This is a genomic window from Streptomyces sp. G-G2 (assembly GCF_030063135.1).
Lineage (GTDB): Bacteria > Actinomycetota > Actinomycetes > Streptomycetales > Streptomycetaceae > Streptomyces.
The window spans coordinates 1-223,331 of sequence record NZ_JASISO010000007.1 but is presented as its reverse complement, the minus strand read 5'-3'; the positions used below and the strand labels follow the sequence as shown (position 1 = coordinate 223,331).

Here is a 223,331-nt window from a genome sequence, read left to right as displayed (position 1 = left end):
CCTTCAACTCGTCGTCGATCCGGGCATAGAGTGCTGTGGCGAGGGTGTCCAAGTCGGTCTTCACACACAGACTCTGGATGCCCTCGTCCTATGTCCGCAGGTCATCCCTTGGACTCATTCATCTAGGTGTTGGCCATGTCCACGAACCGCGAATAATGACCTTGGAAGGCCACCGTGATCGTCGCCGTCGGGCCGTTGCGGTGCTTGGCCACGATCAGGTCCGCCTCACCGGCCCGGGGCGACTCCTTCTCGTACGCGTCCTCGCGGTGGAGCAGGATCACCATGTCGGCGTCCTGCTCGATGGAGCCGGATTCTCGCAGGTCGGAGACCATCGGCTTCTTGTCGGTGCGCTGCTCGGGACCACGGTTCAGCTGGGACAGCGCGATCACCGGGACCTCCAGCTCCTTGGCCAGCAGCTTGAGGTTTCGGGACATGTCCGAGACCTCCTGCTGACGGCTCTCGGGGCGTCTGGAGCCGCCGGACTGCATCAGCTGGAGGTAGTCGATGACGACGAGCGACAGATCGTTTCGCTGCTTGAGGCGGCGGCACTTCGCGCGGATCTCCATCATCGACAGGTTCGGGGAGTCGTCGATGTAGAGCGGGGCCGCGGAGACGTCCGGCATCCGGCGCGCCAGCCGGGTCCAGTCGTCGTCGGTCATGGTCCCCGAGCGCATGTGGTGCAGCGCCACCCGGGCCTCGGCCGAGAGCAGGCGCATGGCGATCTCGTTGCGTCCCATTTCCAGGGAGAAGATCACGCTGGGCAGGTTGCTCTTGATGGAGCAGGCCCGGGCGAAGTCCAGGGCCAGCGTCGACTTGCCCATGGCGGGACGGGCCGCGATGACGATCATCTGACCCGGGTGCAGTCCGTTGGTCAGCGAGTCGAGGTCGGTGAAGCCGGTCGGGACACCCGACATCTGGCCGCTGCGCGAGCCGATCGCCTCGATCTCGTCGAGGGCGCCTTCCATGATGTCGCCGAGCGGCAAGTAGTCCTCGGAGGTCCGCTGCTCGGTGACGGCGTAGATCTCGGCCTGGGCGCTGTTGACGATCTCGTCGACATCACCGTCCGCCGCATAGCCCATCTGTGTGATCTTCGTACCCGCCGCGACCAGGCGGCGCAGGACCGCCCGCTCGTGGACGATCTCGGCGTAGTACTCCGCGTTGGCCGCCGTGGGCACCGACTGGACCAGCGTGTGCAGGTACGAGGCCCCGCCGACCTTGCTGATCTCGCCGCGCCGGGTCAGCTCGGCGCCGACCGTGATCGGGTCGGCGGGCTCGCCCTTGGCGTACAGGTCGAGGATCGCCTGGTAGATCGTCTCGTGGGAGGGACGGTAGAAGTCGTGGCCCTTCAGGACCTCGATCACGTCGGCGATGGCGTCCTTGGAGAGCAGCATGCCGCCCAGGACCGACTGCTCGGCGTCCAGGTCCTGGGGCGGGACCCGCTCGAAGCCACCGCCTCCGCCGTCCCAGGAGCCTCCCTCACGGCCTCGATCGTGCTGGTCGTCCCCGCGGCCGCGGCCTTCGCCGTTGCGGCGTGGACGGGCGGGCAGACGGTCACCCGGACCGCTGTCGGCCCAAGGGTCGTCCGTGGGCTCGGGACTGCTCACCGGGCCGCCTCCTCCCGTCCGCAACGCGGACCTTGCCGTGTCAGTCTTTCTACGACACGGCTCTGACATTTGGGACACCCGGACCGGCTCTGGGCGCGTCGGGCAACGCACCACGGTAGAGCCGCGAGCGGCGTCAGCCAATCTGGTTATCCACAGGCTGTGTGGATGAGATGTGGATGACGAGCCGAATGCTGTGGGTAACTCGCCGGAAGCTGTGCACGGACCGGGGGACGGCGCTGTGGACAAAATCACCCGACCCACCCTGTCACCCCTACTGACCTGGCCTTTTGCCGTTCGCAGGCTGTGGGGGAGAAAAAACTTTGCCACTGTCTCAAGATCGCCTCCAAAGGGGTGGGAAGAACGCCCAAGTCAGCGCGTTGGTAATACTCCTAGAGGCCTTGCATCCATTACCTGTGGAAGATTAGATTGAGCACATGACACAGGCCACCGAGACTCCGAAGGCTGCCCCGAGACGGCACGACCGCGAGATCTTCGCACTTGCCGTCCCCGCCTTCGGCGCACTGGTCGCCGAACCGCTCTTCGTCATGGCCGACAGCGCCATCGTGGGGCACCTCGGCACCCCTCAGCTCGCCGGTCTCGGTGTCGCCGCGGCCCTGTTGACGACTGCCGTCAGCGTCTTCGTCTTCCTCGCCTACGCGACCACCGCGGCGGTGGCCAGGCGGATCGGGGCGGGCGACCTCCCGGCGGCCATCCGGCAGGGCATGGACGGCATCTGGCTCGCCCTCCTGCTGGGGGCGGCCGTCGTCGCTGTCGTCCTGCCCACGGCACCCTGGCTGATCTCGCTCTTCGGCGCCTCCGACACCGTGACCCCGTTCGCCGTCACCTATCTGCGGATCTCCGCCTTCGGCATCCCGGCCATGCTCGTCGTCCTGGCCTCCACCGGAGTGATCCGCGGACTCCAGGACACGCGTACCCCGCTGTACGTCGCACTCGGCGGCTTCGCCCTCAACGGCGGCCTGAACGTGGCCCTCGTCTACGGCGCGGGGCTCGGCATCGCCGGTTCCGCCTGGGGCACGGTCATCGCCCAGTGCGCCATGGCCGCCGCCTACCTGGTCGTCGTCGTCCGGGGAGCCCGGCGCCACCGGGCCTCCCTGCGGCCCGATGCCGCAGGCATCCGGGCCTGCGCGCGAGCCGGGGTGCCGCTGCTGGTGCGCACTCTGTCCCTGCGGGCCGTCCTGATGATCGCGACCGCCGTGGCGGCCCGGCTGGGCGACGCCGACATCGCCGCCCACCAGATCCTGCTCTCCCTGTGGAGCCTTCTGGCCTTCGCACTGGACGCCATCGCCATCGCCGGGCAAGCCATCATCGGCCGCTACCTGGGCTCCGGGGACACCGAGGGCGCCAAGGCCGTGTGCCGCCGCATGGTGCAGTGGGGGATCACCTCGGGGGTGGTCCTCGGCATCCTGGTCATCGCGGCCCGGCCGCTGTTCGTACCGCTCTTCACCGGCGACCCCACGGTCAAGGACACCCTGCTGCCCGCCCTGCTCGTGGTGGCCGTCTCCCAGCCGGTCTGCGGGATCGTCTTCGTCCTCGACGGGGTCCTCATGGGCGCGGGCGACGGGCGCTACCTCGCCGGGGCGATGGTCGTGACCCTCGCCGTGTTCACCCCGGCCGCCCTGCTCGTCCCGAGCGTCGGCGGCGGCCTCACCACCCTCTGGTGGGCCATGACGCTGATGATGTTGGTCCGGATGGTCACCCTGCAGCTGCGGGCCCGGTCCGGCCGATGGCTGATCACAGGCGCCACCCGTTGACCCGTGCGCCCCGTCCTAGCCAGACGTTTCACGTGAAACAGGACGTGCTCACGTGAAGCAGCCCTCCGTTTCACGTGAAACATCGGGCCGTTTCACGTGAAACACCATCGCCGCTCCCCTCCGAGAAACACGGGGAACGACTCCGAGAACCACGGGGGGAACGACGAAGGGCCATACCCCGTGGGGTACGGCCCTTCGTGCGCGGCACTTAGGCGGCGACGACCTCGACACCCAGGTTCGCGACGACCTCAGCGTGCAGACGCACGGAGACCTGGTACGAACCGAGGGTCTTGATCGCGGACGCCAGCTCGACGCGGCGCTTGTCGACCTTGGGACCACCGGAAGCCTCGATCGCCGTGGCGATGTCGGCCGGGGTCACGGAGCCGAAGAGGCGGCCGGAGTCACCCGAGCGGGTGGCCAGACGCACCTTCACGCCCTCGAGCTTGGCCTTGAACTCGTTGGCCTGCTCGATGGTCGCGATCTCGTGGATCTTGCGGGCGCGGCGGATCTGCGCCACGTCCTTCTCGCCACCCTTGGTCCAGCGGATCGCGAAACCACGCGGGACCAGGTAGTTGCGAGCGTAGCCGTCCTTGACGTCGACGACGTCGCCGGCAGTTCCGAGGCCAGAGACCTCGTGGGTCAGGATGATCTTCATTATTCGGTCACCCTTTCCTTATCGCGCGGTGGACGTGTAGGGCAGCAGCGCCATCTCACGGCTGTTCTTGACGGCCGTGGCGACGTCACGCTGGTGCTGCGTGCAGTTGCCGGTGACGCGGCGGGCACGGATCTTGCCGCGGTCGGAAATGAACTTCCGCAGCATGTTCGTGTCCTTGTAGTCCACGTACACGGTCTTGTCCTTGCAGAACGCGCAGACCTTCTTCTTAGGCTTGCGCACAGGCGGCTTCGCCATTGTGTCTCTCCTGTGTGATCAAGAAGTGGGGTAGAGCTGCCCTAGAAGGGCGGCTCGTCCGAGTAGCCACCGCCGGAGCCGCCGGAGCTTCCGCCCCAACCGCCCCCGCCGCCGCCCTGCTGCGGCTGCTGGCCGCCGGCCGGTGCGCTGGACGCCCACGGGTCGTCGGAAGGTGCTCCGCCGCCCTGCGGGCTCGCACTGGGGGCTCCGCCCCAGTTGCCACCGCCGCCGCCCTGCTGGCCGCCGCCACCGCCGCCGTAACCACCCTGGCCGCCGCGACCCGTGGTCTTGGTGACCTTGGACGTGGCGTTCTTCAGGCTGGGGCCGACTTCCTCGACGTCCAGCTCGTAGACCGTGCGCTTGACACCCTCACGGTCCTCGTACGACCGCTGCTTCAGCCGGCCCTGCACGATGACGCGCATGCCCCGCTGAAGGGACTCGGCGACGTTCTCAGCCGCCTGGCGCCAGACCGAGCAGGTCAGGAACAGGCTTTCGCCGTCCTTCCACTCATTGGTCTGCTTGTCGAAGGTGCGGGGAGTGGACGCGACACGGAACTTCGCGACCGCCGCACCCGAGGGGGTGAAGCGCAGCTCGGGGTCGTCGACGAGATTGCCGACGACCGTGATGACGGTCTCGCCTGCCATGGGTGAACCTCTCGGCGGGTTTTGCTGCTGGCTGCTTGTGCTACTCGAAATCCCGATTACCGCTGAACTGGGAAGTTCAGTGGGTCTCGGGACGGAGGACCTTGGTCCGGAGGACCGACTCGTTCAGGTTCATCTGTCGGTCGAGCTCCTTGACGACCGCAGGCTCGGCCTGAAGGTCGATGACCGAGTAGATGCCCTCGGGCTTCTTCTTGATCTCGTAAGCGAGACGACGACGGCCCCAGGTGTCGACCTTCTCGACCTTTCCGTTGCCCTCACGGACGACAGAAAGGAAGTTCTCGATCAACGGGGAGACAGCGCGCTCCTCGAGATCGGGGTCGAGGATGACCATCACTTCGTAGTGACGCATGTGGAACCCACCTCCTTTGGACTCAGCGGCCACGGTCGTTCCGTGGCAGGAGGGTCGTGATGCGTAGCGCACCCTGTCCGAGCGAACGGACACAGGTGCAGACCGTACAGAGTACCTGCTCACCTCCTTCCGGTTGAAATCCGGCACCTGGAGGCCACACTCTGTACCCATCGGGTGTGCTCGGTGCTATGCCCTCCGGCCTCTTCGGGCGGCAGCTCCGCGGCACCGCTCCGCGTCAGCCAGGAGGTACTTTCCGATGGCACAGGCAATGCGGCCCCAGTCGTCTATCTCGCTGTTCTCCACCGACGGCAAGCCCCACCCGCTGCAGGACACCCTCGTGGCGATCACTGCGGTCCTGGGCATCGTGGCGTTCGTCACGGCGTTCTTCCACAATCTGCACCTGCTCAGCTCGTGGGCAGGGCTGATCGGCATCCTCACCGGCGCCTACGGGCAGTTCATCTCGGTCACGACACGCGAGCGCTTCGCACTGATCGTCGGCCTGGGAGCGGCCGCGGTCGGGTTCTATCTCGCCATGGCGCACGGCGGCCTCTTCGGGTAGCCGGGGCCCCTCCGCGACAGGGCGCCGGTCGGCCTTCGGCCCGGACCGGGTCCGTCCCCCAGATGGGTGGCGCCCTTGTCGCAGTAGGCTTCGCGCCATAGCCAGCGAAGCCGCCTAGGAGACGCCCCGCATGAGCCTGTCCCTGAGGACCATCAGCCGAGTGCAGCATCTGGCCTACCTCCAGAGCCTGCCCTCGGCGAGCCACTGCCAGGTTCCGGCGTGGGCCGACGTGAAGAACGAGTGGCGTTCGGAGAACCTCGGTTGGTTCGACAACTCCGGTGAACTCGTCGGTGCCGCACTGGTGTTGTACCGGCAGCTGCCCAAGGTGAAGCGGTACCTCGCCTACCTTCCCGAGGGCCCGGTCATCAACTGGTACGCCCCGAATCTGGAGGAATGGCTCCAGCCGATGCTGGCGCACCTGAAGCAGCAGGGTGCCTTCACCGTGAAGATGGGCCCGCCCGTCGTCATCCGCCGCTGGAACGCCACCGCCATCAAGGCCGGTATCCAGGACCCCGAGGTCAAGCGCCTGCGCGACGTGGAGGCTTCGGTCATCGAGCCCCGCGCCTTCGAGGTGTCCGACAAGCTGCGCCGTATGGGCTGGCAGCAGGCCGAGGACGGCGGCGCCGGTTTCGGCGACGTCCAGCCGCGCTACGTCTTCCAGGTACCGCTCGCCGAACGGTCGCTGGACGATGTCCTCAAGGGATTCAACCAGCTGTGGCGCCGCAACATCAAGAAGGCCGAGAAGGCCGGTGTCGAGGTCGTCCAGGGCGGCTACGAGGACCTGCCGACCTGGCAGCACCTCTACGAGATCACCGCCGAGCGCGACAAGTTCCGCCCGCGCCCGCTCAGCTACTTCCAGCGCCAGTGGACGGCCCTCAACTCCGAGGACCCGAACCGGATGCGGCTGTACGTCGCCACGCACGAGGGGGAGCCGCTGGCAGCCGCCACGATGCTCACCGTCGGCCAGCACGTCTGGTACTCCTACGGCGCCTCCGCCAACCACAAGCGCGAGGTCAGGCCGTCGAACGCGATGCAGTGGCGCATGCTGCGCGACTCCTACGCGCTCGGCGCGAGCGTGTACGACCTGCGCGGCATCAGCGACACGCTGGACGAGAACGACCACCTGTTCGGCCTGATCCAGTTCAAGGTCGGCACGGGCGGCGAGGCCGTCGAGTACGTCGGCGAGTGGGACTTTCCGCTCAACAAGGTGCTCCACAAGGCGCTCGACATCTACATGTCGCGCCGCTGATTCCCACCCCACCCCCGCTGCATCGCACAGTTCTTTTCTAGAGAGGTTCCGGACGGGCATGGCGCTCACGCTCTACGTCGACACCGCGCGCTGGCGTGCGCACCAGAAGCAGATTCACGATCAGTTCCCCGGACTGATCCCGGTCTGCAAGGGCAACGGCTACGGCTTCGGCCACGAGCGGCTGTGCGAGGAGGCGACCCGGATGGGCGCCGACATCCTGGCCGTGGGCACGACGTACGAAGCCGCCGCCATAAAGGATCTGTTCGGCGGTGACCTGCTGGTGCTGACCCCGTTCCGGCGGGGCGAGGAGCCGGTGCCGCTTCCCGACCGGGTCATCCGCTCGGTGTCCTCGGTGGACGGGGTGCGCGGCCTGGTCGGCGCGCGTGTCGTGATCGAGTGCATGAGTTCGATGCGCCGCCACGGCATCTCCGAGCAGGACCTGGGGCAACTGCACTCCGCGATCGAGGACGTACGGCTGGAGGGCTTCGCCCTGCACCTGCCGCTGGACCGCCCCGACGGCTCGGACGCCGTCGAAGAGGTCATCGGCTGGATGGACCGGCTGCGCGCGGCCCGGCTGCCGCTGCACACCATGTTCGTCAGCCACCTGCGGGCCGAGGAGCTGGCGCGGCTGCGCCAGCAGTTCCCGCAGACCCACTTCCGGGCCCGGATCGGCACCCGGCTGTGGCTGGGCGACCACGACGCCACCCAGTACCGGGGCGCCGTCCTGGACGTCACGCGGGTCGCCAAGGGCGACCGCTTCGGGTACCGCCAGCAGAAGGCGGCCTCCGACGGCTGGCTGGTCGTCGTCGCGGGCGGCACCTCGCACGGCGTGGGCCTGGAAGCTCCCAAGGCCCTGCACGGTGTGATGCCGCGTGCCAAGGGGGTCGCCCGGGCGGGGCTGGCCACCGTGAACAGGAACCTGTCGCCGTTCGTGTGGGCGGGCAAGCAGCGCTGGTTCGCGGAGCCGCCGCACATGCAGGTGTCGATCCTGTTCGTGCCCTCGGACGCGACGGAGCCGCGTGTGGGCGACGAGCTGGTGGCTCATCTGCGGCACACCACGACCCAGTTCGACCGGGCGCTCGACGCCTGACGTCCGGGTCGGGCGCCGCCGGGATCACTCCCGGGTGACGCCCCACTCGACCAGCGGTCCCTCCGAGGGCGTCGCTTCCTGCGGCGCCCTCGTGGCGTTGGCGAGCACGAACCTGTCCTCGGCCCCGTCCAGGACACCGCCCGAGGGGTCGTCCGAGCCGTCCTGGCGTACGACGTCCCGCTCGGGGAGCAGGATGTCGCGGACCACGACCGCGCACAGGTAGAGCGTGCCGATCAGGTGGGCGGCGATCGCCAGCTGGTAGCCCTCCAGGGGCAGCCCCTGGTGCTTTTCGCCACTGGTCGTGTAGGCGAGGTAATACCAGATCCCGAGGAAGTAGGCGACCTCGCAGGTCTGCCAGATCAGGACGTCGCGCCAGCGCGGGCGCGCGAGGGCGGCCAGCGGGATGAGCCAGAGCACGTACTGCGGCGAGTACACCTTGTTGAGCAGGATGAAGACGGCGACGACCAGGAAGACCAGCTGGGCGAAACGGGGCCGCCGCTGGGCGGTGAGCCCCAGCAGGCCGATGGCCGCGCACAGCAGCAGGGTCAGCCCCGTGGCGTACGTGTTCGCGCCCTCCAGCGGGTTCCCCGAGCGCTGGGAGATCAACAGCCACACCGACCCGAAGTCGATGGGGCGCTCCTGGCTGAAGGTGTAGAACTTCGACCAGCCGTCCCGGGCGTAGAGCATGACGGGCAGGTTCACCACGAGCCAGGACGCGACCGCGCCGAACGTCGCCAGACCGAATTCGCGCCACTTTCCGGCCCGCCAGCACAGCACGAACAGCGGGCCGAGCAGCAGGACGGGGTAGAGCTTGGCGGCGGTGGCCAGGCCGATCAGGATGCCGAAGGCCAGGGCCCGGCCGCGGGACCACATGAGCATCCCGGCGGCGGTCAGGGCGATGGCCAGCAGGTCCCAGTTGATGGTCGCGGTCAGCGCGAAGGCGGGCGCCAGGGCGAAGAGCAGGCCGTCCCAGGGACGGCGGCGGTGGGTACGGGCGACGCAGACCGCGATGACTGCGGCGCAGGCCATCAGCATGCCCGCGTTGACCATCCAGTACATCTGCTCGCGGTGCTGCATGGAGCCGCCGGTGGGCGTGAGCCAGGAGGCGACCTGCATGAAGAGACCGGTGAGCACGGGGTACTCGAGGTACTGCATGTCGCCGGGGAGCCGGTCGAAGTAGGGCGTCAGACCGTCGGCGAAGCCGCGTACGACGTACAGGTGCGGGATGTCCGAGTAGCAGGCGTGGGTGTACTGCGAGCCCGCCCCCCGGAACCACGCCCAGTCGTAGCAGGGCAGCTTCTGCACCATGCCGAGCGCGAACATGCCGATGGCGACCAGGACGATGACGCGGACCGGGGTCAGCCAATGACCGCCGAGCCGCGCGTACCTGCCCATCGGGCCGCCGATCAGCTCACTGCCGGCCGCTGCGACCTCGTCCTGCCGTGTGGGCAGTACGGGGCGGTCCTCCTGCACCTTCGTCATGCGCTCATCCTGCCGTACGGCGCGGTGTGTGCGGCGAGGGCCGCCGCACCGGAGTGCGACGGCCCTCGGAAAACACGGGGGGGGCGGATCAGCCCGTGTCGGCGCCCGTGGGTCCCCAGATGCTGCCACCCGGTCTGCCGGGCTTGGGCGTCTTCGATGGAGTGGGACTCGGAGTCGGACCGTCGGTCGGGTTCGACGGGTCGCAGTAGAGGTTCCACGGCTTGCAGGTGGGCTTGCCGCCCTGGGACGGGGTCGGAGACGGGGTCGGGGACGGCGAGGGCGACGGGGACGGGGACGGCGACGGGGACGGCGAGGGCGACGGGGTGGGCGTGGGGGTGGGAGCACCCGCGGCGTCCGCCGTCACACCGATGTCCTCGGCCTCGGGGAAGTCCTTGGACGCGGTGCCGTTGAGCGCGGCCTTCATGTACTCGGTCCAGATCACCGCGGGGATGTCACCACCGTGGATGGAGTCGACACCGCCCACCTTGTTCATGGACATCAGCTTCTTGTCCGCCGAGTTCGGGTCGTTGCGGAACAGGGTGACGGCGGTCGACAGCTGGGGGGTGTAGCCGACGAACCAGGCCGACTTGTTCTGGTCGGTGGTGCCGGTCTTGCCCGCGGCGGGGCGGCCGAGCTTCTTGGCCTTGGTGCCGGTGCCGTTCTGGATGACGTTGGTGAGGACCTTGGTGACGTTGTCGGCGATGGAGTTGTCCATGGCCCGCTGGGCCTTGGGCTGCTCGAAGCCGGACACTTTCTCACCGTTCTTGAGCACCTCGGTGACGGAGAAGGGCTCGTGATGGGTGCCGGAGGCCGCGAAGGTGGCGTAGGCGTCGGCCATGCGGATGGCCGAAGGGGTCGAGGTGCCGAGCGCGAACGAGGCGTTGTCGGCCGGGTCCATCGAGTCTTCCAGGATGCCGGAGGCCTTGGCCACCCCGCGCACCTTGTCGTGGCCGACGTCGAAGACGAGCTGGGCGAACGGCGAGTTGATGGACTTCTCCATCGCCTCGTTGAGGGTCACGTACCCGTACGGGGTGGTGCTCTCGTTCTTCTGCTTGAACGGCGTGCCGTCGGCGGAGCGCAGCGGCTTGCCCTCGCGGTTGTTGATCACCGTGAGGTCGTTGCCGTTGTACTTGCTGTCGACGGAGAGGCCCTTGCCTTTGGAGTTCTGGGTGCCGTACTCCAGGGCCGCGGCCAGCACGAAGGGCTTCCAGGTCGAGCCGACCGGGACGCCGATGGTGTTCGCGTTGTTGGTGAAGTGCTTCTTGTCCCAGCCGGGGCCGCCGTAGATGGCCACGACGGCTCCGGTGTTCACGTCCACGGAGGCGGCGCCGAACTGGACGAAGGTGTCGTACTCCGGGCGCGCCTTCTCGTCCAGGAAGTCGTTGCGGGTGTCCTCGACGGCCTTGACCAGCGCGTCCACCTTCGGCTTCTGGAAGGTGGTGGTGATCTTGTAGCCACCGAGGGCCATCTGTTCGGCGGTGATCCCCTTGGTTTTCATCACGTACTGCTTGGCCGTCTCCACCAGGTAGCCGGTCTGGCCCCCGAGGGAGCGGGCCTGCGCGGAGTCCACGAGCTTGGGGAACTCCCGGTACTTGTCCCGCTCGGCCTGGTCCATCCGGCCCACGGCGACCTCACGGTCCAGCACCCAGGACCAGCGGCTCATCGCGCGCTTGGTGTTGGCCTCGGGGGTGGCCGCGGATCCGATGCCGCCGTCCGGGTTGTAGAGGTTGGGGCCCTTGAGTACCGAGGCGAGGAACGCGCCTTCGGAGGGGGTCAGCTGGTCGGAGTCCTTGTCGAAGTACGCGCGGGAGGCGGCCTGGATGCCGTAGGCGTCCCGTCCGTAGTAGGCCGTGTTGAGGTAGCCCGCGAGGATCGTGTCCTTCTCCGCGGTGACACCCAGTTTTATCGAGATGAAGAGCTCCGTGACCTTCCGCTTGAGCGTCTGGTCGGAGTCCAGGAAGGTGTTCTTCACGTACTGCTGGGTGATGGTCGAGCCGCCCTGGGTCGAACCGCCCTTGGCCATGTTGACCACGGCACGGGCGATGCCCATGGGGTCGACGCCCTTGTCCGAATCGAAGGACTCGTTCTCCGCCGAGATCACCGCGTTCCGCATGGAGCGCGGGATCCTGTCGATGGGCACGATCTGCCGGTTGATCGAACTGCCGGTCGCGACCATCTGGCTGCCGTCGGCCCAGTAGAAGACGTTGTTCTGGGCCTTGGCGGCCTTGTTCGCGTCGGGGGTGCCCACCATCGCGATACCGATGCCCGTACCGGCCGTGATCACGGCGAAGAAGCCCAGGGTGGTGCCTCCGACGAGCTTCCAGGAGGGCAGGAAGCGCTTCCAGCCGTCCTTGTCGGAACGCGGGTAGTTGATGAACCGCTTGCTCTTGCGGCCGGGCCCCTGGCCCACGCCGCGGCCCGCCCCCGGCCCTCGGGCTCCGTTGCGGGCTCCGGCGCGACCGCCGGGTGCCGACTGGTCTGCGTACGGGCCGCTGGGCGTGGCGGTAGGGGCGTCACGCCCGGGCGTGCTGCCCCTGCCGGGGCGCTGTTGGGCGGCCCGACGGGCCGCAGCACGTCCACCACCTTGCTGCTGCGGCGGTTTGCGGCGGTGCTCGCTCATCGAACGACTACTCCTCGGGCAGGCGAGTGGCCTGGAAGCGGCAGGCGTATTCCGGTTCCCCCGGTGTCATGGCGGACAGACTACGCAGGCTCAAAACCTGATCAGTGCCGAAGTTCACCCCAAATCAGGCAACTCGCCTCCCACGAATTAGTGATGTGACGCCGGTCACCACGTCTCCCCTTGTCGTAACGGGCCGCCCGTTCTATCGTCTGGATGTATCGAGTCGATACATCAGCTCGGCATAAAGACTCAGGGGCGAGGAGGAAGCAGGCAGATGAGTCGGCGCTCAGGCATTCTCGAGTTCGCTGTCCTCGGCCTGCTTCGCGAGTCCCCCATGCACGGCTATGAGCTGCGCAAACGGCTCAATACCTCGCTGGGGGTGTTCCGTGCGTTCAGCTACGGAACGCTCTATCCCTGCCTCAAGACGCTCGTCGCCAACGGGTGGTTGATCGAAGAACCGGGCAACGCCCTGGAAGACGCGCTCGCCGCTTCACTCGCAGGGCGCCGCGCCAAGATCGTCTACCGGTTGACGGCAGCGGGCAAGGAGCACTTCGAGGAGCTGCTCTCCCACACCGGCCCCGATACCTGGGAGGACGAGTCCTTCGCCGCCCGCTTCGCGTTCTTCGGTCAGACCGAACGGGACGTGCGCATGCGGGTGCTGGAGGGCCGCCGCAGCCGGCTGGAGGAGCGCCTGGAGAAGATGCGCACCTCGCTCGCCCGTACGCGGGAGCGCCTCGACGACTACACCCTTGAGCTGCAGCGTCACGGCATGGAATCCGTGGAGCGCGAAGTGCGCTGGCTGAACGAGCTGATCGAGAGCGAGCGGGCGGGACGGGATCGGAGACGACCCGGCTCGTCCGACGAAACTGCAAAATGAGGCCCTGCATTCGCAGGCCTCGTCCGAGAACAAACAGGGAGCAACCGGAATGGGTTCGGTTCGCGTAGCCATCGTCGGCGTGGGCAACTGCGCCGCCTCGCTGGTGCAGGGCGTCGAGTACTACAAGGACGCCGACCCGGCGGCCAAGGTCCCCGGCCTCATGCACGTCCAGTTCGGCGACTACCACGTCCGCGACGTCGAGTTCGTTGCCGCCTTCGACGTCGACGCGAAGAAGGTCGGCCTCGACCTTTCGGACGCCATCGGCGCCAGCGAGAACAACACGATCAAGATCTGCGACGTCCCCAACAAGGGCGTGACCGTTCAGCGCGGCCACACCCTGGACGGCCTGGGCAAGTACTACCGGATGACCATCGAGGAGTCCCCCGAGGCCCCGGTCGACATCGTCAAGGTCCTCAAGGACAAGCAGGTCGACGTTCTGGTCTGCTACCTGCCCGTCGGTTCCGAGGCCGCCGCGAAGTTCTACGCGCAGTGCGCCATCGACGCCAAGGTCGCGTTCGTCAACGCTCTCCCGGTCTTCATCGCCGGTACCAAGGAGTGGGCGGACAAGTTCACCGAGGCGGGCGTCCCGATCATCGGTGACGACATCAAGTCCCAGGTCGGCGCGACCATCACGCACCGCGTGATGGCGAAGCTGTTCGAAGACCGCGGTGTCCGTCTTGAGCGCACCATGCAGCTCAACGTCGGCGGCAACATGGACTTCAAGAACATGCTCGAGCGTGACCGCCTCGAGTCCAAGAAGATCTCGAAGACGCAGGCCGTCACCTCGCAGATCCCGGACCGCGACCTGGGCGAGAAGAACGTCCACATCGGCCCGTCCGACTACGTCGCGTGGCTCGACGACCGCAAGTGGGCGTACGTCCGCCTCGAGGGTCGCGCCTTCGGTGACGTTCCGCTGAACCTCGAGTACAAGCTCGAGGTGTGGGACTCCCCGAACTCCGCCGGTGTCATCATCGACGCCGTCCGCGCCGCGAAGATCGCCAAGGACCGCGGTATCGGTGGCCCGATCCTGTCGGCTTCCAGCTACTTCATGAAGTCCCCGCCGGTGCAGTACTTCGACGACGAGGCCTTCGCGAACGTCGAGAAGTTCATCAAGGGCGAGGTCGAGCGCTAAGCAGGACACAGCGCGATGCCAAGGGTCTCCGGCCACTTGGACGTCGACTGTTCTTCCGCGGAGGGTCCCCAGGCAATGTGCCCGGGGACCCTCCGCGTATGTGACCCTTGCCCACATGCCTGTCGTAGGTGATCTGCGCGTACTCCTGCGCCTGAGGGATTTCCGCAATCTGCTCGGCGTGCGGCTGCTGTCCCAGGCGGCCGACGGCGTCTACCAGGTCGCGCTCGCCACCTATGTGGTGTTCTCCCCCGAGAAGCAGGCTTCGCCCGCGGCCATCGCTTCGGCCATGGCCGTCCTGCTGCTGCCCTATTCGGCGATCGGCCCCTTCGCGGGCGTGCTGCTGGACCGCTGGCCCCGCCGCCAGGTCTTCCTCTACGGCAACCTGCTCCGCGCCTTCCTGGCCTGTGTCACCGGGATGCTGATCGTCGCGCAGGTGCCCGACTGGCTGTTCTACGCCTCCGCGCTCTCCGTGACGGCGGTCAACCGCTTCGTCCTGGCCGGGCTCTCGGCATCGCTGCCCCGTGTGGTCGGCGCGGACCAGCTGGTGACCGCCAACGCCCTCTCACCGACCGCCGGAACGCTCGCGGCGACCTCGGGCGGGGGACTCGCCTTTCTCGTCCGGCTGCTCGCCGCCGAGTCCAATGCCGTCGTCGTCCTGCTCGGCGCGGCCCTCTACCTGTGCGCCGCTCTCGTCTCCCTGCGCCTGGGCATCGGGCTCCTCGGCCCCGACCGCGCACCCGCCCACCGGCATCCCTCGGTGACCGAGGGCATTTCCTCGACCGCGCGGGGGATGGCACAGGGGCTGCGACATCTGTACGAACGCCGGGACGCGGCCCAAGCGCTGACCGCGATGACCGCGATGCGGTTCTGCTACGGGGCGCTGACGGTGACCCTGCTGACCCTGTGCCGCTACGCGTGGACGGACAACGAGTCGGACGGTCTCGCCCTGCTGGGCGTGGCCGTCGGGGTCTCCGGGGCCGGGTTCTTCACGGCCGCCGTCGTCACGCCGTGGCTGGTGGGACGTCTCGGCACCCGGGGCTGGATCACGCTGTGCGCTGCCGCCGCGGCGGTCCTGGTGCCGAGTCTCGGTCTGTTCTTCGCGCCCGGCCCGATGCTGGTCGCCGCGTTCGTGCTGGGTCTCGCCACCCAGGGAGCGAAGATCGCCACTGACACGGTCGTCCAGTCCCGTGTGGACGACGAGTACCGCGGCCGGGTCTTCTCCGTCTACGACGTGCTGTTCAACGTCGCGTTCGTCGGAGCGGCCGCGGCCGCCTCGCTCGTCCTGCCGCTCGACGGGAAATCCGTCCCGCTGATCCTGGGCGTGGCCGCGCTCTACGCGGTGACCGCCGTGATGCTGTTCCGGCGAGGACGACGTTTCACGTGAAACATCGCCCCTGACCGAGCTCCGATCGACATCGGCCCCGCCGTCGATGTTTCACGTGAAACATCGACGGCGGTCACCCGTCGCCTGCGGGCTCAGTTCTCGGCGGCCCACCACTCCTTGAGGGCCGCGACCGCCGCGTCCCGCTCCATGGGGCCGTTCTCCAGGCGCAGCTCCAGCAGGAAGGCGTAGGCCTTGCCGATCACCGGGCCGGGGCCGACGTCAAGGACCCGCATGATCTCGTTGCCGTCCAGGTCGGGCCGGATCGAGTCCAGCTCCTCCTGCTCCTGGAGCTGCGCGATCCGCGTCTCCAGGCCGTCGTAGGCGTGCGAGAGCGCGTTGGCCTTGCGCTTGTTGCGCGTGGTGCAGTCCGAGCGGGTCAGCTTGTGCAGCCGCTCCAGCAGCGGTCCGGCGTCACGGACGTAGCGGCGGACCGCGGAGTCCGTCCATTCGCCCGCTCCGTAACCGTGGAAGCGCAGGTGCAGCTCCACCAGCCGGGAGACGTCCTTGACCATGTCGTTGGAGTACTTCAGCGCCGCCATGCGCTTCTTGGTCATCTTCGCGCCCACCATCTCGTGGTGGTGGAAGGAGACGCGGCCGTCGCTCTCGAAGCGCCGGGTCCGGGGCTTGCCGATGTCATGGAGCAGGGCGGACAGCCGCAGCACGAGGTCGGGGCCGTTCTCCTCCAGGTCGATCGCCTGCTCCAGCACGATCAGCGAGTGGTCGTAGACGTCCTTGTGCCGGTGGTGCTCATCGCTCTCCAGGCGCAGCGCGGGCAGCTCCGGCAGTACCCGGTCGGCCAGGCCCGTGTCGACGAGCAGGCCCAGGCCCAGCCGGGGACGGTCCGAGAGCAGGAGCTTGTTCAGCTCGGCCTGGACCCGCTCGGCCGAGACGATCTCGATCCGCTCGGACATCGCCTTCATCGCGGCGACGACCTCGGGCGCGACCTCGAAGTCCAGCTGCGCGGCGAACCGGGCGGCCCGCATCATGCGCAGCGGGTCGTCGGAGAAGGAGTCCTCGGGGGTTCCCGGGGTCCGCAGGACACGGGCCTCCAGGTCCTCCAGACCGCCGTGCGGGTCGATGAACCGCTGCTGCGGAAGCGCCAGGGCCATGGCGTTGACCGTGAAATCGCGGCGGACCAGGTCCTGCTCGATGGAGTCGCCGTAGGAGACCTCGGGCTTGCGCGAGGTGCGGTCGTAGGCCTCGGACCGGTAGGTGGTCACCTCGATCTGGAAGCCGCCCTTGTGCGCTCCGACCGTGCCGAAGGCGATGCCGACGTCCCAGACGGAGTCCGCCCACGGACGGACGATCTTGAGTACATCCTCGGGGCGGGCGTCGGTGGTGAAGTCGAGGTCGTTGCCGAGGCGCCCGAGCAGCGCGTCGCGAACGGACCCGCCGACCAGCGCGAGGCTGAACCCCGCCTCCTGGAAACGGCGGCCGAGATCATCGGCGACAGGGGCGACCCGCAGCAGTTCACTGACCGCGCGGTGCTGCACCTGACTCAGGGCACTGGGGTTGTCTTCGTTGGCGTTCGGCACAACTGAAAAGGGTACGTGCCCCGCCCGGCATGGGCTTCCTCCTTTATGGGCACCCCGGCACAGCGCGCCCGCCATGCGGACCCGATCATGTGGAGCAAGGCGCGGCACTCGCGCACAGCGGGCCTCGTTACCATGCGTGGACGTACAAACGACGACCACTGACACTTCGAGGACGGGCGGGCGCGTGGCCGAGGCGGCAGACATCCAGGGGACGGCTCCGGCCCCTGTCCGGCGCCGCTGGTTGCGGCGCACGATCGTCATGCTCACCGGGACACCGGTTCTCGCCGCCCTCGTCTACGCCCCAGCCCCGGCGGCGCGAGCCGCCGGGAACGCCTCCTCCGCCTCCAGCGCCGTCGATGTCCAGCTGGACACGCTGACGCCCAGCGCGCCGGTGAAGGGCGACACGCTCACCATCTCGGGCACGGTGACCAACAACAGCCGCGAGACGATCACCGAGGCACACGTGGGTCTGCGGGTCGGCCCGGTACTCAGTGACCGCGAGGCCATCGGTGAGGCCGCCGACCGGGCCGGTTTCCGGCCGGGTGGCGACCCCGCGGAGATCGACGCCGCGTTCTCGGCGAAGATCTCCGCCCTGCCCTCGAAGAACAGCCAGCCGTTCACCCTGAAGGTCCCGGTCGACAAGCTGGGGCTCGACAAGGACGGGGTCTACCAGCTCGGGGTCTCGGTGTCGGGGGAGAGCGAGAACCGTCCCACCGAACAGGTCCTCGGCATTCAGCGGACCCTCCTGCCCTGGCAGCCCGAGACCGCGGCGAGGCGGGCCCAGCTCAGCTACGTGTGGCCGCTGATCTCCCGGGTCCACCTCACGGCCGAGACGGGATCCGACGAGCTGCAGACCCCCGTCTTCGAGGACGACGAACTCGCCGACGAGCTGCGCCCGGGCGGGCGGCTGGAGCAGATGGTCTCCCTCGGCAAGGACCTGCCGATCACCTGGGTGATCGACCCCGACCTGCTCAACACGGTCGACGCGATGACCAAGGGCTACCGGGTCCGGGTTCCCGGAGGGAAGCCGGTACCGGGCCGGAACAAGGCCGTCGCCGAGCGCTGGCTGAGCGCGCTGGAAGCCGCCGTACAGGGCAAGAAGGTCGTCGCGCTGCCCTTCGCCGACCCCGACCTCGCCTCGCTCGCCCACCGCGGCAAGGACGTCTCGGGGACCCTGGGGCAGCTGCGGCCCGCCACCGACAAGGCGAAGCAGGCGGTCGAGACCGTGCTGCACGTCACACCGTCCACCGACTTCTCCTGGCCCGTGGACGGCGCCATCGATCCGTCGATCGTCAACGTGGCGACCTCGGCCGGCGCCCACAACATCCTCACCCGCAGCGACAGCCTCCAGGAGAACACCGCCCTCGGGTACACGCCCTCGGCCGCCCGCCCGATCGGCGCCGGAGCGACCGCCGTGGTCGCCGACGCCCGGCTCTCCACCGCTTTCGAGGGCGACATGCTGAGCGCGGGCAACTCGATCCTCGCCGTCCAGCAGTTCCTCGCGCAGAGCCTCGTGCTGAACCAGCAGGGCACCGAGGAGCAGCGCAGCTTCGTGGTCACCCCGCAGCGGACGCCCACGTCCAGCCAGGTCCAGACGATGGCCGCGGCCCTGCGTGGCCTCCAGGCAGGTCGCTGGGCCCAGCCCGTCGACCTCGATGCCGCCGCCGCCGCGAAGCCCGACCCGGGCGCCGCCACCCAGGTGCCGGGCGCCGGCCAGTACCCCGAGGCGCTGAGCAAGCAGGAACTGCCGCGCTCGGCGTTCGAGGAGATCCGCACCACCCAGACCGCGCTCGACCACTTCAAGGTGATCCTCTCGGCGCCGGACCGGGTCGAGATCCCCTTCGGCAACACGACCAACCGGGAGATGTCCACCTCCTGGCGCGGCCACCCCGAAGAGGCCGGTCTCTACCGCGGCGAGGTCCAGCAGTACCTGATCGGGCTCACCGACCAGGTCCAGCTGATCCCCAAGTCCGACGCCACCCTGTCCGGCCACAGCGCGACGATCCCGGTGACCATCCAGAACAGCCTGGTCCAGGACGTCCGCGGGCTGGTCCTGCGGCTCAAGTCCGCGAACCCCACGCGCCTGATGTTCGACAACGACGGTATGGCCGAGAAGGACGTCAACGTCCAGGCGGAACACAGCCAGAGCCTGAAGTTCAACGCCAACGCCACCGCGAGCGGCCCCGTCGAGGTCACCGCGCAGCTCTACACCAAGGACGGCGTCCCCTACGGCAAGGAACGCAAGTTCACCGTGGAGGCGACGGAGGTCACCCCCACTGTCATGCTCGTCATCGCGGGCGGCGTACTGCTCCTCGTCGTGGCCGGCATCAAGATGTACGCCAGCCGCAAGCGCGTCGCGGCGCGTGCCGTCACCGAGGAGAGCACGCAGCAGAGTGACGAGAGCCCGGACACCGGACCGCAAAGCACGAGCGGGTCCGGCCCGGGTGAGACAGTGGACCGTTGAGCGACGCCGTGGCCGGTCGGCCTGGGGACGATGAGGTGGGGTTTCGATGAACGCGCCGTACGACGGTGACCGCGTGCAGGGCGCTGGCGGTCCCGCGCCCGCCCAGGGCACTGCGCCGGGCACCCCGGTACCGGGGCAGGCTCCTCCGCCTGCCGCCGGGCCGGAACACGACCCGTATGTGCAGGATGCCTACGACTACGATCCGTACCGGTCCCAGGACCTCTCGGCCCAGGACCCGGTCGCCGAGGTCCTCTACGACCGGTCGTCGCACCCGCCGCCGCCCCCGGGCACATACCAGGAGCCCGGGCCGCTGTACGCGGCTCCGGCGGCTCCCGTGTACTCCCCGGACCCCCGGGTGTGGGCGCAGACCCCGCCGCCCGAACCGGACGGTCCCTCCCGCCACCTGCCCTACGGCGACCACGCGACCACCACCCAGTTCGTCGGCGTCGACTCCCTCGTCACCAGGGCCACCGACGAGCAGGCCGAGCCGGACGCCTTCGCACACCTCTACCGGGACCAGCAGGCGGCTCCCCGCACGCTGGCGGAGGACGCCCCCGTCGCCGCGCCCGCGCCCGGCAAGCCCGCCGGGCGCGCTTCGAGCCTGCTCAAGTCCAGCGCGCTCATGGCGGCGGGCACGATCGTCTCGCGGCTGACGGGCTTCCTGCGGACCCTGGTCATCGCCGGTGCGATCGGTGTCGGCACCTTCAACGACACCTACCAGATCGCCAACACCCTGCCGACGATGATCTACGTCCTCGTCGGCGGCGGTGCCCTCAACGCGGTCTTCATCCCGCAGCTGGTCCGGGCCATGAAGAACGACGACGACGGGGGAGAGGCCTACGCCAACCGGCTGCTGACCCTCGTCGTGGTCCTGCTGGCCGGTATCACCACCGTGTGCGTGCTCGCGGCACCGCTGTTCATCACGATGATGTCGCCGAAGATCGCCTCGGATCCCGCGCAGATGGACGTCGCGGTCGCCTTCGCCCGCTACTGCCTGCCCACCATGTTCTTCATGGGCGTGCACGTGGTCCTCGGCCAGATCCTCAACGCCCGCGGCCGGTTCGGCGCGATGATGTGGACCCCCGTCCTCAACAACGTGGTCGTCATCGCCACCTTCGGCGCCTTCATCTGGGCCTTCGGCGGGTTCACCACCTCCGGTGTCAACGCCGCCACCGTCACCGCCGACGGCGTCCGGCTGCTGGGTCTGGGCACCCTGCTGGGTCTCACCGTTCAGGCCCTGGCGATGCTCCCGTACCTGCGGGACGCGGGATTCACCCCGAAGCTGCGCTTCGACTGGAAGGGCCACGGCCTCGGCAAGGCCGCCGGTCTGGCCAAGTGGACGTTCTTCTTCGTCCTGGCCAACCAGGTCGGCCTGGTCGTCGTCACCCAGCTCGCCACCTGGGCCGGATCCGTGGCCGAGAAGCAGGGCCACCCGGGTACCGGCATCACCGCCTACAACTACGCGCTGCTGCTGTGGCAGATGCCGCAGGCCATCATCACTGTCTCCGTCATGACGGCCGTCCTGCCGCGGATCTCCCGCTCGGCCCACGACGGGGACGTCTCCGCGGTCCGCGACGACATCTCCTACGGGCTGCGCACCTCGGCGGTCGCGATCGTGCCCTGCGCCTTCGCGTTCCTCGCGCTCGGTGTCCCAATGGCCACGCTGCTCTACGCGGGCTCCGGCTCCGGCGCCCAGAACATCGGCTACGTGCTGATGGCCTTCGGCCTCGGGCTCATCCCGTACTCGGTGCAGTACGTCGTCCTGCGCGGGTTCTACGCCTACGAGGACACCCGGACCCCCTTCTACAACACCTGCATCGTCGCCGGCGTCAACGCGGCGGTCTCCGTCGCCGCGTTCCTGGTGCTGCCCGCCCGGTGGGCCGTGGTCGGCATGGCCGCCGCCTACGGTCTGGGCTACACGGCGGGCGTGGGCGTCGCCTGGCGCCGCCTGCGCACCAAGCTGGGCGGCGACCTGGACGGCACCCACGTGATGCGGACCTACGCCCGCCTCGCCGGAGCCTGTGTTCCCGCCGCCGTCGTGGGTGGTGGCGTCGCCTTCGGTATCACTCGGCTGCTCGGCAGCGGAGTGACCGGTTCCCTGGCTTCCCTGGTGGCCGGTGGGATCGCTCTGGCGGCGGTATTCCTCATCGCCGCCAAGCGGATGCGGATCGAGGAGCTCAACGCCATGGTCGGAATGGTGCGCGGACGTCTGGGGCGCTGATGCGCACAACCATCGGCCCCCCTAGCGTGTCGTGCATAGCGTCGGACTGTGGGCACAATTGGCACGGCCTCGCGGACCGGCCGACAGCGCGTAACGGATGGGGAGGCAGGAACGACGGTGGCGGAACGTAGCACGGCTGCCGTCGACGTGGCCGACAACAGCGGCGAGGAGCCGCCGGTCGCCGAGGCGGCCAAGGTCACGGCCGACGGGGTGCAGCACCACAACGGACGACCCTCGGACGGACTGATGCCCGCATCGGACGGCGAACCGGAGAACGGCAAGGCGAGCACCAAGAGCACGGCGCCGACCGCCGCTCCCGAACTGCACAGCGGTCACAAGCTCGCCAGACGCTACCGGCTCGAGGAGTGCGTCACCCGTCTGGACGGATTCAGCAGCTGGCGTGCGATGGACGAGAAGCTGCGCCGTGCCGTGGGCGTCCACCTGCTGCCCGCCGACCACCCCCGAGGCCGTTCGGTACTGGCGGCGGCCCGCTCCTCCGCCCTGCTCGGTGACCCCCGGTTCGTCCAGGTCCTCGACGCCGTGGAGGAGAACGACCTCGTCTACGTCGTCCACGAATGGCTGCCCGACGCCACCGAGCTGACGGCCCTGCTAGCCGCGGGCCCGCTGGAGCCGCACGAGGCCTACCAGCTCGTCAGCCAGATCTCCCAGGCCATGACGGCGGCCCACCGCGAGGGCCTGGCCCACCTGCGGCTCACCCCGAGCGCCATACTGCGCACCTCCACGGGCCAGTACCGCATCCGCGGCCTCGCCGTGAACGCCGCGCTGCGCGGCATCACCAGTGAGACCCCGCAGCGCGCGGACACCGAGGCGATCGGCGCGCTCCTGTACGCCTCCCTCACGCAGCGCTGGCCCTACGAGAACGACGCCTACGGCCTCACCGGCCTGCCCAAGGGCGTCGGCCTGATCGCCCCGGACCAGGTCCGTGCGGGCGTGCACCGGGGCCTGGGTGAACTCGCCATGCGCGCGCTCGCCAACGACGGGGCCACCGCCTCCCGTCAGGAACCCGCCTGCACCACCCCCGAAGAGCTGGCCAAGGCCGTCGCCGCGATGCCTCGCATCAAGCCGCCGGAGCCCGTCTTCACCGCCCCGCCCGAGTACCAGCACACGACCTACCAGCAGGGCAGCTACGGCCGTCCCGCGGCGCACAACGGTGCCACCACCGTGACACCGCTGGCCGCCGTCCCGCCGCCGCCCCCGCTCCAGAGCCGCACCGGCCGGGTGCTCAAGTGGGGTGTCGCCGCCCTGCTCATCGCCGCCCTCGGCCTCGGCAGCTGGCAGCTCGCCGACACCCTCCTCCGCAGCAACCAGGGCAGCGGGAACCAGCAGGCCCCTCAGCCCAAGGGCGACGACACCCCGGCGAAGAAGACCCCGGGCCCGTTGGCCATCAAGGCAGCGCGGGAGTACTACCCGGACGGCACGCCCCAGGACCCCACGGGCGTGGCCAGCACCTACGACGGGGACGCCTCCAGCTACTGGCGGACCAAGAGCTTCCACGACGGGCCCGAGATGAAGGCCGACTACAAGGCCGGCGTCGGCATCGTCTACGACCTCGGTTCCGAGCAGGAGGTCTCCGCCGCGTCGATAGCGCTGCGGTTCGCGGGCAAGCACACCACGGCCACCCTGTACGCGGCGGACTCCACGTCGTCGTCGACCCCGGTGGGCTCCATGAAGAAGATCGCCACCGGGACCACCTCGGAGAACGGTCTGAGCCTGACCACGGACAAGCCCGTCAAGACGCGCTACGTCCTCGTCTGGATCACCGCGATGCCCTGGTCCGGCACCGACCAGTACAGCAGCGAGGGGTACAAGCAGGCGATCACGGATGTGAAGTTCTCGGGCTGAGGCCACAGCAGGGGAGGGGCTCACCGTTGGACCACGCCGCACCCGGCGGCAGCAGCGATCAGGAACTCCTGGCCCTGCACGCCGCCGGAGACCCCCACGCCTTCGGTGAGCTCGTACGTCGTCACCGAGACCGGCTGTGGGCCGTGGCCCTGCGCACCCTCGGCGACCGCGAAGAGGCCGCCGACGCCGTCCAGGACGCCCTCGTGTCGGCCTACCGGGCCGCGCACACCTTCCGCGGCGAGTCCGCCGTCACCACCTGGCTGCACCGGATCACGGTCAACGCCTGCCTGGACCGGGCACGCAAGTCAGCCTCGCGCAGGACCACACCGCTCGACGACACCGAGCGCCTGGAACGCCTTCTGGAGCCTCACGAGTCCGCCGAGGCCCCGGCGGAACGCCATGACCTCCACCGGCAGCTCCTGGCCGCTCTGGCCACCCTCCCCGCCGATCAGCGCGCCGCCCTCGTCCTCGTCGACATGCAGGGATACCCCGTCGCCGAGGCCGCCAGGGTCCTCGACGTGCCCACTGGGACCGTCAAGAGCCGGTGCGCCCGCGGCCGGGCGAAACTCGTCCCCCTCCTCACTCATCTGCGCGCCGATACCGGGGATAACACCGCCGCCGAGCGGGGAAGGAACCGGACGCGGGGGACATCCGTCCCACCTGCGGCAGACCCCACGCACACAGACCCAGACGCGGTGAAGGGCGGAGGTGGACGAACATGACCCCCACGACCGGCATGACCGGCGCGACCGGAACGATCCGGCACCCGGAGGTCTCCGAGATCTCCGAACTCTCCGAGGGGCTGCTCTCTCCCTCCCGTACGTCCGAAGTACGGCACCACCTGACCGGCTGCGCGCTGTGCGCCGACGTCCAGGCCTCCCTGGAGGAGATCCGCTCCCTCCTGGGCACCCTCCCGGGGCCGCCCCGGATGCCCGTGGACATCGCGGGCCGGATCGACGCCGCCCTCGCCGCCGAGGCCCTGCTCGACGCCCGGCCCCCCGCTCCACGGCCCCTGTCCGCCCCTGCCCACGACGCGACGCCCAACGTTTCACGTGAAACATCTCCCGCCACGCGCGCTCCCGAGGGCCGCCCCTCGGGTGCCACCGGCCCGGGACGCCGGCGCGCCCGACGGCGCACAGCCGTGCTGACCGCTCTCGCCGGAGCGGCCGCCTGCGCCCTCGGAGTCCTCCTCTTCACCGGCCTGCAGTCCTCGACCTCACCGGACACCTCCGCCCGGAAGGACGCCGCGAGCGCCCTGGCCGAGCCCACGGCCCCCGGGGAGTACTCCGCCCAGAACCTGCCGTCCGCCGTCCAGCAACTGCTCGCCGCAGCGGGTGGCACCGGCCAGAGCTCCGAGCAGCAGCGCACTCCGGGACTTCAGAACACCTCACCGGAGGGCGTCGCGCCCCAGAACCGCCAGGAACCGGACGCGGTCCCGCGCTGCGTCCAGGACGGCACCGGGCGCTCCGAGGCACCGCTCGCCACGGGCCAGGGCACCTACCGGGGGGCTCCCGTCCGCCTGCTCGTCCTCCCGCACCCCGGTGATCCCGGGCGGGTGGATGCCTATCTGGTCGATTCCACTTGCGCGGACAGCCCCGGCGCGGGCGCCGGGAAGGTGCTACTGACCAGCACCTACGCACGCCTCTGACGGCTTCCGGACGCCGTGGGGACAACTCGGGAATGCTCGCGCCGTAGGATCCGTTGGGTGGGGTGAGAGTCCGCACCGGCCCCCCGGTAGGCAACAAGCAGTCCGTAGAGACGAGGAAAGTACCCGTGAGCGACGTACGAAACGTGATCATCATCGGCTCCGGGCCGGCCGGTTACACGGCCGCCCTGTACACCGCACGTGCCTCGCTCAAGCCTCTCGTCTTCGAGGGCGCGGTCACCGCGGGCGGTGCGCTCATGAACACCACCGAGGTCGAGAACTTCCCCGGCTTCCGTGACGGCATCATGGGTCCCGACCTCATGGACAACATGCGCGACCAGGCCGAGCGCTTCGGCGCCGAGCTGATCCCGGACGACATCGTCTCCGTCGACCTCACCGGTGAGATCAAGACCGTCACCGACACCGCGGGGACGGTGCACCGCGCCAAGGCCGTCATCGTCACCACGGGCTCCCAGCACCGCAAGCTGGGCCTGCCCAACGAGGACGCGCTCTCCGGCCGCGGTGTCTCCTGGTGCGCCACCTGCGACGGGTTCTTCTTCAAGGACCAGGACATCGCCGTCGTCGGCGGCGGCGACACCGCGATGGAGGAGGCCACCTTCCTGTCCCGGTTCGCCAAGTCCGTCACGATCATCCACCGCCGTGACAGCCTGCGCGCCTCCAAGACCATGCAGGACCGCGCCTTCGCCGACCCGAAGATCAAGTTCGCCTGGGACAGCGAGGTCGCCGCGATCCACGGTGACCCGAAGCTGGCCGGTCTGACCCTGCGCAACACCAAAACCGGTGAGACCTCCGAGCTGCCCGTGACCGGCCTCTTCATCGCCGTCGGCCACGACCCGCGCACCGAACTCTTCAAGGGCCAGCTGGAGCTGGACGGAGAGGGCTACCTCAAAGTCGACGCCCCCTCCACCCGCACCAACGTGACCGGCGTGTTCGGCGCTGGTGACGTGGTCGACCACACCTACCGTCAGGCCATCACCGCCGCAGGCACGGGCTGCTCCGCCGCCCTCGACGCCGAGCGTTTCCTGGCCGCCCTCGCGGACGCCGAGCACGCTTCCGCGGCCGTCTGACCCCCTTACAGCACCACCCCACACCCCACACCCCGCAGAGATGAAGGAGGCCGCTGTGGCCGGCACCTTGAAGACCGTGACCGACGCGAGCTTCGACGCAGACGTCCTCGCCAGCGACAAGCCCGTCCTGGTCGACTTCTGGGCCGAATGGTGCGGCCCGTGCCGCCAGATCGCCCCGTCCCTGGAGGCCATCGCGGCCGAGTACGGCGACGAGATCGAGATCGTCAAGCTCAACATCGACCAGAACCCGGGCACGGCCGCCAAGTACGGCGTCATGTCCATCCCGACGCTGAACGTCTACCAGGGCGGCGAGGTCGTCAAGACCATCGTCGGCGCCAAGCCCAAGGCCGCCATCCTGCGCGACCTCGACGGCTTCGTGACCATCAAGCCGGTCGCCTGAACCGTCTGAACCATCCGGACACGTGAAAGGGGCCGCCCCGGCCGGGGCGGCCCCTTTCACGTTCTCGTGCTCTCAGAGCGGGCGCAGCGCGGGCTCCTTGCGGGCGCCGCCCAACAACCGGTCCAGCGCCAGTTCCACGTCTTCCTTCCACGACAGCGTGGAGCGGAGCTCCAGCCGCAGCCGCGGGTTCACGGGATGCGGGCGCACCGTCTTGAAGCCGACGGCCAGCAGATGATCCGCCGGAAGCAGGCACGCCGGACCCCTCCAACGGGCGTCCCCGAAGGCCTCGATGGCCCGGAAACCCCGACGCAGCAGGTCCTTGGCGACCGTCTGCACCAGCACCCGGCCCAGCCCCTGCCCCTGGTACCCCGGCTCGATCCATGACGTGATCAGCTGCACGGCGTCCGGAGAGACGGGACTGGTGGAGAACGCCATCGCGCGGGGGACGTAGGCGGGCGGCGCGTACATCACGAAACCCACCGGGACCGCGTCCACATAGACCACCCGGCCACAGGACCCCCACTCCAGCAGCACCGCGGAGATCCAGGCTTCCTTCTCCCGCTCCACCGTGCCCGCCTTCGCCGCGGCCCCGGCACTGACGGGATCCAGCTCCCAGAACACACAGGAGCGACAACGTCTGGGCAGGTCCTGGAGGTTGTCCAGCGTGAGCGGTGCGACCCTGCGACCCATGAACGCATCGTATCCACAGCCCCCCACGGAGAACACCGGAGCACGGCAAAAGGGGCGGACCGTACCGGTGGTTCCGACCGGCACGACCCGCCCCCACGGCGGCCCGGGAGTCACTCCCCGGCGATGCCCTGTTCCAGTACCCGGCCCTCGCCCGGTGCCAGCGTCCCCAGGATGCGCTCCAGATCCTCCATCGAGGCGAACTCGACGGTGATCTTGCCCTTCTTCTGGCCGAGGTCCACCTTCACCCGCGTCTCGAAGCGGTCGGAGAGCCGCGAGGCCAGATCAGTCAGCGCCGGGGCCACCCGGGCACCCGCCCGGGGACCCTTCGGCTTCACCGAACTCGTCGGCTGCGAAGCCATCAGCGTGACGATCTCCTCGATCGCGCGCACCGACAGACCCTCCGCCACGATCCGGTGAGCCAGCCGGTCCTGCTCCTCGGAGTCCTCCACCGACAGCAGTGCCCGCGCGTGACCCGCCGACAGCACACCGGCCGCCACCCGGCGCTGTACCGACGGCGACAGCTTCAGCAGTCGCAGCGTGTTGGAGACCTGCGGGCGTGAACGCCCGATCCGGTCCGCCAGCTGGTCATGGGTGCAGTGGAAGTCCTGGAGCAGTTGGTCGTACGCCGCGGCCTCTTCCAGGGGGTTCAGCTGAGCCCGGTGCAGGTTCTCCAGCAAGGCGTCCAGCAGCAGCTTCTCGTCGTCCGTCGCCCGGATGATCGCCGGAATCCGCTCCAGACCCGCCTCCCGGCAGGCCCGCCAGCGCCGCTCGCCCATGATCAGCTCATAGCGGCCGGGAGCCGACTGACGCACCACCACCGGCTGGAGCAGGCCCACCTCCTGGATGGAGGTGACCAGCTCAGCCAGCGCGTCCTCGTCGAACACCTCGCGCGGCTGACGGGGGTTCGGCTTGATCGAGTCCATGGGCAGCTCGGCGAACGTCGCACCGGGCACCGCGGCCGCCTCGGGCAGCCCCGTCGTCTCCGGCTCTGCGGCGACCGACGCCGCTCGCTCCGTTTCACGTGAAACATCGGCCTGCGCGAGCGCGGACAGCTTCGCCGCCGCGATCCCGCGCTCCGATGTCAGCACCGGAACCGCCGACGGTGACGTCGATCCCGCACCCACGGCCGCGGGCGTCCTCTCTTGCGGCGCCGCGGGGATCAGCGCACCGAGCCCCCGCCCCAGACCCCTACGTCGCTCACTCACTGGATCCCCTCCGACATGCTCTGCGTGCTGGCCACACCGGCGCCCAGATGGGCATGCCGGGCTTCGTACTGGATTCCGACCCCACGCAGCGCGATCTCGCGCGCCGCCTCCAAATAGGAGAGGGAGCCGCTGGAACCCGGGTCGTAGGTGAGCACCGTCTGGCCGTAGCTCGGAGCCTCCGAGATACGCACCGACCGCGGGATGCTCGTCCGCAGGACCTCGTTGCCGAAGTGGCTGCGCACCTCCTCGGCGACCTGGGAGGCCAGCCGGGTCCTGCCGTCGTACATCGTCAGCAGGATCGTGGAGACGTGCAGGTTGGGGTTGAGGTGGGCACGCACCAGGTCGACGTTGCGCAGCAGCTGCCCCAGACCCTCCAGCGCGTAGTACTCGCACTGGATCGGGATCAGCACCTCCGCGCCCGCGACCAGGGCGTTGACCGTCAGCAGCCCCAGTGAGGGCGGGCAGTCGATGAGGATGTAGTCCAGCGGCTGCTCGTACGCCTGGATCGCCCGCTGGAGCCTGCTTTCGCGGGCCACCAGGGACACCAGCTCGATCTCGGCACCCGCCAGATCGATAGTGGCGGGGGCGCAGAAGAGACCTTCCACGTCCGCGACCGGCTGGACCACTTCCAGCAGCGGCCTGCCCTCCACGAGTACGTCGTAGATGGACGGCACGTCGGCGTGGTGATCGATGCCCAGGGCCGTGGAGGCGTTCCCCTGCGGGTCGAGGTCGACCACCAGGACCCGCGCTCCGTGCAGCGCCAGCGACGCCGCCAGGTTCACGGTCGACGTGGTCTTGCCCACGCCGCCCTTCTGGTTGGCGACCACCATGATCCGCGTCTGGTCGGGCCGCGGCAGACCTTCACCGGCTCGGCCCAGTGCCTCTACCGCCAACTGGGCGGCACGACCGATGGGGGTGTCATTGTCCACAAGGGGCGGAGACGATGTTTCACGTGAAACATCCTCGCCCGCCGACTCTGAGCGGGGACCGGGGACCGGGTCGGCCATCGGCCCCGCGAGGTTGGCGTCAGACCGCACGGGTTCACTCTCCTCGACTTCAGGCTCGCGATGAACAGAGCCTGCCATGTCATCGGGGTCGCGAACCAGCGGGGCCTGAACTCCTGTGGATGATTCCACCGATGTGGACAACTCGATCACCCCCACATCGTCCTGGCGGTGACGAGAGGAGGTGGCCGCACGACCGCGGCTGATGATTCCCTGCAGCAGAGAGCGACGTTTCACGTGAAACACGATGCCCGGGCGGGGTCATCAGCCCGCTACGACACTCCGAAATCCATACCTATAGGGCGCAATGGAACGCGGCTCACACCCACCGCGTCCCCTATGGCCGTCGTTCAGCGACGGCGGCGCGTGCGGGAGACCCGGGCCGCCTTAGCCCGCTTGGCCGCAAACCTCACCCCGCCGGGGCTCTCCCCGACCTCCACCCGGATCACGGTGGACATCGGGTCCACGATCCCCTCACCCACGTGCAGCACCGAGGTCTTGACCACACCGAGCTTCGCCAACGCGGCCTTCGCCGCCACCAGCTCCTCCTCGGCCGTGTCGCCCTTCAGCGCCAGCATCTCCCCGTACGGACGCAGCAGCGGCACACCCCAGCCGGCCAGGCGGTCCAGCGGTGCCACGGCGCGCGCCGTCACCACGTGCACCGGCTGCACCTTGCCCAGGACCTCTTCGGCCCGGCCGCGCACTACCGTCACGTGATCCAGGCCCAGCAGCTCCACCACTTCCTGAAGGAAGTTCGTCCGCCGCAGCAACGGCTCAAGCAGCGTGATCTTCAGGTCCCGCCGGACCAGGGCCAGCGGGATGCCCGGAAGCCCCGCACCCGAGCCCACGTCGCACACGGTCACGCCCTGGGGGACCACCTCGGACAGCACCGCGCAGTTCAGCAGGTGCCGCTCCCACAGCCGTGGGACCTCGCGGGGGCCGATCAGGCCCCGCTGCACGCCCGCGTCCGCCAGGAGCTCCGCGTAGCGGACAGCTTCCGGGAAATACTCACCGAATACCGCGCGCGCCTCTTCAGGCGCCGGGGGAAGCTCCGCTGCCTCCGTCACGGGGACCGTCCTTCCGTTAAAAGCGTGTGGTGCAACAGTCAGGCTGACAAGCTTCGGCCCCGCCTGCGACACAGGCGGGGCCGAACACTCACGCGTGCGGTCAGGCAGGGAGCACGACGACGAAGCGCTGCGGCTCCTCGCCCTCGGACTCGCTGCGCAGACCGGCCGCCGCGACGGCGTCGTGCACGACCTTGCGTTCGAACGGAGTCATCGGGGCCAGCTTCACCGGCTCGCCCGAGGTCTTCGCGTCCGCCGCGGCCTGCGCGCCCAGAACCGACAGCTCCTCGCGCTTCCTGGCGCGGAACCCGGCGATGTCCAGCATCAGACGGCTGCGGTCCCCGGTCTCGCGGTGCACGGCCAGGCGCGTCAGCTCCTGCAGAGCCTCCAGCACTTCACCGTCACGCCCCACGAGCTTGCTCAGGTCACGGCCGGTCGAGTCGCTGACGATCGACACCGCGGCCCGGTCGGCCTCGACGTCCATGTCGATGTCGCCGTCGAGGTCGGCGATGTCCAGCAGACCCTCAAGGTAGTCAGCCGCGATCTCACCCTCCTGCTCCAGGCGGGTCAGGGTGTCGCCACCCTCGGCAGCGGCAGCGGAGATGGTTCCTTCCGTCACGGGATGGACTCCTTCTTACTTCTTGGTGGACGGCTTGCTGGGGGGCGTCTGGCGCTGCGACTTCGACTGCCGCTTCGGCTGCTGCCGCTTCGCCGCGGCACCGCCGCTGGCCGCGTCCGCGTCCGCCGTGGCCTCGGAACTCGTGATCACAGAACCGTCCGCCTGCGCGGCCAGCCCCTGCTTCGCCAGCGTGGTGATGAACTTCCGCTCGTTGTCGTTGCGGTCCGGGCCCTTGGCCACGATCGCCGCGACGATCTTCTTCTTGCCGCGGCCCTTGACCTCGCCGTGCGAGCCGAGGTGCTTCACCAGGCGGGTCAGGTACTGGTCCTGCGCCTTGCTGCCCGGGGTCGGGTTCTGGTTGATCACGTACATCTGCTGACCCATGGTCCACAGGTTCGTGGTCAGCCAGTAGACGAGAACACCGACGGGGAAGTTGATGCCCATCACCGCGAAGATCAGCGGGAAGATGTACATCAGCATCTTCTGCTGCTGCATGAACGGCGTCTTGACCGAGAGGTCGACGTTCTTCTGCATCAGCTGACGCTGGGTGTAGAACTGCGAGAACGACATCAGGACGATCATGACCGCGGTCACGATGCGCACGTCGGTGATCGAGGCGCTGAGGCTCGCGACCTTGTCGGCGCTGTCCGTGAACTTGGCGGCCAGCGGAGCACCGAAGATGTGCGCCTGGCGGGCGCTCTCCAGCAGCGGCTTGTCGATGACACCCATGGTCTTGCCATTGGCGATGCTCGACAGCACGTGGTAGAGCGCGAAGAAGAACGGCGACTGCGCGAGGATGGGAAGGCACGAGGACAACGGGTTGGTACCCGTCTCCTTGTACAGCTTCATCATCTCTTCGGACTGACGCTGCTTGTCGTTCTTGTAGCGCTCCTGGATGACCTTCATCTTCGGCTGGAGCGCCTGCATGCCCCGCGTCGACTTGATCTGCTTCACGAAGAGCGGGATCAGGCAGATACGGATCAGGATCACCAGGGACACGATGGACAGGCCCCAGGCCCACCCACTGTCCGCACCGAAGACCGCGCCGTAGACCTTGTGGAACTGAACGATGATCCACGAGACGGGATAGGTGAGAAAGCCGAACAGACTGGTAATCGTGTCCACTAATCAGGCTCCTTGAGCATTGCGAGATCGACGCAACGCACTGCGCAGCTGCTCGTGCCAACGCGGGCGTTTACGAGGTGGGACATGGTCCACACCACCAGGGCTCCACGGATTGCACCGCAGGATCCGCCAGGCGGTCAGAACGGTCCCCTTCACCGCACCATGCCGGTCGATGGCCGTGAATCCGTAGCGCGAGCACGACGGGTAATAACGGCACACCGGTCCCAGCAGTGGACTGATCGTCCACTGGTACAGCTTGATCAGGGCGAGCAGCGGGTACTTCATCGAGCCACGCCTCCCAGGAGGCGCGCCAGTGCTGCGTCCAGGTCCCGGGCCAGCTCTTCGTAGGCGGCATCGCCCGCTCCGGGCAAGGCACGAACCACTACCAGGCTACCGGCGGGCAGCTCGGAGAGCCGCTCGCGGACGAGATGGCGCAGTCTGCGCTTGACCCGGTTGCGGACGACGGCGACACCTACCGCTTTGCTGACGACGAAACCCGCACGCGTCGAGGGATCGATCTCCCCCGGCTCGTGCGGGTCCGTGGCACCGCTGGTACGTAGGTGTACGACGAGGAGCGGGCGACCAGCCCGGCGACCTCGGCGTACCGCGCTCGCGAAGTCCTCGCGCCGCCTCAGCCGATTTTCGGGAGACAGCACGACGTCACGACCTGTGTGCGTTGGTTACGCGGAGAGGGCGGAACGGCCCTTGCCACGACGGTTGGCCAGGATCGCGCGACCGGCACGGGTACGCATCCGGAGACGGAAGCCGTGGGTCTTGGCACGACGGCGGTTGTTCGGCTGGAAGGTGCGCTTGCTCACTCGGGGGCTCCAGAGAATGAATCGTTGTGGCGGGACATCGCCTGGCTGTCACCGTGCGCCCACGAAGGAATACTCACGTGTTCGCCCGAGTGGCACCGCTACATGATCACAACTGGTGATCTTCGCCCATCGGTAGGCAGGCGGCAGCAGCCATCGACAACTCGACCTCGTTACGGTACGCGCGGCTACGCCATCCGGTCAAACCGAGGTGGCGACGTGGTCCACTGTGCACAGGCTGTGGACAACGACTTGAACCGTACCCGTCGGCCTGACTACCGTTGCCCGACCCCTGATTTTTTGTCCCGACCGTCCCAAAGAACCACACATTCGTGGGACCCCCGTGAGAGAGCGTGCTCTGTGGCTGATGTACCTGCCGATCTTGCCGCAGTGTGGCCGCGCGTGCTCGAGAAGCTGCTCGGGGAAGGTCAGCAGGGCATCGAGCCCAAGGACAAGCAGTGGGTCGAACGCTGCCAGCCGCTGGCCCTGGTCGCCGACACCGCGCTGCTCGCCGTCCCCAACGAGTGGGGCAAGCGCGTCCTCGAAGGCCGCCTCGCCCCGCTGATCAGTGACGCGCTGAGCCGCGAGTGCGGCCGCCCCATCCGGATCGCCATCACCGTGGACGACTCCGCCGGTGAGCCCGCGCCCCAGGCGCCGCCCGCCGCGCAGCGCGACGCGTACGAGCCGGGGCCCTACCCGGGCCAGCGCTCCGGGGGTCACACCGGCCACTCAGGCCACACCGGCCCCGCCGGCGACCAGCTGCCCACCGGCCGCCCCGCCTACCCGGACTACCAGCAGCAGCGCCCCGAGCCGGGATCCTGGCCCCGCGGCGGCCAGCAGCAGGACGAGTACGGCTGGCAGCAGCCCCGGCTCGGCGGCTACCCGGAGCGCGATCCGTACGCCTCCCCGCAGCCCGGCTACCTCCAGCAGCCGGAGTCCCAGGGTTACGACCCGTCGTACGACCAGCAGCAGCAGTACGAGCAGAGCCGCCAGCAGGGCTACGAGCAGCAGCAGTACGAGCAGCCCGCGCCGCGGCCCGCGCCCGGGCGCACCGGTCCCGGCGGCCCGGGCGGCCAGATCGGAACCGGCAGGCAGTCGGGCGGCGGCTCCGGCGGCGGCTCCGGCGGCTCCTCCTCGGGCCCGCTGGAACCCACGGCCCGGCTGAACCCCAAGTACCTCTTCGACACCTTCGTCATCGGCTCCTCCAACCGCTTCGCGCACGCCGCCGCGGTCGCCGTGGCCGAGGCCCCCGCCAAGGCCTACAACCCCCTCTTCATCTACGGGGAATCGGGGCTCGGCAAGACGCACCTGCTGCACGCCATCGGGCACTACGCGCGCAGCCTCTACCCGGGCACCCGGGTGCGGTACGTCAGCTCCGAGGAGTTCACCAACGAGTTCATCAACTCGATCCGTGACGGCAAGGGCGACGCGTTCCGCAAGCGCTACCGCGAGATGGACATCCTGCTCGTCGACGACATCCAGTTCCTCGCGAGCAAGGAGTCGACGCAGGAGGAGTTCTTCCACACCTTCAATACGCTCCACAACGCCAACAAGCAGATCGTGCTGTCCTCCGACCGGCCGCCCAAGCAGCTCGTCACCCTGGAGGACCGGCTCCGCAACCGCTTCGAGTGGGGCCTGATCACCGACGTCCAGCCGCCCGAGCTGGAGACCCGGATCGCGATCCTGCGCAAGAAGGCCGTCCAGGAGCAGCTCAACGCCCCGCCGGAGGTGCTGGAGTTCATCGCCTCCCGGATCTCGCGCAACATCCGCGAGCTGGAGGGGGCGCTGATCCGGGTGACGGCTTTCGCGAGCCTGAACCGGCAGCCGGTGGACCTCGGGCTGACCGAGGACGTCCTGAAGAACCTCATCCCCGGCGGCGAGGACTCGGCGCCCGAGATCACCGCCGCCGACATCATGGCCGCCACCGCCGTCTACTTCGGGCTCACCGTGGACGACCTGTGCGGCTCCTCGCGCAGCCGGGTGCTGGTGACGGCCCGGCAGATCGCCATGTACCTGTGCCGGGAGCTGACGGACCTCTCACTACCCAAGATCGGGGCGCAGTTCGGCGGCCGCGACCACACGACGGTGATGCACGCGGACCGCAAGATCCGGGCTCTGATGGCCGAACGCAGGTCCATCTACAACCAGGTCACGGAGCTGACGAACCGCATCAAGAACGCCTGATTCCGGGCCTTGGGCCCGCCAGCGAGCACCTTCAAGGGGCGCTTCCGGACCACACCGGGGGCGCCCTTCGTCGTGTGCGCGCCCCCAACTTGTTCGAATACGCCCCCTCCGGGCCAACTCATCCACAGATTGGGGGACTTTCTGTCGTCCACAGCCTGGGGAGGGATTCCGTCGCCCACAATCTGTCCACAGGGGGCTCGACTGATCCATCATCAGCCCAGGTCATCCCCCTGTGGAATTGTGCGCAATCATTATCCACAGCCTGTGGACAACTTTTTGTCCACAGGCTCGTCCACGGCTCTGTCCACCGGCAACCCACAGGTTTGGATCAGTCGTGCACAGGATCCGGACGCTTCTCCACACCCTTGTCCACTGTTCGGCAACACCACGGCCCCAATCACCGTCCCGAGTGAAAGCGGTCACACCGATGGAGACGTTTGGGTTGTGGAGTACCGGGGGAAACCTGGGGACACACCTGTGGACTAGTAGGGGTCATCTGGGGACGGCCTGTGCAGAAGTTTTTGTTCTCCACAGAACCCATGGGTTTTCCACCGGCTCCGCCCACAGGCCCGGTGGACAAAAAACGGGTGCTGACCTGCGAAAAGGCAGTTATCCACTGTATCCACAGGCCCTACTACTACTCCCATAGACAGTTAGGCCTGGTCTGGTTTTCAAGCAGGGCCTGTGCACAACTCGCCGGGTCCGGCCTCCCGACACCTCACACCCGGCTTGACCGCCAGCAGCGACGTCTGTCGGCGCCGTACGTCAGACTGGTCTCCGGCATCGGGGCAGCGAGCCTCCAGCCGACGACGAAGGCCAGCAATCAGCAGGAGGCGGTTTCCGGTGAAGATCCGGGTGGAGCGCGACGTACTCGCGGAGGCGGTGGCCTGGGCGGCCCGTAGCCTCCCGGCCCGGCCGCCGGTGCCCGTTCTCGCGGGCCTGCTGCTCAAGGCCGAGGAAGGCTCCCTGAGCCTTTCCGGCTTCGACTACGAGGTCTCGGCCCGGGTCTCGGTCGAGGCGGACGTCGAGGAGGACGGGACCGTCCTCGTCTCCGGCCGGCTGCTGGCCGACATCTGCCGCGCCCTCCCCAACCGCCCGGTGGAGATTTCCACAGACGGTGTACGGGCGACCGTGGTCTGCGGCTCCTCGCGGTTCACGCTCCACACCCTGCCTGTGGAGGAATACCCGGCGCTGCCGCAGATGCCGACGGCGACCGGCACCGTTCCCGGTGACGTCTTCGCCTCCGCCGCCGCCCAGGTGGCCATCGCCGCGGGCCGTGACGACACGCTGCCCGTGCTGACCGGTGTGCGCATCGAGATCGAGGGCGAGCGCGTCACCCTGGCCTCCACCGACCGCTACCGCTTCGCGGTCCGCGAGTTCACGTGGAAGCCCGAGGACCCCGAGGCCTCGGCCGTGGCCCTGGTGCCCGCCAAGACCCTCCTGGACACCGCCAAGTCGCTCACCAGCGGTGACACGGTCACCCTGGCGCTCTCCGGCTCCGGCAAGGGCGAGGGCCTGATCGGTTTCGAGGGCGCGGGCCGCCGCACCACCACCCGGCTGCTCGAGGGCGACCTGCCGAAGTACCGCACGCTCTTCCCGACCGAGTTCAACTCCATCGCCGTGATCGAGACCGCCCCGTTCGTCGAGGCGGTCAAGCGCGTGGCCCTGGTCGCGGAGCGCAACACCCCGGTCCGCTTGAGCTTCGAGCAGGGCGTGCTGATCCTGGAAGCCGGTTCCAGCGACGACGCACAGGCTGTGGAGCGCGTCGACGCCACGCTGGAGGGCGACGACATCTCGATCGCCTTCAACCCGACCTTCCTGCTCGACGGCCTGAGCGCGATCGACTCGCCCGCCGCCCAGCTCAGCTTCACCACCTCGACGAAACCCGCGCTGCTCAGCGGCCGCCCGGCCGTCGACGCCGAGGCGAACGAGGCGTACAAGTACCTGATCATGCCGGTGCGCCTCTCCGGCTGACCCCGGACTCCCGCCCGCCCCCAGGCACCACCCAGCACGTCCCAGGACGCGCCCAGCAGGCCGCTCAGGCCCGGTCCCGCCGCTCGCGGGTCCGGGCCTGGCGCCGTCCAGGGCGCGGGCCCCAGGGGCACCCGGGGCGCCACCTGCGCCGGGCCACGCGGCCCGGCGTAGGCTCGTACGCGGAGAAAACCCGGGAAAAATCGCCTCGACGCTTAAGGAACCACCTGATGGAGCTCGGTCTCGTCGGTCTCGGCAAGATGGGCGGCAACATGCGCGAGCGCATCCGCCGCGCAGGCCACACCGTCATCGGATTCGACCGCAACCCGGACCTCGCCGATGTCCACAGCCTGTCCGAACTTGTGGACAGCCTGCAGGCCCCCCGCGTGGTGTGGGTGATGGTCCCGGCCGGTGCGGCCACCCAGTCCACCGTCGACGAGCTGGGGGAGCTGCTCTCGCCCGGCGACATCGTCGTCGACGGCGGCAACTCCCGCTGGACCGACGACGAGAAGCACGGCGCCGAGCTGGCCGCCAAGGGCATCGGCTTCGTGGACTGCGGAGTCTCCGGCGGTGTGTGGGGCCTGGAGAACGGCTACGCGCTGATGTACGGCGGCGACCCGGAGCACGTCGCCACCGTCCAGCCGGTCTTCGACGCCCTCAAGCCCGAGGGTGACTTCGGCGCCGTGCACGCGGGCAAGATCGGTGCCGGCCACTTCGCGAAGATGGTCCACAACGGCATCGAGTACGCCATGATGCAGGCCTATGCCGAGGGCTGGGAGCTGCTGGAGAAGGTGGACTCGGTCACCGACGTCCGCGAGGTCTTCCGCTCCTGGCAGGAGGGCACGGTCATCCGTTCCTGGCTGCTGGACCTGGCGGTGAACGCGCTGGACGGCGACGAGCACCTCGAAGGCCTCAAGGGCTACGCCCAGGACTCGGGCGAGGGACGCTGGACCGTCGAGGCCGCGATCGACAACGCGGTGCCGCTGCCCGCGATCACCGCCTCGCTGTTCGCGCGCTTCGCCTCGCGCCAGGACGACTCCCCGCAGATGAAGATGATCGCCGCGCTGCGCAATCAGTTCGGCGGCCACGCGGTCGAGAAGAAGTAGCCGCGGAGAAGCGGCAGCGGCGAGAGAAGCACCACGCAGCAGTACCACGCAGTACCGAGTAGTACCGAGTAGTACCAAGCAGTAGGGCCGGGGGAGGTCGGCGCCGTCATGCACGTATCGCATCTGTCGTTGGCCGACTTCCGCTCGTACGCCCGGGTCGAGGTTCCGCTCGACCCGGGCGTCACCGCTTTCGTGGGCCCCAACGGCCAGGGCAAGACGAACCTGGTCGAGGCGGTCGGCTACCTCGCGACCCTGGGCAGCCACCGCGTCTCCTCGGACGCACCGCTCGTGCGCATGGGCGCCGAGCGCGCGGTGATCCGCGCGGCCGTGACCCAGGGCGAGCGCCGGCAGCTCGTCGAGCTGGAGCTGAACCCGGGCCGCGCGAACCGGGCCCGCATCAACAGGTCCTCGCAGGTCAAGCCCCGTGACGTGCTGGGGATCGTACGGACGGTGCTGTTCGCGCCCGAGGACCTCGCGCTGGTCAAGGGGGACCCGGGGGAGCGCCGCCGGTTCCTCGACGAACTGGTCACCGCGCGCTCGCCCCGGATGGCGGCGGTCCGCTCCGACTACGAGCGGGTGCTCAAGCAGCGCAACACCCTGCTGAAGTCGGCCGCGATGGCCCGCCGGCACGGCGGCCGCTCCCTGGACCTCTCCACCCTGGACGTGTGGGACCAGCACCTGGCCCGCACCGGCGCCGAGCTGCTGGCCCAGCGCCTCGACCTGATCGCGACCCTGCTGCCGCTGGCCGACAAGGCGTACGAGCAGCTCGCGCCCGGCGGTGGCCCGCTCGGGATGGTCTACCGGCCGACCTCGCTGGCCGGGGCGGCGGGCGAGGCGGTGGACTCCGGGGCCGCGCGGACCCGGGAGGCGTTGTACGACGTCCTCTTGGGCGCCCTGGAGGAGGCCCGCAAGCAGGAGATCGAGCGCGGGGTGACCCTGGTGGGCCCGCACCGCGACGACGCGCTCCTGAGCCTCGGGGAGCTGCCCGCCAAGGGGTACGCGAGCCACGGGGAGTCCTGGTCGTACGCCCTGGCGCTGCGGCTGGCCTCCTACGAGCTGCTGCGCTCCGAGGGCAGCGAGCCGGTGCTGGTCCTGGACGACGTCTTCGCGGAGCTGGACGCGCGGCGCCGGGAGCGGCTGGCGGAGCTGGTGGCGGGCGGCGAGCAGGTGCTCGTGACGGCCGCGGTGGACGATGACGTTCCGGGGGTGCTGGCGGGGGCCCGGTACGGGGTGTCCGGCGGCGAGGTGACCCGGTGGTGAGCGGGCCCGACGAGGGCCCCGAGGCGGTGCGCAAGGCGCCCCAGTCCTCGGGCGTGGACCTGGCCCGCCAGGCGCTGGCGGCGGCCCGGGAGCAGGCGCGGGCCCGCGGCCTCGCGGCGGGCGGCAAGAAGTCGCGCCAGGGCCAGCCGGGACTGCGCTCGGGCGCCCGGGCGGACGGCCGGGACCCGATGCCGCTGATGGCGGCGCTGGACCGGCTGCGCACGGAGCGCGGCTGGGAGATGCCGATGGCCGTCGCGGGCGTGATGGAGCGCTGGTCGACGATCGTGGGCCCGGAAGTGGCGGCTCACTGTGAACCCGAGCGCTACGAGGACCGTGTACTGGTCGTGCGCTGTGATTCCTCGGCGTGGGCGGCCCAGCTGAAGCTGCTCGCACCGCAGCTGGTGGCCCGGCTGAACGAAGACCTCGGGCAGGGCACGGTCCGGCTGATCAAGGTCCAGGGTCCGGGCGGGCCGCCACGGCGGTACGGGCCGCTGCGGGCGCCCGGGAGCACGGGTCCGGGGGACACGTACGGCTGAGCGCGCCCGCGCGCCCCGCTCCGCCCGTTCCCCGCTGCCCCCGGTCGCGCCCCGCCCGGCCCTCCCCGCGGACCGCTCCCGCAGTGGTCTCGCTCACGGTGGCGGGAGGTTGACAGCCCGAAGCGCTGGATGCCCGTGTGAGCCTCTTTGAGCCCCTGCCCGGATATGGGGAGTCGGAGAGTGCGGGTTGAGGGCGGCACATGCGGACTCAGGTACCGGCAAACCCCCATTCATGTCCGTGGTACCGGTAGACTGACGGCAATCCCGCCTCATCGCGGGATTCCAGTTCATTACCACTGACAAAAGCTGACAACGCAGATTGACGCAGCCGCTCCTGCTTGCATGCCTGCTGGCCCGGAGTACGGCCTGTGCTGTGCCAGAAAGGGCGCTTCGTGGCCGATTCCGGCAACCCCAACGACAACCAGTCCACCGCTGCCGCCGGGAACGGTGACCCCGTCGAGTACACCGGCAGTCAGATCCAGGTCCTCGAGGGCCTGGACGCGGTCCGCAAGCGCCCCGGCATGTACATCGGCTCGACCGGCGAGCGCGGCCTGCACCACCTGGTGTACGAAGTCGTCGACAACTCGGTCGACGAGGCCCTCGCCGGGCACGCGAACACCATCGACGTGACGATCCTGGCCGACGGCGGCGTACGCGTCATCGACAACGGCCGTGGCATCCCCGTCGACATCGTCCCCTCCGAGGGCAAGCCCGCCGTCGAGGTCGTGCTGACGGTCCTGCACGCGGGCGGCAAGTTCGGCGGCGGCGGCTACGCCGTCTCCGGCGGTCTGCACGGCGTCGGCGTGTCCGTCGTCAACGCCCTGTCGAAGCGGGTCGCGGTCGAGGTGCGGCGTGACGGCTTCCGCTGGACCCAGGACTACAAGCTGGGCGCCCCCACGGCCGCGCTGGCGCAGAACGAGGAGACGTCCGAGACCGGCACGTCCGTGACGTTCTGGGCCGACGCCGACATCTTCGAGACGACCGAGTACTCCTTCGAGACGCTCTCGCGCCGCTTCCAGGAGATGGCCTTCCTCAACAAGGGCCTGACCCTGACGCTGACGGACGAGCGCGAGTCGGCGAAGGCGACGGCGGGCGCCGACGACCCGGACGCGGACGCGGCCGAGCCCCAGGCGCGCACGGTGCAGTACTACTACGAGGGCGGCATCGTCGACTTCGTGAAGTACCTCAACTCGCGCAAGGGCGAGCTGATCCACCCGACCGTCATCGACGTCGAGGCCGAGGACAAGGAGCGCATGCTCTCGGTCGAGATCGCGATGCAGTGGAACTCGCAGTACACGGAGGGGGTCTACTCCTTCGCGAACACGATCCACACGCACGAGGGCGGCGCGCACGAGGAGGGCTTCCGCGCGGCGATGACGGGTCTCGTCAACCGCTACGCGCGCGAGAAGAAGTTCCTGCGCGAGAAGGACGACAACCTCGCCGGCGAGGACATCCGCGAGGGTCTGACCGCGATCATCTCGATCAAGCTGGGCGAGCCCCAGTTCGAGGGCCAGACGAAGACCAAGCTGGGCAACACGGAGGCCAAGACCTTCGTGCAGAAGGTCGTCCACGAGCACCTCAACGACTGGTTCGACCGCAACCCGACCGAGGCCGCGGACATCATCCGCAAGGCGATCCAGGCCGCCACGGCGCGCGTCGCGGCCCGCAAGGCCCGTGACCTGACCCGCCGCAAGGGCCTGCTGGAGTCGGCCTCGCTGCCGGGCAAGCTGTCCGACTGCCAGTCGAACGACCCGGCGAAGTGCGAGATCTTCATCGTCGAGGGCGACTCGGCCGGCGGCTCCGCCAAGTCGGGCCGCAACCCGATGTACCAGGCCATCCTGCCGATCCGCGGCAAGATCCTGAACGTCGAGAAGGCGCGGATCGACAAGATCCTCCAGAACACCGAGGTCCAGGCGCTGATCAGCGCCTTCGGCACCGGTGTGCACGAGGACTTCGACATCGAGAAGCTCCGCTATCACAAGATCATCCTGATGGCGGACGCCGACGTCGACGGCCAGCACATCAACACCCTGCTGCTGACCTTCCTGTTCCGCTTCATGCGGCCGCTGGTCGAGGCCGGGCACGTGTACCTGTCCCGCCCGCCGCTGTACAAGATCAAGTGGGGCCGCGACGACTTCGAGTACGCGTACTCGGACCGCGAGCGCGACGCGCTGGTCGCGCTGGGCAAGAGCGCGGGCAAGCGGATCAGGGAAGACTCGATCCAGCGCTTCAAGGGTCTGGGCGAGATGAACGCCGAGGAACTGCGCATCACCACCATGGACGTCGACCACCGCGTGCTCGGCCAGGTCACCCTGGACGACGCGGCGCAGGCCGACGACCTGTTCTCGGTGCTGATGGGCGAGGACGTCGAAGCCCGGCGCTCGTTCATCCAGCGCAACGCCAAGGACGTTCGGTTCCTCGATATCTGAGTCGGCTCAGCTGACCGCCTGAAAGGATCTCTGACCAGCAATGGCCGACGAAACCACCCCCACCGCGGAGAACCCCGCGGAGGAGCAGCCCGTCATGCGGATCGAGCCCGTCGGGCTCGAGACCGAGATGCAGCGCTCGTACCTCGACTACGCGATGTCCGTCATCGTCTCCCGCGCCCTGCCCGACGTCCGGGACGGCCTCAAGCCCGTCCACCGGCGCGTGCTGTACGCGATGTACGACGGCGGCTACCGGCCCGAAAAGGGCTTCTACAAGTGCGCCCGCGTCGTCGGTGACGTCATGGGTACGTACCACCCGCACGGCGACTCCTCGATCTACGACGCCCTGGTCCGCCTGGCCCAGCCGTGGTCGCTGCGCATGCCGCTGGTGGACTCCAACGGCAACTTCGGCTCCCCGGGCAACGACCCGGCGGCCGCGATGCGCTACACCGAGTGCAAGCTGATGCCGCTGGCCATGGAGATGCTCCGGGACATCGACGAGGACACCGTCGACTTCACGGACAACTACGACGGCCGCAACCAGGAGCCGACGGTCCTCCCGGCGCGCTTCCCGAACCTTCTGGTCAACGGCTCCGCGGGCATCGCGGTCGGCATGGCCACCAACATTCCGCCGCACAACCTGCGCGAGGTCGCGGCCGGTGCCCAGTGGGCGCTGGAGCACCCGCAGGCCTCGCACGAGGAGCTGCAGGACGCGCTCATCGAGCGGATCAAGGGCCCGGACTTCCCCTCCGGCGCGCTGGTCGTGGGCCGCAAGGGCATCGAGGAGGCGTACCGCACCGGTCGCGGCTCCATCACGATGCGCGCCGTGGTCGAGGTCGAGGAGATCCAGAACCGCCAGTGCCTGGTGGTCACGGAACTCCCGTACCAGACAAACCCGGACAACCTCGCGCAGAAGATCGCCGACCTGGTCAAGGACGGCAAGGTCGGCGGCATCGCCGACGTCCGCGACGAGACCTCGTCCCGCACCGGCCAGCGCCTGGTGATCGTGCTCAAGCGCGACGCCGTGGCCAAGGTCGTGCTGAACAACCTCTACAAGCACACCGACCTCCAGACCAACTTCGGCGCGAACATGCTGGCGCTGGTCGACGGGGTCCCGCGCACGCTGTCGATCGACGCGTTCATCCGCCACTGGGTGACGCACCAGATCGAGGTCATCGTCCGGCGCACGCGCTTCCGTCTGCGCAAGGCGGAGGAGCGCGCCCACATCCTGCGCGGTCTGCTCAAGGCGCTGGACGCAATCGACGAGGTCATCGCGCTGATCCGGCGCAGCAACACCGTCGAGATCGCGCGCGAGGGCCTGATGGGCCTGCTGTCGATCGACGAGATCCAGGCGAACGCGATCCTGGAGATGCAGCTGCGCCGCCTGGCGGCCCTGGAGCGGCAGAAGATCGTCGCCGAGCACGACGAGCTCCAGGCCAAGATCAACGAGTACAACGCGATCCTGGCCTCCGAGGAGCGCCAGCGGCAGATCGTCAGCGAGGAACTGGCGGCCATTGTCGAGAAGTTCGGCGACGACCGTCGTTCCAAGCTGATCCCCTTCGACGGCGACATGTCCATGGAGGACCTGATCGCCGAAGAGGACATCGTCGTCACGATCACGCACGGCGGTTACGTCAAGCGCACCAAGACCGAGGACTACCGCTCGCAGAAGCGCGGCGGCAAGGGCGTGCGCGGGACGAAACTGAAGCAGGACGACCTGGTCGACCACTTCTTCGTCTCCACCACCCACCACTGGCTGCTGTTCTTCACGAACAAGGGCCGGGTCTACCGTGCGAAGGCGTACGAACTGCCGGACGCCGGGCGCGACGCCCGCGGGCAGCACGTGGCGAACCTGCTGGCCTTCCAGCCGGACGAGAAGATCGCACAGATCCTCGCGATCCGCGACTACGAGGCCGCGCCCTACCTGATCCTGGCCACCAAGGCCGGTCTGGTGAAGAAGACGGCACTCAAGGACTACGACTCGCCCCGTTCGGGTGGTGTCATCGCCATCAACCTCCGGGAGACGGGCGACGGCAACGACGACGAGCTGATCGGCGCCGAGCTGGTCTCCGCCGAGGACGATCTGCTGCTGATCAGCAAGAAGGCGCAGTCGATCCGCTTCACGGCCACCGACGACGCGCTGCGCCCGATGGGCCGCGCGACCTCGGGTGTGAAGGGGATGAGTTTCCGCGAGGGTGACGAACTGCTTTCCATGAGCGTGGTCCGGCCCGGTACCTTCGTCTTCACCGCGACCGACGGCGGCTACGCCAAGCGGACGCCCGTGGACGAATACCGCGTCCAGGGACGTGGCGGTCTGGGCATCAAGGCTGCCAAGATCGTGGAAGACCGCGGCTCGCTCGTCGGAGCGCTCGTGGTCGACGTCACCGACGAGATCCTCGCCATCACCCTGAGCGGTGGTGTGATCCGTACGCGCGTCAACGAAGTCAGGGAGACCGGCCGTGACACGATGGGCGTCCAGCTGATCAACCTGGGCAAGCGCGATGCCGTGGTCGGTATCGCTCGTAACGCCGAGGCGGGCCAGGAGGCTGACGAGGTCGACGAGACCGAGGAAGCCGAGGGACAGGCCACCGAGGCCGCCGAGGGCACGCAGCCCTCGGCTGGGGAGCACGAGGAGTAAGCGTGAGTGGAGCCACGGGCGCCGGACCGGCCGATACTGGAGCGAACGGTGCCCGTGGCCCCGCCGCGGACTCCCAGGGGGGAACCGTGACGGATACCCGAGGACCAAAGTCCCAAGCCGGCGTGACGGGCGGCCAGAGCCGCCCCGCACAGGCGCAGCAGCCGTCGCAGGCCCACCCGGCGCCCTCGGGCCCGGGGGCGCCCCGCGGCGGCGCGGACGGCGCGGCGCAGCGCAAGCCGCACCCGGGCGTGCGTACGGCGCCCAGGACGCGCAAGGCGCGGCTGCGGGTGGCCAAGGCCGACCCGTGGTCGGTGATGAAGGTCAGTTTCCTGCTGTCGATCGCGCTGGGCATCTGCACCATCGTGGCGTCGGTGGTGCTGTGGATGGTCATGGACGCCATGGGTGTCTTCTCGACCGTCGGCGGCACGATCAGCGAGGCGACGGGCTCGAACGAGAGCAACGGGTTCGACCTCCAGTCGTTCCTGTCGCTGCCGCGGGTCCTGATCTTCACGTCGGTGATCGCGATCATCGACGTGGTGCTCGCGACGGCGCTGGCCACGCTCGGCGCCTTCATCTACAACCTGTCCGCGGGTTTCGTGGGCGGCATCGAGCTGACCCTCGCCGAGGACGAATGAGCCCTGAATGACCTGCGCGGACGCCGTCCGGCAGCGGATTTTGGACTGACCCGGTCTGTGCGCTAATCTTCATCAAGTCAGCGCACAGCGCGGAGGGGCTATAGCTCAGTTGGTTAGAGCGCATCCCTGATAAGGATGAGGCCACAGGTTCAAATCCTGTTAGCCCCACAGTACGGATTCGGTCCGGCGGAGATTCTCCGCCGGACCGTTCTCGTTCCCGGACCGTTCTCGTTCCCGGAACCCGTGTTGCCCGCCCCGTGCTTCTCCCGGACGGGGCCGGGGCGTTGGGCCGGCGGGGGGCTTCCCAGGTAACCGATCGGTATCGGTCGGTGTGTATAGTCGGGCGGCAGTAGTCCCCAACGTCAACGAAGGACGAGGTCGCGCGGTGAAGAAGCTTCTCCTGGTCGCACTGGCCGCCATCGGCGGGCTCCTCGTGTACCGCCAGATCCAGGCGGACCGCGCCGAGCAGGACCTGTGGACGGAGGCAACTGACTCCGTGCCCTCTGGTTCCGGTGTGTGAGACCCACGATTGATCCCATGAAGCCCCGACTGCCGCTGCGGTCGGGGCTTCGTGCTGTTCCGGGGCGGATTGTTCCGGTATGTAAAGACTTTGGTTGCGCTGGCAAACTCGGGGTGGGTGGGCGTGATGGTGAGGGTGTTCTCGGCCGTGCTGCTGGCGGGCGCCGTCCTGGCGGTGGCGCCGGGGGCCGCGTACGCGGTGGCGGAGCCGGGCGCGGATCCGGTGGCGGCCTACCGTCCGGCCGAGGGGGCGCGGCCGGTCACGGGCGCGGCCACCACCGCCGACGCTCCGGCGCTGGTCGCGGGGGCGTCGTACGAGGACACGCTGGCCCCCGGTGAGCGCTACTACCGGGTGGTGCTGGACGCCCGGTCCAGCGCGTACGTCTCGGCCGTGGTGCGGCCGGCCGCGGGGACGAGGGCGGGGTACTCCGACGGCGTCGAGGTCTCGCTGATGACGAACGCGGGGAAGGCCTGCCCCGGCAACCCCGGGCGGGCGGCGTTCGGTTACGAGCCGGGACCGCTCGCGGCCGTCGGCGTACGGCGGCTGGAGGAGGACGCGGACTGCCAGGAGGCGGGCGTGTACTTCGTGAAGCTCACCCGGACCTCCGCCGCCGACGCCGAGCGGGCCCCCTGGCCGGTGGAACTCCGCTTCCTGCGCGAACCCGGCCTCACCACGGGCGGCGCGCCGACCGTCGCTCCCTCGGTGTGGCCGTCGGCCCCGCCCGTACCGCCCGGCACCGAGCCGGTGGCCCGGGCCGGCGGCACCGGCTTCAACGACGCGCGGGCGCTCGGTGCCGGGGTGTGGCGCGACGACCTGCGGCCGGGGCAGACCCGTTGGTACCGGGTGCCGCTGGACTGGGGGCAGCAGCTCGCGGTCGGCGCGGAGCTGGCGGGCGCGCGGATGACGAAGACGTACGGGGCGGCCTCCGACGGGCTCACCGTCAGCCTCTACAGCCCCTACCGCGCGCTGGTCCGGTCCAAGGGGACCGCGTACGACGGCAAGCAGGCGGCGGCCGGGCTGGGGCCGACCGCGCCGGTGGCCTACGCGAACCGGTTCTCCGACGACAGCGCGGTACGGCCGGTCCGGGTGGCGGGCTGGTACTACGTGGCGGTGACGATGGGGTCCAAGGTCGGGGAGTTCACCGAGGACGCCCGGCCGGTCCCGCTGACCCTGCGGCTGAACGTCCAGGGCGCGGCCGTCGCCGGGCCCTCGTACGCGGAGAGCCTCACGAAGGCGGGGTTCGGGGTGCGCGAGGAGGACCGGGCGGCCGCGCGGGCGGGCCTGACGGCCCCGGAGGCGGTGACGGCGGCCGGCGACCGGCGGACGATGCGGGTGGTGGCCACGGGCGGATTCGGTGCGGGGGCCCTGCTGTTGGCGGTGCTCGGCGGGTGGGTGCTGCTGGCGCGGCGGGGAGCCCGCACGGCTCTCTGACGCCGCTTCCTACAGCTGGGTCAGGGCCCAGGCGCCCACGGCGAAGCAGAGCAGGGCGGCGAGGAGCAGCCAGGCGGTGGCCTTCCGGCCGGGCGGGGCGAGGGCGCTCCGGCGGGCGACGGGGGCGACGGCCGTGGTGGGGCCGTGCGGTGGGGCGGCCGGGGGCGGGGCCGCCGGAGGGGGCAGGTGGAAGCTGCCGGTCGCCGAGGGGGCCGGGAGGTGTGCGGGGGCGGGCGCGGGGGGTTCGTACGGCGCTGCGGGGGCCGGGGCGGTCGGGGCGTCGGGGGTGACGGCGGCCGTGGACCGGGGTCCTTGCGGGCCGAACCCGGCGGGCAGCGGGCCGAGTTGGTCGAAGACCTCGACCGGTTCCTCGTCGGGTGCGGGCGCGGGCAGCAGCTCCAGGGCCCCGGCAAGGGCCTTGCGGGCGCCTGTGGCGGTGCGGAAACGGTTCAGGGGATCCGGCTGCAGGAGACTGGCGATGACGTCCCACAGGGCCGCCGGGACCCCTTCCGGGGCCGCCGGGGTGCCATGGGCGAGGAAGTGTTCGACGAGGGCCCGTGCGTCGGGCCGCCGGCCGCGCAGCAGGTAGAGGGCGACCAGTCCGACGGCGAACAGGTCGGCGGAGAAGTCGGGTTCGGCGCCGAGCAGCTGCTCGGGAGCGAAGTAGCCGGGGGTCCCCACCACGTAGTCGGTGGCCGTCAGGCGGGGCTCGCCCTTGCGCATGGAGATGCCGAAGTCGGACAGCCGCAGGTGCGGCCGTCCGGTTCCGGTGGCCGTCATCAGGATGTTGGCCGGTTTGATGTCGCGGTGGACGACACCCTCGGCGTGCACCGCTGCCAGACCCGACAGGAGCTGGTCGAGCAGGGTGCACACGAAGCGGGGCGGCAGGGGCCCGTAGTCGCCTATGACATGACCGAGGGAGCCGCCGCTGACCAGGTCCATGGTGAACAGGACCTTGTCGTCGTCGGCCGCCCAACTGGCCGGGGCCAGCACGTGCGGATGATCGATACGGAGGGCCTGCTCGCGCACGAAGCGGAGCAGGGTGTGGGCATCGCTCTGCTGGAGGACCTTGGCGGCGACGTAACGGCGGCGCCTGTGATCCCAGGCGCGCCATACGGCGCCGACTCCTCCGCGGCCGATCGGGTCGATCAGCTCGTACCGACCGGCGAAGATCTCACCCATCGCTGCGCCTGTCCCCCCGTCGCTTCGTCGGTGCGTCTTTCGGTGCGTGCGGTCAGTACGAGGTCAGTTCTGGTGGGCCTCGTAGTGCGCGACCGCGTCGGCCGTGCGCCCGGCGCCGTAGACCCGGAGGAACTCTGCCAGTTCCGGGTGGCTGGCGGCGAGGGTGTCCGCGGCTTCGATGATGTCTCCCGCCGCGGAGACCGAGCGCAGCAGTGACTGGATCTCGCGGACGACCCGCTTGACGGTCGGTGCGCCCGAACCGGTGCTGGTCTGGCCGCTGTTGCTGAGGACCGAGCCTCCCTGGGTCTTCTTGATCTCGTCCATCCGGTCGGTGGCCTCCGCCGCGCTGACGCTGCCGTCCGCCACCTGGCCGGCGAGATCCTGGAGGGCCTGGACGCGCTGCACCACGGCCGGGTTCCCGATCTTGGCCCGCTGGCCACTCATCAGCTGGGACAGCATGGGCGCCGACAGTCCGAGGACGGCAGCGAGGCGGGCCTGGTTCAAGCCGAGGTCATCTATGAGCCGACGGAAGAGCGCGCCGAGCGGCTCCCCGTACCAACTGCGCTGAAGTTCCCTGGCTCTGGCGGTTGCCTCTTGCTGTACTGCGTCCACTCTTACTACTCCCCTTCGCTGGTGCGAACCTCGCGAGCATCTTACGGAGCGTGGTCGCGGGGCGGGAGTCCCTATCATTTTGCGGGATCGGGCGGTACACCCGGTACTCTGGTCTGCGGAACGGCTGCTCCCTTTGAGGGGACAGTTACGTCCGTTTCCGGGGCCTTAGCTCAGTTGGTAGAGCGCTGCCTTTGCAAGGCAGATGTCAGGAGTTCGAATCTCCTAGGCTCCACATGATCAGAGGGTCCCTGACCTGCGGAAACGCGGGTCAGGGACCCTCTCCGTGTTTATAACGTCAACACCGTGTCAACACCGCCCTGTCGTACGGTCCCCCCATGGCATCAATCAAGACCCGTCCTAAAAGGGACGGAACGGCGAGCTTCACCGTGCTGTGGAGGGCTGGCGGCGCGCGGAGCGCCAAGCAGGAATCGGAGGTCTTCAGTGATGAGAAGGCCGCCGAGCGATTCAGGGATCTGGTGAACGGGCACGGTCAGCAGTGGCCGCCCGGCTGGGTGCGAGGGCAGGGGTTCATCGCTGACCAGCGCCGGCCGGACACGATGTTCGAGGCATTCGCGCTCGCCTACGTCGACCGTCTGACCGGCATCCAGGGCGACACGCGCAGCAAGTACAAGACACGAATACGTGCCAATATGACGCCCTGGTTCGGCCCCTACTCCGTAGAGGACGGTGAGGGCACCATCATCCGAGAGATGGTGCAGGACTGGGTCAACGACCTGGAGGCCGGACGGCTCGCTCCGCTCGACCCTCCAGACCGGAAGCCTCGAACGAAGTACCGGCCTAAGACCATCCAGAACGAGCACGGCTTGCTCTTCTCGATCCTTCAGTCGGCGGTGGACGCGGAGCCGTCGCTGCGGGCCTCGAATCCGTGCGCGAAGACTCGTCTCCCGCGACTCGACGGCGCTGAAGACGAAGAAGAGATGGTCTTCCTCGAACGCGAGGAATGGGCCTGGATCTACGAATGCCTCAGCGACGATGCCAAGGATCTCGGCGAGGCCATCGCGGAGACCGGCTTTCGGTGGGGCGAGGCAACGGCACTTCAGCCCCGTGACCTTCGGCGGCGTAATGGCCGGCCCGCCATCCGTGTTCAGAGGGCCTGGAAGAAGGACGAGGACGGTAAGTCCATCCTCGGCCCCCCGAAGACCCGTAAGGCGCGACGGACCGTCGTCATCACTCACAAGCTTGATCGGATGCTGCGACGCCGAGCCAAGGGTCTGGCTCCCAACGCCCTCATATTCACTGGTCCCGAGGGGGGCAAGTGGGACCCCGGCACGTTCCGGCGCTTGCGCTGGCTGCCCGCGATCGAGCTGGCTGCGGAGAAGTACGGCCTCATCAAGCGACCGCGCATCCACGACCTCCGTCACTCCCACGCATCGTGGCTGATTGCCGCGAAGGTGCCGCTTCCGGCCATCCAAGGACGTCTTGGGCACGAGTCCATCACCACCACCGTCGACAGGTACGGCCACCTCCTGGACGCCTTGGACGACGAGGTCATGGCCGCCATCGAATGGGCCATGGACCCCACCGCTCCGCTGCCCGGCTTCCTGGAAGGCTCCGGCCTGGCCGCCGCTACGGACGGACTCCCCCACGTCCCTCGCCAGCTCTCCGGACTGGCCCAGGAAACCTGGAAGGACGCCAGCGACATGCCGCAGGACGATGCCGAGCACGAGAACGACCCGGTATTCGTCATCACGCTGGGCGGCCGGGAGGTGCCATTTGCGGACCGCGAGCACGCGCAGGACGTCGCCGACCAGTGGAACGACGACCACGAGGAAGAGATCGCGACTATGCGGGCAGACGGTTGGCCAGAGGAGCGGATCGCCCGCCGCGGAGCCCTCGGCCCAGAGGAGCGTGAGCGATGGACCGGCGGCGGCTCCGTCTGGTCCCGGATGCCGGAGCGGCAGTTCGTGCACTACGCCTTGGCCTCGTACGAGGCCGACGGCACCCTGACGTACGAGCCGCTTCCGGTGAGTAGCCGGTGGGCGTGGGAGTTCGAGCACGACGGCTTCACCACGCGGGCCGCCGAGTTCCGGACCGAGTTCCGCCCCCAGGGCAACACGGAGGCGCACGCACGGGGAATCAACAAGTCTGCCGTGTCCCGGGCCTTTGAGCAGGCCCGGGTGGAGGCCCTGGAGGTGTGCGCCAAGCATCCGGACGCCGACCTCACGAGCGCGCAGGCGTAGCCCAGAGCTCCATCCGGTCACTCGAAGGAGTATGTCCTTCATCACGCAAATTCGGCCCGCTCCTCGCGAGGAGCGGGCCGAATTTGCGTGTGCTCCGCAGCGCGAAACCGTCCGTGGCTTCAGCCCACGGCTTCCGAGGTCGGGTAGCAGACCGTCTGCCACCGGTCGGGGTCGTCGGTCCGCGACCAGCCGTTGACGGTGCCCGGCTTGGCCCGTTCGGACGGGTCGATGATGAACCCGTTCTCGATCAGGCGATGTCCGAACGACGCGGGGGCGAAGCCCGAGTCCGCCGGCCCCAGATCACGGACGACGAGTTGCCGCACAGGGTCGGGGTCCTCGACACGGACCTCCCGTTCCTCAGAGGCAAGCGGTGCCACGATCAGGCGCCAGCGCCCGTTCAGTACGTACACGAGGGCGCGGTGCGGTCCAGCGGGTGTCACGTTCTCTCCCAAGGTGGATCGGTCTGGTGGCGGTCGGTCGTCACCAGAGGCTGAGGGGGCGGCCCGCCGCAACCGCTACACGGACGCGTGCCGCGATCTCTGCCTTGGACTCCCCACCGTTCTTGCCGGCCCGGATAGCGGCACCAATGGCACGGGAGCGTCCGGCCGGGCCGCGAAGGTCGGCGAGGGGACTTCCCGGGTCTCTGCGGCGGGCCAGCCATTCGGCTCGGTTCTCCGCCGCCGTGCCCATCCGCAGGTGAGTCGGCTGCTGACAGGAGTGGTTGTCACAGGTGTGGCAGACGGTCGGGCTGTCGGTTCCCCAGCCGAGTCGAGGGATGACACCGTGCGCGAGCTGGTACCCGTAGAGGTGGCCCGGCACCGTGCCGCGTCGCGTCCTGCCCGGCCGCGAGGCGGCCCTGAAGCTGGCGTGGCCGGTGCTTGAGATCCCGCCGAAGAAGAACCAGCAGTCCTCGGTTGACCTTGTTCGGTAGACCTTTGCCCAGTACCGGGCTTGAACGGACTCGTTGGCAAGCCAGACCGACCACTCAACAGCCGGTATGCGCACGGGCGTTGGCTCACCGATGAGGGCAAGTTGCTCATCAACGTGAACGGGCCCGGACTCGTTCACCGCCGCGAGCGGGAAGAGTCCGGGCCCGAGGTCGTTCTCAGGAGGCATCAGCCCGGCTACCGTCCGCTGTGCCGACCGGGGCCGGGATGCCCGAGGCCGAAGAAGCCGCTTCCGCCGCATCGGCCCGAGGCTTCCGGGCCCGGGTGGGGCGGGGGCGCTCGGCACGGGCCCGCAGCGATTCGATGATCTCCTTCGCACGAGCCGCGGTAACAGGCTTCGCCTCGCGTTCCAGCTCCTCCGCCGGCACGCCCAGCAGTTCCGAGACCAACTCGGCATCGTTGCCGAACAGCCGCAGAACTACAGCAGTAGCTTCCCGAGCCGTGGCGTCGGCCTCCTCCTTCGCCTTGGCTGCGTTCACCGCGGCCTCACGCGCGCTCAGCGCGTTCGTAGCTGCCATCTCCCGCGTCTTCGCCTTCAGCGCTTCAGCAGCGCGAACCCGTCGCCGCAAGTCCGCCGCGCTCACCGGTCCTGCCGAAGTGGTGCTCACCCGTGCCCCCAGTCCTGTTCGAAATCAGTGCTCGTCGCGCGCACCGTAGGCACAGGTCCGCGGACATCTCGAACCACGGGTTGGTTGGGTGCCGGCCAGAGCGAAAGGCTGCCTCCGGCGGGTCCTCCTCGGAGGGGGTGGGGGCTGGTCGGTCGGGTGCGGGAGCGTTGTGGTGCGGGTGGTGAAGGCGGGGTTCCCTCCTCGGCCGGACACCCAGGGGGCGTATCAGGAACCCGGGCGCGGCGTCCAGGCCGAGCCGCTGCGCGGTCGCTACGCGAGCCAGGACACCGCGCCCGGAACCCTGATACGGCGGAGCTGTCCGACCGAGGAGGGAACCCCGCCCAGGCCCGTTGTGGCCGGGCCCGGCCGAGCGGGTGCGGGTCGGCGGAACGGGAAAAGGGCAGGTCAGGGCCTGTGTCCGGGTTGACCCAATCCCTAGAACGTGGTTTAATTAGTGATGTCGGAAGGGGAGGGCAACCCCCGACCGGCACACGGCAGGCCGACCGGCCGCCGACAACCTCTCTCACCAGGAGAACGAACGTGAGCACCACGAAGGCCCCGGGAAAGCTCGACACCATCCGCGCTCTGCTCGCTACGGCGGAGGACCCCCGTACGCCCGAGTCTGAGGCCGATCTTGCCCGGAAGAGGGCGTTCGAGATGATGGCGAAGTACGGCGTCGAAGAGGCCATGCTGAGCGACGGGCAGCCGTCGCGGGACGCGGTCACCGCGAAGTACGTCGACCTCCCCAACCCGTGGTCCATGTCCCGCGTCCGCCTCATCTGCTTCATCGCTCAGAACGTCGGCTGCAAGGCCGTGCACATGGGTGTGCGGGGAAACGTGCGCCGGGTTCACATCGTCGGCCACGAGTCCGACATCCAGCGCGCCGAGGTCCTTTACACCTCTCTCTTGATTCAGATGCTCGGCGGGCTCAACGCGCAGGTTGTCCCGTACGGCGTCCGGAGTGCGCGAGCCTGGCGCAACTCGTGGACCATCGGGTTCATCGAGCGCGTCATAGAACGGCTCAAGGCGATCGAGCAGGCAGCCCGCGCCGCCGCCAGTGGTGAGACGTCGGCCACGGGCCGCAGCGGTGAACTCGTGCTGGCCGACCGCGACGCGATGGTGGAGGCCGCCTACCACAAGGAGCACCCGCACGTCCGGACTTCGCGCGGCTCGTACAGCGGCAGTGGGTACGGCGACGGGGCCGCCGCAGGCAACCGCGCCGACATCGGAGGCACCCGCCGCATCGGTGCCCAGACCGCCGGAGCGCTCGCAGCCTGACCGCCCATCCCGGCCGGGGCGGCAGCCCGCCGCCCCGGCCCCCCGCTCGAAGCGTCGAGGAGCCACGCATGTACATGGAATGGGCCCGATTCCACAAGGTCGACGAGAACGGCCGCCACTACTTCCAGACCTACAGCTTCCCCTACACGTGGGCCGCCGCGACGCCGAAGGAGCCCGGCACCGGCCGGATCAGCGAAGCCGCCGCCCTCGCCTACTCGATCATCTGCGCGGCCGGGTGGCAGTGGCAGACGCCGTGTCACTGCGTCGAGTGCACCATCACGGCCAAGTCCACCCAGCACGCCACCACTTGACCACCACCGACCACCGCCAGGAGGACACGATGCCGTCCCGGAAGCCGCACGCCACCCCCGCCCGCATCCTCACGGCCGCCGCCGAACACATCGAACGCGTCGGGCTCTACCAGGGTGACCACCTCTGGCAGCCCGGCCGAATGGGCGACACCGCCCCGTGCACCGTGCTGCACGCGTGGGAGCGCGGCGTACGCTCCGCCCGGCCCCGCTGGTCCGTACGCGGTGAGCCGTGGCACGTCTTCCAACGCGCCCTGTTCGACTCCCTTGTGGTGCTCAGCAACCACATCAACGGCCGCCCCGTGTCCGGCGTCCGGTGGCGAAAGCTGAAGCTCGCGGAGGACGCCTACCGGCGCACCCTGCTGTGGTGCTGGGGGGACGAGCCCGAGCGAACCACCGCCGAGGCCGCCGCGATGATCCGCGCCGCCGCAGCCCTGCACGCGAGTGACGGCGATCACAGCATCCCTGGTTGCCCCACTCTTAAGAACGTGGTTTAATTAATGGTGTCGGAAGGGGGAGGGCAACCCTCCGGCCGACACCGTCACCGGGCCGAACGGCCCGAAGAACTCTCACCAGGAAGAAGAAGGACCGATGACGAACACCAAGACCCAGGCCGGCGTCCAGGCTGCCCCTGCCCCGTGGCCGACCCTCACGGTCGCCGAACTTGCCGCGCACCCCGGCAACGTCCGCGACATCGAGGCCCCGGCTGAACTGCTGGCCGACGTGAAGGACAACGGCGTCGTGGAGCCGCTGTACGTCGTCCGCACCCACGGCGACGTGCCGCAGATCATCGACGGGTTCCAGCGACTGGCCGCCGCCGTCGCCGCAGGGCTGGAGACCGTGCCGGTCACCCCCCGCCCCGTCATCCGGATCGACGCGCTCACCCCGCACCCGAAGAACGCCCGCGAAGACCTCGACCTGAACGCGCCGTTCGTGGAATCGCTCCGCGCCGAGGGGTGCCGCATCCCCGTCAAGATCCAGCGGCTCGACGGCGGAGTCCTCCAGGTCAACGACGGAAACCGCCGCTACCACGCAGCGACGGACGCGGGTCTCACCCACCTGCCGTACGAGTGGGAGGACGACGACCGCGACGCGGCCGGGCAGTTCCTCGACATGATCACGACCGCCCAGCACCGTAAGAGCCTCAGCCCGTCCGAGATGAACCAGGCCATGTTCAGCGCCGCCGAGGCGGGCGCACAGGTCGGCCGCATCGCCAAGGCCGCAGGTGTTCGGCAGAAGGACGTCAAGACGCTGGTCAAGGTCAGGTCTGACGAGAAGTTGAGCGCCGCCGTCAGCGGCGCGGGCAGCTACGAGTGGACTTTCGAGCACCTGGCCGCGCTCTCGGAGTTCGCCGACGACGCCGAAGCACTCGCCGCGATCACCGAGGCCGCCGCCGAGGATGACGCCGACGAGGGAGACGTTGACTGGGCCATCGCTATCGAGCGGACCAAGCGCGACAAGCGGGTCAAGGCGGAGGCGCACCGCGCGGAGCTGGAGACGGCCGGGCACAAGATCAGGGACGCCGAGGAGCTGTCCGAGCGGGCCACGCCCGTGTGGCGACTGCGCGGCATCAGCACCGAGGAGCACGCCGAGTGCAAGGGGCTTGTGTGGGTGTTCGATGAGCGGCGGGGGGACCGGTACGAGCCTTACTGCTCCGCCCCCGGTCTGTACGGGCACACGGTGCCCGAGGGGGCCAGCGCCAGCGGCGGCACGATGACCGCCGCCGACAAGGAGGCCGAGCGCGCCGCCCGCGCCGCCGTCAAGAAGGGGAACATCGATTGGGACGCGGCCGAGGCCCTGCGCCGGAAGTGGATCACGGACCTGATCAAGCGGCGGAACCTCCCGAAGAACACCACCAACACCCTGATCGGTCACGTCAATAACGCTCTTTTGAACGGCAGTTGGGGAATCTCCGACGATCTGAACAAGGAGGGCACCACCGAGATCCTGGCCGGATTCCTGGGCCTGAACACCGAGCAGGCCAAGGATCGGGGCAGTTTCGCCGGGCACGTCGCCAAGGACCCGCGCCGGGCCCCTCAGCTCCAGTTCGCCGCCATCGCGGCCGTCCGGGAGAAGTGCGCGAACCGGTCGGCGTGGCGGACGGACAGCCAGCACGCCCCGTGGACGCGGAAGCCCACCGGTCGGTGGTTCCAGGTGCTCGCGTCCCTCGGGTACCCGCTCACGCCCATTGAGCAGTCGGTCGTGGACGAGGAGCCTTACGACCCGTCGAAGAAGAAGGCCCGCGCCGCGATCACGTCGGGCAGTGAGCCGGAGACCGAGCAGGAGCCCGGCACCGACGAGGAGGCGAGCGAGCCGGAGGCCGAGGAAGGCGACGAACCGGCCAGCGACGACGAAGCCGCCGCCTAATCACCTCAGCAGCCCGATGCCGGGGGCGGGAACCCGCCCGCCCCCGGCCACTCCAGGAGCCCCACAGTGACCCGTACAGCTCTGTTCGAGACCCACGCCGACGACCACGGTTGCGGATGCGTCCCCGCCCCCGCCGAGCCCGACCCCGGCACCACCGCCGACATCATGCAGGCCCGCGCCATCGCGTCCGGTCTCGCGGAGTTCGGTATCGGGCCCGCCCGCTGGTCTGTCGCCTACGACCACCAGGCCGCCGCCGTCGTCCTGCGCGTGGACACTCCGCGCGGACTGTACGCGCTCGCCATCCCGGCCCCCGGCCAGCCGTTCCCGGTCCGCCATCGGGGCGAGCGCATCGGAGCGCTGGACTGCCGCCGTACGTACGGCACCGCCGACAGCTACACCGCCGCCCTGTTCGCCGCGTTCCTGCGCGACCGCGCCGCACTCGACATCCCCGGCCGGGATGCTTGCCCCACACCCAAAAACATGGTTTAATTAATGGTGTCGGAGGGGGAGGGCAACACCCCCTCCGACACCACGGGCCGCCATCCGGCCCGACCCCGGCCGCACGCGGAGGGCAACCCGCCCGGCCGGGCCCGCGATTCCTCTCTCACCAGCAGGAGCACCCCCGATGACCAGCGCAGCCATGCGGTTTTCCATCCCCGCCACGGCCCAGTCCCGCGTCCGTCAGCTTGTCGAGGCGACCAATGCCCGCGCCGCCGTCCACCACCTCAGCGCGTACACGCTCGACATCTCCGCGCCGTTCCTGGCCGACTACCACGACATCGACGGCCGTCTGATCGGTAAGCGCCCCACCGTCACCGTGACGATCTCCGGTGACATCCCCCGTCACCAGGGCTGGACCGTCATTGCCCGCCTGGACCACGACGCGGAGGGCGAGACGATCACCAGCCTGTTCCCCGGTCTGCCCGAGCAGGACGCCGAGGCCGCCCGCCAGTACCGCGCCATCGAGAACTTCTGCCACGGGTGCGCCGTTGCCCGCCACCGCACCGCCACCTATCTCGCCCGGCACGAGAACGGCGAGATGCGGCAGTTGGGCACCACATGCGTCGAGCCGTACACCGGTCTGCCGATCAAGGGCCTGGAGGCCCTGTGGAGGTTCGGCACGCTGAAGGACTCCGACTGGGACGGCGAAGAGGGCGGCATCCCGGCCGATCTCCGCGTCCCGGTGATCGAGGTCCTGCGGGTGACCGCCGCCATCGTGAAGGCCGAAGGCCGCTTCTACAGCCGGTCCGAGCAGTGGAAGAACACCCAGCCGACCGCCGACGGCGTCGAGGCGTATTTCTTCGACCGCAAGGCCCCGATGGAGTGGCGGGCCGCCATCGACGCCGACCCCGACGCGCCGACCACCGCCGCCGCCGTCCGGGCATGGGCCGCCCAGGGATACGGCAGCCTCTCTGACTACCGCCACAAGGTGGGCCAGTTGGCGAAGGGCGAGACCGTTGACCCGCGTCACCTGCCGACGCTCGTTTCCTCCATCGCGGGTTGGTACCGCGACCAGGAGAAGGAGGCCACCGAGCGGGCCGCCCAGAACAGCAAGCCGCAGGGCACCGTGGGCGAGCGCATCACCACGAACGCCACCGTCACCACCGTGATCGAGCTGGAGGGCCGGACGTACGGCTACCAGACCCAGCGCCGCCGACTGGTGAAGTTCCAGGACCCGAGCGGCAACGTGTTCGTCTGGTTCAGCTCCGCCGCCGACGTTCCCGACCAGGGCGACGAGGTCGAGCTGACCGGCACGGTCAAGGACCACAGCATCTACGGCGAGACCGCACAGACCGTACTCACCCGGTGCCGCGTCGCCGCACGCGAACCGGTCGCCGCGTAGCAGGACCCGGCAGGGCGGGAGGCACCGCCCGGCCGGGCCCCGGCCGCCGGGCCGTGGGGTGGACGGCATCGAGCCGCCCACCCCACGCTCCGCCCACCACCGTCCGGGCCCGCCCGCGTCGGCGGCCGGCCCCGCTCACCGGCCCCGTACGAAGGGCGTCCCTCCGGGACGGCTCAGCCTGGCCCGGCTCGCAGCCGGCCGAGCCGTCCGGGCCGCGGGCGGCCCTCCCGGCCCGTCCGGACGCCGGGCCGAAACGGGCGTGCCCTGCGGGCACGACAGCACTTCCGTCGCGCTCCGCGCGACCACGGGCGGCACCTCCCCGACGGAGGCACCGTCCGCTGCCGACTGCACCACCGAGACCCCGAGGAACACCCCATGCCCGAGACCGCGTGCGCCATCCAACGTCAGGTCGCCCCGGTAGGAGACCCGTCTCCGCAGACCTGTCTCCAGGTCGCCCGGCAGGCCGCGCTCCTCGCCGTCACGGCAGCCGACGAGGCCATGATCGCTGTGTGCCGCAGCCGAGCCGGTGCCGCCGCCCGTCTGGAGGCGGTCATGCACGCGGCCCACAAAGAAGCCGTCGCGGCCGAGAAGTGGGCTGACCGCGCCGAGGAGTACGCCGACGACCCCACCATGCCGAACAGTGCTCTGCTGTACTGCGCCCGTGAAGCCGTCGACCATGCCGTTCGGGCCCAGTCGGCTGTCGGAGTCGAGACGACGGGAACCGACCTGCGGGCCGAGCTTGAGCGGAAGTTGACGGCGACCGAGTATGCCGAGCGGGAGACCGAACGCCGCCGGGAGGAAGCCGAGCGGGAGGCCGAGGAACGCGCGGTCACCGGCATGGACCAGGAGAACCGCGACCAGGCGGCGAGGAACCGGTATCTCGCGGAGGGCCACGTCGCCGAACTCGGATGGACGGCCGGACACGTCCGGGTGCTGGAGGCCGCCGAGTCCGGACGCTTGTACTGGCGAGACGGGCAAGCCCGGCAGGCAGCACGGCACGGCGTGTGGAACGGTGGCCGGCGGATCAGTCGCGAGCGGACCGAGGCCCTGTTCGCCGCGCGCTACCTTGTCGTCGTCCCCCAGGAGGACGGCACCCGCGTACTGACACCGACTCCGATGGGTCAAGCCGCCCTTGCACTGGCTCGCCTCCATCCGGCCGGGCTCCACAACAGCGATCGAGCCGCCTACGAGTCACGGTTCGCCCGAGTCCGGCGACGCCACAAGCGCCGAGACGACCAGAAGTCCGCCGCCCGCGTACTCCCGCCCCTCGATTCCAGCGCGCGGAAGCTATACCGGAAGCCGCTCCTGCTCACCGAACAGCAGGCCCGCGCCGAGCGCGACGCCGTCGATGGCTGGGAGGACGAGGGCGGCTACTGCCCCGGCACGGACACCCCGCGCCCGGCAGCCGGCCCCGCCGCGCGCCCGGCCGTCCGGATCGTCCTGTCCCTGCACCGGCACACCGCCGTGCAGGGCGCCTTGTGGTGACCGCGGAGGGCGCCGGTCGGCAAGCCGACCGGGTGCCGCTCAACCTTGTCCTCTGCCAGGTGTTCTTGACCGTTTGCCAGGTGGGTTTGACCGGCCGGGGGGTGCGCCTACAGGTCGGCGTCTGCTTGGCGGGCCCGCGCTCACTGTTCTTCGAGGTCTCCCCGGCCGATCTCCTGGCCTGTTAAGCGATCCCGGTTTCGAGAGCGGTGAACTTACCGTCGGGGTGCTCCAAGGGAGGAGTCGACGGTGCACACATCGTTGAGCCAGGCCAGGATGGCCCTCTCAACGTCCACCGCCGACGGGTTGGCCAGGTTCGGACTGAGGTCAGGCACGGTAGTGCCTGTTCCCACCTGGCACCCAAGCGGGTCAGCCTCGGCCTGGGCGCTGGCGACACCTACGGTCAGCATTCCGACGGCCAGAGCGCCAGCGGCTGCGGCCCGTGCAGCAAACCGCCAGGTGGTGCGGTTGATCATCATGAGATCCCCCATCTTGTCATTCCGTTGAACGGCGTCGGCTCCTGCTCGGCCTGCTAACAGCGCAAGATCGCAAAAGGTCACCGCAGTCACTGTTGATCACCACGCGACGTCGCCTTCTGGCTCTCAAAGAGCGCAGCCCAGCGGGCGCGACGCAAGTGCTGCCGCCCCCGTCGAACTCACCTGGCAAACGGTCAAGAGCACCTGACAGAGGACAAGCCTTCCGGATGTGCGTCTCTCGAAGATCGAGGTGACTGTAAAATCGAACACATGATTGAATTTGGATATGCGACGGACGACTCCCCCCGATCTCGACCGAGCCCAGGACGAGTGGCGCGCCACCTATCAGCAGCTCGCCGTGCGCCCGTGCACAGCGCTGCGCAGAAGGCTGATCCACCTGTCAGCGACCGTGCTGTTCCATCCGCACTGGCAAGGGCGGCGGTCGGCAGGGTGGGCGGCACTGCATGGCGCACGCCACGACCGATCCACCCCCTGAACTGCCCCGACTCCGGAACACCTGCGACGGGTTGGTTGGGTGCCGGCCAGAGCGAAAGGCTGCCTCCGGCGGGTCCTCCTCGGAGGGGGTGGGGGCTGGTCGGTCGGGTGCGGGAGCGTTGTGGTGCGGGTGGTGAAGGCGGGGTTCCCTCCTCGGCCGGACACCCAGGGGGCGTATCAGGAACCCGGGCGCGGCGTCCAGGCCGAGCCGCTGCGCGGTCGCTACGCGAGCCAGGACACCGCGCCCGGAACCCTGATACGGCGGAGCTGTCCGACCGAGGAGGGAACCCCGCCCAGGCCCGTTGTGGCCGGGCCCGGCCGAGCGGGTGCGGGTCGGCGGAACGGGAAAAGGGCAGGTCAGGGCCTATGTCTGGGTTGACCCAACCCTAAGAACGTGGTTTAATTAGTGATGTCGGAAGGGGAGGGCAACCCCCGACCGGCACGCGGCAGGCCGACCGGCCGCCGACAACCTCTCTCACCAGGAGACAAGGGATGAACATGCCGCTGACCGTCGCGGAGCTGGCCCACCCGATCGCGCTCGAACTCGGCGGGAACTGGCGACCGCAGCCCGCACGCCACGGCGTCAAGGAGCTGGACCACGCCGCCACCTTCACCCACCTGGACGGCCGACAGCTCCACCTCTCCGAGCGGTTCGATGACCCTGGCCACCTGCACATCCGAGGCGCGTTCCCCGCCACCGACTACCCGTTCCGCAGGGGCGAGCGCGACACCGTCCGAGTCGCCATGACCGAGGACCCGGCGGACATCGCGGCCCGGATCGCCGCCGACCTCATCCCCGCGCACCGTGACGTTCACGAGCGAGTGAAGGAGCACAACCGCGCACAGGCCGAGATGCGCCGGGACGTCGAGGAAGCCGCACGCGACCTCTCCGAGCGACTTCCCGGAGCGCGAACCCGCATCGACGGTACAACGGCCTTTGTCTACATGAATCTTGAGCCAGGAGAAGTCCGTATCGGGCTCGACGGCGATGCGGTGAGCCTTGTACTCAACGATGTGCCCCGGACTATCGCCGACGCCGTTGTATTCGCGGTGAGTCGCTTTCTCCCCAGCGTCCAGACCTCCGAAGACGAGTACGGCGAATACGTCGACGGATACGCCCTCTAAGCGCCCCCATGAATCCCGGCGGCGCGCTCCCGTAGCGCGCCCCCCCCACAGGAAAAAGGCCCCGTGATGAGCGCCGACATATTCACCATCGAACCGCAATGGATCGTCCAGGCCCCGCACCTTCGGTGCACCCTCAAGCGCGCCCTTGCTCTCCAAGCCGCACATAATGTTTGGTCCGGTACCGAGCACATCAACAACGCTGTAGCAATGGCCTACGGCGATCAACTCCCGGATTCCGGCCGATGGGAACTGACCCGCTCCCAACTCCGCACACTCAAAATTGCCATTGAATGGCGCAGGGCCACGCGCGCGGCCAGCGACAAGAAGACCGCCCCCGATATCCTCGACCGCTGGACGCGAATAGAGGACGAGGTCATAGCCGCATACCGCGCCGTGAGCAACGAAGCAGGGTTGTACTGGATTTAAGGGGTTGCCGATCACCCAAGAACATGGTTTAATTAGTGGTGTCGGAAGGGGGAGGGCAACCCCCCGGCCGACACCCCCGAGGGTCAGCCGGCCCCGGACGCCGATCTCTCACCAGGAGGACCGCGACATGCCCCGTAAGCCGAAGATGACCGACGAAGAGCGCCGGGCCTACTCCGCCAAGATGCGCGGCGAACTCGAAGCCGTCATGGACCGCGCGTACGGCGCGATGGTCGGCAGCGAGGAATTCTGGGCCGCCGTCATGCGCACGGCCGCGAACCTGACCCACCCGGACCGCGACGACCGCAGCCCCACCAACTGCATCGCCATCGCCGCCCAGTGCCCGAACGCGACCCACGTACTCAGCTCCGGAGACTGGCGAAAGGTGGGACGCTTCCCGGCCAAGGGGTCCACCTCCCTCCGTATCTGGACGCCGATCAAGCGCCGGACCGAGGATGCCCAGGAGGCCACGGCCGCAGCCCCTGACGGCGGGCAGCGAGAGGCCGCAGGCGAGGCCGCCGAGAGCCAGGGGCGCAAGGTCTCCGGCTTCAAGGCCGGACCGGTCTTCGACATCAGCCAGACGGACGGCGACGCCTACGAGCCGCCCGCCGCAGCCCCGTTCGCCGCCGAGGTCATCCGCGATGTCCTGGTGAACCAGTACCGCGACCAGTACCACGAGGACCCGGAGCAGGCCGGAGGGTTCGACTTCACCCAGGATGCCCCCGACAACGCCGTCCGCATCCTGCTGTACGGCCACGCGTGGCGACGCATCCCCGAGGTGGACGCCCCCCTTCCCGGCCAGCACGCCGCCGAAGTCGCCTCAGCCGCCCACGTCGCCGCGCTCATCCTCGGAATCGCCCCGGGCCCCGCCGTCATGCCGCCGCTCGCGGGCATCATCACCCAGGACAAGAAGCCCCCGGTGCACGAGTCCGCCGTCCGGGCCATCGAGACCGGCCGCGCCATCGCCCGCGCCGTCACGACGGCCGCCGAGCACCGCCGCGAACTTGCCGTGACGGGTTGACCCAGACCCAAGAACATGGTTTAATTAATGGTGTCGGAAGGGGGAGGGCAACCCCCCGACCGGCACCGCCGCCGGGGCCAAACGGCCCCGGCGGGATCTCTCACCAGACAGGACACGACATGCTCACCACCGCACCGAAGCCGACCGTGCAGGACTTCCCCACCGCGACGCTCGTGATCGGCGGGCCCTGGTTCCGGGGCCACCAGCTCGACACCCGCCCCGCCGTCGTCGTCGGTCCATTCGGCGGGCCGGAGTTCGCCGACGAGGCCACGATGGCGGTCGTCTGGTTCTTCACCCTCGGTGCCCCGCAGCCGGGCGACAGCGTCCAGGCGATGTTCCCCCACGAGCTGACCCCGCTTGACGACACGCTGACCACGATGCACCAGGACACTTTCCGCGACATCGTCCGCAACCTGCGTCGGGGACGGTTCGCTTACGACGACGGGGAGGCGCTCCGCGCCGCCGTCCGCCAGGCATGGCGCGAGCGGACCGGACTGGCCGACGCCGACCCGGCCGCCCGGCACACGCTCCACCGCAGCTGACCAAGGCCCTGCCGGTCCGGGGGAGGGCAACACCCCCGGACCGGCAGGGCCCCAGCACCCCAGCGGACACCCCTTCGGGGCGGCAGGACAGGTCCGGTGCGTTCACCGCCGCCGGCCGACTCCGCCGCCGGCCGACTCCGCCGCCGGCCGACTCCGCCGCAGGCGGCTCCGCCGACCGACGACGGGCACCGGACCGCAGCGGACGCGCCCCGCGGGGGCGCGGCAGCCCCTGTCGCCGCGCAGGCGCGACGACCCGCGAGCCGATCGTCCCTCACGGCCCGCGCCGGTGGTGCAGCGCCGCTGCCAACGCACGGTCCGCCCTGCGGCCGGACCACAAACTCTCACCAGAAAAGACCAGTTCAGTGACTATCGAGATCACCCACACCCGCCGAGCAGGAACCCTGATCGAGGGGACCAGCCGGGGCGACGGATCGGCCGAGATCCTGCGACTCCGCGAGTACGGCCGCACCCAGCGCCAGCCCTTCCGCTGGAGCAGGAACCTTGACTGCTGGTACCTCCCCCACAGCCGCGACCACGCCACCTACACCCCCTCGCTCGAACTCCTCGCGCAGCGACTCCGAGGCGCAGGCTTCGAGGTCACACTGACCATCGACAACGCCGACCGCCGCAGCTTCAGCGAGGCCGAGGAGGAGCGGGAGGAGAAGGCTGAAGGCCGGGCGGAGAGGTTCGGCGGATACGCCGACACTGCCGCCCGGACCTCCGAGGCCGCGTGGAAGTCGAGCCACGAGATATCCGAGCGGTTCGCCTTCGGTCAGCCCACCCTCGTCGGTCACCATTCCGAGGGCCGCGCTCGCCGTGATCACGCACGGATGGACAACGCGATGCGCAAGAGCATCAGCGAGCGCGACCGCGCCCAGCACTGGGCCAACCGCGAGGAAGCCGCCGCCAACTACGAGCGGTTCCGCAAGGACCCCGGTCGTACTCTCCGCCGTCTCGACAAGCTGAGGGCCGATCTCCGTGCGGTCGAGAAGTGGCAGCGGGGTGAGTCCGCCAAGGGGTTCTCCCGCAGCCCGGCGGACCCGGAGCTGGAGATCGAGCACCAGGAGCTAACCGAGGAGATCGAGCACTGGGAGGCGGTCATCAAGGACGCCGAAGCCAGGGGCTTCAAGGTCTGGTCGAAGGCGGACTTCAAGCGTGGGGACTTCGTGCTCTACCGGGGCACCTGGTACGAGGTCCTGCGCGTCAACCCGAAGTCGGTGACGATCCCGCACATCCACAACGGCACCGGCAAGCGCATCGTGCGCGCCACCGGCAACCAGCACGACGACTGGACTTGGACCGCCCCCTACGACGACGTGTCCGGGCGCAAGAGCGCCGACGAGATGCAGCCGCCCCAGGCAGAGGCCGCCGAACAGCAGGAGCAGGCTGAGCAGTCCACGCCGACCGAGGAGCCGGTACCGGCGGAGAAGCCGACCCCGGTGGCGGTGCCCGCCGCAGGTGCGAACTGGCAGGACGGCATGGCGCTGGTGCTGATCGCCTCGAAGAACTCCCGCCGCTCCCGCAAGCGTGCCTTGTGGGCGATGACCCGCCGCGAGGCACAGGCCGTGTGCGGCGACCCCCGTACCTCCGGACGCTCGTACATGCTCACCTGGACCGACCGGCCAGGCGTCGAAGGTGCCGACTGGGAATGGACGCCTGACAACGGAAGTCTCGACCCGGTCCTTTCGGACCTGGGCGTCACCCCGCGCCGTGAATGGACCGCCGCCGCGCAGGCCCCCGCCGAGGCCGCGTAACCACGCCCCCGCCCGCCCCGGCGGCCGAGCGCGCCGGGGCGGGCCCCTCTTTCACCAGAACAGGGCACCACCATGACCACGCAACTCCTCGAACGACCCACGACCGTCACCGTCCCCGACACCGCAGGGGGCAGGTTCATCGTCCCCGCGACCCAGGGCACCACCACCGTCCCGGCGTACCGCGTCGGCGCCCCCGACATCCAATGCCGCTACCCCGTGATCGTTGGCGAAGACCAGGTCATCGGCCGCGCCTACCGGTGGCACCGTGACTGGCTCGTCCTCACCACCGCGGGTGAACACAATCTCCGTCGCCCGCCGAAGGGAACACCGGGCACCGAGATGGCCGCCGCCCATCTCGCCGAGCAGTACGCCGCCGGTCGGATCGGCGCAGTCCCCCTGGACCAGGTGCTCGCCGAGGCCCCCACTCCGCTGTGCGGGCCGGTGTCTCTCCTGCACCCTCGGATGCCGGTCAATGATCGCAACATCGAGGGCGCGCTGATCGCGTTCGCAGGGCTCCGGGCCCACCACTGGCGGGCAGTCCTCACCGGGTTCCCCGGCAGCGATAACCACTGGTACCTCAGCTGCGAATTGTGTGACTGGGAAGGCCCGAAGTTCTGGAGCCACTTGCGCGGGCGCAACGGAGAGCCGCCGAGCGCGCGCCGTCACAAGGGCGGGTGCATCGGAGAGGACAAGGTCCGCCGGTTGATCCCCGCCTACCAGTAGCAGCGCCACCGGGGGCGGCGGCGGTGCGCCGCCGCCCCCGCCCTCCCGAAGGACACCGCCGTGCCGATCCGTCACACCCCCGAAAGCATCGTCATCGTGGACACCCCGGCCGCGATCCTGGAATGGGCCGCCCGCCACATCGAACACGTCGGCATCCACCAGGGCCCGCACCTGTTCGCCGGTCCCGGCCGTACGGCCACCCTGCCGTGCTGGCCGCGCGGCGCCCTCCAAGTCGCCGCCGGCCACGGGCGAGGAGCCGCCGGCCGAACGTACGACTGGGACCGCATCAACCGCGCCCGCGACCAGGCGTTCGGCATCCTCGCGGAAACCCTCACCGGTCACCCTGTCGACGCCGATATCCCGCAACCGCCAACGCCCGGCACCGCGAGGCCATCGACCGGTGGAGCGCCGATCCCGGCCGCACCGCCGCCGACGCCGCCCACGCGTTCCGCACCGCCGCCGCCCGCGCCGAACACGCCCTGTTCTGACAGACCCCCGCCAGCATCCCGAGTCATCGAAGGCCAGCACGATGGACGAGACGACAGCTTCCCGCAGCACCACCAGGACGCCGACCCGCCGAGGAGCCGCCACCCCCAGCCGGGACGGTGTCCACCGGCTCAGCGTCCCCCTCCACCCCCGGCTCAGCGCAACCGAGTTGATCCGCGTCCTCCTCGCGGCCCCGGGGGAAAACGACCTCACCGCCCTTGACCCGGTACAGGTCCGGTCGCTCATCGCCGATGTGCTCACCCAGCACGGCTATGACGTGCTCGACCGATCGCCGTACTACCCGGAACTCGACCGCCACCAGGATGCCCGCCGTGCCGTGCGCCGTGCGTACGGGCCGCGGTTCCTCGATGCCCCCGACGAACAGGCCATGCTCGCTGACCCACTCCGCGAAGTGCTCGCCGCCGGAAGCAGGAAGTCGTGACCGTTCCCGCCGCCGAGCCGACTGGAGCACGGGCACGGCAGACGTACTACTGGCGGGTGCGCAATGCACGGACGCGTCACCGCCCCGAGAGCGCGGAACAGGTGTGGCACATCCAGCCCGGACACCCCGGCGGCGCGTACTGCGACATCGGCCACGACCTGGACCCGCCCGCACACCACACCCCAACCCTTCTCTCCCGCAGCCGGCCGACCGGCCGCCGGGGAGACGGGCAGGAATTTCGGGGCGGGTGTCTCGCGTGCGAGTGGGAAGGCCCCGTCCATTGCGGAGACGGGTTCGGGGACGGTGACAACGAGGCCGTGGAGGACGCCCACGACCACGCGTTCCCCGGCTGGCGGACACTGCCTCCGATCACCGCGGTCGAGGACAGATGGGCCGTTCCGCGGAGCCGAAGCCGCTGGGCTCAGCTCACTGCCCCGTACCCGGCGGGATGGGTGAGCCAGGGCGCCCCCGTCGTGGCCTGGAGGCGGTACCGCCGCGAAGCCCACCTTCCGCCACACGCCGGACGCCCCCGCTACGAACTCCGCATCACCCGGCCACCGCGCGACCGGGCCCGACGCTCCGCAGATCAGGACGCCCTCTTCTGATGCCCGCCGTCCTTCGGATCAGGGCCCCACCCACTCAACCTAAAGGTGGTTTAATTACTTCGCCGTCAGCGGAGCGGGCAACCTCCGACCGGCCGCGCGTTCCACAGGACGCCACGCACCCAGACAACAGACGACGGCCAGCGCACAAGGGCAACAAGGCGCTGGCCGTCAGTGTCTCTCACCAGAAAGACCACACCATGCTATGTGACCGGCACCCCGACTGTCCCGAGCCCGGCGACATCGCCCAGCTCACGAGGGGTAACAGCATCGGCGCTGATCCCACCGACAGCTTCGTTATCGTCGAGGACTTCCCCCCGACCGGCCGCCACCTCGTGCTCAACCTGCCCGTCGACCACCCCGGCCGCGCCGACTGGGCCGCCGCCGTCCCCCTGGCCGACATAGCCACCCTCACCCGGCTCGAACCGGCGGGCAGCCGTACGTGGACGCCGGCCCCGGACCCGGACGAGATCCAATGACCGCGCCGAGCGGTCACGACCCCGACCATGAACAGGAGACGACCGTGTCCCCCAAGACCGGCCGCACGCTCTACTCACGCGCAGACCTGCGCAAGGTCCACGGCATCAGCGAACCCACGCTTCAAAACCTCTGGACTGACCGGGAGAACAACGGGCACCCGCCCGCGAAGACCATTGACGGCGTCATGCACTGGGACGGCGACGAATGGGCGACGTGGCACCACGAGGTTCAGCGGCAGCGCGCCGCAGCCAGCACCACCAACCCGCCGAAGCTCGACGGCGACCCCGAAGAGATGGTCGGCCCGGCCGAAGCCGCGAAGGTCTGCGGTTTCGCCGACTCGACCACCGTCTCCCACTACGTCAAGAACCCGCCCGAGGGGTGGCCGGCACCGGACGACTGGGACGAGCTTCCGACCCGGCGCCGCCCGAAGTGGAAGCGCTGGAGGCTGTGGCAGTACCTCGCGGACCGCAAGGGCCGCGGCCACGCCGGCGGACGGCCCACCGGTCGCCGCGGACTGGCCTACCCCTACCAGGGCGACGAGCGGCTGACCCTCGCTCGGCAGGCCATCGCGGCGAACCCCGGCGCGAAGAACGCCGAACTGATCCCCGAACTCCAGAAGCAGACGGAGAAGACCTACTCACGCCCGACCTGGAATCTGATCCTCAAGTCCGCCCGCGAGAACCCCGAGGAGTGACCCGTGCCCGACACCCGCTGTCCGCGCTGCGGCGGCCCGCTCGGTGAACGGCCCGCACGTTCCCGGCTGACCGCCGACCGCGAGGTTCCCATCTGCACCACGTGCGGTACGGAGGAAGCCGTGCGCGAAGCACAAGGTCAGGCACCGGTGCCGTTCGGCGATTGGCCCCTGACTGCATAGCTGTCCGCCGAGAGACCACACGGCGAACACGCGAAGGTCCCCGCTCCACGTCGGAGCGGGGACCTTCGTCATGTCACCAGGTGCTGACGGGTCGGGCAGGGCCCAACCAAGACCGCTCGACCCGACAGCAGGGCGACGGATCAGCGGCTACGAGACCTCCGCCGGTCCGGAGCCCGATCCGCCCTCCGGCCGATCGCCCGGGAGTGGGGCGGAGTCTCACGTCCCGGCTCGAACCGGCCCTCTGCGTCGAGCCCGTACGCCGGGGAGTCCGAGGCCATCCAGTACGGGGCCGACAACTCGGCGAACGGGCGAGGAGCCGCCGGACTCGGGATGTGCTCCATGCGCGGACCAACGACTCAGCGGCGCGTAGGTACCGCAGCGACGTCGGATCGCCGTACCGCCTCAGCGCGTACGGCACTCCATCCCGCGCACCTCCCGCAGAGGTAACAGTCCAACAGGACATCAGGCTCCAGGAGCCTGATCCGCAGGAGGAACGAGGCTGATCCGAGTGCCCGAGATCCCCTCTCGTTGATCATGATCTTGAATTTAGAGGACCAAGGTATCGTCACTTCGTGACGATACAATCAGCCAAGACGACCGAATCTGACCGGATGAGAGCGGGGGGTGAGCGGGCCGGTGGGATGGGTGACCATGATCGGCCCGTCCGACGAGCAGGTTGAGTACCGCCTTACCGGCGGCCACGGATGCGGGAAGTCCGTAGCGGTCGACGCTGCCCCTCTCGTCGCCGCCATCGAGGCCAAGGCCGAAGCCGCTGGTGCCCCCGTCGCCTCCCTGCTCGCCAACCGCGAGGCCAAGCGCGCCTTCTTCCGCGCCCGCGGACTCCTCCGCAGCAAGGGCACGGCGCGGTTCACCGGGTTCGACGCCGTCGAAGTCGCCGCCGCAGCCGGGCTCGACGCCCGCGATCTCTACGGCGAACAGGCCCTTCCTCCACGGCCCGCCGACGGACAGGTGGACTACCACCTGGACGCCAGCGAACGCCCCCTGGTCTGGATCGGAAACGGTCTCACCGAGTTCGACATCACCCCCGGCAGCGTCCTCGCCCCCGAGCAGTTCCCGGCCGCCCGGCGCCTCATGCACGGCGAAGACCCTCGGGCCGGGCAGACCCTCGTGGAACCCAAGCTGGCCATCGCGCCGGCCGCCAAGCTCCCCGCCGCCCCACTGGTCCGCGCCATCCGCCGCGCCGCCGCCGAACGCAGCGTGAACCCCGCCTCGCTGCTGGACTCCAAGCGCAAGCAGGACGCCTTCCGCCGGATGGAGAGCCAGCTCAAGCGGTTCGGGGAGTCGCACCGCGTCCCCGTCTCGACGGTGCTGAAGCTCGCCGACGCCGTCGGCATCGACGCCGTCGACCTCTACGGCGAGGACCTGGTGGAGAAGGCCGTGGCCGCAGAGGCGGGCGGCCACCTGGACGCCCGTGCGCTCCTGCGCGCGGTCGAGGTCCGCGCCACCGAGACCGGACAGCAGCCCGCCGACCTGTTCGCCGCCGCGTCCATGAAGCGCCGGTACGTCCAGACTGAGGGCGAAGGTGCACGTCGTCTTCGGGACCTACCGATGGACGTGCGTGAAGCCGTCGCGATGGCCAAGGCAGCGGGACTCTCGCCCGAGGACGTATGGGACGCCGAGGAGATCGAGGCAGCTCTCCTCGAAGGCCGCGTGCAGGTCGGCAACTTCGGTGCCGACGTCACCTTGGACTTGGCGAAGTCGAAGTCCGCGTTCCTCGCCTACGCGCCCGAGGAGATTGCCGCCCAGGTCGAGGGCATCTACACGGCCGCCGGCCGGGAGTCCATCGGCGCCCTGGAACGGTGGACCGCGTACGCCATGCGCGGCCACCACGGCGACGGCGACGAAGCCGAGACCGTGAAGACGAGCGGGTTCTCCGGCTGGATGATGGTCCACCGCGCCGCCCGCCCTGTGGACGGCGCCCCGTACGGAGACCCTCACTTCCACCTCCACTTCACCCTCGCCAACATGGTCAAGGGCAACGACGGCAAGTGGTCCACGATGGCCAGCGGGGGCCGCGACCTCCACCGGCACACCCGCGCGACCCAGTCCCTCATGAACGCCCGCATCCGCCGCGAGCTGACCGACACGTTCGGCATCAGCTTCCGCCGAGAGGAGCGGACCGGCGCGTGGGAGATCGCAGCGATCCCCGAGTCCACCATCAAGCTCTTCAGCAAGCGCGACAGCCAGGTCCGGGACCTGCTGACGAAACTCGGCATCGACTACGACAGCGCCACAACCCGGGAGCGCACCGCCGCCTCCACCGCGTCCAAGGCCGCGAAGAACGGCGAAGCCGCCGGAGTCGAGGACGACGTGCTGCGCTCCTACTGGCAGGCCGAGGGCCGCGCTGCTGGTGACGACCCTGACGCCATCGCCGCCAGCGCGATGGAACAGGACCGAGCAGACCAGAACCCGGGGCTGGACGAGCTGTGCGCCCAGGTCTTCGACCCGAAGACCGGCCTGACCAGCCACTCTAAGGAGTTCACCCACGCCGCTGCCATCGCCGCCGTGCTGGACGCCCTCCCGTATGGAGTCGCGCACGCCGAGGAAGCCGAACAACTCACCACATCCGTCCTCCGTCACGCCGGGTACGCGGTCCAGCTCAACCCGAAGGGTGCCCAGCACTTCACGCACGCCGACCGGTACACCACGGCGGATGTCGTGGCGGCGGAAGCTCTGATCGTCTCCGAGGCAACGAACCGGCTCGGCACTCAGGCCGCCGTCGTCAGCAACGACACGGTCGACATGACCTTGTCCACCGTCGAGGCCCAGCACGGTGGCACCTTCGCGTTCTCCGACGAACAGCGTGCTGTCCTCGAACGGCTACTTACGGCCGGGCACGGAATCGACGCCGTGGTGGGCATCGCGGGATCGGGCAAGACCACGATCATGGACACCGCCCGGCAGGCGTGGGAGGCCCACGGTCTCGTCATCGCCGGCGCGAGTACAGCCGCCGTCGCCGCCGCGAACCTGAAGGCCGAGGCGGGCATCGAGTCCCGCACCCTCGCATCCTGGCTCACCGGCATCCGCAACGGCGGCACCGGCCTCACCGGCGTGGACGTGTTGGTGGTGGACGAGGCCGCGATGTGCGATGACCGCGATATCGCCGAACTCCTCACCCACGCCGCGGAAACCGGGACGAAGATCGTCGGCATCGGTGACCCCAAGCAGCTCCACTCGCCTGGCATCGGCGGCAGCTTCGCCGCCGTGCACCACATCGTCGGCGGACTCACCCTCAGCCAAAACTTCCGCCAGAAGGACATAGTCGAACGCCGGGCCCTGGAGCTGTGGCGCGACGACAACCGCGTGGAAGCCCTCCGTACCTTCGCCGGAACCGGCCGCGTGCACGCCCTCGCGGACAAGGACGCCACCCTCGCGGCGATGCTCACTATCTGGGCCGACAAGCGCGCCGCGCACACCGACGACCACACCGCCGTGCAGCAGCTCCTCATGCTCGCCGCGACCAACGAGATCGTGGAGGAACTGAACGTCGGGGCCCGCGCCCTGCGGAAGGAGAACGGCGACCTCACCGATCCCGAGCACGTCTACGCGCTGCCCGGCGGCGGCGAGCTGACCCTGTCCGTCGGTGACCAGGTCCTCCTTCGGATCAACGACTACCGGGGGAAGAAGAGCCGAGGCGCGAGCGAAGACGTCCTGAACGGCTACCGCGGAATCGTGCGCGCCGTGGACGAGGAACGCCGGGTGCTGGTCGAGTGGCGCGAGAAGACCGCCGACGGCCACCGGGACGTTGCCGAATGGGTTGACGCCGACTACATCGCGCAGGGCGGACTCAGCCTCGGATACGCGATCACCGGCCACAAGTCGCAGGGCCTCACCGTCCAAGAGGCTCTGGTCTACGGACCCGGCGCTCAGGCGAACGCCCTCTACACGATGATGAGCCGCGACAAGAAGGAGTCCCACCTCTTCCTGCCGCTCTCCGTCTACGAGACCGACGCCGACCGCGCCCGCCACGGCGACGCACTCACCGACCAGGAACAGCTTGACCGCGCCGTCGCGGGCCTCATCCGCGAGATCGAGAGCGGCACCGAGGAACGCATGATCCTCACCGAACTCCCGAAGAACGCGGTCCCTGCCCACGTCCGCCAGGCCGTAGCGGATCTCCCGATCCCGCGCGCCCCTGGCGCCGACGAGCACCACGACGCAGACACTCCCGAAGAGGCTCCGGAGCACGAGGACCGCCCCGGACCGGCGAACGCCGAGCCGACCATGGCGCCGGCCACACCTTCGGGACCCGCGCCGACGGCTGACCGTCCATACGCTCACCTCAGTAGCTCGGCTCTGCGTGACGCCGTGCGCAAGGCCGCCATCGCTGCCCGCGCCACAACGAGGGCGGCCGACAAGACGGAAGCCGCTGCCGATCGTGCCGAACAGGAGGCCGCTGCCGGTGCAGGCCCCAATTCACTCGCGCTCCAACGCCGTCATCAGGACGTTGCCCAACGGGCCGTGGCCATCCGCGAAGTCCGGTTGCTGGACGGCACCATCGCGGAACGCACCGCTCAACTGAACGGCACCGAGGCCCGTATCGAAGGTCTTGAACAGCAGCTGGCCGCGACGGGCCGTTTCGGGCGGGCGGCACTCCGCGGTGACGAGCGTGCTGCGGTCGAGGCGGACCGGGAAGCACTCCTTCGTACCCGTGAGGAGACCGTCCAGGAGCTGGAGCAGATGGACACGCGGCTCCAGGAAGTTACCCGGCAGGCCGGACCCGTCAACGAGCACGAAGCTGTGCTGACGGAAGCGGACATGCCACAGCAGGAGAAGGCCGCGCTGCTTCGGCGGGCCAAGGCCAAGGACAACGAGGCAGCCAAGCAGCTCCGGGCCGAGGCCATCAAGGCCCGCAGCACTGCTCACGGCGCAGACCACCGCGTGTCCGGTCTCCAGAAGGAGACGAGTCTGCGAGCCCAGCACGGACGTCAGCACGTCGATGCCGATGAGTCCGCAGCGCCCTCATCTCCGAAGCCCGACTCCCCGTACGCCAACCGAACCGCGGTGGACCACACACAGCCCGCGTCGCCGGACAGCGCTCACGACGCCCCACCCGTGTAAGAAGGGCCCTACCTTCCTAGGCTGGTGGAGCGAACACCGCGTTGTCCGGCATCCGGTCGCGGAACGCATCCGGGATGGTGCCCATGAGCCAGAGGCGGCGCGTTACGTGCACGGTGCCTTTCGGGTCGTCGAGCAGGACGTAGTGGGACTCCCCGTCCCCTACGTAGCCGATCTCCGGCGGAAACCCCTGCTCCTCGGTCCACGACAGGTAATGGACGCCGTCGATCCGAAGGGCCCGCCGGCCGTCCGGGTCTTGGTCGCCGAGCATCGCGTACCCCAGACACATCAGCCAGAAGTCACACGAGCTGCACACCCGATACGCAGCCATCCGCGCGCCGACACCTCGGATCTCCCGGTCTGTCCCCTTGTTCGGGCACAACTTGCACTGGAACACCGCGCTCTGCGCGGTCACGGGTGCTCGCCTCATGTGCCGGACCTCCGCCGGATGTGCTTGCACCGAACACCGCGCTCGACATCCTGAAGCGAGGGTCTGCGACGTGCCCCGCAGTCGATGCACTCGCTGTCCCAAGGCATCGAGCGTGCGCCGGGGTAGGGCACCTTCGGCCTGTAGCGCGCTTCATGCATCAGCTGCTCGGCGTCCTCTTCAGCGGGTTCACCGACGGGCGGCACGGGGGCACGCGAGACGGAAGCGGGCTGCGGGATCGAGTAGACCGGGGTGTGGCCCCCGAACACCAAACCGAGGCTCACCCATCGTCTCGGCTGCGAAGGGGTGGTCATGGCATGCCCTCTCTCGTACGTCCTAGTCCGATGGCCAGGGGGCGTTAGCGTCGTAGTAGTAGGTCCGGCCGGCACACGGTTTCAGATGTCAACGCGGGGCGGCCGGGTGCTGCCCGGCCGCTCTCACCTGCCTGAGCAATCCATCCCCAGGAAGCCACTGCCGCCGAGGATGAGCGTCGTCATGACCCTTATCTCTCCCCGTGCAGGATGGCTGCCCTGGCTGCCCAGGCGAGGATGCTCTGCCCGCGCATGGACAGGCCGAGCCGGTTCCAGTGGAAGATCACGTGGTAGCTGAGCACCTGCCGCAGCCCGCGGTCGAGCGTCCCGTCCTGTACGGCACGGCGGAGTTCCTGCCCCGTGCTGCGGAAGGCGGCAGCCCACTCGGCGACGGGCTCCAACAGCCCGCCGGGGCGCAGCAGGACATCACTGTCGGCGAAGAGCAGCGGGCGGATCTCCTGTGCACGGCCGTCGAGCCGGTCTGCCGGGACGTCGCTGACGGCCGATCGGTGCTCTTCCGTGATGACGCGGTGCCACACGTCCCCTTGCTCGTACCACTCCAGGCCCGCGGCGCGCATCATGATCGTGCAGAGGAGAACGGACAGCTCGCGCGGTCCCACGGCAAGGTCCCCGCGCTGCCTTAGTTGCTGCGCCTCTCGGCTGTCGGTGACGAACAGCGCGTGCGCGGCCGTCATGCTGACCGCGCCCCCGAAAGCTGCGGTCTCAGGCTCGTAGATCCCGGGCCACCACCGTTGCAGATGCCCGTCGGAGACGAGACGGTCGAAGCCGTCGCCCAGGGTCAGTTTGGTTCCGGCCTCGGGCTGTAGACGGAGGCGCAAGCGCCAGCACGGGTGCTTGCGGGTGTACCACCAGCCGCCCATGAGCCCTGTGGCCTCTGCTTCCCGAAGCACGGGGAGCACGTGCGTGGTGAATGTGGTGTCGGCGTTCGTCCAGTCGGTGAAGTGGAGGTACACCTGCCACCAGTCGGTGGCGGCGGCGTGGCGGGCCAGGGCCTCCCGGCCGGCTTGGTCGTAGACCGCCACGGCGTCGGACAGGATCGTCGGTTCCATCGCGTACTGGGCTGCGACCTCGGGGATCGGCAGGCCGGTGAGGGCAGCGGAGACCGCGCGCTGGATCGCGGTCGGCTCCGTCAAGATCAGTTGATCAAGAGACATGCGTCCCATCCGGAGATCGGGGCCTGCTGTGAGGCGTAGGTAGTGAGGGCGAGCGCGGTACCGGCGGCGCCGTTGATCAGGCCGGACTCGGGAAGGTCCGGCTGGGCGTTCGCTGCGAGGGTGTCGCCGAGGCGCTTCGGGAGGGCCTGAAGGCGGGGGTCGCGGGCATCGGCAGCGGCGCGGGTTGCGGTCTGGTAGATGCCTGCCCAGCCGTGGCACAGACCCGAGTCGGTGACGTGGGCGAGCTGTTCGGGGTCGGTCAGGGCGCGGTACAGGGCGTCCTCGTAGAACGCCTGGACGTCGGGGGCACGCAAGACGAGCCCGGCGAGTTGCCCGGCCCGTGCGATGCCTGTGCTTCCGTAGCACCAGCTCGGCCGGGTGGGAGCGTCGTGGTGCGGGCGCCCGAGGTCGAGATCGCGGCGCGAGATGTGCTCGGGCCACCAGGGACCGGAGGGACTGAGCTGGCACCAGGCGTCAAGGTGTTCGCAGATGCTCCAGATGGCCTCGCGGTGGCCGCTGACGGCGATGCCGCGGCGCATGGCCTGGGCCAGCAAGAGGAGCGGACCGGTGATGCCGTGGGCTGCACCGAAGTTGCCGTGGCCGCCCGGGAAGTGGGGGGACTCGCCACGGGCCGGGTCGTGGCGGACCCACCAGCCCGGCAGGCCGCGGCCGTCGGGGACAAGGGGGCGGGTCAGGGCAACGAGGTACTTCAGGACCCGTTCCAGGGGAAGCCCTTCGGGATCGGTCCGCAGGAGGTACGCCCCGATGCCGGTGAGGCCGTAGAACAGGTCGTACTCGGCGAACGTGGGCAGGTCGCCCTTGCGGATGCGGGTAAGAGCGGCGTCCACGCGGCGGTGGGTCAGGTCGGTGATGTGCTGGTGCAGGGTCCGGTGCGCCGGTTCGTACAGGTGCTGGAAGGACGGCGGGACGGTGGTGAGGACGAAGCCGAGGGCCGGGGCGCCGAGGAAGAGTCCGGCGGTGTCGGCCGCGCTGATGTGCCCGGCCGCTGCGGCGGTGATCCATCGGTGGGCGGGGCGCCAGGAGCCGCCGTGACGGCTGGCCATTTCGATGTGCAGCAGGCTGATTCCGGCGGCGCCGTCGGCGAGGGACTGCACCGCCCAAGGCTTGTCCGGGGGCGGCGGAGCGGGTTGTGCGAGGTGGGCGGTGTACTGCTCCAGGATCGTCGCGGTGGTGGCGGCCGGCGCGGTCATCGGGCGGCCATCCTGTGCTGGAGGGCCGCGGTTCGTACGAGCCGGATCGTGGTCTCCTCGGCGCGCGGGTCGACGCCCAGGGCCCGGACGTGGTGCTGGTGCAGGAGAGACCGGGCGACGCCAAGGGGATCACGCTGGCCGGTCAAGGCGTTCCGGTAGGTGTCCACGGCGGCGGCGCGGGCCCACCATGCTTCAGCGACCGCAGGGCCGCCGGGGAGGGCCGCGAGCGCGGAGGCGCCGTTCGGCGCGGCGAGTTCGAGCACCTGGGTACGCAGGGCCCGGTTCAGTCGCCCCGTGCTCTGGGGGAGTTTGCGCACCAACCACTCCTCGGCCGCCGCGTTGTTCGGCGCCAGGGGGGTGACGAGGTGCAGGGCGCTGGCCGCGGCGAGGGCCTGCGGGGCGAAGGCGTCAGTGCGCTCGGTGAGCTGGATCTGCGCGAGGGCGGCGGCGGAGTCTGCGGCGAACACCTGGTGCGCGGCGTCCATGGCTGCCTCGCTGCCGAAGCGCCCGGTCTGCGGCTGGTAGGGAGCCAGGACGAGCCCGGCCGCCAGACCGGTCCCGTGCAGGTTGTCCGCCCAGGTACGAACGTGTTGGGCGGCGGCCCCGTATGCGTCCGGCGGCAGGTGCAGCGTGAGGTCGAGGTGCTGGTCGGCGTCCGGGCGGGCCATCTCCCGGTGCCGGGTGAACCACCAGACCGGCGGGGTGTCGCCGAACGCGGCGAGGAGGCTGGGCAGGTGGCGGCTCAGGATCTCGTCGTAGCGGCGCGGGTGGGCGTGGAGCTGCGCGAGCAGGACGTCACCGGCGCCCGGAAGGTGCCGCCCGGGGACTACCGGGGCGGCGGGGCGTGGGCGGGGAACATCGGCGGTGTCCGGCTCCAACCGGCGCAGAGAAAGCCAGATCTCGTGTGCCCGTCCGATCCAGCCGTGGGCGTCTCCGTCCGGTACCTCGCGCAGCTCCAGGCGCCGGGCGTTGTCGAGGTGGGCGCGTAGGGCCCGGCGGTGGACTGGGTGGGTTAGGTCGAGAGGGAGGCGCTGGTCGTACTCGATGATGGCGACCTGCATGGGGGCCCGCAGCCGGTCCCGCCAGGCGGTGAAGGCGTTCTCCCACTCCTCGGTCGAGGCTTTGCGGCCGGGCAGGTCGGCGGCCATCAGCAGCCATCGGGCCTGCGTGAGGATGGTGCGGCGGTAGCGCACGCGCGGGAGGAACGGGAGCCGAGCGCCGGCGCCGAAGTCGAACGGCTTGTAGGCGGCGTACCGCCCGTTGGCCACTTCGGCGAGGAACCGGGCCAGTGGTGGTGTCTGTGTCCCGCCTTCCAGGGCGTGCAGAACCCGCACGTCGATGCGCCGGCCGGTGGAGAGTTGCACGAGGTGGAAGCTGCGCGGGTCCGCGGTGACGGCGATGTCAGCGAGAGGGATCGTCGTCTCGTCCGTCTCTTGGTGGCCGGACAGCTCGATGACGTGCGGCAGCAGCCGCGGCGTACGGGTGACGTTCTCGTTGCGGTGGCGGCGCGGCGGGAACACGAGCTGTGCCGTGAGGGCGTCCGGCGCCCCGTGGTACGTGGCGGCGAGCGCGTCCTGATGCTCGGGCGGCAGGACGTGGGCGAACCGGCCGGCCATGCTGCTGCCGGGGCGGGGGACTGCGGTGAGGAGGACATCGAAGGTGCCGCTGGATAGTGCCCGGGTGCTGGGTGAGTGGACTTCGAAGGCGGCCTCCACCCGGGGTACGAACAGCCGCTCGTCCTCTCCGGCGGCCTTCTCCAAGGCGTCGACCATGTCGTCCGTCAGCCGCAGTTCATCGCGGCCGTCCAGGAGGACTTGCTGCATCAGCGCGAGCAGCAATTCATCGCGGTCGGTGCGCACCTTCAGGGCGGCGCCACGTTCGGAGCCGACGTATCCGGCGGGCAGGCCAAGGCCGCTGTCGGCAACCAGGTCCATCACCGGCACCAGGGCCCCGACGCCGTACCGGGCCCGGAAGCGGCGGTGGTAGTCGCGCCAGTGCTGGTAGCCGTAGGGCTGCGGGGTGGTCCGGTAGAGGGCCGACACGGCTGCTTGCACTTCCGCGATCACGGACTGCGGGAGCTGGGTCTCGCAGTCGAGGGCGGTGTCAATGAGCAGCGGGGTCGGGGTGACGGTGGTGAGGGCGCGCATCCGCGCGGCGACGGCGCTCACGCTGGTGTCGGAAAGGGTCGGCTGGTGGGCAGACACGTCGTCGCGCAGCGCGTACAGCGCGTGGACCAGGTCCCGCACCTCGGGGACGTCGTCCGCCTGGTGCCGGTCCAGTTCGCGGCACAGGTGCTGAAAGCCGTCCACGGTGGTCATGGGCGCCCAGAGGCTGGTGATGAGGAACTGCTGCTCGACCAGGCTGGTGAGAAGGGCGTCGATCTTCTCCGGTGTGGCCTGCGGGAAGCGGTCGCGCAGGTGGCCGTGGAGGTCGCCGTAAGGGATGGGGGTGCGGGCCGCGTCCATGGCGGCGGCCACCGGCCGGGCGTTGCGGACGGATATCTCGACCGGGGCCAAGAGGACGGCGTGACCGTCGGAGGGCGGGCCCGGCGCCACGAGCCGGTCACCGCGGGCGCGGGCGGCGTTGTTGGCGACGAGCGGTAACCGCTTCAGCAACGCGGGGGTGCGCTGGAGCCGGAGAACCATGTCGGTGACCCATTCGGCGTCCGGCCGGATCATCGCGCGGTGCTTGTCGCGCCACCGCGCACTCGCCCGGGGCCCGACGGAAACCGGGGCGATGCCGGCGAACAGGCCGAGCGGGGTCGGCCGGTGCTGCCACCGCAGGAGATAGGAAACCGTCGACAGCGCGGTGCGGCGGACGTCACGGGGCTCAGTCTGCCGGCCCCGGACGACGGCCTCGATGGCGTCGGACAGGACGGGGGTGGCCAGCTCCAGTGCGCTGCGGAAGTCCTCGCGCTGCCAGATGCGGTTCAGCCATCCGCGGGTGACGGCCACGTTGTCCAGGTCGAGGGTACGGGGGATGTCTGCCGGCCCGGGGCTGGTGGTGGCGCGCAACATCGCAACGCCTTGCCACTGGTATCCGGCGGCTGCTCGGGAAGCCATGAGGCCCTTCCATGAGGCGGCGCGGGGAGGGGAGAAGGGCCTGTGGGCCGGGCGAAGCGCTTCGCCCGGCCCACAGGTGAGGGGTCGGCCTGGATCAGGCCGGGTCCTCCGTGAAGGAACCGCAGGCGGAGGCACCGGTCGCGCAGGTGGTGCCGCAGCCGTCGCCCGTGGAGCACATGAGATGGCCGTACGAGTGCTCGGCGATGACGACCTTCACGTCCAGGGGCGCGAAGTCGTCGTCGTCCAGGCCCGCCAGCGGGGCGGGCGCGACCGGGGGCGGGGCGAGAGTGGCGCTCGTCATGATGTGCCCTTCTTCTTGTTGGGGTGGTGCGGGACGACCTGGCTCCCGGTGTTACGCCGAGGGCCAGGAGAGTGAGATCCGGCTGTGCACCTTGTCGATGACCCGGTCGGCCGGGATCTGGTCACCGGGGGTGCTGGCCGGATAGACCCGGATGACCGGGCTGGGGCCGCCGCGCCGGTTGGCCTCCCAGTCGCGGAGCACGTCAGCGATCCTGTCGGCGAACTGCTCCGCGTGCGGGCCGAGGGCGTGCACGCCGTACTCCAGGTGCTTGTTGTCCTCGGTGCGGCGGGTGACGAGGTAGGCGAAGGTGTCATCCTCGACGGCCGCGAGGGCGAACCGCTTGTTCACCGGGGCGACCAGGCCCGTGTCCGAGTTCTCATCGACGGCCATCGTGCAGAAGCCCGGCAGGCTGATCGCCATCGCCATCTGGAGGGTGTCGATGAGTTCCTGGATGCGGACGGTGACGCCGGTCCACAGTTCGTGCCGCGGAAACGTGACGGCGTTGTCGAGCCGGTGCGGGTCGGCGGGCAGGCCGTCATCGAACTTGAGCCCGATCTCCGGGGTGCCGTTGACGAGGAGAAGCTCTTCCCGGTGGGCGTTCGAGCCCTGCATCGGGACGAAGCCGCAGATCCGCGCCGACTCGCTCTCCAGGTAGGGGCCGTGCTCGCCCTTGGCCTGGGTAAAGGCGACCGACCGGGTCAAGCCCCGCATCCGCAAAGGGACGACGAGCCGGCCGCCCTGCTTGAGCTGCGCGGTCCAGGCCGGGGAGACGTCCCAGGCCCCGGCTGTCACCATGACGACGTCGACCTCACCGAGATCCGGGATGGGCTCGGCGGCGTCCGCGGTGACGACGTGCACCCGGCCGTAGCCGTGCTTGTCCAGGAGCCGTCGCGCGCGATCGGTGACGACGGGGTCGATGTCCACGGTGACGACTTCACCGTCCTCACCGACGAGTTCGGCGAGGTAGGCCGCGTTCAGCCCGCCCGAGCCGATCTCCAGGACCCGCGTCCCGGGCTTCACCTGGGCCTGCTCCAGCATCATGGCTTGGATCTGGGGCGCGGAGACGGAGCTGAGCTGAACGCCGTGCTCGTCCGTCTTGGTGATCACGGCGGCGTAGGTGTCGTACGCCTTGTCCAGCGAGGTGTCGGGGATGAACTCGTGCCGGGGCACCTTGCGCATCACCGCTTCGATCTCCGGGGAGGAGATGTTGCCGTCTGCGCACAGCTCGTCCACCACCTTGTTCCGCAGGCGGGTCGCCTCGTCAGGCTCGACGGTCGTGTTCGTCATGGACTTCCTTCGGTCGTTCGTGTTCGGGGGTGGGTAGGCCGGCACGCGTGCCGGGGGCCGGGAGGCTATCGGCGAAAGCTCTCCGTTCTCGTCGGACCGCCGAAGGTTGGCGGGTTCGTGCTGGACGGCGCGCGAAGGTCCGGCGCCGGTGGTGAGCCGCCCGGCGGTCCTGTCTGTACCACTCAGGAGAGCCGGGCGGCCGTCTAGGCGGCGGGCACAAGATCGTCCAGGTTGACGACCTTGTACTCCCGCAGTTCCCGTACGAGCTGGGAGGCCAGGAACATGCCGATCTGGGGATGGCGGTAAGGGATGGGGGAGTCCATGTCCGAGAGGGCCTGTAGGCCGTTCGCGCTCCACTGGTACGCGTGGCCGATCACGCCGTACAGCGGGAAACGGGTGGCGAGAAGCGCTACGTGGCCCCTTGCCCTGAGCCGTGGGCACCGGCCTGCCGCCATCCGGGCGTGCTCCAGACAGACCGGCGGCTGCGCGGTCTTCACTGGACCGTCGTAGCCCTCTTCACCCGCCGTTTCCAGGAAGAGGATGCCGTCGGTGCGCTTCAACTGGACGGTGCATACCTGGCACCGCAGCAGCGCCATCGTCACGCGTTGACGGTGCGGGTGAACCATCCGCCACCGTGGTGTCCCGCAGGGCTGCCCAAAGGTGTCGAGCGACATGGAGTAGCGGGCCCAGAGCACGTCCTTGAGGTCCCGGTCCGGCGGCAGCTCATCCACGTATCGGAGACGCGGCCGGCCGTCCGGCCCGCGGCCCATACGCAGGTTGAGGAACGAGTCGGCCTCTTCACCCTCCCGGGCGGTGATGTAGGGCACGACGGCCTCGGGAGCGGTGGTCACGCGGTGCTCCCGGCGGCGAGCGCGACCGGCCGGTGTGGAGCGACGATCTGGCCGTCCGGCAACAGCTCGCCGGTGTCCTCGAAGAGCAGCACCCCGTTGCACAGCAGGCTCCAGCCCTGTTCAGGGTGGGCCGCCGTGGGGCGGGCGGCCTCTCGGTCGGAAGCCTCGGCCGTGGGACACGGCGGGGTGTGCTGGCACATCGTACTCGTCGTCCTCTCAAGGCAGTGCGGGGAAGTCGGGCCCTCTTCGGCGACTACGAGGCCGTGGGGGAACACGGAGTGGAGGTTGCCGAAGAGGGTGTCTGTGGGCGTTCACGTACGAACGAAGTGATGGCGGACTCGCTGTAGCCGTAGAAGCGGCCGAAGACCGTGTCGTCCTCCCACCACTCGGGAGCGGGATCGCCCCATTCGACGGTGTGGCAGGTATCGCGGTACGGCGACCATCGGACGCGGAGGTCCGGAAACCCCCGCCGGTTCGTGAGAAGGTCGCGTGTCCCTATTGCCAGGGACAGCAGATCGAAAGACATGTATCCGCCGCGACGCGGGCCGCCGACCGGCACGGCAAGCAGTGGTGCCCGGAAGACGCGTACCGCGACAGCGTGAGCAAGGACCTCGGGCCGGGCAAGGCGGTCCCGGAAGTGCTCGAAGTCGTACGCCTCCTCGGCAGGGCAGAGGGAAGGGCCGAACGAACGCGCCGAAGCCTTGGTGGTCGTCAGCACTCGACCAGCCCCCTGACGATCCCGGCCTCTTCCAGAAGCTCGGCGAGATCGAGGGTGAGCCGCGCCAGCTTCCGAACGAGTCCGATGGTCTGTCCCGCGTCGCCGGCCACTACCTCGGCACGCAGCGTGCGGGCCTGTCCGATCAGAGCGGCGATGTCCGGGTGCTTCTCGTCGGCTTTGTCTCGCAAGGCGCGAGCTACAAGCAGCTTGAGCGCCATGAGGAAGCGCTGAGTAAGGGCATCGTTGTTGTAGTTGGGTAATGGTGCTCCGCCGGACGGGCCAGCGGCGTGGTGGCTGATCTCTTCCTCGCCGTGTAGGACGGTGTCGAGGTCGTCGTACACCTCGTTCCAATCCACGCTTGCCCACTCGCGCACTGCGCTCAGGTACCGCCGGGCATCCCCCTCACCGTGTGGAGGAGTCCAAGGGTTCGTGGGGACCGTCGGGTCCTTGACGCGGACCGGCATGGTCTCCGGGCTCGTCGTCTCGTCGCGTAATGCGGTGTTCGTCATCAGCACGCCACCAAACTCAGCTCGCACCACGTGGTGGCGCCGTTATCGCTGACACCCCACGCGCCCTGTCTGCTTCGGGCGATCTCCCGCACGAGCACCAGGCCGCGACCGTGCTCGTCGTCGTCTTCGGGGCACTGAGCAGTGGGGCGAGGTCCGGGCACGCCGTCATGGACACGGATGCGCAGGACGCCGTCGCGCACGTCAAGGGTCAGCCGGATTTGCCTGCCACCGCTGTGCACGATGGCGTTAGTGATCAGCTCAGAGACAACGAGTGTCGCGTCGTCGGCGACGCAGGTCAGACCGCGGGAGGTGAGACGTTCGCGGGTCACGAGCCTCATGGCGCGGACGCGGGACTCGTCTACGGGAGGGGGGCGCTCGCCCGGGGAGTGCTTGGTGATGGGAAAGCGTTCCTCCACCAGGCCGCCGGTACGAGTTGCGGTCGGGCGCTGCGACGCCGGGCCGATCACCGCTCCGTCCCGATCTGTGAGGCCCCGTTTTCCGGGGCGGCTCGGTCGTCGAGGGAAGCGAGCGGGCCCGTCCGGCGCTGCTGGCCCGGGACGTGCCGGAGCAGTACGGCAAAGGCGGGCAACGGTGTGTTCGCAGCGTCCGCGAGATTGCGGCGGCGCTCACGATCTGCGGGAGTTCGTGTGGTCATCGGTTGTTCCCCTCCGCGAACGGGAAGAGGGCACCGAGCCTGCCGTGCAGAGCAACCGCTTCATCGGCCGTCAGGACCAGCGGAATGGTCGCGGGCTCCGCGGCCCCCTCGTGCAGGTCGAGGGGGACCGCGAAACGACCGGCCTCCGTGTGCGCGACCTCGGCCTCACGAGCAAGGCGGAGGTGGCGGTTGGCGGGCGGTAAGGGCGCCGCGCCAGCTTCCGTCTGAGCGTGACTTGTCGTCATGACCCGTAAACGTAGGGCCACTTCGGGACCCCACCCCTGAGAAAAAATCAGGGCTGAGTAACGCTCAGGGTTGGCATATGCCTATGCGGCGAGCCCGATGTGCTTCGCTACCGCACGAAGGTCGTCGCGCCACATCGGCTTCTCGCGCTTCAGCAGGTCGGCCACCGCCTCCCTGACCAGGGGAGAGAACACGATCTCCTCCGGAGACTGCTTCAGCAGCTTGCCGAGAATGTGCACCGTCGCGTAGTCGTCTCGCTGGATGCGGTTGAGGTTCATTACCTCGATCAAGTACCGGGTCCGACGTTCGAGCGGGACCTCTTCGTTGACGAGGACGTGATCGGCGGCGCGGAGTGCTTCGCTGGTGTCGCCCTCTTCCGCCTTCAGGTGTACCTCGTGCATGGCGAAGTTGGTCGGGCCGAAGCACGTGTGCCAGTGGTTGAGGTCCGCGCCGACCCGGTCCACGGCCTGCTGTGCGCCGTTGTACAAGTCCCACGCCCTCGGGCCCTTTGTGGCGCGTACCGCGGCGACGGCACCTTGCAGGTGTAGTGCGCCGTACGCGGACCAGTGTTCCGCGTTGGAGTCGTCGTGCGGCCGGCACTGGGCGATGGTCTGCCGGGCAAGTTCGTAACTGTCTTCCACGTCGCCAGCGGAAGTGAGAACGCAGGCCAGGTTCCAGGCCGCAGCTGCGAGGAGGGCCGGGTCACCGGCGTTGTCCGCGAGGGAGAGGCCGCGGTCGGCCGCGATGCGGGCGAGGGTCGGTTCACCGACGCGACGAAGCCAGATCTGGTGCAGGCCGTAGAGGCTGATGAGCTGCCGGAGGACGGTGCCCTCCTGCTCAGGCGAGGCGTCGCGCAGAGCGGCATGTCCCTGCCGCAGCAAGGTGGGCAGCCGCTCGCCGACGTCGCGGTACCGGTCGTCAGCCTGCGTCTCGTAGACCTTCCAGGCGTCCGTAACCGAGGACTCGAAGTCGTCGGAGGTGACCGACCCGATCCGCTGCGGCAGGAGGGAGGCGGGCAGCGACAGGGCCTGTCGGATGAGCGGAACGTGCTCGTGCTCCGTGCCCGCCGTAACGATTCCAGATACGTAGCCGCCCGTCAGGTCCTCCAGGCTGCATCGCAGCTGCTTACTCAGGGCGATCAGGATCGGAAGCCGGTCCAAGGGCATCCGGTCATTCTCGATCTTGTAGACCCAGTTCTCTGACCTGCCGATTAGGTCTCCCAGCATCCTTTGGGACAAGCCCCGGCGCTCACGCCACCACTTGATCCGTTGGCCGATGCTGAACAACTCTCCGTCATACACCATGGGTTGACCGTTCGCCGTAGTGGACAGGGCACTCGTGTCAAGCGTATGCCCACGTGCTTCGGGGAGAGGCGATACTGAGGGCCTCTCCCTCTGGGGAGGGCACTCAACGGTCCCCCTGTCGCCCTGCGGCCGGGGGACCGCGTACACGTATGAAAGATCGGCAAGGAGGCCGCTTTGCCAGCCCCATACCGTGGTCTGATTCTCGACTTCGGTGGTGTGCTCACCACTCGGATGCGACTGAACGGGCAGGCGTTCGAGAGGACGGAGGGATTGACTCCAGGCGCGTATTTCGCGGCGCTGAACGAGCATCCCGACGGCGTCGCGATCTACGCAGCGCTGGAGGTCGGTGAGGCCACCCAGGAGGACTGGAACCGCGTCATCGGCGGCATCCTTGGTATCGACTCCACCGACCTGATGCGGCGCGCTCTGGCCAACCTTCACCCGGAGCCTCAGATCGTCGCCGCCGCGAAGCGCGCTCGCGCGGCAGGGATCAAGGTGGCCATGCTCAGCAACTCGTTCGGGATCGAGCCTTACAACCCGTACGAGGACAAGGGCATGTGGACGGACTTCTTCGATGCCGTGATCTTGTCGGAGCTGGAGGGCGTACGGAAGCCGTCGCCGCTCATCTATCAGCGCGCGCTTGACGCCCTAGACCTGACCGGTCCTGAGTGTGTCTTCGTTGATGACCATGCGGAGAACCTGCCGCCCGCCGAGACCCTGGGCATCCGCACCGTGCACCACACGACCGATCCCACCGGCACAGCTGCCATCCTCGACTCGCTTCTCCTCGACCCCGCTCCCGCCTGAACGAACAGAGCGAAACAGCTCGCTGCGGACGTTACGCCGGCCAACGAACAGCAGCAGCGTTCGAGGACCCCCAGCTGGGGCTCCTCGAACGCTGAAAGACAAGTATGGGCTCTTGCTGGAGCGCGTTCTAGATTGCTGGGGACTCGGGCCCGTCGGGTTCACTCGGCCCTTCCCAAGCGGATGCGCCCCCGTACGTAGGCCGCCTGGTCTCCGCTCTTGCAGGCTGATCATTTTCTTTCGCGCCCGCGTCGGGGGTGACCTCACCAGGTTCCCGAGCGGCGACCTTTGTGAACACCTGCTCCGCGCGATCCAGAGTCAACCGCATCGTGCCGTAAGGCCCCACGGCGTAGCCGGTTCGGTGCCCGTGCAGGTGCAGTTCCTCTACTGCCTGAAGACCGGCGTCGACCTCTGGCACGTCGTCCGGTGGGACGAGGGCGTGCAGTTCCTCCGCCCACTCCCAACCGAGATCACGAAGCACTGTCCGTGCTTCCTCCTGCTCCCATCCGCTTCGCGCCACCAGCCCGTGACGAGGGTCCGTCGAGAAGACCATGCTCGGGTCCGTCATCATCCGGCCATCTCCTCGACCCGTCCCGCAGATTCCGTCTCCTCGGCCTTGGCCGTGGGCCAGGCCGCGAGCTGGAAACGCGCCGGACGCTCGTCGTGTTTGCCGACGCGGCACTCGTCGCCTGCCTTGCCCAACGTCTTGTTCATTCGGGTGAGGAAGCGGTCGTATTGCTCCTGCCAGATCACTGACGAGCCCGCCTCCATATACGCGTCTCCCCTGGCGAAAGCCAGGGCAGCGATCTCGTATGCCAGGCCCTCGTGCTTCGCCCAGCAGGGCGGGATCACGTCCTGTGGCTGCCAGGCGTACGTCCGGTTCAGCCAGCGGCACACAGAATCGAGCCACGCCGGCATCGGCTCGATCAACTCGGCGGACAGGGCGCCGAGGTCCCACGGGGCGGGACCGTCGGCGGCCACGGACTCCTCCGTGCTCCGCTCCGCGATGTACTCCAGGATCAGTGCGGGCGGCTCGGGGAAGGGCTCGAAGCGGGTCAGGGTCTCGGTCATGCGGCAGCCGCTCCTTCACGTCCGGCCCACGCCGCCGCGTGGGCCGTGGCTTGGTTCTTCCTCTCGGCGGCCCGCCGGGTCCGCTCGGCTTCGTTGGCGGCTCGAAGGTCACGGACGTGACCCTCGATCTCGGACCAGGAATCCCAGGTCCACATGCCGTCGAGTCGGGTGACGATCGGCGGGAGGTTGTCCGCGAGGACCAGAGCGTGCCCGGCGGGCAGACCCCTGATCTCGTCTCCTCGAAGGACGGGTTCGAGCGCCATGTGCGTGGCCGTCGAGTGGCCACCGCGGTCCCCACCGGACGTGGTCTTCGTCGTGCGCTCTCGCTCGACCTGACCGCACAGGTCGGACATGTCCTTCAGGAAGTCGGGGTCCTTGTCCCCGGGCAGGACGATGACGTTGTTGGTGAAGGCCGCCAGCTCCTTGGCGGTGTCCTCGCCGAAGCGGGCACGAGCCGACGCCCACGCCTGGAGGCCGTAGATGACCGTGATGCCACGGCCCCGGCCGTCTGCGACGCGTTGGCGGAGGGAGGGAATAGGCGCGATGTTCGGCGCCTCGTCCAAGGCCGCGAGGAGAGCGGGGTCGAGCCGCCCGGCCGGGGACGCGAGGGCGTGCGCCTCCGCGAGATCCAGAAGGTCTTCGGCTATCGCGGTGGTCAGCGGAGCGACGCTGTTCACCTCGCTGTCCTTGCCGAGGAGGTAGAGGGTGCCCCCGGCGTCGAGGAACGCGCCGAAGTCCGTGGGGTCCTCTCCGTCTCCCTGGAGGGCGTTGATCACCGACTGGTGCATGAAGGGTTCGAGGGCCGCGTCCAGGGTCGAGGCGGTGTTGCCGACGGTGCGGCTGTCGCCGGAGGTGGCCGTGCGGAGCATGTCCGCCCAGCCGGGGCCGGCGCCGGGGTGGGCGTTGAGGATGCCGAGGGGCGCCGGGTCGGTCAGCTTGCGGGCCCACCGCAGCACCCAGTCGAGGGACGCGCCGTCGAGGGCGGCGGCGTGGAAGAAGGCGGCGAGGATCTTGGCCGCCTGCCCCTTGTAGAAGGCGCTGCCCTCACTGGATTGTGCCGCGCTGTTGGGGGTGCGCGAGCCCGCGACGAACGCCTTCCCGCGCATCATCGCCACCTCCGTGTCGGCTGCGCCGTTGATCGGCGTCCACCGGAACTTCGGCAGGCTCGGTGCGATGTTCTGCGGGTCGAAGACCGCGACGGGCCGGCTGTCCCGCTGCCGCGCGTCGAGGGTGAGTTCGACCAGATCGGGCTTGGTCGAGGTGGCCAGGACCGGCCCGGCCCAGTTGCGGACGAGCGGGGCGAAGAACCTCATCGTCTTTCCGCTGCCCATCGGACCGATGACCCGGCATGCCTTGTCGGCGCGGGACCAGAGGTCGACGCCCTTCGGGCGCTGCGAGGTACCCAATGAGTAGCCGAAATCGTGAGGATCGAGGGGGTGGGGCATGACGTACTCCGGAGCGAGGTGGGCGACAAGGAGGGAGGGTCAGCGAGCGGCGGCGCGGTCCTTCGCGAAGCTCACCCCAGCTGCGCGGCGGGGGCGGCTGTCGTCGCTGGTGAGGGAGGGCCGGATCTCGGTGGCCTTCAAGACTGCTTTGGCCGACATCTGGCGCTTGAGCTGTCCCTTGCTCGCGAATCCGGCGTTGCGCCGTCCGCGGTTCAGCAGGAACCAGAGCGTCACCAAGGCCACCGCGCACACGGCCGTCACGGCGTACAGGGCCAGGGAGATTCCGCCGGGCAGGATGTCCACTACTCGGCCCTCCGGGCGACGCGGGCCGCCAGGTAGCGCATCCGCCGGCCGCACAGCCGCGACATCGACGCGTCGGGCCCGGCACAGCGCGGGGGCGCGGTGTGGAAAGCGCTGTGCAGGTCCTCGGCGGCTCGCCAGATGTGGGCGACGGCCGTACGTACGCGGCCCCCGGCGGCGGAGTAGTCGCCGTGGTCCAGCACGAGGGCCAGTTCTTTCATGCGCCGGGCGAGGTCGAGTGCTTCGGCGTGCAGCTGGTCGATGTCCTGTCGCACCGCGCGTTCGTCAGCGGGAAGCGTGGTGTGGTCGGTGGTGACGGTCATGGCGAGGGCTCGTTCCGAATCTGCGTGGACGGGGTCGGCGGCGGAGAGGTGGTGGTATCCGCTCATTCGGTGTCCGGGGAGGTGCTGGCCAGGTCGGTCATCGAGCCGGAGGAGAAGCACAAGTGCTGCTCGGCCTCCACCAACAAATGCTGGACGCCCGGGTAGATCACCTCGCCGACCTTCCACAGGGCGATCCCGCGGCGCAGACGCATGATGTGCTCGGCCGTCCAGGACGGCAGACCCAGCCGGGCCACCGTCGCTTCCGCCTCCGCCTTCTTCTGGCTGTAGATCACGATGGTGTCGGCCATCTTCAGCGCCGCTTGGGTCTCCGAGCTGTCGTCGATGTCCGACAAGTGATGAACGATGAAGATGCAGGACAGGCCGTACCCACGCGCGAACTTGAGGAACTTCTCCAGTAGCGAGGCGAGTTGGGGCGTCCCGAGGATGTGCCACGCTTCCTCACAGACGAGGATGCGCTTGCGCTGCGTGTAGCGGCGGCAGCCGGAGCCGGGGTTCGGCCCCAGCTCCCAGGCTCCGGAGTTCGCGTCGACCACGACTCGGTCGTGTTGCCCCGGCTCCGACCCGCATTCGCACAGCGGACGCAGCCACACCTCTTCGAGGAAGACCGAGATCACGGCGACGAGGATGGTCATGGCGACGCCACCGGACGGGACCTTGGTCAGGTCGAAAACGATCATGTCGGCGTCGAGGTCCACGCCCAGGCTGGTCGGGCCGTCGAGCATGCCCGTCAGGTCGCCGGTGGCGTCCTGCTCGCTGCCGCAGAGCCGATCCAGGACGTAGGACGCCTCCAGGCCGTCACCGAGAAGTTCGTCCCGCGTACGCTTCTTGGCCGCCGCGTCGGACTCCTCTGGTGACCGCAACGCGGCGGCGACGTCGGCCAGGACCGGGGTGCGGCCGAGTTCACCCGCCCGCTGGTGGGCCCTGCGGATCGCGATCCGCAGGGCAGAGCCGGCGAACTCGTCCAGGGCCTTACCGAGACCGAGTTCAACGATCGTGCGCACCAGCTCGACTTGCCGCTTGCCCGCGATGGCGGGGTCCATCGGGTTGATGCACGACGCCGCACGGCCGCCGCCGGGGGTGAACTTCACCGGGGCCTTGCCGGTCAGCGAGCGGCCGAGCGCGGCCCACTCGCCTTCTTCGCGCTCCTTCTGCTCCTTGGTGTCGAGGACGACGACCTGACGCCCGAGGCGGATCTGCCGGGCCGCGTACGTCTTGGTCAGGGCCGACTTTCCCCGGCCCGTGTCCCCCATGACGATCATGTTGCCGCCGGGCAGGCCGTCACCGAACGCCGAGAACGGGCAGTAGATGAACGCCTTGCCCGAGTACAGCTCTCGGCCGATGATCGCGCCTGCCGTGCCGAGGGTCGGCGGTGCGATGGGCAGGTACAGGGCTTGGCTGGTGGTCGTCTCGGTGTAGAGGGGACGGCGCACCGTCTCGTGCATCGGCGACAGCGGGGCGAGGTCGAGCAGGTCTGTCACTTGATGCCTCCGGCGAGGGGCAGGGTCGTGGCGAAGGCGCGGGCGTGTTCGAGGTCGAGCCATTCGATCCGCAGGTGCGCGTTGCGGGCACGGGAGGCGGTGGTGCGCTTGGTGCGCTCCAGCTCTTCGGCGCTGCGCGAGGAGATGGTGATGTAGCCGACGACGGCGGAGCCGGCCGCGCCGGAGGAGGCCAGGGTCATGCCGCGCGATCCGGTAGCGCTGGCGGCGATCTGGTCGCGCGGGTCGATGTTCTTGCCGCGCTTACGGTCGCGGTCGATCTCGGCCTGGTTGTTCGTGTCCTCCGCGAGCATTCGCTCCACGGCCTTGTCGTTGGGTTCGAGCTGCTGCGTGATCGAGATGGTGCGGATGACGTCGGGCATCCCGATCAGCAGCGGCGAGAGGAAGTCGGGGCCGACAGGGGTCGTGGGCCATCCGACGACGGCGGCCGTGGCGTGGTACCAGCTGTCCGTGGAACCTGCCGCGCGAGTGGCGACGTGGGCGCCGTCGCGGACGTCGACGTTGCGGGGGAAGGCGTGCGCCTGTCGGAGATCGGTGTCCCAGATGGCGTGATCCGGGTCGTACGAGTTGCGGATGAACGCGGTCATCCGCCCTTCGTCCAGGGGCGCGATTACAGAGAGGTCGGCGTCCTCCGCGCGGGACCACAGCTCATCCAGGTACGCGGCCATGGCGGCGGCGACTCCTTCGTCACCGGTACCGCGGGCGGCACCCTCGGCCGCCAGGTCGCGGGTGAACCGGGCGTGGAGGGTGATGTAGTAGCGGTGCTCCTCAGCAGAAGTCGACACGGCGTTGGCCAGTACGTCGTACGAGTCCTTCAGCCACTGCGGGGCGTCCGTCGTCGCAGCCGACTCGTCGCGCTGCGCGATGTAACGCTGGTGGGCGTAGGGGTCCGACTTCATCTGCCGGGCCAGGACCTGGATGCGCTTCACCGGGTGTTCTTCGACGTTCCCGAAGGCGTCGAGGAGTTCGCCCCAACGCTCTAGGGCGACGATCTGCTCACCGACTTCCTTGCCGCCGAGGCCGGGCGAAGCGATCTCCAGGGTGGCTGTGACGCACCCGGCCTCCGGCTGGAGGACCACGATGGCCTGCTGACCGCGGACCGTGACCGGCACCCACGTCATGCCCGTGACGCCTTCCGGCTCCACAAGAGCGGCGTCCGGCGGTGTGCCGTTGCGGCGCACGCCGGCCTCGACGGCCGGGGACACCCATACGCCGCCGGTACGGCGGAGCGCCTTGCGGTGGTAGCGGTTGATCCGCCACCAGCGGTAGAGGGTGCGCCGCTGGGACGTGCCCTTGGGGCGGTACGGGGCGTACACGATGACCAGGGCGAGCAGGATCGGCAGGACCAGGCACGTTGCGGCGATGGCCGTCACGCCGTTGAAGAGGTAGCCAAAGAGGATGCCGGTGACGGCGCCGCCGCCGAGGACGACCTGTTCGCCGAGGTCTCGGCGGCCGACCAGCCCTGTGGGGCGGTGCTTTCCGAACTGATACGTACGAGTCGACATGGAGGGTCACTGATCCTTGCTGGGGTTCGGTCGTCCGGGTGCCTGGCCGCCCGACGGCCGCGACGGCGGCGGGGGCGTGACGGAGGGCCCGGAGCCCGAGGTGGTTCCTGATGCGGAGGAGGGGGAGGCGGGCGGGGTCGGGCCCGAGGTTCCCGTGCCGGTTGACGGCGGGGAGGGCGGCTGTGCTGTGCTCGGTGCCCCATTGGCTCCCGGTGGGCGCCCCGCCGAGGCGTGCCCACCGGCCGAGGACCAGTCCGGAGAAGAGCCGACGACCGGGTCGGAGGTCGCTCCCTGGGGACTAGCGGCGGCCGGTGCACCGGACGTACCGGCGGTGTCCTCGCCGCCCTGCTGGCTCTCGGGCTGTTCGGCCTTGCCGCCGCCTGCGGCGTCGGTGCCCTGCGCGCCTGGGGAAGTGGTGGCCTTGTTCTTCGCCACGTCGACGCCGGCCTTGGCAATGGCGGCACCGACCGCGACCGGTCCGGCCACAGCAGTTCCGCCGCCCATCTTCGCGCCAGCGGTCTTGGCGCCAGCGGACTTGGAGCCGCCGACCAAGGAGTCCTGGACACGAGCGCCCATCGCCCTGTTGGCGTGCTGGGCGGGGCCGTCGACCGCGGCGGCCGGGCCGGAGGACTGTGCACTCTTCCGGTCGTGGTGGAGACTGGCCATCTCGTCGCCGAAGGCGGGCACCCACTTGTAGAGCGTGGCGGACGCGAAGACGGCAAGCAGGAGGATCAACGCGCCGACCAGGGTCTTGGAGACCGAGTCGGACATGCTCCCCGAGGTGTCGCTGAGGATCGCGCCGCCGAGGCCCAGCAGAGCGAACAAGATCGGCTTACTCAGGCCGATGGCGAAGATGGCCCCGAACCACTTCTTCGACTTGCCCCACAGGTCGCGGTCGACCAGCCCGGCGTTGACGATCGGCCCGAGCGCGACGGCCACGTAGATGGCCGCGCTGCGGATCAGGAGCTCGATCCACATCAGCAGGGCGCCGCACATCATGATGAGGTTGACGACCAGCAGCTGTCCCACGCCCTCGGTGGGGTTGGCTGCCATGACCTTGAGGATGTTCTCCAGGAAGGGCTTGAAGTTTGATGTCGCGTACGGCTCGAAGATGGCCGTGACTTCGTCAATGGCCTTCATCAGCAGTGCGATTGCGCCCGGCGTCATGGCGTTGACCACGAACTGGAGGAGAAGGAAGCCGATCGCCTCGGACACGGCGGTGGTCAGGGCGACTCCGCGGACCGCCCGTTTGGCCACGGCGATCAACCAGAGAGCCACGGTGAGCAGGCTGGAGGCCGCGAAGATGATCGCGTACTGCTTCAGGAAGCCGGTGCTCGTCAGGTCGATCTTCGTGGTGTTCTGGATCAGCTCCAGCATCTTGCGCAAGAACCAGATGTTGGCCTCGGTCAGCTTCTGGAGCAGGAATCCCAACGGGTCCTTGACGAAGTCGATGGCCGCCTTCGCCTCGCAGACCATCGGGATGTAGCAAAAGGGGTTGGCCACCGCCGAGGGCACGAAGACGAACCCGATGATCACGTTGATCATGGCCACCGCCTGGAGACGGCGGCGCCAGCGGCCTGGGGTTCCCCGCTCTATGGTCAGCAGGCCGGGGGCGTCATCACGCAGTCGCAGGCGCATTGCTGGCACCTCCCACGTCCGCGAACCTGTCGGCCGGGTCGGCTTCCTGCATGGCCGGCGGCGACGGAACGAGCGGTTCGGACGGCGTAACGGCCGTCGTCTTCCAGGTGCCGTCCTCCCAGACGAGGTCCACGGTCATTCGCAGGAAGGCGACCTGCGGGCGCTGCGTCTCGTCCTTCCCGGCGACGCCGCCCACGGACGCCGTCCACAGCTCGATGCTCGCGGCCTGGTCGGAGTAGGAGATCGAGCGGGTGGCGAGCGCCGCGGTCCGCGTGATCAGTTCGCTGCCGTCGCCGGTCGTCCCGTCCGCGCCGACCCCGCGGTTCTCCATGACCAGGCGAGCTGTCGAGTCGGTCTCCTCGGTGACCGAGCGCAGCACGCTCGACGCGGCGGTAGCCGCCAGCATCCGGTGCCGCCAGTCCTCATGGGTGAAGAACCGGGGGTCGCCGTAGAGCATGGTGGCGCTGACGGCGGCGGCACGCGCGCCGCGCTCGTCGTGTCCGTACGGGGCCGGGAAACCGCTCGGGCCGTTGGCACCGCTCAGAACGGGGTCTTCTGCAGCGGCCGGAGCGTAGTCGGCGAAGTCGCCCGGCACGTTGGACGCCTGCCGCACGTCGATCGGTGCGACCAGCCCCTTTGAGGTCGAGCTGTCCTTCAGCTTCCAATCGTTGGACTCCCACGTGAGTGTGACCGTCACCGACTGGAAATCCGTCTTCGGCGTCGTGTGTCCGGCCGCGCTGCCGCGAACCGTCGTCGTCCAGAGCCGCACCATCGCCCCGTGAGCATCGAAGCCCAGGACATGAGCCGAGAGGACACCAGTGCGGGCGATGGTCTTCTTGGCGGAGATCTTGGAGGTGTCGCCCCGTAGGGAGCCAACCGCGTCCTCGGCTGCGTGGTCGGCCTTCTTCACCGCCGTTCCGGCCGTGTCCTTAGCCGCCATCACGGCCACGGCGCGGTGTCGCGCGTCCTTGTCCGTGAGGAACTGAGAACTTCCGCTGACCGTCGTGTAGTTGGCCGCCGCTGCTTTGGCGCCGGTGCGAGTGTGCGGGTAGCCGACGGGCACGCCGTGCAGCTCGCGCACGCCTTCGCCGTTCGCCTGCGGAGCCGAGTGGGCCGGTGCTGACGCGGAGGGAGCCGTGGCGGAAGGGGTGCCCGTCGACATGCTGACGACCACCCCGGCCGCGGTGGCCACTGCCGCACCGCCGGCCGCGATGCCCCAGAGCTTGGCCGACGAGCGGCGCGCTCCGCTGCCCTTTGAGGAGGAAACGTTCCTCCGGGATCGTGAAGCCATGGGTCACACACCCATGCCGTACGTGATGGCGAAGATGGTGCCGAAGGAGGCGACGAGGAAGACGCAGGTCAGGCCGCCGACCATCATGCCCTTGCCGCGCGAGCTGTCCATCGTGGAGTGGCCCTCACCGAACCAGCCCTTCGACTTGCCGACACCGGCGAGGAACGCGCCCGCCCCGACGACGAGGACGACGGCAGCGATGACGCCGAGGATCACCTTCGCCGTGCCGCCGAGCTTGCCGAAGGGGCCCCAGTCGGGCTTCACGCCGGACACGACGTCAACTCCGGCAGCGAGGGTGGTGTGCAGGGAGGGATCGGCAGCGGCAGAAAGGAGGTTGTGCATGGTTCAGCCCCTTGGTGCTGTGAGGGATAGTTTGGGATGTTTTGGCATGATTAGCCGACGTGCCGCATCGCGATGATCTGCGGTTTCCAGTAGCTGAGCGGCTTGATCCGCACCTGAGCCCCGGTGTGCGGGGCGTCGATGACCTGGCCGTCGCCGATGTACATGCCGACGTGCTCAGGTCCGGCGCTTCCGGGGACGCTGAACAACAGGTCACCCGGGGCGAGCTGGGAGACGGCCTTGACGGCGGTCCCTGCGTGGACTTGGTCGTACGTGGTGCGCGGCAAGTTCACTCCCGCCGCTGACCAGGCCATCTTGGTGAGCGAGGAGCAGTCGCAGCCGCCCACGCCCTCGTACGGCATGACGCAGCTGCCGCCCCACCGGTACCAGGTGCCCAGAGCTGTCTTCGCGGCGGTGATCGCGCGAGCAGCGCCCTTGCCGGCCGGTGCGTCGGGGCTGACGGCGTCGGCCCATTTCGAGGCCAGTGCACGGATGTTGCGCACGTAGTCGCGGGTCTCGGGGTACGGCGGGATGCCGCCGTACTTGATCACCGCACCGCCGCCCGCGTTGTACGCGGCCAACATGTTGTCCGTCGAGTCGCCCGGCACCTTTTTGACCTCTTTGGCCAAGGTGCAGTCGTACGCGGCCTGCGCGGCGATGGCGTCGGCCGGGTTCCGGATGTCCTTGACCCCGTCGCCGTCGCCGTCCTTGCCGTGCTGAGCCCAGGTCCCCGGCATGAATTGAGCGATGCCGAGGGCGCCGACGGGCGACGTCGCGCCGGAGTTGAAGTTGCTTTCGGTGTAGAGCTGAGCCGCCAGCAGCGAGGCTGTGACCTGCGGGCACTCGCCCGCGTGCTTGTTGATCAGCTCGCGTACCCAGCCCGGTACGGGCGCGTCCGTCTTGATGCCGCCACCAGGGCCGGTTTCCTGCGCGGAGGCGCTGTCGGCCCCTCCGAACGTGGTCAGCATGGCGACACCGGTGATGAGCCCGGCCGTGACAAGTCCCAGGCCAGCTTGTGTGCCCTTGTTCATCGCGGCCCCGTCACGCCCATGGCAAGGCGGTGACGCGCCAGCCCTCGGCGGTGTGCTCCAGTCGGAGTGCGAGCTGTTCGTTACTGCTGCGCGCGTGGCCGGACTCCGGGGTGGTCGTGAGGGTGTAGCTCACGCGGACGAGGGCGGAGGGGACCGTTACGGCAGGTGCACCGTCGGGGACGACAGCTTCCGTGATCTTGACCGTCTGTCGGGCCTTCTCGGCCCGCAGGGCAGCCCATGCGGCGTCCTGGCTCGGTCGCTTCTGGGCGAGGACGCCCGCCAGTTCGCCCGAGGCGAGCCGGGCGGCCCGAGCGCCGGCGTCTGCGTACGAGTGGTCGGCGCCGTCGCGGGCGTCGTGTTCCGCGTAGGCCGTGGCGAAGGCCCGAGCCGTCCGCTCAACGTCTTTCGGGAGGCGGGTTGTTGCCGGGGAGGCGGTGCTGCCGCTGTGCGACGGGGCGGTATCGGGGATGCCCGCCGAGACCGAGTGCGGCTGCGTGGACGCGGTCGAGGCGGCGGACGTGCCGCTGTCCGAGCTGGAGCAGCCGGCCGACAGGAGAACCAGGGAACCAGCTACGCCTATTGCGGCTGATATGGGTATGAAACGGGTGGATCGAGGCATGCGGGAACCACAACCTTGGTGCAGGAGATTTCGGAAGTGCGAGCGGCGCGGCCCCGCGGGGGCTGGAAGCCGCGCCGCTCCTTCGCAGGAAGAGGCGGGATTCCTCCTGCGGGCTTTACCGGCGAATGCCGGAGAAATTGAGAAGCAGGCCGGAGCGTGTAGCTCTATCTGCCTGTCTCATCTGTCGAAGAGTTCGATCGTGTTTCGCGTCTGTGAGACGGTTGAGCTGCCGGGGGCGTCACTCATATCAAGGCCATCAGTCCCTTGCGTGATTCGAAGGAGATCCCAAACGGATCTCTAAGGCCGGAAAAGCCTTGTGGCGTTGGCCGTGCCTGAATCCTTGCAGGGGTTCGCGGACAACTCGAATCAACAAAAAAGCCGGAACTTAATTCCAGGAATTAAGTTCCGGCTTTCGGTGGAGCGGCTTACGGTCCTATGCGGAGCTGTGGTGCAGGTGCTCGACCGCCACGCCGAGCCACGGGGCAGCTGGGCCGCTCAGGAGCAGGGGCGCGCACGTGCTGTACGAGAGCACGACGGCGGGCGGTTCATTGGCGACTCCGGTCAGGAGGACGTGGTCGAACGGCATCCACTCACGAGCCCCCACCGGGAGGAGCCGTACGCCAGCCGACGTGAGCACTACTCGGGCAGCGGTGTGATCGCGCCACTGCGGACGGGCGGCGTCCTCCGCTTCCTGCCGCCGACGGGAGTAGAGACGACCGTTGCTCACCCACCGCCGGCCGAAGGTCGGGTGGTCCTCGAAGTAGCCACTCGCCGGGGTCGGGTAGTCGACCCCTGTTCCGTAGAAGCGGGCGGCGGAGCACGCCACGTCCGCGAAGGCGACCTCACCGACCGCAAGGGCAAGACCGTCCGCCTGGACCGGCACAAGACTGCCCCCGCCCTGGAGGTGAACCGCGAGGGCGGACGCTGCGTGTACGGCATCGGCACGGGCGGCGTCCTCAGCCCGGTCGCGTCGGCGAGACCACATCGTCGTTCCTTCCTGATCAAGCTGACCGGCCGGGGCCTGTACGGCGCGAGCCACACAGGTCCCGAGCCTGTCATGAGATGACATCACCAGAGGGCGCTGGAGGCAGCGGCGGGTGTCCTTGCCCCCTCGTCGTCCTCTTCCTTCAGCCGGGCCAGCAGCACACCAAGCCGGTCGTTGCTGATCGCCTGGTGCTTGCGGACGGCGTCCCCTACAACCTCGCGACTGGTCCGTCCGGCTCGCTCGGTAGCCGATCGCGCAATCGGCAGCAGCTCTGCCAACCAGTCGTCATCCGCCTGCCGGTCCTGTGGGCATTCCGCGTCGTCCGGGACGGACGGTGTTTCTCCGTCCGCCGAGATGCGGACCGCCGTGGGCGCGGAGGGTTCCGTGCCCTCCGGAAGTGCTGTGGTCGGCGCGTTGTCCGTAGGTCCACCGTCCGGTCCGTCCGCGCTCTTGCCCTCCGCGTCTTCTTCGTCCGCTTCGGTGGACGGATGGGCTGCGGTGTCCTCCGTACGTTCTTCTTCTGCGGGCGGGGGCTCGGCTTTCCGCAGGTCAACGGCTGCTGCGGCGGCGTCCTGCGGCGCGGACGGACCGTTTGTCAACGGCAGTGGAGGCATCGGCGCCGGTGCTTCCAGCGGACGAGGACGCTGCTGGACAGCGACACGTTCGAGCGTCGGAGACGTCTCGCGGACCGGTCCGGGACCGGAGTCAGCCCCGTCCGGGACCGCCCGCTCAGCCGTCCGCGCCATCAAAATGTAGAGGTGGACCGATCCCGCCAGCGCGAGGGGCGCGAGCATCGACAGCACACCCACGACGCTGTCCGCGAGGTGCAGCGCGGACCGTCCGGCCTGCGGAGAATCGTTCAGCGTGATGGCGTGCAGAGCGTTCGCGCCGAGGCTCGCCCCGGTCGCCGCGAGGAACAAGAACCAGGCGTAGAGCCGTGCCGCGAACCGCTGGTGCCTAAGAAGCACGATCGCCCGCACGCCGTAGGCAATGAACCCGTCGATGAACACCGGGAACAGGTAGGACAAGGTCTCCCTGGCGTGGATCGCGAGGGCGATCTGACGCAGTGCGTCGTACGAGAAAGCGAAGCCGGCCGCGCCGAGCAGGATGATCGCACTGCGGTCCCAGGCCGTCATTCCGCGCAGACTGTAGCTCTCCTGCCGTTCGTTTCCCGCCGCGGTGTCTATGTGCGCGTGTGACATCAGAGGTTGCCCCCGTCGCGCGGGCTGATGTCCTGCCAGGCCGGGGTCTGCGAGAGGAGCTGTCCGAGCTGTTCCAACGAGGTGACCTCGTGCACGTGCTGACTTGGGCAGCTCACGCACGACACCCGCAGCGAGATTCGTTCTGTGCCGCCCTGGTCGGTGTAGTACAGCTCCAGGTGCTGGCCCCCGGTCGTGTCGAGCGACGCGAAAGCTTGCAGGTGTTCTTCGAAGCTGAGAAGTCCCAGCACCTCCCAGTCGAGCGTGACTGCGGCGGCCCCCAGGAGGGTGCGTGCGTACTTGGACGCTGCGGTGATCGACCTCGGGCCCCAGGTGCGGAACGCGGCCTCCCGAGCGGTCTTGCGCCGCTCCTCTGCGGTCGTGAGGTGTTTGGCCGCAGCGAACATGATCGGGTGACTCATCGGGGGCCTTCCAGAAGATCGGTGGTGCGAGGTGCGGTGCCGTCGCCGGGCTCATTGGCGAGGCGAAGGAGAACGTCCGCGTGGCACGGAGCGTCAAGGGGACATGTGCACATCAGGTCGAGCCCGCGCAGCGCTCGGGCGAAGCGAGCTGCGTAGTGGCGTCCGACCGGGCCCCGGAGCGTGGCTGTGAAGAGGTCTACCGACTCCGCAGCGTCCATCGGGGGACCGAGCGGGGACCGAGCCCCGGCTGTGAACGGGTTCGCGTACCGGCTGCGCGGTCCGACGTATGCACAGGCTGTGGACAGCGTTGCGGCGTCGCGGAACGCTCCGCGAAGGCGGACGGGCATCACGCCGCCCTCCCGCCGCGGCGCCGGTCAGCGCCGATCATCGGCACAAGGGTCGTGACCATCTCGGCCAGACGGCTCGCCACGCGGGCCCCGACGAAGTCGGTCAGGTCAGGCCCGGTCTCATCGCGGGCGGGCAGGTTGGACGTGATGATCGTCGGCAAGCAGTGGTTGTACCTGTAGTTGATCAGTCGGTACGTGACCTCCTCGGTCCATTCCGAGGTCTTCGCCGTACCGAGATCATCGAGGAGCAGATACTGAACCCTGCTGAGCCGTTGCAGCTCGTGTTCAGCGGCGCCCATGACCTGTGACGGGCGCAGGTTGCCGTACATGTCCGCAGAGTTCACGGCGATCAGCTCGAACCGGTCCGGCCCGCCGGCCGCGATCCTCCGCAAGGCCCCGTATGCCTGATGCGTCTTGCCCGTCCCCGTGAGGCCGGTGAGGAGCAGAGCGCCAGCCCCGGCGTTGTTCGTGAGTGCCCGGTCGGCCCAGCCGATGACCTCCGGCAGCGTGGCCTCCGCGTCACGGAACCGGGGAGGGGTGGCCCTCTGCCAGCGGCTCAGGGCGTAGTCGGCCCGAGCCCGGGAGTGCCACTCGCGATCTCCGGGGTTCTCTTCCGATGCTTCGTCGGCGGGGTCGGCATCCGGCACGGCCTGAAGTCCTTTCGCAGCGAGTATTCGTTCCATTGCGCGCATCGACCTGGCGCTGCCCGCGCGTTCTGGCTCTGCCATGATCAAAATCCGTTCTGGTAAGCGCTGGGGGCAGCGGCGTTCTGAAAGGGAACCCAGCCTCCGGACTGCCGACGCAACGGCACGACATTCCCCTGAGAGGCTGCTGCGGGGGGAGCGTGCGAGGGCAGATCCGCCCAGATGCGCAGCAGATAGCGGGCGGACTGTGGCGGGCGGTCGGCGTTCCATCGCCGCGCCACCATCTCGACCAGCCGTTCATTTCCCCAACGTGCTGCGAGAGCTGTTACCCGATCCCATTCCGATTCGGTCAGTCGCCAACCAACGAGCATTCCGGCGCCTGTTATGGCTGTTACCAGGTCTTTGGCTCCGTCAGGAACCGTCACCGAGCCTTGCTCGACAGCGTTGTTCTCTCGGCGCGACCTCGGCAAGCTAGCTTGCTCTTTGGTGGTGGTAATACTCCCGTAGGGAGTATTACCACCACGTACGCGCGAGGAAGAAACTTCCGAATCTCCGTGCCGAAACTTCCCACTTCCGACTTCGCTAGCGAGGTTCTGGGAAGGAACTTCCTGGTCCTTCTCTCCCACTTCTGGGCCGCTAGGGCGGAGAGTAGGAAGTTCCTTCACCGTGCTGGTGGCTTCCTCGGCGGTCCCGCTACACAGCAATATGGAGTAGGAATTCGGGTTGGAGGCGCCGCCTCCGCGTTCGTGGCTCAGTTCTCCGAGCTTCGCCAGCTCTCCGAGGCATTTCGTTATCGAACGAGGCGTAAGGCGGGTAACAGCGGATATCTCATCAAGGGTTAGCGTCGCCTTGCCGTCATCGTCCGCCTCGCGGGCCAGCGCCAGCATGACGAGGCGCGAGCCCCTGCACGACTTAGACTGTGACCAGACCAGTTCAGTTGCTATGGCGCTCATCAGTGGTCACCGTCGCCTATGGCTATGCGACGGCTGAGGGAAAGACCGAAAGACTGGTCGTCCTCCGGGACGTAGCCGTTCTGATACGGCTCCGGGGTGAGATAGAGCGTTTCGGTGGGGAGATAGAAGTCGTGGGCGCGACGCCAGTCGGCAGCCTTTCCGAAACCACGCCTGACCATGCGCGCAACTTCCTCTTCGGTCCTGCGGTCGATAAGCATGCGGTAAAAGTCCGATTCGAAGAGGTGGGTAACAGACCGGCGCACGGGATAGACCCGCACGAGTACTGCCGTAGGTGCAATTTCTCTGATCTCGGCACCGATAGTCCTGCGCCGAAATCCGGAAGGGCTGTTCTGAAGCATGGGGGAACTCCCGTGAACGCAGGGTCCGCCGTGCGGAAGAATCGTTTCCTCGGGGCGGCGTCAGGCGGCGACGACGTGGAGCGAGGGCTTGCCCTGCCCGGCCTGCGACTTTCGGTAGCGACGGGCGAGTTTCAGCAGATACTCGTGCGTCACGCCAAGCCCGCGGGCGACGGCAGCAGCGTCCAGTGATGGATCAGTGGCGAAGCGCGCAATCACGGCGTCCCGGGCGGGCTTGGTCAAGGCTGCGGTGCAACCTCGAAGCGCGCCTTCTACTGCTTTCTCGATGTCCCGGTCTTGCCATGCACGCCGCAGCTCTGCACGCTCGGAAGCCAGAAGGCCGCCCCGGATTCCGTACTCGTCGTCATCCTTCAGGGACTCCACCAGGCACCGGGCAGCGACGGCCAACGGGCATGACGCGCACAGATTGCGAGGACGGTTGAGGGAGACTCCCAGCTTGGCTTTCACGGCGTCGGGTTCTTCCCTGGGGCCGTCTGGGAGAGGGACGAAGATATTGATGTCCTGGTTGGCGCATCGGGCGTATTCGGCCCAGTGCTTACCCGGAGCCTTCTTCGACTCTTCTATGAGGGGCAGCCAATTTCCCCGGTGCGCAGCCTCGATGAGGCCGGATATGTCAGTGCTCATTTGTTTCTCGCGATGTTCGCAGCGCCGCGAATTATTGCAATCGGGCGCGAGAGGAGATCAGGAACGCTTACGAGAGCGCTTGGAAGGCTGAAGCGCCATCAGTACCGACTCGTCATCCCTGTGGGCCTTTTCACCAGGGCTGACGAAGTGCATATCGGAAATCGCGTGGAGGTCATCCTCCGTGAACTGCACGAACTTGCCGAACTTCCGGTGAGGGAGCGTGGATATACGCTCGCGGAGCCACTTTTCCGGAATGTTCAGCCGTTCAGCGGCTTCGCTGTACCCGATGTGCAGACGCTTATCGCGGGAGTCAGTAGCCTGGCTGCCCAACAGGGCGTCCAAGCCGCCGGCCTGAGCCAGGAGGCCGACCACGGCCGCGAGTCCCTGCAAGTCCACGGCCGGGCCCGCGTTCGCCGGTGCCACGGCCGCCATCACGCTTCCAGCCCGCGCAGTTCAGCGGTCCGCAGGTCGAAGGCGTGCCCGCCGGAGGCCGCCCATCCGGCTTGGGGGAATGAGCGGATGATCCACCGGGCGATGGTGACCGCTTTCGCCCGAGGGACACGAAGGGTCCGTCCGCTGGCGTTCACGGCGGTCAGCCCGAGGTGGGGCCACAAGGTCCGAGGCCCCTGAAGGCGCACCTGTACGACGGCGACTTCCGGCAGCATGGACGACAGTTGCGCCGCCAGACGTTCGGCCGGGCCCGAAGGGATCTCCACCTTCGGGTTGCAGTCCGTAGTGGGGGACATGCGACACTCCTTTATGTGGTACGCCGCTCCGTCGTGCCGTGCGAAAGGACACGGAGTGGCCGTGCGAGTGACCAGCGCCCTTGTCGGGGGCCACGGATCACGAGCTGTCTGGCGTCCGAGAGGTGCGAACTCTCGGACGCCGATGGCGTTTTGAGGGGAGGGACCGCGCCCGAGTGCTGCGCGGAATCCCCTCTCCACCAAGTCGGTCCACGATGGGAACCGCAGGTGGGCGAAGGCCGAGAGGGGTGCGAACCCCCTCGTTTTTCGCTAAGATGAAGCTATCTTGCTTCGCATCAAAAGTCAACAGTCCGAGGTTTCCTCGGTTCACCCAAAAAACGAGGTCCGATGCCAGCTCGCCGTTTCGACAGAGAACGTGTGCGCGCGGTACGTCGAGCCGCCGATGTCTCGCAGGCCGACGTGGCGTCCGCCCTCGGTGCTGCGGACTCGACCGTGGCGGGGTGGGAGACGGGAGCGACGACACCCGATCAAGAGAAGCTGCCTGCTCTGGCCAGGGTGCTGAACCGGGATCTGGAAGACCTGTTCCCGCGCGAAGGGTTGCCCGATCTGATTGACCTGCGATGCGACGCCGGCCTCTACCGATACGAGACGCGGACGGTCATCGGTACCAAGAGCGACGGGCCGGTGGCTGGAGCCGAAGGGGGTGTCCGCCGCCTCAAGGACCGGTACATCCCTCTCCTGGCGGCTGCATACGGGGTGACCGAGGACGAGCTGAAGCGCGCCCAGGACCGGTCTTTCGGAGAGTCTGACGAGGAGACCGCCGAGGCCGAGAAGGTGCCGGAGACGCTGGCTGAGAAGATCACTCTCTTGCTGGAACGCTCCTACCCGGGCCGAACCGCTCCGGATGATCAGGAGATCGCGGACTCGGTGAACGCCTACGCGGGCTCCCAGGTCACCTCAGCCGAGGACATCGAGGCCCTGCGGACGGGCGGAGACGACGCACCGCTGCCCGTGGTCCTCGAAGGTCTGGCCAAGTTCTTCGACGTCTCGAAGCTGTACTTCGAGCCGAACGAGTCCGTCGCCCGGCAGGTCTACGAAGGACTCCGCCTCATGTCGGCGGCCAAGCAGGGCAAGGTGGGCCGAGTCCGGGCCCGTGGAATGAGTACCGAGGGCCTGCCGGCCGATGTCCTCTCGATCCTGAACGACCTCGCCAGCGAGCTGGACAAGAAGGCCGGTCCAGGCACCAACAGCTAGTGCCCTGTCCCCCGGACCCGCGAGAGTCAGGAAACAGGGCACCAGTGTGAGGTTCCTACTGCCCCGTGCCGCTCGGCTCGTGGCGCAGACCGGAAGCGAACACGGCCTGGACGCCGCCCAGTGCGGAGAGATCCGCGAGTGGGTCACCGTCCACCAGGAGGAGATCCGCGCGGTAGCCGGGAGCGACCTTCCCCGTGATCTCGCCCAGGCCCAGTGCGGCAGCAGCCTGTGAGGTCGCCATGTCGATGATCGAGGCGTTCGACAAACCCAGGTGCGAGTAGAACGACAGGGCCTGAACAAGTCCGTCGAAGCCAGCGCGCTGCACGCCTGCGTCCGTCCCTGCGATCAGGCGGACTCCGGCGTCGGCCATCTGCCGCACCAGATCGAACATCGCACGGGCGCGTTCCTCGCCGAAGAACTTCGGGAGCATCTGCCAGTGCGGGCTTACCGCCGGGCAGACGGTGATGCCCTTCGTGATGATCTGCTGGACCACATCCGGCCGGAAGTCCAGGCCAGTGCTCGACATCCAGGTGCAGTGCTCGATGGTGTCGACGCCCGCGTCGACGGCTGCGGCGATACCGTCGGCACCGTGGGCATGGGCCGCCACGGGCACGCCCGCCTCGTGGGCTTCCTCCACCAGAGCGGCCAGCTCCTCCGCCGTGAACTGCGACTGGTGGCTCTTGGGACCATCCTTCGTCAGACCGCCGCCGGTCACCATCGCCTTGATGACCCCGGCCCCGGACGCGAGGTTGCGCCGTACGAGCTCGCGGATCTCCGTCTCGCCGGAAACCTCGCCGCCCAGGAAGTGACAGTGCCCGCCCACGGTGGTCGCCGGGGTGCCCGCGGAGACGATCCGCGGCCCCGGTGTACGCCGGTCCTTGATCTCGGCGTCCAGACGAAGGGCCAGTCCGCCCCGGTCACCGAGATCACGCACAGTGGTGACGCCACTCCGCAGGAGCTGTTCGCCGCGACGTCGCATGTCCTCGAACAGGGCTTCATCCGTCGAGCCCTGGAGGGCGGCCACCGGATCAGGGCCCCCGTCGAAGGCCAGGTGAACGTGAGCGTCGATGAGTCCCGGCAAGATGGTTCCGCCGAACTCGAACCGGGGCACATCCGCCCCGGCCCGCTCCTCGATCTCCGTGCGCGGCCCGACGGCCGCGATCGACTCTCCCTCGATGAGAACGGCGCCGTCTTCCAGGTAGGTCCCCGAGTCGACGAGCACTCGTCCACCGGTAATCAGCATCGTGACTCCTTGATCTTGCGAGGTCATGCGGCTGCGCGCAGTGCGTCGGATACCGCAATCAGTTGTTTCACATCCGACTCGCGGTCGCTGCCCAGCGCCATCGCGAGGGGAACCGCGCGGCGGGGCGCGGGGACCCCCTTCTCAACCCGGGTGGAGGCCCTGCGGAGCCGGGCAGCAAGCTCGGCGGAGTCGATGTTGAGGACCGTGCTGTCGTCACCCTCGTCCAGCAGGTAAGGGCTGATGTCCACCAAGCCGTCGCGGCATTCCACGATGCGGCGGTGATAACGCCGGTGCACGCCGCGGGCCCGCCACCGGTCCAGGGCCGCTGCGGACGCCGGCCGCAACACGTTATCCGGGTACGTCTCCGCCAGCAGCTCCCACAGCGGCGCGAGGCGGCGGTGATCGCGTCGGTGCTGGAGCCAGAGGCGGAGGGACGAGATCCGGGCTCGGGCTCCGGAGTACGTGATGCCCGCCGCGAACGTGAGGATGGACGCCACCAGAAGGAAGGCGACGGCGGCCATCAGCGGTTTAGGGACCTCTACGTCGGCCGCGCGAACGGCGACGATGACGGCGCGGATCGCGCAGGCCACGGCCATCGCCCCCAGACCCGCGGCGGCCATCCAGAGCCCGGTGGAGTGGGGGCGTCGGGACATGCGGGCGTAGCGGCGAGTCCACCGGCACGCCATGCCGAGCGCGTACATCAGGTAGAGGCCAGCGCCGCCGTAGAAGAACGAGATCTGCGGAGTCGTCATGTCGGCGGTGCTGAAGGAGCCAGCGAAGACCTCGTGCGGCACAGACTCGGCAGCCACTGTGATCGCCACCGCGACGACCGCGACAACGACGGCTTCCTTCCGGGCCCTGCGTCGGCCCGCGTCCTCGTCAGCGGCGGAGTAGAGGTAGAAGCACATCAGGAAGTACACCGCGAGAAGCAGCAGTACGTTCTGGATCAGCTTCGCCGTCCCATGGCCGGCGACGGTGTCGACGCCGGACGCGCCGCCGGGCATCGCTACGGGGTACGAGAGCGCAGCGCAAAGCAGGCAGAGGGTGACTGAGCGAAGGGGTGCGTCATGCGGGCTTCGCTTCCACTGGTAGAGCTTCCAGACCAGTGCGGCCACGAGCCCCAGGAGCAGGAGTTCCACGTTCTACAGCCATCCTCGCCGGTCGCCGAGAGCTGCCTCGACCCGTCGCAGAGCGGGGTCATCGGCCGGAGGAGTGGAGGATGCGAGCAGGGCCGACCACTCCAGGATGATCGTGGCCACGAGTTCGACGGAGCACTCCTCGCTGTCGTCATACGAGCAACGCTGGGCAACGCGCTTGACCGCCTCGGTCCCGAAGACCGGCAGCAGGGTCGCCCACCCCTCCACATCGACGGCCGCCGCGTCCTCATCCGGGGCTGCATCGGGCGCGTCTGTCTCCACCCCGCGGGCGGAGTCCTCGGCTGCCTTCTCGTTCTCCGCCACGAGGATGTGTCCGACCTCGTGCAGGATGATCCCGTCCTGGTGCAGCTCGGTCGTCTCCTGCTGGTACAGGATCACGTCGTAGGTGTCGTACTCCGCCCACATGCCCGAGGGGCCGGGCTTGGGCAGCGGAGCTGCACGCAGAAACAGAGGGCGTCCGCGCCGTCGGCTCAGCTTCTCGCAGAGGTCGTGAACGTCGAGCGGGGGAGTGACCCCGAGATCTTGCAGCTCACGCCGAATCAGCCGGTGCAGATCCTTCTCCACCGTTCGTGCCGTGGCTGTACGCCAGCGTCCAAGACGTCGGCGGTTGGCTCGGTCTTGAGCGGGAACCTTGGGCTCCGCCGCGTCACGGCCACTCTTATCCGACCACACTGAGTAATCCCTCCAACCGGCTGTGATGGCTCCCCGAGCCGGGCGACATCGCGCCCATGTCGATGACGTCCGGTTCCCGGCGCCGGAAACGACCGCAGTCGGCTGCACCTGCGCCCCCACTGCCCCCCTCACAGGGGGAGGGATGTTAGACATCCAGGGCTCGCCGTCTGCTCGGGTGTCACGTACGCGAACGCGCCCTGACGCCCCGGGCGGGGCTGCCCCGCGGAGCTCTCGGGAACCTCGTTGGACAGTACGTGAAGCATCCGACAAGACATGGCCTGAAAGTCATGATCGATTCGTGTAGATGGCAGGTGACTTCAACCAGTCAAAGCGACCTAAAACAACCTTGTTGAATCTCGTACGAGGCTTTGAGCTGCTGCTTTATGGTTTGGCGTGAACGGATCAACTTTCGCAGCTTGTTAGATGACTCCGTTATCAACCTGAGACTTTCGATGGGTCTGGCGCTCTCGCAAACACCCGCGAAGTGGACAAAGTGGCAGATCGGAAGGGGTGTGGTGACGGTCACTCTGGGGCAGTTCGGGCAACTATGGCGTTTACGCTTTCAGCCATGTCGAACGCGATATCCGCCCAGTCGGGCAACTACCTGGAGTTCTGGAGCGAGTACCACCTGTGCACGCTGACCACGCTGCGGCCCAACGGGCGACCGCATGTTGTGCCGGTCGGTGTGACGGTGGACGCCGCCGCTGGCGTGGCCCGAGTTATCACCCGCAAATCGAGTCGTAAAGTGGCCAACATTCTCGCGAGTGGGGGCGAAGCCCGCGTAGCCGTGTGCCAGGTCGATGGCGGCCGGTGGGCCACGCTCGAAGGGATCGCGGAGGTGTGCACCGACGAGGCTGTGGTCGAAGACGCGGTGGCCCGTTACGGAAAGCGATACGGTCGCACGCCGGCCCCGGACCCCGAGCGGGTGGTCATCCTGATTTCGGTCGAACGGGCACTGGGTCAGACCTTGGGCGCCCGCCCTCAGGCGGGCCAGGCCGCCGCGTAGCGTCAAGCGACCCGAGACATAGGCATATGCAGACCCTGAGCGTTACTCAGCCCTGAGTTTTCCTCAGGGGTGGGCGCCCGAAGTGGCTCTACGTTTGCGGGTCATGACAACAAGTCACGAACAGACGGAGCCCGGCGCGGCACCCTTACCGCCCGCGAAGCCGCACCCCGCGTTGAGCGCGGCTCTGCCCGACGGCACTATCCCTAGCATCGTCGCGCGCCTGGCCGCCCACCTGAAGGAGCAGGGCGGAGGGCCAGTTTCGCCGCCAGCGCTGGCCCTCGGCATCTTCGAGAGGGTCGGATCGAACTGGCTGTCCGACTCGTTGCGCGGGACGATGCCGCAGCACAACGAGCCTTTCCGCCAGCAGCTCGGCCGCGAACACCCGCTGTCGCCTGGTAACCGCGTACCGCCAAGCCTCCAGGGAACCGGACTCACTGGCTTGGGCTGGCACCATCTCCTCGGCGCGCTCAGCGACCTGCACGGGAAACCAAGGCACTTGGTCAAGGAGACGAACCTCTTCTTCGCCACGGACACCGTCTTAGGGATGCTGCCTGATTCGCCGGCCGTCATCCTCACCCGGGCACCCATCGGAATCGCTTCCTCCTTCGCCCGAGGCCGGCTCTGGGACCGATGGCGCTACAGCGACCGCTACGCCCAGGTCGCCGCGACGGCCCGCGCCCCGAGGTGGCGTACGGTCTTCGCGCCGCTCCTCCCGCAGGACGACCCCGATCCGGCCACCGCTTTGGGGCGGCTGATCGTCGTGAACTCCCTGCTGCTCGCCCGCGCCCTCTTCGACGGAGACGAGCCGTCCCGCCGCCCCCGCCTGGTCATCCCGTATGAACAGCACGTCAGCGATCCCGGACGTACAGAAGCGGGTCTCACCCAGTTCCTCGGTATCGAAATGCCGGAACCGGCCGGTGCGTCGCCTAACGCTGCTGGCGCCACAGCTGCGGCGGACACCACCTTCGCCACCATCGGACGCAAGGAGACCTTGGTCGCCGAGTTGGCCCCCGGTGTGGTGGACCTCGTCAGCGCGGCGGTAGAGAAGACCGTTGCGCAGGCCCGCCAGCAGCTCGACCCCGAAGTGACCGAGACCGTCACCCAGTGGCTAGCTGGTGACGATCAGTACGAGCTGCACGAACCCGTGCTCCGGCCCAGCCACCGCGTCCGCGCCCAACCTGCTCCCCAGCGGACGGCCAAACCGGCGTACAGGCCGGTAGGGCGATCCCAGTGGCGCAATCTGCTGGTCACCAACACGGAAATGGCCGAGCTGCTGACCATGCTGCACGCGGGCGGTGCGGTGAACTCCCGGCTCGGCACCAATCTTCTGGTCTGCCCGATGCCCCACGAACGTGGTGGACGACTCCACTACGATCCGGTCGATCGGCGCTGGCGGGTTAGCCGCGGATACGAGTCCCATCCCGCGTACTGGGTCACCTGGATCGGGGCGGCCGTCGCGGCAGCATGGTTCGGAGCGCGGTTGCCCAGCCGGGCCGAAGCCTTGGACGCCACGAAGGGCGCGCGGGCGTACAACAGCGGCTATGTCGTGGGGGACAGCTGTCCTGTGATGGAACCCGGCCTTGTCGACCGGGAGATTCACCACCTGATCGGCAACGTTCAGTTCTGGTGTGGCGATGGCCCTGCGCTGCCTGAAGCCCAGTCCTTGCAGCGGTACTTGTTCGGCGCGGCCTGGAACACTCCGAGCACCGAAGATGCGATTTCAGCCGTCCGTTCGCGCTACCTGCTGGGTTCCTCACGAGGCGTTGGGGTCCGCTTGGTGCGCGACCCCCAAACCACCGATGCCGCCCGGCTCGGAGCTTGGGAGCTCGCGCACCTGCTCAATCAGTGGGTCGACGCCGTCAACGAGTCCGCCCGGACCACGCCAGGCGAACTCGACCGGCTGCTGATCAGTTCGATCGGCTTATAGGCCGATCGCGGACTTCGGCCCCATGTACGAACCCGCGCCCGGGAACCCGTTCCGGCAGAGCTTCACGAACACGTCACTGAAGCCTCGGTCGGGCAGGTCGTCCAGCGCCACGAACTCGACGCCTCGGATCGGCCGCGTGTCCGCACCCTCCTTGACCGCTCCGATCTCCCCGCCCACGATGCGGGCCTCGAAGGTGATGTGAACGACGTGAGCACTCGTGTTGTCGCACAGATACAGCAACCGGCCCACTTCAACCTCGGCGCCGGTTTCCTCCCGCATCTCTCTGATCAGCGCCTCATCCAGAGCCTCGCCGTCCTCGACCTTGCCGCCAGGCAGGGACCAGGTCCTGGGGCCGTCGGTGTCCTGGTTGAGCACCAGGATCTTGTCGTCCTCGATGACGATGCCCGTCACACGTGTATGCATCCGCCGACGCTATCGCTCGGGGGACCGGCCCGAAGGGGACACCGATGAAACGGCCGTCAACCTCCGCCGCGCCACCGGTGGTGATCGCCGCCGGGGGATTGGGCACCCGCGTAGGCAGTTGGTCACCGTACCTGCCCAAGGAGCTGCGGCCTGTCTGTGGCCGGCCGGGCCTCGCGCACATCGTGGATGAGGTCGCTGCCATCGGGAGTGATCGCGCCGTGGTAGTCCACCACCCGTACTACACGCCGCTGATCGACTGGACCCGCCAGGTCCTCGCTCCAGGGGCTTTGGCCCGCTACCGGAGCCTCACGAACCAGCTTCCGGATCAGCCCCGAGCCGCCGACCACCTGCAAGTCGACTTCATCGCCCAACGCGGCCGATACGCCGATGTCACGTCCGTGTTGAACGGTTCCGAACACTTGCGCACCGGGGAGTTCTACGTGGTCTTTGCTGACAACGTGGACCCCACTCATACAGCGCTGTCCGCGCTCGTCACAGCGACCCCGCCAGCGATCCCGGCGGTTCTGGCCGCACCCTTTGACGCCGGCGCGGCAAGCAGCCACGGAGTGATCGTCTGCACCGGCGAGGGCCCAGTGCAGAGGATGGTGGGGCTGGTCGAGAAGCCTGACCGAGACGAGACGATCCGGCTGGAGGCGGAGTGCGGCATCGCCAATCTCCGGCTGCTTCAAGGGAGGATGAGAGTCACGCCGAGACTGCTGCGCTACCTTGCGGCAGTGGCTCAGAGCACGATCAGCGAGCCGAAGTTCTCTTTGGCCTTGGCCTCATACGCGAGATCGCATCGCGTTGACGTGGTAACGAGTACGCAGCCCTTGACGGATCTCGGCGTCCCGAGTCCGACGAGGGAACTGGTGCCGGGCCACTGACCACAGGGCGGGCAAGGGCCCGTGCTGACGCTAACGGGACCGCTTGCGGGCGTTCGGCAGCACTTTGCTGGCGCAAGTAGCGCCGGTCGTTGCGCTTATCGCCTGTGTGGCAGGGTGTGTAAGGGCTTGATCGGAGCTGGAGATTTCCTTCAGCAACGTGTGTCGGTCCCGTGTTGACGCGTCAACACGGGAGCCTGATCGAGGCGGATAGAGCAGGATGCAGGAGGATGGAAACAGGGCCTAATGTCCCGGTTCTCCGGCGTTTCCGCAGGTCAGAGCGATAACGATTTTGGGTTCGAATCTCCTAGGCTCCACATTCCACAAACCCCCTTCGACCTGCGCAAACGCGGGCCGGAGGGGGTTTGTGCGCACCCGGGGCCGGGGCCGTGCCGCCCGTGGCCGTGCCGCTCGTGCCCGTCCGTCCCACCCGGTCCCACGACAGCCGCGACGGCCGGTGTTTCACGTGAAACACCGGCCGTCGTTTCACGTGAAACATCGCGCTCAGGCGCGGCGCCCGCCGCGCAGCAGGGTAGCGGCCAAGCCTGTGGCCAGCAGGAGCAGCCCCGATCCGATCCCGAAGGCCACGTGGTAGCCACCGGTCAGGGCTTCGGCCGCGGTGTGTCCGGAGCGGGTCAGTGACTCGGTGCGGGCGGCCGCCAGGGTGGAGAGGACCGCTACGCCCAGGGCCATGCCGATCTGCTGGGTGGTGTTGAACAGGCCCGAGGCGAGGCCCGCGTCCTCTGAACCCGACCCCGACATGGCCAGTCCGGTCAGGGCGGGCAGGGCCAGGCCGAAGCCCGCCGCGAGGAGCATGACCGGCAGCAGGTCGGTGACGTAGTCGGCGTGCACCGGCAGGCGGGTCAGCAGGAGCTGGCCGCCGAGCAGCAGGACGAGGCCGGCGAGCAGGACCGCGCGGCCGCCGAAGCGGGCGATCAGGCGGGTCGAGACGCCCAGGGAGGTCACGCCGATCACCACGGCCGCCGGAAGCATCGCGAGACCGGTGGCGGCGGCGCCGTAGCCGAGGACCTTCTGGAGGTAGAGGGCGACCAGGATCTGGAAGGAGAAGAGCGCGGCGATCATCAGCATCTGGACCAGGTTGGCGCCGACCACGGTCCGGGACCGGAAGATCCGCAGCGGTACGAGCGGGTTGCGGCCCTTGGCCTGCCGGACGGTGAACGCGGCGAGCAGGGCCAGGGAGAGCGCGCCGAGCCCGAGGGTGCGGGCGGAGGCCCAGCCGTACTGCTCGACCTTGACCACGGTGTAGATGCCGAGCATCAGCCCCGCCGTGACCAGGAGCGCGCCGAGCACATCGGCGCCCGCGGCCAGCCCCAGTCCGCCGCGGCCCGCCGGAAGGGCGGGCAGCGCCAGAAGCAGCGCGGCCAGGCCGATCGGCAGGTTGATGAAGAAGATCCAGTGCCAGTCGAGGGCATCGGTCAGCACCCCGCCGAGCACCTGGCCGAGGGAGGCACCGGCCGCTCCGGTGAAGGAGAAGACCGCGATGGCCCTGGCCCGTTCGCGGGGTTCGGTGAACAGGTTGACCAGGATGCCGAGGCTGACGGCGGAGGCCATCGCGCTGCCGACGCCCTGCAGGAACCGGGCGGCGATCAGCAGCGCCGGGGAGCCCGCGAAGCCCGCCAGCAGTGAGGCGCCGGTGAAGACGGCGGTACCCGCCAGGAACATCCGCTTGTGCCCGATGAGGTCGCCAAGCCGCCCGGCCAGCAGCAGCAGGCTGCCGAAGGCGATCAGGTAGGCGTTGACCACCCAACTGAGCCCGGCGGGGGAGAAGTCGAGGTCGTTCTGGATGGCGGGCATCGCCACGGTGACGATGCTGCCGTCCAGGACGGTCATCAGCATGCCGGTGGAGAGGACGCCGAGGGCGGCCCAGCGGGACCGCAGCCAGGGCGTGCGTCGGGCGGCGGATCCGGTGTCCGGTCCGGCGGCGGAAGGGGCGGAAGGGGCGGAGGAGGTGGGGGAGGTGGGGGAAGCAGCGAGGGAAGGAGCGGGTGCGGCAGGCATCGGGCTCTCCGTTCAGCGGGACCGTTCGGCGGGACGAGCGGTGCGGCGGGGCGATAGGAAGGACCGTAGCAGATGGTTTTGTTGCAGACTATTTATTTCGGACCCAGTTGTTAGAGTGGATCCATGACTGCCATGGCGCCCACCCGGACCCAGCCCGACCTCTCCTTCCTGCTGGACCACACCAGTCACGTCCTGCGCAGCCGGATGGCGTCGGCCCTCGACGAGATCGGGCTGACCGCCCGCATGCACTGCGTCCTGGTGCACGCGCTGGAGGGGGAGCGCACCCAGATCCAGCTCGCGGAGATCGGGGACATGGACAAGACGACGATGGTGGTCACCGTCGACGCCCTGGAGAAGGCCGGTCTGGCCGAGCGCAGGCCCTCCGCCACGGACCGCCGGGCCCGGATCATCGCGGTCACCGAAGCGGGCGCGGCGATGGCCGAACGGAGCACCCGGATCGTGGACCGGGTCCACGCCGAGGCCCTCGCCTCGCTCGCGGACGCTGACCGCGCCGCCCTGCTGCGCGTGCTGAACCTGCTGGTGGACGGCGACCTCGCGACTCCGAGCGAGAGCCCGCGCCTGGCCCGCCGCGCCCGCCAGTAGCCCGCCGCGGACCCCTCGGCAGCACGGCGGCAGACCCCTCAGCAGCAGGGCGGGCAGACCCCTCAGCAGCAGGGCGGGCAGACGCGTCGGCAGCACGGTGGGCGGACCCGCCGGCAGGCCGCCGACCCCGCGCCGCTCCCCCTCCCCCCGTCCCTCGGATGGCTCAGTCACAGGGCCGGGCCGCCCGCCGTGGCCGACAGTGGGGGAAGGCAACGAGCCCAGGGGGACAACCCACGCCGGAGGCGTCACACCATGGGAATCTTCGACTTCCTCAAGTCCGACAAGAAGAAGGCGCACGACGCCGCGGAGAAGGCCAGGGAGCAGGTCCAGCAGCAGACCGCGCCGTCCGCGTCGTCCACCTCGGGCGCGCCCACCGGCACCGCCACCAAATACACGGACACCTCCGCCGCCGCCACCAAGGAGGCCGCGGAGCGGATGGCGGCCCGGGCCCGGTCCGCCGGCCAGGCCGTCTCCCCGCCGAAGCCCGCGCCGGTCGCACCCAAGCCCGCCCCGGCCGCGCCGCACCCCGCCGCGGCCACGCCCGCCCCGGCCCGCCCCGCACCGGCGGCCCCGAAGCCCGCGCCCGTCGCCAAGAAGCGCACCTACACGGTCCGGTCCGGCGACTCCCTCTCCGCCATCGCCCGCCGCGAGCTGGGCAACGAGGCCCGCTGGCGCGAGCTGTACGCGATGAACAAGGGCGTCGTCGGCTCCAATCCCGACCTCATCCGCCCGGGCATGGTCCTCACCCTCCCCAACTGACCGGCCCAGGGCGGGAATCGCCGAAAACGCCGGAGGGGCCCGGATCCACTCACGGATCCGGGCCCCTCCGACGTCGCACGCGCGAGCGCGCGGGTTACGGCTGCTTGCCGTCGGTCTCCTCATCGGCGGCCGACCGCTCCTTCGCGGCCAGCTCGTCGTCGAAGCCGACGCCCGCGCCGTCCCGCGGCAAGTCCGTCGCCGCGGGCGGTTCGACCAGCCAGTCCGGGTTCGACTGCTGGTCCCACCACTTCCACGCGGCGAACGCACCGCCCGCGAGCAGGCCGACCAGCGCCACGCCCTTCAGCGCACGGCCGCAGCGCGCCCGGCGCTCACCGCGCCGGATCAGCCGCTGCACTTCCTTCGCCGACACCTGCCCGCGCAGTGCGGCCAGTGCGGCGGCCGACCGCGAAGCGGCCTCCTCCGCCACCGGCTGCGCCGCCGCGAGCGCGCTCTCGAATCGCGGTGCCGTGTAGTCGGCGGCCTGCCGGGCCGCCTTCCGGGACCGGTGTACGGCGAGGGTCGCCGCCCGGTCGACGTTCGGTGGGACATGGGCGCGCGCCGACACCATCCGCGGATGCAGATGGCTGTCGTACGCGGTCCGGGCCTGGCGCGCGGCCACGTCCGCGGCGTACGAGACCTTCGGTGTCAGCCGTACGTTCGCCTCGTGCGCGTAGTGCGCGGCGGCGTCCTTGGCGGTTCCTGCGTACGGCGCCACCACTTCCGCCGCGTGCCGCACGGTTTCCCTGGCGCTCTCTGCCGCTGCGTGCACGCTGTCCTTGCGGGTCACGGGATCCTCCTCCTCGGTGGCGGACACAGTTCACCTTTCCACCCTTTGTCGGATCATGCCTGTGTTACCGCGCCGAGGCATGGCCGACAGGGCATACGAGTGGCCGATTTCTCCGGCACGGAGCACTCCGTGGGAAGATTTGCCGACCAATGATGACGATGACGATGGAAGGCAGACTCGTGGCCGCGAAGCTTTTCGCCACTCTCCAGACGAACCACGGCGACATCGAGATCGAGCTGCTGGCGAACCACGCGCCGAAGACCGTCCGGAACTTCGTGGAGCTCGCCAAGGGCGACCGCGAGTGGACCCGCCCCTCGGACGGTCAGAAGACCACCGACCCGTTCTACGACGGGACCCTCTTCCACCGTGTGATCAGCGGTTTCATGATCCAGGGCGGCGACCCGCTGGGCAACGGCACCGGTGGCCCCGGCTACCAGTTCGCCGACGAGTTCCACCCCGACCTGGCCTTCACCAAGCCGTTCCTGCTGGCCATGGCGAACTCCGGGCCGGGCACCAACGGCTCGCAGTTCTTCATCACCGTCGCCCCCACCGCCTGGCTGACCCGCAAGCACACGATCTTCGGCGAGATCACCGACAAGGCCAGTCAGGCCGTCGTCACCGCCATCGCGGGCGGCAAGACCAACCCGCGCACCGACCGTCCCGTGGACGACGTGGTGATCAAGTCCGTGCTGATCGAAGAGCGCTGACCCGGAACCAATGCCCCCCGCCCGTCCGTATTCGTTGTGACGACGGCACCGCCACGAGGGAGGGGACCGATGGACACCGACCGGCCGGACACCGGACGCGTACCGGGCTGCTACCGGCACCCGGACCGCGCGACCGGAATCAGCTGCACCCGCTGTGAGCGCCCGATCTGCCCCGACTGCATGATCAGCGCCTCGGTCGGCTTCCAGTGCCCGCAATGCGTACGGTCCGGCTCCGGTACGGGCCACGGCGCCGCCGCCGCCAGTGCGCGCAACATCGCGGGCGGGGTCGTGGTCACGGACACCGCGCTCGCCACCAAGACCCTGATGGGGATCAACGCCGCGGTGTTCCTCGCGGTCCTCGCCGCTCCGGCGCTGCTGACCCCGCTGGAACTCCTCGGGCGCTACGTCGACTACCTCGGCGGCCCGCTCGAAGGCGTCTCCACCGGCCAGTACTACCGGCTGCTGACCTCGGTCTTCCTGCACGAGCAGTGGCTGCACATCATCGGGAACATGACCGCGCTGTGGTTCCTGGGCGCCCCGCTGGAGGCCGCGCTGGGCCGGGCCCGCTACCTCGCGGTGTACCTGCTCTCGGGGCTGGGCGGCAGCGCGCTGGTCTATCTGCTGACCCCGCCGAACATGCCCACGCTGGGGGCCTCCGGCGCGATCTTCGGGCTGCTCGGAGCCACCGTCGTACTGATCCGGCGGATGCGGCACAGCATGCGCCCGATCGCCGTGATGGTCCTGCTGATGCTGGTGCTGACCTTCGTACCGATCGGCGGGAGCGGGGAGATCTCCTGGCAGGCCCACATCGGGGGGCTGGTCACCGGGGCCCTGGTGGGACTGGGCATGCTGGTGCCTTCGGCCGCGGCCGGGAGACGGCGGGCACTGGTCCAGTGGGGCACCTGTGCGGCCGTGTTCCTGCTGGCGGGGGCCGTCGTACTCATCCGGACAGCAGAGCTGGTCTAGTCCTGTCCGGTCATACTGGCGTCAACTCTCCACAGAGTTATCCACAGATCTTCTGCCTTTTTCCTCAGGTGTGGATGACGCTGTGGATAACTCATGGGGAGAGCTTGCTTCCGGCCGTCGTTACTGCCCTGCTACCGCCTGGCCGCCGACCGGTTGCCGCCGCGCCGCGTCGCGGCTACTTCCACTGCGTGGATACGCCGAAGCCTGCCGCGATGAAGCCAAAACCGACCACAATGTTCCAATTGCCGAGAGATTCGATCGGCAGCTGGGTGTCGGTCACATAAAAGACGACGATCCATGCGAGACCAATGAGGAAGAACGCCAGCATCACTGGAGCCACCCAGCTGCGGTTCGTCAACCTGATGGTCTGCGCCTGCCTCGTCGGCGGCGGGGTGTAGTCGTCCTTCTTGCGGATACGTGACTTCGGCACGAGGGTCTCTCCTGTCGATGCGCTGGGGACCTTGCCTCCCCCGGGCGTCCGTTAGCGTAGTGGGTCTAGCGGCGTTGAAGGAGAAGGGTACGTTGAGCAATTCCGACGACTCCTCCGCGGGTCCCCGTCGCCGGGTCAGACCGGCCCGGCTGCTGACGGCCGCCGTGTTCGCCCTGGCAGGCCTCATTTTCGTCACCAGCTTCAACACGTCCAAGGGTACGAACATCCGCACGGACGGTTCGCTGCTGAAGCTGTCGGACCTGATCCACGAGCGCAGCCAGAACAACGCCGAACTGGACGCGAGCACCGCCGAGGTCCGCCGCCAGGTCGACGCGCTCGCCGAGCGCGACGACGGCAGCACCAAGGCCGAGGACGCCAGACTCGCCGCCCTGCGCGGCGCGGCGGGCACCGAGGAGCTGTCCGGAAAGGCCCTCTCGGTGACTCTGAACGACGCTCCGCCGAACGCCACAGCCCGGATCCCCAACGTCCCCGAGCCGCAGCCCAACGACCTGGTGATCCACCAGCAGGACCTCCAGGCGGTGGTGAACGCCCTGTGGCAGGGGGGCGCCCGCGGCATCCAGGTCATGGACCAGCGGCTGATCTCCACCAGCGCCGTGCGCTGCGTGGGCAACACCCTGATCCTCCAGGGCCGGGTGTACTCGCCCCCGTACAAGGTCACGGCGATCGGCGACCCGGGCGCGCTGCGCAAGGCGCTCGGCGCCTCGCCCGCCATCCAGAACTACCAGCTGTACGTCACGGCCTACGGCCTGGGCTGGAAAGTCGAGGAGCAGAAGGCGCTGACACTTCCGGGGTACTCCGGCACAGTGGACCTCCACTATGCGAAGCCCGTGCAGTCCGCGTCCGCGTCCGCGTCGGCGTCCTGAGCCGGGGCGGCGCCCGTCCGCCCAGGCCGTACTGCGCCTGCTGGTGCGGACGTTCAGCGAGGTGTGCCTGACGGCCGGCACGCTGATCGTGCTCTTCGTCGCCTACATCCTGCTCTGGACCGGGGTCAAGGCCGACCAGGCCATGGCGGGGGAGATGGACCGGCTGCACACCGGCTGGTCGGCGGCCGCCCCGGGCCCGGGCCCGTCCGTCCCGCAGTCCCCGCGGACCTCCCAGAGCCCACCGGCCACACCGGCACCGGCCCCGGCGCCCGCCCCCCTCCCCCAGGGCCGGGCCTTCGCCGAGATGTACATCCCGCGCTTCGGCCCGGACTGGAAGAAGCCCGTCCTGGAGGGCACCGGCACCGACGTGCTGAAGAAGGGCCTCGGCCACTACGAGGACACCGCACGCCCCGGAGCCGGGGGGAACTTCTCGGTGGCCGGGCACCGGCGCACGTACGGCGACCCCTTCAAGGACTTCCCCGAGCTGCGCCCCGGCGACCTGGTGATCGTCAAGGACGCCGTCGCCCGGTACACGTACACCGTCCGGAACCGGCCACTGCGGACCCTGCCGACGGACGTCGGCGTGGTCGATCCGGTGCCCCGCGAGTCGCCCTTCACCGGGCCCGGCCGCTATCTCACCCTGACCACCTGCGATCCGGAGTGGGGTCACAGCCACCGACTGATCATTTGGGCGGAACTCACCCAGACCAGGACGGCCGAGCAGGGTGAACCGGGGGGATTGACCGGCTGACCCACCGTGCACGCCCGCTGCCTTTAGGCTGTTGCGGGTACCGCTCCCGCGGTACGTGAAGGGAAAGGGACGCGGACGGCATGTACGGCTGGATCTGGCGGCATCTGCCGGGCAACGCGTGGGTACGCGCGCTGATCTCCCTCGTACTGGTCCTCGCGGTGGTGTTCGTACTGTTCCAGTACGTCTTCCCGTGGGCCGAACCGCTCCTTCCGTTCAACGATGTGACCGTCGACGAAGGTTCGGGAGCCACCCGGTGAACGCGCGCATTCTGGTCGTGGACAACTACGACAGCTTTGTCTTCAACCTGGTCCAGTACCTCTACCAGCTCGGCGCCGAGTGCGAGGTGCTGCGCAACGACGAGGTCGCGCTCGCCCACGCGCAGGACGGCTTCGACGGGGTCCTGCTCTCCCCCGGCCCGGGCACGCCCGAGGAGGCCGGGGTCTGCGTCGAGATGGTCCGCCACTGCGCGCGGACCGGCGTCCCGGTCTTCGGTGTGTGCCTGGGCATGCAGTCGATGGCTGTGGCCTACGGCGGGGTCGTCGGCCGCGCTCCCGAGCTGCTGCACGGCAAGACCTCCCCGGTGGTCCATGAGGGCCAGGGCGTCTTCGCCGGGCTGCCGTCGCCCTTCACCGCGACCCGCTACCACTCCCTCGCCGCCGAGCCGCTGACGCTCCCGGCCGAGCTGGAGGTCACGGCGCGGACCGAGGACGGGATCATCATGGGACTGCGCCACCGGGAGCACGACGTCGAGGGCGTGCAGTTCCACCCCGAGTCGGTGCTGACCGAGTGGGGGCACAAGATGCTCGCCAACTGGCTGGTGCGCTGCGGTGACGCGGACGCCGTGGAACGTTCGGTGGGGCTGGCCCCGGTGGTGGGCAAGGCCTTCGCGTGACCGCCCTCGCGCCGCCCGCCCCTTCCGAGGGCCGGGCCGCGCGGCGCAGGGCCGCTCAGGAGGCCGCCAAGCGGGCCTCCCGGCGGGGCCGCGGACGGCGCGGGGCGGGCGCCGCCCCGCGCGGGGGCGGTACGCGCCGACGGGCGCGGCGGCGCCCCGGCGGCGGCCCGGTGGTGGTCGCGAGCCGACTGGCCGGGGAACTGTTCATCACCCTCGGCCTGGTGATGCTGCTCTTCGTCACCTACCAGCTCTGGTACACCAACGTGCTGGCCGCGCGCGAGGCGAACGGCGCCGCCGGGTCCCTGCGCAGCGACTGGGACACGGAGGGGGCGGCCCCGCCGGTCGCCGCGTTCTCGCCCGGCCAGGGCTTCGCGATCCTCTACATCCCCAAACTGGACGTGAAGGTTCCGGTGGCGGAGGGGATCAGCAAACCGAAGGTGCTGGACCGGGGCATGGTCGGGCACTACGGCGGTGAGGGCTCCCCGCAGTCGGCGATGCCGTCCGACCAGCGGGGCAACTTCGCGGTGGCGGGCCACCGCAACACCCATGGCGAACCGTTCCGCTACATCAACCGCCTGGAGGCGGGGGACAAGGTCGTGGTGGAGACGCGGGACGCGTACTACACGTACGAGATGACCTCGGTGCTCGCGCAGACCCCGCCGACGAACGTCTCGGTCATCAAGCCGGTCCCCGAGGGATCGGGGTTCACCGCGCCCGGCCGGTACATCACGCTGACGACCTGCACCCCCGAATTCACCAGCACGTACCGGCTGATCGTCTGGGGGAAGATGGTCGAGGAACGCCCCCGCGACAAGGGCGCGCCCCCCGCCCTCGCACAGCGGTGACACCCGCTGACGTCCGCCCTCCCGCAGCCCCCTAGCCCCGCAGAGGAACCACCCGCAGTGTCACGTGCCCGCCGCGCCGCTCCCCGCGCCCGTGCCCGCAGCCGCAACCGGCTCGCCGGTTTCCTGAGCCTGCTGGGCGAACTGCTGATCACGGTGGGCCTGGTGCTCGCCCTGTTCGTGGCGTACTCGCTGTGGTGGACGAACGTCCTCGCCGACCGGAACGCCGCGCGGCGCGGGGACACGGTCCGCCAGCAGTGGCAGACGCCGCCGCCCGCGGCGACCCCCGAGGCGGGAGCCCTGGACACCCAGGACGGCATCGGCTTCCTGCACGTACCGGCGATGAAGAACGGCGAGGTCCTCGTCAAGAGCGGGACCTCGGCCGACGTCATCAACGACGGCGTGGCCGGGTACTACACGGAGCCGGTGAAGTCGGCGCTGCCGTGGGACAAGCAGGGCAACTTCACGCTGGCGGCCCACCGGGACGGGCACGGGGCGAAGTTCCACAACATCGACAAGGTGAAGACGGGTGACGCGGTCGTCTTCGAGACCCGTGACACCTGGTACGTCTACAAGGTCTTCGCCGAACTGCGCCAGACCTCGAAGTACAACACCGACGTGATCAACCCGGTCCCGAAGGAGTCGGGGAAGACCGCTCCCGGCCGCTACATCACGCTGACGACCTGCACCCCGGTCTACACCTCGAAGTTCCGGTACGTCGTGTGGGGCGAGCTGGTGCGCACGGAGAAGGTGGACGCGAAGCGCACCCCGCCGGCCGAGCTGCGCTAGCGGCGGCCCCGGGAAGGCCCCTCGGCGGGCCTGTGGCGGACATGACGGAAGCTCTGGCCCAAGGGCCAGAGCTTCCGTCGTTGAGCCGTGTACGGGCCTCAGGCGGCCCGCGGGTTCGTTCCCCGGGTCAGCGACGGTTGCCGATCCCGCCGAGGAGCCCGCCCTGGCCGTTCTGCTGGCCCGGCATGGTGTTGACGTTGACCGCGGTACCCGCGGCGACCGGCTGGCCGAAGCCCGGGTCGGTGCTCAGGATCGTCGCGTTGTCGTCACCGGGACCGGAGAGGATCGCGCCGAGGCTCAGCCCGCGCGCCGTCAGCTCCTGCCGCGCCTGGGCCACCGTCTTTCCGCCCAGGAAGGGCACGGTGGTCGCCTGGGCGGCCTTGGCGATGGTCACGTTCACCGCGGTGCCCACGTCGGTCTGCGAACCCGGGTCCAGCGCCTGCCCGATGATCGTCTTGGGCGCCGCCGAGGAATCGGCCTCCGTGGTGCTGCCGAGCTTCAGCTTCGCCTCGGTCAGGAGCTTGACCGCCTGCTCCCTGGTCTTGCCCGTCAGGTCGGGGACGGTCGCCTTGGAGACCTCCTTGGCCACGGTCAGCGTGACGACCGAGCCCTTGTCGACCGAGGAGCCGCCCTTGGGGTCCTGGGTGAGCACGGTGCCCGGAGTGCTCTCGGACTCCTGGTTCTTGCGCTCGACCTGGAAGCCCTTGCCCTTGAGCGAGGCCTCGGCCTGGTCGAAGGGGAGCCGCATCACGTCGAGGACCTGGACCTTGAGCGGGCCCGTGGACACCTTCACCTTGATGACCGAGTTCTTGTCGGCCTTGGCGTCGGGCGCCGGGCTCTGCGAGCAGATGTTGCCCTTGGGCTGGCCCTCGCAGGGCTCCTCGGCTTCCTTCTCTACCTTCAGCCCGACGTTCGCCGCGTGGCCGCTCGCCTTGTCGAGGGTCTCGCCGATCAGCGAGGGCACGGCCGACCGGTTGTCCGCGGTGTTGTTGACCAGGGAGCGGCCGATCAGGATCGCGCCCACCAGGACCAGGACCCCGGCCGCGACGAGCAGGACGGCGGAGGCCCGGCTCTTCTTCTGGCGGCGGCGCGGGCCCTGGTCGTAACCGCCGTGGCCCTGGTCGCCGTACCCGTAACCGCTGTCGCCGCCGGGCGCCATCGGGGGCATCATCGAGGTCTGGCCGGCGTCGCTGGAGCGCAGGGCGGTGGTCGGCTGGTCGTAGCCGTTGTGGCCCTGGTCCGGGTAGCCGTAGGCGCCGTAGCCCGCGCCCATGGCGGCGGCCGCGGCGACGGGCTGGCCGTCGAGGCACGCCTCGATGTCGGCGCGCATCTCGTCGGCGGACTGGTAGCGGTAGTCGGGGTCCTTGACCAGCGCCTTGAGGACGATGGCGTCCATCTCGGGCGTGATCTCGGGGTCGAAGTTGCTCGGCGGCTGCGGTTCCTCGCGCACGTGCTGGTAGGCCACCGCGACCGGGGAGTCGCCGATGAAGGGCGGCCGGACCGTGAGCAGCTCGTACAGCAGGCAGCCCGCGGAGTAGAGGTCGGAGCGCGCGTCGACCTGCTCGCCCTTGGCCTGCTCGGGCGAGAGGTACTGGGCGGTACCGATGACGGCGGCCGTCTGCGTCATGGTCATGCCGGAGTCGCCCATGGCACGGGCGATGCCGAAGTCCATGACCTTGACCTGCCCGGTGCGCGTCAGCATGACGTTCGCGGGCTTGATGTCACGGTGGACGATCTGGGCGCGGTGCGAGTACTCGAGGGCCTGGAGGATGCCGATGGTCATTTCCAGGGTGCGCTCGGGCAGCAGCTTGCGGCCGGAGTGCAGCAGCTCGCGCAGGGTGGACCCGTCGACGTACTCCATCACGATGTACGGGATGGAGATGTTGTCGACGTAGTCCTCGCCGGTGTCGTACACGGCGACGATGGCGGGGTGGTTGAGCGAGGCCGCCGACTGGGCCTCGCGCCGGAACCGTGCCTGGAAGGACGGGTCGCGGGCCAGGTCGGCGCGCAGTGTCTTGACGGCGACGGTACGGCCGAGCCGGGTGTCGTGGGCGAGGTAGACCTCGGCCATGCCACCGCGGCCGAGCACATGGCTCAGCTCGTACCGACCGCCGAGGCGACGCGGCTCTTCCATAACGTTCCAGCCCTCTCCGTCAGTCCCGACCGCACCCGTGTGTGGTCCGGCGGTGCGCTGTTCGCGCAAAGGCTACCGGCCGCGTGTTCCCCGTCGGCCCGCGACCACAGGCCGATACCGGACCGGTACCGTGCGCTGCGACGTGCACGAGGGGCTCAGCCCTGCCCCTTGAGCACGGCGTTCATGACGGCGAGGGCGACGGGGGCGGCGAGGCCGCCACCGGTGATGTCCTCGCGGTCGGCGGCGCTGTCCTCGATCACGACGGCGACGGCCACGGGGGAGCCCTTGTCGGTCTTGGCGTAGGAGATGAACCAGGCGTAGGGACGCTTGGCGTTCTTCTCGCCGTGCTGCGCGGTGCCGGTCTTGCCGCCGACGGTGACGCCGTTGATCTTGGCGCCGGTTCCGGTGCCGTTCTCGACGACGTCGACCATCATCTGCTGGACCTTCTGCGCGTTCGCGGCGGAGAGCGGGCGGCTCATCTCCTCCGGCTCGTGCTTCTGCAGGACGTCCAGGTTGGGGGCGGTCACCTGGTCGACCATGTACGGCTTCATCAGCTTGCCGTCGTTGGCGATCGCGGCGGTGACCATGGCCATCTGGAGCGGGGTGGCGGCGGTGTTGAACTGGCCGATGGAGCTGAGCGCGTTGCCGGGGCGGTCCATGGTCTTGTCGTAGACGCTTCCGAACGCGCGGACCGGGGTGTCGATCTTGTCGTTGTTGAAGCCGAACTTCTCGGCGGTCTTCACCATGTTGTCCCGCCCCACCTTGTTGCCCATGTTGGCGAAGACGGAGTTGCAGGACACTTCCAGCGCCCTCAGCAGGCTGGCCTTCTCGCACCCGCTGGCGTGGTTGACCATCGGGGTCTTCGTGTCCGGCAGGATGTACGGCTCGGGGGTGTCGGTCGGCGCGTTGATGTCGGTGACGACGTTGTTCTCGAGCGCGGCGGCGGCGGTGACGACCTTGAAGGTGGAGCCGGGCGGATAGGTCTCGCGCAGCGCGCGGTTGACCAGGTTCTTGTCCTCGCTGTCCTTCAGCGTGACCCAGGCCTTCTCGTCGGCCTTGGAGTTCCCCGCGAAGGTGGAGGGGTCGTACGAGGGGGTGCTGGCCAGCGCCAGGATCGCGCCGGTCTGCGGGTCGATGGCCGCGACCGCGCCCTTCTTGGAGCCGAGCGAGGTGAAGGCGGCCTTCTGGGCGGCGGGGTTCAGGGTGGTGACGACGTTGCCGCCCTGCTTCTTCTCGCCCGTGAACATGCCGATGGTGCGGTCGAAGAACAGCCGGTCGTCGTTGCCGGTGAGGATCCCGTCCTCCAGCGATTCGAGCTGGCTGGAGCCGAAGGCCTGCGAGGCGTACCCGGTGACCGGGGCCCACATGGGGCCGTCGAGGTAGGTGCGCTTGAACTTGTAGTCGCTGCCGCTGGTGGTGACCGAGCCGGTGATGGGCTGGCCGCCGACGATGATGTTGCCGCGCTCCGAGGCGTACTGGGCGATCTGGACCCGGCGGTTCTCCTTGCGGGTGCTGAGGTCCTCGGCCTTGACGTACTGGAGCCAGTTGGTCCGCAGCAGCAGGGCGAGGACGAGCAGCCCGCAGAAGATCGAGATGCGGCGCAGGGGCTTGTTCATGAGGGTCGGACCACCTGGGTCATCTCGGAGTCGGGGGACGGAGCCGGGGCCGGAGCGGGGCGGCGTGCGGTGTCGCTGATCCGGATGAGGATCCCGATGAGAGCCCAGTTGGCGAGGACGGAGGAACCGCCGGACGCGAGGAAGGGCATGGTCATGCCGGTGAGGGGGATGAGGCCCATGACACCGCCGGCGACCACGAAGATCTGGATCGCGAAGGCGCCGGAGAGGCCGATCGCGAAGAGCTTGCCGAAGGGGTCGCGGGCGGCGAGGGCGGTGCGGACACCGCGCTCGATGATCAGACCGTAGAGCAGCAGGAAGGCCATGACCCCGGCCAGCCCGAGCTCCTCGCCGACGGTGGCGAAGATGAAGTCGGAGTTGGCGGCGAAGAGGATCAGGTCGGAGTGGCCCTGGCCGAGGCCGGTGCCGAGGACCCCGCCGGAGCCGAAGCTCATCAGGGACTGGCCGACCTGCTCGCAGGCGCCGGAGGTGGCGTAGCAGGCGAAGGGGTCGAGCCAGGCGGTGACGCGGACCTTGACGTGGCTGGCGGTGGTGCCGACCACGACGGCTCCGGCGACGCTCATGAGCATGCCGATGACGATCCAGCTCGTGCGCTCGGTGGCGACGTACAGCATGATCACGAACATGCCGAAGAAGAGGAGCGAGGTGCCGAGGTCGTTCTCGAAGACGAGGACGAGCAGGCTCATGCCCCAGATCATCAGGATGGGACCGAGGTCGCGGCCGCGCGGCAGGTAGAGGCCCATGAAACGGCGGCTGGCCAGGGCCAGCGCGTCCCTCTTGACCATCAGGTACCCGGCGAAGAAGACCGCGATGATGATCTTCGCGAACTCGCCGGGCTGGATGGAGAACCCGGCCAGGCTGATCCAGATCTTGGCGCCGTACACGTCCGCGCCCAGGCCCGGGATGACGGGCAGGATCAGCAGGACGAGCGAGACCGCCATCGAGATGTACGTGAACCGCTGGAGCGTGCGGTGGTCCTTGAGCAGCAGCAGGACACCGGCGAACAGCGCGAGGCCGACCGCCGTGTAGAACATCTGGTTCGGCGCGGAGGGGGAGAACCCGCCGAACTGCCGCTTGGCCAGGTTCTGCAGGCGCTCGGACTGGTCCAGGCGCCAGATGAAGACCAGACCCAGGCCGTTGAGCAGGGTGCCCAGCGGCAGCAGCAGGGGGTCGGCGTACTTGGCGTACCGGCGTACGACGAGATGGGCCAGCCCGGCCAGCAGGCCGAGGCCGAGCCCGTACGCGAGCATGCCCGGAGGCAGCTTGCCGTGGATCGCGAGGCCCACGTTGGCGTAGGCGAAGATCGGGATGACCACGGCGAACGCGAGCAGCAGGAGCTCGGTGTTGCGCCGGCTCGGCAGCTCGATGGCTCCGATGGTGGTCGTGTTCGTGACAACGCTCATGGTGTAGCAGGCCCCCTGCGCCCGCGTCTGTCTACTGCTGCCCGCACAGGCCGACCAGCTTCTGCTCCTCGGGAGTCAGGCTGGGACCGGGCGCGGGCGTCTGGCCGTTCTGCCCCTCGGCGCCTCGCCGCGCTTCGTCCTTCTTGCAGGCGGACACCTGCACGGCGAGTTCGTCGATCTTCTTGCGGGCGTTGTCGAGGCTGCCCTCGCTGATGGTGGCCTCGACCAGCTTCCGCTTGTAGGAAGGCAGGTATTTCAGCTCGATGTCGGGCTGGTCCGTCTCGACCGAGGACAGCTTGATCCACGCGAGATCCTGGCTGATGCCCCGGTAGAGCGCGACGTGCTCGCCCTTGACGCCCACGTAGTACTGCGTCTGCGTCCAGCGGTGCGCCGCGTACAGCCCGCCGCCGAGCACGCCGAGCGCGAGGATCAGGGTGAGGGAGCGGGTGGTCCACTTGCGCCCTTTGCTGCGGCGCCTGCGCGGGTGGTCGTACGTGTCCTCGTAGGCGGAGTCCCCGTCGTACCCGTCGGCTTCGCCGAAGCCGCCGTATCCGCCCGCGGCGGACTTGCCGCCGTACCCGGCGTCGGGCGCGGCGCCGTAGCCCGGGGCCTCGCCGCTGCCGGGGGGACCGAAGGAGCCGGGCGGCGGGGAGCCCTGCCGCCCCAGCCCCGAGGCGCGGCCCGCCGGGGTCTGCATGGCGTTGCCGCCGTCGAAGAGCTGGTGCTGGTTCTCGGCGACCGCGCCCACGACCACCGGGGTGTCGTTGATCTGCGCGGCGAGGGTGTCACCGCTGTCGGTGTCGAGGACGTCCGCGACGATGCAGGTGATGTTGTCCGGGCCGCCGCCGCGCAGGGCGAGCTGGATCAGCGCCTGCACGGTCTCGTGGGGGCCGTGGTAGTCGGCGAGGGTCTCTTCCAGGGTCTGGTGGGAGACCACGCCGGAGAGGCCGTCGGAACAGATCAGGTAGCGGTCGCCCGCCCTGACCTCGCGGATCGAGAGGTCGGGCTCCACGTGCTCACCGCTGCCCAGGGCTCTCATGAGGAGCGAGCGCTGCGGGTGGGTGGTGGCTTCCTCCTCGGTGATCCGGCCCTCGTCCACCAGCCGCTGCACCCAGGTGTGGTCCTGGGTGATCTGGGTGAGGAGATCGTCGCGCAGCAAGTACGCGCGGGAGTCGCCGACGTGGACCAGACCGAGCCGCTGGCCGGTCCAGAGCAGGGCGGTGAGCGTGGTGCCCATGCCCTCCAGCTGGGGGTCCTCCTCGACCATCACGCGCAACTGGTCGTTGGCCCGCTGCACCGAGGTGGCCAGCGAGGTGAGGATGTCGGAGCCCGGGACGTCGTCGTCGAGCTGGACCAGGGTGGAGATCACCTCGGAACTCGCGACCTCGCCCGCGGCCTGGCCGCCCATGCCGTCGGCGATGGCGAGGAGACGGGGACCGGCGTAGCCGGAATCCTCGTTGCCCTCGCGGATCATGCCTTTGTGCGATCCGGCGGCGAACCGCAGGGACAGACTCATGCGCACCTGCCCAGTCGACGAAGGCTCCGGGTACAACCGGTCTCGAGCCACACTGCCCACCCTCCGGTCGGGAGCGCGCGCGGGTCCGTCCCCCAAGGGGGACGCACCGCCGCGGCTCGCTCGCTCCGCTCGCTCATTCTCGTACTACTTCCGCAGCTCGATGACGGTCTTGCCGATGCGGATCGGGGCGCCCGGAGGAATGGGCGTCGGAGTGGTCAGCCGGGTCCGGTCGAGATACGTGCCGTTGGTGGACCCGAGATCCTCGACGATCCACTGGCCGTCACGGTCGGGATAGATCCTGGCATGGCGGCTGGACGCGTAGTCGTCGTCCAGCACGATCGTGGAATCGTGCGCCCGGCCCAGCGTGATGGTCTGGCCCTGGAGGGCGACCGTGGTGCCCGTGAGGGTGCCCTCGGACACGACCAGCTTGGTCGGGGCGCCGCGGCGCTGGCGCTGCTGCGGTGGCGCGGCCTGTCGGCCGCCCGACTGCTGCTGCTGCTGTTGCTGCGGCGCGCGGTTGTCGCCGCCGCGGCGAGAGCCGCGCTGCGTCACTCTCGTTCCGAAGAGGTCGCTGCGGATGACCTGGACGGCCACGATGACGAACAGCCACAGAACGGCCAGGAAACCCAACCGCATGACCGTAAGGGTCAGCTCTGACATTGCCCCCGCTTCACCCTTCGGCTTGCCTGTAAATGATGGTCGTATTGCCCACGACGATCCGCGAGCCGTCGCGGAGCGTAGCGCGGGTGGTGTGCTGCCCGTCCACCACGATGCCGTTGGTGGACCCGAGATCCTGGATCGAGGGAGGCGTTCCGGTCCGGATCTCACAGTGCCGGCGCGAGACGCCGGGGTCGTCGATCCGCACGTCGGCTTCGGTGCTTCGGCCGAGTACGAGCGTGGAGCGCGAGATCTGGTGGCGGGTGCCGTTGATCTCGATCCAGCAGCGCGTGGCGCCGCCGGTGCCCGGCTGGGGAGCGGGGCCCGTGGGAGCCGGGCGCCGCTGGGGGTCGCCCGGCGGGTTGTGGGGCATGGGCGGGGCGGCGACCGGGGGGTACCCGTAGCCGCCGGGTCCGGGGCGCTGGCCCTGCCCGTTGCCCTGCGCCTGGCCCTGGTCGGGCTGCGCCTGGGAGGTGCTGGAGGCGAGGGTGCGACTGCGGACCCGGTACAGACCGGTGTCGAGGTCGTCCGCCTTCTCCAGGTTGACCTTGATCGAGCCCATGAAGCTGTAGCGCTGCTGCTTCGCGTAGTCCCGGACCAGGCCGGCCAGCTCGTCGCCGAGCTGGCCGGAGTAGGGGCTGAGGCGCTCGTAGTCGCCCGCGCTCAGCTCCACGATGAAATCGTTGGGGACGACGGTCCGCTCGCGGTTCCAGATCGTCGCGTTGTTGTCGCACTCGCGCTGAAGCGCGCCCGCGATCTCGACGGGCTGGACCTCGGACTTGAAGACCTTGGCGAAGGTGCCGTTCACCAGACCTTCGAGTCGCTGCTCGAACCGCTTCATGACTCCCATGGGGCACCTCCTCCGTCGTTGTCGCCCTGTACTGCTTACTGATCGTATCCACGCGTGGCGGATTCGGCTGGTTCCCCTCCGGCCCTGTGCCGAAGAGTGTTGGTCCTCACAAGGGATGGTAGGGGCGCCCCTGACACAGTGTCCCGCACCCGGAGCGATGTCCGGGAGTGGCTGGCGGGTCCATGCCGGATGCCCGGGGAAAGCGATGTGAATCCACCCCCTCCGACGTGCTAATGTTCCGATGTCGCCAGGGGAACGGCCCGCAAGGGAAGAGCCACTGGTAGCCGCTCGGGCGAGTGGCGGAACGGCAGACGCGCTGGCTTCAGGTGCCAGTGTCCTTCGGGACGTGGGGGTTCAAATCCCCCCTCGCCCACATGTGAGAAGCCCCGCAGATCAATGATCTGCGGGGCTTCTCTTTTTTTGTTGTGTTCCTACAGTGAACCGGGCTGCGGGCTGTCCGGCTTCCGTCGGCGGAGCACGACGGAAGAGGGGCGGGAGCACGACGAAAGAGGGGCGGGAGCACGACGAAAGAGGGGCCGGGACGCGACGAAAGAGAGCGGCCGACGGGCCGGGGCGGTCCCTAGGGTCGGAACGTGAATGCGAAGGCGTGGGTGCGTGGCGGCCTGGACTGGCTGAGGGGGCCCGAGCCGTGGACCCGGCGGATGGTCGCGGGCGATCTGGCGCTCGTGGCCGTGCTGGTGATGCTCGGTCTGGGGGTCGAGGAGCTGGACAACGGCTCCACCCCGCGGATGGCGGCCGGCGCGGTGACCGTACTGGCGCTCGTCCTGCTGCGACGGCGGCTGCCGGTGGTCACCCTGGTCGTGGGCTCGGCGCTGAGCGCCTACCTGCCCGGGGCGTTCCTCGTGGGGATCCTGCTCGGCTGGTCCGCGGGGCGCCGGATCAGCGGCGTCGTGCGGGCGTTCGGCGCCTTCACCCTGGCCCTCCTCGCCTCGATCGCGCTCAGCGTGGCCAAGGAGCTGCCGCAGGGGCGTCCGGTGCTGGTCGTCGTCTTCGCCACCCTGATCTTCCTCGCGACGACCGTCATGCCGGGTCTCGCCAGCCGCTACTGGTCCCAGCGCCGTACGCTGCTGCGCGCCCTCCAGGAGCGCAACGCGCAGCTCATGCGGGAGCGGGCGATGGTCGCCGGACAGGCGCGGCTGCGGGAGCGGCAGCGGATCGCCCAGGACATGCACGACAGCCTGGGTCACCAACTGGCCCTGATCTCGGTGCACACGGGGGCACTGGAGGTCGATCCGGCGTTGACCGAGCGCCAGCGCGAGGCGGTGGGGGTGCTGCGGCAGGCCTCGGTCTCGGCCATGCACGAGCTGCGCGAGGTGGTCGGGATCCTGCGGGACGGGGTCGAGGCCCCGGCGGCCGTGGAGGAGTCGGCGGGGCCCGCGCCCACGCACCGGACGTGGTGCTGCTGGACATCCAGATGCCGGTCCTGGACGGGCTGAGCGCGCTCGCGGAGCTGGCGCGGGCGACGCCCTCGGTACGGGCGCTGGTCCTGACCACGTTCGGGGAGAAGGAGAACGTCCTGCGGGCGCTGTCCCACGGCAGCGCGGGCTTCCTGCTCAAGGACTCCGCTCCGGCCGAGCTGATCGGGGCGGTCCGGGCGGCCGCGGCGGGGGACGCCTACCTGTCGCCCGCGGCGACCCGGCACGTGGTGGACCAGCTGGCTTCGGGGCAGGCGGCGGGGCGCGGTGCGGAGGCGCGGCGCCGGGTCGCGGAGCTGAGCGACCGGGAGCGCGGGGTGCTGGCGCTGCTGGGCGAGGGGCTGCCGAACGCGGACGCGGGGCGGCGGCTGCACATGAGCGAGGCGACGGTGAAGACCTACGTCAGCCGGATCCTGGCCAAGCTGGAGTGCGACAACCGGGTACAGGCGGCGCTGCTCGCGCGGGACGCCGGGCTGTGACGTACCCCTTGGCCGCCCTTCCCCGGATCTGTCCGGATCGGTACGGTCGTCCGCAGACGTGCAAGTGATCTAGCGGGGGCGGCACACATGGCGGCGGTACCGGTGCGGGGTGCGGCGAAGGCCGGGACGACGACGCGGGCTGGAGCGACGACGCGGGCTGGAGCGACGACGCGGGCTGGAGCGAAGGCGCAGGCTGGAGCGAAGGCGCAGGCTGGAGCGAAGGCGGGGCCGGCGGCCGGGGCCGGGGAGCGGACCGCGGTGAAGGCCGGGGCCGCGGGCGGCCGGATACCCGAGGTCGCCGGATTCGTCCAGCGGGCGGCAGGGCCGGGGAAGGGCTCGCCCAGGGGCGAGGGCAAGGCGCTGCGGGAGCGGGTGCCGCGCGCCGCGCACGCCCACTTCGAGGCGGCGGCCGGGCGGCCGGACGCGGTGCGCGCGGTGGAGGAGTCCAACGTCGGTCGGGTGGCGGAGCTGACGCCGATCCGGGTGGGCCGGATGGCTGCCAACCCGTTCGCGTTCCTGCGCGGGGCCGCCGGGCTGATGGCCCACGACCTGTCCGCGACCCCGGTGACCGGGGTGGGCGCGCAGATCTGCGGGGACGCCCACGCGGCCAACTTCGGTCTGTACGGGGACGCGCGCGGGCGGCTGGTCATCGACCTCAACGACTTCGACGAGACGGTCTTCGGGCCCTGGGAGTGGGACCTCAAGCGGCTGGCGACCTCGCTGGTGCTGGCCGGGCGGGTGGCGGGCGCCGACGAGGACACCTGCCGCGCGGCCGCGCTGGACACGGTCGGCGCCTACCGGCGCACCATGCGGCTGCTGGCCAAGCTGCCCGCGCTGGACGCCTGGAACGCCATCGCGGACGAGGAGCTGGTCTCGCACACCGACGCCCGGGATCTGCTGGGCACCCTGGAGCGGGTGTCGGAGAAGGCCCGCAACAACACCAGCGCGCGCTTCGCCGCCAAGTCGACGGAGGCGGCGCCCGACGGCAGCCGCCGCTTCGTGGACGCGCTGCCGGTGCTCCGCCGGGTCGGGGACGGGGAGGCGGCGGCCGTGGCGGCCTCGCTGGGCCCGTACCTGGAAACCCTCCAGGGGGACCGGCTGCCACTGCTGGCCCGGTACGCGATCCATGATGTGGCCTTCCGGGTGGTGGGCACCGGCAGCGTGGGCACGCGGTCGTACGTGGTGCTGCTGCTGGACCACCGGGGCGAGCCGCTGGTGCTCCAGGTAAAGGAGGCGCGGCCCTCGGCGCTGCTGCCGCACCTGCCCGCGCTGGGCTTCGCCGCCCCGCCCGAGGAGCACGAGGGCCGCCGGGTGGTGGCCGGGCAGAAGCGCATGCAGGTCGTTTCGGACATTCTGCTCGGCTGGACCACGGTCGAGGGCAGGCCGTTCCAGGTGCGGCAGTTCCGTAACCGCAAGGGCAGTGTGGACCCGGCCGCGCTCGCCGTGGACCAGATCGACGACTACGGGCGGATGACCGGCGCGCTGCTGGCGCGGGCGCACGCGCACAGCGCCGATCCGCGGGTGCTGGCCGGCTACTGCGGGAAGAACGACGAGCTGGACGAGGCGATCGCCACGTTCGCCGTGGCCTACGCCGACCGCAGCGAGGCCGATCACGCGCATCTGGTGGCGGCGGTGCGGTCCGGGCGGGTTCCGGCCGAGTCGGGCGTCTGAGACCAGGGGGCGGGGGAGCGGGATGTTTCACGTGAAACACGGTCTTCGGCCGGGCCGTAGGGTGGCCGGGTGAACGAGCAGACTGCCAAAGACCCCTCGGCCCCCCAGGACGACCGACCCGAGGCGCGGCTGGAGCGGGCCGTGCGGGCCGCCGAGCAGGCGCTGATCGAGTTCGAGATCGCGGTGGAGACCTTCCGGGTGGAGGTCGAGAACTTCTCCCGGCTGCACCACCAGAAGCTCGGCCCGATGTATTCGCGGCTCGATGAACTCGACGCGCTGATCGCGGAGGCCACGGCGGCCCGGACGGGGGACCCGGAGGACCTGCGCAAGGCGCGCGACGCGCGGGCGCTCGTCATGCCGATGCCCGGGGTGGACGAGCTGTTCCACGACTGGCTGGACTCGGACGGCATGTCCGACGACGCCGCGGCGATGCTCACCGACCAGCCCGTGCGGCCGCCGGAGCGGGTCCGCCCGTCCGAGGAGGTCCGCCGCCTGTACCGCGAGCTGGTCCGCCAGGCGCACCCCGACCTCGCGCAGGACGACAAGGAGCGGACCCGGCGGGACGAGTTCATCTCCCGGGTGAACGCCGCGTACGGGCGGGGCGACGAGCCGCTGCTGCGCGAGCTGGCCGAGGAGTGGGCGGCGGGCCCCGCGCCGCAGGAGGCCCGGCCGTCGGAGAGCGAGGAGCTGTACGCCCGCCTGGAGTGGCTCTCGCGGCGCAAGGAGCTGCTGGCCGTGGTGGCCCGGGAGCTGGAGGACAGCGCGATCGGGTCGATGCTGCGGATGGCGCCGGAGGACCCGGACCGGCTGCTCGACGAGATCGCCGACCAGCTGCTCGCCCAGGTCTCCGAGCGCGAGGCGGAACTGGCCGCGCTCGCCGAGTAGCCGGGGAGCCGGGGAGTCGAGTGGCCGGGGAGCCGGGGAGTCGGGGAGTTCGGATAGGTTCTGAGCACCCCTGTTACGAGAGAAGGCGACAGCTATGAACTTCGGACCGCTTCCCTCGGTGGACGCCACCGCGGTGCCCTCCGAAGGCTTTGTCCTCGACGTCCGTGAGGACGACGAATGGGCGGCCGGTCATGTCGAGGGTGCGCTGCACATCCCGATGAGCGACTTCGTGGCGCGCTTCGGCGAGCTGACCGAGGCGATGGACTCGATCGAGGGCGCCCCGCGCGTGCACGTGATGTGCCGGGTCGGCGGGCGCTCCGCGCAGGTCACCCAGTACCTGGTGCGGCAGGAGGTCGACGCCGTCAACATCGACGGCGGGATGCAGGCCTGGGACGCCGCCGGGCGCCCGATGGTGACGGACAACGGGAACCCGGCCTTCGTGCTCTAGTGCCGCGGCACGAGGCCGTCCCTTCCGGATCTTTCCTGGCCCGCGGCGCCCGTTTCTCGCGGATCGTGTCGAGACCTGTTCGCGGCTCCGCGGTCAGGCGAGGGGGTGGGCGGCCAGCAGGTCGCCCAGGAACTCCTCGTGGGCCGCGGCCGGGCCGAGCTGGAGCTCCAGCTGCTTGGCCCAGGCGTGGTAGCGGTGCAGCGGGTAGTCGGTGTCGGCGCCGAAGCCGCCGTGCAGGTGCTGGGCGGTCTGCACCACCCGGCGTACTCCTTCGGAGGCCCAGATCTTGGCCACCGCCACGTCCCCGGAGACGGGCAGCGGGCCGCCCGCGCCGTCGGCCGCCCGGTCCAGCCGCCAGGCTGCCTGCCAGAGGGTGACCTCCATGGCGCGCAGGTCGATGTAGCGGTCGGCGGCCTGGACCGCGACCGCCTGGAAGGTGGCGACGGGGAAGCCGAACTGCTCGCGCTTGCTCGTGTACTGGCTGGTCATGGTCAGGACGCTCTCGCCGAGCCCGAGGGCCAGGGCGCAGGTGCCGGTCGCCAGTAGTTGGCGCAGCCGCTCCCAGGCGCCGGGCGCGTCGATCAAGTGGCCGGCGGGGACCCGTACGCCGTCCAGGGTCAGCTCCGCCATCTTCTCCCCGCTGGTGGAGAACTGGTCGCCGAGGGCGAGGCCGTCCGCCGTGGGCGGGACCAGCGCGAGGACCGCGTCCCCTTCGCCGGTGTGCGCGGGGACGGCGATCCAGTCGGCGCTGTGCGCCCACGGCACCGCCGTCTGTACGCCGTCCAGGGTCCAGGTGGCGCTGTCGCCGTCCAGCCGGGCCGTGACGGACAGTTCGGCCGGGTCGTGGCCCGAGCGGCCGTGGGCGGCGACGGTCAGCACGGTCTCGCCCCGGGCGGCGGCGGGCAGCAGGGCGGCCAGTGCCGGGCCGCCGTAGGCCTGGACGGCCATGGCGGTGGCGCAGTGCTCCAGCAGCGGGACCCGGGCCAGCACCCTGGCCGCCTCGCGCAGGACGAGGCACAGGGCGATGGTGTCGAGGCCCGCTCCGCCGTGCGCCGGGTCCAGGACCAGGCCGGTCAGGTCGGAGGCGGCCAGCTTGGCCCAGAGCGGGCGGTCGAACTCCTCGGCCACGGCCCCCGGCGTGAGCGCGGGGCTTCGCACGCTGTCGGGGGCGACGTCCGCGAAGACGGCCTTCGCCGCCTCGACCGCGGCCTGCTGCTCCTCGGTGAAGGTGAAGTCCACTGCCTGTCCTCCCGCGTGCACCGGATGTGTATCTGTCTGACGGTGCGTCAAGATAGAACACGTTCCTGTAAATGCACAGACCGGAGAGGGACAGACCGGAGAGGCACGGACGGGACAGGCACAGGCGGGAGAGGCACCGCCCGCACAAGCACGGCCCGGAGGAGCGCGGCCCGTGGAGGCCACAGGCCCGCCGGGTCAGCGGTCGAAGTCGATCTCCACTTCGTCCGTCACCGGGTGGGACTGGCAGGCCAGCACGAATCCGGCGTCGGTCTCCTCTTCCTCCAGCGCGAAGTTCCGGTCCATCCGGACCTCGCCGGTGACCAGGAACGCGCGGCAGGTGCCGCACACCCCGCCCTTGCAGGCGTACGGCGCGTCCGCGCGGTTGCGGAGCACCGCGTCCAGCAGGGACTCCCCGTCCCGCACCGGCCAGGTGCCGGAGCGGCCGTCGAGCCGGGCGGTGACCCGGCTGCTCGGTCCGGACCCGGCCCGAGCGGCGGAAGCGGTGGCGGAAGCCGTGGCGGCAGCGGTGGCGGACGGCGCGGTCGCGGCGTCCTCGACGTGGAAGACCTCCTCGTGGGTCCGGGTCCGCGGGACCTCCAGCGCGCGCAGCGCCCGTCCGGCGCCCTGCACCAGCCCGTAGGGCCCGCACAGGAACCAGCCCGCCACCTCGGCGACCGGCAGCAGCGCGGGGAGCAGCGCCGTCAGCCGTTCCTCGTCGAGCCGGCCGGACGGCAGCCCGGCCTCCTGCTCCTCCCGGGACAGGACGGTGACCAGCTGGAACCGCTCGGGATAGCGGTCCTTGAGGTCGGCGACCTCCTCCAGGAACATCGTCGAGGCCGCCGTACGGTCGCTGCGCACCAGGCAGAACCGGGCATCGGGGCGCGCGGCGAGCAGGGTCGCGGCGATCGACAGCACCGGGGTGATCCCGCTGCCGCCGACGACGGCCGCGTAGTGCGCGGCGTCCGGGGCGGCGGCGGGGTCGAGCACGAACCGGCCGGCCGGGACCATCACCTCCAGCACGTCACCGGCGGCGATCTCCTTGTGCGCGAAGGTGGAGAACTCGCCGCCCTCGACCAGCCGTACCCCGACCCGCAGCCATTCGGGCCCGGGGCCGTCGGAGGCAGGGGCGGGGGAGCAGATCGAATACGTGCGCCGGACCTCGGTGCCGGTGGCGGAGCCGCGGCGCAGCGTGAGGTGCTGGCCGGGGGCGTGCCGGTACTCCTCGCGCAGCTCCGGCGGCACCCGCAGGGTGAGCGCGACCGAGTCGTCGGTGAGCCTCTCGACCTCCGTCACCGTCAGGGGGTGGAACGCGCCGTGCCGGGCCGCGGTCATCTACAGCTCCTTGAAGTGGTCGAACGGCTCGCGGCACGAGATACAGCGGCGCAGGGCCTTGCACGCGGTGGAGGAGAAACGGCTGAGCAGTTCGGTGTCGGTGGACCCGCACTGCGGGCAGCGCACGGACAGTGCGAGCGGCACCGGTCCGCCCGCCGCGTGCGGCCGGGGCGGGGCGATCCCGAACTCGGCCAGTTTGCGGCGGCCTTCGGCGCTGATGTCGTCGGTGGACCAGGCGGGAGCGAGTACGGTCCGCACGCTGACCTCGGAGATGCCGTGGTCGTGGAGCACCCGCTCGATGTCGGCCGACATGGCCTCGATGGCCGGGCACCCGGTGTACGTGGGGGTCAGGGTGACCTCGGCGCGGCCGTCCTCGTCCATCCTGACCCCGCGCATCACGCCCAGCTCGGCCAGAGTGAGCACGGGCAGTTCGGGGTCGGGGACGGAGCCCGCGAGGGCCGCCAGTTCCTCCTCCAGCCGGGTCATGGTCACCACGAGGCCCCCGGATGGCTGCGGTGCAGGTGCTGCATCTCGGCGAGCATCCGCCCGAACGGCTCGGTGTGCAGGCCCTGGCGTCCGGCTCCGGCGGCCCAGGCCCCGGTGCGCGGCCCCTCGGGCAGCGCGAGGCCCGCCCGGTCCAGGACGTCGCCCAGCGCGGTCAGCCAACGGTCTTCCAGGGCGGTCCAGTCGACCTCTTCGAGGCCGGGCACCGGCTCGAACAGTTCGCCGGTGAACTTCCACAGGGCGTCCAGCGCGGCCCGCGTCCTGAGGGTGCTCTCCTCGGTGCCGTCGCCGAGCCGCAGCGTCCACTGCTCGGCGTGGTCGAGGTGGTAGGCGGTCTCCTTGACGGCCTTGGCCGCGAGCGGCGCGAAGGGTCCGTCCCCGGCGGCCAGTTCGGTGAAGAGCAGCTGCTGGTGGAGGGAGAAGAAGAGCTGGCGGACGATCGTGTGGGCGAAGTCCCCGTTGGGCTGTTCGGCCAGCTGGACGTTGCGGAAGGCGCGCTCCTCCCGCAGGTAGGCCAGCTCGTCCTCGTCCCCGGCCATCGACAGCAGCACCCGGGCCTGGCCGAGCAGGTCGAGCGCGATGTTCGCGAGGGCGACCTCCTCCTCCAGGACGGGCGCGTGTCCGGCCCATTCGCCGAGGCGGTGGGAGAGGAACAGGGCGTCGTCGCCGAGGGCGAGAGCGGCCGCGCGCACCGGGCCGGTGACCGGCGTGCCGGGCATCGGAGCGCTGGTGGTGTCCGCCGGGGCTGTGGCGTCGGTGGTCACAGGTGTCGCACCCCCTCGGGGATCTCGTAGAAGGTGGGGTGGCGGTAGGGCTTGTCCGCGGCGGCGGCGAAGAACGGATCCCGCTCGTCCGGCGAGGACGCGGTGACCGCGGCCGACGGGACCACCCAGATCGAGATGCCCTCGCCCCGCCGGGTGTAGAGGTCGCGGGCATTGCGCAGCGCCATCTCCGCGTCGGGGGCGTGCAGGCTCCCCGCGTGCGTGTGCGAGAGGCCGCGGCGCGAGCGCACGAAGACCTCCCACAGCGGCCAGTCCTGCCTCGAACCGGTGGTCATACCCGTGCCTCCTCGTTCTTCGCGCTGTGCTTCAGCGCGTGCGCCACGGCCGCTTCGCGGACCCAGGCGCCGTCCTCGTGCGCCCGGCGCCGCTGGCTTATGCGCTGTTCGTTGCAGGGCCCGTTGCCCTTGAGCACGTTCCAGAACTCGGCCCAGTCGATGGCGCCGAAGTCGTGGTGGCCGCGCTCCTCGTTCCACTTCAGGTCCGGGTCGGGCAGGGTCAGGCCCAGCGACTCGGCCTGCGGCACGGCGATGTCCACGAACCGCTGGCGCAGCTCGTCATTGGTGTGCCGCTTGATCCGCCAGGCCATCGACTGCGCGGAGTGCGCCGATTCGTCGTCGGGCGGGCCGAACATCATCAGGGAGGGCCACCACCAGCGGTCGACCGCGTCCTGCGCCATGGCGTGCTGGGCCTCGGTGCCCTGCGAGAGGGCGAGCAGCAGCTCGTAGCCCTGGCGCTGGTGGAAGGACTCCTCCTTGCAGATCCGGACCATGGCGCGCGCGTACGGCCCGTACGAGCAGCGGCAGATCGGCACCTGGTTGGTGATCGCCGCGCCGTCCACGAGCCAGCCGATCGCACCGACGTCGGCCCAGGTCAAGGTGGGGTAGTTGAAGATCGACGAGTACTTCTGCTTGCCCGCGTGGAGCTTGTCGAGCAGCTCCTCGCGGCTGGTGCCCAGGGTCTCGGCGGCGCTGTAGAGGTAGAGGCCGTGTCCGGCCTCGTCCTGCACCTTGGCCATGAGGATGGCCTTGCGGCGCAGCGAGGGCGCGCGGGTGATCCAGTTCGCCTCGGGCTGCATGCCGATGATTTCCGAATGGGCGTGCTGGGCCATCTGGCGGACCAGCGAGGCCCGGTACTCGTCGGGCATCCAGTCGCGGGGTTCCACCCGCTCCTCGGCCGCGACGGCCGCCTCGAAGGACGACACGAGCTGCGCCGTCAGGCCTGCGGTACGGGCCACGTCCTGCCCCGTTTCCGGGGTCACTGCCACCATCACGGCCCCCTGCCGATCTCGCCCTGCCGCCCGACCGACCGATCGTTCGGTTCATTCTCTTCAATGGTGAGACGGCGGCCCGTAGGGTGTCAACCTCTGTGGATGGCCGATGATCGGGGCGGGATGGTTTCGAACGAGCACGAAGCCGCGGAAAACCCCGCAGCGCCGCCCTGCGGCCCCCCTCCCCGCGCCCCCGGAATCGCCGGGCTGTCCACCCCGTACCGGGCCCTCGCGGCCCTCGCGCTCGGCGCCGTCGCGGTCACCGCCTGCTGGCACCTGGCGATGGTGTTCCTGCACGTGGCGCCGTCCAACACGGTCAGCAAGCGGCACACGGGCGCGGTGGACTCCTGGATCTATCCCGAGTTCGAACAGAACTGGAAGCTCTTCGCGCCCAACCCGCTCCAGCAGAACATCGCCGTCGAGGCGCGGGCCGAGATCCGCACCGCGGCCGGGCGGCTGACCACCACCGCGTGGCGCGACCTGTCCGCCGAGGACGGCGCGGAGATACGTCACAACCCGCTGCCCAGCCACACCCAGCAGAACGAGCTGCGCCGCGCCTGGGACTTCTTCACCGGCTCGCACGACGACGACAACAAGCCGAGCGGCGACCGGGGCGCGCTCTCCGAGGCCTACCTCCAGCGGATCGCCGTCGGCCGGCTGGCCGCGGACGGGGACCGGATCCTGCGGATCCAGCTGCGCTCGGCGACCACCTCGGTGGCGGCGCCGCCGTGGAGCTCGGAGAAGACCGACACCCAGACCTACTACCGGGAGCTGCCGTGGTGGACCGTGCCGACGACCGCGTGAGCCCCGCGCCCGCGGCCGCCGTACGGGCGGCCCTCGGCCGGTGGCTGGCCAGGATCAGCGGGGAGGCGCTGGGCCCGTACCAGAGCGCCGTGGTCCGGATCGGGTTCTCCGCGACCTGGCTGCTCTTCCTGCTGCGCGAATTCCCGAACCGGCGCGAGCTGTACGGTCCCGACGGGCCCTGGAGCTGGCAGCTGGCCGAGCGGCTGGTCGACTCGAACCACGCCTTCACCGTGCTGATGTGGTCGCACTCGACCCTCTGGTTCGAGAGCGTCTACGCCCTCGCGCTCGGCTCCGCCGCGCTGCTGCTCGTCGGCTGGCGCACCCGGGCGACGTCCGTGCTGTTCATGGTCGGGGTGCTGTCCCTGCAGAACCGCAGCGTCTTCATGGGCGACGGCGGGGACAACGTCATCCACCTGATGGCGATGTACCTGGTGCTCACCCGCTGCGCGCGGGTGTGGTCGCTGGACGCGCGGCGGGCCGCCCGCACCGGATCGGCGGCCACCGGAGCGGCCGGGCCGGTGCTCTGGGCCGTACTGGGCCTGCTCCTGGCGTACGGCGGGCTCACCGGCGGGATCGGCGGCGGCTGGCTCGCCGTCTTCCTGACGCTGTGGGTGGCCCAGGGGCTGTGGTGGACGGCCGACCGGTACGAGCCGGACGGCGAGGGGCGCGCGACCCTGGACGTGATCGCGAACCTGCTGCACAACGCGGGCCTGCTGATCATCATGGTCGAGGTCTGCCTGATCTATGCCACGGCGGGCTGGTACAAGATCCAGGGCTCGCGCTGGCAGGACGGCACCGCCCTGTACTACCCGCTGGGGCTGGACTACTTCTCGCCGTGGCCCGGGCTGTCGGGGCTGCTGGCGGGCAGCGGGACGCTGGTGATGCTGCTGACCTACGGGACCGTGATCGTCCAGGTCGCCTTCCCGTTCACCCTGTTCAACCGGCGGATCAAGAACGTACTGCTGGTCGTGATGATGCTGGAGCACACCGGGATCGCGGTGCTGCTGGGGCTGCCGTTCTTCTCGCTGGCGATGATCGCGGCCGACGCGGTGTTCCTGCCGACGGTGTTCCTGCTGTGGCTGGGCGCGCGGGCCCGCGCCCTGCGGGGACGCGCGGGCGGGCCCCGGGACGCCGCCCGTACCCCCGGGCCGCGGGCACCGGCGCAGGAGTACGCGCCCGCGCCGTAAGGTCGTCCGCATGAGTGGCGAAGAGACGACGACCGGGACGGCGCGGCGCTGGCGGGAGGCCGCCGGGCGGGACGAGCTGGTGCTGCTCGACGGGTTCCACGCGCTCAAGCACGCCCTGCGCTTCGGCGCGGAGGTGGTCCTGGTGGTCGCCGAGGACCGCGCGGCGCTGCTGGCGCTCGCCGCTGAACTGGCCCCGGACGTACGGGCCGCGGTCGACGCCCTCGCGCAGGAGGCACCGCTGCGCGACCTGGTGCCGCGCGTGCACCCCACCGGGGTCGCGGCCCTCGCCGTACGCCCCGGCCGGGACGCCCTGATCGGCGCGCTCGCCCGGACGCCCCGTGACGCCCCCGCGATCGTCCTGGACAACCCCCGCAACCTCGGCAACGTCGGCGCCGTCGTCCGCCTCGCGGCGGGCTTCGGTGCCACCGGGGTGATCACCCGGGGCGACCTGGACCCCTGGCACCCGCACGTGGTCCGGGCGGGCGCCGGGCTGCACTACGCGACCACGGTGGCCCGGCTGGAGCTGGAGGAGCTGCCGCCCGGGCCGCTCTACGCGCTCGACCCGGAAGGTGAGGACATCCGCGCCCTCACCCTCCCGGACGACGCCCTGCTGGCCTTCGGCTCGGAACGCCACGGCATCTCGCCCGAGCTGCGCGCCCGGGCCGATCACCTGGTGTCCCTGCCGATGCGTCCGCAGGTCTCCAGCTACAACCTCGCCACCAGCGTGGCCATGACCCTCTTTCACTGGGGCGGCCCGAAGGCCTGACCAGTGGGCAGCCGCTCAGGCCTGGCGGCGTACCTCCACGACCCGGAAGCGGTTGGCCACGAACGCCCCGTCGCACAGAGCGGCGTTAGCGGCCGGGTTGCCACCCGAACCGTGGAAATCGGAGAAGGCGGAGGTCTGGTTCACGAAGACCCCGCCCGTCAGGTTCAAGGAGAGCTGCGCGGACTCCTCCAGGCAGACCTCCTCGATCGCGCGCTCGGTCTCCGCCGAGGAGGTGTACGCGCCGACCGTCATCGCGCCCTTCTCCCGCACCGTGCGCCGCAGCAGCTCCAGCGCGTCGGCGGTGGAGTCGACGGCCACCGCGAAGGAGACCGGTCCGAAGCACTCGGAGAGGTACGCGGCATCCGGGTCGGCCTTGCCCGCGTCGAGCTTGACCATCACCGGCGTACGGACCACCGCGTCCGGGAACTCCGGGTTGGCCACCTCGCGGGAGGCCAGCGCGACCTCGCCGAGACCGGCAGCCGCCTCCAGCCTGGCCTTCACGTCCGGGTTGACCAGAGCGCCCAGCAGCGCGTTGGCCCGGGCGTCGTCGCCGAGCAGCCCCTCGACCTGGCGCGCCAGATCGGCCACGACCTCGTCGTACGACTTGTGGCCCGCGTCCGTCGCGATGCCGTCGCGCGGGATCAGCAGGTTCTGCGGGGTGGTGCACATCTGCCCGCTGTACAGGGAGAGCGAGAAGGCCAGGTTGGCCAGCATTCCCTTGTAGTTGTCGGTGGAGTCGAGGACGACGGTGTTGACCCCGGCCTTCTCCGTGTACACCTGCGCCTGGCGGGCGTTGGCCTCCAGCCAGTCGCCGAAGGCGGTGGAGCCGGTGTAGTCGATCAGCTTGATCTCGGGCCGCAGCGCGAGGGTCTTGGCGATGCCCTCGCCGGGGTTCTCGACCGCCAGCGCCACCAGGTTGGGGTCGAAGCCCGCCTCGGCGAGCACCTCGCGGGCGACCCGCACGGTCAGCGCGAGCGGCAGCACGGCCCGCGGGTGCGGCTTGACCAGGACGGCGTTGCCGGTGGCGAGGGAGGCGAACAGGCCCGGGTAGCCGTTCCAGGTCGGGAAGGTGTTGCAGCCGATGACCAGCGCGATGCCGCGCGGCACGGCCGTGAACGTCTTGCCCAGCTCCAAGGGGTCCTTCTTGCCCTGCGGCTTGGACCAGTGCGCCCGGCCCGGGACCCGGGTCTGCTCCTCGTACGCGTAGGCCACCGCCTCCAGGCCGCGGTCCTGCGCGTGCGGGCCGCCCGCCTGGAACGCCATCATGAAGGCCTGGCCGCTGGTGTGCATGACCGCGTGCGCGAACTCGTGGGTGCGCGCGCCGATCCGGGCCAGGATCTCGATGCAGACCACCGCCCTGGTCTCGGGTCCCGCGTCCCGCCACGCGCCCATGCCCGCCTTCATGGCCGGGAGCAGCACGTCGGGGTCGACGTGCGGGTACTCGACGCCCAGCTCGGGGCCGTACGGCGAGACCTCGGCCCCCGCCCAGCCGTCGGTGCCGGGCTGCCCCAGGTCGAACCGGGTGCCGCGGACCGCCTCGAAGGCGGCGAGGCCCTCGGCCGGGGCGTTCTCGCCGTACGCCTTGGGGTGCTCGGGGTGCGGGGACCAGTAGGCACGGCTACGGATGGCCGCCAGAGCCTGGTCGAGGGTGGGCCGGTGCTTCTCTGACAGGGTTTTGACGGTGGGCTCGGCGGCCATCTGGGACCAACTCCTCGTTGAGCCGGGCGGGATCGTGCGTGCGATCAGGCAAGCGGTCAGGCAGGCGGACCAGGCAGGCAGATCAGGCAAGGGAGGGCGGGAAAGAGCAGACTGGAGTTAGAGTAACCGAACGATCGGTCGGGACAAGAGGGCCCGGCAGACCTGTGGATAAGTCGGTGCGGGAGGATCGGGTCATGACAGCAATCGAGCGCTCCCGCACCGTGGCGGTCGTCGGGGCGGGCACCATGGGCCAGGGCATTGCCCAGGTCGCCCTTCTCGCAGGTCACCGGGTGCTGATCCACGACATCGACGAAACGGCGGCCCGCGCCGGCCGCGACGCCGTGCGGGACCGGGTCGAGCGGATGGCCGCCAAGGGGCGGCTGGATCGAGCCGAGGCGGACTCCGCGATCGGCCGGATCGACGCGTCCGGGGACCTCGCCGGGCTCGCCGCCGCGGCGCTGGTGATCGAGGCCGTGGTCGAGGACGCGGGCGTCAAGCGCGCGCTCTTCGCCTCCCTGGAGGAGGTGGTGGCGCCGGATACCCTGCTGGCCACCAACACCTCCTCGCTGTCCGTCACCGAACTCGCGGCGGGCCTCGCCCACCCCGGCCGCTTCCTGGGCCTGCACTTCTTCAACCCGGCCCCGCTGCTTCCGCTGGTCGAGGTGGTCAGCGGCTTCGCGACCGACCCCGGCGCCGCCGAGCGCGCGTACGAGACCGTCCTGGGTTGGGGGAAGACCCCGGTCCGCTGCGCGGACACCCCCGGCTTCATCGTCAACCGGATCGCCCGGCCCTTCTACGCCGAGGCCTTCGCGGTGTACGAGGAGCGCGGCGCCGACCCCGCGACGATCGACGCCGTACTGCGCGAGAGCGGCGGCTTCAGGATGGGCCCCTTCGAACTGACCGACCTGATCGGCCAGGACGTCAACGAGGCCGTCACCCGCTCGGTGTGGGAGTCCTTCTTCCGCAGCTCCAAGTTCACGCCCTCGCTGGCCCAGCGCCGACTCGTCCAGTCGGGCAGGCTCGGCCGCAAAACGGGGCAGGGCTGGTTCCCGTACGCCCCGGAGGCGGTCCGCGCCGAGCCGCACACCGCCGGTCCCGGGGCGAGCCCCGACAAGGTGAGCGTGGTGGGCGACCTCGGACCCGCCGCCGTACTGGTCGAGCTGCTGGAGGAGGCCGGGATCGCGGTCACCACCGCCGAGACCGGCGGCCCGTACATCCAGCTGCCCGGCGAGGGCCAGCTGGTCCTGGCCGACGGCAAGACCTCGGTCGAGTTCGCGGACGTCGTCTACTTCGACCTCGCACTCGACTACCGCGGGGCCACCCGGATCGCGCTCTCCGCCAGCGAGGACACCTCCGAGCAGACCCTCGCCGAGGCCGTCGGGCTCTTCCAGAAGCTCGGCAAGAAGGTCTCCGTCATCGGTGACGTACCCGGCATGATCGTCGCCCGTACCGTCGCGATGCTCATCGACCTCACCGCCGACGCGGTCGCCCGCGGCGCGGCCACCGCCGAGGACATCGACACCGCGATGCGCCTGGGCGTCAACTACCCCCTCGGGCCGTCCGAATGGCACGAGAAGCTCGGCCAGGACTGGGCCTACGACCTCCTGCACCACCTCGACGAGCGCTGCCCCGGCGGCCGGTACGCGCCCTCCCTCGCCCTGTACCGGCTGGGCTACGCCACCGAAGGGGAGGACGGGGCATGACCACCGCCAGGCGCGACACGTACACCCCGGAGACCCTGCTGACGGTCGCCGTGCAGGTCTTCAACGAGCGCGGTTACGACGGCACCTCGATGGAGCACCTCTCCAAGGCCGCCGGTATCTCCAAGTCCTCCATCTACCACCACGTCGCGGGGAAGGAAGAGCTGCTCCGGCGGGCCGTCAGCCGCGCCCTCGACGGGCTGTTCGCGGTCCTGGCGGAGCCGGGCGCGGTGCGCGGGCGGGCGGTGGACCGGGTCGAGTACGTCACCCGGCGCACGGTGGAGGTGCTGGTCGGGGAACTGCCCTACGTCACGCTGCTGCTGCGCGTGCGCGGCAACACCCTGACCGAGCGGTGGGCGCTGGAGCGCCGCCGCGAATTCGACCACAGGGTCGCGGACCTGCTGAAGGCCGCCGCGGCCGACGGCGACCTGCGCTCCGACGTCGACACCCGGCTCGCCACCCGGCTGCTGTTCGGCATGGTGAACTCGCTGGTCGAGTGGTACCGGCCGCACTCCGGCGGGGACCGCGACCAGCTCGCGGACGCGGTCGTCCGGATGGCCTTCGGCGGCCTGCGCACCGACCGCTAGGCCGTCTCTTCAGGTTCTTGCCGGTTCGTGACCTGCCCTGCCCTGACCCGACCTGACCCGGCCTGACCTGACCGCGCCCGCGCCGCCGGGAGCCGCACCGTGCCGGTCGGGGCGCGCGCCCGCCAGCCGCTCAGTCCTCGGGCGGCAGCGCCGGGGCGTCCGCGTCCCGGGCCAGCAGGTCCGTCTCCTCGAACACCAGCAGGGTGTGGGTCGAGAGCACCTCCGGGATGGCCTGGAGGCGGGTCAGGACCAGCTCGCGCAGGGTGCGGTTGTCGGGCGTGTGCACCAGCAGGAGTACGTCGAAATCCCCGCTGACCAGCGCGATGTGCGCGGCCCCCGGCAGCTCGCGGAGCTGCTCGCGGACGGTCCGCCAGGAGTTCTGGACGATCTTGAGCGTGATGTAGGCGGATGCGCCCTGGCCCGCGCGCTCGTGGTTCACGCGCGCGGTGAAGCCGCGGATGACCCCGTCGTCGATCAGCCGGTTGATCCGCGCGTAGGCGTTCGCGCGGGACACGTGCACCTGCTCGGCCACCGACCGTATCGACGCCCGGCCGTCCGATTGGAGCAACCGCAGGATCGAACGGTCGATGGGGTCCAGCGAACGGGGCGGCGCCGCGGGCGGCACGGAGCCCCCCGGTGCGGCCGGTGCGGAACCCGCTCCGGCCATTTGTTCATCCGGCATTGCCCGATGCCTCCCTCTCCTGGACGTCCTGCACCCATCCCAGGGCCCCGGCGCCACTTTGTCCACAGCCTGAAGGTGCCTGTAGCCAAAATGCGCGGCAAACCGAACAATCGGTAGGTGAAGCGCCTCACACCCGGGGCCCTCCCTGCCCGCTTCCCACGAGGAGGTGTACGCCGCCATGACGGTCCAAGAGCTGCCCGGTGCCGGTGCGTCCTACCGTCCGACCCCGCCGCCCGCCTGGAGGCCCCGTACGGATGCCGCCCCGCTGCTCCCGGACCCCGAGCCGTACCGGGTGCTGGGCACCCCGGCGGCGGAGAAGCTGGACCCGGAGCTGATGCGCCGCTGCTACACCGAGCTGGTGCGCGGACGCCGCTACAACGCCCAGGCCACCGCGCTGACCCGGCAGGGACGGCTCGCGGTGTACCCGTCCACCGTGGGCCAGGAGGCCTGCGAGATCGCGGCCGCGCTGGTCCTGGAGGACCGTGACTGGCTCTTCCCCAGCTACCGCGACACCCTGGCGGCGGTGGCCCGCGGGCTGGACCCCGTCCAGGCGCTGACCCTGCTGCGCGGCGACTGGCACACCGGTTACGACCCGCGCGAGCACCGGATAGCCCCCCTGAGCACCCCGCTCGCCACCCAGCTGCCGCACGCGGTCGGCCTGGCCCACGCGGCGCGGCTGAGCGGCGACGACGTGGTGGCACTGGCCATGGTCGGCGACGGCGGCACCAGCGAGGGCGACTTCCACGAGGCGCTGAACTTCGCGGCCGTGTGGCGGGCGCCGGTGGTCTTCCTCGTCCAGAACAACGGCTTCGCGATCTCCGTCCCGCTGGCCAAGCAGACCGCCGCCCCGACGCTGGCCCACAAGGCCGTGGGGTACGGCATGCCGGGCCGGCTGGTCGACGGCAATGACATCGCCGCGGTGCACGAGGTGCTGGCCGAGGCGGTCGGCAGGGCGCGTGCGGGCGGTGGTCCGACGCTGATCGAGGCCGTCACCTACCGGATCGACGCGCACACCAACGCCGACGACGCGACCCGCTACCGGGTCGACGCCGAGGTGGAGGCCTGGAAGGCGCACGACCCGGTGGAGCTGCTGGAGCGCGAGCTGACCGCCCGCGGGCTGCTGGACGCCGAGGGCATCCAGCAGGCCAAGGACGCGGCCGAGGTGATGGCGGCGGCCCTGCGCGAGGGAATGAACGCGGACCCGGTCCTCGACCCGATGGACCTGTTCGCGCACGTGTACGCGGAGCAGACGGACCGGCTGCGGGAGCAGGCGGAAATGCTGCGCGCAGAGCTGGAAGCGGGGGCCGAGGGATGACGACGGTGGCGGCGAAGCCGGTGACGAAGGCGGCGGCGAAGCCCGCGACCATGGCGCAGGCCCTGGGCCGGGCGCTGCGCGACGCGATGGCCGAGGACCCGACCGTGCACGTCATGGGCGAGGACGTCGGCACCCTGGGCGGGGTCTTCCGGATCACGGACGGGCTGGCGAAGGAGTTCGGCGAGGACCGCTGTACGGACACCCCGCTCGCGGAGGCCGGGATCCTGGGCGCCGCGGTGGGCATGGCGATGTACGGGCTGCGGCCGGTGGTCGAGATGCAGTTCGACGCCTTCGCGTACCCGGCGTTCGAGCAGTTGATCTCGCACGTGGCCAAGATGCGCAACCGCACGCGGGGCGCGATGCCGATGCCGATCACCATCCGGGTGCCGTACGGCGGCGGGATCGGCGGGGTCGAGCACCACAGCGACTCCTCCGAGGCCTACTACCTGGCCACCCCGGGGCTGCACGTGGTCACCCCGGCGACCGTGGAGGACGCGTACGGGCTGATGCGGGCGGCGATCGCCAGCGACGACCCGGTGGTCTTCCTGGAGCCCAAGCGGCTGTACTGGTCCAAGGCCGACTGGTCGCCGGAGGCGCCCGCGGTGGTTCCGGGCATCGGCAAGGCCCTGGTCCGGCGGGCGGGCACGAGCGCGACCCTGATCACCTACGGGCCCTCGCTGCCGGTGTGCCTGGAGGCGGCCGAGGCGGCCCGCGAGGAGGGCTGGGACCTGGAGGTCGTGGACCTGCGGTCGCTGGTGCCCTTCGACGAGGAGACGGTGGCGGCGTCGGTCCGCCGGACCGGGCGCGCGGTGGTGGTCCACGAGGCGAACGGCTTCGGCGGTCCCGGCGCGGAGATCGCGGCCCGGATCATGGAACGCTGCTTCCACCATCTGGAGGCGCCGGTGCTGCGGGTGACGGGATTCGACATCCCCTATCCGCCGCCGATGCTGGAGAAGCACCATCTGCCCGGGGTGGACCGGATCCTGGACACCGTGGCCCGCCTCCAGTGGGAGAACTGATGCCGCAGGTGATGGAGTTCAAGCTGCCCGACCTCGGTGAGGGACTGACCGAGGCGGAGATCGTGCGCTGGCTGGTCGCGGTGGGCGACGTGGTCGCCATCGACCAGCCGGTGGTCGAGGTCGAGACGGCCAAGGCGATGGTCGAGGTGCCGTGCCCGTACGGCGGTGTGGTCACCGCGCGGTTCGGCGAAGAGGGCACCGAACTGCCCGTCGGCGCGCCGCTGATCACGGTGGCGGTCGGCTCGGGCGCCGCGGCGGAGCCCGGCGCGGAGCCGGTGGCGGAGGGCTCCGAGACCGCTTCCGGCTCGGGCAACGTGCTGGTCGGCTACGGCACGGACCACTCGCGGCCGGCCCGCCGACGGCGGATCCGCCCGGCCTCGTCGCCGGTGACGGCCCCGGCCCCGGTGGTTCCGGTGTCCCCCCTCGTGCCGGTGTCCCCTGTCGTCCGGGTGTCCGTCCCGGTCTCCGGAAGTCCCGCCGCTTCCACCGCGCCGGGCGGTCCGGTCGCGGTGATCTCCCCGCTGGTGCGGAAGCTGGCCCGGGACCACGGGGTCGACCTGCGCGCCCTGCGCGGATCGGGCCCCGAGGGGCTGATCCTGCGGGCGGACGTGGAGGCGGCGCTGCGCGAGCCGGAGCCGTCGGTGTCGGTGTCGCCGGACGTACCGGCCGGTCCGGTGGCCCTCGTCACGGCCGAGCGGATCCCGCTCAAGGGCCTGCGGGGGGTGGTCGCCGAGAAGCTCTCGCGCAGCCGCCGGGAGATCCCGGACGCCACCTGCTGGGTGGACGCGGACGCCACCGAACTGATGGCGGCCCGGGCCGCGATGAACGCCCCGGGCGGACCGAAGATCTCCGTACTGGCGCTGCTGGCCCGGATCTGCACCGCCGCGCTCGCCCGCTACCCGGAGCTGAACTCCCGGGTGGACCTGGAGGCGAACGAGATCGTCCGGCTGACCGCCGTGCACCTGGGCTTCGCGGCCCAGACGGAGCGGGGGTTGATGGTCCCCGTGGTCAAGGACGCGCAGGCGATGAACGCGGAGGCACTGTCGGGGGAGTTCGGGCGGCTGACCGAGCTGGCCCGGACCGGGAAGCTGGCCCCCTCCGACCTCACCGGCGGCACCTTCACGCTCAACAACTACGGCGTGTTCGGGGTGGACGGCTCGACGCCGATCATCAACCACCCGGAGGCGGCCATGCTCGGAGTGGGCCGCATCATTCCGAAGCCGTGGGTGCACGAGGGCGAACTGGCGGTGCGCAAGGTCGTACAGCTCTCGCTCACCTTCGACCACCGGGTCTGTGACGGCGGTACGGCGGGCGGGTTCCTGCGCTATGTCGCCGACTGCGTGGAGTCGCCGTCGGTCCTGCTGCGGTCTTTGTAGAGGAAGGTGACGGTGCCGTCTCCCCGCCCCGGTGCGGGGAGACGGCACCGTCGTGTTTCACGTGAAACGTCCGGGCGCGCGGGCCGCCCTCGGATCAGACCGTCAGCAGCAGTTTGCCCACGTGGGCGCTCGACTCCAGCACCCGATGGGCCTCGGCGGCCTCGCGCATCGGGAAGGCGTGGTGCACCACCGGGCGTACCCGGGAGGCGGAGATCAGCGGCCAGACGTGCTCGCGGACGGCCGCGACGATGGCCGCCTTCTCCGCCAGGGGGCGGGCCCGCAGCGAGGTCGCGGTGATGCTCCCCCGCTTCGACAGCAGGGCGCCCAGATTCAGTTCGGCCTTGGCGCCGCCCTGGAGGCCGATCACCGCGAGCCGGCCGTTCAACGCGAGCGCGTCCACGTTCCGGGCCAGGTACTTCGCCCCGATGATGTCCAGGATCACATCCGCCCCGGCACCACCGGTCGCCTCGCGGACCTCGGCCACGAAGTCCTGCTCGCGGTAGTCGATCAGGATGTCCGCGCCCAGCTCCGCGCAGCGGGCCAGCTTCTCCGGGCCGCCCGCCGTCACCGCGACCCGGGCGCCGATCGCCTTCGCGATCTGGATCGCCATCGTGCCGATCCCGCTGGAACCGCCGTGGACCAGCAGGGTCTCGCCCGCCCGCAGGTGCGCGCCCGGGCCCATGAACACGTTGGACCACACCGTGCACGCGACCTCGGGCAGTGCGGCCGCCGTCACGAGGTCCACGCCCGCCGGGACGGGGAGCAGCTGGCCCGCCGGGACGGCGACCCGCTCGGCATAGCCGCCGCCGGCGAGCAGCGCGCACACCTCGTCGCCCACCGACCAGCCGGAGACCCCCACCCCGAGGGCGACGATCCGGCCGGAGCATTCGAGGCCGGGGTAGTGCGAGGAGCCGGGCGGCGGATCGTAGAAGCCCTGTCGCTGGAGCACATCGGCCCGGTTCACGGCGCCGGCCACGACCTCGACGAGGACCTCGCCGTCGGCCGCCACGGGATCGGGTACATCGGCCCAGACCAGGGCCTCGGGGCCGCCGGGCTGCGGGATGGTGATCGCATGCATGACGGGAGCCTACTCGGCGCGGCCCAGGGTCACCGGAGGCGAAGTGGGCGGTGAGGCGCGGACGATGGAGATCACCCGGTCCGTCGGTTGGAGCGGGCTCGCCTGCGGGTCGTCGTAGGCGAGCAGCCGGTGGCCGCGCAGCACGCTCACCACGAGATCCTCGGTCTCCCGCACCCCCTTGCCCACTTCTGCCTTCTTGACGGGCCGTTCGATCAGGTCCAGGCCGCTGCCCTGCTGGATCAGGTCCTCCATCACGGTGCCCGCGCTGGGGCTGAGAACCGACAGGCCCAGCAGCCGGCCGGCCGCGCTCGCGCTCGTGATGACGGCGTCCGCGCCCGACTGGCGCAGCAGCGGTGCGTTCTCCTCCTCGCGGACGGCGGCCACGATCTTGGCGCCGCGGTTGAGCTGGCGGGCCGTGAGGGTGACCAGGACGGCGGTGTCGTCCCGCTGGGTGGCGATGACCACCTGACGGGCCTTCTGGAGTTCGGCGCGCAGCAGGACGTCCGAGCGGGTAGCGTCCCCGACGACGCCCGTGAACCCCTCCGCGTTGGCCATGTCGATCACCTTCGCGCTGGGGTCGACGATGACCACCTGCTCCTTGGAGAGGCCGGTGGCCAGCAGCGTCTGCAGGGCCGAGCGGCCCTTGGTGCCGAAGCCGACGACGACCGTGTGCTCACGCAAGTTCTTCCTCCAGCGGTTCAGCCGCCACTCTTCCCGGGTCCGTTCGGTGAGGACCTCGAGAGTGGTGCCGACCAGGATGATCAGGAACACCACGCGCAGGGGCGTGATCAGCAGGACGTTGACCAGCCGGGCACCGTCGCTGTAGGGGACGATGTCCCCGTAGCCGGTGGTCGACAGGGTCACCGTCGCGTAGTAGACGGCGTCGAGGAAGTCGACCTTGCCGTTGGCGTTGTCGTGATAGCCGTCGCGGTCGATGTAGACGATCATGACCGTCAGCGAGAGCACGAAGAGGGCCATCAGCAGCCGCCGCGTGACCTGCCGCAGCGGTTTGGTGACCTCGCGCCTGGGGAGCTTGATCCGCCGGGAGACGAGTTTCTCGTCCGCCTGGCGGGCCATCGCGTCCTGGCCGTGGAGTTTCACGTGAAACATCCTCCCGTCGCCCAGGGCAGGTCGAGCACGGCGAGCTCCTGTCCGGCCCGGGCACCGCCCGGGGGTACGACGATCAGCGCGTCCGAGGCGGCGATGCCCCGCAGCATCGCCGGGCCGTTGTAGTGCAGCGGGACCGCGTGCTCGGGGGTGAGCAGGACCGGGACGAGCCGGGTGTCGTACGGGTGGCCGGGCACCTCGTCGCGTACGGGCACGGTGTAGCGGTGCCGGGGCGGCCGTCCCGCGAGGGCGCGCAGCAGCGGTTCGGCGAGGGTGAGCAGCCCGGACACGGCGGCCAGGGGGTTCCCGGGCAGGCCGACCAGGTGCCGGACGGCGTTCTCGCCGGGGGCCCGGTCGCCGAGCCGGGCGAGCAGCATGGGATGGCCGGGGCGGACGGCGACCCCGTCCACCAGCAGCTCGGCGCCCGCCCGTGCCAGGACGGAGTGGACGTGGTCCACGGGGCCGGAGGCGGTGCCACCGGTGGTGACGATCAGGTCGGCGGTGGACCCGGTGACCGCCCGGTGCAGGGCCTCGGCGCCGTCGGGGTCGTCGCCCAGCTTGCGGGTGCCGAGGACACGGGCGCCGAGCTGGGTGAGCCAGGGGCCGAGCATGGGGCTCAGGGCGTCCCGGATCAGCCCGTCGTGCGGGCGGCCTTCGGTGAGCAGCTCGTCGCCGAGCACCAGGATCTCCACCCGGGGGCGGGGCCGGGTGTGGAGCAGGTCGTACCCGGCGGCGGCGGCCAGCCCCAGGACCGCCGGGGTGACCAGGGCTCCGGCCGGCAGCAGCAGGTCGCCGGAGCGGCACTCCTGGGCACGGGGGCGGATGTCCTGGCCGGTGACCACGGGCCGGTCGGCGTGCAGCCGCTCCGGATCGGCTCCGGTGTGGGCGTGCTCGCTGCGGATCACGGCGGTGGTGTCGGCCGGGACCCGGGCGCCGGTGGCGATCCGTACGGCCTCACCGCAGCCGAGGGGCTTCGGCCGGTCGGAGCCCGCCAGGATCCCGCCGCCGAGTCGCACCGTCCAGGGTCCGGGTCCGGAGACGGCCCAGCCGTCCATGGCCGAGGTGTCGAAGGACGGCAGGTCGGTCAGCGCGTCCAGCGGGGTCACCAGGACCTCGCCGAGCGCGTCGGGCAGCGGCGCGTGGTGGGTGCGGACGGGGGCGTGCGATCCCGCGAGCGCGGCGATCTCCCCGGCCCTGGCCCAGCCGGAGGCCCGGTGGCCGCCGGTGCCGGGCGCGGTGGCGGGGCTCCGGCTCACCAGTGCGAGGGCCTCGTCGACATCCCGCTCCAGCCGTCCGTCGCGGCGTTCCCGCCCGGCGGGCTCCGGCTCCGGGCGGGTACCGGGGTGTACCGGGTCCTGCTCGGGCAGGGGGGCGGCGGCAGGCTCCGGCGCCTGGTCCGGGCCGCCGGGTTCTTCGGTCGGGCCGCCCGGGGGAGGCGCGACCGCGGAGGCGGCGGCAGGACGGGAGCTGTGGCGGGTCAGGGCGTCCAGGGCTTCGTCGAGGGCGCGTTCGGCGTCGGTGGCGTCGGAGGGGGTCATCCCGAGCCGGTCTCATGGGCGGAATCGGCTTCGGCTTCGGCCGCCCATCGCAGGGCGAGTTCGGCGGCTTTTCGGGAGGCTTCGGCGACCGCTTCGGCGGGGTCGGCCCCGGTGGCTTCGGCGTGCGCCGCCGCGTAGCCGACCAGGAAGGTGGTCAGCGGAGCGGCGGGCCGGGCGACGCCGTGGGCGGCGTCGCGGGCGAGGTCGAGCAGGGTCTTGGTGTCGACGGCCACGTCGATGCCCAGCTCGTTCTTGACGGCGGTGATCCATTCGTCCAGCACGGTCCCATGCTCCCTGATCCGGGCACGAGCGGCCGCGAGATCGTCCCAGGTGTCGCAGTCGAAGGAGGCGAGCGGCTCGGCGGCGCTCACCCGGGTCAGTTCCAGCTCGGCGGTCAGCGCGCGCAGCGGCAGCCCGGTGAGCCCGCCGTGCTCGGTGGCCAGGAGCGCGAGTTCACGGCGCAGCGACTCGGCCCGGTAGGCGGCCACGAGTGGCTGGTCCCGCCCGTCCGCGTCCCGCAACAGGGCGCCGTCCGCCATCGGACCATCCGTCACCGGACCTTCGGCCGGGGCTCCTTCTCCCGTCGCGGCGCGGCGCAGGGCCCGTACCGTCTCCCGGTCCAGGAAGGGCAGGTCCGCGGAGAGTACGAGGACCAGGTCCGCGGTGGTGTGCCGCAGCCCGGCGGCCAGCGCGGCCAGCGGCCCGCCCCCGGGCGGTTCCTCCCGGGTCCAGCGCACGGGCCGGGCGGTGGGCCTGGGACCACCGACCACCACGGTGTCCGCGGCGTCGGCGCAGGCGTCGAGCACCCGGTCGAGCAGGGCCCGCCCGCCGACGCTCAGGGCGGGCTTGTCGGCCCCGCCGAGCCGTCGTGCGGCGCCTCCGGCCAACACGATCGCGTCGTACGTCATGTCCCGAGTATGCGGGGACGCGGTCCCCGCCGGACGACCTCCCCCAACCGGTACGTACCCGACATTCGGCCGACGGCGATCCGGGAGCGCCGACGCCCGCGCCCCGCCGCCCCCTTGCGGGGAAGGCGGGGCGCGGGCGTCGGCGGTGTCCGGGTCCTACAGGTACGGCCCGGACCGGATGGCACCGTGGCCGCCGTCCTCGTCGTCCTCGTGCCCGGTGCCGGGCGGCAGCGCGCGACGCATCTGTTCCAGCTGCGCCCGGGCCGCCATCTGCTGGGCGAACAGGGCGGTCTGGATGCCGTGGAAGAGGCCTTCCAGCCAGCCGACCAACTGGGCCTGCGCGATCCGCAGTTCCGCCTCGGAGGGAATGGCCTCCTCGGTGAACGGCAGCGAGAGCCGCTCCAGTTCCTCGACCAGCTCGGGAGCCAGTCCGTCTTCCAGCTCCTTGACCGAAGCCGCGTGGATGTCCTTCAGGCGCACGCGGCTGGCCTCGTCGAGAGGAGCGGCGCGGACCTCTTCCAGGAGCTGCTTGATCATGCTGCCGATCCGCATGACCTTGGCGGGTTGTTCGACCATCTCCGTCACCGGGACCTCGCGAGACTCGTCATCGGCGCCGCCGACCGCCGTCCCGTCCTGTCCTAGGATCAGGACGTGCGGGGGGCTGTCCTGCGACCGTTCACTCCTCGGCATCTCCATGCCGCCCATTCTCTCGCACACCTTCGTACTCACACGGTGTGCCCCCGGACGGGCGTGATCCACCCTGTCCGGGGGCGCCGGGATCAGTCCGTGGCCCGGCGGCCCAGCGCACCGCTGGAGCGGGTGACCAGGGCGGCGAGCAGAGCCGCCCCGAGCGGGACCAGGATCAGCAGCCCGGCGAGGGTCTCCCACGGCACGACGATGGGCACCCAGGGCTTGTCGGCCCCGGCGGCCTCGTTTCCGTTGGCGATGGCGTATTCGTAGAGGCGCGTCAGATCGTGCCGTTCGAGGAGCCGGAGCCCGGCCGCGGGCAGGATCCCGGTCAGGGAGCCCAGGACCACCCCCATCAGGGCCACCACCCCGCACTGGAACCCGCTGAGCGTGCGCCGTACCCGAGGGGGCGCGCCGACCGCGGCCAGGGTCTTCAGGTCGGCCTCGGAGTCCGCCTGGGCCAGGCCGGTGGCGATACCGGCCGCGCCGATGGTGACCAGACCCGCGAACAGGGTCAGGGCCAGAAGGGCGAGGTCGGAGGGCGCCTGGTAGCCCTTTTCGACGAACACACTGGCGTCCAGGCCCATCCGGTCGAGATCCCCGGAGAGTTGCTGCACCTGGGTGGAGGTGACCTTTCCGTCGAGGGTGAAGTACGAGCCGGAGGGAGCGGTGGCGATCCCCGCCGTCCTCACGGCGGCGGGCGGCAGGATCAGTTCGATCCCGTAGGACTCGGCCGACTCCGGAGCCTGGTGGACGCGGAACACGCGGTCCTCGCCCGGCAGTTCCTTGTGGGCCGACTGCGCTTCGTTGGCCTTCTCCGGGTCGGTGATCAGCCGGATGGTGACCTTGTCGTCCTTGACGTTGCGCTTGGCGAAGGAGACCGCCCGGCCGCCCTTGAGCGCCGACACCGTGCCCGGGTCGGTGACCGCCAGCGCGGTCAGCAGCTTCTCGTCGGCGACGACCGCGTCGTAGCGGGCGAAGTACTGGCCCCGCACGCAACGCCAGTCGACGCGCAGCTTCTTGCGTTCCTCGAGGCTGAAGGAGGCGGGACCGTTCTTGGCCTCCTCCAGCGGGCAGCGCTGCTCCTTGGGCACGATGACCTCGGCCCGGCCGCACTCCTTCTGGCCCGCCGAGGTGACGCAGCCGGGGTCGCCGACGACGAGCCGGTCCACATCGGCCCGTACACCCAGCGGGTACCGCCGGGCGAGGGCGTCGCGGGCAGCGGGTACGTCGCGGTAGGCCCCCGCCTCGTTGATCCTGATGCTCCCGGAACCGCCGGGCAGGTTGGCGACGTACTCGTGCTGGGCCTGTACGTCCTTGCTGTGCTGGTACGTCGCCACGGCGACGGTGCCCGCCACGGCGGCCAGTACGGCGGCCACGGCGGGGGCCGTGCGGCCGCGGTTGCGTACGGCGTCGCGCAGCGCGAGCCGCGGCGACAGCGGCAGCCACCGCCCGGTCCGTCCGAACAGGCCGACCAGCATCGGGGTCATCGCGACGACGCCGAGTTCGGCGATGGCGCTGCCGCCCGCGACGACCACGGAACTCATTCCGGAGACCGTGCCGTAGAGGGCGATGGCCGCGCCTCCGGCGAGCGCGAGCAGACCGAGGAGGGGCAGGATCCGGTTGGACCTGCGGACTCCGCGGCGGCCGGTGAGCGAGGCGAGGACGCTCTGCCGGGACGCGGTGACGGCCGGGACGATCGCGGCCAGCAGACCGGTCAGCACGGCGAGCAGGGCGATGCCGGCGAGCTCCAGCGGCTTGAGGTTGAACCCGCCGAAGCGGACGCCGAGCTGTTCCTCCAGGACGGGCCGCAGCGCCGCGGTGAGCGCCACCCCGAGGGCGGTGCCGATGACGGCGGCCGTGGCACCGAGGACGAGACCGCCCGAGAGCACGATCGCGCGGATGTGCCGCCGGTCACCGCCGTTGGCGCCGACCAGGCCGAGCTGGCGGCGCGAGCGCCGGGCGCCCACGGCGAAGGCGGGCCCGGCCAGCAGGCAGACCTCCAGCAGGGCGAGGCCGACGACGGTCGCGACGATGGCCATCTCGGTGGCGCTGCCGAACCGGTTCGGCTCGAAGCGGTTCTTCTCCTGCTGGAAGTACGGCACCTCGGAATCGGCCGGCGGGTGCAGGGCCACCGCGCGGGAGTAGACGGCGACGCCCTTGGCGTTGGCCTCCTTGACCATGTTCCACGTGAAACCAGCGCCGCCGACCTTCACGAGGTAGGTGTCGGTGGGCCGGATGCCGTTCAGCCCGGCCTCGGTGAGGGCGCGGTCGAGCGGCGCGATCAGGGTCCCGGGCGGGGCGATGATCTCGGGGACCTTGAGCTGGTCGGGCATCTCGTACGAGCCGACGATCTTGAGCGGGGTCTTCATGCCGCGCGGGGTCACGTCGGAGCCGACGGAGTACCCGGCCTCCGACAGGAACGCGTGGGTGGCGATGACCTCGCCGGGCCGCTTCGGCAGCTGCCCGCCGGTGAGCGTGATCAGGCCCTTGACCAGCGGGCTGGCGGTGTCCAGCTCACGCATTTGCATGTCGAGCAGGCCGTGCGTGGTGCGCATCTTGCCGTAGCCGCGGCTGTCCTTGACGCTCTCGGCGTTGGCCGGCAGCGCGGGCGTGGCGTCGGTGTCCGGCCGCCCGCTCTGGGGCGGTGTGTAGGAGGCGAAGCCCCCGACCGGTGCGTAGTTCTCGGCGTCGGGCTGCTGGTAGACGGGCACGCCCAGGCCAGTGCCGCGCAGCTCGGCGTCGGCGGCGCCCATCCGGCGGTCGAGCTTCTGCTGGGGGGTGAGCTGGGCGCTGCGCAGGGTCAGGTCGGCGGCGCTCACGCCGAGGATCGGCAGGGCGAGCATGGCGAGGACCAGGGCGCTGCGGCCCTTGGCGCGCCAGGCGTCGCGGCGGGCGATCCGCAGGGCGGCGATCCAGGAGTGGTACCAGGTCCTCACTGGGCGTTCCCCTGCCCGGACAGCAGGGAGTCGGCGTGGGAGCGCAGGGTCTCGTCGACGACGTCGCCGTCGCGCAGGAAGACCACCCGGTCCGCCCAGGCGGCGAAGCGCGGTTCGTGGGTGACGAGGATCCCGGCGGCGCCCGCGTCGCAGCGGGAGCGGAGCAGGGCCAGGACGGACTCGCCGGTCTCGGAGTCCAGGGCGCCGGTGGGCTCGTCGGCCAGGACCAGGCGGCGGTCCCCGACCAGGGCGCGGGCGATGGCCACGCGCTGCTGCTGGCCGCCGGACATCTCGTCGGGGAAGCGGTCGGCGAGCTGGGCCAGGCCCATCTCCTCCAGCGCGGCCAGGGCGGAGACCCGGGCCTTGCGGGCGGAGGTGCCGTCCAGCTCGCGGGGCAGGGCCACGTTCTCGGCGGCGGTGAGGGCCGGTATGAGGTTGTAGTCCTGGAAGACGTAGCCGATGCTGCGGCGGCGCAGGGCGGCCAGCTGCTTGCGGCTCATGGTGGTGATGTCGGAGCCCTCGACGACGACCCGGCCGCTGCTGGGGGTGTCGAGGCCGCCCGCCAGGGTCAGCAGGGTGGACTTGCCGGAGCCGGAGGGGCCCATGACGGCCACGAGTTCGCCGGGGTAGACGGAGAGGTTGATGCCGCGCAGGGCGTGGACCTCGGTGGCGCCGCTGCCGTGCGTACGGACGAGCTGGTCGAGCTGGAGCACGGGCTGCTGGCCGGGACCGGGCTGCCGGGGGCCGCCGGCGGGCCGGCCGCCCCCCTGCGGATGCTGGTACGGGTACGGGTACGAGTGCTGGTCAGGCATGCGGGAGTCCCCCCTGGGACGGCTGTGCGGTGGTGGCGGCGACGGCGTCGGGGCCGTCCGCGGTATCGGGTGCGGCCGTGGGCGGTGCGGGCGGCGCGGCTCTCCGTTCGGCCAGGACGGAGAGCCGTACCAGCCGGGATTCGGAGTGGTCGAGCCAGCGCGCCTCGGCCTCGCTCTGGAAGATGAGCTGTTCGAGGACGAGCAGCCAGGCCACGTCGTCCCGTTCGCCGGACCGCCCGCTCTCGACGGCGGCCAGTGCCTGCGCCTTGAGCCGGGTGTAGTCCTGCATCGCTTGGATGGTGGCGTGGCGCTGGGCCTGGATGACGGCGCGGATGTCGACGCCGGGGGCGCCGACGGCCATCGCGAGCTTGATCGACAGCTCGTCGCGGGGCGGGTTGGTGCGGTCGACGGGGCGCTCGTACCAGGCGTGCAGTTCGTGGCGGCCGGTGTCGGTGATGGCGTAGAGCGTGTGCCCGGCGGAGTCCTCGCCGCCGGGGGCGACGAGCCCGTCGCGCTCCAGCCGGGCGAGGGTCGTATAGACCTGGCCGACGTTGAGCGGCCAGGTGGAACCGGTCCGGGATTCGAACTCGGTGCGCAGCTGGGAGCCGTAACGGGGCCCTCGTTCCAGCAGGGCGAGAAGGCCATGGCGGATAGACATACTCAGTATGTATACCGAGTATGTTGATCAACGCAACCGCCTTGAGTCGTAGGCCGTAAGGGGGAGGAGGCCCCGCGGGGGCCGGGATCAGGCCCGGCGCAACCGCACGCCCATGTACCCGAGGCCCAGCCCCATCAGCGCGAATCCGGTGCCCAGGGGCAGGAGGTGCGCGGCCAGATCGGCGGCCCGTTCGTTGGGTCCGGTGCCCATCGCCCGGATCCGGGCGGCGGGCGGGGGGCTCGGTACGGCGCGCGGCGGCGCGACCGGCGCGACCGGGGCGACCGGGGCGACCGGCGCGACCGGCGCGACCGGGGCGACCGGCGCGACCGGCGCGACCGGCGCGACCGTTTCGACGGGGCCCGGCCGCAGGGGCAGCGGCCGGGCGGCCAGTACGGTCTCCGGGTTCGCGGGCTCGGTGGCCGGGCGCCCGGGATGCTCGCGCCCGGCGCCCGCGACGCTGCCCGCCAGCGCGTCGTCCTCGGGCCCCTCGTACTCGGGCAGCGCTCCGGGCCGGGCGCCGGGCAGGGCGTACGGGGCGGCGGGGGTCAGCGGGGCGGCGTACGCGGCTCCGGGGGCGAGTGCGGCGAACGCCAGGGCGGCTCCGGCGAGCCAGTGGAGCGTACGGATGTCCTGAGCCACGGGGAGCCCTCCCGTACCGAGCGACCGAGATGTCAAGCTCAGATTTACACAGGGGGGCAAAAGCGGCATCCCGGACGCCCCATCAGGGGAGCCCGGGATGCCGTGGTCCTGCGGACGCGCGCTACTCCGCGTCGCCGCTGGAGACGACCAGGGTGAACTCGGCGCCGTTCTTGGGCACGTCGGTCGAGGGCGCGGGGACCTGCTCCAGCACCGTGTCCTGCCCGTACACGGCCTCGTCACGGGTCTGGATCTTGTACTTCCAGCCGGCGGCCTGGATGCACTCCTTGACCGAGCGGACGTTGTTGTAGCGGAAGTCGGGAGCGTCGACCTTGGCAGCGTCGTTGAACGACTTGGGCGCGTCCTTGCACTTCGCCGGGTCGATCGTGCGGGAGGTGTCCGGACCCTTGTGGCCCGCCTTCGCCGACGCCGAGGCGGACGCGTTCGGGGAGCCGTTCGCGGTCGGGGTCCGGGCGTCCTTCTCCTTGCCGTTCAACGACAGCGCCGTGATCAGGCCGCCGATCGCGAGCAGGGCCACCACGATCGAGCCGACGATCACCGGCATGTTCCGGTTCCCGCCGTTGCCCCCGCCGTGCCCGGACCCGCTGTGCCCGGACCCGCTGCGGTTCGGGGAGGTGCTGAAAGGCGGCGGGGTCTGCGGCGCGTGCGGGGCGTAGGCCGCGTGCTGCTGGGGAATCGACGGCGGAGTGTGCTGCTGGGGCGGGTACGCGTACCCGTGCGGCGGCGGGGTCTGATGGTGCTGCGGCGCCGGAGTGGGCGCGTACGGCGACGGCTGGTACGGCTGCTGGAGCGACTGCGGCGGAGCCTGGAACCCCGAGTCCACCGGCGGGAACACGGCCGAGGAGACTCCCGCGCCGTGGCTCACGGGCGCGCCCGCGATGATCACGGGGGCCCCGGTCTGCCCGGCCGAGAGCACCCGCAGGACCTCGTCGCGCATGGCGGCGGCCGTGGGGAAGCGCTCGTTCGGGTTCTTCTTCAGCGCGCGGGCGACGAGGGCGTCCATCGCCGGGGTCACCGAGCGGTTGATGGAGGACGGGGTGACCGGCTCCTCCTGCACGTGCGCGTACGCGATCGCCAGCGGGGAGTCCGCCTCGAAGGGCAGTCGGCCGGTCAGCAGCTGGAAGAGCATGATGCCGACCGAGTAGAGGTCGGAGCGCGCGTCCACCGCCCGGCCGAGCGCCTGCTCGGGGGAGAGGTACTGGGGAGTGCCGACGACCATGCCGGTCTGGGTCATGGAGGTGACGCCGGACTGCATGGCACGCGCGATGCCGAAGTCCATCACCTTCACCACGCCGCGCTTGGTCATCATCACGTTGCCCGGCTTGATGTCCCGGTGGACCAGGCCCATCTCGTGGCTGGTCTCCAGCGCGGCCAGGACGTCGGACGTCACCTTGAGGGCCTTGTCGGCGGGCATCGCCCCGTACTGGGATATGTCCCGGTCCAGGGCGGAGCCGAGGGGCTGCCCCTCGACGTACTCCATGACGATGTACGGCATGAGCATGCCGTCGAGATCGCCCTCGCCGGTGTCGAAGACCGAGACGATGTTGGTGTGCGACAGTTTGGCTACAGCCTGTGCCTCACGGCGGAAGCGCTCGCGGAACGACGCCTCGCGGCCCAGCTCGCTGTGCAGGGTCTTGATCGCGACCTGCCGGTCGAGCGCGGAGTCGTAGGCGAGGTAGACGGACGCCATGCCGCCCTCGCCGAGCAAGTCCCGCAGCTGGTAACGGCCACCGGCCAAGGACCCGCCTGCGTACCGGCCCTCAGTGCCGTCCTGGCTCATGGCTGTTGCTTCCCCTCGGGCGTGTCCGTACGCGTCTGACAGAGCGCATATCGAGCCCAGTCTGCCGGAGGGCAAGCCCACGTCAAGCCAGGTGCCCGTTCCGTGACCACACGGGGACGGGCGCTCCGGGCCGGTCGGCGACCGGCGTCGAGGCTGTAGCGTTCATCGGAGCACTCCGAACAAGAGCTACCGCTTGTGCGGCCGAGAGAGACGACGGCGAGGACTGATGGCACCCGAACCCGAGGGAAACGGCGGCGGGATGGCCGATAGTCCGGAGCACTGGGGCGCCGGAGGACTCGTGGGAGACGGCCGTTACCGGCTGACCCACCGGCTGGGCCGCGGCGGTATGGCGGAGGTGTTCGCCGCCGAGGACGTACGGCTGGGACGCACCGTCGCCGTGAAGCTGCTGCGCGCGGACCTCGCCGAGGACCCGGTGTCCAAGGCCCGGTTCACCCGCGAGGCACAGTCGGTCGCGGGCCTCAACCACCACGCCGTCGTGGCCGTCTACGACTCGGGCGAGGACCGGGTCGGCCCGAACGTCGTCCCGTACATCGTGATGGAGCTGGTCGAGGGCCGCACCATCCGCGAACTGCTGCTCAGCGCCGAGGCCCCCGGCCCCGACCAGGCGCTGATCATCGTCTCCGGTGTGCTGGAGGCCCTGGCCTACTCGCACCAGCACGGCATCGTGCACCGGGACATCAAGCCCGCCAACGTCATCATCACGGACACCGGCGCGGTCAAGGTGATGGACTTCGGCATCGCGCGGGCCCTGCACGGCGTGCAGTCCACGATGACCCAGACCGGCATGGTCATGGGCACACCGCAGTACCTCTCCCCGGAGCAGGCCCTCGGCAAGGCCGTCGACCACCGCTCCGACCTGTACGCGACCGGCTGTCTGCTCTACGAACTGCTCGCGCTGCGGCCCCCGTTCACCGGGGAGACCCCGCTGTCGGTGGTCTACCAGCACGTCCAGGACGCGCCGGTGCCGCCCTCGCAGCTGCCCGAGGGACACATGATCCCGCAGGAGCTGGACGGCCTCGTCATGCGCTCCCTGGCCAAGGACCCGGACGACCGGTTCCAGAGCGCCGAGGAGATGCGCGGCCTGGTCGGGTACGCCCTCCAGATGCTCCAGGACCAGGGGCCCAACACGGGCACCTGGAACACCGGCCCGGTCGGCATGGCGCTGCCGAACGGGCGCGGCGGGTCCGCGACCACGGCGATGCCGATGGGGAACACGGGCGGCCGCCAGCAGTACCCCTCCCACGCCACCACCTCGCAGTTCCATCAGCCGATGGTGCCGCCGCTGAACCCGGACGACGGCTCGGCCTTCCCCGGTGGCGGTGGTTACCACGACGGCGGCCAGGGCCACGGGCACGGCCAGGGCGGATCCGGTGGCGGCGGCCGCTGGAAGATGATCCTGTTCGCGGCGCTCGCGGTGATCGCGATCGCGGCGGGCGTGGTCTTCGCGATGGACAAGACGGGCAAATCGGGCAATAAGCCCGACACTCGGCAGAGCAGCCCGCAGAGCACGCCCAGCTCCCAGCCGACCCCGTCGGACAGCCCGGAGGACACGCCGTCGGACTCGCCGGAGTCCACGCGGTCGCGCGAGAGCTACTCGCCGACCCCCAGGAGCTCGCGTCCCACGCCGAGCTCCACCCCGACGCCGACGCCGTCGTCCCCCGATCCGTCGCCGGAGACGTCGGAGCCGGCGAGTCCGACGCCGTCGAAGCCCATCCCATCTAAGACGCAGGTCTCTCCCCCTCCGGACGGCGGGCTTCGGAACAACAGCTTCGACGAGTAGCGGGCGGATGGCGGACGCACACGTTCACGGGCCCGGCGGAATTACTTCCGCCGGGCCCGTAAACATATGTACGGAACGCTGAAATCGCTGGTCAGAGCGCGTGCTGGAACTGCCGGTCGAGATTCCCGGCCAGCGCGTGCACCGTCACGAACTGCGGCTCGATTCGCATGTACACCGGGTCGAAGAGCGCTCCGTCGACGAAATGCGGACCCGGACCGAAGAGTTCCAGTTCGGCGGTGGTCGGCTCGCCGATCTGGGCGGTTCCGGTGAACTGCACCGACCACAGCCGGGGGTCACCGGTATTGAAGTTGTCGGCGCCGTAGGCGACCACGCTGCCGTTGCAGGCGTGGTGGTAGCCGAAGCCCGCGTGCATTCTCAGCACCACCTTGCCGTCGACCACGATGTGGCGGGCCAGGGCGAGGAAGGGCAGCGCGCGCATGCTGGTGGCGACACGGCCGTAGGGCACCTGGCGCAGCAGTTCGATGGCGTGGAGTTCCTCAGTGGGCATGCCGTCCACTGTCCGGCACCGGCACGCCGCCGGGAAAGAGGAACCCGCCCCGGTCATCGGGGACGTTGGTCCCGAATGAAACAGCGCGCCCCGTGGGATCACCCGGCATACGGGTGATCGCGGGGCGTAGCGGTGGCTCACGCGGGGTGCTGCCCGGGGCCGCTGGTGGTGCTGGTGAGGCCGGGGGTGCTGGTGAGGCCGGGCGCGCGGTGGGCTAGCGGCGCTTCTCGGCCTGGAGCCGGGCCACGTAGGCGGCGGCCTGCGAGCGGCGCTCCATGCCCAGCTTCGAGAGCAGGCTGGAGACGTAGTTCTTGATCGTCTTCTCGGCCAGGTGCAGGCGCTCGCCGATCACGCGGTTCGTCAGGCCCTCGCCGATCAGGTCGAGGATCTTGCGTTCCTGCTCGGTGAGGTTCGAGAGCCGGTCGTCGCCCTTGCCGTTCTTGCCGTCGCGCAGCCGCTCCAGCACCCGCGCCGTGGCGACCGGGTCCAGCAGCGACTTGCCCGCCGCCACGTCCCGTACGGCGTGCAGCAGCTCGTTGCCGCGGATGGCCTTCAGCACGTACCCGGAGGCACCGGCCATGATCGCGTCGAACAGCGCCTCGTCATCGGCGAACGACGTCAGCATCAGGCACTTGATGTCCTCGTTCTGGGAGCGCACCTCGCGGCAGACCTCGACGCCGCTGCCGTCCGGCAGGCGCACGTCGAGCACGGCGACGTCCGGACGGGTGGCCGGGATGCGTACCAGAGCGTCGGCCGCGGTGCCCGCCTCGCCGACGATCTCAATGTCGTCTTCGACCGACAACAGCTCATAGACACCACGTCGTACCACTTCGTGGTCGTCCAGGAGGAACACCTTGATTTTCCCGTTTTCGTGCACGGATTCAGTTTCACACACTCACCTCTTCCCTGCCGCAAGAGGCCGGGATAACGTGCCGTTGTTCCGGCCCCCTGCAAGGCTGTGACCAGTGGTTGTTCCCGGATCCTCGGATTTACTTGGAAATCCAAGCAAAATCGCAGGTCAAACGGGGTTTCGCAGTTATGCGACGCACTGGGTAACGTGCATTGCGCAGGGCACTCGCCGGGGCACCTGTCACGCCTGGACCCCACCACGACGCACCCACCCCGTGCGCGGGCGGGACTCTGGGCGAGCCGCACTGGTCCCCGGAGAACCCGGGTGCCGGACCGACGGAGGAGCACACGTGACCGTGGAGAGCACTGCCGCGCGCAAGCCGCGACGCAGCAGCGGCACCAAGCGAGCGGCTGGCGCCGCGAGCGCCGCCAAAGCCGCCGCCGCTGCCGCAGCCGCCGCCGAGCCCCAGCTCGTACAGCTGCTGACGCCCGAGGGGGACCGGGTTTCGGCCGCGGACCATCCTGAGAACGCGGAATTCATGGCCTTCGTCGAGGACATCACGGGGGACGACCTGCGCGGTCTCTACCGCGACATGGTCCTGACCCGCCGTTTCGACGGTGAGGCCACCGCGCTCCAGCGCCAGGGCGAGCTGGGCCTGTGGGCCTCGCTGCTCGGCCAGGAGGCCGCCCAGATCGGCAGCGCGCGTGCGCTGAACGACGAGGACTACGTCTTCCCCACCTACCGTGAGCACGGCGTGGCCTGGTGCCGCGGGGTGGACCCGACGAACCTCCTGGGCATGTTCCGCGGGGTGAACCACGGAGGTTGGGACCCCACCCTCAACAACTTCCACCTGTACACGATCGTCATCGGCTCGCAGACGCTGCACGCGACCGGTTACGCGATGGGTGTGGCCAAGGACGGCGCGGACTCCGCGGTCATCGCCTACTTCGGCGACGGCGCCTCCAGCCAGGGCGACGTGGCCGAGGCCTTCACCTTCGGGGCCGTCTACAACGCCCCCGTGGTGTTCTTCTGCCAGAACAACCAGTGGGCCATCTCGGAGCCCACCGAGCGCCAGATGCGCGTACCGCTCTACCAGCGCGCCCAGGGCTTCGGCTTCCCCGGCGTACGGGTCGACGGCAACGACGTCCTGGCCTGCCTGGCCGTGACCCGCTGGGCCCTGGACCGGGCGCGGCGCGGCGAGGGACCGACGCTGGTCGAGGCCTTCACGTACCGGATGGGCGCCCACACCACCTCGGACGACCCGACGAAGTACCGCCGGGACGAGGAGCGCGAGGCGTGGGAGGCCAAGGACCCGATCCTGCGCCTGAAGACCCACCTGCTCGCGAGCGGGGCCGCCGACGAGGCGTTCTTCGAGGAGCTGGAGACCGAGAGCGAGGCCCTCGGCAAGCACGTCCGCGAGGTCGTGCGGGCCATGCCCGACCCGGACACCATGGCGATCTTCGAGAACGTCTATGCCGACGGGCACGCGCTCGTCGACGAGGAGCGCGCGCAGTTCGCCGCCTACCTCGCGTCCTTCGAAGGCGGGGAGTGACCATGCCGGTGCAGAAGCTGACCATCGCCAAGGCGCTCAACGACTCGCTGCGCAAGGCCCTGGAGACCGACCCCAAGGTCCTCATCATGGGCGAGGACGTCGGCAAGCTCGGCGGCGTCTTCCGGATCACCGACGGCCTGCAGAAGGACTTCGGCGAGGAGCGGGTCATCGACACCCCGCTCGCCGAGTCGGGCATCGTCGGCACCGCGATCGGTCTCGCGCTGCGCGGCTACCGGCCCGTGGTGGAGATCCAGTTCGACGGTTTCGTCTTCCCCGCCTACGACCAGATCGTCACCCAGCTCGCGAAGATGCACGCTCGCTCGCTGGGCACGATCAAGATGCCGATCGTCATCCGGATCCCGTACGCGGGCGGCATCGGCGCAGTCGAGCACCACTCCGAGTCCCCCGAGGCGCTGTTCGCGCACGTCGCGGGCCTCAAGGTGGTCTCGCCGTCCAACGCCGCCGACGCCTACTGGATGCTCCAGCAGGCCATCCAGAGCGACGACCCGGTGATCTTCTTCGAGCCGAAGCGCCGTTACTGGGACAAGGGCGAGGTCGACGTCGAGGCGATCCCCGGCGAATTGCACAAGGCGCGGGTCGCGCGGGAGGGGTCCGACGTGACCCTGGCCGCGTACGGCCCGATGGTCAAGGTGTGCGTGGAGGCGGCCGCGGCCGCCGCCGAGGAGGGCAAGTCCATCGAGGTCCTGGACCTGAGGTCCATGTCCCCGGTGGACTTCGACACCATCCAGGCCTCGGTGGAGAAGACCCGCCGTCTGGTCGTCGTGCACGAGGCCCCGGTGTTCCTGGGCGTCGGCGCGGAGATCGCCGCGCGGATCACGGAGCGGTGCTTCTACCACCTGGAGGCGCCGGTGCTGCGTGTCGGCGGCTTCCACGCGCCGTACCCGCCCGCCCGCCTGGAGGACGAGTACCTGCCCGGCCTGGACCGGGTACTCGACGCCGTCGACCGCTCGCTGGCGTACTGAGGAGATTTTCGTGACGATCAGCGAATTCAAGATGCCCGATGTGGGCGAGGGCCTCACCGAGGCCGAGATCCTCAAGTGGTTCGTGCAGCCCGGGGACACGGTCACGGACGGCCAGGTGGTCTGCGAGGTCGAGACGGCGAAGGCGGCCGTCGAGCTGCCGATCCCGTTCGACGGCGTGGTCCACGAGCTGCGCTTCCCCGAGGGGACGACGGTCGACGTCGGCCAGGTGATCATCTCGGTGCGGACCGGGGCGGACGCCGCGCAGGCTCCGGCCGCGGCTCCGGCCCCGGCTGCCGCCGCAGCTCCCGTCGCCGCGGCCCCCGAGGCCGAGGCGACGCCCGGGGCGCGCCAGCCGGTCCTCGTCGGGTACGGCGTGTCCACGGCTTCCACGAAGCGCCGCCCGCGCAAGGGCGTGCCCGCGGCGTCCTCCGTGCCCGCGGCGTCCTCCGTGGCCGCGGCAACCGCGTCCGCGGCCGTACCGGTCCAGGCTCCGGCGCTGAACGGGAACGGCGGCAACGGCTTCGCCGGGCACGGGCACGGGCAGGCGGTCGCCGAGCGACCGCTGGCCAAGCCGCCCGTGCGCAAGCTCGCCAAGGACCTCGGCATCGACCTGGCGGCGATCGTCCCCACCGGGGACGGCGGCGTCGTGACCCGCGAGGACGTGCACGCGGCGGCCACCGCCGCGCTCGCGCCGCAGCCGGTCGCGCCCGTGGCCGAGACCGTGACGGCCCCCCAGGCCGCGCTCGCCCGGGCCGCGGTGGCCCAGGCGGCTCCGGACGCGCGGGAGACCCGTATCCCGGTCAAGGGCGTCCGCAAGGTCACGGCCCAGGCCATGGTCAGCTCCGCCTTCACCGCCCCGCACGTCACCGAGTTCATCACCCTCGACGTGACGCGCACGATGAAGCTCGTCCAGGAGCTCAAGGACGACCCGGACATGGCGGGGCTGCGGATCAACCCGCTGCTCCTCATCGCCAAGGCGGTCCTCATCGCCATCAGCCGGCACCCGGACGTCAACGCGTCCTGGGACGAGGCGGCCCAGGAGATCGTGCTCAAGCACTACGTGAACCTGGGCATCGCGGCCGCCACCCCGCGCGGTCTGATCGTGCCGAACATCAAGGACGCGCACGCCAAGACCCTGGCGGAGCTGTCGCGGGGCCTGTCCGACCTGGTCGGCACCGCCCGTGACGGCAAGACCTCGCCGTCGGACATGCAGGGCGGCACCGTCACCATCACCAATGTGGGCGTCTTCGGCGTCGACACCGGTACCCCCATCCTGAACCCCGGCGAGGCCGCGATCCTCGCGGTCGGTGCGATCAAGCCCCAGCCGTGGGTGCACAAGGGCAAGGTGAAGGCGCGTCAGGTCACCACCCTGGCGCTGTCGTTCGACCACCGCCTCATCGACGGTGAGCTCGGCTCGCGGTTCCTCGCGGACATCGCGGCCGTCCTGGAGCACCCGAAGCGCCTGGTCACCTGGTCCTGACCGACCGGCGCACGTCACCGATGGCCGGCCACCCCCGCGGGTGGCCGGCCATCGGTGCTGAGTAACGTGTGCGAATCGGGGGCGACCCATGCCTCTGGGAACGGGGCTACGGAACATGGGACTGACCGAGGAAATATCCGCCTTGCGGGGCGGATCCGGGCATTCACACCGTTTGCTCGGTGAATTCCGGCGCACGGTACTGCTCGCTCCCCTCGCCGACGGCGCCCTGATGTCGGGTGAGCGGGGCGGCGTCCGCTGGATCTACGCCTTCACGGACGAGGAGGCCCTGGCGCGCTTCGCGCTCGCCCGGGACGAGGAGGACCGCGAGTGGGAGTACCTCGCGATCCTCGGGGCCCGGCTGGTCGACGCGGTGGTGCCCGGGGCCGAGGGCCCGACAGGTGTCGCCGTCAACGTCGCCGACCCGGAGGGCTCGATGCTCTTTCCGCCGGTCGTGGGGATCGTGCCGGATGCGGTGGCGGTGTCGGTGTGAGCGGGGACAAGGATCTCGCGGTCGCGCCGGAGGCCGTGCAGAAGGTGCAGGACGGTCTGCGGGCCGCTGTGGGTGAGTTGCGGGAGTCGGGTGCGGATGCGGGTGGGGCGTCGATGGGCGCCGGGTTCAGCGCGTTGTCGATGACCGGTATGGAGGCCGGGCATGCGGGGCTGGCGAAGGAATTCGAGGATTTCTGCGAGAGCTGGGAGTGGGGTGTGCGCTCCCTGATCCAGGATGCGAGCTCGCTGGCTCAGGCGTTGGGTATTTCGGCGGGGACGCTGTGGGAGGAGGACCAGTACGTCCAGGGGGCGTTCAAGGTCGCCGCGAACTCGGCGTACGGGAATCCGCATGCCAGTGAGGACGAGATCGAGAACAAGGCCTGGGGGGATATTTTCCGGGCGGACGTGTACCGGCCCGATTTCAGTGCCGAGTCCTTCGCGAAGAGTGGTGAGGACATCAAGAAGACCTGGTCGGAGACCGGGGACAGGTTGGTGACCACGGGGAAGATCGGGTCGCTCAAGGACATGGTGGATCAGGTCACGGGCGACGGGGGCGGTAGGTAATGGGGCTCGGGGACTTCATTCCGGATTCGGTCGAGGACTGGGTCGAGGACCGGACCGAGGACGTCGGCGACGCCATCGAATGGACCGGTGACAAGGTCGCCGGGCTGGCCGACAAGGTCGGTCTGGAGGACGCGGGCGACTGGATCCGTGACAAGAGCCGCTCGGCCGCGAACCAACTGGGCGCGGACGTCGCCGAGATGGAACTCGGGCAGACCGAGGACCCCACCAAGCTGGTCTACGGCAGCGTCTCGAAGATCCGCGCGCAGGCCGCCCATCTGCACGACTTCAAGGCCGCCTTCGACAAGGTCGGCGGCGGGCTCAAGGGCATGGACTCCGACGGGCTCAAGGGCAAGACGGTCGATGCCTTCCGGGAGTCGGTGGCGAAGGAACCGCCGCGCTGGTTCAAGGCGGCCGAGTCCTTCGGCAAGGCCGCCGTCGCGATGGGCGGTTTCGCCGAGACGGTGGAGTGGGCGCAGGGGCGGGCCAAGGAGGCCCTGGCCGACTACAACGCGGCCAAGAAGGCCTCGACCGACGCGCGCGCCGCCTACAACAAGCAGGTCGACACCTACAACGACGCCGTGGACGCGAAGAAGGGGACCCTGCCGCCGAAGCCGGGGGCCTTCACCGATCCGGGTACGGCGCTCGCGAAGGCGGCCCAGGACAAGCTCGACGATGCCCGGCGTCAGCGCAACGAGGTGGCGGAGACCGCGCGCATCGCCGTCGGCGCGGCCCGGGACGCGGCCCCGCCGAAGCCCTCGTACGGTGAGCAGTTCGGCGACGGCATGCAGTACGTGGACATCGCCAAGACGCATCTGACCGGCGGGGTGATCAAGGGCACGGCGGGTCTGGTGAACTTCGTCCGCTCGGTCAACCCGACGGACCCGTACAACCTGACCCATCCCGCCGAGTACGCGACGAGCCTGAACTCGACCGCAGCCGGGCTGGTCACGATGGTCAACGACCCCATGGGCGCGGGCAAGCAGATGCTCGACCAGTTCATGAAGGACCCCTCCGAGGGCGTCGGCAAGCTGCTGCCGGAGCTCATCGGCACCAAGGGCCTGGGGCTGGCGAAGAAGGCCGGAACGGCCGCCAAGCTCGCGGAGGACATACCGACGGGCCCCGGCCGCAAGGCCCTCACGGGGGAAGGCCCGGACCTGCACAAGACACCGGACGGGGAGCGGACCACGGGCGGTACCGACCCGGTGGACCTCGCCACCGGGCGGATGTACCTCCCGCAGACCGACGTGGTGCTCCCGGGCGCGCTCCCGCTGGTCTTCAACCGCCGCGCGGAGTCCGGGTACACGGCGGGCCGCTGGTTCGGGCCCTCCTGGAGCAGTACGGCCGACCAGCACCTGGAGATCGACGCCGAGGGCGTGGTCCTGGTCGCGGAGGACGGCCTCCTCATCGGGTACCCGCACCCGGCGCCGGGTGTTCCGGTGCTGCCGGTCACCGGTCCGCTCCGTCCGCTGGAGCGCACTCCGGACGGTGACTACACGCTGACCGATCCGGTCTCCGGGCAGGTCCGCCGGTTCGTCCAGCCGCTGGACGGCGGCGGGGACGGGCTCGCTCCGATCGTGGAACTCGCCGACCGCAACGGCAACTTCATCACCTTCGAGTACGACGCCCAGGGCGCCCCCCTCGGCATGGCCCACAGCGGGGGCTATCACCTGGCCTTCGAGACGGCCGGGGGCCGGATCACGGCCCTGCACCTGACCGGCGGTCCGCGGATCCTCGGGTACGGCTACACCTCCGGCCACCTGACCGAGGTCACCAACTCCTGCGGCCTGCCCCTGCGGTTCAGCTACGACGAACGCGGCCGGATCACCTCCTGGACCGACACCAACGACAGCCGCTACGACTACGCCTACGACGACCGGGACCGCTGCGTCGCCGAAGGCGGCAGCGAGGGACACCTCGTCCTGACCCTCGACTACGACGGGCTCGACCCGGCGACCGGTCACCGGGTCACCAGCGTGACCACCGCGGCCGGGGCCACCCGCCGCTACCTGATCGACGACCGGCGCCGGGTGGTCGCGGAGATCGACCCGCTCGGCGCCGTCACCCGCTACACCTACGACCGCCACGGGCGTCCGGCCTCCCGCACGGACGCCCTCGGTGCGACCTCCGCGCAGGAGTACGACGCGTCCGGCCGGATCGTCCGGTCGGTCCGCCCGGACGGACGGGCGGCGGGCACCGAGTACGACGCACTGGGCCTGCCGACCCGGGTGGCGAACGCCGACGGCACCGTCGTCCGCCAGACGTACGACGAACGCGGAAACCGCACGTCGCTCATCACCTCGACGGGTGCGGTGACGTCCTTCGCGTACGACGAGCGGGGCCATCTCACTGCGGTCACCAACCCGCTCGGCGCCGTCACCCGCAGCACCTGTGACGCGGCGGGCCTGCCGCTCACCGTCACGGATCCGCTGGGCGCCGTCACCCGCTTCGAGCGGGACGCCTTCGGGCGCCCCGTCCGGGTCACCGATCCGCTCGGCGGGGTGACCGTCATGGAGTGGACCACCGAGGGCAGGCCCGCCCGCCGGGTGGACCCGGACGGCAGCGAGCGGACCTGGCAGTACGACGGTGAGGGCAACTGCACGGTCTTCACCGATCCGTCGGGTGGGGTGACCCGCTTCGAGTACACCCACTTCGACCTCCTCGCCGCCCGGACCGGCCCCGACGGGGTGCGCCACACGTACGCCTACGACGCGGGACTGCGCCTGACAGGCGTACGCAATCCCCAGGGCCTGAGCTGGGAGTACACCTACGACGCGGCGGGCCGGCTGGTCTCCGAGGCGGACTTCGACGGCCGGACCCTGAGCTATGCCTACGACCCGACCGGGCGGCTCTCCTCCCGGGTGAACGCACTCGGTGAGGAGATCGGCTACGAGCGCGACGTGCTCGGCCGGATCGTCCGCAAGACCTCCCCGGACGGTACGGCGACCTTCGAGTACGACGTCTTCGACCTGCCCGCGGCGGCGACCTCGGCCGACGGGACCACGCTGGTCCGCATCCGTGACCGGCACGGCCGGCTGGCCGAGGAGCACGTGGACGGGCGGGTGGTCCGCTACGCGTACGACGAGCTGAGCCGGCCGGTGGCCCGGACGACGCCCGCCGGGGCGGAGACCCGCTGGACCTACGACGCGGCGGGTCACTGCACCGGGCTGACCGCCTCCGGCCGGACCCTCGCCTTCGAGCGGGACGCGGCGGGCCGTGAACTGACCCGGCGCATCGGCGAGAACACCGTCCTGCACCACACCTTCGACCCCGCGGGACGGCTCACCACCCGGCACATCACCGGGTCGGACCAGCGGACCCTCCAGCGCCGCGGCTACACCTACCGGGCCGACGGCAACCTGCTGGGGATCGACGACGAGGCGACGGGCCCGCGCAGCTTCACCCTGGACGCCGCCGCCCGGGTCACCGGGGTGGACGCCGCTTCCTGGTCGGAGCGCTACGCCTACGACGAGGCGGGCAACCAGACGTCCGCCGACTGGCCGCAGGACCACCCGGGCGCCGACGCGGCGGGTGAACGCGAGTACACCGGAACCCGGATCACCCGCGCGGGCCGGGTCCGCTACGAGCACGACGCCCAGGGCCGGGTGGTGCTGCGGCAGCGCACCCGGCTCTCCCGCAAGCCCGACACCTGGCGCTACGTCTGGGACGCGGACGACCGGCTTGCCGAGGTGACCACCCCGGACGGGACGCGCTGGTGCTACCGGTACGACGCGCTGGGGCGGCGTACCGCCAAGCAGCGGCTCGCCGGGGCCGATGTTTCACGTGAAACCGCTGTTTCACGTGAAACACACCCCGTGGTCCTTGAGGAGACCCGCTTCACGTGGGACGGCACCACCCTCGTCGAGCAGACGACTCACGTCCGGGACAGCCCGCACGAGGTCACCCTCAGCTGGACGCACGCCGGTCTGCACCCGCTCACCCAGGTGGAATCCATCCGGCCGGCCGCCGGGACGGGGGAGCCGCAGGCGTGGGAGGAGGTCCCGCAGGCGGAGATCGACAGCCGGTTCTTCGCCATCGTCACGGACCTCGTCGGCACCCCGACGGAGATGATCGACGAGGAGGGCGCCCTCGCGTGGCGCACCCGGTCGACGGTGTGGGGCGCGACGAGCTGGAACCGGGACGCCTCGGCCTACACGCCCCTGCGTTTTCCCGGTCAGTACTACGACCCGGAGACCGGTCTCCACCACAACTACTTCCGGACCTACGACCCGGAGACGGCGCGCTACCTGACGTCGGACCCGCTGGGCCTGACCCCGTCCCCCAACCCGATGGCGTACGTCAGCAACCCGCTGGTGTGGGCCGACCCGCTGGGCCTGAGCGGCTGCAAGGCGGCGCCCAAGGAGCAGTTGGCCCTGCCCAAGGCCGAGCGCGAACCCCCGAACATGTACGGCACTCCGATCACCTCACGGCTGGCGCAACCGGGTGAGGAGTTCAACATGGTGCTCTCCAAGGGCCAGCCCGGCACCAGCCCCGGTGGGTTCGGTACGTTCGAGGACGTGCCCAACCAGCAGTTCGTACGCGATCAGCTGGCCATCCGTACCGACTGGAAGGACGATGTCTCGATGCTCCAGCGGTACCGCTTCCCGGACAGCGGTGATCCCATCCGGATCCAGGAGAGCATCATCGGTCCCCAGACGGACCCCTCGCTCGGGCATCTGCCCGGCGGCGTCAGTCAGCTGGAGATCCTGAACTACGAAGACCGAGCCCGGCTGATCCCAGTCGGCCCTCCCGTGGAGATTCCCAAGTAATGACGCAGGAACCGGAAGTGACGGTCATCTGGACGGCGGGCGAGAGCACGGTCCGCTGGCGCGGGGGCGACGGCGGGGCCGTGGTCGAGAAGCACCACCCGAAGCCGCCGCAGTCCGTGATGACGTGGACGCGGGACGGCGAGACACTGGTGCTGGTGGTCGAGGCACTGGACACCAAGCCCTTCACCCCGAAGGACAACGCCGTCGTCTACCGCGCGGACGGCACCGAGCGGCTCCGGCTGAGCCCGCCGGAGGGTCTGCTGTCGGACCCGAACGCGGTGTTCGGGTTCTACAGCGCCTTCCCGGACTCCGAGGGCCTGCCGCTGCTGGTCATCGCCACGCGGTCGGGGGACTTCCAGAGCCGGCTGGACCTGGAAGCCGGTGTGGTCCGGGACGCGCGGACCTGGAGGTGACGCGGATGCGCACGCGCTCCGCAGCCGACGACCCGGCCGCTCTGGAGCGGGCCGTCGGCTACCCGGCCGGCGGTCCGGCCGAGCCGGTGGCGGCCCTGGACGCCGGACAGGTCCGCGCGGAACTCGCCGAGCACCGGATGCGGCCCGAGTGGACCTGGTACGCCGAGGACGAGGACGGCCGGATCCTGGCCCGCGCCCTGTGGTGGGGGCGGACCGACAGCGAGCGGCCGCTCGCCCTGGACTGCCTCCAGGTGCGGCCCGAGGTTGCCGACCCGACGGCGCTGGCGGCGGAGCTGCTGGCGGCCGGGCACACGGCCTTCGGCAACCGGCCGCTCTACAACGTCTCCCTGCCCCGCGCATGGCGGACCGATCCCGCGCTGATGGCCGCGGTCGACTGGCGCCGGGAGGCCGCCCGGCGCGTGGGCCTGACCAGCGTGGTCGAGCGGCTGCGCTACGAATGGACCCCGGGGGACGCGAGCACCGGGGACGGGCCCGCCGTGGAGGAGCCCGCCGGACCGGCCGCGCCGGCGCCGGGTCGGCTGGTGTTCCGGGAAGGCACGGACGAGGAGTTCCTCGACGCGTTCGCCCGGCTCTCGCAAGGCAGCCTGGACCTGCACACGCAGACCGAACTCCGTTCCCAGGACGCCCTGACCGTGGCCCGGGAGGACCTGGAGTACTACCGGGACTGCCCGGGTGAGCGCTCCTGGTGGCGGCTCGCCCACCTGCCCGGCGGCGAGCTGGCGGGCATGGCGATCCCTTCCCGGACGCCCTACCACCGCAACGTCGGCTACCTGGGCGTCGTACCCGAACGGCGCGGCCAGGGCCTGATCGACGAGATCCTCGGCGAGATCACCCGCTTCCACGCGGGCGAGGGCGCCAACCGGATCACGGCCACCACCGATACCGTCAACTCCCCGATGGCCGCTGCCTTCGACCGGGCCGGGTACCGCGTGACGGAGATCCGGCTGGTGCTGGAGGAACCGGGCGAGGTCTGAGTGCCGCGGGCTGCTGCTGGCGCCGTCACCCTCTTCGACCTGGTCGCCGCCCGGACCGCCCCCGACGGTGCGCGGCGCACCGTCGGCTACGACGGCGAACTGTGTCCGGTCACGTGAAGGAGACGGGCCGACCGGCCGGTGACGCGGTAGCGTGCCGCCGGGGAATGGGGGCCGGGGTGTCGATCGCCGAGTTGCAGGTGTACTCCGTCGAAGAGGCGGACGTGTCCGGTGGAGTGTGCGTCGTACGCTGCATAGGCGGCGTGGCGCGGGCCGGACAGGTCTACGCGGCGGGGGAGTCGAGGCTCGGCCTGCGCCGGATCGAGCGGTACGGGCGCGCCGTGGGCTTCTTCGACGCCGGGCACGTGGCGAAGGTGCACCTGACGGGAGCGGTGGTCGCCCTGCTCACCCGGGGGCAGGTGCTGACCTCGGTGCCGCCCGACGGGCACACGCTCGGTGAACTGGAGGCCTGGCTGGCCACCGGTCCGCCGCTGGACGACGAACCCCGCCCGCTGGAGCTGCGGGCCCTGGCGGTGGGCCGGGCGCAGGCCGACTGGCTGCCGGACGAGGTACGGCTGCGCTGGGGCCGGGTGGCGGTGGCCGCGACCCGGCGCAAGGCCGCGTGGACGGGGGAGGACGCGCTGGTGGCCGCTGCCGAGGAGGCGTCCGTACGGGGTTACCTCATCCAGCAGTTCGGGCCCGGCCCCGGCGGTGATCCGGCGGAGCTGTGCCGGGACCTGCTGGCCCTGATCGACGTGACCCCCGAGGAGGCCGCGCGCGAGGCCCGTTCCTGGCGGGAGCTGCCCAAGTCCCGCATCCTGCACCTGCGCCGGATCAAGAACCTGCTGCCCTGGCTCGCGCTGGCCCGGCGCCACCTGGCGCAGCACGACCCGCTGGGCACGGCCGTGGACGCCTGGGCGGCGGTCCGCCCGCAGCTTCCCTGACCCTGGCGCCCTCGCCGTTCACGAGGGTGCAGCACCTGGCGAGGGTGACGGAATCGATGCTGGTCACGCGGGCGGGTACGCCGGTTGCGCGGCGTGTCCCGACGGGCGGTTCCGGGGCTCGGGTTGCGGGACCTGACGGGGTGTCCGTGAGTGGGTGGCGGCGGCACGTCCCATGCCGTCATCGCGCCCGAACAGGAGAGAACGTTGCGTCGCTTCACCCGCTTCACCGTCCCCGCAGTCCTGTGCGTGTCCCTGCTGGCCGCGTCCCCCGGCCTCGCCGGAGCTGCCTCCCAGGCCCCGGACAAGCCCGTCGCACCGGGGTCGGCCCCGGCCGTCATCCCGGGTACGGACGCCCTGCAGCAGCAGGTCGCGTCCCTCGGGGTGACCGGAGAGATCCTCAAGGCGGTCAGTGACCTGGTCGCCGCCATCCTGAAGGCCCCCGACGGCAAGGTTCCGGAGGCGGACGCGGCCAAGCTGAAGGCGGCGATCGACGGAGCCCTCGCGAAGCTCCCGAAGCCGCCCGCCGACCTCCCCAAGCCGCCCGCCGACCTGCCGAAGCCCCCGGCGGACCTGCCGAAGCCCCCGGCGGACGCTCCGAAGCTCCCCGCGGCGGCTCCGAAGCTCCCCGCGGACGCGCCGAAGCTTCCGGCGGCGCCCAAGGCGCCCCTCGACACGCCCAAGCTCCCGGCTGACGCTTCCAAGCTGCCCCTGGCCGTGCCGAAGCTGCCCGTGGCTCCCGTCCGGGCCGCGGGGCCGGTCGATCTGGTCGGTCCCGCCGTGGAGAAGCTGAAGAAGGCCGTCGACGGGGCACTGAAGGCCTCCGGCTCCTGCGGCTGCTCCACGGACGCGACGACCAAGTCCACCGACGTGGTGACCTCCCTGGTCGGTCTGGTCACCGCGCTGCTGACGGGCAGCGGACTGCCGGGTCTGCCGGTCGCGGCGCCAGCCCTCCCGGTTCCCGCGCCCGCGCTGCCCGTCCAGGCCCCCGCGCTGCCCGTGGAGTAGCGCGCCGCGCCGTGCACGCCGTATCCCCGGTGCCTTCCGCCTTCCGCCTTCCGCCTTCCGCCCTCCGGCGGGACACCGGGGATCGACGGGCGATCGGGTTCGGCCGGGCGCTCCCCCCTCGTGCCCCGGTGCCACCGTGCGGACCCCCTTGACGGCGCCGTCCGGCGGATGGACGCTCCGGGACCTCTCATCCGCACCGCTGCATCTGGGGGGAAACCGGAATGCCGCAGCAGCACGACCAGCACGACCGCGACAACCGCAACAACGGCAATGACCGCTACAACGGCACCACGGGGGACGGCGGCGACGGCGGCGGCCGTGGCCGCGCACAGCTCGCCGGGGAGCTGCGCGCCCAGCTCGCCGCCGCCGGTGCGCCGTGGTCGGTGAGCGAGCACCTCGCCGACCACGAGCCGGTCCCGCGGCCCTCCCTCGGCCTGGAGCCGGGGGCCAACCTCACGCCCGCGACCGAGGCGGGCACCGTGGACCTGCGGGCGCTCATCGGCCGGGAGAGCGCGAACCCGGACCTCACCCGGCGCCGCGCCGCGCACGGCCTGCTGCCGGAAACGGAGCCGTCGGCCGTCGGCGCCCGCCCCGCCGCCGTCGACTGGCGCGGCCGCTGGGGATGGTCCTGGATCACCAAGGTGAAGGACCAGAACCCGTGCGGATCCTGCTGGGCCTTCGGCGCCACCGGCCTGGTCGAGTCGATGGCCCGGATCGAGCACAGTGTGTGGGCGAAGCGTTCGGAGGGGGACGTCCACGACGGGCTGAAGTTCAGCTGCGGCCAGGGCAGCAACCCCGAGACCGCCCTCGACTGGATCAAGGCCAGCGGCGGTATATGCGACCCGGATTCCTACCCGTACACGCCCCCGCCGCCCTCCGTTCCCGCCGACCGCCGCGATGCCTGGCGGGCGGACTACACGCCCAGCTGGGACCGGTCCGGGCGCACCACGCGCATCGTGGACTACGTCCGGCTGGGCGACGTGGAGCAGCAGAAGGTCTGGCTCGACACGGTGGGCCCGCTGACCGCCTGCTTCGACGTGTACGACGACTTCTTCGGGCTTGGCGCGGGCGTCTACCGGCGGATCAGCGACCGGCTCGCGGGCGGCCACTGCGTGCTGATCGTCGGCTACGACGACGCCGCCGGGTGCTGGCTCTTCAAGAACTCCTGGGGGCCCGGCTACCACGTGGGCGGCTACGGCCGGATCGCCTACGGCGAGGTGAAGATCGACTACTGGGCCAAGTGCGGCCTGCGCGGCACCAGCACCGACCCGTGGACCAAGCGCCGCCTGCACACCGGGAACCTCTTCGAGAGCGGGAACGGACGCGCGCACCGCAACTTCGAGATGCTCGCGACGACCGGCGGCGGCCGTCTCCAGCACTGGTGGCGCGAGGGCGACGCGCCCTTCCCCTGGGCCCGCGCGGCGGCCTTCGGCGGTGACGCGTCCGGGCTGCCCGCCTTCACCACGACGACGTACAACCGGAACCTGGAGTCGGTGCACGTCACCACGGGCGGGCGGCTGCACCACTGGTTCTACGACCAGACCAACGGCACCTGGCGCGACGCGGGGCTCTTCGGGCCGCCCGACGCGGCGATCGGCGGTACGCCGGCCTTCATCCAGAGCGACTACGGCAAGCCGGGCAACTTCGAGGTGGTGCTGCGCACCGCCGACGGCCGCCTCAACCACTGGTGGCGGATCAACGGCTCGCCCTGGACCTGGAGCGACGGCGGCCGTTTCGGGTCGGGGATCGCGCACTACGGCCCGGCCCTGGTGCAGACCCGGAGCCGCCATCTGGACCTGGTCGCCACCCGCACGGACGGCCGGATGCAGCTCTGGTGGCGCGACGACCCCAATGGCTTCGCCTGGCGCGCGGGCGAGCTGTTCGGCACCGGGATCACCTCCGCGCCGTGCCTGATCGAGGGCCAGTACGGCGCCCTGGACGAGGACACGGCCGGCAACTACGAGCTGTGCGTGGCGGCGGGCGGCCGTGTCGAGCACTGGTGGCGGGGCAACGCGGCGGGCGCGGGCTGGAGCCGCAGCGCGGTCTTCGGGCACGACGCGCTCGCGGTCACCGGGATGCTGCAAGGCAGCTTCGGGTTCAATCTGGAGGTCGTCGTCCTGCGCACCGACCGGCAGCTCCAGCACTACTGGCGCGATGGCGCGGGATGGCACGAGGGGCCGGTGATCGGTCCCGCCTGAGCGCTGACGGATCGGTGATCGGTCCCGCCCGGGCGCCGACGGATCAGAGACGGGGCCGCGGTGGAGGTACGGACGGTGGCGATCCGCGTCGGTGAGGCGTACACGCTGCGGCTCACCGGGCGCGGGGCGCGCGGGTACGTGTGGACCTGGCGGGTGACGGGTGACGCGGACGCGGTCGAGGTGGCGGAAGGTCCCGCGCGGGAACCGGAGCGGGGCCCGGAGCGGGGCCCGGCGCGGGGCTCGGCGCGAGATCCCGCGCACGGCCCGCCGGAGCCGGAGCCGGTGCTGCCCGGTGCCCCGGTGGAAAGGACGTACGTCGTCCGCGGCCGCTGTCCCGGGGGGCGGGCCCGGATCCGCTTCGCCCAGGTCAGGCCGCCGTATCCGGACGAGGCGCCGTACGACGAGTTCGTGCTGGAGGTCGAGGTCACCGGCCGCCCGGACGGGTGAGCGGCCCGGCCGCCCGGCTAGCCCCAGGGCCCGGCCACCCGGTGGCCCCGGGGGTCCCGGGGGTCCCGCCGCCCCGCCGCCCGGTGGTCCACATCCTGGACGGCTGATCAGATGCACCTGTCTTGTATCTAAGCTGTGCGCATGCCATCAGCCACTGCCACGGCCGCCTCGGCCCCCGCCACCCTCACCGCCGCGGAACGGGTCTACCAGCACGTCAAGAACGGCGTGCTCGACCGCCGCTACGAAGGCGGCTCGCTGCTCACCGAGGGCGAACTCGCCGACGCGGTAGGGGTGTCGCGCACGCCCGTGCGCGAGGCGCTGCTGCGGCTGGAGACGGAAGGGCTGATCAAGCTCTACCCGAAGAAGGGCGCGCTGGTGCTGTCCGTCTCGGCCCAGGAGATCGCCGATGTGGTGGAGACCCGGCTGCTGGTCGAGGAGTTCACCGTGCGCCGGGCCGTCCCGGCCGCCCCCGCCCTGCTGGAGCGGCTCGCGGAGCTGATCGAGGAACACCGGCGGCACGCGCGGAGCGGCGACCTCGCCGCGCTGATGGCCGCCGACCGCTGCTTCCACGCCGAGATCGTGCGCAGCGTCGGCAACCAGATCCTCTCCCGGCTCTACGACCAGATGCGCGACCGGCAGCTGAGGATGGGCGTCGCCCTGCTGCACGCGCACCCCGAGCGGATCGCCAGGACCCTCACCGAGCACACCGAGATCCTCGACGCGCTGCGCGCGGGGGACGGCGAGGCCGCCGCCGACGCCGTACGCGGCCACATCGGCCGGGTCGCGGCCCTGGTCCGGGGTGACGCGCGATGAGCGAGGTGAGCGTGCCCGTGACGGCGAGCAGCGCGGCCGGGAGCGAGACCGCGAGCGTGATCGTGCCCGTGCCCGTGCCCGTGCCCGTGGTCAAGGATCCGCCGGGCGGCCGCCGGGCCGTCCTCATCTGGTCCATCGGCGTCGCCGTCTACTTCGTCGCCGTCATCTTCCGCACCAGCCTCGGCGTCGCGGGCCTGGACGCGGCGGACCGCTTCCACGTCAGCGCCTCCGCCCTGTCCACCTTCTCCCTGCTCCAGCTGCTCGTGTACGCGGGCATGCAGATACCCGTCGGACTGATGGTGGACCGGCTCGGCACGAAGAAGGTGCTCACGCTCGGCGCGGTGCTCTTCACCGCCGGGCAGATCGGGTTCGCGTTCTCGCCGTCCTACGGGACCGCGCTCGCCGCGCGCGCCCTGCTGGGCTGCGGCGACGCGATGACCTTCATCTCGGTGCTGCGGCTGGGCACCCGCTGGTTCCCGGCCCGGCGCGGGCCGCTGATGGCGCAGCTCGCCGGGCTGGTCGGCATGGCGGGCAACCTGGTCTCCACGCTGGTCCTGGCGCCCGTCCTGCACGGGGTCGGCTGGGTGCAGGCCTTCGCGGGCAGCGCGGTGGCGGGGCTGGTGGTGCTGGTTCCGCTGGTGCTGTTCCTGCGCGACCACCCCGAGGGGCACGCGCCGCCGCCGGTGGCGCGGGGCGAGGGGGGCTACGTACGCCGCCAGATCGCCGAATCCTGGCGCGAGCCCGGGACCCGGCTCGGGCTGTGGGTCCACTTCACGACGCAGTTCCCGGCGATGGTGTTCCTGCTGCTGTGGGGGATGCCGTTCCTGGTCGAGGCGCAGGGGATGACGCGGGGCGGTGCGGGCGGGCTGCTGACGCTGATCGTGGTCGCGAACATGGGGTTCGGGCTGGTGTACGGGCAGCTGGTGGGCCGTCGGCAGAGCGCGCGGATTCCGCTGGCGCTCGGCACGGTGGGGGTGACGGCGCTGCTGTGGGGGGCGGTGCTCCTGTACCCGGGGGAGCGGGCGCCGATGTGGCTGCTGGTCGTGCTGTGCGTGGTGCTGGGGACGTGCGGGCCGGCCTCGATGATCGGCTTCGACTTCGCGCGTCCGGCGAATCCGGCGGCGCGGCAGGGGACGGCTTCCGGGATCACGAACATGGGCGGGTTCATCGCGTCGATGACGACGTTGCTGGTGGTGGGGGTGTTGCTGGATGCGACGGGGGACGACTACCGGGTCGCGTTCTCGTCGGTGTTCGTGCTGGAGGCGGTCGGGGTGACGCAGATCCTGCGGTTGCGGGGGCGGGCGTTGCGGGCCGAGCGGCTGGCTGTCGCCGCGGCCGTCCCGATCCCGCGCCCGGCCGCTGCCCCCCGCCCCTGACCCGGGCCCCGAGCCCGCCGTCCGGGGTTCGCCTCACACGCCGGCGGGGCCCCGGGGTCGCCTCAAGCGCCGGCGGGGCTGGAATCGCCTCCGGCAATCCAGCCCCGCCGAGCACCTGTAGCCCCGCCCGGCGGAGCCACGGTTCGTTACGGGGTGACCGCGAAGGCCGTCAGGATCGCTTCCGCCAGCTCCGCGTCGCCCTCCACCTTCACCCGGTCGCCCACCGCACGCGCGCGGACCCGGCCCGCCGCCAGGCGGACGTACGTCTCCCAGTCCATCGTCAGCGTCACCGCCGGGCCCAGCGACGGCGCGCTGTCCATCGTCCCGCGCCCCTCGCCGTCCACCCGTACCGTCCGCATGAACTCCAGCGTCCCGTGCACGTCCAGCACCACCGCCGACCCCGCGGGCGCGCCCGCCCGCTTCGCGACCACCTTCGGGAGCCCCGCCAGCAGCAGGTCCCGGGCCACGGTCGCGCCCGGGGAGTCCCAGTTCCCCGGTACGCCGAGCGCGGCCCGCAGGTCCTGCTCGTGGATCCACACGTCGAACGCCCGCAGCCGCATCGCGTGTTCCAGCGTCGTCTGCTCGCCCAGCGGTCCCCGGACCATCGTGGTGGCCGGATCCCGTTTCTCGTTGCGCAGCTGCCGCATCCGCCGGATCACCGTGTACTCCAGCTCCGAGGTCATCTCGGGGGCGGTGTGGTGACGGCGTACGTCGACCTGCACCTCCATGTACCGGGTGAACTCGTCGACCACGTGCCGCAGGTCCCTCGGCAGGGTGTGGATCGGCCGGGGGTCGCCCAGCTGCTCGCACTCGATGCCGATGATGTGTGAGACGACGTCACGGACGGACCAGTTGGGGCACGGGGTCGCCCGGTTCCATTCGGCTTCCGCCAAGGGCAGGACCAGCTCGGATATCGCCTCGATGGAGTGGGTCCACGCATCGACGTAGGGCTGAAGGCTTGGATGGACGGTCAACGGGACCCCTCGCGTGCTGTTCAGTGGCGCGTGGCGCGTTGTGGACTGGTTGGCGACGTGGTTGTCAAAGCTACGCTGCCGGTGAGCACCCCGGCAGTGCTTTCGTGTGACGATCGTAGGCCCCGAGTTGACGGCTTGAATGCCAGAACGGTGGTAGTGTGCGCGCCTCCTTGATCCAAATCGCGGTGAACGACGGCGAGTCGGTGGTTTCCCGGCGTTCTCGCGTCGCCGGCCTCGTCCGTGAGCAGAGCGGCTCCGATCTGGTGGTCCTGCCGGAACTGTGGGGCGTCGGCGCCTTTTCCTACGAGCAGTTCGAGACAGAGGCCGAGCCGCTGGACGGACCGACCTACGAGGCGATGTCGAAGGCGGCGCGCGACGCCGGGGTCTGGCTGCACGCGGGTTCGGTCGTGGAACGCTCCGGTGACGGTTCCCTCTACAACACCGCCCTCGTGCTGTCCCCCGAGGGCGAACTGGCGGCCACCTACCGCAAGATCCACCGCTTCGGCTTCGACCAGGGCGAGGCCGTCCTGATGGCGGCGGGCGACTCGCTGACCACCGTCGCCCTGCCGCAGACCGTGCTGGGCCTGGCCACCTGCTACGACCTGCGCTTCCCGGAGCTGTTCCGCGGCCTGGTCGACGCGGGCGCGCGGACCATGGTGGTGGCCGCGGGCTGGCCCGCCCGGCGCCGCGCCCACTGGACCCTGCTGAACCGGGCGCGCGCCGTCGAGGACCAGTCGTACGTCCTCGCCTGCTCCACCGCCGGCACGCACGCCGGGGTCGAGCAGGCGGGCCACAGCCTGGTGGTGGACCCGTGGGGCGAGGTGATCGCCGAGGCGGGCCCGGGCGAGGAGGTCCTGACCGTGGACCTGGACCCGGCCAAGGTCGAGGAGACCCGGGAGCAGTTCCCGGCCCTCAAGGACCGGGTGCTCGGGGTCCGGCGCACCGGCTGACCCCGGCGACGGGGGAGCGGGCGGACAGCCGGTGGTCATTTCTCCTCCGCGTCCTCCTCCCGTTCCTCCCGTTCCTCCCGTTCCTTCTCCGCCATCCGGATCACGCACACCGCCACCGCCAGCAGCAGCGCCGCGTCCGTGTCCTCCCGGATCACGTCCACGGCGTACGTCTCGCGCACCCGGTACCACTGGCGGCTGATCAGGGACAGCAGCTCCCCGTCGTACTCGACCTTGAACTCGCGGTCCAGGATCCGTCCGCTGACGTCCAGTTCCGTGCCCTCCGAGAGGGTCACGCGGTAGTGGTTGCGCAGCAGCGAGAACCGCTTCTTGCGGATGACGGCGAGCTTCTGCCCGTCCCGCTCCAGGGTCATCGCGTCGCGGAAGCTGAACATCTTCTCCCGCAGCGTGATCAGGATCCGGCCGTCCGGGTCCTTCAGCTCCAGGGTGTCGCGGACCCGCAGCGCCTTCCCGTCGACCAGGAAGGCGTGTCTGCCCGCCTCGTCCTCGACCCAGTAGTCGTCGCCGATGGCCAGCACTTTGTCCCGAACCAGGTATTTCATGCCGTCATCGCTGCCCGCGATAGGTTGCCGCCATGCCTCTGCTCTATGTGACCGACCTGGCGTACCCGGCGCGCGGCCGCCGCTACTGCGACGAGGACATATTCCTCACCTCGCGGCTGCGCGAGGAGTTCGCGCTGGCCCTGTGCCACCCGCTCGACGCGCAGGCCCTGCTGCCCGCCTTCGACGCGGTGATCGTCCGCAACAGCGGTCCCGTGCTGCACCACCAGGAGGCCTACGACGCCTTCCGCGCGCACGCCCTCGCCACCGGGGCCCGGGTCTACAACCCGCTCACGGGCCGCGCCGACATGGCGGGCAAGCGGTACCTCCTGGAGCTGACCCGGGCCGGTTATCCGGTGATCCCCACGGTGGACGACCCGGCCGACCTGCACCTGCTGCCGCAGGCGCGCGAGTACGCCGTCAAGCCCCAGCAGGGCGCCGACTCGATCGGCCTGGTCTTCACCGCGGATCCCGCCCCGCACCTCACCCCCGGCGGTGGGCTGCTCGTCCAGCCGCGCGTGGACTTCGCGTACGAGGTGTCGTTCTACTTCGTCGACGACGCCTTCCAGTACGCCCTGTACGCGCCCGACCCGGCCCGCCGCTGGGAGCTGGAGCCGTACGCCGCCACCCCCGCCGACCTGGCCTTCGCCCGCTCGTTCATCGACTGGAACACACTCAGCCACGGCATCCAGCGGGTCGACGCCTGCCGCGCGCCCTCCGGCGAACTCCTGCTGGTCGAGCTGGAGGACCTCAACCCGTACCTGTCCCTGGACCTGGTCCCCGAGCGGGTCCGCGAGGGGTTCGTGGGCGCCCTGACGGCCTCCCTCCGGTCCTTCCTGGCCTGATGGCACCCTTGACGCATGAATCCTGCCGCGTCCGCACCCCGTCGCGCCCGAGTCCGTGCCCCCGAGCTGATCGGCAAGGGTGGCTGGCTGAACACCGGAGGCAAAGACCTCACTCTCGCCGAACTGCGAGGTAAGTGCGTTGTTGTGGATTTCTGGACCTTCTGCTGCGTCAACTGCCTGCACGTCCTCGACGAGCTGCGGGAGCTGGAGGAGAAGCACCGCGACACCCTCGTGATCATCGGTGTGCACTCGCCGAAGTTCGTGCACGAGGCCGAGCACCAGGCCGTCGTGGACGCGGTCGAGCGGTACGGGGTCCACCACCCGGTCCTCGACGATCCCGAGCTGGCCACCTGGAAGCAGTACGCCGTCCGGGCCTGGCCCACGCTCGTCGTGATCGACCCCGAGGGCTACATCGTGGCCCAGCACGCCGGGGAGGGGCACGCGCACGCCATCGCGCGGCTGGTCGAGGAGCTGGAGGCGGAGCACGGGGCCAAGGGGACCCTGCGGCGCGGGGACGGGCCGTACGTGGCGCCGGAGCCCGTCGCGACCGGCCTGCGGTTCCCCGGCAAGGCGCTCGCGCTGCCGTCGGGGAACATCCTGGTGTCCGACTCGACCCGGCACCAGCTGGTCGAGCTGGACGCGGACGGCGAGGGCGTCGTACGCCGGATCGGCAGCGGGGAGCGCGGCTTCGGGCCGGACGCCTTCAGCGAGCCGCAGGGCCTGGCGCTGCTGCCCGACGGGAGGGTCGTGGTCGCGGACACCGTCAACCACGCGCTGCGCGTCTTCGACCCGGCCACCGGGGCCGTGGAGACCGTCGCCGGGACGGGCCGCCAGTGGTGGCAGGGCTCGCCCACCGCCGGGCCCGCGCGCGAGGTGGACCTGTCCTCGCCGTGGGACGTGGCCTGGTGGCGCGGCAAGGTGTGGATCGCGATGGCCGGGGTGCACCAGCTGTGGACCTGGGACCCGGAGTCCGACACCGTCGAGGTGGCGGCGGGGACCACCAATGAGGGCCTGGTCGACGGGCCCGCCGCCGAGGCCTGGTTCGCGCAGCCCTCGGGGCTGGAGGCCGCCGGGGACGAGCGGCTGTGGATCGCCGACTCCGAGACCAGCGCGCTGCGGTACGCGGAGCCCTCGGCGGACGGCGCCGGGTACGTCATCAGGACCGCCGTCGGCAGCGGCCTGTTCGACTTCGGCCACCGGGACGGGGAGGCGGGCCAGGCCCTGCTCCAGCACCCGCTCGGGGTGACCGCCCTGCCGGACGGCTCGGTCGCGGTCTGCGACACCTACAACCACGCCCTGCGCCGCTACGACCCCGCCACCGGCGAGGTCAGCACCCTGGCCACCGACCTGCGCGAGCCCAGCGACGCCGTGCTCGTCGGGGAGGACATCCTGGTCGTCGAGTCCGCCCGGCACCGGCTGACCCGGCTGCGGCTGCCGGAGGAGGCGGTGCGGGTGGAGTCCGTCGCGCACCGGACGCAGCGTGCGGCGACGGAGGTGGCGCCCGGGACGCTCCGCCTCGACGTGGTCTTCCAGGCCCCGACCGGACAGAAGCTGGACACCCGGTACGGGCCGTCGACCCGGCTCCAGGTCTCCTCGACGCCGCCGGAGCTGTTGGCGGGGGGCGGGGGGCAGGGCACGGACCTGTTCCGGGAGCTGGTCCTGGCGGACGGGGTCGCGGAGGGGGTGCTGCACGTGTCGGCGATGGCGGCGTCCTGTGACGACGACCCGGAGAACGAGTACCCGGCCTGCCACATGCATCAGCAGGACTGGGGGGTGCCGGTGCGGGTCGTCTCGGGTGGCGTGGGCCGCCTGCCGCTGGTCCTGGCGGGCATGGACGCCTGACCTCCCGGTCGCCCCCGGGCAGGGCCGTGTGGGGCTCCGCCCGGTGGGCGCCTGCGGCTCGGTCGGCCCTCCGGGGGCGCCTCGAACGCCGGCGGGGCTGGTCGTGGCTGGTGCCGCCAACGCCGGCGGGGCTGGTTGCGGCCGGTGCCTCGGGGGTCAGCCCTCCAGGAATGACACCAGGGCGTTGGCCAGCAGGTACGGGTCGTCCGCGCCGCACAGTTCGCGGGCGCTGTGCATCGACAGGATCGCGACACCGATGTCAACGGTCTGGATGCCGTGGCGCGCGGCCGTGATCGGGCCGATCGTCGTACCGCAGGGCATCGAGTTGTTCGAGACGAAGCTCTGCCACGGCACGCCCGCGCGCTCGCACGCCGCCGCGAAGACCGCGCGCCCGCTGCCGTCGGTCGCGTACCGCTGGTTGACGTTGACCTTGAGGATCGGGCCGCCGTTGGCGCGCGGGTGGTGCGTCGGGTCGTGCCGCTCGCCGTAGTTGGGGTGCACCGCGTGCCCGGTGTCCGAGGAGAGGCAGATGGTGCCCGCGAAGGCGCGCGCCCGGTCCTCGTAGCTGCCGCCGCGCGCGAAGACTGAACGTTCCAGCACATTGCCCAGCAGGGGGCCGTCGGCGCCCGTGTCGGACTGCGAGCCGTTCTCCTCGTGGTCGAAGGCGGCCAGCACGGGGATGTGGTCGAGGTGGTCGGCGGCGGACACGGCGGCCAGCGCGGCGATGCCCGCGTGCACCGACAGCAGGTTGTCCATCCGGGGCCCGGCGAGCAGCTCGCGGTCGCGGCCGAGGTAGGCGGGCGGCTCGATCGAGTGGACCATCAGGTCCCAGCCCGCCACCGAGCCCTGCGTCAGGCCCTCTTCCTCCTCCAGGAAGGCGATGAGGTCGCCCTCGTGGGCCTCGCCCAGCCCCCAGATCGGCTGCATGTGGCGCTGCTTGTCGAGCTTGAGGCCCTCGCTGTTGGCCGACCGGTCGAGGTGCACGGCGAGTTGCGGCACGCGCAGCAGCGCCCGGTCGATGTTGACGAGCCGCTCGGTGCCGTCGCGCAGGGTGAGCCGTCCCGCGAGGCCGAGGTCCCGGTCCAGCCAGGTGTTGAGCAGGGTGCCGCCGTAGACCTCGACGGCGACCTGCCGCCAGCCCTGTGAGCCGGTGTCAGGCAGCGGCTTGACACGGAGGTTGGGGGAGTCGGTGTGCGCGCCGACGATCCGGTACGGGGTGTGCGCGGCCGCGCCCTCCGGGACGTACCAGGCGATGAGCGCGCCGCCGCGCAGGACGAACTTGCCCCCCGCGGACGAGTCCCAGGCGTCCGTTTCCGACAACTGCCTGAAGCCTGCCTTCTCCAGCCGCTCGCCCGCGTTGGCGACAGCGTGGTACGGCGATGGGCTCGCCGCCAGGTAGGTCATCAGATCGTCGGTGTGGCCGCGGTCGAAGCGGGCGGGAGAGCTCATGTGGTTCACCTTAACGACGGTCGTGTTCGTCATGGCCGGGCTGTGGCGGATAGCCGACCGACAGCCGGGGAGCGAGGGCGCGGGGGTGTGGTCCGCGGTCCCGGCCGGTTCAGCCCGGCGGACGCTCGAAGCGTCGCTGCAGCTGTCTGCGCTCGCCCCGGCGGATGCGCGGGAGCATCTCGGGGGTCTGCGCGGAGCGCTGCTCGCGCCTCTTGCGTCCGGCGCAGAAGATACAGGCCTCGCCGGGCGGAGCGTCGAGGTCCATGGGGGCGCCGGGGTGTTCCGCGCATCCGGAGGGGTTGCGCGGACGGGACAGTTCGCGGGCCACGATGAAGGCGCGGTGCAGGTCGTCGGCGACCCGGACGAACTCCTCGTCGGGCGAGCCGATGGTCAGGTGGAAGCGCCATTCGTCGAGCGTGCGGAGGTACAGCCGCAGCCCTTCCAGCGTGTACGGCGGCTCCGGCACGGGGTAGCCGAGCCGCCGCTGCTCCGGCGCGGGCGCCGCCGCGGGCGCTCCGCCGCGGCCGCGCAGGCCCTTGCGGCGCCGGTCGTTGCAGAGCAGGCAGCGGCCCCAGCCCTCGGGGGCTTCCGGGTCCAGGGCCCCGTTGGGGTGGATGGGGCACCCGGTGTAGCTCTTGGACGGGGCCAGTGCGGAGGCCGTCTGGAAGGCCGTGTAGAGGGCGTCGGCGATCCCGTCGTACTCGGAGGGGTGGGCGCCCTCGTAGAGGTCCTGGACGCGGTCGCCGAGGGTGCCCAGCTTGGCCTGCAGCTCCTTGAGGGCGTACGGCCGCCCGGTCGGGACGGAGTACCCCCTGCTGTGCCGGTCCTGTGCGCTCATGTTACGAGCGTCCCACGAACCGCCGACAACCCGTGCACGCGGTCGGCCGGACCCCCGCTGATCAGGGAGTCCGGCCGGCGCGGATACACCGCGTACGTCTGTGGAACCGATGGCGCGTCCTAGAAGGCGGCCTCGTCGAGGTCCATCAGGGAGTTGTCGACGGCCTCGGCCAGCTGGCGCTGGACGGAGACGCCCGGCAGGACCTGACCGGCGAAGAACTTCGCGGCGGCGATCTTGCCCTGGTAGAAGGCGACGTCCTTGGCGGCGGCGCCGTTCAGCTTCTCGGCGGCCACGGCCGCGCCCTTGAGCAGCAGGTATCCGACGATCACGTCGCCGGAGGCCATCAGCAGGCGGGTGGTGTTCTGGCCGACCTTGTAGATGTTGCGGACGTCCTCGCCGGTGGCGGTGAGGTCGGTGACCATCTGGCCGACGATGGCCTCCAGGTCCACGGCGGCCTTGGCCAGCGCGTCGCGGGCGCCGGACAGCTCCTCGCCGCCGACGGCCTCGGCCAGGAACTTCTTGATCGTCTCGGTGAGGACGTTCAGCGAGGCGCCCTGGTCGCGGACGATCTTCCGGAAGAAGAAGTCCTGGCCCTGGATCGCCGTGGTGCCCTCGTAGAGGGTGTCGATCTTGGCGTCGCGGATGTACTGCTCGATCGGGTACTCCTGCAGGTAGCCGGAGCCGCCGAAGGTCTGCAGGGACTGCGCGAGCTGCTCGTAGGACTTCTCCGAGCCGTAGCCCTTCACGACCGGCAGGAGCAGGTCGTTCAGGCCGACGAGGGAGGAGGCGTCCTCGCCCGCGGCCTGCTTGACCTGGATCTCGTCCTGGACGGAGGCGGTGTAGAGCACCAGGGCGCGCATGCCCTCGGCGTAGGCCTTCTGCGTCATGAGCGAGCGGCGCACGTCGGGGTGGTGCGTGATGGTGACCTTGGGCGCGGTCTTGTCCATGAAGTTCGCGAGGTCCGGGCCCTGCACGCGCTCCTTGGCGTACTCCAGCGCGTTCAGGTAGCCGGTGGAGAGGGTGGCGATGGCCTTCGTGCCGACCATCATCCGGGCGAACTCGATGATCATGAACATCTGGCGGATGCCGTCGTGCTTGTCACCGATCAGCCAGCCCTTGGCCGGGTGCCGGTCGCCGAAGGTCATCTCGCAGGTGTTGGAGGCCTTGAGGCCCATCTTGTGCTCGACGTTCGTGGCGTAGACGCCGTTGCGCTCGCCCAGCTCGCCGGTCTCCCAGTCGAAGTGGAACTTCGGGACCAGGAAGAGCGAGAGGCCCTTGGTGCCCGGGCCGTGGCCCTCGGGGCGCGCGAGGACGTAGTGGAGGATGTTCTCCTCCATGTCGTGCTCGCCCGAGGTGATGAAGCGCTTGACGCCCTCGATGTGCCAGGAGCCGTCCGCCTGCTCGATCGCCTTGGTGCGGCCCGCGCCGACGTCCGAACCCGCGTCGGGCTCGGTGAGGACCATGGTGGAGCCCCAGCGCTTGTCGACCGCGATCTGGGCGACCTTCTTCTGCGCCTCGTTGCCCTCCTCGTGCAGGATCCCGGCGAAGGCCGGACCCGAGGAGTACATCCAGATGGCCGGGTTCGAGCCGAGCAGCAGCTCCGCGTAGCCCCAGATGAGGGAGCGGGGCGAGGTGGTGCCGCCGATCTCCTCGGGCAGGCCGAGGCGCCAGTACTCGGAGTCCATGAAGGCTTCGTAGCTCTTCTTGAAGGACGCCGGGACGGGCGCGGTGTTCGTCTCGGGGTCGAAGACCGGCGGGTTGCGGTCGGCGTCCGTGAAGGACGCGGCCAGCTCGTTCTCGGCGAGGCGGGCCAGCTCGGACAGGACGCTCTTGGCGGTCTCGGTGTCCATCTCCCCGAACGGGCCGGTGCCGTACAGCTTGTCGCGGCCGAGCACCTCGAACAGGTTGAACTCGATGTCGCGCAGATTCGACTTGTAGTGCCCCATGGCTACGGCTCCGTTTTAAGGATCGGGGAGACAGGTTCCTCGTACTTACCAATCGGTAATGTCATGATGCTACCCGCGGGTAATAAGAACAACCCTTGCTTGACGACTGTGACCAGCATCAAGCCAGAAACGCTGGAGAGCCGCTCAAAGAGGTCCGGCCGGGGCTGTGACCAGCCGGTCACCCGTCGCAGCCCACCGCCTTGCGGGCCGCGGGCTCGTATGCCGTGATGAAGGCGGTGAGGGCGGTCCGACGTGCGGTCACGTCGGAGGGCCCGCCGTAGGCCGACACCTCGGTGATGAACAGTCGTGCCTGGCCCTGGAAGACGCATTTCACCGTGGCGAGGGCCGTGGAGTCGGTCACCCAAGCCTCGTCGCCAACGGCGATCTTCCGCGGGTTGCCCGCGAGGTTGAGCTTCTGCTGGATCACCTTCGGCAGGTCCGGGACCTGGGTGGTCACATCGCCGATCGCCTTCAGAGCCAACCCCTTGTCGACGGTCACCTCGCAGCGCGGAGTGCCGATCCCGGATCCGTCCGGCGACTGCGCCAGCTTCTTCCCCGGTGGTAGCAGCGGTTCGAGCAGGGAGGGCTGGACCGGGACCCCGCAGACGTCACCCGGCACCGCGTAGTCACGGCCCTGCTCGCCGCACCCGGCCAGGGTGACGAGCAGGGCGGCGGCGGCGAGCACGCCCCACCGGCGGTTCACTGGGTGCCTGCCAGGCCCTTGGCGCGGACGTTCCCGTTCACCGCGGCGAGGTTGATCTCGTTCTGCAGGGTGTACGCCGTCCCGGCGTCCTGGGGGTTGACCTTGTACCACTCCTCGGAGAGCGCTTTCAGCTGGTTCGACCGCAGGGTGAACACGTCTTTGTTGTGCTGCCCGATCTCCGCGTCGATCCGATTCTGCTCGTCCAGCTGCCACTGGTAGGCGAGCGCGTCGACCCCGCGCTGCACGGCGTCCCCGACGACGGGGAAGACCGCGTTCGCCACTCCGCCGAAGCCGTGATAGATCCACTTCGCCTCCCAGGCCGGATCGTGCTTGTCCGTCTTGAGGGCCTGGTAGCGGGCCTCCTCCAGGAAGCCGACGGTGTTGCCCGCCCGCTGGAGCGTCTCGTGCGGGTCGCGGGGGTGGTCGTTGTGGATGTCCTGGACCATTTCGCGGTTCATCGCCTCGTTGAGCATGCCGTAGGAGTTCTGGTCCCGGGAGATCTGCTTGCTGACCTCCAGCAACTGGTTCCGGTCGAGGAGCCGCGGGTCACCGGGGTCGTCGGACAGGGCGCTCGTCGAATGGTGGACCACGTCGCCGTGGCGCGCCAGGACCGTCGCCATGTCGTCCCGCAGCTCCGGAGCGAAATCGTCCCCCGCCGCCGACAGGTACTTCAGCGAGCTGTCCAGCACCTTGCGGTGGTCCGCCGTGAGGTCGACCGGCTGGGCGGACGGGTCGAGCGGGTTGACCCCGGTGGCCGCCGCGACCAGGGCGTTGCCCGTGGCCTCGCGGGAGGAGTTGCCGTCGTGGCTGTTCAGCGGGGTGTCGTCGAAGGAGTGGCGGTCCTTGAGGACGTACTCCGCGTTGTTCGTCGGCTGGGTCGTGTTGAAGAACTCGGTCGCCGCGTTCGGGCTGTTGGCCAGGCCCGTCATGAAGCCGGTCATCGGGTCGCGGCCAAAGTCCTCGCCGGTGAAGTTCATCTTGGGCATCGGAGGGGTGCCGCTGTTCCAGTAGTGGTCCGGAAGCTTCATCTTCTTCTCGGTGGCCACGAGGGCGTTCCCGTAGTCGTTCAGGAAGCGGTTGTCCCAGTCGCCGCTGCGCATCAGGTTGCTCATCAGCTGGAAGCCGTAGACCCGCGTGCCGCGCGTCTGGACGGTCTGATCGCCCAGCTTGACCATCTCGTCCTCCCAGCCCCGCATGGCCGGGCTGTCGGACTGGGTGGCCCCGGCCAGGGTGAAGCTGAGGTTCTTCTGGAAGTCGCCCAACTGGTCGAGCCGGGCCCGCTGGAGGGTCCCGCCGTCGGAGGGGTCCGAGAGGTCCGCCCAGAAGTCCAGCAGGCCGCGCGGACCGAGGGTGGTGGCGAACTCCTCCTGGAACAGCCGGTCGTCCTTGTGCGCGGCCAGGTCCTTGTTCAGCTGGTCGAACTCCTCGGGCGTCAGGTCGTCGCCCTTCTTCTTGAGGAGGTTCGCGATCCGCTCCGCGTCCTTGATGGCCGCCGCGGCCACGTCGCGGTTGTAGTAGCTGGCGTCGGAGAACCCGTACGGATTCTGGGCGACCAGCATGGTCAGCGCCTGGGCGGCGGTGGTGTCGCTCTCCGTGGCGTGGACCAGGATGCCCTGGACCTCGTCGCGCAGCGCGATGGCGTCGGCCTCGGAGTGCTGCGGCACGGGGTGGCCCTTGGCCGCGCGGTCGGGGTGGATGTTCATCGTGACCGTGAAGCCGCCGTTACCGGTGCTCACCACGGTCAGGTTCCGGGCCAGGGCCTGCTCGATGGCCGTGTTGAGCTTGGCCTTGTAGTCGACCAGCTCGCCGTGCGTGTCGCTCAGGATGTTGCGGATGCTGTCCGCCTCCGTCGCGGCGTCGGCGAACTCCTTGGCGGTCTTGCCGATGAACTCCCGCGTCACGGTGGCGTTCACCCCGGCCCACTTCGCCTTGGCCGCCTTCCCGCCCATGTCGCTGCGGGCGTCCTCCGCCAGCGTCCGCAGCTTGGCGACCATCGCGGACCAGTCGGTGACGGCCGTGGCGAGCTTGGAGAAGTCCGCGAACCGCAGTGCGTCGAGATCCATCAGTGCTGCGCCCTTTCCTCGAAGCCCTTGTCCAACTGCTCGTACTTGAGCTGCGTCGCGATCCAGTGCTCGCCCTCGGCATGCGCGTTCTGCGTGTAGTCGAGGTGGTTGGAGATGTGCGCGCAGGCCTCCAGCAGGGTGTTGACCTGCGTGTTCCACGCGTCGGCGACGGTCGACAGCGCGCCGCCGAGCGCGAAGTCCTTCTTCAGCGAACCGGCGGCCTCGTACGTACTGGCCTTGGCGTGGTCCCCGTCGGTGTCCAGCCGCTGGTGCAGCGTGAACGCCGCGTCGCCTATGGCGGCCAGGTCCTGCTGCGTGACGACCAGGTCCCCTTGAGGCGTGGGCCCGCCGCCGCCGCCGTCGTCGGGGACGTGGTTGAGTCGCATCGACGCCTGCTTATCGGCCGTGGCCGTTCGCAATTCCGCCCATTCCTGTTCGAACGACACCGGATTCCCCTCGTGAGCATGACCTCATCGGACCGTTCTCGGCCAGGCTAGCCCGATTGGAGTCAGTCTCCGAGAGTCTCTCTTCCAGGGGGAGTTGGGTTCAGTTCGCACCACACGGTCTTGCCGCGCGCGACCTTACGTCTCAGGCTTGCTCTGGAAGCAGGTGGACACGACGGTGACGGCGAGGACCGAGGTCTTGCCCCTGGCCCGCTCGTCCAGCAGCTGGATCTCAGCTGAGAGTTTTCCGTCATCCGAGTTCGCGACGATCGTCGGGGTCTTCGCGGCACTTTCGTCCGGGCCGTCTTTTACTATGGTCCAGCCGTTCTCCGGAAAGGATTTCCGCATTCGGGCCATGGCCTTTTCCATGTCCTCCACTGAGACATCGTATACGCTCCATGGGTGATGGACTTGATGCACCTTCCCCTCAGGCTTGAAGTGAGAACATTCCAAGAGGCTGGCCCTCGCGCGGGTCACCTGCCCCTTCAAGGCGATCAGGTCCAGGATTCGACTGGAGGCTTTCTCGGTCTCCGCCTGCACTTCCTTGGTGTCGAGTGTTTTCGCCGTGGGTTTGTTCATATCTGCGCATCCTGTGAGGAGTATGCATGCCAGGAAGGCGTGGCCGGCCAATGTGATTCTCTTATTCAAGAACGGTCCTGTCGTATTTCCCGGTGATGACGGCTGCCTGGTTCCGAAGGCTGACCGGATCCTCCCAGAATCCTCCGTGATTCGAAGAGTCACTCTTCATGATCTTCCCGCCGAAATCTTCGTCCGTGGGAATGTTCCAATCGTCGCCGAGTCCGACGAGTCTCCCGCCGTGCCGCACGATCATGTCGTCGCCGCTACCACCCATCGCCCATACGTGACCGGGCTTGAGGCCGAGGTCGATGGCCCGGTCGACCTGCATGCCAGGGCTGCCGATGGCGATGATTTCGTCGGCCATGGCGCCGTCCCGCCATGTGCCGGACTGTGTCGCGACGCCGACGACCGTGCTGCCGTAACTGTGGCCCATGACAGTGGTGTGGGACGCGGTTCCGGTCGCTTCCTGGTGGGCGGCCCGCTGACCCTGCATGAACTGTTGCAGGGTGGGTCCACCCTGCTCCGCATAGCCTCCGGCCGTCGCTTGAGGAATGTCGTTCGGTGCGTTGTAGTCGAACCAGGTGATGGTGGAAATCTTTTCGCCCGGAGCGGCACTGTTGCTCGCGTCCCAGAGTTTTTCGCTGCGCAGTAGATCCTTGCCGATGTCCGGCAGCTTCGACTTCGTGCCAGGTACGTAGACCGATGTGTGATCCGCCGTGTCCGGATTTCCGTTGGCGAGGACGACCCGCCCGTCGTCGAGTTCAGCGTTGAATTTCAGCAGATACGCTTCGGGGAGATTGCTGTCGGCCGACCGCTTGAACCGCTGCTCGATGGCCTCCATGCCTTTGAGCCGGCCCTCGATCTTCGCCTTCTGCCCCGCGTAGTCCTTGTTGTGCCACTCCAGCCATTCCTTGCTGTACACCATGTCGCCGCGCGCGCCGTGACTCACGAATTTCGGCGAGGGCTCGGCAGGTATGGCCTTCAGGTCGGCTTCGTACTGGGACTTCGCCTCGGCGAGGACCATCCGGTTCGCGTCATCGCGCACGGGGGAAGGGATGCCGTCGAGGGCGCCGATCGCGGCCGGGTACAGGGTGGCGTACTCGTCGCGCTGCTCCTGGGTCAGCCCCTTCCACCACGCGGCGTTCTGCTCGGGGCTCTTGTCCGTGGGGATCTTGTCGGCGCCCGCGTACTTCCCTGCCGCCTTCTGGACGTCCCGGGTGTCCTGAGCGGCGTCCAGGAGATCGGCCGCGTCGACCTTCAGTCCTGGCCTCGCCTTGAGCTTGCCCAGCACCGACGCGTACCGGCTGTCGACTTCGGCGGCGTCGCGGACCGCCTCCGCGATCTTCTCGGCTATCTCCTCGGCCTTGCCCTTGTTGGGGTCCACACCGCCTTCGGCCTGACCGGGCAGGAACGGTACGGGAGCACCGGGCGTGGCTCTGCCGACACCTGATGAGGGCACCTGGACGAAGGACGGGGTGGCGGGATAATCGACCGAGCCATCGGGGTGGATGGTGAACTTGAGGCTCTCGGCATCTTCCAATGCCTGCTTGAGTCTCCTCTGCGGGGCGGCGAGTTCGGTGGCGAGCCCGTTCAGCGCCGTACGGATGAGCCCGCATTCGGTGTGCAGGTACTGGTAGTTGCGGCTGAGGTCTTCCAGGTTCGAGATGGCGCTGCTGGCCGCCATCCCGGTCTGGGAGCCACGGATCTTGGCGAGGATCTGGTTGTCGACCCGGTCCTTGTCGGCGTTGGCGCGGGAGCTGGCTTTGCCCCAGCCGTCTGCCGCGTCCTCGTACTCCGAGAGCTTCACGTCACGCAGTTGCTGCCAGCTGGGCACGCCGCATCAACCCCGGTTCTTGGGTTGTTCGATGACGGCTTGGGAAAACTTCTGCTTCGTGGCGATCTCCCGCTCGCCGAAGTCCCGGCCGGTGCTCTTGAGGGCGCCGTCGAGCCGCCCGCACTCGTCGCGGACGGCGCCGAAGCGTGCCGTCCAGGTGCCCAGTATCTCGGTCAGGGCACCGGTGGAGGCGAACCCCGTCGTGCCGCCGGTGACGCCCTCACTCGCCGCCCCCAGCTCCGTGACGGCTGTCGCGGAGGAGGTCCGCAGCGCTCCCGCTATGTTTCCCGCGCTGGTCCACGGCCCCTCGTCGGCCTTGAGGTCTGGCCCCCCGCCGCCCGGAGGCGTCGCGGCGGACGCGAGCGTCATCCCGACTCCGTCTTCGCCCAGCAGCGTCTGCCACTTGGAACTGAGCGCCATGTAGTCCCCCCCGAAACCATCGAATCCGCTTTTCCGAAGTTAACAAGCGCACCGGCGGTCACACGTGAGTACGGGTACTCAGTTCGCACCAGACGGTTTTGGTGTCCGGCCCCTGGAGTACGCCCCAGCGCAGCGTTACGGCGTCCAGCAGGGCCAGCCCGCGCCCGCACTCGGCGTCCGCGTCGACGTGGCGCAGGACGGGCCAGACGCGGGGGTCCGGGTCGGTCAGTTCCACCCGGGTCCGGCCGTCGGCGGTGCCGGTGACGCGCAGCGTGACGGGGGTGCCTTCGCCGACGTGCGTGATCACGTTGGTGAGTATTTCGCTGACGCAGAGCAGCAGCTCGGGCGGACCGGCCGGCCCGAGGTGCTCCAGGACGGCCCGCCGCGCCTCGGGCACGGCCTTGGGCACGGCGAGGAGCCCGAGGGTGAACGGCGTCACCGGCCCGCCGCCGCCCCGCGCAGCGCGTCGGCCAGCCGGTCGGCGGTGGCGACGTTGCAGTTGCCGAGGGCGATCAGCGGCGGGATCCGGTAGCTCCCGGCGAAGCTCGGCGGGTCGATCCCGAGGGAGGGCAGGGTGATCCCGTGCGCGGAGAGTGCCGTCTGGAGGCGGGCCAGGCTGGCGCGCGCCGCCTCGTCGTTGTCGTGGTCGCTCATGGCGTTCCCCTTCCGGGGGGTGCGGAGTGTGACGAACTCCTCACAGCGTGCCGTGGTTGTGCGTAGCGTTGGAAGGGATCTGGGATCCACGGCGCGAAGTGTGGAAGGCGGGCCATCATGGGCACGCGCAAGGAAATCGACGGCTCGGCGAGTGTGCCCGCGTTCTACGGCAAGGAGTTGCGCTGGAAGCGGGAGGCGGCGAGGCGCACGCTTCAGCAGCTGGTGGAGGGGTGCTTCTACGGGGTCAGCTACCTGAGCGAGATCGAGCGCGGGCAGCGGCGCATGCCGTTGGATCTGGCGCGGCACATCGACCGGGAGCTGAACACCGACGGGTTCTTCGCGCGGCGCTGCGAGGACGTACGGAACGCCCGCAAGAGCGTGCACGCGCCCTACTTCGCGGATGCCGTGGAGATGGAGGGACGTGCCCGTGACATCGAGGAGTGGAGCCCGATGTTCATCCCGGGCCCCCTCCAGCTGGAGCCGTACATCCGGGAGATCGTTCATGCGTTCAACCCGATGGACGACGAGGCGGCGGTCGAGCGGAAGGTCTCGGCACGGCGGGAACGCGCATGGGTCTTCGAGGACGCGGAAGGCCCCGCGTCCTGGGTCGTCTTCCATGAGTCGATCCTTCGGCAGCCGATCGTCGGAGACCAGCTCATGGCGGAGCAGCTGGCTCACGTCGCCGCTGTCGCTCGCCGCCGCCGGTTCATTCCACAGATCTTGCCGTGCAACACCGGAGCGCACCCGTTCATGATGGGGTCGACCTACCTCATGAGCTTCAGCGATGCCCCACCGGTCATGTACACGGAGGGTATGTACAGCGGTCAGATCATCGACGACCCGGGCATCGTGGTGCGGTACCAGCAGGCGTACAACCGCCTCAGGGCGGCGGCCCTGCCGCCAGAGGTGTCTCTGAAGATGATCGAGTCCGCAGCGGAGGATTACCGAAATGGCAACTACGCACATCGGGTTGAGCGCGGTCACATGGCGTAGGAGCAGCTACTGCACTGCCGACCAAGGGCTCTGCGTCGAGGTCGCCGACGGAGTCGACGGGGTCGTCCCCGTACGGGACAGCAAGGTCATCGGCGGCCCCGTGCTGCTCATCCCGCACACGGCCTGGGCCCCCTTCGTGGCGGCCGTGGCCGGAACTCGGCGTACCGGCGGCCCGCGGCCTCGGTAGGCTTCGGCCCATGTACGGCTACGACCAGAACGTGAACGCGGGGCAGCAGCAGTACGCCGCCCCGCAGCAGATGGCCGGTGGCTACGCCGAGCAGCCGCTGTACCCCGAGCCCTCGCCGCCGACCCTGGCGGACGCGGTGCGCGCCTTCACGACCGGGCAGCTCGCCGCCGAGGACTTCCAGCAGATCTTCGCGACCTCGAAGGTCTACTGCCCGCGCGGGGACACCCCGGGCTTCCTGGCGCTGCACAACACGCAGCAGCCGGTGATCCCGATGTTCACCACGCTCAAGGAGCTGCGCCGGTACGCGGGCAAGGAGTCCAAGCACTTCATCATCACCGGCGCCGAGGTGATCGACCTGCTGCCCACCGGCTACGGCTTCGTCCTCGACATGGAGGGCGACCACCGGATGGTCTTCGACGCGAAGGCCGTCGAGCAGATGGTCGACTTCGCCATGCGCCGCATGTACGGATAGGGCCAACGCTCAGGGGGGCGCGTGCTCAGGGTCCAGTTCACCGCCGAGGATCTGCTGGGCGTCCGCTTCGCCCCCGAACCGCTGCCGCTCATCGAGCTGGCGCTGGCCCTGGTCGCCGCGCAGCGGACCGACGAGGCGGCGGTCTTCGGGAGCTGGCGGCTCCGGCTGGCCCGGGAGCTGCCCCGGGCCGCGTTACCCCTGCTGGAGCTGTTGCGCCCGGACGGCGACAACCCGTCCTTCGTGGAGCCCGCGCTGCGGGACTTCGAGGAGGCGCTGGTCGCCGTACGGGACGGGCTCCCGCGGGTCGGTCCCCAGGAGCTGACCCGGATCCTCGCCCGCAGCCCGGGCGGCGCCTCGTCGGCGGGCTGGCTGCGCGGGCTGCACGACCGGGACCGGGAGTCCTGGGACGTCCTGGAGGCGGCCCTGCGCTGCGCCCACCGGGCCGTGATCGCCCCGCACTGGGCCGCGATCGGCCAGTCCTTCCGGGCGGACGTCGCCTGGCGGACCCGGCTGCTGGCCACGCACGGGATCAAGGCCGCCCTGGCCAGTACGCACCCCGCGGCCACCTGGACCGGGACCGCCTTCGAGGTCGGGCTGCCGCCCGATTTCGAGATCCGGCTGGCGGGGCGCGGGCTGACCCTGATGCCGTCGCCGTTCTGGACGGGCCGCCCGCTGCTCGCGGAGCACCCCGACGGGTCGCACATGCTGGTCTACCCGGCGATGACCCCGCTGCCGCTGGTGGCCGGGGGGCGGGCGGAGGGATCGCTGGACGCGCTCCTCGGACGCACCCGGGCGGCCGTGCTCCAGTCGCTGACGCGGCAGCGCACCACCAGCGAACTGGCCCGGGACCTGGACATCAGCCTGCCGTCGGTCTCGGAGCACACCCGGACCCTGCGCGCGGCGGGCCTGATCACCACCCGCCGGGACGGCAAGGCGGTCCTGCACGCGGCGACCGGCCTGGGTGTGGAGCTGCTCCTAAGCGGCGGCTGAGCGTCCGTTTCGGCGAGGACCGAAACCATTGCGGGCCCGTCGGCCACGATCGAGTATCGGGATCGCCGGGAGGCCGTACGAGGTCCCGTCCCGGTCCACTGATCGCGGAGGCATCGATGACGCTCGCGTCGGCCCGGAAGAGGGCCACGGTACTGACGGCTACGGCGGTGACGGCGCTGGGTACGGGGGTCCTGGCGGCAGCACCGGCGCGGGCGTCGGGCAGCGGGTCGAACGGTGACCGGCCGTCTCCCGCGTGCGGGGAGAGGGCCGGCGGCCTCAGCGGCCAGGAAGGGAGCCACTGCGTCGTGCTGGCACCGTAGCGGTGGTGGTTCCATGGACCTGACGGCCCCGGGGGAATTCCCCCGGGGCCGCTTCTGTTCTGTCGGGTGTGGCAGAAAGTTCGACTTTCAACTAAAGTTGAGTCAGAAGGAGGCCCCGACCATGCCTGCAGTGACTGTTGAGAACCCGTTGATGCTTCCGCGCGTCGCCGCGCCCCAGGCGGCCGCAGCGCGGCCCGTGCTGGCCGTCACGACCGCTCCCGGTGGGTTCGAGGGAGAGGGGTTCCCGGTGCGCCGCGCGTTCGCGGGGATCAACTACCAGCACCTCGACCCGTTCATCATGATGGACCAGATGGGTGAGGTGGAGTACGCGCCGGGCGAGCCCAAGGGCACGCCCTGGCACCCGCACCGCGGCTTCGAGACCGTCACCTACCTGATCGACGGAACCTTCGTCCACCAGGACAGCAACGGCGGCGGCGGAGTCATCAACGGCGGCGACACCCAGTGGATGACCGCCGGTTCGGGCCTCCTGCACATCGAGGCCCCGCCGGAGTCCCTCGTCGTGTCCGGCGGGCTGTTCCACGGCCTCCAGCTGTGGGTCAACCTCCCGGCCTCCGACAAGATGATGCCCCCGCGCTACCAGGACATCGGCGGCGGCCAGGTCCAGCTGCTCTCCACCCCCGACGGCGGCGCGCTGCTCCGCGTCATCGCCGGTGAGCTGGACGGACACCAGGGCCCGGGCATCACCCACACCCCGATCACGATGATCCACGCGACGGTCAGCCCGGGCGCGCAGATCACCCTCCCCTGGCGCGAGGACTTCAACGCCCTCGCCTACGTCATGGCCGGGCGCGGCAGCGTCGGAACCGACCGGCGGCCCGTGCACACCGGGCAGACGGCCGTCTTCGGCGAGGGCGGCTCGCTCACGGTGCGGGCGGACGAGGCCCAGGACTCCAACGCCCCGGACCTGGAGGTCGTACTCCTCGGCGGCCGTCCCATCCGGGAGCCGATGGCGCACTACGGGCCGTTCGTGATGAACAGCAAGCACGAGCTGCAGCAGGCCTTCGACGACTTCCAGGCCGGCCGGCTCGGTACGGTGCCGACGACGGAGCGGACCCGGTAGCACGCGCGCCGGGGGCGGGGCGGCCGGGGCTCCGCCCCGGACCCCGCGCCTCACACGCCGGCGGGGCTGGATGTTCCGGCGGGGCTGGAGGTGGAGCTGGCGTCGTCCTCCTTCGACTGCTCGTTCAGTTCGAACCAGATGGATTTGCCCTCGCCGCGGGGGTCGACGCCCCAGCTGTCGGCCAGCATCTCCATCAGGAGGACGCCGCGGCCGCTGGAGGCCATTTCGCCCGGCTGGCGTTTGTGGGGCGGCTCGTCGCTGGAGTCCGCGACCTCCACGCGCAGGCAGCGGCCGCCCGGTTCACCGACGGCCTCGGCCATGAGGAGCGCGTCGCCGTCCGTGTGCATCAGGACGTTCGTCACCATCTCCGACACCATCAGCACCGCCGAGTCCAACTGGTCCTCGTCCGCCCAGTCGTGGAGCAGCTCGCGGATCTGCTGCCGGGCGCCCGCGATGCGTTCCGGTTCGGCCTGCGCCACGGTCAGCATCGTGCGGCGGACCGGGCGGGCGGGGTGGGCCGAGGTGCCGCAGCCGCAGCCGGGGCCCTCGCGGCACAGCAGCACCAGGGCTATGTCGTCCTCGCGGCGGTCGGCGAGCGGGCCCGTGGTGTGGTGCGAGGACGGTCCGTGGACGGCGGAGACCAGCAGGTCGGCGAGTTTCTCCAGGCTCTCGGTGTCGTGCGTCTCGGATTCCAGGATGGCCCGCAGCCGGGCCCAGCCGGTGTCCAGGTCGTGGCCGCCGGTCTCGATCAGGCCGTCGGTGCACAGCAACATCGTCTCGCCCGGTTCCAGGGTGAACCGGGTCGTCGGATAGTCGGTGTCCGGGACGATCCCCAGCGGCAGACCGCCCGCGGTGGGGCGCATCAGCACCGTGCCGTCGGTCATCCGGATCGCCGGGTCGGGGTGGCCCGCCCGGGCCACCTCCAGCAGGCCGGTCTGCGGGTCGCACTCGACGTACAGGCAGGTCGCGAAGCGCGGGCTGAGGAAGTCCCCGTCGTCGTAGGCGTGCACCCCCGAGCCGTCGGCGGAGGCGGCGGAGTCCGAGGCCTCCTCGGTCGGGCACAGCCCGGCGAGGAAGCGGGAGGCCCGGGAGAGCACCGCGTCCGGCCGGTGGCCCTCGGAGGCGTAGGCCCGTACGGCGATCCGCAGCTGGCCCATCAGGCCCGCCGCGCGGACGTCGTGCCCCTGGACGTCCCCGATGACCAGGGCGAACCTCCCCGACGGCAGCGGGATCATGTCGTACCAGTCGCCGCCGACCTGGAGGCCGCCGCCGGTCGGGACGTAACGGGCGGCCAGGGTCATGCCCGGGATCTCGGGGCCCAGCTGGGGCATCATCGACCGCTGGAGACCGGTGGTGAGTTCCCGCTCGGATTCGGCCACCACGGCGCGCTGGAGGGCCTGCGCGAGCATCCGGGCCACCGTGGTGAGCACGGACCGCTCGTCGGGGGAGAAGTACACCGGGTGCTTGAAGGCGGCCATCCAGGCCCCCATGGTGCGCCCGGCGACGATCAGCGGGAGGAAGGCCCAGGAGATCCTGCCGAAGCGCTGGGCGAGCGGCCAGGTGGCCGGAAAGCGCCGTTTGTAGTCCTCGGGCGTGGGGAGATAGATCGCCCGGCCGGTGCGGACGACCTCCGCGGCCGGGTAATCGGTGTCCACCCGCATCTCCGCGAAGGGGTTCTCGTCCCCGACGTCGTGCCCGTGGTGCCCGATGAGCGACAGCCGGTCCCCGTCCACCCCGAAGACGGCCAGCCCGTCCGGACTGAACCCGGGCATCGACAGCGAGGCCGCCACCCGCAGCACCTCCGCCGTGGACCGGGCCTCGGCCAGCGCCCGGCCCGCGTCCAGCAGGAAGGCCTCGCGGGAGCGCCGCCAGTCGCCGGTGATGGGGGTGTGGACGGCCGTGGTGCCCGGCTGCGGCTCGGCGATCTCCTGGATCGTGCCGATCAGCTCGTAGTCGATCCGGCCGTCCGCGGCGACGTTCGGCAGCGGCTTGGAGCGGCTGCGTACGGTCCGCAGCACCCGCCCGTCCTCGTCCATGATCCGCAGCCGGGCCTCGGCCAGGGTGCCCTCGGCGACGGCGAGGTTCACGATCCCGTTGATCTCGTTCCAGTCCACCGGGTGGAACCGGGACCGCACGGCCACCTCGGGCAGGGTGACGCCCTCCGCGGGCAGCCCGAGCAGCCGGGCGGCCTCACCGTCGAGGGTGACCGTCCCGGAGGCGTTGTCCCAGCGCCACAGACCGGTCGCGATCGCCGCCAGGAGGTCCTCGGTGCGCATTGAGTCATCTTTACAGGTCGGGCCCCGGGGGTGCCCGTTCTGGCGGGCCTCCGGGCGCCCCCGGCCGGACGGTAACCTTGGGACGGTTGAATCCCACCCTGCTATCGCGAAGAACTGGATGAACGATGCATCGGTACAGGTCCCACAGCTGCGGCGAGCTCCGCGCCTCTGACGTCGGCTCCGACGTCCGGCTCAGCGGCTGGCTGCACAACCGTCGAGACCTGGGCGGCATCCTCTTCATCGATCTGCGCGACCACTACGGTCTGGTCCAGCTCGTCGCCCGCCCCGGCACCCAGGCGAACGAGGCGCTCTCCAGCGTCTCCAAGGAGTCCGTCGTCCGCATCGACGGCAAGGTCGTCTCGCGCGGCGCGGACAACGTCAACCCCGAGCTGGGCACCGGTGACATCGAGATCGAGGTCACCGAGGTCGAGCTGCTCGGCGCGGCCGGTCCGCTGCCCTTCACGATCAACACGGACGACGGGGTGAACGAGGAGCGGCGCCTGGAGTACCGCTTCCTCGACCTGCGCCGCGAGCGCATGCACCGCAACATCATGCTGCGCTCCGCCGTCATCGCCTCCATCCGCTCCAAGATGGTCAACCTCGGCTTCAACGAGATGGCGACCCCGATCCTCACCGCGACCTCCCCCGAGGGCGCCCGTGACTTCGTGGTGCCGTCCCGCCTGAACCCGGGCAAGTTCTACGCCCTGCCGCAGGCGCCGCAGCAGTTCAAGCAGCTGCTGATGATCTCCGGCTTCGACCGGTACTTCCAGATCGCGCCGTGCTTCCGCGACGAGGACGCCCGCGCCGACCGTTCGCCGGGCGAGTTCTACCAGCTCGACGTCGAGATGTCGTTCGTGGAGCAGGAAGACGTCTTCCAGCCCATCGAGAAGCTGATGACGGAGATCTTCACCGAGTTCGGCAAGGGCCGCCCGGTCACCTCGCCGTTCCCGCGGATCCCGTTCCGCGAGTCGATGGTGAAGTACGGCAACGACAAGCCCGACCTGCGCACCACGCTCGAACTGGTCGACATCACCGATGTCTTCGAGGCCTCCGAGTTCAAGGCGTTCGCGGGCAAGCACGTGCGCGCGCTGGCCGTCCCGGACACCGCCGCGCAGTCGCGCAAGTTCTTCGACGGCCTGGGCGAGTACGCGATCTCGCTCGGCGCCAAGGGCCTGGCCTGGGTCCGCGTCGGCGAGGACGGCGCCCTGACCGGCCCGATCGCCAAGTTCCTCACCGAGGAGAACGTCAAGGTCCTCACCGAGCGCCTCGGCCTCGCGGCGGGCCACGCGGTGTTCTTCGGCGCGGGCGAGTTCGACGAGGTCTCCAAGATCATGTCGGGCGTCCGGGTCGAGGCGGCCAAGCGGGCGGGCCAGTTCGAGGAGAACGTCTTCCGCTTCTGCTGGATCGTCGACTTCCCGATGTACGAGAAGGACGAGGAGACCGGCCGGATCGACTTCTCCCACAACCCCTTCTCCATGCCGCAGGGCGGCATGAAGGACCTGGAGGAGAAGGACCCGCTCGACATCCTGGCCTGGCAGTACGACATCGTCTGCAACGGCATCGAGCTGTCCTCCGGCGCCATCCGCAACCACGAGCCCGAGCTGATGCTGAAGGCCTTCGGCATCGCCGGTTACGAGGCCGAGACGGTCGAGCGGGAGTTCGCGGGCATGCTGAAGGCGTTCCGCCTCGGCGCCCCGCCGCACGGTGGCATCGCCCCGGGCGTCGACCGCATCGTGATGCTGCTGGCCGACGAGCCGAACATCCGCGAGACGATCGCCTTCCCGCTCAACGGCAACGCCCAGGACTTGATGATGGGCGCGCCGACGGTGCTGGAGGAGTCCCGTCTGCGCGAGCTGAACATCGCGCTGCGCAAGCCGGTGGAGACGAAGCAGGCCGCGGCTCCGGCCGCCGAGTAGTCGCCTTCCGCCTCCGCTGTACGAGGAAGCCCCCGCCGGATCATCGGATCCCGGCGGGGGCTTCCTCGTAGGCGGTGTGCGCCCTACAGGTGGTTCAGGATGCCCGTGAGGAGGGCGGCCGAGGTCAGCTCCTGCGGGGCGGGGCCCGCGTGGAAGAACCCGGCGTTCTCGGCGTCCAGCTTGCGCAGGAAGTCGAAGGCCTTGGCGTCGTGGTCACCGAAGGCCACGAACTGCCAGTGGATGTCGAGCGCGGCGGCCTCGGCGAGGGCCGCGCGGGCGGGGACGCGGTTGTCGGGGGCGCCGTCCGTCTGGAAGACGACCAGGGCGCGGCCCTCGCCGCCGTTCTTCTGGTAGTGCTCGACGACCTCTTCGACGGCGCGGTGGTAGCTGGTGCGGCCCATGCGTCCGAAGGCGGCGTGGCGGGCGGCGACCCAGCCCTCGTGCTCGTCGAGGGTGAGGTCGGCGGCGCCGTCGATGTCGGTGGAGAAGAAGACGGTGTGCACGGTGGCGGCCTCGTCGAGGTGCGCGGCGAGGGCGAGGACGTGGTCGGCCAGGTACTGGGCGCTGCCGTCCTTGTAGAACGGGCGCATGGAGCCGGAGCGGTCGAGCACCAGGTACACCGTGGCGCGGGTGCCGGTGGCGTCCTTGGCGCGCAGTGCCTGGGCGGCGGCCTTGTAGGCACCCCCGAGCGCGGGCGCCCGCCGCCGGACCTCGGCGGGGACCGGGAGGCCGGACTCGGCCTTGGCCGCCGTGAGGGGGGCGGGGTGCGCTTCCGCGTCGGCCGCGTGCGCGGCCAGGGGCTGCGCCTGCGGCGCGGGGTCCGCTGCCGCGAGGGGTGCGGGCTCGGCGGCCGGTTCGGCCTCCGGCGCCTCGACGGCTGCCGCGACCGGCTTGGGCGTTGCCGTTGCGGCGGCGGGTTCGGCCTCTGCCTCGGCGGTGACCGGTTCGGCCCGCGCGGGCTCCGTTGCCGCGACGGGTGCGACCTCGACGACCGGCTCGTCCTGCGCCTGCGGCGCGGGATCCGCGGACGTGGCGGGTTCGGTCTGCGCCTGCGGCGCCACCGCGTCGGCGGCGGGGGCCTCGACCTTGTCCTGCGCCTGCGGCGCGGGGTCCGCTGCCGCGAGGGGCGCGGCCTCGACGACCGGCTCGGCTTCCGCCTCGGGGGCGGCTTCAGCGACCGGCTCGTCCTGCGCCTGCGGCGCGACCACGTCGGCGGCGGGGGCCTCGACCTTGTCCAGCGCCTGCGGCGCGGGGTCCGCTGCCGCGTCGGCCGCGGGCTGGGCCGCCTCGGCGGCGACCGGCTTGGCTTCCGCTTCCGGCGTGACGGCCTCGGCGACCGGCTCGGCTTCCGCCTCGGCGGCGACCGGCTCGGCTTCCGCCTCGGCGGCGGCCGGTTCGGCTTCCGCCTCCGGTGCGACGGCCTCGACCTGTACCGCGTCGGCCTCGGCCTCCGGCGTGACGGTCTCGGCGACCGGCTCGGCATCCGCCTCGGCGGCGACCGGCTCGGCCTCCGCCTCCGGCGCGACGGCGTCGGCCGCCTGCGGGGTCGACGCCTCGGCGGGGAGGGGTTCCGGTTCCGTCGGGGCGGAAGGGTGGCGGCGGGCTTCCGGGACCGTGGGGTCGGCGGTGGGGGGCGGGGTCGGGGCGGTCAGGACCGTGCCGCCGCCGTCGCGCGCGGTGGACTGCGGGGGGACCGTAGGGCTGTCGAAGGACGCCGCCACCAGTTCCGCCGCCGCGTCCAGGGGGGTGCGTTCGGCCCCCTGGGAGGGGACGGCGGCCTGCGGGACGGCGGCGGTGGTGTCCGCCGAGGCCTCCAGGGCCGGTTCCGGGGAACGGCCGAAAACCTTGCGGAACAAGCTCCGAATACCCATGGGCGAGGCCTTTCACATGAGTGCGTGCGTCATTTGTCCGTGCTGTGGGGAAGATCCCTGCCCAGAGTGGACACGTAAGGTTATCGGCCCCGTGGCTGGAACCTCGGCAGGGGCACCCTTCGCGTGGCCCACCGCCTCCGCACGTCCCCCCACCAGGGGGAACTACGCTGCCCCCGGCTCCGGTTCACGTGTTGTTCATCCGCCGGCCGCCCGGCCGGTCAACTGCCCGGCGTCAGCTTTCCGATGGGAAGCCGCAGCGTCGTCACCGCGCCCCCGTCCGGCGCGTTGGCGAAGTCGAGAGCGATCTCCAGCACCGCGGCCTGGCCCAGCACGATGGTCAGGCCCAGCCCGTGCCCCCGGCCCCGCCCCGGATCGCCGGTACGGAACCGCTGCGGGCCCTGCTCGATCAGCTCGGCCGGATAGCCCGGCCCGTGATCGCGTACGACGACCAGCGGACCCTCGACCGTGATCTCCACCGGCGGCCGCCCGTGCTTGGCGGCGTTGACCAGCAGGTTGGCCATGATCCGGTCGAGGCGCCGCCGGTCGGTCAGCACCACCGCGTCCCGAACCACCCGCACCGAGGCGGGCACGCGCGTCCCGGTGACGATCCGCTCGACCGCCCGGCCGAGTTCGACCCGGGCCAGGTCGGCCCGTTCGACGCCCGAGTCCAGCCGGGAGATCTCCAGCAGGTCCTCGGTGAGCAGGTGCAGCGCCTTCAGCCGGTCGTTGATCATCTCCTTGGGGCGGCCGTCGGGCAGCAGCGAGGCCGCCGCCAGCGATCCCGTCAGCGGGGTGCGCAACTCGTGGGCGACGTCCGCGGTGAACCGTTTCTCCGCCTCCAGCCGCCCCTGGAGCGATCCGGCCATCGAGTCCAGCGCGACGGCCAGGTCCCGCACTTCGTCCCGGTAGTGGGTCCGCCCCGCCGCCAGGCCGACCCGCGCGTCCAGGTCCCCGGCGCTGATCCGGCGGGCGACGGCGGCCGTCCTGACCAGCCTGCGGCTGATCCGGTCGGCGAGGAACAGCCCGGCCAGCGCCACCAGTCCGGCCGCGATCGCGCACGAGGCGAGGATCGCGGTGTCGATGTCGCGCAGCCGGGCGCGCGTGCCCTCGTACGGCTGCCAGACCGCTAGCGCGCTGTGGTCGGCGGGCCCGGCGGCCCACATGACGGGTGCGCCGTCGCGGGCGCCGACCATGCTGCCGGTCTCGCCGCGCGCAGCCAGCGCGCGCAGTTCCGGGGGCAGCCCGGCGGGGTCCAGCGCGGCGTTCCCGTCGCCGTACCCGGTGCCGTACTGGTAGTTGCCGAGGGCCTCGTCGAGGTCCCGGTCCACGTCCTTGCGGACCTCGCCGGTGATCTGCCGGGCCACGACGTCGTGCACCAGGATCCCGAGCACCGCGGCCACCGCGCAGCACACGGCGGTGGTGGTGAGCGCGATCTTCCAGCGCAGGCTGCTCGTCACGCGCACCGCGGGCCGCCCCTCACGAACCGGCGCCCGAGCAGCGGCTGCCGGAGTCCTTGCGGGCGGGGCAGTCGTCGAGGGTCAGCCGGCTCAGGCTCATCATCCCGGCGGCGGGCTCCCACACGTAGTCGGAGACGGCGACGTACTTCGGGTCGGACGTGGGCTCGCGGACCGCCAGGTGCTCGGCGGCGACCTCGACGCCCTCCAGGACCCCGCGCCGGGACAGGACGCGGGCGATCCGGCCGTCGTCCTGGACGGTGTAGACCCGCAGTTCGCTGAGCCTGCCGTCGATGTCGAGGGCGGCGATCAGCTCCTGCTTGCCGTTCCCCGTGAGGTCGTGCAGGACGCCCGGCCGGAGCGGGCAGTCCGGGCCGCCGCCCGCCTCCCGCGTGCACAGCGCGAGCCGCCGCACGGCCCTGGGGTCCACCAGGCGTCCGGTGCCGCCGTCCTGCCGGGCGGCGGCTGTGAGGTCGGCCCGTACGACGGCCAGCGCGTCCACCCCCCGCATGTCCCGGCCGGGGACCGGCGCCAGCCCCGGCACGACGGCGGCCTTCCCCGGGGTCTGCCCGGCCTCGGGCGGGGCGGGCCGGTGGTCCTTCCACAGGGCCGACGGGGCGTGTACGACGCCCAGGGCGCCCCGGCTGCGCAGCCCCCCGGCTTCGGCGCACCCGGCCGTGACCGCCAGCAGGGCGGCGAGGACCGGCAGGGCGCAGGCGCGCGGGCTCCGCATACCCCGATGCTCCCCCGCCGCCCGCGCCCCGGCCCGCGCGCGGAGCCATCCGGGTTGTCCCGCCGGATCCCTACGGCGCGGGGGTGGCGATGCCCCGGGCGGCCGCGAGTTCCTGGTGGACCGGCGAGAGCACCGAGGTCTCCGGTGGTCCGGCGAGCTGCCGGCCGCGGGCCCGGAGCGGGACGCGGGAGGTGCGTACGTCCTCGGCCAGGGCGCGCAGCCCCGCGGTGACGGCCGCGACCTCCTCCGGACGCGGGTGCTCCGCGCCGTGGTTGACCCGGACCCGGGCGGCGGTGGTGGCGTCCACGATCCGTTCGACGGCCACCACCAGCGGCCACCAGGCGGCGGCCCGGGCCCCGGCGGGCGGCGGTTCGGTCAGCGCCCGCTGGAACTCGCTGCGCACCCCCGAGAGCTCCCGGTAGATCCGGCGGCGGGCCTGGAGCCGGGCGGTGCGGGCCGCGCTCAGCCCGGCCTCGGTGTCCTCGTACGGCCCGAAGGCCCGCTCGACGTAGCGCGCGGCGTCGTCCACGGTGTCGGCGAGCCGGTCGCCGATGCGGGTGTGCCAGCTCTCCGGCCACAGCAGGTAGCCCGCGAGCAGGGTGATGGCGCAGCCGATCAGGCTGTCCAGCAGCCGGGGCCGGATCAGGTCGAAGCCCTGGTGGTTGAGCATGTCCGACAGCAGCAGGATCACCGGGGTGATCGCGGCGGTCTGGAAGGCGTACCCCTTGGCGGAGAAGGCCGGGATCAGCGCGGCGAGCACCACCATCACCGGTACGTCCCACCAGCCGCGCGGCACCTCGGCGAGCACGGCGGCGGCCACGACCAGGCCGCCCGCGGTGCCCAGCGCGCGCATCACGGCCCGCGAGAACACCGAGCCGAAGTCGGGCTTGAGGACGAAGGTGACGGTCAGGGCCACCCAGTACGAGCGCTCGATCTCCACCACCGACACCAGCGCCTGGGCCAGCCCGATGCACAGCGCGAGCCGCAGCCCGTACCGCCAGGAGGCGCCGGACAGCATCATGTCCCGCACCGCGCGCCGGGCCCGGACACCCAGCGCGGCGGGCCGACCGAGCCGGTCGTCCACATTGTTCAGGTCCGGTTCGGGCAGGTGCACGATGGTGGCCGCGTGGCGCAGGGCGGCGTCGATGGCCCGTTCGGACTGGCCGTGCGGCTCGGGCAGGTCCGGTACGAAGGTCCCGGTGCGGCCCTCTTCGACGGCCGCGGCGAGTTCCCGTACGGCCGCCGGGATCTGCGGGGGCAGCGGCCGGCCGCGCAGGTGCGCGGCGGGCGCGGCCTCCACCAGCGGGATGACCACATTGAGCTGCGCCAGCATCCGCACCAGGGACGTGCTGCGGCCGTGCACCCGGGCCCGCCGTCCGAGCACCAGGTCGTAGGCCTGGTCGAGGGTGTGGGTGACCTTCTGGCGCCGCTCGTCATAGGCGTGGCCCGGGCCGCCCGCGGTCTCCAGCAGGTCGGCGAGCGCGCGGTAGGTGGCGCCCACGGCGGCCCGCTCCGGGCCCCGCCCGCGCAGCGGCCAGCCCAGCAGGGTCAGCAGGAGGACGAACAGCCCGCCCGCGCTGAGCAGGAGCGGCGCCGTCCACCACGGCTCGGGCATCGGCAGCCCGGCCCCGACCACGGCGTTGAGCAGGAGCAGCAGCCCGGACACGGAGGCGACCGTACCGATGGAGGAGATCATTCCGGAGATCAGCGCGACCAGGGTGAGCACCCCGACGGCGAGCCAGCCGTGCCCGAACACCAGGGTGCCCACGGCCACTCCGACCGCGCCGAACAGCTGCGGTACGGCGATGTTGAGGACGCGCATCCGGTAGGCGTCGGCGGTGTCGCCGATCACCCCCGACAGGGCCCCCATCGAGACCAGCGCCCCGTACTCCGGCTCGCCGACCGCGAATCCGGCCGCGAGCGGCGCCGCCATCGCCACGCCCGCGCGCGCCACGGCGGCCCAGGGGATCGGCGCGGCGCTCGGCCGCAGCCCCTTGAGCAGCCACTCGGGAGGGGCGAGGGGGTGCTGCCCGGCCCGCCCGGACCGTATTTGTTCGCTGCCCATGCCGCTTCCGTACCGCCCCTCGCGAATCGGTTCTTCTGGGGCCTTCTGGGGACGTTGTGTACGAGTCCGAGCTTATGGGGTCCGGCGCGGCCGCCCGGTCAGCCAGGCGGCCAGGACGACCGCGAGTCCCAGGGCGAGCACCACCCACGTGGTGGTCCGCAGGAAGGCGGTGAGGGCGTCGTAGACCGCTCCGGCGGCCGGCCGGTCGACGTCGGGCGGCAGGTCGTCCAGGGTGAGGCCGCGGCAGATCTCCACGGCGATCCAGAGCAGTCCGGCCCCGACCGCGAGCCCCGCCCCGGTGGCGATCAGGGCGCGCCGCCGCCGGGCGGCGACGGCGACGGCCAGGACGGCGAGGACCAGGGTGAGCAGGGGCAGCCAGACGCCCGCGATCTGGAGCATGTGGAATCCCCTCCGGAGGGCGCCGAGGTTGTCGTACTCCATCACCTTGACGGTGACGTGGGAGACCGGGATCCGGTCGGCCAGGGGCACGCCGTCGCCGACGAGTTCCCCCTTGACCTGCTCGATGATCGGCGCGAGGTCGAGGGTCAGGGCGTCGCCGTGACCGGTGTTCAGGGCCCGCAGGAACGCGGCGTGCGCGGCGCGGTTGGCCGCGTCCCAGGCGGTCCGGTAGGCGGGGGTGCCGGTGAAGGAGCGCAGGGCCTCGTCGAGGAGGCTCTCCACCCCGCCCTGGAGGGGGCCCGCGTCGATCTGCCCGGCCAGTGCGCGTGACGCCTGGGTGACGACGACGTGCTGTACGGCCGGGTTCCCGGCGAGGGGGGACATGGCGGCGGTGTAGCGGTCGGCGTCGCCCAGCTCGTGGTCGGCCCAGTACGCGACGGCGCTCGCGGGCACGAGGAGGGCCACGAGCACGACCAGTACCGCCGAGAGGAAGGTGCGCACGTCACCAGGGAAAGCCAGGCGGGGGCGCGGACGCCAGTGGGACTGCTGCGCACGGGTGGACACCGCTGCCCGCTGTCACCCGGGGGCGGGACGTCCCCGGTCCCGCCGGGGCCGGGCGCGGAGCTTGATCCACTTGCCCGGAGGGGGCGCCGGGTGTGCCCTTGAGGGTGAGGACGCGGGACCCGCTCCCGCCCCCTGCCACCCCGACCCCAGAGTAGGGAGCCCGGTCATGGCACATGCGGCACCCAGCGCCCGCGCGCGGTACGCGGCGGAACTCAAGCACACCAGCAAGGCGGCCCTGGCCCTGCCCCTGGTCCTCGGCCTGATCTACGGGGTCTACGCGGCCTTCATGAAACGGCAGATGGGCCCGGTCGACGCGGGCAACGTCTTCTACGGCATCCTGTGCGGCGCCCTCTTCGCGGCCTGCCTGATCGCGCTCGCGCGGTTCGGCCCGCGGCTGCCGAGGGAGGCCCGCGCGGCGGCGTACGGCATCTTCGCGGCCCTCGCGATGGGCTACCTCTACAGCCTCACCGACCACACCGTGCTGCTGTCGAGCGGGATCGCGCTGGCGGTCGGGGCGGGCGTGGCGATCGTGGCCTTCTACCGGTACTACACGCGGGAGCCCTGACGCCCTTCCGGCCGACCTGATCGCGGCCCTACGGCCGAGGCGGGCCCCGGCGCCGCTGTCGCGGACCGGCAGGGCGCCGGTTCCCGTGACCGGTGGTCGAACCTCACGTGACCACTCCCCGTTGCCGAGGGCGCGGGAACCGGCGTTCCTCACCAGGTACTACGGCTGCTCGCCCGGCGGGACCTCGCCCGGGGCGCCGGGCTCCGCGGACGCGGAAGCCGGAGCGGGTGCCTGGACCGGAGCGGGCGCCGGGGCCGGGGCGGTGAAGCGGGCCGCTTCCGCGCGCAGCATGGCGTTCAGGGCCGCGTAGGGGTCGATGGGCATGCGGGATCCTCACGGTGGTGACGGGGTGTGGGGGTGCGCTGTCCGGCCGTCTCCCGGCGAGATCAGGAAGAACCGGCCTCGGCCCGCTCAGCAGCGCAGGACCACACTCCGGGCCGCCCGCTCCGCGGCGGGCCCGTGTTCCGCCGCCGATGGCCCGCGCGGGAGCGCGAGCGCCCGGGGCGACGCGCTCACCGGGGTCCCCGGCGAGGGGGCGCGGCGCGGGGCGATCGCCCGCGCGCAGGACCGGGCCGCCGACCGTCCTTCCGGGTCGGCGCCGCCCGGGTCGGACTCCGCGGGCTCGGCCCCGCCGGCGGGGCGCGGCGCGGCGGTGGCGGCGGGGCCGGGAACGGCGGCGGCCACGGCGGCCGGACCGGCGCCGAAGGCGCAGAGCAGCACGACGCAGGCCACCATCAGGGCCTTCGCCGCCACCCACCGCGCGTACCGCGCCCTCGTCCGGGTCCCGCTCATGTCGGGGATGTGCCCCGACATGAGCGGGTCCGCCCGTTCCGGGCCGCAGAAGCCCTCGATCGGGGGACGCGGGGCCCCCTCAAGGATCACCGGGTGCTGGTCACCGGTCACCGGTCACCGGGTGCGGCGGGTTCCGGTCAGGTGGGCGTGGACGGTGGTCTCCCCGGTGACCACGCGCAGTTCGGCGCCTTTGCCCGTACCGAGGGCCCGGGGGGTGCCGACGTGGTCGATCGTGAACACGGCCGTACGTCCGTCCGCGCGCGGGATCTCGATCGTCCGCCCCTTGCGCAGCGTGGCCAGCCGCAGCGTCGCGCTCTCCCCGGAGACCACGGCCGTACCGGCGGCGCCCGGCGTGGGGCTGTCCACGTCCCAGCCGACCGCGTTGCCCGCGGAACCGGCGCTGAGCGGGACGTCCACCCCGAGGTCGGGGATGCGCAGCCGCAGCGGCCGGGCCGCCGCCAGCGGGACGGAGCCCGCCCGGCTCGCGCCCTTGCGGGGGGAGTGCGCGGGCCCGTGGCCGGAGTGCTCCGAGCGCCCGTCCTCCAGCTGCTCGACGAGCCTGCGGTGGCCGGAGAGGCCGAGGGCGCGGGAGGGGAAGCCTTCGGCCGGGGCCTTGGCGGGGGTCCCGGGGTCGCCGTCGGCGCCGCTCGTGTTCCGCAGCAACAGCAGTCCGGTGCACAGCAGAGCCACCGTCAGTCCGCCGGCAATCCACTTCGGGCGGTGCATGGCAGTCCCTCCAGAGTCCGGCCGGGGCGGGGGCGGCCGGGTCGTCCAGTGAGCAGAGGCCCCCCGTCTGACTGTCAGTACCGTGTGAACGACCCGGTGCTGATGAGGTGTCAGGGGCGTGTCGGCTCGCCGGGAGGGCGTCTTCGCAGCTCGCGGGCGGTGCGGAGGGGGCGGGGAGTCGGAGGCGTACGTACCGCCGAACGGGTGACGACGGGGACGCGTCCGGGCGGTGCGGGCCGGTGCGGGGCCGGCGGGGCGGTGCGGGGGCGGCCGGGTGGTGCGGGGCCGGCCGGGTGGTGCGGGGCCGGCGGGGCGGTGCGCCGTCAGGTGAGGACCGACGCCACCGCCGCCGCGCCCAGGAGCGCGGCGGCGAGGTGGACCGCCGGATGGCCGTAGTCGCCGTACCAGAGGTGCCGGGCCAGGCCGCCGAGCGCGGCCAGGGCGGTGATGACGCCGATCTGGGCCACCAGTGTCACCGTGGAGAACTGGGCCACGACCAGCAGCGGGATGTTGACCCAGAAGGGCGCCGTACCCGTCCAGCCGGTCCAGCCGGTCCAGCCCTGCCAACGCCATGTCGCCGTTCGCATGCCGGAGCCCTCCGTCGGTGACGACCGAGGCGATCGGACGATCAACTCGTAGGCTGAACAGCTTCCTTCCGTCCGGGGGAGGGGACAAGCAGGCGTTCGGCAAGAACGCCGAAGCCGAGGCCGAAAACCGCCCACAGCGTCGCCTGGATGGCGAGCGAGGCCAGCCGGAACTGCCAGATGAGGCCCGCCGGGAAGTCGGCGGGCACCTCGTAGACGGAGGGCAGGAACTCGTACGCGACACCGATCGCCACCACGAACGCCGCGATCGCGATCAGGCTCGCGTCCCAGTTGCCCCGCGACGGCGCCAGGCGCCGTCCCAGGATCGTGGCCGCCGCCGCGAGCAGCACGCTGAGCGCGATCATCAGCAGGTAGAGGGTGGTCCGCTTCACCACGGTGTCGGGGTCGCCGACGGCGGGCGGATTGGCCGGGTACTTCAGGAACGGCACCAGCGTGACGGTGAGGAACAGCCCGCCCGCCACCAGCGCCGCGGTCACCCGGGGGGTGAAGCGGCCGATGCGTCCCAGCGCGAAGCAGAAGACGAGCGCGGCGATGCCGCCGAGCGCGACCGAGAAGAGCAGCACACCGGTTCCGAGCCCCGCGGTGGACTGCAGGGCCCGGCTGACCGGGGCCATCTCGGCATGGTCGTGACCGGCGTTCGCGGCCTCTTCGATGGCGATCGACGCGTCCACCTCGGACTCACCCAGGAGGTACGCGACGAGGAAGGCCGCGACACCGGCCACCAGGCCGGCGAGCATGCCCCGGATCAACAGGGCACGGACGGATATGGAGTTCATTGGTTCGGTTCCCTTTGCCGCGGTGGAGATCAGTGGCAGGGGAAACCAAGGAGGTGGCGGCCGTCGTGCATCCACTCGTGGATGGTGTCGCCCTGGAAGACCGCGGTGGCGCCCTGCTCGGCGCCGACGAAGTAGAGCAGGACGAGCATCAGGATGCCGACGAACAGGGCCCAGGGGGCCAGTTCCTTGAGCGAGATGGGCGAAACGGCGGCGGGAGCCGTCGTGGGCACGGCGGAGTGGGCCATGGCAGAACCTCCAGGGGGAACACGCGTCCCGGTCAGTGGTGCTCTTGACGAAGGTGGCGGGTCTGACTTACCTCCCTCGCGGGAGGATTCACAGTGGCGCGACCGTGCCGGATTCTCACCGGTACTTCCGTCATACCGTCGTCATGTCGTCCGAGACCGTACCGCGCGGGCAGCGTGAACACCACGGCGTGTGGCCGCTGTCTCACGCCCCGGGCGTGCGCTCTACCCTCGCCCCATGCCCTCCGCCGCGTCCGTACGCCTGCTCCTGGTCACTCCCGCGCTGGACCCCGACGTCCCTCAGGGGCGGTTCCACCCGGGCCCGGACTGTCCCGGGCAGCCGGGCCTGCGCGGCCCGGATTTCGGGGCGTGGACCGGCCGGGCCCTGGACGAGGTGGCCGCCGAGGACCCGGCGGGCGTGCGGAGCTGGCTCGCGGATCCGGCGTACGCGCCCCCCGGCGGCGAGTCGTTGGCCGCGCTGACCGCCCGGGTCGGGGCGGCCCTGGCCGCGCTGGACCCGGGCCGCCACCGCTTCGCCGTCGGGCAGGCCGTCGTCCGCGCGGCCGTGGTGCACGCGCTGGAGCTGCCGCACGCCGCCTTCTGGCGCCTCGACGTACGACCGGGGACGCTCACCGAGCTGACCGGCCGCTCCGGCCGCTGGAACCTGCGCGTGGGCCGGGACGTACCGCAGGCGTCCTAGATGAATGAGTCCAAGGGATGACCTGCGGACATAGGACGAGGGCATCCAGAGTCTGTGTGTGAAGACCGACTTGGACACCCTCGCCACAGCACTCTATGCCCGGATCGACGACGAGTTGAAGG

Annotated in this window: 208 protein-coding genes, 3 tRNA genes and 5 pseudogenes; 103 read left to right on the top strand and 113 right to left on the bottom strand. The window is 70.4% G+C overall.

Features of this window, described 5'->3' with window-relative positions:
- Window positions 1-122 precede the first annotated feature (122 nt).
- Complete coding sequence (gene dnaB, locus QMF80_RS08650; RefSeq protein ID WP_283451188.1) at window positions 123-1,604, bottom strand: replicative DNA helicase; 1,482 nt, start codon at window positions 1,602-1,604, stop codon at window positions 123-125.
- Window positions 1,605-2,038: 434 nt separating this feature from the next.
- Here dnaB and QMF80_RS08645 point away from each other — a divergent pair, with 434 nt between their 5' ends.
- The gene (locus QMF80_RS08645; protein WP_283451186.1) at window positions 2,039-3,376 is read left to right on the top strand and encodes an MATE family efflux transporter; all 1,338 of its coding nucleotides are present in this window, start codon (window positions 2,039-2,041) and stop codon (window positions 3,374-3,376) included.
- A 208-nt stretch (window positions 3,377-3,584) separates the two neighbouring features.
- On the opposite strand, the gene rplI is transcribed toward QMF80_RS08645, so the two are convergent.
- From rplI to rpsF, 4 genes are all read right to left on the bottom strand, one after another.
- On the bottom strand, window positions 3,585-4,031 hold the full coding sequence (rplI, locus tag QMF80_RS08640; protein ID WP_283451185.1) for a 50S ribosomal protein L9: 447 nt from the start codon (window positions 4,029-4,031) through the stop codon (window positions 3,585-3,587).
- Between the two features lie 18 nt (window positions 4,032-4,049).
- Complete coding sequence (gene rpsR, locus QMF80_RS08635) at window positions 4,050-4,286, bottom strand: 30S ribosomal protein S18 (RefSeq protein WP_003956534.1); 237 nt, start codon at window positions 4,284-4,286, stop codon at window positions 4,050-4,052.
- A 41-nt stretch (window positions 4,287-4,327) separates the two neighbouring features.
- Window positions 4,328-4,930 carry a single-stranded DNA-binding protein gene (locus QMF80_RS08630; protein ID WP_283451182.1) on the bottom strand — a complete coding sequence of 201 codons (603 nt, stop codon included), beginning with the start codon at window positions 4,928-4,930 and terminating at the stop codon, window positions 4,328-4,330.
- Window positions 4,931-5,006: 76 nt separating this feature from the next.
- Entirely contained in the window at window positions 5,007-5,297 is a 291-nt protein-coding gene (gene rpsF / locus QMF80_RS08625) for a 30S ribosomal protein S6 (protein ID WP_004950685.1), read from the bottom strand.
- Window positions 5,298-5,553: 256 nt separating this feature from the next.
- Here rpsF and QMF80_RS08620 point away from each other — a divergent pair, with 256 nt between their 5' ends.
- From QMF80_RS08620 to QMF80_RS08610, 3 genes are all read left to right on the top strand, one after another.
- Window positions 5,554-5,856: a hypothetical protein gene (locus tag QMF80_RS08620; protein WP_283451180.1), complete on the top strand. Its 303-nt coding sequence runs from the start codon at window positions 5,554-5,556 to the stop codon at window positions 5,854-5,856.
- A gap of 130 nt (window positions 5,857-5,986) precedes the next feature.
- Window positions 5,987-7,105: a lipid II:glycine glycyltransferase FemX gene (locus tag QMF80_RS08615; RefSeq protein WP_283451178.1), complete on the top strand. Its 1,119-nt coding sequence runs from the start codon at window positions 5,987-5,989 to the stop codon at window positions 7,103-7,105.
- A gap of 58 nt (window positions 7,106-7,163) precedes the next feature.
- Entirely contained in the window at window positions 7,164-8,195 is a 1,032-nt protein-coding gene (locus QMF80_RS08610) for an alanine racemase (protein ID WP_283451176.1), read from the top strand.
- Window positions 8,196-8,219: 24 nt separating this feature from the next.
- Here QMF80_RS08610 and QMF80_RS08605 read toward each other — a convergent pair whose 3' ends face one another.
- Together QMF80_RS08605 and QMF80_RS08600 are read right to left on the bottom strand one after the other, a co-directional pair.
- Window positions 8,220-9,677, bottom strand: a complete 1,458-nt coding sequence (locus QMF80_RS08605) for a glycosyltransferase family 87 protein (protein ID WP_283451175.1) — start codon at window positions 9,675-9,677, stop codon at window positions 8,220-8,222.
- Window positions 9,678-9,765: 88 nt separating this feature from the next.
- Window positions 9,766-12,297 carry a transglycosylase domain-containing protein gene (locus QMF80_RS08600; protein WP_502962805.1) on the bottom strand — a complete coding sequence of 844 codons (2,532 nt, stop codon included), beginning with the start codon at window positions 12,295-12,297 and terminating at the stop codon, window positions 9,766-9,768.
- A gap of 274 nt (window positions 12,298-12,571) precedes the next feature.
- Between QMF80_RS08600 and QMF80_RS08595 the strand changes: the two genes are divergently transcribed.
- The 3 genes from QMF80_RS08595 to QMF80_RS08585 all read left to right on the top strand — a co-directional run bounded on the left by QMF80_RS08595 (window position 12,572) and on the right by QMF80_RS08585 (window position 15,690).
- Window positions 12,572-13,174, top strand: coding sequence for a PadR family transcriptional regulator (locus QMF80_RS08595; RefSeq protein ID WP_283451170.1), 603 nt, complete (start codon window positions 12,572-12,574; stop codon window positions 13,172-13,174).
- Window positions 13,175-13,223: 49 nt separating this feature from the next.
- On the top strand, window positions 13,224-14,306 hold the full coding sequence (locus QMF80_RS08590) for an inositol-3-phosphate synthase (RefSeq protein ID WP_283451169.1): 1,083 nt from the start codon (window positions 13,224-13,226) through the stop codon (window positions 14,304-14,306).
- Window positions 14,307-14,421: 115 nt separating this feature from the next.
- Complete coding sequence (locus QMF80_RS08585; protein WP_283451167.1) at window positions 14,422-15,690, top strand: MFS transporter; 1,269 nt, start codon at window positions 14,422-14,424, stop codon at window positions 15,688-15,690.
- A gap of 92 nt (window positions 15,691-15,782) precedes the next feature.
- Here QMF80_RS08585 and QMF80_RS08580 read toward each other — a convergent pair whose 3' ends face one another.
- Window positions 15,783-17,225, bottom strand: a complete 1,443-nt coding sequence (locus QMF80_RS08580; RefSeq protein ID WP_283451165.1) for a CCA tRNA nucleotidyltransferase — start codon at window positions 17,223-17,225, stop codon at window positions 15,783-15,785.
- A 184-nt stretch (window positions 17,226-17,409) separates the two neighbouring features.
- On the opposite strand from QMF80_RS08580, the gene QMF80_RS08575 reads away from it, so the two are divergent.
- From QMF80_RS08575 to trxA, 7 genes are all read left to right on the top strand, one after another.
- Window positions 17,410-19,689 (top strand): DUF6049 family protein, encoded by a 2,280-nt coding sequence (locus tag QMF80_RS08575; protein WP_283451163.1) that lies wholly within the window; start codon window positions 17,410-17,412, stop codon window positions 19,687-19,689.
- 46 nt (window positions 19,690-19,735) lie between these two features.
- Window positions 19,736-21,910: a murein biosynthesis integral membrane protein MurJ gene (murJ, locus tag QMF80_RS08570; protein ID WP_283451161.1), complete on the top strand. Its 2,175-nt coding sequence runs from the start codon at window positions 19,736-19,738 to the stop codon at window positions 21,908-21,910.
- A 117-nt stretch (window positions 21,911-22,027) separates the two neighbouring features.
- Complete coding sequence (locus tag QMF80_RS08565) at window positions 22,028-23,773, top strand: protein kinase family protein (protein WP_283451159.1); 1,746 nt, start codon at window positions 22,028-22,030, stop codon at window positions 23,771-23,773.
- Window positions 23,774-23,799: 26 nt separating this feature from the next.
- Window positions 23,800-24,495: an RNA polymerase sigma factor SigM gene (gene sigM / locus QMF80_RS08560; protein ID WP_283451157.1), complete on the top strand. Its 696-nt coding sequence runs from the start codon at window positions 23,800-23,802 to the stop codon at window positions 24,493-24,495.
- Entirely contained in the window at window positions 24,492-25,421 is a 930-nt protein-coding gene (locus QMF80_RS08555) for an RsmA family anti-sigma factor (RefSeq protein ID WP_283451154.1), read from the top strand. The genes sigM and QMF80_RS08555 overlap by 4 nt, the downstream gene beginning before the upstream one ends.
- Window positions 25,422-25,546: 125 nt before the next feature.
- The gene (gene trxB, locus QMF80_RS08550) at window positions 25,547-26,506 is read left to right on the top strand and encodes a thioredoxin-disulfide reductase (protein WP_283451152.1); all 960 of its coding nucleotides are present in this window, start codon (window positions 25,547-25,549) and stop codon (window positions 26,504-26,506) included.
- 55 nt (window positions 26,507-26,561) lie between these two features.
- The gene (trxA, locus tag QMF80_RS08545) at window positions 26,562-26,906 is read left to right on the top strand and encodes a thioredoxin (protein ID WP_283451150.1); all 345 of its coding nucleotides are present in this window, start codon (window positions 26,562-26,564) and stop codon (window positions 26,904-26,906) included.
- Window positions 26,907-26,978: 72 nt separating this feature from the next.
- Here the strand turns inward: trxA and QMF80_RS08540 are convergent, their stop codons facing one another.
- From QMF80_RS08540 to rpmH, 9 genes are all read right to left on the bottom strand, one after another.
- Window positions 26,979-27,596 carry a GNAT family N-acetyltransferase gene (locus QMF80_RS08540; RefSeq protein WP_283451148.1) on the bottom strand — a complete coding sequence of 206 codons (618 nt, stop codon included), beginning with the start codon at window positions 27,594-27,596 and terminating at the stop codon, window positions 26,979-26,981.
- A 110-nt stretch (window positions 27,597-27,706) separates the two neighbouring features.
- A complete protein-coding gene (locus QMF80_RS08535; protein WP_283451146.1) occupies window positions 27,707-28,801 on the bottom strand; it encodes a ParB/RepB/Spo0J family partition protein in 1,095 nt (364 codons plus the stop codon).
- On the bottom strand, window positions 28,798-29,886 hold the full coding sequence (locus QMF80_RS08530; protein ID WP_283451145.1) for a ParA family protein: 1,089 nt from the start codon (window positions 29,884-29,886) through the stop codon (window positions 28,798-28,800). The genes QMF80_RS08535 and QMF80_RS08530 overlap by 4 nt, the downstream gene beginning before the upstream one ends.
- Window positions 29,887-30,155: 269 nt before the next feature.
- Window positions 30,156-30,872, bottom strand: a complete 717-nt coding sequence (rsmG, locus tag QMF80_RS08525) for a 16S rRNA (guanine(527)-N(7))-methyltransferase RsmG (protein WP_283451143.1) — start codon at window positions 30,870-30,872, stop codon at window positions 30,156-30,158.
- Between the two features lie 100 nt (window positions 30,873-30,972).
- Entirely contained in the window at window positions 30,973-31,488 is a 516-nt protein-coding gene (locus QMF80_RS08520) for a Jag family protein (protein WP_283451141.1), read from the bottom strand.
- A 15-nt stretch (window positions 31,489-31,503) separates the two neighbouring features.
- Window positions 31,504-32,613 carry a membrane protein insertase YidC gene (yidC, locus tag QMF80_RS08515; RefSeq protein WP_283451139.1) on the bottom strand — a complete coding sequence of 370 codons (1,110 nt, stop codon included), beginning with the start codon at window positions 32,611-32,613 and terminating at the stop codon, window positions 31,504-31,506.
- Between the two features lie 3 nt (window positions 32,614-32,616).
- Window positions 32,617-32,898, bottom strand: a complete 282-nt coding sequence (yidD, locus tag QMF80_RS08510; protein ID WP_008741647.1) for a membrane protein insertion efficiency factor YidD — start codon at window positions 32,896-32,898, stop codon at window positions 32,617-32,619.
- Window positions 32,895-33,269 carry a ribonuclease P protein component gene (rnpA, locus tag QMF80_RS08505; RefSeq protein WP_283451137.1) on the bottom strand — a complete coding sequence of 125 codons (375 nt, stop codon included), beginning with the start codon at window positions 33,267-33,269 and terminating at the stop codon, window positions 32,895-32,897. Before rnpA ends, yidD begins: the two co-directional genes overlap by 4 nt.
- A gap of 24 nt (window positions 33,270-33,293) precedes the next feature.
- Entirely contained in the window at window positions 33,294-33,431 is a 138-nt protein-coding gene (gene rpmH / locus QMF80_RS08500) for a 50S ribosomal protein L34 (protein ID WP_112448007.1), read from the bottom strand.
- 357 nt (window positions 33,432-33,788) lie between these two features.
- Here rpmH and dnaA (QMF80_RS38265) point away from each other — a divergent pair.
- The 12 genes and pseudogenes from dnaA (QMF80_RS38265) to QMF80_RS08445 all read left to right on the top strand — a co-directional run.
- Window positions 33,789-34,364: pseudogene (dnaA, locus tag QMF80_RS38265) on the top strand (chromosomal replication initiator protein DnaA); the annotation flags it as partial.
- A 96-nt stretch (window positions 34,365-34,460) separates the two neighbouring features.
- Window positions 34,461-35,612 (top strand): annotated as a pseudogene (gene dnaA / locus QMF80_RS38260) (chromosomal replication initiator protein DnaA); the annotation flags it as partial.
- 843 nt (window positions 35,613-36,455) lie between these two features.
- Complete coding sequence (gene dnaN, locus QMF80_RS08490) at window positions 36,456-37,586, top strand: DNA polymerase III subunit beta (protein WP_283451129.1); 1,131 nt, start codon at window positions 36,456-36,458, stop codon at window positions 37,584-37,586.
- A gap of 227 nt (window positions 37,587-37,813) precedes the next feature.
- The gene (gnd, locus tag QMF80_RS08485) at window positions 37,814-38,689 is read left to right on the top strand and encodes a phosphogluconate dehydrogenase (NAD(+)-dependent, decarboxylating) (RefSeq protein ID WP_283451127.1); all 876 of its coding nucleotides are present in this window, start codon (window positions 37,814-37,816) and stop codon (window positions 38,687-38,689) included.
- Window positions 38,690-38,797: 108 nt separating this feature from the next.
- Window positions 38,798-39,949 carry a DNA replication/repair protein RecF gene (gene recF, locus QMF80_RS08480; RefSeq protein ID WP_283451126.1) on the top strand — a complete coding sequence of 384 codons (1,152 nt, stop codon included), beginning with the start codon at window positions 38,798-38,800 and terminating at the stop codon, window positions 39,947-39,949.
- A complete protein-coding gene (locus QMF80_RS08475) occupies window positions 39,946-40,485 on the top strand; it encodes a DciA family protein (protein ID WP_502962804.1) in 540 nt (179 codons plus the stop codon). Before recF ends, QMF80_RS08475 begins: the two co-directional genes overlap by 4 nt.
- A 368-nt stretch (window positions 40,486-40,853) precedes the next feature.
- Window positions 40,854-42,914, top strand: a complete 2,061-nt coding sequence (gene gyrB / locus QMF80_RS08470) for a DNA topoisomerase (ATP-hydrolyzing) subunit B (protein ID WP_283451122.1) — start codon at window positions 40,854-40,856, stop codon at window positions 42,912-42,914.
- A 40-nt stretch (window positions 42,915-42,954) separates the two neighbouring features.
- Window positions 42,955-45,549 (top strand): DNA gyrase subunit A, encoded by a 2,595-nt coding sequence (gene gyrA / locus QMF80_RS08465; protein WP_283451120.1) that lies wholly within the window; start codon window positions 42,955-42,957, stop codon window positions 45,547-45,549.
- Between the two features lie 2 nt (window positions 45,550-45,551).
- Complete coding sequence (locus tag QMF80_RS08460; protein ID WP_283451118.1) at window positions 45,552-46,184, top strand: DUF3566 domain-containing protein; 633 nt, start codon at window positions 45,552-45,554, stop codon at window positions 46,182-46,184.
- A 94-nt stretch (window positions 46,185-46,278) separates the two neighbouring features.
- Window positions 46,279-46,352 (top strand) — tRNA-Ile (locus QMF80_RS08455).
- Window positions 46,353-46,569: 217 nt separating this feature from the next.
- Window positions 46,570-46,704: a DLW-39 family protein gene (locus tag QMF80_RS08450; RefSeq protein ID WP_208809277.1), complete on the top strand. Its 135-nt coding sequence runs from the start codon at window positions 46,570-46,572 to the stop codon at window positions 46,702-46,704.
- A 126-nt stretch (window positions 46,705-46,830) separates the two neighbouring features.
- The gene (locus QMF80_RS08445; protein WP_283451105.1) at window positions 46,831-48,135 is read left to right on the top strand and encodes a hypothetical protein; all 1,305 of its coding nucleotides are present in this window, start codon (window positions 46,831-46,833) and stop codon (window positions 48,133-48,135) included.
- A gap of 9 nt (window positions 48,136-48,144) precedes the next feature.
- Here QMF80_RS08445 and QMF80_RS08440 read toward each other — a convergent pair whose 3' ends face one another.
- Both QMF80_RS08440 and QMF80_RS08435 read right to left on the bottom strand, forming a co-directional pair.
- Window positions 48,145-49,317, bottom strand: coding sequence for a serine/threonine-protein kinase (locus QMF80_RS08440; protein WP_283451103.1), 1,173 nt, complete (start codon window positions 49,315-49,317; stop codon window positions 48,145-48,147).
- A gap of 63 nt (window positions 49,318-49,380) precedes the next feature.
- Window positions 49,381-49,929, bottom strand: a complete 549-nt coding sequence (locus QMF80_RS08435) for a helix-turn-helix domain-containing protein (RefSeq protein ID WP_283451101.1) — start codon at window positions 49,927-49,929, stop codon at window positions 49,381-49,383.
- A 159-nt stretch (window positions 49,930-50,088) separates the two neighbouring features.
- On the opposite strand from QMF80_RS08435, the gene QMF80_RS08430 reads away from it, so the two are divergent.
- Both QMF80_RS08430 and QMF80_RS08425 read left to right on the top strand, forming a co-directional pair.
- Window positions 50,089-50,161, top strand: a tRNA-Ala gene (locus QMF80_RS08430).
- A 103-nt stretch (window positions 50,162-50,264) separates the two neighbouring features.
- The gene (locus tag QMF80_RS08425; protein WP_283451099.1) at window positions 50,265-52,130 is read left to right on the top strand and encodes a tyrosine-type recombinase/integrase; all 1,866 of its coding nucleotides are present in this window, start codon (window positions 50,265-50,267) and stop codon (window positions 52,128-52,130) included.
- A 119-nt stretch (window positions 52,131-52,249) separates the two neighbouring features.
- Here the strand turns inward: QMF80_RS08425 and QMF80_RS08420 are convergent, their stop codons facing one another.
- Window positions 52,250-52,570: a hypothetical protein gene (locus QMF80_RS08420; RefSeq protein ID WP_283451097.1), complete on the bottom strand. Its 321-nt coding sequence runs from the start codon at window positions 52,568-52,570 to the stop codon at window positions 52,250-52,252.
- Window positions 52,571-53,235: 665 nt separating this feature from the next.
- A complete protein-coding gene (locus QMF80_RS08415) occupies window positions 53,236-53,685 on the bottom strand; it encodes a hypothetical protein (RefSeq protein ID WP_283451096.1) in 450 nt (149 codons plus the stop codon).
- 540 nt (window positions 53,686-54,225) lie between these two features.
- Between QMF80_RS08415 and QMF80_RS08410 the strand changes: the two genes are divergently transcribed.
- From QMF80_RS08410 to mobF, 20 genes and pseudogenes are all read left to right on the top strand, one after another.
- Window positions 54,226-54,963, top strand: a complete 738-nt coding sequence (locus tag QMF80_RS08410) for a DUF2786 domain-containing protein (RefSeq protein WP_283451094.1) — start codon at window positions 54,226-54,228, stop codon at window positions 54,961-54,963.
- Between the two features lie 68 nt (window positions 54,964-55,031).
- The gene (locus QMF80_RS08405) at window positions 55,032-55,274 is read left to right on the top strand and encodes a hypothetical protein (protein ID WP_283451092.1); all 243 of its coding nucleotides are present in this window, start codon (window positions 55,032-55,034) and stop codon (window positions 55,272-55,274) included.
- Window positions 55,271-55,768, top strand: coding sequence for a DUF6197 family protein (locus tag QMF80_RS08400; RefSeq protein WP_283451090.1), 498 nt, complete (start codon window positions 55,271-55,273; stop codon window positions 55,766-55,768). The genes QMF80_RS08405 and QMF80_RS08400 overlap by 4 nt, the downstream gene beginning before the upstream one ends.
- A 94-nt stretch (window positions 55,769-55,862) precedes the next feature.
- Complete coding sequence (locus tag QMF80_RS08395) at window positions 55,863-57,638, top strand: ParB N-terminal domain-containing protein (protein WP_283451088.1); 1,776 nt, start codon at window positions 55,863-55,865, stop codon at window positions 57,636-57,638.
- A gap of 66 nt (window positions 57,639-57,704) precedes the next feature.
- Window positions 57,705-58,127: a hypothetical protein gene (locus QMF80_RS08390; RefSeq protein WP_283451087.1), complete on the top strand. Its 423-nt coding sequence runs from the start codon at window positions 57,705-57,707 to the stop codon at window positions 58,125-58,127.
- A 136-nt stretch (window positions 58,128-58,263) separates the two neighbouring features.
- Window positions 58,264-59,481 carry a hypothetical protein gene (locus QMF80_RS08385; protein ID WP_283451085.1) on the top strand — a complete coding sequence of 406 codons (1,218 nt, stop codon included), beginning with the start codon at window positions 58,264-58,266 and terminating at the stop codon, window positions 59,479-59,481.
- Window positions 59,482-59,856: 375 nt separating this feature from the next.
- Entirely contained in the window at window positions 59,857-60,966 is a 1,110-nt protein-coding gene (locus tag QMF80_RS08380; protein WP_283451083.1) for a hypothetical protein, read from the top strand.
- A gap of 759 nt (window positions 60,967-61,725) precedes the next feature.
- Window positions 61,726-61,935: a DUF8825 domain-containing protein gene (locus QMF80_RS38255; RefSeq protein WP_502962803.1), complete on the top strand. Its 210-nt coding sequence runs from the start codon at window positions 61,726-61,728 to the stop codon at window positions 61,933-61,935.
- Window positions 61,936-62,426: 491 nt separating this feature from the next.
- Window positions 62,427-63,059 (top strand): hypothetical protein, encoded by a 633-nt coding sequence (locus tag QMF80_RS08375; protein ID WP_283451082.1) that lies wholly within the window; start codon window positions 62,427-62,429, stop codon window positions 63,057-63,059.
- A gap of 66 nt (window positions 63,060-63,125) precedes the next feature.
- Window positions 63,126-63,485: a hypothetical protein gene (locus QMF80_RS08370; protein ID WP_283451080.1), complete on the top strand. Its 360-nt coding sequence runs from the start codon at window positions 63,126-63,128 to the stop codon at window positions 63,483-63,485.
- 127 nt (window positions 63,486-63,612) lie between these two features.
- Window positions 63,613-64,503 (top strand): hypothetical protein, encoded by an 891-nt coding sequence (locus QMF80_RS08365; protein ID WP_283451078.1) that lies wholly within the window; start codon window positions 63,613-63,615, stop codon window positions 64,501-64,503.
- Between the two features lie 119 nt (window positions 64,504-64,622).
- Window positions 64,623-65,045 (top strand): DUF6409 family protein, encoded by a 423-nt coding sequence (locus tag QMF80_RS08360; protein WP_283451076.1) that lies wholly within the window; start codon window positions 64,623-64,625, stop codon window positions 65,043-65,045.
- 362 nt (window positions 65,046-65,407) lie between these two features.
- Window positions 65,408-66,799, top strand: coding sequence for a DUF3560 domain-containing protein (locus QMF80_RS08355; protein ID WP_283451074.1), 1,392 nt, complete (start codon window positions 65,408-65,410; stop codon window positions 66,797-66,799).
- A 72-nt stretch (window positions 66,800-66,871) separates the two neighbouring features.
- Window positions 66,872-67,522, top strand: a complete 651-nt coding sequence (locus tag QMF80_RS08350) for a hypothetical protein (protein ID WP_283451072.1) — start codon at window positions 66,872-66,874, stop codon at window positions 67,520-67,522.
- A 60-nt stretch (window positions 67,523-67,582) separates the two neighbouring features.
- A pseudogene (locus tag QMF80_RS08345) lies at window positions 67,583-67,816 on the top strand (DUF6197 family protein); the annotation flags it as partial.
- Between the two features lie 235 nt (window positions 67,817-68,051).
- Entirely contained in the window at window positions 68,052-68,450 is a 399-nt protein-coding gene (locus tag QMF80_RS08340; RefSeq protein ID WP_283451070.1) for a DUF6181 family protein, read from the top strand.
- Complete coding sequence (locus tag QMF80_RS38250; protein WP_502962802.1) at window positions 68,447-69,055, top strand: DUF6349 family protein; 609 nt, start codon at window positions 68,447-68,449, stop codon at window positions 69,053-69,055. The genes QMF80_RS08340 and QMF80_RS38250 overlap by 4 nt, the downstream gene beginning before the upstream one ends.
- A gap of 197 nt (window positions 69,056-69,252) precedes the next feature.
- Complete coding sequence (locus tag QMF80_RS08335) at window positions 69,253-69,531, top strand: DUF6211 family protein (protein ID WP_283451069.1); 279 nt, start codon at window positions 69,253-69,255, stop codon at window positions 69,529-69,531.
- A 44-nt stretch (window positions 69,532-69,575) separates the two neighbouring features.
- Window positions 69,576-70,226, top strand: coding sequence for a hypothetical protein (locus QMF80_RS08330; RefSeq protein ID WP_283451067.1), 651 nt, complete (start codon window positions 69,576-69,578; stop codon window positions 70,224-70,226).
- A gap of 831 nt (window positions 70,227-71,057) precedes the next feature.
- Window positions 71,058-75,488 carry a MobF family relaxase gene (gene mobF / locus QMF80_RS08325; RefSeq protein WP_283451066.1) on the top strand — a complete coding sequence of 1,477 codons (4,431 nt, stop codon included), beginning with the start codon at window positions 71,058-71,060 and terminating at the stop codon, window positions 75,486-75,488.
- Between the two features lie 16 nt (window positions 75,489-75,504).
- Here the strand turns inward: mobF and QMF80_RS08320 are convergent, their stop codons facing one another.
- The 13 genes from QMF80_RS08320 to QMF80_RS08260 all read right to left on the bottom strand — a co-directional run bounded on the left by QMF80_RS08320 (window position 75,505) and on the right by QMF80_RS08260 (window position 87,539).
- Window positions 75,505-75,900 (bottom strand): hypothetical protein, encoded by a 396-nt coding sequence (locus QMF80_RS08320; protein ID WP_283451064.1) that lies wholly within the window; start codon window positions 75,898-75,900, stop codon window positions 75,505-75,507.
- Between the two features lie 514 nt (window positions 75,901-76,414).
- Window positions 76,415-77,377: a thiopeptide-type bacteriocin biosynthesis protein gene (locus QMF80_RS08315; protein WP_349372192.1), complete on the bottom strand. Its 963-nt coding sequence runs from the start codon at window positions 77,375-77,377 to the stop codon at window positions 76,415-76,417.
- A gap of 2 nt (window positions 77,378-77,379) precedes the next feature.
- Window positions 77,380-78,609: a lanthionine synthetase C family protein gene (locus tag QMF80_RS08310; protein ID WP_283451060.1), complete on the bottom strand. Its 1,230-nt coding sequence runs from the start codon at window positions 78,607-78,609 to the stop codon at window positions 77,380-77,382.
- On the bottom strand, window positions 78,606-81,671 hold the full coding sequence (locus QMF80_RS08305; RefSeq protein ID WP_502962801.1) for a lantibiotic dehydratase: 3,066 nt from the start codon (window positions 81,669-81,671) through the stop codon (window positions 78,606-78,608). The genes QMF80_RS08310 and QMF80_RS08305 overlap by 4 nt, the downstream gene beginning before the upstream one ends.
- 94 nt (window positions 81,672-81,765) lie before the next feature.
- Window positions 81,766-81,972 carry an FxLD family lanthipeptide gene (gene fxlA / locus QMF80_RS08300; protein WP_250287672.1) on the bottom strand — a complete coding sequence of 69 codons (207 nt, stop codon included), beginning with the start codon at window positions 81,970-81,972 and terminating at the stop codon, window positions 81,766-81,768.
- Window positions 81,973-82,023: 51 nt separating this feature from the next.
- On the bottom strand, window positions 82,024-83,259 hold the full coding sequence (gene fxlM / locus QMF80_RS08295) for a methyltransferase, FxLD system (RefSeq protein WP_283451056.1): 1,236 nt from the start codon (window positions 83,257-83,259) through the stop codon (window positions 82,024-82,026).
- Window positions 83,260-83,462: 203 nt separating this feature from the next.
- On the bottom strand, window positions 83,463-84,110 hold the full coding sequence (locus QMF80_RS08290; protein WP_283451054.1) for a hypothetical protein: 648 nt from the start codon (window positions 84,108-84,110) through the stop codon (window positions 83,463-83,465).
- Window positions 84,107-84,310 carry a DUF5999 family protein gene (locus QMF80_RS08285; RefSeq protein WP_248585344.1) on the bottom strand — a complete coding sequence of 68 codons (204 nt, stop codon included), beginning with the start codon at window positions 84,308-84,310 and terminating at the stop codon, window positions 84,107-84,109. The genes QMF80_RS08290 and QMF80_RS08285 overlap by 4 nt, the downstream gene beginning before the upstream one ends.
- A 53-nt stretch (window positions 84,311-84,363) precedes the next feature.
- Window positions 84,364-84,828: a DUF6302 family protein gene (locus QMF80_RS08280; RefSeq protein WP_283451051.1), complete on the bottom strand. Its 465-nt coding sequence runs from the start codon at window positions 84,826-84,828 to the stop codon at window positions 84,364-84,366.
- On the bottom strand, window positions 84,822-85,337 hold the full coding sequence (locus QMF80_RS08275) for a DUF6415 family natural product biosynthesis protein (RefSeq protein WP_283451049.1): 516 nt from the start codon (window positions 85,335-85,337) through the stop codon (window positions 84,822-84,824). Before QMF80_RS08275 ends, QMF80_RS08280 begins: the two co-directional genes overlap by 7 nt.
- Window positions 85,337-85,753, bottom strand: a complete 417-nt coding sequence (locus QMF80_RS08270; RefSeq protein WP_283451200.1) for an ATP-binding protein — start codon at window positions 85,751-85,753, stop codon at window positions 85,337-85,339. The genes QMF80_RS08275 and QMF80_RS08270 overlap by 1 nt, the downstream gene beginning before the upstream one ends.
- A gap of 235 nt (window positions 85,754-85,988) precedes the next feature.
- Complete coding sequence (locus tag QMF80_RS08265) at window positions 85,989-86,237, bottom strand: hypothetical protein (RefSeq protein WP_283451048.1); 249 nt, start codon at window positions 86,235-86,237, stop codon at window positions 85,989-85,991.
- An 81-nt stretch (window positions 86,238-86,318) separates the two neighbouring features.
- Window positions 86,319-87,539, bottom strand: a complete 1,221-nt coding sequence (locus tag QMF80_RS08260; RefSeq protein ID WP_283451046.1) for a helix-turn-helix domain-containing protein — start codon at window positions 87,537-87,539, stop codon at window positions 86,319-86,321.
- Between the two features lie 174 nt (window positions 87,540-87,713).
- On the opposite strand from QMF80_RS08260, the gene QMF80_RS08255 reads away from it, so the two are divergent.
- Complete coding sequence (locus tag QMF80_RS08255) at window positions 87,714-88,346, top strand: HAD-IA family hydrolase (RefSeq protein ID WP_055643649.1); 633 nt, start codon at window positions 87,714-87,716, stop codon at window positions 88,344-88,346.
- Between the two features lie 564 nt (window positions 88,347-88,910).
- Here QMF80_RS08255 and QMF80_RS08250 read toward each other — a convergent pair.
- From QMF80_RS08250 to QMF80_RS08150, 21 genes are all read right to left on the bottom strand, one after another.
- A complete protein-coding gene (locus tag QMF80_RS08250) occupies window positions 88,911-89,414 on the bottom strand; it encodes a hypothetical protein (protein WP_283451041.1) in 504 nt (167 codons plus the stop codon).
- Window positions 89,411-90,859: a type IV secretory system conjugative DNA transfer family protein gene (locus tag QMF80_RS08245; protein ID WP_283451039.1), complete on the bottom strand. Its 1,449-nt coding sequence runs from the start codon at window positions 90,857-90,859 to the stop codon at window positions 89,411-89,413. Before QMF80_RS08245 ends, QMF80_RS08250 begins: the two co-directional genes overlap by 4 nt.
- A 39-nt stretch (window positions 90,860-90,898) precedes the next feature.
- Window positions 90,899-91,162, bottom strand: a complete 264-nt coding sequence (locus QMF80_RS08240; protein ID WP_283451036.1) for a hypothetical protein — start codon at window positions 91,160-91,162, stop codon at window positions 90,899-90,901.
- The gene (locus QMF80_RS08235; RefSeq protein WP_244210010.1) at window positions 91,162-91,482 is read right to left on the bottom strand and encodes a DUF6238 family protein; all 321 of its coding nucleotides are present in this window, start codon (window positions 91,480-91,482) and stop codon (window positions 91,162-91,164) included. Before QMF80_RS08235 ends, QMF80_RS08240 begins: the two co-directional genes overlap by 1 nt.
- A 62-nt stretch (window positions 91,483-91,544) precedes the next feature.
- Window positions 91,545-92,981 carry a putative type IV secretion/conjugal transfer ATPase gene (locus tag QMF80_RS08230; RefSeq protein ID WP_283451032.1) on the bottom strand — a complete coding sequence of 479 codons (1,437 nt, stop codon included), beginning with the start codon at window positions 92,979-92,981 and terminating at the stop codon, window positions 91,545-91,547.
- On the bottom strand, window positions 92,978-94,504 hold the full coding sequence (locus QMF80_RS08225; RefSeq protein ID WP_283451030.1) for an SCO6880 family protein: 1,527 nt from the start codon (window positions 94,502-94,504) through the stop codon (window positions 92,978-92,980). The genes QMF80_RS08230 and QMF80_RS08225 overlap by 4 nt, the downstream gene beginning before the upstream one ends.
- A 6-nt stretch (window positions 94,505-94,510) precedes the next feature.
- A complete protein-coding gene (locus QMF80_RS08220; RefSeq protein ID WP_283451028.1) occupies window positions 94,511-96,142 on the bottom strand; it encodes a hypothetical protein in 1,632 nt (543 codons plus the stop codon).
- Entirely contained in the window at window positions 96,123-97,433 is a 1,311-nt protein-coding gene (locus QMF80_RS08215) for a hypothetical protein (RefSeq protein ID WP_283451026.1), read from the bottom strand. The genes QMF80_RS08220 and QMF80_RS08215 overlap by 20 nt, the downstream gene beginning before the upstream one ends.
- Before the next feature lie 3 nt (window positions 97,434-97,436).
- Complete coding sequence (locus QMF80_RS08210; RefSeq protein ID WP_214967284.1) at window positions 97,437-97,775, bottom strand: DUF8827 family protein; 339 nt, start codon at window positions 97,773-97,775, stop codon at window positions 97,437-97,439.
- Window positions 97,776-97,825: 50 nt separating this feature from the next.
- On the bottom strand, window positions 97,826-98,803 hold the full coding sequence (locus tag QMF80_RS08205; RefSeq protein ID WP_283451020.1) for a C40 family peptidase: 978 nt from the start codon (window positions 98,801-98,803) through the stop codon (window positions 97,826-97,828).
- A gap of 10 nt (window positions 98,804-98,813) precedes the next feature.
- Window positions 98,814-99,422 (bottom strand): hypothetical protein, encoded by a 609-nt coding sequence (locus tag QMF80_RS08200; RefSeq protein WP_283451018.1) that lies wholly within the window; start codon window positions 99,420-99,422, stop codon window positions 98,814-98,816.
- A 433-nt stretch (window positions 99,423-99,855) separates the two neighbouring features.
- Complete coding sequence (locus QMF80_RS08195; RefSeq protein ID WP_283451016.1) at window positions 99,856-100,407, bottom strand: hypothetical protein; 552 nt, start codon at window positions 100,405-100,407, stop codon at window positions 99,856-99,858.
- A gap of 83 nt (window positions 100,408-100,490) precedes the next feature.
- A complete protein-coding gene (locus QMF80_RS08190) occupies window positions 100,491-101,609 on the bottom strand; it encodes a DUF2637 domain-containing protein (protein WP_283451015.1) in 1,119 nt (372 codons plus the stop codon).
- Window positions 101,609-102,028: a DUF6195 family protein gene (locus QMF80_RS08185; RefSeq protein WP_283451013.1), complete on the bottom strand. Its 420-nt coding sequence runs from the start codon at window positions 102,026-102,028 to the stop codon at window positions 101,609-101,611. The genes QMF80_RS08190 and QMF80_RS08185 overlap by 1 nt, the downstream gene beginning before the upstream one ends.
- Window positions 102,025-102,375, bottom strand: a complete 351-nt coding sequence (locus QMF80_RS08180; RefSeq protein WP_248587251.1) for a DUF4326 domain-containing protein — start codon at window positions 102,373-102,375, stop codon at window positions 102,025-102,027. The genes QMF80_RS08185 and QMF80_RS08180 overlap by 4 nt, the downstream gene beginning before the upstream one ends.
- Window positions 102,375-103,022 (bottom strand): ATP-binding protein, encoded by a 648-nt coding sequence (locus QMF80_RS08175; protein ID WP_248585362.1) that lies wholly within the window; start codon window positions 103,020-103,022, stop codon window positions 102,375-102,377. The genes QMF80_RS08180 and QMF80_RS08175 overlap by 1 nt, the downstream gene beginning before the upstream one ends.
- Before the next feature lie 83 nt (window positions 103,023-103,105).
- Window positions 103,106-103,972 (bottom strand): hypothetical protein, encoded by an 867-nt coding sequence (locus tag QMF80_RS08170; RefSeq protein ID WP_283451011.1) that lies wholly within the window; start codon window positions 103,970-103,972, stop codon window positions 103,106-103,108.
- On the bottom strand, window positions 103,972-104,331 hold the full coding sequence (locus QMF80_RS08165) for a hypothetical protein (protein WP_283451009.1): 360 nt from the start codon (window positions 104,329-104,331) through the stop codon (window positions 103,972-103,974). Before QMF80_RS08165 ends, QMF80_RS08170 begins: the two co-directional genes overlap by 1 nt.
- A gap of 60 nt (window positions 104,332-104,391) precedes the next feature.
- Window positions 104,392-104,973 carry a WhiB family transcriptional regulator gene (locus QMF80_RS08160; RefSeq protein WP_283451007.1) on the bottom strand — a complete coding sequence of 194 codons (582 nt, stop codon included), beginning with the start codon at window positions 104,971-104,973 and terminating at the stop codon, window positions 104,392-104,394.
- Between the two features lie 57 nt (window positions 104,974-105,030).
- Window positions 105,031-105,405, bottom strand: a complete 375-nt coding sequence (locus QMF80_RS08155; protein ID WP_283451006.1) for a helix-turn-helix domain-containing protein — start codon at window positions 105,403-105,405, stop codon at window positions 105,031-105,033.
- Window positions 105,405-105,719, bottom strand: coding sequence for a transcriptional regulator (locus QMF80_RS08150; RefSeq protein ID WP_248585367.1), 315 nt, complete (start codon window positions 105,717-105,719; stop codon window positions 105,405-105,407). Before QMF80_RS08150 ends, QMF80_RS08155 begins: the two co-directional genes overlap by 1 nt.
- 375 nt (window positions 105,720-106,094) lie before the next feature.
- On the opposite strand from QMF80_RS08150, the gene QMF80_RS08145 reads away from it, so the two are divergent.
- On the top strand, window positions 106,095-106,931 hold the full coding sequence (locus tag QMF80_RS08145; protein WP_283451001.1) for a helix-turn-helix transcriptional regulator: 837 nt from the start codon (window positions 106,095-106,097) through the stop codon (window positions 106,929-106,931).
- A gap of 55 nt (window positions 106,932-106,986) precedes the next feature.
- Here QMF80_RS08145 and QMF80_RS08140 read toward each other — a convergent pair whose 3' ends face one another.
- The 3 genes from QMF80_RS08140 to QMF80_RS08130 are packed head-to-tail and all read right to left on the bottom strand — an operon-like array spanning window position 106,987 to window position 109,895.
- Window positions 106,987-108,174 carry an amidohydrolase family protein gene (locus QMF80_RS08140; protein WP_283451000.1) on the bottom strand — a complete coding sequence of 396 codons (1,188 nt, stop codon included), beginning with the start codon at window positions 108,172-108,174 and terminating at the stop codon, window positions 106,987-106,989.
- A 23-nt stretch (window positions 108,175-108,197) separates the two neighbouring features.
- Window positions 108,198-109,313, bottom strand: a complete 1,116-nt coding sequence (locus tag QMF80_RS08135) for an MAB_1171c family putative transporter (RefSeq protein ID WP_283450998.1) — start codon at window positions 109,311-109,313, stop codon at window positions 108,198-108,200.
- Between the two features lie 3 nt (window positions 109,314-109,316).
- Window positions 109,317-109,895: a hypothetical protein gene (locus tag QMF80_RS08130; RefSeq protein WP_283450996.1), complete on the bottom strand. Its 579-nt coding sequence runs from the start codon at window positions 109,893-109,895 to the stop codon at window positions 109,317-109,319.
- Between the two features lie 676 nt (window positions 109,896-110,571).
- Here QMF80_RS08130 and QMF80_RS08125 point away from each other — a divergent pair.
- Window positions 110,572-111,009, top strand: a complete 438-nt coding sequence (locus tag QMF80_RS08125) for a pyridoxamine 5'-phosphate oxidase family protein (protein ID WP_283450994.1) — start codon at window positions 110,572-110,574, stop codon at window positions 111,007-111,009.
- Window positions 111,010-111,112: 103 nt separating this feature from the next.
- Window positions 111,113-112,936: a hypothetical protein gene (locus tag QMF80_RS08120; protein ID WP_283450992.1), complete on the top strand. Its 1,824-nt coding sequence runs from the start codon at window positions 111,113-111,115 to the stop codon at window positions 112,934-112,936.
- Here QMF80_RS08120 and QMF80_RS08115 read toward each other — a convergent pair.
- Window positions 112,931-113,347, bottom strand: a complete 417-nt coding sequence (locus QMF80_RS08115; RefSeq protein ID WP_283450990.1) for an NUDIX domain-containing protein — start codon at window positions 113,345-113,347, stop codon at window positions 112,931-112,933. The genes QMF80_RS08120 and QMF80_RS08115 overlap by 6 nt on opposite strands.
- A gap of 56 nt (window positions 113,348-113,403) precedes the next feature.
- Here QMF80_RS08115 and QMF80_RS08110 point away from each other — a divergent pair, with 56 nt between their 5' ends.
- Entirely contained in the window at window positions 113,404-114,243 is an 840-nt protein-coding gene (locus tag QMF80_RS08110) for an NTP transferase domain-containing protein (RefSeq protein ID WP_283450988.1), read from the top strand.
- 501 nt (window positions 114,244-114,744) lie between these two features.
- Here QMF80_RS08110 and QMF80_RS08105 read toward each other — a convergent pair.
- Complete coding sequence (locus QMF80_RS08105) at window positions 114,745-116,259, bottom strand: MFS transporter (protein WP_502962800.1); 1,515 nt, start codon at window positions 116,257-116,259, stop codon at window positions 114,745-114,747.
- A gap of 123 nt (window positions 116,260-116,382) precedes the next feature.
- Between QMF80_RS08105 and QMF80_RS08100 the strand changes: the two genes are divergently transcribed.
- Window positions 116,383-116,862 carry a MarR family winged helix-turn-helix transcriptional regulator gene (locus QMF80_RS08100; RefSeq protein WP_283450986.1) on the top strand — a complete coding sequence of 160 codons (480 nt, stop codon included), beginning with the start codon at window positions 116,383-116,385 and terminating at the stop codon, window positions 116,860-116,862.
- Between the two features lie 252 nt (window positions 116,863-117,114).
- Window positions 117,115-117,621, top strand: coding sequence for a LysM peptidoglycan-binding domain-containing protein (locus QMF80_RS08095; protein WP_283450984.1), 507 nt, complete (start codon window positions 117,115-117,117; stop codon window positions 117,619-117,621).
- A 94-nt stretch (window positions 117,622-117,715) separates the two neighbouring features.
- Here the strand turns inward: QMF80_RS08095 and QMF80_RS08090 are convergent, their stop codons facing one another.
- Entirely contained in the window at window positions 117,716-118,408 is a 693-nt protein-coding gene (locus tag QMF80_RS08090) for a DUF5324 family protein (RefSeq protein WP_283450983.1), read from the bottom strand.
- A gap of 179 nt (window positions 118,409-118,587) precedes the next feature.
- Here QMF80_RS08090 and QMF80_RS08085 point away from each other — a divergent pair, with 179 nt between their 5' ends.
- Together QMF80_RS08085 and QMF80_RS08080 are read left to right on the top strand one after the other, a co-directional pair.
- Window positions 118,588-119,115: a peptidylprolyl isomerase gene (locus QMF80_RS08085; protein ID WP_283450981.1), complete on the top strand. Its 528-nt coding sequence runs from the start codon at window positions 118,588-118,590 to the stop codon at window positions 119,113-119,115.
- A gap of 69 nt (window positions 119,116-119,184) precedes the next feature.
- Entirely contained in the window at window positions 119,185-120,081 is an 897-nt protein-coding gene (locus QMF80_RS08080) for a rhomboid family intramembrane serine protease (protein ID WP_283450979.1), read from the top strand.
- A gap of 175 nt (window positions 120,082-120,256) precedes the next feature.
- Here QMF80_RS08080 and crgA read toward each other — a convergent pair whose 3' ends face one another.
- Window positions 120,257-120,511, bottom strand: coding sequence for a cell division protein CrgA (gene crgA, locus QMF80_RS08075; RefSeq protein WP_053675547.1), 255 nt, complete (start codon window positions 120,509-120,511; stop codon window positions 120,257-120,259).
- Window positions 120,512-120,603: 92 nt separating this feature from the next.
- Between crgA and QMF80_RS08070 the strand changes: the two genes are divergently transcribed.
- The 6 genes and pseudogenes from QMF80_RS08070 to QMF80_RS08045 all read left to right on the top strand — a co-directional run bounded on the left by QMF80_RS08070 (window position 120,604) and on the right by QMF80_RS08045 (window position 124,669).
- Entirely contained in the window at window positions 120,604-121,395 is a 792-nt protein-coding gene (locus tag QMF80_RS08070) for a DUF881 domain-containing protein (RefSeq protein ID WP_283450975.1), read from the top strand.
- A gap of 43 nt (window positions 121,396-121,438) precedes the next feature.
- Window positions 121,439-122,146 (top strand): class E sortase, encoded by a 708-nt coding sequence (locus QMF80_RS08065; RefSeq protein ID WP_283450973.1) that lies wholly within the window; start codon window positions 121,439-121,441, stop codon window positions 122,144-122,146.
- Between the two features lie 80 nt (window positions 122,147-122,226).
- The gene (locus QMF80_RS08060; protein WP_226731531.1) at window positions 122,227-122,403 is read left to right on the top strand and encodes a hypothetical protein; all 177 of its coding nucleotides are present in this window, start codon (window positions 122,227-122,229) and stop codon (window positions 122,401-122,403) included.
- Window positions 122,400-123,038 (top strand): aminodeoxychorismate/anthranilate synthase component II, encoded by a 639-nt coding sequence (locus QMF80_RS08055; RefSeq protein WP_283450970.1) that lies wholly within the window; start codon window positions 122,400-122,402, stop codon window positions 123,036-123,038. Before QMF80_RS08060 ends, QMF80_RS08055 begins: the two co-directional genes overlap by 4 nt.
- Window positions 123,032-123,883 (top strand): annotated as a pseudogene (locus tag QMF80_RS08050) (class E sortase); the annotation flags it as partial. The gene QMF80_RS08055 and the pseudogene QMF80_RS08050, both read left to right, overlap by 7 nt.
- Window positions 123,884-123,940: 57 nt before the next feature.
- Window positions 123,941-124,669: a class E sortase gene (locus tag QMF80_RS08045; RefSeq protein ID WP_283450968.1), complete on the top strand. Its 729-nt coding sequence runs from the start codon at window positions 123,941-123,943 to the stop codon at window positions 124,667-124,669.
- A gap of 127 nt (window positions 124,670-124,796) precedes the next feature.
- Here QMF80_RS08045 and pknB read toward each other — a convergent pair whose 3' ends face one another.
- The 6 genes from pknB to QMF80_RS08015 all read right to left on the bottom strand — a co-directional run bounded on the left by pknB (window position 124,797) and on the right by QMF80_RS08015 (window position 132,863).
- Window positions 124,797-126,803, bottom strand: coding sequence for a Stk1 family PASTA domain-containing Ser/Thr kinase (gene pknB / locus QMF80_RS08040; protein ID WP_283450966.1), 2,007 nt, complete (start codon window positions 126,801-126,803; stop codon window positions 124,797-124,799).
- Between the two features lie 155 nt (window positions 126,804-126,958).
- Window positions 126,959-128,419, bottom strand: a complete 1,461-nt coding sequence (locus tag QMF80_RS08035; RefSeq protein ID WP_283450964.1) for a peptidoglycan D,D-transpeptidase FtsI family protein — start codon at window positions 128,417-128,419, stop codon at window positions 126,959-126,961.
- A complete protein-coding gene (locus QMF80_RS08030; protein ID WP_283450962.1) occupies window positions 128,416-129,840 on the bottom strand; it encodes an FtsW/RodA/SpoVE family cell cycle protein in 1,425 nt (474 codons plus the stop codon). Before QMF80_RS08030 ends, QMF80_RS08035 begins: the two co-directional genes overlap by 4 nt.
- A 31-nt stretch (window positions 129,841-129,871) precedes the next feature.
- Window positions 129,872-131,356, bottom strand: a complete 1,485-nt coding sequence (locus tag QMF80_RS08025; RefSeq protein WP_283450960.1) for a PP2C family protein-serine/threonine phosphatase — start codon at window positions 131,354-131,356, stop codon at window positions 129,872-129,874.
- Between the two features lie 144 nt (window positions 131,357-131,500).
- Entirely contained in the window at window positions 131,501-132,016 is a 516-nt protein-coding gene (locus QMF80_RS08020; RefSeq protein WP_283450958.1) for an FHA domain-containing protein FhaB/FipA, read from the bottom strand.
- 10 nt (window positions 132,017-132,026) lie between these two features.
- On the bottom strand, window positions 132,027-132,863 hold the full coding sequence (locus QMF80_RS08015; RefSeq protein ID WP_283450955.1) for an FHA domain-containing protein: 837 nt from the start codon (window positions 132,861-132,863) through the stop codon (window positions 132,027-132,029).
- Between the two features lie 290 nt (window positions 132,864-133,153).
- Between QMF80_RS08015 and QMF80_RS08010 the strand changes: the two genes are divergently transcribed.
- The 6 genes and pseudogenes from QMF80_RS08010 to QMF80_RS07985 all read left to right on the top strand — a co-directional run bounded on the left by QMF80_RS08010 (window position 133,154) and on the right by QMF80_RS07985 (window position 137,782).
- Window positions 133,154-133,236, top strand: a tRNA-Leu gene (locus QMF80_RS08010).
- 289 nt (window positions 133,237-133,525) lie between these two features.
- Window positions 133,526-134,320 carry a sensor histidine kinase gene (locus QMF80_RS38020; RefSeq protein ID WP_349372194.1) on the top strand — a complete coding sequence of 265 codons (795 nt, stop codon included), beginning with the start codon at window positions 133,526-133,528 and terminating at the stop codon, window positions 134,318-134,320.
- A pseudogene (locus tag QMF80_RS08000) lies at window positions 134,236-134,778 on the top strand (LuxR C-terminal-related transcriptional regulator); the annotation flags it as partial. The gene QMF80_RS38020 and the pseudogene QMF80_RS08000, both read left to right, overlap by 85 nt.
- A gap of 87 nt (window positions 134,779-134,865) precedes the next feature.
- Entirely contained in the window at window positions 134,866-136,449 is a 1,584-nt protein-coding gene (locus QMF80_RS07995) for a DUF2252 domain-containing protein (protein WP_283450953.1), read from the top strand.
- A 69-nt stretch (window positions 136,450-136,518) separates the two neighbouring features.
- Window positions 136,519-137,334, top strand: coding sequence for a J domain-containing protein (locus tag QMF80_RS07990; RefSeq protein ID WP_283450950.1), 816 nt, complete (start codon window positions 136,519-136,521; stop codon window positions 137,332-137,334).
- 94 nt (window positions 137,335-137,428) lie between these two features.
- Complete coding sequence (locus QMF80_RS07985) at window positions 137,429-137,782, top strand: rhodanese-like domain-containing protein (RefSeq protein WP_283450948.1); 354 nt, start codon at window positions 137,429-137,431, stop codon at window positions 137,780-137,782.
- 93 nt (window positions 137,783-137,875) lie between these two features.
- Here the strand turns inward: QMF80_RS07985 and QMF80_RS07980 are convergent, their stop codons facing one another.
- The 6 genes from QMF80_RS07980 to paaA form a co-directional block, all read right to left on the bottom strand.
- Window positions 137,876-139,021 (bottom strand): acyl-CoA dehydrogenase family protein, encoded by a 1,146-nt coding sequence (locus QMF80_RS07980; protein WP_283450946.1) that lies wholly within the window; start codon window positions 139,019-139,021, stop codon window positions 137,876-137,878.
- A gap of 195 nt (window positions 139,022-139,216) precedes the next feature.
- Complete coding sequence (locus QMF80_RS07975) at window positions 139,217-140,353, bottom strand: 2Fe-2S iron-sulfur cluster-binding protein (protein WP_283450944.1); 1,137 nt, start codon at window positions 140,351-140,353, stop codon at window positions 139,217-139,219.
- A complete protein-coding gene (paaD, locus tag QMF80_RS07970) occupies window positions 140,354-140,848 on the bottom strand; it encodes a 1,2-phenylacetyl-CoA epoxidase subunit PaaD (RefSeq protein ID WP_283450942.1) in 495 nt (164 codons plus the stop codon). It abuts the gene before it with no gap.
- Window positions 140,842-141,576, bottom strand: coding sequence for a 1,2-phenylacetyl-CoA epoxidase subunit PaaC (paaC, locus tag QMF80_RS07965; protein WP_349372193.1), 735 nt, complete (start codon window positions 141,574-141,576; stop codon window positions 140,842-140,844). The genes paaD and paaC overlap by 7 nt, the downstream gene beginning before the upstream one ends.
- A gap of 41 nt (window positions 141,577-141,617) precedes the next feature.
- Window positions 141,618-141,914: a 1,2-phenylacetyl-CoA epoxidase subunit PaaB gene (gene paaB, locus QMF80_RS07960; RefSeq protein ID WP_283450938.1), complete on the bottom strand. Its 297-nt coding sequence runs from the start codon at window positions 141,912-141,914 to the stop codon at window positions 141,618-141,620.
- A complete protein-coding gene (gene paaA, locus QMF80_RS07955; protein ID WP_283450937.1) occupies window positions 141,911-142,906 on the bottom strand; it encodes a 1,2-phenylacetyl-CoA epoxidase subunit PaaA in 996 nt (331 codons plus the stop codon). Before paaA ends, paaB begins: the two co-directional genes overlap by 4 nt.
- 102 nt (window positions 142,907-143,008) lie before the next feature.
- On the opposite strand from paaA, the gene QMF80_RS07950 reads away from it, so the two are divergent.
- From QMF80_RS07950 to QMF80_RS07940, 3 genes are read left to right on the top strand one after another with little or no spacing between them, the layout of a single operon-like run.
- Window positions 143,009-143,710 carry a DUF5819 family protein gene (locus QMF80_RS07950; protein ID WP_349372191.1) on the top strand — a complete coding sequence of 234 codons (702 nt, stop codon included), beginning with the start codon at window positions 143,009-143,011 and terminating at the stop codon, window positions 143,708-143,710.
- Window positions 143,686-144,897 carry an HTTM domain-containing protein gene (locus QMF80_RS07945; RefSeq protein WP_283450933.1) on the top strand — a complete coding sequence of 404 codons (1,212 nt, stop codon included), beginning with the start codon at window positions 143,686-143,688 and terminating at the stop codon, window positions 144,895-144,897. Before QMF80_RS07950 ends, QMF80_RS07945 begins: the two co-directional genes overlap by 25 nt.
- Window positions 144,898-144,907: 10 nt before the next feature.
- The gene (locus QMF80_RS07940; protein ID WP_283450931.1) at window positions 144,908-145,663 is read left to right on the top strand and encodes a TrmH family RNA methyltransferase; all 756 of its coding nucleotides are present in this window, start codon (window positions 144,908-144,910) and stop codon (window positions 145,661-145,663) included.
- Between the two features lie 15 nt (window positions 145,664-145,678).
- Here the strand turns inward: QMF80_RS07940 and paaN are convergent, their stop codons facing one another.
- On the bottom strand, window positions 145,679-147,361 hold the full coding sequence (gene paaN, locus QMF80_RS07935; RefSeq protein WP_283450929.1) for a phenylacetic acid degradation protein PaaN: 1,683 nt from the start codon (window positions 147,359-147,361) through the stop codon (window positions 145,679-145,681).
- 194 nt (window positions 147,362-147,555) lie between these two features.
- Here paaN and QMF80_RS07930 point away from each other — a divergent pair, with 194 nt between their 5' ends.
- Window positions 147,556-149,064, top strand: coding sequence for a 3-hydroxyacyl-CoA dehydrogenase (locus QMF80_RS07930; protein ID WP_283450928.1), 1,509 nt, complete (start codon window positions 147,556-147,558; stop codon window positions 149,062-149,064).
- Window positions 149,061-149,648 carry a TetR/AcrR family transcriptional regulator gene (locus QMF80_RS07925; RefSeq protein WP_283450927.1) on the top strand — a complete coding sequence of 196 codons (588 nt, stop codon included), beginning with the start codon at window positions 149,061-149,063 and terminating at the stop codon, window positions 149,646-149,648. Before QMF80_RS07930 ends, QMF80_RS07925 begins: the two co-directional genes overlap by 4 nt.
- Before the next feature lie 130 nt (window positions 149,649-149,778).
- Here QMF80_RS07925 and QMF80_RS07920 read toward each other — a convergent pair whose 3' ends face one another.
- Window positions 149,779-150,330, bottom strand: coding sequence for an Lrp/AsnC family transcriptional regulator (locus tag QMF80_RS07920; RefSeq protein ID WP_502962799.1), 552 nt, complete (start codon window positions 150,328-150,330; stop codon window positions 149,779-149,781).
- A 178-nt stretch (window positions 150,331-150,508) separates the two neighbouring features.
- Between QMF80_RS07920 and pdhA (QMF80_RS07915) the strand changes: the two genes are divergently transcribed.
- From pdhA (QMF80_RS07915) to QMF80_RS07905, 3 genes are read left to right on the top strand one after another with little or no spacing between them, the layout of a single operon-like run.
- Window positions 150,509-151,645 (top strand): pyruvate dehydrogenase (acetyl-transferring) E1 component subunit alpha, encoded by a 1,137-nt coding sequence (gene pdhA / locus QMF80_RS07915; RefSeq protein ID WP_283450926.1) that lies wholly within the window; start codon window positions 150,509-150,511, stop codon window positions 151,643-151,645.
- Window positions 151,642-152,664: an alpha-ketoacid dehydrogenase subunit beta gene (locus QMF80_RS07910; protein ID WP_283450925.1), complete on the top strand. Its 1,023-nt coding sequence runs from the start codon at window positions 151,642-151,644 to the stop codon at window positions 152,662-152,664. The genes pdhA (QMF80_RS07915) and QMF80_RS07910 overlap by 4 nt, the downstream gene beginning before the upstream one ends.
- The gene (locus QMF80_RS07905; RefSeq protein WP_283450922.1) at window positions 152,664-154,040 is read left to right on the top strand and encodes a dihydrolipoamide acetyltransferase family protein; all 1,377 of its coding nucleotides are present in this window, start codon (window positions 152,664-152,666) and stop codon (window positions 154,038-154,040) included. Before QMF80_RS07910 ends, QMF80_RS07905 begins: the two co-directional genes overlap by 1 nt.
- A 94-nt stretch (window positions 154,041-154,134) precedes the next feature.
- Here QMF80_RS07905 and QMF80_RS07900 read toward each other — a convergent pair whose 3' ends face one another.
- The 10 genes from QMF80_RS07900 to QMF80_RS07855 form a co-directional block, all read right to left on the bottom strand.
- On the bottom strand, window positions 154,135-155,118 hold the full coding sequence (locus tag QMF80_RS07900; protein WP_283450920.1) for an NAD(P)H-quinone oxidoreductase: 984 nt from the start codon (window positions 155,116-155,118) through the stop codon (window positions 154,135-154,137).
- Window positions 155,119-155,127: 9 nt separating this feature from the next.
- A complete protein-coding gene (locus QMF80_RS07895; RefSeq protein WP_283450917.1) occupies window positions 155,128-156,228 on the bottom strand; it encodes a potassium channel family protein in 1,101 nt (366 codons plus the stop codon).
- Entirely contained in the window at window positions 156,216-157,763 is a 1,548-nt protein-coding gene (locus QMF80_RS07890) for a molybdopterin molybdotransferase MoeA (protein WP_283450916.1), read from the bottom strand. Before QMF80_RS07890 ends, QMF80_RS07895 begins: the two co-directional genes overlap by 13 nt.
- Window positions 157,760-158,671, bottom strand: a complete 912-nt coding sequence (locus tag QMF80_RS07885) for an NTP transferase domain-containing protein (protein ID WP_283450914.1) — start codon at window positions 158,669-158,671, stop codon at window positions 157,760-157,762. The genes QMF80_RS07890 and QMF80_RS07885 overlap by 4 nt, the downstream gene beginning before the upstream one ends.
- A gap of 156 nt (window positions 158,672-158,827) precedes the next feature.
- Entirely contained in the window at window positions 158,828-159,367 is a 540-nt protein-coding gene (locus QMF80_RS07880) for a bacterial proteasome activator family protein (protein ID WP_283450913.1), read from the bottom strand.
- A gap of 83 nt (window positions 159,368-159,450) precedes the next feature.
- Window positions 159,451-162,297, bottom strand: coding sequence for an ABC transporter permease (locus QMF80_RS07875; RefSeq protein WP_283450911.1), 2,847 nt, complete (start codon window positions 162,295-162,297; stop codon window positions 159,451-159,453).
- Window positions 162,294-163,109, bottom strand: a complete 816-nt coding sequence (locus QMF80_RS07870; protein WP_502962798.1) for an ABC transporter ATP-binding protein — start codon at window positions 163,107-163,109, stop codon at window positions 162,294-162,296. The genes QMF80_RS07875 and QMF80_RS07870 overlap by 4 nt, the downstream gene beginning before the upstream one ends.
- A complete protein-coding gene (locus QMF80_RS07865; RefSeq protein ID WP_283450909.1) occupies window positions 163,102-163,767 on the bottom strand; it encodes a PadR family transcriptional regulator in 666 nt (221 codons plus the stop codon). The genes QMF80_RS07870 and QMF80_RS07865 overlap by 8 nt, the downstream gene beginning before the upstream one ends.
- An 87-nt stretch (window positions 163,768-163,854) precedes the next feature.
- A complete protein-coding gene (locus QMF80_RS07860) occupies window positions 163,855-164,406 on the bottom strand; it encodes a hypothetical protein (protein ID WP_283450907.1) in 552 nt (183 codons plus the stop codon).
- A gap of 121 nt (window positions 164,407-164,527) precedes the next feature.
- Entirely contained in the window at window positions 164,528-166,204 is a 1,677-nt protein-coding gene (locus tag QMF80_RS07855) for a protein kinase domain-containing protein (RefSeq protein WP_283450905.1), read from the bottom strand.
- 226 nt (window positions 166,205-166,430) lie between these two features.
- Between QMF80_RS07855 and QMF80_RS07850 the strand changes: the two genes are divergently transcribed.
- The gene (locus QMF80_RS07850) at window positions 166,431-168,005 is read left to right on the top strand and encodes a protein kinase domain-containing protein (protein WP_283450903.1); all 1,575 of its coding nucleotides are present in this window, start codon (window positions 166,431-166,433) and stop codon (window positions 168,003-168,005) included.
- Between the two features lie 91 nt (window positions 168,006-168,096).
- Here QMF80_RS07850 and QMF80_RS07845 read toward each other — a convergent pair whose 3' ends face one another.
- Window positions 168,097-168,513 (bottom strand): pyridoxamine 5'-phosphate oxidase family protein, encoded by a 417-nt coding sequence (locus QMF80_RS07845; RefSeq protein WP_283450901.1) that lies wholly within the window; start codon window positions 168,511-168,513, stop codon window positions 168,097-168,099.
- 214 nt (window positions 168,514-168,727) lie between these two features.
- Window positions 168,728-169,390, bottom strand: a complete 663-nt coding sequence (locus tag QMF80_RS07840; protein WP_283450899.1) for a response regulator — start codon at window positions 169,388-169,390, stop codon at window positions 168,728-168,730.
- Window positions 169,391-169,712: 322 nt separating this feature from the next.
- Here QMF80_RS07840 and pdhA (QMF80_RS07835) point away from each other — a divergent pair, with 322 nt between their 5' ends.
- The 14 genes from pdhA (QMF80_RS07835) to QMF80_RS07770 all read left to right on the top strand — a co-directional run bounded on the left by pdhA (QMF80_RS07835) (window position 169,713) and on the right by QMF80_RS07770 (window position 187,385).
- Window positions 169,713-170,915: a pyruvate dehydrogenase (acetyl-transferring) E1 component subunit alpha gene (pdhA, locus tag QMF80_RS07835; RefSeq protein ID WP_283450897.1), complete on the top strand. Its 1,203-nt coding sequence runs from the start codon at window positions 169,713-169,715 to the stop codon at window positions 170,913-170,915.
- Window positions 170,916-170,917: 2 nt separating this feature from the next.
- Window positions 170,918-171,898, top strand: coding sequence for an alpha-ketoacid dehydrogenase subunit beta (locus QMF80_RS07830; protein ID WP_283450895.1), 981 nt, complete (start codon window positions 170,918-170,920; stop codon window positions 171,896-171,898).
- Between the two features lie 31 nt (window positions 171,899-171,929).
- Window positions 171,930-173,378: a dihydrolipoamide acetyltransferase family protein gene (locus QMF80_RS07825; protein ID WP_283451190.1), complete on the top strand. Its 1,449-nt coding sequence runs from the start codon at window positions 171,930-171,932 to the stop codon at window positions 173,376-173,378.
- A 172-nt stretch (window positions 173,379-173,550) separates the two neighbouring features.
- Window positions 173,551-173,868 (top strand): SseB family protein, encoded by a 318-nt coding sequence (locus QMF80_RS07820; protein ID WP_349372190.1) that lies wholly within the window; start codon window positions 173,551-173,553, stop codon window positions 173,866-173,868.
- Complete coding sequence (locus QMF80_RS07815) at window positions 173,865-174,431, top strand: hypothetical protein (protein ID WP_283450891.1); 567 nt, start codon at window positions 173,865-173,867, stop codon at window positions 174,429-174,431. The genes QMF80_RS07820 and QMF80_RS07815 overlap by 4 nt, the downstream gene beginning before the upstream one ends.
- On the top strand, window positions 174,431-179,197 hold the full coding sequence (locus QMF80_RS07810; protein WP_283450889.1) for a putative T7SS-secreted protein: 4,767 nt from the start codon (window positions 174,431-174,433) through the stop codon (window positions 179,195-179,197). The genes QMF80_RS07815 and QMF80_RS07810 overlap by 1 nt, the downstream gene beginning before the upstream one ends.
- On the top strand, window positions 179,197-179,610 hold the full coding sequence (locus tag QMF80_RS07805; RefSeq protein ID WP_283450886.1) for a hypothetical protein: 414 nt from the start codon (window positions 179,197-179,199) through the stop codon (window positions 179,608-179,610). Before QMF80_RS07810 ends, QMF80_RS07805 begins: the two co-directional genes overlap by 1 nt.
- 5 nt (window positions 179,611-179,615) lie before the next feature.
- On the top strand, window positions 179,616-180,605 hold the full coding sequence (locus tag QMF80_RS07800; RefSeq protein WP_283450884.1) for a GNAT family N-acetyltransferase: 990 nt from the start codon (window positions 179,616-179,618) through the stop codon (window positions 180,603-180,605).
- 176 nt (window positions 180,606-180,781) lie between these two features.
- Window positions 180,782-181,546, top strand: coding sequence for a hypothetical protein (locus tag QMF80_RS07795; RefSeq protein WP_283450883.1), 765 nt, complete (start codon window positions 180,782-180,784; stop codon window positions 181,544-181,546).
- 204 nt (window positions 181,547-181,750) lie between these two features.
- Window positions 181,751-182,551 (top strand): hypothetical protein, encoded by an 801-nt coding sequence (locus tag QMF80_RS07790; protein ID WP_283450882.1) that lies wholly within the window; start codon window positions 181,751-181,753, stop codon window positions 182,549-182,551.
- 221 nt (window positions 182,552-182,772) lie between these two features.
- On the top strand, window positions 182,773-184,749 hold the full coding sequence (locus QMF80_RS07785) for a C1 family peptidase (protein ID WP_283450881.1): 1,977 nt from the start codon (window positions 182,773-182,775) through the stop codon (window positions 184,747-184,749).
- Window positions 184,750-184,824: 75 nt separating this feature from the next.
- Window positions 184,825-185,196, top strand: a complete 372-nt coding sequence (locus QMF80_RS07780; RefSeq protein ID WP_283450879.1) for a protease inhibitor I42 family protein — start codon at window positions 184,825-184,827, stop codon at window positions 185,194-185,196.
- A gap of 141 nt (window positions 185,197-185,337) precedes the next feature.
- The gene (locus tag QMF80_RS07775; RefSeq protein ID WP_283450878.1) at window positions 185,338-186,009 is read left to right on the top strand and encodes a GntR family transcriptional regulator; all 672 of its coding nucleotides are present in this window, start codon (window positions 185,338-185,340) and stop codon (window positions 186,007-186,009) included.
- Window positions 186,006-187,385 (top strand): MFS transporter, encoded by a 1,380-nt coding sequence (locus QMF80_RS07770; protein ID WP_283450877.1) that lies wholly within the window; start codon window positions 186,006-186,008, stop codon window positions 187,383-187,385. The genes QMF80_RS07775 and QMF80_RS07770 overlap by 4 nt, the downstream gene beginning before the upstream one ends.
- A 146-nt stretch (window positions 187,386-187,531) precedes the next feature.
- Here QMF80_RS07770 and QMF80_RS07765 read toward each other — a convergent pair whose 3' ends face one another.
- Window positions 187,532-188,359, bottom strand: a complete 828-nt coding sequence (locus QMF80_RS07765; RefSeq protein ID WP_283450876.1) for a maleylpyruvate isomerase family mycothiol-dependent enzyme — start codon at window positions 188,357-188,359, stop codon at window positions 187,532-187,534.
- Between the two features lie 158 nt (window positions 188,360-188,517).
- Between QMF80_RS07765 and QMF80_RS07760 the strand changes: the two genes are divergently transcribed.
- Window positions 188,518-189,309, top strand: a complete 792-nt coding sequence (locus tag QMF80_RS07760; RefSeq protein ID WP_283450875.1) for a carbon-nitrogen family hydrolase — start codon at window positions 188,518-188,520, stop codon at window positions 189,307-189,309.
- Window positions 189,310-189,344: 35 nt separating this feature from the next.
- Here QMF80_RS07760 and QMF80_RS07755 read toward each other — a convergent pair whose 3' ends face one another.
- Window positions 189,345-189,869, bottom strand: coding sequence for an LURP-one-related/scramblase family protein (locus QMF80_RS07755; protein WP_283450874.1), 525 nt, complete (start codon window positions 189,867-189,869; stop codon window positions 189,345-189,347).
- Window positions 189,870-189,901: 32 nt separating this feature from the next.
- Between QMF80_RS07755 and QMF80_RS07750 the strand changes: the two genes are divergently transcribed.
- The gene (locus QMF80_RS07750; protein ID WP_283450872.1) at window positions 189,902-190,711 is read left to right on the top strand and encodes an ATP-grasp domain-containing protein; all 810 of its coding nucleotides are present in this window, start codon (window positions 189,902-189,904) and stop codon (window positions 190,709-190,711) included.
- Window positions 190,712-190,726: 15 nt separating this feature from the next.
- Window positions 190,727-192,553, top strand: coding sequence for an NHL domain-containing thioredoxin family protein (locus tag QMF80_RS07745; RefSeq protein ID WP_283450870.1), 1,827 nt, complete (start codon window positions 190,727-190,729; stop codon window positions 192,551-192,553).
- Window positions 192,554-192,709: 156 nt separating this feature from the next.
- Here QMF80_RS07745 and QMF80_RS07740 read toward each other — a convergent pair whose 3' ends face one another.
- From QMF80_RS07740 to QMF80_RS07690, 11 genes are all read right to left on the bottom strand, one after another.
- A complete protein-coding gene (locus tag QMF80_RS07740) occupies window positions 192,710-194,002 on the bottom strand; it encodes a M18 family aminopeptidase (RefSeq protein ID WP_283450868.1) in 1,293 nt (430 codons plus the stop codon).
- A 109-nt stretch (window positions 194,003-194,111) separates the two neighbouring features.
- Window positions 194,112-194,840 (bottom strand): hypothetical protein, encoded by a 729-nt coding sequence (locus QMF80_RS07735; protein ID WP_283450865.1) that lies wholly within the window; start codon window positions 194,838-194,840, stop codon window positions 194,112-194,114.
- A 119-nt stretch (window positions 194,841-194,959) separates the two neighbouring features.
- The gene (locus QMF80_RS07730; protein ID WP_283450863.1) at window positions 194,960-196,786 is read right to left on the bottom strand and encodes an acyl-CoA dehydrogenase; all 1,827 of its coding nucleotides are present in this window, start codon (window positions 196,784-196,786) and stop codon (window positions 194,960-194,962) included.
- 178 nt (window positions 196,787-196,964) lie between these two features.
- Window positions 196,965-197,489 carry a hypothetical protein gene (locus QMF80_RS07725; RefSeq protein WP_283450861.1) on the bottom strand — a complete coding sequence of 175 codons (525 nt, stop codon included), beginning with the start codon at window positions 197,487-197,489 and terminating at the stop codon, window positions 196,965-196,967.
- The gene (locus QMF80_RS07720) at window positions 197,486-199,552 is read right to left on the bottom strand and encodes a hypothetical protein (RefSeq protein WP_283450859.1); all 2,067 of its coding nucleotides are present in this window, start codon (window positions 199,550-199,552) and stop codon (window positions 197,486-197,488) included. Before QMF80_RS07720 ends, QMF80_RS07725 begins: the two co-directional genes overlap by 4 nt.
- Window positions 199,552-199,938, bottom strand: coding sequence for a hypothetical protein (locus QMF80_RS07715; protein WP_283450857.1), 387 nt, complete (start codon window positions 199,936-199,938; stop codon window positions 199,552-199,554). The genes QMF80_RS07720 and QMF80_RS07715 overlap by 1 nt, the downstream gene beginning before the upstream one ends.
- A 195-nt stretch (window positions 199,939-200,133) precedes the next feature.
- Entirely contained in the window at window positions 200,134-200,574 is a 441-nt protein-coding gene (locus QMF80_RS07710) for a hypothetical protein (RefSeq protein WP_283450855.1), read from the bottom strand.
- A 61-nt stretch (window positions 200,575-200,635) separates the two neighbouring features.
- Window positions 200,636-202,408: an alpha/beta hydrolase gene (locus QMF80_RS07705; protein ID WP_283450853.1), complete on the bottom strand. Its 1,773-nt coding sequence runs from the start codon at window positions 202,406-202,408 to the stop codon at window positions 200,636-200,638.
- A gap of 6 nt (window positions 202,409-202,414) precedes the next feature.
- Window positions 202,415-202,828 carry a hypothetical protein gene (locus QMF80_RS07700; RefSeq protein WP_283450852.1) on the bottom strand — a complete coding sequence of 138 codons (414 nt, stop codon included), beginning with the start codon at window positions 202,826-202,828 and terminating at the stop codon, window positions 202,415-202,417.
- 58 nt (window positions 202,829-202,886) lie between these two features.
- Complete coding sequence (locus QMF80_RS07695) at window positions 202,887-203,267, bottom strand: ATP-binding protein (protein ID WP_283450850.1); 381 nt, start codon at window positions 203,265-203,267, stop codon at window positions 202,887-202,889.
- Window positions 203,264-203,482 carry a hypothetical protein gene (locus QMF80_RS07690; RefSeq protein WP_283450849.1) on the bottom strand — a complete coding sequence of 73 codons (219 nt, stop codon included), beginning with the start codon at window positions 203,480-203,482 and terminating at the stop codon, window positions 203,264-203,266. Before QMF80_RS07690 ends, QMF80_RS07695 begins: the two co-directional genes overlap by 4 nt.
- A 117-nt stretch (window positions 203,483-203,599) precedes the next feature.
- On the opposite strand from QMF80_RS07690, the gene QMF80_RS07685 reads away from it, so the two are divergent.
- The 5 genes from QMF80_RS07685 to QMF80_RS07665 all read left to right on the top strand — a co-directional run bounded on the left by QMF80_RS07685 (window position 203,600) and on the right by QMF80_RS07665 (window position 207,525).
- Window positions 203,600-204,475 carry a helix-turn-helix domain-containing protein gene (locus QMF80_RS07685; RefSeq protein WP_283450847.1) on the top strand — a complete coding sequence of 292 codons (876 nt, stop codon included), beginning with the start codon at window positions 203,600-203,602 and terminating at the stop codon, window positions 204,473-204,475.
- Window positions 204,453-204,662 carry a DUF397 domain-containing protein gene (locus tag QMF80_RS07680; protein ID WP_502962797.1) on the top strand — a complete coding sequence of 70 codons (210 nt, stop codon included), beginning with the start codon at window positions 204,453-204,455 and terminating at the stop codon, window positions 204,660-204,662. Before QMF80_RS07685 ends, QMF80_RS07680 begins: the two co-directional genes overlap by 23 nt.
- Before the next feature lie 10 nt (window positions 204,663-204,672).
- On the top strand, window positions 204,673-205,134 hold the full coding sequence (locus QMF80_RS07675) for an SseB family protein (RefSeq protein WP_283450844.1): 462 nt from the start codon (window positions 204,673-204,675) through the stop codon (window positions 205,132-205,134).
- A gap of 21 nt (window positions 205,135-205,155) precedes the next feature.
- Window positions 205,156-206,124 (top strand): ArsR/SmtB family transcription factor, encoded by a 969-nt coding sequence (locus QMF80_RS07670; protein WP_283450842.1) that lies wholly within the window; start codon window positions 205,156-205,158, stop codon window positions 206,122-206,124.
- 441 nt (window positions 206,125-206,565) lie between these two features.
- Window positions 206,566-207,525, top strand: coding sequence for a pirin family protein (locus QMF80_RS07665; RefSeq protein WP_283450840.1), 960 nt, complete (start codon window positions 206,566-206,568; stop codon window positions 207,523-207,525).
- Between the two features lie 50 nt (window positions 207,526-207,575).
- On the opposite strand, the gene QMF80_RS07660 is transcribed toward QMF80_RS07665, so the two are convergent.
- A complete protein-coding gene (locus QMF80_RS07660; protein WP_283450838.1) occupies window positions 207,576-209,801 on the bottom strand; it encodes a SpoIIE family protein phosphatase in 2,226 nt (741 codons plus the stop codon).
- Between the two features lie 125 nt (window positions 209,802-209,926).
- Between QMF80_RS07660 and aspS the strand changes: the two genes are divergently transcribed.
- Window positions 209,927-211,717, top strand: a complete 1,791-nt coding sequence (aspS, locus tag QMF80_RS07655; protein WP_283450836.1) for an aspartate--tRNA ligase — start codon at window positions 209,927-209,929, stop codon at window positions 211,715-211,717.
- A gap of 83 nt (window positions 211,718-211,800) precedes the next feature.
- On the opposite strand, the gene QMF80_RS07650 is transcribed toward aspS, so the two are convergent.
- From QMF80_RS07650 to QMF80_RS07630, 5 genes are all read right to left on the bottom strand, one after another.
- Window positions 211,801-213,573, bottom strand: coding sequence for a VWA domain-containing protein (locus QMF80_RS07650; RefSeq protein ID WP_283450834.1), 1,773 nt, complete (start codon window positions 213,571-213,573; stop codon window positions 211,801-211,803).
- Window positions 213,574-213,806: 233 nt separating this feature from the next.
- Window positions 213,807-215,051, bottom strand: a complete 1,245-nt coding sequence (locus QMF80_RS07645) for a sensor histidine kinase (protein WP_283450833.1) — start codon at window positions 215,049-215,051, stop codon at window positions 213,807-213,809.
- Between the two features lie 13 nt (window positions 215,052-215,064).
- Window positions 215,065-215,775 carry a hypothetical protein gene (locus tag QMF80_RS07640; protein ID WP_283450830.1) on the bottom strand — a complete coding sequence of 237 codons (711 nt, stop codon included), beginning with the start codon at window positions 215,773-215,775 and terminating at the stop codon, window positions 215,065-215,067.
- A gap of 70 nt (window positions 215,776-215,845) precedes the next feature.
- Window positions 215,846-217,840 (bottom strand): FUSC family protein, encoded by a 1,995-nt coding sequence (locus QMF80_RS07635; protein ID WP_283450828.1) that lies wholly within the window; start codon window positions 217,838-217,840, stop codon window positions 215,846-215,848.
- 72 nt (window positions 217,841-217,912) lie between these two features.
- The gene (locus tag QMF80_RS07630; protein WP_283450826.1) at window positions 217,913-218,740 is read right to left on the bottom strand and encodes a hypothetical protein; all 828 of its coding nucleotides are present in this window, start codon (window positions 218,738-218,740) and stop codon (window positions 217,913-217,915) included.
- Between the two features lie 229 nt (window positions 218,741-218,969).
- On the opposite strand from QMF80_RS07630, the gene QMF80_RS07625 reads away from it, so the two are divergent.
- A complete protein-coding gene (locus QMF80_RS07625) occupies window positions 218,970-219,368 on the top strand; it encodes a hypothetical protein (RefSeq protein WP_283450824.1) in 399 nt (132 codons plus the stop codon).
- A 159-nt stretch (window positions 219,369-219,527) separates the two neighbouring features.
- Here the strand turns inward: QMF80_RS07625 and QMF80_RS07620 are convergent, their stop codons facing one another.
- The 6 genes from QMF80_RS07620 to QMF80_RS07595 form a co-directional block, all read right to left on the bottom strand.
- On the bottom strand, window positions 219,528-219,692 hold the full coding sequence (locus tag QMF80_RS07620) for a hypothetical protein (protein ID WP_283450823.1): 165 nt from the start codon (window positions 219,690-219,692) through the stop codon (window positions 219,528-219,530).
- 87 nt (window positions 219,693-219,779) lie between these two features.
- Complete coding sequence (locus QMF80_RS07615) at window positions 219,780-220,271, bottom strand: hypothetical protein (RefSeq protein ID WP_283450822.1); 492 nt, start codon at window positions 220,269-220,271, stop codon at window positions 219,780-219,782.
- Between the two features lie 3 nt (window positions 220,272-220,274).
- Window positions 220,275-220,886 carry a class F sortase gene (locus tag QMF80_RS07610; protein WP_283450821.1) on the bottom strand — a complete coding sequence of 204 codons (612 nt, stop codon included), beginning with the start codon at window positions 220,884-220,886 and terminating at the stop codon, window positions 220,275-220,277.
- A 323-nt stretch (window positions 220,887-221,209) separates the two neighbouring features.
- On the bottom strand, window positions 221,210-221,473 hold the full coding sequence (locus QMF80_RS07605; protein ID WP_283450820.1) for a hypothetical protein: 264 nt from the start codon (window positions 221,471-221,473) through the stop codon (window positions 221,210-221,212).
- Between the two features lie 41 nt (window positions 221,474-221,514).
- On the bottom strand, window positions 221,515-222,267 hold the full coding sequence (locus QMF80_RS07600) for a CbtA family protein (RefSeq protein ID WP_283450818.1): 753 nt from the start codon (window positions 222,265-222,267) through the stop codon (window positions 221,515-221,517).
- Between the two features lie 29 nt (window positions 222,268-222,296).
- Entirely contained in the window at window positions 222,297-222,512 is a 216-nt protein-coding gene (locus tag QMF80_RS07595; protein ID WP_283450817.1) for a CbtB domain-containing protein, read from the bottom strand.
- 235 nt (window positions 222,513-222,747) lie between these two features.
- Here QMF80_RS07595 and QMF80_RS07590 point away from each other — a divergent pair, with 235 nt between their 5' ends.
- Window positions 222,748-223,209, top strand: a complete 462-nt coding sequence (locus QMF80_RS07590; RefSeq protein WP_283450815.1) for a histidine phosphatase family protein — start codon at window positions 222,748-222,750, stop codon at window positions 223,207-223,209.
- Window positions 223,210-223,331 lie beyond the last annotated feature (122 nt).

Coding starts and splice junctions, on each gene's coding strand:
- QMF80_RS07665 (WP_283450840.1), top strand. CDS start 206,566: ATGCCTGCAGTGACTGTTGAGAACCCGTTGATGCTTCCGCGCGTCGCC.
- QMF80_RS08370 (WP_283451080.1), top strand. CDS start 63,126: ATGAGCGCCGACATATTCACCATCGAACCGCAATGGATCGTCCAGGCC.
- QMF80_RS08380 (WP_283451083.1), top strand. CDS start 59,857: ATGCCCGAGACCGCGTGCGCCATCCAACGTCAGGTCGCCCCGGTAGGA.
- QMF80_RS07880 (WP_283450913.1), bottom strand. CDS start 159,367: ATGGAGATGCCGAGGAGTGAACGGTCGCAGGACAGCCCCCCGCACGTC.
- QMF80_RS08060 (WP_226731531.1), top strand. CDS start 122,227: ATGTACGGCTGGATCTGGCGGCATCTGCCGGGCAACGCGTGGGTACGC.
- QMF80_RS08440 (WP_283451103.1), bottom strand. CDS start 49,317: ATGGGTGAGATCTTCGCCGGTCGGTACGAGCTGATCGACCCGATCGGC.
- QMF80_RS08210 (WP_214967284.1), bottom strand. CDS start 97,775: ATGCACAACCTCCTTTCTGCCGCTGCCGATCCCTCCCTGCACACCACC.
- QMF80_RS07640 (WP_283450830.1), bottom strand. CDS start 215,775: ATGCGGAGCCCGCGCGCCTGCGCCCTGCCGGTCCTCGCCGCCCTGCTG.
- QMF80_RS08305 (WP_502962801.1), bottom strand. CDS start 81,671: ATGGCTTCCCGAGCAGCCGCCGGATACCAGTGGCAAGGCGTTGCGATG.
- QMF80_RS08180 (WP_248587251.1), bottom strand. CDS start 102,375: ATGCCCGTCCGCCTTCGCGGAGCGTTCCGCGACGCCGCAACGCTGTCC.
- QMF80_RS07830 (WP_283450895.1), top strand. CDS start 170,918: ATGCCGGTGCAGAAGCTGACCATCGCCAAGGCGCTCAACGACTCGCTG.
- QMF80_RS08610 (WP_283451176.1), top strand. CDS start 7,164: ATGGCGCTCACGCTCTACGTCGACACCGCGCGCTGGCGTGCGCACCAG.
- QMF80_RS07595 (WP_283450817.1), bottom strand. CDS start 222,512: ATGGCCCACTCCGCCGTGCCCACGACGGCTCCCGCCGCCGTTTCGCCC.
- QMF80_RS08285 (WP_248585344.1), bottom strand. CDS start 84,310: ATGTGCCAGCACACCCCGCCGTGTCCCACGGCCGAGGCTTCCGACCGA.
- QMF80_RS07660 (WP_283450838.1), bottom strand. CDS start 209,801: ATGCGCACCGAGGACCTCCTGGCGGCGATCGCGACCGGTCTGTGGCGC.
- QMF80_RS08220 (WP_283451028.1), bottom strand. CDS start 96,142: ATGCGCCTGCGACTGCGTGATGACGCCCCCGGCCTGCTGACCATAGAG.
- QMF80_RS08645 (WP_283451186.1), top strand. CDS start 2,039: ATGACACAGGCCACCGAGACTCCGAAGGCTGCCCCGAGACGGCACGAC.
- QMF80_RS08120 (WP_283450992.1), top strand. CDS start 111,113: ATGACAACAAGTCACGAACAGACGGAGCCCGGCGCGGCACCCTTACCG.
- QMF80_RS08190 (WP_283451015.1), bottom strand. CDS start 101,609: ATGTCACACGCGCACATAGACACCGCGGCGGGAAACGAACGGCAGGAG.
- fxlM (WP_283451056.1), bottom strand. CDS start 83,259: ATGACGAACACGACCGTCGAGCCTGACGAGGCGACCCGCCTGCGGAAC.
- QMF80_RS07745 (WP_283450870.1), top strand. CDS start 190,727: ATGAATCCTGCCGCGTCCGCACCCCGTCGCGCCCGAGTCCGTGCCCCC.
- yidD (WP_008741647.1), bottom strand. CDS start 32,898: ATGAAGTACCCGCTGCTCGCCCTGATCAAGCTGTACCAGTGGACGATC.
- QMF80_RS08620 (WP_283451180.1), top strand. CDS start 5,554: ATGGCACAGGCAATGCGGCCCCAGTCGTCTATCTCGCTGTTCTCCACC.
- QMF80_RS07825 (WP_283451190.1), top strand. CDS start 171,930: ATGCCCGATGTGGGCGAGGGCCTCACCGAGGCCGAGATCCTCAAGTGG.
- QMF80_RS07905 (WP_283450922.1), top strand. CDS start 152,664: ATGCCGCAGGTGATGGAGTTCAAGCTGCCCGACCTCGGTGAGGGACTG.
- QMF80_RS07855 (WP_283450905.1), bottom strand. CDS start 166,204: ATGAGCCAGGACGGCACTGAGGGCCGGTACGCAGGCGGGTCCTTGGCC.
- QMF80_RS08395 (WP_283451088.1), top strand. CDS start 55,863: ATGACGAACACCAAGACCCAGGCCGGCGTCCAGGCTGCCCCTGCCCCG.
- QMF80_RS08350 (WP_283451072.1), top strand. CDS start 66,872: ATGACCACGCAACTCCTCGAACGACCCACGACCGTCACCGTCCCCGAC.
- QMF80_RS08150 (WP_248585367.1), bottom strand. CDS start 105,719: ATGTCCCCCACTACGGACTGCAACCCGAAGGTGGAGATCCCTTCGGGC.
- QMF80_RS08540 (WP_283451148.1), bottom strand. CDS start 27,596: ATGGGTCGCAGGGTCGCACCGCTCACGCTGGACAACCTCCAGGACCTG.
- QMF80_RS07740 (WP_283450868.1), bottom strand. CDS start 194,002: ATGAGCTCTCCCGCCCGCTTCGACCGCGGCCACACCGACGATCTGATG.
- QMF80_RS08165 (WP_283451009.1), bottom strand. CDS start 104,331: ATGCTTCAGAACAGCCCTTCCGGATTTCGGCGCAGGACTATCGGTGCC.
- QMF80_RS07605 (WP_283450820.1), bottom strand. CDS start 221,473: ATGCGAACGGCGACATGGCGTTGGCAGGGCTGGACCGGCTGGACCGGC.
- QMF80_RS08170 (WP_283451011.1), bottom strand. CDS start 103,972: ATGAGCGCCATAGCAACTGAACTGGTCTGGTCACAGTCTAAGTCGTGC.
- recF (WP_283451126.1), top strand. CDS start 38,798: ATGCACGTATCGCATCTGTCGTTGGCCGACTTCCGCTCGTACGCCCGG.
- QMF80_RS08265 (WP_283451048.1), bottom strand. CDS start 86,237: ATGACGACAAGTCACGCTCAGACGGAAGCTGGCGCGGCGCCCTTACCG.
- QMF80_RS07910 (WP_283450925.1), top strand. CDS start 151,642: ATGACGACGGTGGCGGCGAAGCCGGTGACGAAGGCGGCGGCGAAGCCC.
- QMF80_RS07710 (WP_283450855.1), bottom strand. CDS start 200,574: ATGAACAAACCCACGGCGAAAACACTCGACACCAAGGAAGTGCAGGCG.
- QMF80_RS07700 (WP_283450852.1), bottom strand. CDS start 202,828: ATGGCGCTCAGTTCCAAGTGGCAGACGCTGCTGGGCGAAGACGGAGTC.
- QMF80_RS07755 (WP_283450874.1), bottom strand. CDS start 189,869: ATGAAATACCTGGTTCGGGACAAAGTGCTGGCCATCGGCGACGACTAC.
- QMF80_RS07985 (WP_283450948.1), top strand. CDS start 137,429: ATGAACTTCGGACCGCTTCCCTCGGTGGACGCCACCGCGGTGCCCTCC.
- QMF80_RS08360 (WP_283451076.1), top strand. CDS start 64,623: ATGCTCACCACCGCACCGAAGCCGACCGTGCAGGACTTCCCCACCGCG.
- QMF80_RS07845 (WP_283450901.1), bottom strand. CDS start 168,513: ATGCCCACTGAGGAACTCCACGCCATCGAACTGCTGCGCCAGGTGCCC.
- pknB (WP_283450966.1), bottom strand. CDS start 126,803: ATGGAAGAGCCGCGTCGCCTCGGCGGTCGGTACGAGCTGAGCCATGTG.
- rplI (WP_283451185.1), bottom strand. CDS start 4,031: ATGAAGATCATCCTGACCCACGAGGTCTCTGGCCTCGGAACTGCCGGC.
- QMF80_RS08155 (WP_283451006.1), bottom strand. CDS start 105,405: ATGGCGGCCGTGGCACCGGCGAACGCGGGCCCGGCCGTGGACTTGCAG.
- gyrA (WP_283451120.1), top strand. CDS start 42,955: ATGGCCGACGAAACCACCCCCACCGCGGAGAACCCCGCGGAGGAGCAG.
- mobF (WP_283451066.1), top strand. CDS start 71,058: ATGATCGGCCCGTCCGACGAGCAGGTTGAGTACCGCCTTACCGGCGGC.
- paaA (WP_283450937.1), bottom strand. CDS start 142,906: ATGGTGGCAGTGACCCCGGAAACGGGGCAGGACGTGGCCCGTACCGCA.
- paaB (WP_283450938.1), bottom strand. CDS start 141,914: ATGACCACCGGTTCGAGGCAGGACTGGCCGCTGTGGGAGGTCTTCGTG.
- QMF80_RS08310 (WP_283451060.1), bottom strand. CDS start 78,609: ATGACCGCGCCGGCCGCCACCACCGCGACGATCCTGGAGCAGTACACC.
- QMF80_RS07890 (WP_283450916.1), bottom strand. CDS start 157,763: ATGACCCCCTCCGACGCCACCGACGCCGAACGCGCCCTCGACGAAGCC.
- QMF80_RS07925 (WP_283450927.1), top strand. CDS start 149,061: ATGACCACCGCCAGGCGCGACACGTACACCCCGGAGACCCTGCTGACG.
- QMF80_RS07720 (WP_283450859.1), bottom strand. CDS start 199,552: ATGGATCTCGACGCACTGCGGTTCGCGGACTTCTCCAAGCTCGCCACG.
- QMF80_RS08105 (WP_502962800.1), bottom strand. CDS start 116,259: ATGCCTGCCGCACCCGCTCCTTCCCTCGCTGCTTCCCCCACCTCCCCC.
- QMF80_RS08205 (WP_283451020.1), bottom strand. CDS start 98,803: ATGAACAAGGGCACACAAGCTGGCCTGGGACTTGTCACGGCCGGGCTC.
- QMF80_RS08555 (WP_283451154.1), top strand. CDS start 24,492: ATGACCCCCACGACCGGCATGACCGGCGCGACCGGAACGATCCGGCAC.
- QMF80_RS08160 (WP_283451007.1), bottom strand. CDS start 104,973: ATGAGCACTGACATATCCGGCCTCATCGAGGCTGCGCACCGGGGAAAT.
- QMF80_RS07785 (WP_283450881.1), top strand. CDS start 182,773: ATGCCGCAGCAGCACGACCAGCACGACCGCGACAACCGCAACAACGGC.
- QMF80_RS07995 (WP_283450953.1), top strand. CDS start 134,866: ATGGCGGCGGTACCGGTGCGGGGTGCGGCGAAGGCCGGGACGACGACG.
- QMF80_RS07735 (WP_283450865.1), bottom strand. CDS start 194,840: ATGAGCGCACAGGACCGGCACAGCAGGGGGTACTCCGTCCCGACCGGG.
- QMF80_RS08585 (WP_283451167.1), top strand. CDS start 14,422: ATGCCTGTCGTAGGTGATCTGCGCGTACTCCTGCGCCTGAGGGATTTC.
- QMF80_RS07885 (WP_283450914.1), bottom strand. CDS start 158,671: ATGACGTACGACGCGATCGTGTTGGCCGGAGGCGCCGCACGACGGCTC.
- paaN (WP_283450929.1), bottom strand. CDS start 147,361: ATGGCCGCCGAGCCCACCGTCAAAACCCTGTCAGAGAAGCACCGGCCC.
- QMF80_RS07865 (WP_283450909.1), bottom strand. CDS start 163,767: ATGTCTATCCGCCATGGCCTTCTCGCCCTGCTGGAACGAGGGCCCCGT.
- QMF80_RS08025 (WP_283450960.1), bottom strand. CDS start 131,356: ATGAGTCTGTCCCTGCGGTTCGCCGCCGGATCGCACAAAGGCATGATC.
- QMF80_RS08015 (WP_283450955.1), bottom strand. CDS start 132,863: ATGGGAGTCATGAAGCGGTTCGAGCAGCGACTCGAAGGTCTGGTGAAC.
- murJ (WP_283451161.1), top strand. CDS start 19,736: ATGAACGCGCCGTACGACGGTGACCGCGTGCAGGGCGCTGGCGGTCCC.
- QMF80_RS07685 (WP_283450847.1), top strand. CDS start 203,600: ATGGGCACGCGCAAGGAAATCGACGGCTCGGCGAGTGTGCCCGCGTTC.
- QMF80_RS07600 (WP_283450818.1), bottom strand. CDS start 222,267: ATGAACTCCATATCCGTCCGTGCCCTGTTGATCCGGGGCATGCTCGCC.
- QMF80_RS08275 (WP_283451049.1), bottom strand. CDS start 85,337: ATGACGAACACCGCATTACGCGACGAGACGACGAGCCCGGAGACCATG.
- QMF80_RS08530 (WP_283451145.1), bottom strand. CDS start 29,886: ATGGCAGGCTCTGTTCATCGCGAGCCTGAAGTCGAGGAGAGTGAACCC.
- rpsF (WP_004950685.1), bottom strand. CDS start 5,297: ATGCGTCACTACGAAGTGATGGTCATCCTCGACCCCGATCTCGAGGAG.
- QMF80_RS08030 (WP_283450962.1), bottom strand. CDS start 129,840: ATGAGCGTTGTCACGAACACGACCACCATCGGAGCCATCGAGCTGCCG.
- QMF80_RS08260 (WP_283451046.1), bottom strand. CDS start 87,539: ATGGTGTATGACGGAGAGTTGTTCAGCATCGGCCAACGGATCAAGTGG.
- QMF80_RS08200 (WP_283451018.1), bottom strand. CDS start 99,422: ATGCCTCGATCCACCCGTTTCATACCCATATCAGCCGCAATAGGCGTA.
- QMF80_RS08140 (WP_283451000.1), bottom strand. CDS start 108,174: ATGCTGATTACCGGTGGACGAGTGCTCGTCGACTCGGGGACCTACCTG.
- QMF80_RS08095 (WP_283450984.1), top strand. CDS start 117,115: ATGGGAATCTTCGACTTCCTCAAGTCCGACAAGAAGAAGGCGCACGAC.
- QMF80_RS07800 (WP_283450884.1), top strand. CDS start 179,616: ATGCGCACGCGCTCCGCAGCCGACGACCCGGCCGCTCTGGAGCGGGCC.
- QMF80_RS07930 (WP_283450928.1), top strand. CDS start 147,556: ATGACAGCAATCGAGCGCTCCCGCACCGTGGCGGTCGTCGGGGCGGGC.
- QMF80_RS08215 (WP_283451026.1), bottom strand. CDS start 97,433: ATGGCTTCACGATCCCGGAGGAACGTTTCCTCCTCAAAGGGCAGCGGA.
- gnd (WP_283451127.1), top strand. CDS start 37,814: ATGGAGCTCGGTCTCGTCGGTCTCGGCAAGATGGGCGGCAACATGCGC.
- QMF80_RS07940 (WP_283450931.1), top strand. CDS start 144,908: ATGAGTGGCGAAGAGACGACGACCGGGACGGCGCGGCGCTGGCGGGAG.
- QMF80_RS07775 (WP_283450878.1), top strand. CDS start 185,338: ATGCCATCAGCCACTGCCACGGCCGCCTCGGCCCCCGCCACCCTCACC.
- QMF80_RS08110 (WP_283450988.1), top strand. CDS start 113,404: ATGAAACGGCCGTCAACCTCCGCCGCGCCACCGGTGGTGATCGCCGCC.
- QMF80_RS07810 (WP_283450889.1), top strand. CDS start 174,431: ATGGGGCTCGGGGACTTCATTCCGGATTCGGTCGAGGACTGGGTCGAG.
- QMF80_RS07870 (WP_502962798.1), bottom strand. CDS start 163,109: ATGCCTGACCAGCACTCGTACCCGTACCCGTACCAGCATCCGCAGGGG.
- QMF80_RS07625 (WP_283450824.1), top strand. CDS start 218,970: ATGGCACATGCGGCACCCAGCGCCCGCGCGCGGTACGCGGCGGAACTC.
- fxlA (WP_250287672.1), bottom strand. CDS start 81,972: ATGACGAGCGCCACTCTCGCCCCGCCCCCGGTCGCGCCCGCCCCGCTG.
- QMF80_RS08250 (WP_283451041.1), bottom strand. CDS start 89,414: ATGACCGAGACCCTGACCCGCTTCGAGCCCTTCCCCGAGCCGCCCGCA.
- QMF80_RS08615 (WP_283451178.1), top strand. CDS start 5,987: ATGAGCCTGTCCCTGAGGACCATCAGCCGAGTGCAGCATCTGGCCTAC.
- pdhA (WP_283450926.1), top strand. CDS start 150,509: ATGACGGTCCAAGAGCTGCCCGGTGCCGGTGCGTCCTACCGTCCGACC.
- QMF80_RS08590 (WP_283451169.1), top strand. CDS start 13,224: ATGGGTTCGGTTCGCGTAGCCATCGTCGGCGTGGGCAACTGCGCCGCC.
- QMF80_RS07690 (WP_283450849.1), bottom strand. CDS start 203,482: ATGAGCGACCACGACAACGACGAGGCGGCGCGCGCCAGCCTGGCCCGC.
- QMF80_RS08425 (WP_283451099.1), top strand. CDS start 50,265: ATGGCATCAATCAAGACCCGTCCTAAAAGGGACGGAACGGCGAGCTTC.
- QMF80_RS08375 (WP_283451082.1), top strand. CDS start 62,427: ATGAACATGCCGCTGACCGTCGCGGAGCTGGCCCACCCGATCGCGCTC.
- QMF80_RS08235 (WP_244210010.1), bottom strand. CDS start 91,482: ATGACCGTCACCACCGACCACACCACGCTTCCCGCTGACGAACGCGCG.
- QMF80_RS07950 (WP_349372191.1), top strand. CDS start 143,009: ATGGCCGATGATCGGGGCGGGATGGTTTCGAACGAGCACGAAGCCGCG.
- QMF80_RS07715 (WP_283450857.1), bottom strand. CDS start 199,938: ATGCGACTCAACCACGTCCCCGACGACGGCGGCGGCGGCGGGCCCACG.
- QMF80_RS07620 (WP_283450823.1), bottom strand. CDS start 219,692: ATGCCCATCGACCCCTACGCGGCCCTGAACGCCATGCTGCGCGCGGAA.
- QMF80_RS07750 (WP_283450872.1), top strand. CDS start 189,902: ATGCCTCTGCTCTATGTGACCGACCTGGCGTACCCGGCGCGCGGCCGC.
- QMF80_RS08020 (WP_283450958.1), bottom strand. CDS start 132,016: ATGTCAGAGCTGACCCTTACGGTCATGCGGTTGGGTTTCCTGGCCGTT.
- paaC (WP_349372193.1), bottom strand. CDS start 141,576: ATGCCCGGCACGCCGGTCACCGGCCCGGTGCGCGCGGCCGCTCTCGCC.
- QMF80_RS07895 (WP_283450917.1), bottom strand. CDS start 156,228: ATGTTTCACGTGAAACTCCACGGCCAGGACGCGATGGCCCGCCAGGCG.
- QMF80_RS08605 (WP_283451175.1), bottom strand. CDS start 9,677: ATGACGAAGGTGCAGGAGGACCGCCCCGTACTGCCCACACGGCAGGAC.
- QMF80_RS08125 (WP_283450994.1), top strand. CDS start 110,572: ATGTCGAACGCGATATCCGCCCAGTCGGGCAACTACCTGGAGTTCTGG.
- QMF80_RS07590 (WP_283450815.1), top strand. CDS start 222,748: ATGCCCTCCGCCGCGTCCGTACGCCTGCTCCTGGTCACTCCCGCGCTG.
- QMF80_RS07730 (WP_283450863.1), bottom strand. CDS start 196,786: ATGGGGCACTACAAGTCGAATCTGCGCGACATCGAGTTCAACCTGTTC.
- QMF80_RS08600 (WP_502962805.1), bottom strand. CDS start 12,297: ATGAGCGAGCACCGCCGCAAACCGCCGCAGCAGCAAGGTGGTGGACGT.
- QMF80_RS07850 (WP_283450903.1), top strand. CDS start 166,431: ATGGCACCCGAACCCGAGGGAAACGGCGGCGGGATGGCCGATAGTCCG.
- QMF80_RS08035 (WP_283450964.1), bottom strand. CDS start 128,419: ATGAACAAGCCCCTGCGCCGCATCTCGATCTTCTGCGGGCTGCTCGTC.
- QMF80_RS08340 (WP_283451070.1), top strand. CDS start 68,052: ATGGACGAGACGACAGCTTCCCGCAGCACCACCAGGACGCCGACCCGC.
- QMF80_RS08225 (WP_283451030.1), bottom strand. CDS start 94,504: ATGTCGACTCGTACGTATCAGTTCGGAAAGCACCGCCCCACAGGGCTG.
- QMF80_RS08100 (WP_283450986.1), top strand. CDS start 116,383: ATGACTGCCATGGCGCCCACCCGGACCCAGCCCGACCTCTCCTTCCTG.
- QMF80_RS08365 (WP_283451078.1), top strand. CDS start 63,613: ATGCCCCGTAAGCCGAAGATGACCGACGAAGAGCGCCGGGCCTACTCC.
- QMF80_RS07900 (WP_283450920.1), bottom strand. CDS start 155,118: ATGCATGCGATCACCATCCCGCAGCCCGGCGGCCCCGAGGCCCTGGTC.
- QMF80_RS07975 (WP_283450944.1), bottom strand. CDS start 140,353: ATGACCGCGGCCCGGCACGGCGCGTTCCACCCCCTGACGGTGACGGAG.
- QMF80_RS08245 (WP_283451039.1), bottom strand. CDS start 90,859: ATGCCCCACCCCCTCGATCCTCACGATTTCGGCTACTCATTGGGTACC.
- QMF80_RS08445 (WP_283451105.1), top strand. CDS start 46,831: ATGGTGAGGGTGTTCTCGGCCGTGCTGCTGGCGGGCGCCGTCCTGGCG.
- QMF80_RS08385 (WP_283451085.1), top strand. CDS start 58,264: ATGACCAGCGCAGCCATGCGGTTTTCCATCCCCGCCACGGCCCAGTCC.
- QMF80_RS38255 (WP_502962803.1), top strand. CDS start 61,726: ATGCGACGGACGACTCCCCCCGATCTCGACCGAGCCCAGGACGAGTGG.
- QMF80_RS07610 (WP_283450821.1), bottom strand. CDS start 220,886: ATGCACCGCCCGAAGTGGATTGCCGGCGGACTGACGGTGGCTCTGCTG.
- QMF80_RS07770 (WP_283450877.1), top strand. CDS start 186,006: ATGAGCGAGGTGAGCGTGCCCGTGACGGCGAGCAGCGCGGCCGGGAGC.
- rpsR (WP_003956534.1), bottom strand. CDS start 4,286: ATGGCGAAGCCGCCTGTGCGCAAGCCTAAGAAGAAGGTCTGCGCGTTC.
- QMF80_RS08185 (WP_283451013.1), bottom strand. CDS start 102,028: ATGAGTCACCCGATCATGTTCGCTGCGGCCAAACACCTCACGACCGCA.
- aspS (WP_283450836.1), top strand. CDS start 209,927: ATGCATCGGTACAGGTCCCACAGCTGCGGCGAGCTCCGCGCCTCTGAC.
- QMF80_RS08335 (WP_283451069.1), top strand. CDS start 69,253: ATGCTATGTGACCGGCACCCCGACTGTCCCGAGCCCGGCGACATCGCC.
- QMF80_RS38020 (WP_349372194.1), top strand. CDS start 133,526: ATGGTCGCGGGCGATCTGGCGCTCGTGGCCGTGCTGGTGATGCTCGGT.
- QMF80_RS08595 (WP_283451170.1), top strand. CDS start 12,572: ATGAGTCGGCGCTCAGGCATTCTCGAGTTCGCTGTCCTCGGCCTGCTT.
- QMF80_RS08630 (WP_283451182.1), bottom strand. CDS start 4,930: ATGGCAGGCGAGACCGTCATCACGGTCGTCGGCAATCTCGTCGACGAC.
- QMF80_RS07675 (WP_283450844.1), top strand. CDS start 204,673: ATGTACGGCTACGACCAGAACGTGAACGCGGGGCAGCAGCAGTACGCC.
- QMF80_RS07920 (WP_502962799.1), bottom strand. CDS start 150,330: ATGCCGGATGAACAAATGGCCGGAGCGGGTTCCGCACCGGCCGCACCG.
- QMF80_RS08195 (WP_283451016.1), bottom strand. CDS start 100,407: ATGTGGTCTCGCCGACGCGACCGGGCTGAGGACGCCGCCCGTGCCGAT.
- QMF80_RS08080 (WP_283450979.1), top strand. CDS start 119,185: ATGGACACCGACCGGCCGGACACCGGACGCGTACCGGGCTGCTACCGG.
- QMF80_RS07635 (WP_283450828.1), bottom strand. CDS start 217,840: ATGGGCAGCGAACAAATACGGTCCGGGCGGGCCGGGCAGCACCCCCTC.
- QMF80_RS07805 (WP_283450886.1), top strand. CDS start 179,197: ATGACGCAGGAACCGGAAGTGACGGTCATCTGGACGGCGGGCGAGAGC.
- QMF80_RS08405 (WP_283451092.1), top strand. CDS start 55,032: ATGTACATGGAATGGGCCCGATTCCACAAGGTCGACGAGAACGGCCGC.